General features: G+C 63.1%; 208 protein-coding genes and 3 pseudogenes (1 of these 211 only partly in view). 121 read left to right on the top strand and 90 right to left on the bottom strand.

What is annotated here, in order from left to right; all coding sequences use genetic code 11:
- On the top strand, window positions 1-2008 hold the final stretch of the coding sequence (locus NUH87_RS12900; RefSeq protein ID WP_338526239.1) for a dermonecrotic toxin domain-containing protein. Its footprint begins 2873 nt before the window's first position; only the last 2008 of its 4881 coding nucleotides appear in the window; its start codon lies off the left edge, out of view; it ends in the stop codon at window positions 2006-2008.
- On the opposite strand, the gene NUH87_RS12895 is transcribed toward NUH87_RS12900, so the two are convergent.
- The 3 genes from NUH87_RS12895 to NUH87_RS12885 all read right to left on the bottom strand — a co-directional run bounded on the left by NUH87_RS12895 (window position 2005) and on the right by NUH87_RS12885 (window position 5439).
- Complete coding sequence (locus NUH87_RS12895) at window positions 2005-2787, bottom strand: SDR family NAD(P)-dependent oxidoreductase (protein ID WP_338526238.1); 783 nt, start codon at window positions 2785-2787, stop codon at window positions 2005-2007. The two genes, NUH87_RS12900 and NUH87_RS12895, sit on opposite strands and share 4 nt — an antisense overlap.
- Window positions 2788-2841: 54 nt before the next feature.
- Window positions 2842-4272 (bottom strand): deoxyribodipyrimidine photo-lyase, encoded by a 1431-nt coding sequence (phrB, locus tag NUH87_RS12890; RefSeq protein ID WP_338526237.1) that lies wholly within the window; start codon window positions 4270-4272, stop codon window positions 2842-2844.
- 180 nt (window positions 4273-4452) lie between these two features.
- Window positions 4453-5439: an NAD(P)/FAD-dependent oxidoreductase gene (locus tag NUH87_RS12885; RefSeq protein WP_040064233.1), complete on the bottom strand. Its 987-nt coding sequence runs from the start codon at window positions 5437-5439 to the stop codon at window positions 4453-4455.
- Between the two features lie 196 nt (window positions 5440-5635).
- Between NUH87_RS12885 and NUH87_RS12880 the strand changes: the two genes are divergently transcribed.
- A complete protein-coding gene (locus NUH87_RS12880; protein ID WP_338526236.1) occupies window positions 5636-6538 on the top strand; it encodes a TIGR01777 family oxidoreductase in 903 nt (300 codons plus the stop codon).
- A gap of 13 nt (window positions 6539-6551) precedes the next feature.
- Window positions 6552-7577 carry a ferrochelatase gene (gene hemH, locus NUH87_RS12875; protein WP_338526235.1) on the top strand — a complete coding sequence of 342 codons (1026 nt, stop codon included), beginning with the start codon at window positions 6552-6554 and terminating at the stop codon, window positions 7575-7577.
- Window positions 7578-7627: 50 nt separating this feature from the next.
- On the opposite strand, the gene NUH87_RS12870 is transcribed toward hemH, so the two are convergent.
- Window positions 7628-8902: a uracil-xanthine permease family protein gene (locus NUH87_RS12870; RefSeq protein WP_338526234.1), complete on the bottom strand. Its 1275-nt coding sequence runs from the start codon at window positions 8900-8902 to the stop codon at window positions 7628-7630.
- A 1-nt stretch (window position 8903) separates the two neighbouring features.
- Window positions 8904-9542 (bottom strand): uracil phosphoribosyltransferase, encoded by a 639-nt coding sequence (upp, locus tag NUH87_RS12865; RefSeq protein ID WP_338526233.1) that lies wholly within the window; start codon window positions 9540-9542, stop codon window positions 8904-8906.
- Between the two features lie 174 nt (window positions 9543-9716).
- Here upp and NUH87_RS12860 point away from each other — a divergent pair, with 174 nt between their 5' ends.
- The 3 genes from NUH87_RS12860 to NUH87_RS12850 all read left to right on the top strand — a co-directional run bounded on the left by NUH87_RS12860 (window position 9717) and on the right by NUH87_RS12850 (window position 11772).
- On the top strand, window positions 9717-10274 hold the full coding sequence (locus tag NUH87_RS12860) for a hypoxanthine-guanine phosphoribosyltransferase (RefSeq protein ID WP_040064242.1): 558 nt from the start codon (window positions 9717-9719) through the stop codon (window positions 10272-10274).
- A 3-nt stretch (window positions 10275-10277) separates the two neighbouring features.
- A complete protein-coding gene (locus NUH87_RS12855; RefSeq protein WP_338526232.1) occupies window positions 10278-10751 on the top strand; it encodes a WbuC family cupin fold metalloprotein in 474 nt (157 codons plus the stop codon).
- 79 nt (window positions 10752-10830) lie between these two features.
- A complete protein-coding gene (locus tag NUH87_RS12850) occupies window positions 10831-11772 on the top strand; it encodes an AEC family transporter (protein ID WP_040064244.1) in 942 nt (313 codons plus the stop codon).
- 17 nt (window positions 11773-11789) lie between these two features.
- Here the strand turns inward: NUH87_RS12850 and NUH87_RS12845 are convergent, their stop codons facing one another.
- The 6 genes from NUH87_RS12845 to gatC all read right to left on the bottom strand — a co-directional run bounded on the left by NUH87_RS12845 (window position 11790) and on the right by gatC (window position 17103).
- Window positions 11790-12170 (bottom strand): carboxymuconolactone decarboxylase family protein, encoded by a 381-nt coding sequence (locus tag NUH87_RS12845; RefSeq protein WP_338526231.1) that lies wholly within the window; start codon window positions 12168-12170, stop codon window positions 11790-11792.
- 168 nt (window positions 12171-12338) lie between these two features.
- Window positions 12339-13391, bottom strand: coding sequence for a calcium/sodium antiporter (locus NUH87_RS12840; RefSeq protein ID WP_338526809.1), 1053 nt, complete (start codon window positions 13389-13391; stop codon window positions 12339-12341).
- 48 nt (window positions 13392-13439) lie between these two features.
- Window positions 13440-13811 carry a septal ring lytic transglycosylase RlpA family protein gene (locus NUH87_RS12835; RefSeq protein WP_338526230.1) on the bottom strand — a complete coding sequence of 124 codons (372 nt, stop codon included), beginning with the start codon at window positions 13809-13811 and terminating at the stop codon, window positions 13440-13442.
- A gap of 80 nt (window positions 13812-13891) precedes the next feature.
- Window positions 13892-15337, bottom strand: coding sequence for an Asp-tRNA(Asn)/Glu-tRNA(Gln) amidotransferase subunit GatB (gatB, locus tag NUH87_RS12830; protein WP_338526229.1), 1446 nt, complete (start codon window positions 15335-15337; stop codon window positions 13892-13894).
- A gap of 10 nt (window positions 15338-15347) precedes the next feature.
- A complete protein-coding gene (gene gatA / locus NUH87_RS12825) occupies window positions 15348-16799 on the bottom strand; it encodes an Asp-tRNA(Asn)/Glu-tRNA(Gln) amidotransferase subunit GatA (protein WP_338526228.1) in 1452 nt (483 codons plus the stop codon).
- A gap of 16 nt (window positions 16800-16815) precedes the next feature.
- Window positions 16816-17103 carry an Asp-tRNA(Asn)/Glu-tRNA(Gln) amidotransferase subunit GatC gene (gatC, locus tag NUH87_RS12820; protein WP_040064249.1) on the bottom strand — a complete coding sequence of 96 codons (288 nt, stop codon included), beginning with the start codon at window positions 17101-17103 and terminating at the stop codon, window positions 16816-16818.
- A gap of 256 nt (window positions 17104-17359) precedes the next feature.
- Here gatC and mreB point away from each other — a divergent pair, with 256 nt between their 5' ends.
- The 8 genes from mreB to tldD all read left to right on the top strand — a co-directional run bounded on the left by mreB (window position 17360) and on the right by tldD (window position 28627).
- A complete protein-coding gene (mreB, locus tag NUH87_RS12815; protein ID WP_002555108.1) occupies window positions 17360-18397 on the top strand; it encodes a rod shape-determining protein MreB in 1038 nt (345 codons plus the stop codon).
- Window positions 18398-18539: 142 nt separating this feature from the next.
- Window positions 18540-19637, top strand: a complete 1098-nt coding sequence (mreC, locus tag NUH87_RS12810) for a rod shape-determining protein MreC (protein ID WP_338526807.1) — start codon at window positions 18540-18542, stop codon at window positions 19635-19637.
- A complete protein-coding gene (mreD, locus tag NUH87_RS12805) occupies window positions 19637-20128 on the top strand; it encodes a rod shape-determining protein MreD (protein WP_040064251.1) in 492 nt (163 codons plus the stop codon). Before mreC ends, mreD begins: the two co-directional genes overlap by 1 nt.
- 84 nt (window positions 20129-20212) lie before the next feature.
- Window positions 20213-20818 carry a nucleoside triphosphate pyrophosphatase gene (locus NUH87_RS12800; protein WP_338526227.1) on the top strand — a complete coding sequence of 202 codons (606 nt, stop codon included), beginning with the start codon at window positions 20213-20215 and terminating at the stop codon, window positions 20816-20818.
- A gap of 59 nt (window positions 20819-20877) precedes the next feature.
- Window positions 20878-22335, top strand: a complete 1458-nt coding sequence (gene rng, locus NUH87_RS12795) for a ribonuclease G (RefSeq protein WP_040064253.1) — start codon at window positions 20878-20880, stop codon at window positions 22333-22335.
- A gap of 78 nt (window positions 22336-22413) precedes the next feature.
- Window positions 22414-26226, top strand: coding sequence for a YhdP family protein (locus NUH87_RS12790; RefSeq protein ID WP_338526226.1), 3813 nt, complete (start codon window positions 22414-22416; stop codon window positions 26224-26226).
- A 93-nt stretch (window positions 26227-26319) separates the two neighbouring features.
- Window positions 26320-27165: a carbon-nitrogen hydrolase family protein gene (locus NUH87_RS12785; RefSeq protein WP_338526225.1), complete on the top strand. Its 846-nt coding sequence runs from the start codon at window positions 26320-26322 to the stop codon at window positions 27163-27165.
- 19 nt (window positions 27166-27184) lie between these two features.
- Window positions 27185-28627 carry a metalloprotease TldD gene (gene tldD / locus NUH87_RS12780; RefSeq protein ID WP_338526224.1) on the top strand — a complete coding sequence of 481 codons (1443 nt, stop codon included), beginning with the start codon at window positions 27185-27187 and terminating at the stop codon, window positions 28625-28627.
- Between the two features lie 51 nt (window positions 28628-28678).
- Here the strand turns inward: tldD and yjgA are convergent, their stop codons facing one another.
- The gene (gene yjgA / locus NUH87_RS12775) at window positions 28679-29200 is read right to left on the bottom strand and encodes a ribosome biogenesis factor YjgA (RefSeq protein WP_040064257.1); all 522 of its coding nucleotides are present in this window, start codon (window positions 29198-29200) and stop codon (window positions 28679-28681) included.
- 121 nt (window positions 29201-29321) lie between these two features.
- Between yjgA and pmbA the strand changes: the two genes are divergently transcribed.
- Window positions 29322-30668, top strand: coding sequence for a metalloprotease PmbA (gene pmbA / locus NUH87_RS12770; protein WP_338526223.1), 1347 nt, complete (start codon window positions 29322-29324; stop codon window positions 30666-30668).
- 105 nt (window positions 30669-30773) lie between these two features.
- On the opposite strand, the gene NUH87_RS12765 is transcribed toward pmbA, so the two are convergent.
- From NUH87_RS12765 to NUH87_RS12720, 10 genes are all read right to left on the bottom strand, one after another.
- The gene (locus NUH87_RS12765; protein WP_040064260.1) at window positions 30774-31046 is read right to left on the bottom strand and encodes an HPr family phosphocarrier protein; all 273 of its coding nucleotides are present in this window, start codon (window positions 31044-31046) and stop codon (window positions 30774-30776) included.
- 16 nt (window positions 31047-31062) lie between these two features.
- On the bottom strand, window positions 31063-31920 hold the full coding sequence (gene rapZ / locus NUH87_RS12760) for an RNase adapter RapZ (protein ID WP_040064261.1): 858 nt from the start codon (window positions 31918-31920) through the stop codon (window positions 31063-31065).
- A gap of 2 nt (window positions 31921-31922) precedes the next feature.
- Window positions 31923-32387, bottom strand: coding sequence for a PTS IIA-like nitrogen regulatory protein PtsN (gene ptsN, locus NUH87_RS12755; protein WP_040064263.1), 465 nt, complete (start codon window positions 32385-32387; stop codon window positions 31923-31925).
- A 9-nt stretch (window positions 32388-32396) separates the two neighbouring features.
- Complete coding sequence (hpf, locus tag NUH87_RS12750) at window positions 32397-32702, bottom strand: ribosome hibernation-promoting factor, HPF/YfiA family (RefSeq protein WP_017126531.1); 306 nt, start codon at window positions 32700-32702, stop codon at window positions 32397-32399.
- Window positions 32703-32781: 79 nt separating this feature from the next.
- On the bottom strand, window positions 32782-34278 hold the full coding sequence (locus NUH87_RS12745; protein ID WP_338526222.1) for an RNA polymerase factor sigma-54: 1497 nt from the start codon (window positions 34276-34278) through the stop codon (window positions 32782-32784).
- A gap of 187 nt (window positions 34279-34465) precedes the next feature.
- A complete protein-coding gene (gene lptB / locus NUH87_RS12740) occupies window positions 34466-35191 on the bottom strand; it encodes an LPS export ABC transporter ATP-binding protein (protein ID WP_338526221.1) in 726 nt (241 codons plus the stop codon).
- Window positions 35191-35736: a lipopolysaccharide transport periplasmic protein LptA gene (lptA, locus tag NUH87_RS12735; RefSeq protein ID WP_338526220.1), complete on the bottom strand. Its 546-nt coding sequence runs from the start codon at window positions 35734-35736 to the stop codon at window positions 35191-35193. Before lptA ends, lptB begins: the two co-directional genes overlap by 1 nt.
- Window positions 35723-36295, bottom strand: coding sequence for an LPS export ABC transporter periplasmic protein LptC (gene lptC / locus NUH87_RS12730; RefSeq protein WP_338526219.1), 573 nt, complete (start codon window positions 36293-36295; stop codon window positions 35723-35725). Before lptC ends, lptA begins: the two co-directional genes overlap by 14 nt.
- Window positions 36296-36303: 8 nt before the next feature.
- Window positions 36304-36828 carry an HAD family hydrolase gene (locus NUH87_RS12725; RefSeq protein WP_338526218.1) on the bottom strand — a complete coding sequence of 175 codons (525 nt, stop codon included), beginning with the start codon at window positions 36826-36828 and terminating at the stop codon, window positions 36304-36306.
- Window positions 36829-37803: a KpsF/GutQ family sugar-phosphate isomerase gene (locus NUH87_RS12720; RefSeq protein ID WP_338526217.1), complete on the bottom strand. Its 975-nt coding sequence runs from the start codon at window positions 37801-37803 to the stop codon at window positions 36829-36831.
- Between the two features lie 289 nt (window positions 37804-38092).
- Between NUH87_RS12720 and NUH87_RS12715 the strand changes: the two genes are divergently transcribed.
- From NUH87_RS12715 to hisC, 10 genes are all read left to right on the top strand, one after another.
- On the top strand, window positions 38093-38902 hold the full coding sequence (locus NUH87_RS12715) for an ATP-binding cassette domain-containing protein (RefSeq protein WP_338526216.1): 810 nt from the start codon (window positions 38093-38095) through the stop codon (window positions 38900-38902).
- A complete protein-coding gene (mlaE, locus tag NUH87_RS12710) occupies window positions 38902-39699 on the top strand; it encodes a lipid asymmetry maintenance ABC transporter permease subunit MlaE (protein WP_040064276.1) in 798 nt (265 codons plus the stop codon). The genes NUH87_RS12715 and mlaE overlap by 1 nt, the downstream gene beginning before the upstream one ends.
- Window positions 39699-40166: an outer membrane lipid asymmetry maintenance protein MlaD gene (mlaD, locus tag NUH87_RS12705; RefSeq protein ID WP_040064277.1), complete on the top strand. Its 468-nt coding sequence runs from the start codon at window positions 39699-39701 to the stop codon at window positions 40164-40166. Before mlaE ends, mlaD begins: the two co-directional genes overlap by 1 nt.
- Window positions 40167-40177: 11 nt before the next feature.
- Window positions 40178-40837, top strand: coding sequence for an ABC transporter substrate-binding protein (locus NUH87_RS12700; RefSeq protein WP_338526215.1), 660 nt, complete (start codon window positions 40178-40180; stop codon window positions 40835-40837).
- Window positions 40830-41135, top strand: coding sequence for an STAS domain-containing protein (locus NUH87_RS12695; RefSeq protein WP_338526214.1), 306 nt, complete (start codon window positions 40830-40832; stop codon window positions 41133-41135). The genes NUH87_RS12700 and NUH87_RS12695 overlap by 8 nt, the downstream gene beginning before the upstream one ends.
- 132 nt (window positions 41136-41267) lie before the next feature.
- The gene (locus NUH87_RS12690) at window positions 41268-41519 is read left to right on the top strand and encodes a BolA family protein (protein WP_040064281.1); all 252 of its coding nucleotides are present in this window, start codon (window positions 41268-41270) and stop codon (window positions 41517-41519) included.
- 24 nt (window positions 41520-41543) lie between these two features.
- Entirely contained in the window at window positions 41544-42809 is a 1266-nt protein-coding gene (gene murA / locus NUH87_RS12685; RefSeq protein WP_040064282.1) for a UDP-N-acetylglucosamine 1-carboxyvinyltransferase, read from the top strand.
- Window positions 42810-42981: 172 nt separating this feature from the next.
- Entirely contained in the window at window positions 42982-43617 is a 636-nt protein-coding gene (gene hisG / locus NUH87_RS12680; protein WP_040064284.1) for an ATP phosphoribosyltransferase, read from the top strand.
- 141 nt (window positions 43618-43758) lie between these two features.
- On the top strand, window positions 43759-45093 hold the full coding sequence (gene hisD, locus NUH87_RS12675; protein ID WP_040064285.1) for a histidinol dehydrogenase: 1335 nt from the start codon (window positions 43759-43761) through the stop codon (window positions 45091-45093).
- On the top strand, window positions 45090-46142 hold the full coding sequence (gene hisC, locus NUH87_RS12670) for a histidinol-phosphate transaminase (RefSeq protein WP_338526213.1): 1053 nt from the start codon (window positions 45090-45092) through the stop codon (window positions 46140-46142). Before hisD ends, hisC begins: the two co-directional genes overlap by 4 nt.
- 63 nt (window positions 46143-46205) lie before the next feature.
- Here the strand turns inward: hisC and algW are convergent, their stop codons facing one another.
- Entirely contained in the window at window positions 46206-47363 is a 1158-nt protein-coding gene (algW, locus tag NUH87_RS12665) for a Do family serine endopeptidase AlgW (RefSeq protein WP_338526212.1), read from the bottom strand.
- A 102-nt stretch (window positions 47364-47465) separates the two neighbouring features.
- Here algW and NUH87_RS12660 point away from each other — a divergent pair, with 102 nt between their 5' ends.
- The 3 genes from NUH87_RS12660 (at window position 47466) to cysN (ending at window position 51200) form a co-directional block, all read left to right on the top strand.
- A complete protein-coding gene (locus NUH87_RS12660) occupies window positions 47466-48224 on the top strand; it encodes a Nif3-like dinuclear metal center hexameric protein (RefSeq protein WP_338526211.1) in 759 nt (252 codons plus the stop codon).
- 146 nt (window positions 48225-48370) lie between these two features.
- Window positions 48371-49288 carry a sulfate adenylyltransferase subunit CysD gene (gene cysD, locus NUH87_RS12655; protein ID WP_338526210.1) on the top strand — a complete coding sequence of 306 codons (918 nt, stop codon included), beginning with the start codon at window positions 48371-48373 and terminating at the stop codon, window positions 49286-49288.
- A 13-nt stretch (window positions 49289-49301) separates the two neighbouring features.
- Window positions 49302-51200, top strand: a complete 1899-nt coding sequence (gene cysN / locus NUH87_RS12650; RefSeq protein WP_338526209.1) for a sulfate adenylyltransferase subunit CysN — start codon at window positions 49302-49304, stop codon at window positions 51198-51200.
- Window positions 51201-51270: 70 nt separating this feature from the next.
- On the opposite strand, the gene NUH87_RS12645 is transcribed toward cysN, so the two are convergent.
- The 3 genes from NUH87_RS12645 to NUH87_RS12635 are packed head-to-tail and all read right to left on the bottom strand — an operon-like array spanning window position 51271 to window position 54627.
- Window positions 51271-52176, bottom strand: coding sequence for an acyltransferase (locus tag NUH87_RS12645; protein WP_338526208.1), 906 nt, complete (start codon window positions 52174-52176; stop codon window positions 51271-51273).
- On the bottom strand, window positions 52177-54276 hold the full coding sequence (pta, locus tag NUH87_RS12640) for a phosphate acetyltransferase (protein WP_338526207.1): 2100 nt from the start codon (window positions 54274-54276) through the stop codon (window positions 52177-52179).
- Window positions 54277-54333: 57 nt separating this feature from the next.
- Window positions 54334-54627, bottom strand: coding sequence for a DUF3565 domain-containing protein (locus NUH87_RS12635; RefSeq protein WP_338526206.1), 294 nt, complete (start codon window positions 54625-54627; stop codon window positions 54334-54336).
- A gap of 14 nt (window positions 54628-54641) precedes the next feature.
- Between NUH87_RS12635 and NUH87_RS12630 the strand changes: the two genes are divergently transcribed.
- The 3 genes from NUH87_RS12630 (at window position 54642) to NUH87_RS12620 (ending at window position 57124) form a co-directional block, all read left to right on the top strand.
- Complete coding sequence (locus tag NUH87_RS12630) at window positions 54642-55127, top strand: peptidylprolyl isomerase (RefSeq protein ID WP_338526205.1); 486 nt, start codon at window positions 54642-54644, stop codon at window positions 55125-55127.
- Between the two features lie 137 nt (window positions 55128-55264).
- Window positions 55265-55747 (top strand): glutathione peroxidase, encoded by a 483-nt coding sequence (locus NUH87_RS12625; RefSeq protein ID WP_040064305.1) that lies wholly within the window; start codon window positions 55265-55267, stop codon window positions 55745-55747.
- 273 nt (window positions 55748-56020) lie between these two features.
- Window positions 56021-57124, top strand: coding sequence for an NADH:flavin oxidoreductase (locus NUH87_RS12620; RefSeq protein ID WP_338526204.1), 1104 nt, complete (start codon window positions 56021-56023; stop codon window positions 57122-57124).
- Between the two features lie 54 nt (window positions 57125-57178).
- Here the strand turns inward: NUH87_RS12620 and NUH87_RS12615 are convergent, their stop codons facing one another.
- Both NUH87_RS12615 and cysZ read right to left on the bottom strand, forming a co-directional pair.
- Window positions 57179-58441 (bottom strand): glycosyltransferase family 1 protein, encoded by a 1263-nt coding sequence (locus tag NUH87_RS12615; protein ID WP_338526203.1) that lies wholly within the window; start codon window positions 58439-58441, stop codon window positions 57179-57181.
- Window positions 58442-58537: 96 nt separating this feature from the next.
- Window positions 58538-59293 (bottom strand): sulfate transporter CysZ, encoded by a 756-nt coding sequence (gene cysZ / locus NUH87_RS12610; protein ID WP_338526202.1) that lies wholly within the window; start codon window positions 59291-59293, stop codon window positions 58538-58540.
- A 301-nt stretch (window positions 59294-59594) separates the two neighbouring features.
- Between cysZ and trxB the strand changes: the two genes are divergently transcribed.
- A complete protein-coding gene (trxB, locus tag NUH87_RS12605; RefSeq protein ID WP_040064312.1) occupies window positions 59595-60551 on the top strand; it encodes a thioredoxin-disulfide reductase in 957 nt (318 codons plus the stop codon).
- A gap of 122 nt (window positions 60552-60673) precedes the next feature.
- Window positions 60674-62005, top strand: coding sequence for an IS4 family transposase (locus NUH87_RS12600; protein ID WP_338526201.1), 1332 nt, complete (start codon window positions 60674-60676; stop codon window positions 62003-62005).
- Between the two features lie 49 nt (window positions 62006-62054).
- Here NUH87_RS12600 and NUH87_RS12595 read toward each other — a convergent pair whose 3' ends face one another.
- The 6 genes from NUH87_RS12595 to NUH87_RS12570 form a co-directional block, all read right to left on the bottom strand.
- On the bottom strand, window positions 62055-62393 hold the full coding sequence (locus NUH87_RS12595; protein WP_040064313.1) for a HopJ type III effector protein: 339 nt from the start codon (window positions 62391-62393) through the stop codon (window positions 62055-62057).
- A complete protein-coding gene (locus NUH87_RS12590) occupies window positions 62386-62682 on the bottom strand; it encodes a DUF1244 domain-containing protein (protein WP_338526200.1) in 297 nt (98 codons plus the stop codon). The genes NUH87_RS12595 and NUH87_RS12590 overlap by 8 nt, the downstream gene beginning before the upstream one ends.
- Window positions 62683-62764: 82 nt before the next feature.
- Window positions 62765-63136 carry a dihydroneopterin triphosphate 2'-epimerase gene (gene folX / locus NUH87_RS12585; RefSeq protein WP_040064315.1) on the bottom strand — a complete coding sequence of 124 codons (372 nt, stop codon included), beginning with the start codon at window positions 63134-63136 and terminating at the stop codon, window positions 62765-62767.
- A 2-nt stretch (window positions 63137-63138) separates the two neighbouring features.
- Window positions 63139-63699 carry a GTP cyclohydrolase I FolE gene (folE, locus tag NUH87_RS12580; RefSeq protein WP_338526199.1) on the bottom strand — a complete coding sequence of 187 codons (561 nt, stop codon included), beginning with the start codon at window positions 63697-63699 and terminating at the stop codon, window positions 63139-63141.
- A gap of 24 nt (window positions 63700-63723) precedes the next feature.
- Window positions 63724-64434, bottom strand: coding sequence for a dihydromonapterin reductase (gene folM, locus NUH87_RS12575; RefSeq protein WP_338526198.1), 711 nt, complete (start codon window positions 64432-64434; stop codon window positions 63724-63726).
- Window positions 64435-64551: 117 nt separating this feature from the next.
- Window positions 64552-65121: an antibiotic biosynthesis monooxygenase gene (locus tag NUH87_RS12570; RefSeq protein WP_338526197.1), complete on the bottom strand. Its 570-nt coding sequence runs from the start codon at window positions 65119-65121 to the stop codon at window positions 64552-64554.
- A gap of 210 nt (window positions 65122-65331) precedes the next feature.
- Here NUH87_RS12570 and NUH87_RS12565 point away from each other — a divergent pair, with 210 nt between their 5' ends.
- A complete protein-coding gene (locus NUH87_RS12565; protein ID WP_338526196.1) occupies window positions 65332-66303 on the top strand; it encodes a MerR family transcriptional regulator in 972 nt (323 codons plus the stop codon).
- A 27-nt stretch (window positions 66304-66330) separates the two neighbouring features.
- On the opposite strand, the gene NUH87_RS12560 is transcribed toward NUH87_RS12565, so the two are convergent.
- The gene (locus NUH87_RS12560; RefSeq protein WP_338526195.1) at window positions 66331-66807 is read right to left on the bottom strand and encodes a PAS domain-containing protein; all 477 of its coding nucleotides are present in this window, start codon (window positions 66805-66807) and stop codon (window positions 66331-66333) included.
- A 158-nt stretch (window positions 66808-66965) separates the two neighbouring features.
- Between NUH87_RS12560 and NUH87_RS12555 the strand changes: the two genes are divergently transcribed.
- The gene (locus NUH87_RS12555) at window positions 66966-67418 is read left to right on the top strand and encodes a flavodoxin (protein WP_338526194.1); all 453 of its coding nucleotides are present in this window, start codon (window positions 66966-66968) and stop codon (window positions 67416-67418) included.
- On the opposite strand, the gene NUH87_RS12550 is transcribed toward NUH87_RS12555, so the two are convergent.
- Window positions 67402-68298: a LysR family transcriptional regulator gene (locus NUH87_RS12550; protein ID WP_040064330.1), complete on the bottom strand. Its 897-nt coding sequence runs from the start codon at window positions 68296-68298 to the stop codon at window positions 67402-67404. The genes NUH87_RS12555 and NUH87_RS12550 overlap by 17 nt on opposite strands.
- A 97-nt stretch (window positions 68299-68395) precedes the next feature.
- Here NUH87_RS12550 and NUH87_RS12545 point away from each other — a divergent pair, with 97 nt between their 5' ends.
- The 4 genes from NUH87_RS12545 (at window position 68396) to NUH87_RS12530 (ending at window position 71473) form a co-directional block, all read left to right on the top strand.
- The gene (locus NUH87_RS12545; RefSeq protein ID WP_338526193.1) at window positions 68396-68782 is read left to right on the top strand and encodes a CidA/LrgA family protein; all 387 of its coding nucleotides are present in this window, start codon (window positions 68396-68398) and stop codon (window positions 68780-68782) included.
- Window positions 68772-69458, top strand: coding sequence for an LrgB family protein (locus NUH87_RS12540; protein WP_338526192.1), 687 nt, complete (start codon window positions 68772-68774; stop codon window positions 69456-69458). Before NUH87_RS12545 ends, NUH87_RS12540 begins: the two co-directional genes overlap by 11 nt.
- Window positions 69459-69603: 145 nt before the next feature.
- Window positions 69604-70386, top strand: coding sequence for a class II aldolase/adducin family protein (locus tag NUH87_RS12535; protein WP_338526191.1), 783 nt, complete (start codon window positions 69604-69606; stop codon window positions 70384-70386).
- A 175-nt stretch (window positions 70387-70561) separates the two neighbouring features.
- Complete coding sequence (locus NUH87_RS12530) at window positions 70562-71473, top strand: SDR family oxidoreductase (protein ID WP_338526190.1); 912 nt, start codon at window positions 70562-70564, stop codon at window positions 71471-71473.
- Window positions 71474-71561: 88 nt separating this feature from the next.
- On the opposite strand, the gene NUH87_RS12525 is transcribed toward NUH87_RS12530, so the two are convergent.
- Complete coding sequence (locus NUH87_RS12525) at window positions 71562-72329, bottom strand: N-acetylmuramoyl-L-alanine amidase (RefSeq protein ID WP_338526189.1); 768 nt, start codon at window positions 72327-72329, stop codon at window positions 71562-71564.
- 522 nt (window positions 72330-72851) lie between these two features.
- Between NUH87_RS12525 and NUH87_RS12520 the strand changes: the two genes are divergently transcribed.
- The 3 genes from NUH87_RS12520 to NUH87_RS12510 all read left to right on the top strand — a co-directional run bounded on the left by NUH87_RS12520 (window position 72852) and on the right by NUH87_RS12510 (window position 78831).
- Entirely contained in the window at window positions 72852-74621 is a 1770-nt protein-coding gene (locus tag NUH87_RS12520; protein WP_040064341.1) for a DUF1302 domain-containing protein, read from the top strand.
- A gap of 24 nt (window positions 74622-74645) precedes the next feature.
- Window positions 74646-76013, top strand: coding sequence for a DUF1329 domain-containing protein (locus NUH87_RS12515; RefSeq protein WP_338526188.1), 1368 nt, complete (start codon window positions 74646-74648; stop codon window positions 76011-76013).
- Window positions 76014-76287: 274 nt separating this feature from the next.
- The gene (locus NUH87_RS12510) at window positions 76288-78831 is read left to right on the top strand and encodes a LuxR C-terminal-related transcriptional regulator (protein ID WP_338526187.1); all 2544 of its coding nucleotides are present in this window, start codon (window positions 76288-76290) and stop codon (window positions 78829-78831) included.
- 24 nt (window positions 78832-78855) lie between these two features.
- On the opposite strand, the gene NUH87_RS12505 is transcribed toward NUH87_RS12510, so the two are convergent.
- Window positions 78856-79653, bottom strand: coding sequence for an IclR family transcriptional regulator (locus tag NUH87_RS12505; protein ID WP_338526186.1), 798 nt, complete (start codon window positions 79651-79653; stop codon window positions 78856-78858).
- Window positions 79654-79840: 187 nt separating this feature from the next.
- Between NUH87_RS12505 and hmgA the strand changes: the two genes are divergently transcribed.
- The 3 genes from hmgA to maiA are packed head-to-tail and all read left to right on the top strand — an operon-like array spanning window position 79841 to window position 83097.
- Window positions 79841-81139 (top strand): homogentisate 1,2-dioxygenase, encoded by a 1299-nt coding sequence (gene hmgA, locus NUH87_RS12500; protein ID WP_338526185.1) that lies wholly within the window; start codon window positions 79841-79843, stop codon window positions 81137-81139.
- Between the two features lie 2 nt (window positions 81140-81141).
- Window positions 81142-82446, top strand: coding sequence for a fumarylacetoacetase (gene fahA / locus NUH87_RS12495; protein WP_338526184.1), 1305 nt, complete (start codon window positions 81142-81144; stop codon window positions 82444-82446).
- A 12-nt stretch (window positions 82447-82458) separates the two neighbouring features.
- Window positions 82459-83097 carry a maleylacetoacetate isomerase gene (gene maiA / locus NUH87_RS12490; protein WP_338526183.1) on the top strand — a complete coding sequence of 213 codons (639 nt, stop codon included), beginning with the start codon at window positions 82459-82461 and terminating at the stop codon, window positions 83095-83097.
- 37 nt (window positions 83098-83134) lie between these two features.
- Here maiA and NUH87_RS12485 read toward each other — a convergent pair whose 3' ends face one another.
- Window positions 83135-83938: a SirB1 family protein gene (locus tag NUH87_RS12485; protein WP_338526182.1), complete on the bottom strand. Its 804-nt coding sequence runs from the start codon at window positions 83936-83938 to the stop codon at window positions 83135-83137.
- Window positions 83939-84116: 178 nt separating this feature from the next.
- Between NUH87_RS12485 and NUH87_RS12480 the strand changes: the two genes are divergently transcribed.
- From NUH87_RS12480 to bcsC, 10 genes are all read left to right on the top strand, one after another.
- The gene (locus NUH87_RS12480; protein ID WP_338526181.1) at window positions 84117-85136 is read left to right on the top strand and encodes a Leu/Phe/Val dehydrogenase; all 1020 of its coding nucleotides are present in this window, start codon (window positions 84117-84119) and stop codon (window positions 85134-85136) included.
- Between the two features lie 261 nt (window positions 85137-85397).
- On the top strand, window positions 85398-86939 hold the full coding sequence (gene bcsE / locus NUH87_RS12475; RefSeq protein ID WP_338526180.1) for a cellulose biosynthesis protein BcsE: 1542 nt from the start codon (window positions 85398-85400) through the stop codon (window positions 86937-86939).
- Window positions 86936-87127, top strand: a complete 192-nt coding sequence (gene bcsF, locus NUH87_RS12470) for a cellulose biosynthesis protein BcsF (RefSeq protein ID WP_338526179.1) — start codon at window positions 86936-86938, stop codon at window positions 87125-87127. The genes bcsE and bcsF overlap by 4 nt, the downstream gene beginning before the upstream one ends.
- The gene (gene bcsG / locus NUH87_RS12465) at window positions 87114-88742 is read left to right on the top strand and encodes a cellulose biosynthesis protein BcsG (protein WP_338526178.1); all 1629 of its coding nucleotides are present in this window, start codon (window positions 87114-87116) and stop codon (window positions 88740-88742) included. Before bcsF ends, bcsG begins: the two co-directional genes overlap by 14 nt.
- On the top strand, window positions 88712-88951 hold the full coding sequence (bcsR, locus tag NUH87_RS12460) for a cellulose biosynthesis protein BcsR (RefSeq protein ID WP_040064354.1): 240 nt from the start codon (window positions 88712-88714) through the stop codon (window positions 88949-88951). Before bcsG ends, bcsR begins: the two co-directional genes overlap by 31 nt.
- Window positions 88948-89670, top strand: coding sequence for a cellulose biosynthesis protein BcsQ (bcsQ, locus tag NUH87_RS12455; protein WP_338526177.1), 723 nt, complete (start codon window positions 88948-88950; stop codon window positions 89668-89670). Before bcsR ends, bcsQ begins: the two co-directional genes overlap by 4 nt.
- On the top strand, window positions 89667-92261 hold the full coding sequence (gene bcsA, locus NUH87_RS12450; protein WP_338526176.1) for a UDP-forming cellulose synthase catalytic subunit: 2595 nt from the start codon (window positions 89667-89669) through the stop codon (window positions 92259-92261). The genes bcsQ and bcsA overlap by 4 nt, the downstream gene beginning before the upstream one ends.
- Window positions 92258-94567 (top strand): cellulose biosynthesis cyclic di-GMP-binding regulatory protein BcsB, encoded by a 2310-nt coding sequence (gene bcsB / locus NUH87_RS12445; protein ID WP_338526175.1) that lies wholly within the window; start codon window positions 92258-92260, stop codon window positions 94565-94567. Before bcsA ends, bcsB begins: the two co-directional genes overlap by 4 nt.
- A 4-nt stretch (window positions 94568-94571) precedes the next feature.
- Window positions 94572-95687, top strand: a complete 1116-nt coding sequence (gene bcsZ / locus NUH87_RS12440; protein WP_338526174.1) for a cellulose synthase complex periplasmic endoglucanase BcsZ — start codon at window positions 94572-94574, stop codon at window positions 95685-95687.
- Entirely contained in the window at window positions 95675-99151 is a 3477-nt protein-coding gene (gene bcsC / locus NUH87_RS12435) for a cellulose synthase complex outer membrane protein BcsC (RefSeq protein WP_338526173.1), read from the top strand. The genes bcsZ and bcsC overlap by 13 nt, the downstream gene beginning before the upstream one ends.
- 57 nt (window positions 99152-99208) lie before the next feature.
- Here the strand turns inward: bcsC and NUH87_RS12430 are convergent, their stop codons facing one another.
- The gene (locus NUH87_RS12430) at window positions 99209-99472 is read right to left on the bottom strand and encodes a YebG family protein (RefSeq protein WP_338526172.1); all 264 of its coding nucleotides are present in this window, start codon (window positions 99470-99472) and stop codon (window positions 99209-99211) included.
- A gap of 354 nt (window positions 99473-99826) precedes the next feature.
- Between NUH87_RS12430 and NUH87_RS12425 the strand changes: the two genes are divergently transcribed.
- Window positions 99827-100327 (top strand): phosphate-starvation-inducible protein PsiE, encoded by a 501-nt coding sequence (locus NUH87_RS12425; protein ID WP_040064361.1) that lies wholly within the window; start codon window positions 99827-99829, stop codon window positions 100325-100327.
- A gap of 115 nt (window positions 100328-100442) precedes the next feature.
- Here NUH87_RS12425 and NUH87_RS12420 read toward each other — a convergent pair whose 3' ends face one another.
- Window positions 100443-100784 (bottom strand): hypothetical protein, encoded by a 342-nt coding sequence (locus tag NUH87_RS12420; protein ID WP_338526171.1) that lies wholly within the window; start codon window positions 100782-100784, stop codon window positions 100443-100445.
- 301 nt (window positions 100785-101085) lie between these two features.
- Here NUH87_RS12420 and NUH87_RS12415 point away from each other — a divergent pair, with 301 nt between their 5' ends.
- Window positions 101086-102588, top strand: a complete 1503-nt coding sequence (locus tag NUH87_RS12415; protein WP_338526170.1) for a DUF1800 domain-containing protein — start codon at window positions 101086-101088, stop codon at window positions 102586-102588.
- Between the two features lie 27 nt (window positions 102589-102615).
- Complete coding sequence (locus NUH87_RS12410; RefSeq protein WP_338526169.1) at window positions 102616-103815, top strand: DUF1501 domain-containing protein; 1200 nt, start codon at window positions 102616-102618, stop codon at window positions 103813-103815.
- A gap of 7 nt (window positions 103816-103822) precedes the next feature.
- On the opposite strand, the gene NUH87_RS12405 is transcribed toward NUH87_RS12410, so the two are convergent.
- Both NUH87_RS12405 and NUH87_RS12400 read right to left on the bottom strand, forming a co-directional pair.
- Window positions 103823-104188 carry a DUF3509 domain-containing protein gene (locus NUH87_RS12405; protein ID WP_338526168.1) on the bottom strand — a complete coding sequence of 122 codons (366 nt, stop codon included), beginning with the start codon at window positions 104186-104188 and terminating at the stop codon, window positions 103823-103825.
- Window positions 104189-104372: 184 nt separating this feature from the next.
- Window positions 104373-105761 (bottom strand): PLP-dependent aminotransferase family protein, encoded by a 1389-nt coding sequence (locus NUH87_RS12400; protein ID WP_338526167.1) that lies wholly within the window; start codon window positions 105759-105761, stop codon window positions 104373-104375.
- A 157-nt stretch (window positions 105762-105918) separates the two neighbouring features.
- Here NUH87_RS12400 and NUH87_RS12395 point away from each other — a divergent pair, with 157 nt between their 5' ends.
- The 7 genes from NUH87_RS12395 (at window position 105919) to dacB (ending at window position 114902) form a co-directional block, all read left to right on the top strand.
- Window positions 105919-107118: a benzoate/H(+) symporter BenE family transporter gene (locus NUH87_RS12395; protein ID WP_338526166.1), complete on the top strand. Its 1200-nt coding sequence runs from the start codon at window positions 105919-105921 to the stop codon at window positions 107116-107118.
- Between the two features lie 300 nt (window positions 107119-107418).
- A complete protein-coding gene (locus NUH87_RS12390; RefSeq protein ID WP_338526165.1) occupies window positions 107419-107832 on the top strand; it encodes an HPF/RaiA family ribosome-associated protein in 414 nt (137 codons plus the stop codon).
- A 240-nt stretch (window positions 107833-108072) separates the two neighbouring features.
- Window positions 108073-108600 (top strand): RNA polymerase sigma factor, encoded by a 528-nt coding sequence (locus tag NUH87_RS12385; RefSeq protein ID WP_338526805.1) that lies wholly within the window; start codon window positions 108073-108075, stop codon window positions 108598-108600.
- The gene (locus NUH87_RS12380; protein WP_338526164.1) at window positions 108597-109586 is read left to right on the top strand and encodes a FecR family protein; all 990 of its coding nucleotides are present in this window, start codon (window positions 108597-108599) and stop codon (window positions 109584-109586) included. Before NUH87_RS12385 ends, NUH87_RS12380 begins: the two co-directional genes overlap by 4 nt.
- Window positions 109587-109701: 115 nt before the next feature.
- The gene (locus NUH87_RS12375) at window positions 109702-112152 is read left to right on the top strand and encodes a TonB-dependent receptor (protein WP_338526163.1); all 2451 of its coding nucleotides are present in this window, start codon (window positions 109702-109704) and stop codon (window positions 112150-112152) included.
- Entirely contained in the window at window positions 112152-113204 is a 1053-nt protein-coding gene (locus NUH87_RS12370; protein WP_338526162.1) for a hypothetical protein, read from the top strand. Before NUH87_RS12375 ends, NUH87_RS12370 begins: the two co-directional genes overlap by 1 nt.
- A gap of 177 nt (window positions 113205-113381) precedes the next feature.
- On the top strand, window positions 113382-114902 hold the full coding sequence (gene dacB, locus NUH87_RS12365; protein WP_338526161.1) for a D-alanyl-D-alanine carboxypeptidase/D-alanyl-D-alanine endopeptidase: 1521 nt from the start codon (window positions 113382-113384) through the stop codon (window positions 114900-114902).
- Window positions 114903-114908: 6 nt separating this feature from the next.
- Here the strand turns inward: dacB and NUH87_RS12360 are convergent, their stop codons facing one another.
- On the bottom strand, window positions 114909-115784 hold the full coding sequence (locus NUH87_RS12360) for a helix-turn-helix transcriptional regulator (protein ID WP_338526160.1): 876 nt from the start codon (window positions 115782-115784) through the stop codon (window positions 114909-114911).
- A 139-nt stretch (window positions 115785-115923) separates the two neighbouring features.
- Between NUH87_RS12360 and NUH87_RS12355 the strand changes: the two genes are divergently transcribed.
- Window positions 115924-116832, top strand: coding sequence for a DMT family transporter (locus tag NUH87_RS12355; RefSeq protein ID WP_338526159.1), 909 nt, complete (start codon window positions 115924-115926; stop codon window positions 116830-116832).
- An 89-nt stretch (window positions 116833-116921) separates the two neighbouring features.
- Window positions 116922-123257, top strand: coding sequence for a hypothetical protein (locus NUH87_RS12350; RefSeq protein WP_338526158.1), 6336 nt, complete (start codon window positions 116922-116924; stop codon window positions 123255-123257).
- A gap of 17 nt (window positions 123258-123274) precedes the next feature.
- Here the strand turns inward: NUH87_RS12350 and NUH87_RS12345 are convergent, their stop codons facing one another.
- Window positions 123275-124249, bottom strand: a complete 975-nt coding sequence (locus NUH87_RS12345) for a D-glycerate dehydrogenase (RefSeq protein WP_338526157.1) — start codon at window positions 124247-124249, stop codon at window positions 123275-123277.
- 177 nt (window positions 124250-124426) lie between these two features.
- Window positions 124427-125383, bottom strand: coding sequence for a LysR family transcriptional regulator (locus NUH87_RS12340; RefSeq protein ID WP_040064382.1), 957 nt, complete (start codon window positions 125381-125383; stop codon window positions 124427-124429).
- Window positions 125384-125562: 179 nt separating this feature from the next.
- Here NUH87_RS12340 and NUH87_RS12335 point away from each other — a divergent pair, with 179 nt between their 5' ends.
- Genes NUH87_RS12335 through NUH87_RS12320 form a run of 4 tightly spaced genes read left to right on the top strand, consistent with a single transcriptional unit; the run spans window position 125563 to window position 130332 of the window.
- Entirely contained in the window at window positions 125563-127074 is a 1512-nt protein-coding gene (locus NUH87_RS12335) for an efflux transporter outer membrane subunit (protein WP_338526156.1), read from the top strand.
- A 10-nt stretch (window positions 127075-127084) separates the two neighbouring features.
- Window positions 127085-129271 (top strand): FUSC family protein, encoded by a 2187-nt coding sequence (locus NUH87_RS12330; RefSeq protein WP_338526155.1) that lies wholly within the window; start codon window positions 127085-127087, stop codon window positions 129269-129271.
- Window positions 129261-129461, top strand: a complete 201-nt coding sequence (locus NUH87_RS12325) for a DUF1656 domain-containing protein (RefSeq protein WP_040064387.1) — start codon at window positions 129261-129263, stop codon at window positions 129459-129461. The genes NUH87_RS12330 and NUH87_RS12325 overlap by 11 nt, the downstream gene beginning before the upstream one ends.
- Before the next feature lie 10 nt (window positions 129462-129471).
- Window positions 129472-130332, top strand: a complete 861-nt coding sequence (locus tag NUH87_RS12320) for an HlyD family secretion protein (RefSeq protein ID WP_040064389.1) — start codon at window positions 129472-129474, stop codon at window positions 130330-130332.
- A gap of 152 nt (window positions 130333-130484) precedes the next feature.
- On the opposite strand, the gene NUH87_RS12315 is transcribed toward NUH87_RS12320, so the two are convergent.
- The 6 genes from NUH87_RS12315 to NUH87_RS12290 all read right to left on the bottom strand — a co-directional run bounded on the left by NUH87_RS12315 (window position 130485) and on the right by NUH87_RS12290 (window position 135051).
- Window positions 130485-130958 carry a hypothetical protein gene (locus NUH87_RS12315; protein WP_338526154.1) on the bottom strand — a complete coding sequence of 158 codons (474 nt, stop codon included), beginning with the start codon at window positions 130956-130958 and terminating at the stop codon, window positions 130485-130487.
- A gap of 351 nt (window positions 130959-131309) precedes the next feature.
- Window positions 131310-131645, bottom strand: a complete 336-nt coding sequence (locus NUH87_RS12310) for a hypothetical protein (RefSeq protein ID WP_338526153.1) — start codon at window positions 131643-131645, stop codon at window positions 131310-131312.
- A 565-nt stretch (window positions 131646-132210) separates the two neighbouring features.
- The gene (locus tag NUH87_RS12305) at window positions 132211-132903 is read right to left on the bottom strand and encodes an RES family NAD+ phosphorylase (protein ID WP_338526152.1); all 693 of its coding nucleotides are present in this window, start codon (window positions 132901-132903) and stop codon (window positions 132211-132213) included.
- Window positions 132897-133301 carry an antitoxin Xre-like helix-turn-helix domain-containing protein gene (locus NUH87_RS12300; protein WP_338526151.1) on the bottom strand — a complete coding sequence of 135 codons (405 nt, stop codon included), beginning with the start codon at window positions 133299-133301 and terminating at the stop codon, window positions 132897-132899. Before NUH87_RS12300 ends, NUH87_RS12305 begins: the two co-directional genes overlap by 7 nt.
- 134 nt (window positions 133302-133435) lie before the next feature.
- Complete coding sequence (locus tag NUH87_RS12295) at window positions 133436-133834, bottom strand: DUF4440 domain-containing protein (RefSeq protein ID WP_338526150.1); 399 nt, start codon at window positions 133832-133834, stop codon at window positions 133436-133438.
- Entirely contained in the window at window positions 133831-135051 is a 1221-nt protein-coding gene (locus NUH87_RS12290; protein WP_338526149.1) for an MFS transporter, read from the bottom strand. Before NUH87_RS12290 ends, NUH87_RS12295 begins: the two co-directional genes overlap by 4 nt.
- A 109-nt stretch (window positions 135052-135160) precedes the next feature.
- Here NUH87_RS12290 and NUH87_RS12285 point away from each other — a divergent pair, with 109 nt between their 5' ends.
- On the top strand, window positions 135161-136051 hold the full coding sequence (locus NUH87_RS12285; protein WP_338526148.1) for a LysR family transcriptional regulator: 891 nt from the start codon (window positions 135161-135163) through the stop codon (window positions 136049-136051).
- 14 nt (window positions 136052-136065) lie between these two features.
- Here the strand turns inward: NUH87_RS12285 and NUH87_RS12280 are convergent, their stop codons facing one another.
- The 5 genes and pseudogenes from NUH87_RS12280 to yaaA all read right to left on the bottom strand — a co-directional run bounded on the left by NUH87_RS12280 (window position 136066) and on the right by yaaA (window position 139481).
- Entirely contained in the window at window positions 136066-136890 is an 825-nt protein-coding gene (locus tag NUH87_RS12280) for an SDR family oxidoreductase (protein WP_338526147.1), read from the bottom strand.
- A gap of 9 nt (window positions 136891-136899) precedes the next feature.
- Complete coding sequence (locus NUH87_RS12275) at window positions 136900-137301, bottom strand: thioredoxin domain-containing protein (RefSeq protein ID WP_338526146.1); 402 nt, start codon at window positions 137299-137301, stop codon at window positions 136900-136902.
- Between the two features lie 436 nt (window positions 137302-137737).
- A complete protein-coding gene (locus NUH87_RS12270; protein WP_338526145.1) occupies window positions 137738-138058 on the bottom strand; it encodes a DUF6124 family protein in 321 nt (106 codons plus the stop codon).
- A 558-nt stretch (window positions 138059-138616) separates the two neighbouring features.
- Window positions 138617-138703: pseudogene (locus NUH87_RS12265) on the bottom strand (alginate biosynthesis protein AlgA); the annotation flags it as partial.
- Window positions 138702-139481 (bottom strand): peroxide stress protein YaaA, encoded by a 780-nt coding sequence (gene yaaA / locus NUH87_RS12260; protein ID WP_338526144.1) that lies wholly within the window; start codon window positions 139479-139481, stop codon window positions 138702-138704. The gene yaaA and the pseudogene NUH87_RS12265, both read right to left, overlap by 2 nt.
- A gap of 151 nt (window positions 139482-139632) precedes the next feature.
- Between yaaA and NUH87_RS12255 the strand changes: the two genes are divergently transcribed.
- The 6 genes from NUH87_RS12255 (at window position 139633) to NUH87_RS12230 (ending at window position 144760) form a co-directional block, all read left to right on the top strand.
- Window positions 139633-140757: a polysaccharide deacetylase family protein gene (locus NUH87_RS12255; protein WP_338526143.1), complete on the top strand. Its 1125-nt coding sequence runs from the start codon at window positions 139633-139635 to the stop codon at window positions 140755-140757.
- Between the two features lie 340 nt (window positions 140758-141097).
- Window positions 141098-142492, top strand: coding sequence for a PhoH family protein (locus NUH87_RS12250; RefSeq protein WP_040064450.1), 1395 nt, complete (start codon window positions 141098-141100; stop codon window positions 142490-142492).
- Between the two features lie 134 nt (window positions 142493-142626).
- Window positions 142627-143100 (top strand): cyclic pyranopterin monophosphate synthase MoaC, encoded by a 474-nt coding sequence (gene moaC / locus NUH87_RS12245; protein WP_040064451.1) that lies wholly within the window; start codon window positions 142627-142629, stop codon window positions 143098-143100.
- Window positions 143097-143339, top strand: a complete 243-nt coding sequence (locus NUH87_RS12240; RefSeq protein WP_338526142.1) for a MoaD/ThiS family protein — start codon at window positions 143097-143099, stop codon at window positions 143337-143339. Before moaC ends, NUH87_RS12240 begins: the two co-directional genes overlap by 4 nt.
- A 1-nt stretch (window position 143340) precedes the next feature.
- Entirely contained in the window at window positions 143341-143793 is a 453-nt protein-coding gene (moaE, locus tag NUH87_RS12235) for a molybdopterin synthase catalytic subunit MoaE (protein WP_338526141.1), read from the top strand.
- A gap of 190 nt (window positions 143794-143983) precedes the next feature.
- The gene (locus tag NUH87_RS12230) at window positions 143984-144760 is read left to right on the top strand and encodes an ABC transporter substrate-binding protein (protein WP_338526140.1); all 777 of its coding nucleotides are present in this window, start codon (window positions 143984-143986) and stop codon (window positions 144758-144760) included.
- Between the two features lie 43 nt (window positions 144761-144803).
- Here the strand turns inward: NUH87_RS12230 and NUH87_RS12225 are convergent, their stop codons facing one another.
- The 5 genes from NUH87_RS12225 to NUH87_RS12205 all read right to left on the bottom strand — a co-directional run bounded on the left by NUH87_RS12225 (window position 144804) and on the right by NUH87_RS12205 (window position 150034).
- On the bottom strand, window positions 144804-145433 hold the full coding sequence (locus NUH87_RS12225) for a transcriptional regulator (RefSeq protein ID WP_338526139.1): 630 nt from the start codon (window positions 145431-145433) through the stop codon (window positions 144804-144806).
- Between the two features lie 166 nt (window positions 145434-145599).
- The gene (locus NUH87_RS12220) at window positions 145600-146727 is read right to left on the bottom strand and encodes an FAD-binding oxidoreductase (protein WP_338526138.1); all 1128 of its coding nucleotides are present in this window, start codon (window positions 146725-146727) and stop codon (window positions 145600-145602) included.
- Entirely contained in the window at window positions 146728-147678 is a 951-nt protein-coding gene (locus NUH87_RS12215) for an ornithine cyclodeaminase family protein (protein WP_338526137.1), read from the bottom strand.
- A gap of 147 nt (window positions 147679-147825) precedes the next feature.
- A complete protein-coding gene (rhlB, locus tag NUH87_RS12210; RefSeq protein WP_338526136.1) occupies window positions 147826-149301 on the bottom strand; it encodes an ATP-dependent RNA helicase RhlB in 1476 nt (491 codons plus the stop codon).
- A gap of 76 nt (window positions 149302-149377) precedes the next feature.
- Window positions 149378-150034 carry an alpha/beta hydrolase gene (locus NUH87_RS12205; RefSeq protein WP_338526135.1) on the bottom strand — a complete coding sequence of 219 codons (657 nt, stop codon included), beginning with the start codon at window positions 150032-150034 and terminating at the stop codon, window positions 149378-149380.
- A 480-nt stretch (window positions 150035-150514) separates the two neighbouring features.
- Between NUH87_RS12205 and NUH87_RS12200 the strand changes: the two genes are divergently transcribed.
- The 4 genes from NUH87_RS12200 to NUH87_RS12185 all read left to right on the top strand — a co-directional run bounded on the left by NUH87_RS12200 (window position 150515) and on the right by NUH87_RS12185 (window position 154677).
- Window positions 150515-151546 carry an amino acid ABC transporter substrate-binding protein gene (locus NUH87_RS12200; RefSeq protein ID WP_338526134.1) on the top strand — a complete coding sequence of 344 codons (1032 nt, stop codon included), beginning with the start codon at window positions 150515-150517 and terminating at the stop codon, window positions 151544-151546.
- Between the two features lie 66 nt (window positions 151547-151612).
- Window positions 151613-152794 (top strand): amino acid ABC transporter permease, encoded by a 1182-nt coding sequence (locus tag NUH87_RS12195; protein WP_338526133.1) that lies wholly within the window; start codon window positions 151613-151615, stop codon window positions 152792-152794.
- A gap of 10 nt (window positions 152795-152804) precedes the next feature.
- On the top strand, window positions 152805-153902 hold the full coding sequence (locus NUH87_RS12190) for an amino acid ABC transporter permease (protein ID WP_338526132.1): 1098 nt from the start codon (window positions 152805-152807) through the stop codon (window positions 153900-153902).
- Between the two features lie 10 nt (window positions 153903-153912).
- Window positions 153913-154677 (top strand): amino acid ABC transporter ATP-binding protein, encoded by a 765-nt coding sequence (locus tag NUH87_RS12185; RefSeq protein WP_338526131.1) that lies wholly within the window; start codon window positions 153913-153915, stop codon window positions 154675-154677.
- A 70-nt stretch (window positions 154678-154747) separates the two neighbouring features.
- Here the strand turns inward: NUH87_RS12185 and NUH87_RS12180 are convergent, their stop codons facing one another.
- Both NUH87_RS12180 and NUH87_RS12175 read right to left on the bottom strand, forming a co-directional pair.
- Window positions 154748-155221 carry a type II toxin-antitoxin system MqsA family antitoxin gene (locus tag NUH87_RS12180; RefSeq protein ID WP_338526130.1) on the bottom strand — a complete coding sequence of 158 codons (474 nt, stop codon included), beginning with the start codon at window positions 155219-155221 and terminating at the stop codon, window positions 154748-154750.
- Complete coding sequence (locus NUH87_RS12175) at window positions 155221-155529, bottom strand: type II toxin-antitoxin system MqsR family toxin (protein WP_338526129.1); 309 nt, start codon at window positions 155527-155529, stop codon at window positions 155221-155223. Before NUH87_RS12175 ends, NUH87_RS12180 begins: the two co-directional genes overlap by 1 nt.
- 167 nt (window positions 155530-155696) lie before the next feature.
- Between NUH87_RS12175 and NUH87_RS12170 the strand changes: the two genes are divergently transcribed.
- From NUH87_RS12170 to NUH87_RS12150, 5 genes are all read left to right on the top strand, one after another.
- Window positions 155697-156356, top strand: coding sequence for a FadR/GntR family transcriptional regulator (locus NUH87_RS12170; protein WP_338526128.1), 660 nt, complete (start codon window positions 155697-155699; stop codon window positions 156354-156356).
- Window positions 156346-157653, top strand: a complete 1308-nt coding sequence (locus tag NUH87_RS12165; RefSeq protein WP_338526127.1) for a CynX/NimT family MFS transporter — start codon at window positions 156346-156348, stop codon at window positions 157651-157653. Before NUH87_RS12170 ends, NUH87_RS12165 begins: the two co-directional genes overlap by 11 nt.
- Before the next feature lie 102 nt (window positions 157654-157755).
- Window positions 157756-158226 (top strand): nuclear transport factor 2 family protein, encoded by a 471-nt coding sequence (locus NUH87_RS12160; RefSeq protein WP_040064471.1) that lies wholly within the window; start codon window positions 157756-157758, stop codon window positions 158224-158226.
- A 46-nt stretch (window positions 158227-158272) separates the two neighbouring features.
- Entirely contained in the window at window positions 158273-158593 is a 321-nt protein-coding gene (locus tag NUH87_RS12155) for a GIY-YIG nuclease family protein (protein WP_338526126.1), read from the top strand.
- 125 nt (window positions 158594-158718) lie between these two features.
- Window positions 158719-159660 carry a glutathione S-transferase family protein gene (locus NUH87_RS12150; RefSeq protein WP_338526125.1) on the top strand — a complete coding sequence of 314 codons (942 nt, stop codon included), beginning with the start codon at window positions 158719-158721 and terminating at the stop codon, window positions 159658-159660.
- On the opposite strand, the gene NUH87_RS12145 is transcribed toward NUH87_RS12150, so the two are convergent.
- Together NUH87_RS12145 and yejK are read right to left on the bottom strand one after the other, a co-directional pair.
- Window positions 159635-159988: a glutaredoxin family protein gene (locus NUH87_RS12145; protein WP_338526124.1), complete on the bottom strand. Its 354-nt coding sequence runs from the start codon at window positions 159986-159988 to the stop codon at window positions 159635-159637. The two genes, NUH87_RS12150 and NUH87_RS12145, sit on opposite strands and share 26 nt — an antisense overlap.
- Window positions 159989-159991: 3 nt before the next feature.
- Complete coding sequence (gene yejK / locus NUH87_RS12140) at window positions 159992-160999, bottom strand: nucleoid-associated protein YejK (RefSeq protein ID WP_040064475.1); 1008 nt, start codon at window positions 160997-160999, stop codon at window positions 159992-159994.
- A 389-nt stretch (window positions 161000-161388) separates the two neighbouring features.
- On the opposite strand from yejK, the gene NUH87_RS12135 reads away from it, so the two are divergent.
- Window positions 161389-161670, top strand: coding sequence for an HU family DNA-binding protein (locus tag NUH87_RS12135; protein ID WP_040064476.1), 282 nt, complete (start codon window positions 161389-161391; stop codon window positions 161668-161670).
- An 86-nt stretch (window positions 161671-161756) separates the two neighbouring features.
- Here NUH87_RS12135 and rlmF read toward each other — a convergent pair whose 3' ends face one another.
- The 5 genes from rlmF to NUH87_RS12110 form a co-directional block, all read right to left on the bottom strand.
- A complete protein-coding gene (gene rlmF, locus NUH87_RS12130; RefSeq protein WP_338526123.1) occupies window positions 161757-162785 on the bottom strand; it encodes a 23S rRNA (adenine(1618)-N(6))-methyltransferase RlmF in 1029 nt (342 codons plus the stop codon).
- 142 nt (window positions 162786-162927) lie between these two features.
- Window positions 162928-165774 carry a valine--tRNA ligase gene (locus tag NUH87_RS12125; protein ID WP_338526121.1) on the bottom strand — a complete coding sequence of 949 codons (2847 nt, stop codon included), beginning with the start codon at window positions 165772-165774 and terminating at the stop codon, window positions 162928-162930.
- 152 nt (window positions 165775-165926) lie between these two features.
- Window positions 165927-166352 carry a DNA polymerase III subunit chi gene (locus tag NUH87_RS12120; protein WP_338526120.1) on the bottom strand — a complete coding sequence of 142 codons (426 nt, stop codon included), beginning with the start codon at window positions 166350-166352 and terminating at the stop codon, window positions 165927-165929.
- A gap of 8 nt (window positions 166353-166360) precedes the next feature.
- Window positions 166361-166789, bottom strand: a complete 429-nt coding sequence (locus tag NUH87_RS12115; protein WP_338526119.1) for a DNA polymerase III subunit chi — start codon at window positions 166787-166789, stop codon at window positions 166361-166363.
- A 57-nt stretch (window positions 166790-166846) separates the two neighbouring features.
- Window positions 166847-168337 (bottom strand): leucyl aminopeptidase, encoded by a 1491-nt coding sequence (locus tag NUH87_RS12110; protein ID WP_338526118.1) that lies wholly within the window; start codon window positions 168335-168337, stop codon window positions 166847-166849.
- Between the two features lie 301 nt (window positions 168338-168638).
- On the opposite strand from NUH87_RS12110, the gene lptF reads away from it, so the two are divergent.
- The 9 genes from lptF (at window position 168639) to pdxJ (ending at window position 177333) form a co-directional block, all read left to right on the top strand.
- The gene (lptF, locus tag NUH87_RS12105) at window positions 168639-169757 is read left to right on the top strand and encodes an LPS export ABC transporter permease LptF (protein WP_338526117.1); all 1119 of its coding nucleotides are present in this window, start codon (window positions 168639-168641) and stop codon (window positions 169755-169757) included.
- Complete coding sequence (gene lptG, locus NUH87_RS12100) at window positions 169750-170811, top strand: LPS export ABC transporter permease LptG (RefSeq protein ID WP_338526116.1); 1062 nt, start codon at window positions 169750-169752, stop codon at window positions 170809-170811. Before lptF ends, lptG begins: the two co-directional genes overlap by 8 nt.
- Before the next feature lie 170 nt (window positions 170812-170981).
- Complete coding sequence (gene lepA / locus NUH87_RS12095) at window positions 170982-172781, top strand: translation elongation factor 4 (protein ID WP_338526115.1); 1800 nt, start codon at window positions 170982-170984, stop codon at window positions 172779-172781.
- A gap of 5 nt (window positions 172782-172786) precedes the next feature.
- Window positions 172787-173641 carry a signal peptidase I gene (gene lepB, locus NUH87_RS12090; RefSeq protein WP_338526114.1) on the top strand — a complete coding sequence of 285 codons (855 nt, stop codon included), beginning with the start codon at window positions 172787-172789 and terminating at the stop codon, window positions 173639-173641.
- Window positions 173642-173702: 61 nt separating this feature from the next.
- A complete protein-coding gene (locus NUH87_RS12085; RefSeq protein WP_040064487.1) occupies window positions 173703-174080 on the top strand; it encodes a DUF4845 domain-containing protein in 378 nt (125 codons plus the stop codon).
- Window positions 174077-174766 carry a ribonuclease III gene (gene rnc, locus NUH87_RS12080; protein WP_040064488.1) on the top strand — a complete coding sequence of 230 codons (690 nt, stop codon included), beginning with the start codon at window positions 174077-174079 and terminating at the stop codon, window positions 174764-174766. The genes NUH87_RS12085 and rnc overlap by 4 nt, the downstream gene beginning before the upstream one ends.
- The gene (gene era / locus NUH87_RS12075) at window positions 174759-175661 is read left to right on the top strand and encodes a GTPase Era (RefSeq protein ID WP_040064489.1); all 903 of its coding nucleotides are present in this window, start codon (window positions 174759-174761) and stop codon (window positions 175659-175661) included. The genes rnc and era overlap by 8 nt, the downstream gene beginning before the upstream one ends.
- Before the next feature lie 124 nt (window positions 175662-175785).
- Window positions 175786-176475, top strand: coding sequence for a DNA repair protein RecO (gene recO, locus NUH87_RS12070; RefSeq protein WP_338526113.1), 690 nt, complete (start codon window positions 175786-175788; stop codon window positions 176473-176475).
- A gap of 111 nt (window positions 176476-176586) precedes the next feature.
- On the top strand, window positions 176587-177333 hold the full coding sequence (gene pdxJ, locus NUH87_RS12065) for a pyridoxine 5'-phosphate synthase (protein ID WP_338526112.1): 747 nt from the start codon (window positions 176587-176589) through the stop codon (window positions 177331-177333).
- Window positions 177334-177514: 181 nt separating this feature from the next.
- On the opposite strand, the gene mltF is transcribed toward pdxJ, so the two are convergent.
- Complete coding sequence (gene mltF, locus NUH87_RS12060) at window positions 177515-178975, bottom strand: membrane-bound lytic murein transglycosylase MltF (RefSeq protein WP_338526111.1); 1461 nt, start codon at window positions 178973-178975, stop codon at window positions 177515-177517.
- Window positions 178976-179263: 288 nt separating this feature from the next.
- Between mltF and purL the strand changes: the two genes are divergently transcribed.
- Both purL and NUH87_RS12050 read left to right on the top strand, forming a co-directional pair.
- The gene (gene purL / locus NUH87_RS12055; protein ID WP_338526110.1) at window positions 179264-183160 is read left to right on the top strand and encodes a phosphoribosylformylglycinamidine synthase; all 3897 of its coding nucleotides are present in this window, start codon (window positions 179264-179266) and stop codon (window positions 183158-183160) included.
- Between the two features lie 6 nt (window positions 183161-183166).
- Complete coding sequence (locus tag NUH87_RS12050; protein WP_338526109.1) at window positions 183167-183478, top strand: YqfO family protein; 312 nt, start codon at window positions 183167-183169, stop codon at window positions 183476-183478.
- Between the two features lie 195 nt (window positions 183479-183673).
- Here the strand turns inward: NUH87_RS12050 and nagE are convergent, their stop codons facing one another.
- From nagE to NUH87_RS12015, 7 genes are all read right to left on the bottom strand, one after another.
- Entirely contained in the window at window positions 183674-185389 is a 1716-nt protein-coding gene (nagE, locus tag NUH87_RS12045) for an N-acetylglucosamine-specific PTS transporter subunit IIBC (RefSeq protein ID WP_338526108.1), read from the bottom strand.
- A gap of 39 nt (window positions 185390-185428) precedes the next feature.
- Window positions 185429-187945 (bottom strand): phosphoenolpyruvate--protein phosphotransferase, encoded by a 2517-nt coding sequence (gene ptsP / locus NUH87_RS12040; protein WP_338526107.1) that lies wholly within the window; start codon window positions 187943-187945, stop codon window positions 185429-185431.
- 13 nt (window positions 187946-187958) lie between these two features.
- Window positions 187959-188981, bottom strand: a complete 1023-nt coding sequence (locus NUH87_RS12035; RefSeq protein ID WP_338526106.1) for an SIS domain-containing protein — start codon at window positions 188979-188981, stop codon at window positions 187959-187961.
- Window positions 188962-190068 (bottom strand): N-acetylglucosamine-6-phosphate deacetylase, encoded by a 1107-nt coding sequence (gene nagA, locus NUH87_RS12030; protein ID WP_338526105.1) that lies wholly within the window; start codon window positions 190066-190068, stop codon window positions 188962-188964. The genes NUH87_RS12035 and nagA overlap by 20 nt, the downstream gene beginning before the upstream one ends.
- 19 nt (window positions 190069-190087) lie before the next feature.
- On the bottom strand, window positions 190088-190819 hold the full coding sequence (locus NUH87_RS12025) for a GntR family transcriptional regulator (RefSeq protein ID WP_040064501.1): 732 nt from the start codon (window positions 190817-190819) through the stop codon (window positions 190088-190090).
- Between the two features lie 178 nt (window positions 190820-190997).
- Complete coding sequence (locus NUH87_RS12020; RefSeq protein WP_040064502.1) at window positions 190998-191501, bottom strand: L,D-transpeptidase family protein; 504 nt, start codon at window positions 191499-191501, stop codon at window positions 190998-191000.
- Between the two features lie 27 nt (window positions 191502-191528).
- A complete protein-coding gene (locus NUH87_RS12015; protein WP_040064503.1) occupies window positions 191529-192089 on the bottom strand; it encodes an NUDIX hydrolase in 561 nt (186 codons plus the stop codon).
- A gap of 148 nt (window positions 192090-192237) precedes the next feature.
- On the opposite strand from NUH87_RS12015, the gene NUH87_RS12010 reads away from it, so the two are divergent.
- From NUH87_RS12010 to purT, 5 genes are all read left to right on the top strand, one after another.
- Window positions 192238-192837 (top strand): CoA pyrophosphatase, encoded by a 600-nt coding sequence (locus tag NUH87_RS12010; protein WP_040064504.1) that lies wholly within the window; start codon window positions 192238-192240, stop codon window positions 192835-192837.
- Window positions 192838-192876: 39 nt separating this feature from the next.
- Window positions 192877-193401, top strand: coding sequence for a gamma carbonic anhydrase family protein (locus tag NUH87_RS12005; RefSeq protein ID WP_040064505.1), 525 nt, complete (start codon window positions 192877-192879; stop codon window positions 193399-193401).
- Complete coding sequence (locus tag NUH87_RS12000) at window positions 193398-193607, top strand: DUF1289 domain-containing protein (protein ID WP_338526104.1); 210 nt, start codon at window positions 193398-193400, stop codon at window positions 193605-193607. The genes NUH87_RS12005 and NUH87_RS12000 overlap by 4 nt, the downstream gene beginning before the upstream one ends.
- A gap of 121 nt (window positions 193608-193728) precedes the next feature.
- Window positions 193729-194196, top strand: a complete 468-nt coding sequence (locus tag NUH87_RS11995) for a preQ0 transporter (protein WP_338526103.1) — start codon at window positions 193729-193731, stop codon at window positions 194194-194196.
- 116 nt (window positions 194197-194312) lie between these two features.
- Window positions 194313-195494, top strand: a complete 1182-nt coding sequence (purT, locus tag NUH87_RS11990; RefSeq protein WP_338526102.1) for a formate-dependent phosphoribosylglycinamide formyltransferase — start codon at window positions 194313-194315, stop codon at window positions 195492-195494.
- 48 nt (window positions 195495-195542) lie between these two features.
- Here the strand turns inward: purT and NUH87_RS11985 are convergent, their stop codons facing one another.
- The 3 genes from NUH87_RS11985 to NUH87_RS11975 all read right to left on the bottom strand — a co-directional run bounded on the left by NUH87_RS11985 (window position 195543) and on the right by NUH87_RS11975 (window position 199151).
- A complete protein-coding gene (locus tag NUH87_RS11985) occupies window positions 195543-196862 on the bottom strand; it encodes an MFS transporter (RefSeq protein ID WP_338526101.1) in 1320 nt (439 codons plus the stop codon).
- Window positions 196863-197087: 225 nt separating this feature from the next.
- Window positions 197088-198323, bottom strand: coding sequence for an HlyC/CorC family transporter (locus tag NUH87_RS11980; RefSeq protein ID WP_338526100.1), 1236 nt, complete (start codon window positions 198321-198323; stop codon window positions 197088-197090).
- Between the two features lie 15 nt (window positions 198324-198338).
- On the bottom strand, window positions 198339-199151 hold the full coding sequence (locus NUH87_RS11975; protein ID WP_422393916.1) for a cytochrome C assembly family protein: 813 nt from the start codon (window positions 199149-199151) through the stop codon (window positions 198339-198341).
- Between the two features lie 197 nt (window positions 199152-199348).
- On the opposite strand from NUH87_RS11975, the gene ffh reads away from it, so the two are divergent.
- The 11 genes and pseudogenes from ffh to NUH87_RS11920 all read left to right on the top strand — a co-directional run bounded on the left by ffh (window position 199349) and on the right by NUH87_RS11920 (window position 212769).
- Complete coding sequence (gene ffh, locus NUH87_RS11970) at window positions 199349-200725, top strand: signal recognition particle protein (RefSeq protein WP_338526097.1); 1377 nt, start codon at window positions 199349-199351, stop codon at window positions 200723-200725.
- A gap of 252 nt (window positions 200726-200977) precedes the next feature.
- Window positions 200978-201229 (top strand): 30S ribosomal protein S16, encoded by a 252-nt coding sequence (gene rpsP, locus NUH87_RS11965; RefSeq protein ID WP_040064515.1) that lies wholly within the window; start codon window positions 200978-200980, stop codon window positions 201227-201229.
- Window positions 201230-201234: 5 nt separating this feature from the next.
- Window positions 201235-201771 (top strand): ribosome maturation factor RimM, encoded by a 537-nt coding sequence (gene rimM, locus NUH87_RS11960; protein ID WP_040064516.1) that lies wholly within the window; start codon window positions 201235-201237, stop codon window positions 201769-201771.
- Window positions 201772-201774: 3 nt separating this feature from the next.
- On the top strand, window positions 201775-202527 hold the full coding sequence (gene trmD, locus NUH87_RS11955; RefSeq protein ID WP_040064517.1) for a tRNA (guanosine(37)-N1)-methyltransferase TrmD: 753 nt from the start codon (window positions 201775-201777) through the stop codon (window positions 202525-202527).
- A 45-nt stretch (window positions 202528-202572) separates the two neighbouring features.
- Window positions 202573-202923, top strand: a complete 351-nt coding sequence (gene rplS / locus NUH87_RS11950; protein WP_017904968.1) for a 50S ribosomal protein L19 — start codon at window positions 202573-202575, stop codon at window positions 202921-202923.
- 122 nt (window positions 202924-203045) lie between these two features.
- Window positions 203046-203942: a site-specific tyrosine recombinase XerD gene (gene xerD, locus NUH87_RS11945; RefSeq protein WP_338526096.1), complete on the top strand. Its 897-nt coding sequence runs from the start codon at window positions 203046-203048 to the stop codon at window positions 203940-203942.
- A 132-nt stretch (window positions 203943-204074) separates the two neighbouring features.
- Window positions 204075-204806: a thioredoxin fold domain-containing protein gene (locus NUH87_RS11940; RefSeq protein WP_338526094.1), complete on the top strand. Its 732-nt coding sequence runs from the start codon at window positions 204075-204077 to the stop codon at window positions 204804-204806.
- A 138-nt stretch (window positions 204807-204944) separates the two neighbouring features.
- Window positions 204945-206249 (top strand): homoserine dehydrogenase, encoded by a 1305-nt coding sequence (locus NUH87_RS11935; protein WP_338526093.1) that lies wholly within the window; start codon window positions 204945-204947, stop codon window positions 206247-206249.
- Between the two features lie 30 nt (window positions 206250-206279).
- On the top strand, window positions 206280-207689 hold the full coding sequence (gene thrC / locus NUH87_RS11930; protein ID WP_338526092.1) for a threonine synthase: 1410 nt from the start codon (window positions 206280-206282) through the stop codon (window positions 207687-207689).
- A gap of 202 nt (window positions 207690-207891) precedes the next feature.
- Window positions 207892-211415, top strand: a pseudogene (locus tag NUH87_RS11925) (ATP-binding protein).
- Between the two features lie 88 nt (window positions 211416-211503).
- Entirely contained in the window at window positions 211504-212769 is a 1266-nt protein-coding gene (locus NUH87_RS11920; RefSeq protein ID WP_338526090.1) for an EAL domain-containing response regulator, read from the top strand.
- A 10-nt stretch (window positions 212770-212779) separates the two neighbouring features.
- Here the strand turns inward: NUH87_RS11920 and NUH87_RS11915 are convergent, their stop codons facing one another.
- Window positions 212780-213460: a response regulator transcription factor gene (locus tag NUH87_RS11915; RefSeq protein ID WP_338526088.1), complete on the bottom strand. Its 681-nt coding sequence runs from the start codon at window positions 213458-213460 to the stop codon at window positions 212780-212782.
- Between the two features lie 169 nt (window positions 213461-213629).
- Between NUH87_RS11915 and NUH87_RS11910 the strand changes: the two genes are divergently transcribed.
- Window positions 213630-213920, top strand: a complete 291-nt coding sequence (locus NUH87_RS11910) for a DUF3509 domain-containing protein (RefSeq protein WP_338526086.1) — start codon at window positions 213630-213632, stop codon at window positions 213918-213920.
- 161 nt (window positions 213921-214081) lie between these two features.
- Here the strand turns inward: NUH87_RS11910 and NUH87_RS11905 are convergent.
- Both NUH87_RS11905 and NUH87_RS11900 read right to left on the bottom strand, forming a co-directional pair.
- Window positions 214082-214980, bottom strand: a pseudogene (locus NUH87_RS11905) (TIGR02285 family protein).
- Window positions 214981-215031: 51 nt separating this feature from the next.
- Window positions 215032-216231 (bottom strand): CaiB/BaiF CoA-transferase family protein, encoded by a 1200-nt coding sequence (locus tag NUH87_RS11900; RefSeq protein WP_338526085.1) that lies wholly within the window; start codon window positions 216229-216231, stop codon window positions 215032-215034.
- A gap of 139 nt (window positions 216232-216370) precedes the next feature.
- Between NUH87_RS11900 and NUH87_RS11895 the strand changes: the two genes are divergently transcribed.
- From NUH87_RS11895 to NUH87_RS11875, 5 genes are all read left to right on the top strand, one after another.
- On the top strand, window positions 216371-216913 hold the full coding sequence (locus tag NUH87_RS11895) for a YaeQ family protein (protein WP_040064534.1): 543 nt from the start codon (window positions 216371-216373) through the stop codon (window positions 216911-216913).
- Between the two features lie 8 nt (window positions 216914-216921).
- Entirely contained in the window at window positions 216922-218631 is a 1710-nt protein-coding gene (recJ, locus tag NUH87_RS11890; RefSeq protein WP_338526084.1) for a single-stranded-DNA-specific exonuclease RecJ, read from the top strand.
- 228 nt (window positions 218632-218859) lie between these two features.
- Window positions 218860-219966, top strand: a complete 1107-nt coding sequence (locus NUH87_RS11885; protein WP_338526083.1) for an NADH:flavin oxidoreductase/NADH oxidase — start codon at window positions 218860-218862, stop codon at window positions 219964-219966.
- 193 nt (window positions 219967-220159) lie between these two features.
- Entirely contained in the window at window positions 220160-220672 is a 513-nt protein-coding gene (locus tag NUH87_RS11880; RefSeq protein ID WP_338526082.1) for an ATP-binding protein, read from the top strand.
- Between the two features lie 164 nt (window positions 220673-220836).
- Window positions 220837-221019: a hypothetical protein gene (locus tag NUH87_RS11875; protein ID WP_338527074.1), complete on the top strand. Its 183-nt coding sequence runs from the start codon at window positions 220837-220839 to the stop codon at window positions 221017-221019.
- Window positions 221020-221089: 70 nt separating this feature from the next.
- Here NUH87_RS11875 and NUH87_RS11870 read toward each other — a convergent pair whose 3' ends face one another.
- From NUH87_RS11870 to ydcS, 5 genes are all read right to left on the bottom strand, one after another.
- Entirely contained in the window at window positions 221090-222514 is a 1425-nt protein-coding gene (locus tag NUH87_RS11870) for a gamma-aminobutyraldehyde dehydrogenase (protein ID WP_338526081.1), read from the bottom strand.
- 25 nt (window positions 222515-222539) lie between these two features.
- Window positions 222540-223367 carry an ABC transporter permease gene (locus NUH87_RS11865; protein ID WP_338526080.1) on the bottom strand — a complete coding sequence of 276 codons (828 nt, stop codon included), beginning with the start codon at window positions 223365-223367 and terminating at the stop codon, window positions 222540-222542.
- Window positions 223357-224304: an ABC transporter permease gene (locus NUH87_RS11860; protein ID WP_338526079.1), complete on the bottom strand. Its 948-nt coding sequence runs from the start codon at window positions 224302-224304 to the stop codon at window positions 223357-223359. Before NUH87_RS11860 ends, NUH87_RS11865 begins: the two co-directional genes overlap by 11 nt.
- Window position 224305: 1 nt before the next feature.
- The gene (locus NUH87_RS11855) at window positions 224306-225331 is read right to left on the bottom strand and encodes an ABC transporter ATP-binding protein (protein ID WP_338526078.1); all 1026 of its coding nucleotides are present in this window, start codon (window positions 225329-225331) and stop codon (window positions 224306-224308) included.
- 76 nt (window positions 225332-225407) lie between these two features.
- Entirely contained in the window at window positions 225408-226559 is a 1152-nt protein-coding gene (gene ydcS / locus NUH87_RS11850) for a putative ABC transporter substrate-binding protein YdcS (protein ID WP_040064555.1), read from the bottom strand.
- Window positions 226560-226568 lie beyond the last annotated feature (9 nt).

Genomic DNA, 226568 nt, shown 5'->3' with positions numbered 1-226568 from the left:
GCGCGGCGGATCGGGGCGCCCGGGAGCGAGCATCGGGAAAAGAAGAGCCGCCTTGCTTGAGGAGAAACGCCGGGAGCAGGAACAGAGGGAGCTGGTCGGTTCGCGCTTCATGGACGAGTGGAATGAGGGCGTCGAGGAGCAGGTGACGCGGGCAGAAGCGCTGCTTCCCGAGTCGCAAGCCTTGAGGACGATGGAAGGCAATCCCGAGCGCTATACCGACCCGCAGTGGTTTGCCCGAATGGACCGGCTCGGCGACCGGGTAAAAGTCTTTGTCGACGGCTACGAGCAACAGATCAACAAGCTGCGGATGAACGAGACGGTATTCCTGCGGGGATACAAGGGGACACTCTTTGCCTGCCTGCATCGGTTCGTCGTGGGGATGCAGTTGGCCCTGGACTCGATCAAGATCGTCGAAACGCGTTGCCAGCGGATCATGGAGCGTTTGCCCTATCAGGACGCTTCGGGCCGGGTCCTGCCGGAAAGGCAACAGGCAGAGCAACGAGAAAACCGCGCCGCGGACCTGTATATCGACTGGGCGGAGCGAGAGAAACAGGCGTTTACCGAGCTGGGCCGTTATCGCAACCGGGATTTGACGGAATACCAGGGCATCCGCGATGTCAGGGGCAAGGGGAGCAATGTGGCTGGATTGAAAGCCATCAGGGCGTGCCGGCTCGCCCTGTACTGCTTCAGGGAGCTGGATCCGCAGCAGCTCGAGGCCGATATCTGGACGAAGTTCGACGATCTGCGCAGTGCCCTGGCCTCCCAGTCCATTCTCGATGAGCGATCCGCTTCGCCCCTGTCCGCGGAGGCGGACATGGGGGTGCTCAACACCTGTGTAAGTCAATATAACGAAGCACTGGCCATGCTCGAGTACAAGACCGGCTTGTTGCCGCAAGGTGCCAGGCTGGTCTGGGGCGATCTGTTTGTCCGGCGCCTGGTCGAGTTGCAGCAGGAGGCCGAGCGCAGCCTGGTCGAGCGCATCGAGGCGCAGGCCCCAGAGCAAGACGAGCCTGACCTACCGTCGGGACAACCCGGCAAGACCCGGAAAGTCATCCGTACCCGCCGCAAGAAAAACTATCTCGGTTATGTCCGGGACACGCCCCAGGATGGCCATGAGGTCATCGAGTTGATGGATCCCCAGACCGGTCAACCGATCGACTCCTTTGTCGAGGAAGAGGACGGCTACTGGCAGCCGTTGCCCAAGCCGGCGACCGCCCCCTTGCCCAAGCCGCTGCCGCAGCCGGGTCTCAAGCGCCTGGTGCAGATGGCCGAGAGCCAGATCCGTCAGGCCGCCCGGGAGGTCGAGATGGCCAAGGGGCAGATCCCTGTCGCCAAGGACCCGGTCTATCTGCAGGATGTGCTCGAAGTCCGGGCGCGGGCGCTGGAGGCGCTGGCCGGGCAAATCGACCGTGCGCTGGCCGAGTCGGACAGTTCCGTGGCGCAAAGCGAAGTCTCCGCCGGCAAGGTTCAGGCCTCTGAACTACGTCTCCAGGCCGGGACAGTCAGGCATGAGGGATTGCTGGCGCGCATTGCCGTGACCAAGTCGAGTGCGCCGGACACCGAACGGCTGCTGTTTCTCAAGGAGCACAACGAGGTCGAGATCTTTCGCAACGGGCCGCGCACAAGACTCGGGAAGGATGATTTCCTCCAGGAGTATGTGGTGCGGGACAAGGCGGCCGGCAAGAATCTCTGGGTGGCACATTTCCATTATCCCGAGAAAACCACCCCGGAGGAGTTGTTCGTGATGCGCGGCGCCCTGGGCAAGGACGGCAAGCCACAGGCCCATGGCGCCCATCTGAAGCGCTGGGACGAGCGTTTTCTCGGGGTCAAGGCGCAGGCCCGGGCCGAGCAGGAGCGTTTTGAACGCATCCGCCAAGGTCAGCCCGGGCGGGCCTTGGAGGTGTTCCGGATCTGGCGCAGCGAGATCAGCCTGAGCATGGCGCGCCAGCTGTTTTTCAATGCCCCGGAACGGGAAGGCGTGGTACGTGAGCAACTGCGCCGGCTTTAGGGTTTGCCCTTGTCGTGGCCGGCGGTGTGGGCCATGGGTTTGCCGGTGGCCGGTTGCGGCCGTTTGGGCCGGCGCGAGAGTGGCCAGAGCCCGGCCATGAACAGCGCTGGAAAGACAATTTCCAGGGGCCGCTGCCTGAGCTGTTCACAGATATGGTCGGCGGCTTTCTCGGCCGACCAGCGCAGCGGCATGGGGAAATCGTTTTGCCGGGCCTGCGGGGGGTCGACGAAACCGGGGCTGACCAGGGTGACGGCGATGCCTTCGTCGGCCAGGTCGATGCGCAGGGATTCGAACAGATCGCGCATCCCGGCCTTTGACGCGCCATGGGCTTCGGCCCGGGGCAACGGCAGGAAGGTGACCGAGCTGGCGATGCCCACCAGATGCGGCTGCAGGCCGGATCGCAGCAGCGGCAAGGCCACTTCGATGCAGTAGCTGCTGGCCAGCAGGTTGGTGCGCACCACCCGCTCGATGATCGAGGCATCGAACGCCTGGGCATCGACATATTCACAGGTGCCGGCGTTGAGAATCACGGTGTCCAGGGAGCCCCAGGCCTGGGTGATGCGCTCGCCGATTTCCCGTACCTGCCGGCTGTCGGTCAGGTCGCCGGGCGCCAGCAGGAGCTGGTCGGGATAACGTTTTTCCAGGGGTTGCAGCGGTTCGACACTGCGGGCGCTGACGGCCAGTTGCACACCGCTCTTGAGCAGGACTTCGGCAAGGGCTGCACCGATGCCGCTGCTGGCGCCCGTGAGCCAGACACGTCGTGGAGGTGTAATGCTCATCCCATGCTCCTTTTCAACCCGGCCATCCCTTGGCCAGTGTCAGATGACGATAGCTCATGTATCAGCAGCGATACCAAGGTTCCTGAAGGCGGCGAGGGCGCGTTCGCGACTGTGGCCCAGGTCGACCATGGGCTGTGGATAACTTTCGACACCGAACAGGCCGCCGAGTGCCGAGGGGTTATGCACGGCCTTTGGGTCCAGGCCGGCCAGTTCGGGTAGCCAGCGTTTGATGAACAGCCCTTCGCGGTCGAATTTTTCCGACTGGCTCAGCGGGTTGAAAATCCGGAAGTAGGGTGCCGCGTCGGTGCCGGTGGACGCGCTCCACTGCCAGCCGCCGTTGTTGGCCGCCAGGTCGCCGTCGATCAGGTGGCGCATGAAGAAACGCTCGCCTTCACGCCAGTCGATCAGCAGGTTCTTGGTCAGGAACATCGCCACCACCATCCGCAGGCGGTTGTGCATCCAGCCGGTTTCCAGCAACTGGCGCATGGCGGCGTCGATGATCGGCAGGCCCGTGCGCGCCTCCTGCCAGGCCGCCAGTTCTTCCGGTGCCTGGCGCCAGGCCAGGGCTTCGGTCTCCGGGCGGAAGGCACGCCGCTTCGAGACCTGTGGATAACCCACCAGGATGTGCTTGTAGAACTCGCGCCAGAGCAGTTCGTTGATCCAGGTGACGGCGCCGGCATTGCCGCTTTCGAATTCGCCCCGGTTGCCTTGCAGGGCTGCATGCAGGCACTGGCGGGGCGAGATCACGCCGGCGGCGAGGTAGGCGGACAGTTGGCTGGTGGCGGATTTGGCCGGGAAGTCGCGTTCGCGCTGGTAGTTGTCGATCTGCTGCTCGGCGAAGCGCGTCAGGCGCCGCCGGGCCTCGTCCTCACCGGCGGGCCAGAGGTCGCGCAAAGCCTGGCTGGGGCGCGCGAAGCCTGCGACGGCGTCGGGTACCGGATCGGCTTCGACGGGCAGTGCCGACTGGGCCTTGGGGACGCTGACCTGGCGCGGCAAGGCGCTGTGCAGGCGGCTGTAGCAGACTTTGCGGAACTGGCTGAAGACCTGGAAGTAGGTGCCGGTGCGGGTCAGCACGCTGCCGGGCTTGAAGAACAGTTGATCCAGGTGGCTGTGAAAGCTGACACCGTCGGCTTCAAGGGTGTGCGCAACCGCCTGGTCACGGCGGCTTTCGTTGACGCCGTATTCTTCGTTGACGTGCACGGCATCGACCTTGAGCGACTGGCACAGCGTGCGCAGTACCTCGGGCACCTGGTCCCAGGTCCGCGCATGGCGAATCAGCAGCGGGATATTCAGCACGGCCAGCGCCTTGCCCAGTTCCCGCAGGTTGCGCAGCCAGAAATCGACCTTGCACGGCGCATCATCGTGAAGCTGCCATTGCCCGGGTGTCACCAGGTAAACGGCGACCGTCGGCCCCTGCCCGGCAGCCGCGGCCAGGGCGGTGTTGTCATGCAGGCGCAAATCGGTGCGCAGCCAGAGCAGCTGCATGGCCATTCCTTGAGTCGAGAAATACCTGTACAAACAAGTATGTTTGTACAACTGAGGCTCATCATAGATTGCATTTTGTACAAGTAAAATCATTTGTACAGGTCTGGGCGGGCTGCAGTGATCACCAGCCCACGCGTCAGGTCTCGCCGTCTTCCAGCGGGAGCCCGCTAACGCTGTGCTTCAGCCCAGGTGTTCCATCAGTCGCCGGGACGCTTCCTGGCCGCTGAGCCAGGCGCCTTCGACACGTCCGGACAGGCACCAGTCGCCACACACGTACAGGCCCAGGTCGGCATCGGCCAGCGCCCCCCATTCCCGTGAGCCGGCCGGGCGGGCGTAGAGCCAGCGGTGCGCAAGGGTGAAGACCGGTGCCGGCATGCTGTCGTGCAGCAACTCGGCGAAGGCACCGTGCAACTGCTCGATCACGGCCTCCTTGGGCAGGTCCAGGTACTGCTTGCTCCAGGCGCTGGTGGCGTGCAGGACCCAGGTGTCGAGCTGGCTGTCGCGCGCCGGTTTGCTGCGGTTGCGGGCCAGCCAGTCGAGCGGGCTGTCCTGCACGAAGCAACCTTCCATCGGTGTTTCCAGCGCGGTGTCGAAGGCCAGGGCGATGGCCCAGGTCGGCTCCATCTGCACGCCGGCGGCGGCGCCGGCGAGTTTCGGCGCGGCGGCCAGCAGCGCGGTGGCCTGGGGCGCCGGCGTGGCGATGATCACCTGGCTGAACGGGCCATGGGTGAAGCCTTCGGCATCCTGCAGGTGCCAATGCTGTTCGCCGCGGAACACCTCGGTGATCCGGCAACTGAAATGCGCCTGGAGCCGGCCCAGCAGGCCGCGGGTAATGGAGCTCATGCGCGGCGTGCCGACCCAGCGGGTCTGCTCGTCCGGCGACAGGCTCAATTGGCCGTTCTGGAAGTTGTAGAGCTGCGGGTTCCATTCGGCGACCCAGCCCTCACCCTGCCAGCGCTGGACTTCCTTGACGAAGCGGCGGTCGCGGGCGGTGAAGTACTGTGCGCCCAGGTCCAGCGCACCGGCGTCGGTGCGCTTGCTGGACATGCGCCCGCCACTGCCGTGACTCTTGTCGAAGAGCTCGATGGGATACCCGGCATCGTACAATGTCCGGGCGGCCGAGAGTCCGGCGATGCCGGCACCGATTATTGCGATAGGTACAGTCATGGGTGGGCCTCGTTACCTGTCAGCACAGACTACGCCGTCAGCAAAACCTGTACAGTCTTGTTTTTTGGTATAGGTTGCGACCTGCTTGTCGATTCACACTGTCCTATTGTTAAAGCAAATATCTGTCGAGAGAAAAGAGCCCTGTTTATAAAAATAGACTAACGCTCTCGACAAAACGTTACGCGAGGACGAACTCATGCACATATTGCTGACCGGCGGTACTGGTTTGATCGGGCGTCAACTGTGCGAGTACTGGTTGGCGCAGGGGCATCGGCTGACGGTATGGAGCCGTCGCCCCCAGCAGGTGGCGCGTTTGTGCGGTGCGCAGGTGCGCGGTGTGCGTCATCTCGAGGACCTGGCCGGCGAGCACCTGGACGCGGTGATCAACCTGGCCGGTGCGCCGATTGCCGACCGGCTCTGGACCCACAAGCGCAAGGCGCTGCTCTGGAGCAGCCGGATCCAACTGACCGAAACCCTGCTGGCCTGGCTGGAAGGGCGCGATCAGCGTCCCGCGGTGTTGATTTCCGGTTCGGCGATCGGCTGGTACGGCGATGGTGGCGAGCGTGAGCTGACCGAGAGTTCGCCGCCGGTGAGCGAGGATTTCGCCAGCCAGTTGTGTATTGCCTGGGAAGAAACCGCGCAGCGCGCCGAGGCCCTGGGTATTCGCGTGGTGCGGATCCGCACCGGCTTGGTGCTGGCGGCCGAGGGCGGCTTTTTGTCGCGCCTGTTGCTGCCGTTCAAACTGGCGCTGGGCGGCCCGATCGGCAACGGTCGGCAGTGGATGCCGTGGATTCATGTGCGTGATCAAATCGCCCTGATTGATTTTCTTCTGCATCGCAGTGACGCCAGCGGTCCTTATAATGCCTGCGCGCCCAAGCCGGTTCGCAACAAAGCCTTCGCCAGGGCGCTGGGCAAGGTCCTGCATCGCCCGGCGCTGATCCCGCTGCCGGCGTTTGTCCTGCGTCTGGGGCTGGGCGAACTGTCGCTGTTGCTGCTCGGCGGACAGCGGGCGACACCGGCCCGGCTGTTGGCGGCGGGATTTGTTTTTCAGTTTAACGATCTGCCCGCGGCCCTCGACGACCTGTCGGGTCGCCTCTGAAATAGGACGTTGCATGACCGATCACGCCTTGCTTCTGGTCAACCTGGGTTCTCCAGCCTCCACTTCGGTAGCGGATGTGCGCAGCTACCTCGATCAATTCCTGATGGATCCCTATGTCATCGACCTGCCGTGGCCGGTCCGGCGCTTGCTGGTGTCGCTGATCCTGATCAAGCGCCCCGAGCAATCGGCGCATGCCTATGCTTCGATCTGGTGGGAGGAGGGCTCGCCGCTGGTGGTGCTCAGCCGGCGTTTGCAGCAGCAGATGACGTTGCAGTGGACCCAGGGGCCGGTGGAGTTGGCGATGCGCTATGGCGAGCCGTCGATCGAGATGGCGCTGAGCCGTCTGGCCGCACAAGGTATCCGCAAGGTGACCTTGGCGCCGTTGTATCCGCAGTTTGCCGACAGCACCGTGACCACCGTGATCGAAGAAGCCCGGCGGGTGGTGCGCGCGCGCAAGCTCGACGTGCAGTTTTCCATCCTGCAACCGTTCTACGACCAACCGGAATACCTCGACGCCCTGGTGGCCAGTGCCAGGCCGCACCTGGCGCAGGGATTCGATCACTTGCTGCTGAGTTTCCATGGCTTGCCGGAGCGGCACCTGACCAAACTCGATCCCACCGGCAGCCATTGCTTCAAGGATGCCGATTGCTGCAGGAACGCCTCGCCGGCGGTGCTCGCCACCTGTTACCGGGCTCAGTGCCTGCGTACGGCGGCGGCGTTTGCCGAGCGCATGGGCTTGCTGGAGGGGCAGTGGTCGGTGTCGTTCCAGTCGCGGCTGGGCCGGGCGAAGTGGATCGAGCCCTATACCGAGGCACGCCTGGATGAGTTGGCCAAGGCCGGAGTGAAGAGGGTCCTGGTGATGTGCCCGGCGTTCGTGGCCGATTGCATCGAGACGCTGGAAGAGATCGGTGATCGCGGGCGCGAGCAGTTTGTCGCGGCGGGGGGAGAGGCGTTGGTGCTGGTGCCGTGCCTGAACGATGAACCGCAGTGGGCGGCGGCGTTGAATACCCTGTGCGAGCGGGCTCCGCTGGCGTTATAGGCCTGACGCCCGCCACAGGGTCATCGTCTTCCCTGTGGCGGGCGTGAGCCTTACAACAACGGCTCGTCCGCCTTCTTGTTCTTCCAGCTGTCATTGCCCGGCAACAGCAGGTTCAACGCAATCGCCACAACGGCGCACAGTGCAATGCCCTTGAGGCCGAAGTCGTTCGACCCGGTGCCGGTTCCCACCAGCATGCCGCCGATGCCGAACACCAGGGTCACCGACACGATCACCAGGTTGCGTGCTTCGCTCAGGTCGATCTTGTGGCGGATCAGGGTGTTCATCCCCACCGCCGCGATCGAACCGAACAGCAGGCACAGGATCCCGCCCATCACCGGCACCGGAATGCTCTGCAGCAGCGCACCGAACTTGCCGATAAACGCCAGGCTGATGGCGAAGACCGCCGCCCAGGTCATGATCTTCGGGTTGTAGTTCTTGGTCAGCATCACCGCGCCGGTTACTTCGGCATAGGTGGTGTTGGGCGGGCCACCGAACAGGCCGGCCGCCGTGGTGGCGAGACCGTCACCCAGCAAGGTGCGATGCAGGCCCGGTTTCTTCAGGTAGTCGCGCCCGGTCACGCTGCCCACCGCGATCACCCCGCCGATGTGTTCGATGGCCGGGGCCAGCGCCACCGGGACGATGAACAGGATCGCCTGCCAGTTGAACTCCGGTGCCGTGAAGTGTGGCAGGGCCAGCCATGGCGCCGCGGCGATCTTCGCGGTGTCGACCACGCCGAAATAGAACGACAGGGCAAAGCCCACCAGTACCCCGGAGATGATCGGCACCAGGCGGAAAATCCCCTTGCCGAACACCGCCACGACCAGGGTGGTCAGCAGCGCCGGCATGGAGATCAGCATGGCGGTCCGGTAATGGATCAGCTCGGTGCCGTCGCCGGCCTTGCCCATCGCCATGTTCGCGGCAATCGGCGCCATGGCCAGGCCGATGGAGATGATCACCGGCCCGATCACCACCGGCGGCAGCAGCCGATCGATGAAACCGGTGCCCTTGATCTTCACCGCCAGGCCCAGGAAGGTGTAGACGAAACCGGCCGCCATCACGCCGCCCATGGTCGCCGCCAGGCCGAACTGGCCCTTGGCGAGGATGATCGGGGTGATGAAGGCAAAGCTCGAGGCCAGGAACACTGGCACCTGGCGCCCGGTGACCAGTTGGAACAAGAGAGTCCCCAGGCCCGCGGTGAACAGCGCGACGTTCGGGTCGAGACCGGTGATCAGCGGCATCAACACCAGGGCGCCAAAGGCCACGAAAAGCATCTGCGCACCGGAGAGCACCGTGCGCCACAGCGGGTCGTTGAACTCATCCTGCATGTCAGGCGTCCTTCTGCTTGGTGCCGAAGATCTTGTCGCCGGCATCGCCCAGGCCCGGGATGATGTAGCCGTGTTCGTTGAGTTTCTCGTCGATGGACGCGGTGTAGATGGTCACGTCCGGGTGCGCCTGCTCGACTGCGGCAATCCCTTCGGGGGCCGCTACCAGGACCATGGCGCGAATGTCCTTGCAGCCGGCTTTCTTCAACAGGTCGATGGTGGCGACCATCGAGCCGCCGGTGGCGAGCATCGGGTCGATGATCATCGCCAGGCGTTCGTCGATTTCCGGTACCAGCTTTTCCAGGTAGGTGTGGGCTTCGAGGGTTTCCTCGTTGCGGGCCACGCCCACGGCGCTGACCTTGGCGCCCGGGATCAGGCTGAGCACGCCTTCGAGCATGCCGATACCGGCGCGCAGGATCGGCACCACGGTAATCTTCTTGCCGGCGATCTTCTCGACCTGGACGGTGCCGCACCAACCCTGGATATCGTAGGTTTCCAGGGGCAGGTCCTTGGTCGCCTCGTAGGTCAGCAACGCTCCGACTTCCTGAGCGAGCTCGCGGAAGTTCTTCGTGCTAATGTCAGCGCGGCGCATCAGGCCGAGCTTGTGGCGGATCAGCGGGTGGCGGATCTCACGGATGGGCATGGGAATAGGCTCCGGCGGCGGGCAAAAAACGGCTTAGATTAATCTATCCGCCGTTGTTGTCCTATAGATCAGCGGTACGTTAGTCCAGAAACCCTTGATCTGGTCGCGCGGGGTGCGTACCTTTGCCCGCTTTTCTTGCCCCCCTTACACCAGCAGCCCTATTTGGAGAGCGCCATGTCCGCTGATCTCGAGCATATCCGTCAAGTGATGCGCGAAGCCGACTGCCTGTACACCAACGACGAAGTCGAAGCGGCCATCGCCCGTGTCGGCGCGCAGATCAACGCCGAACTGGCCGGGAGCAATCCGGTGGTGTTCTGCGTGATGAACGGCGGCCTGATCTTCTCCGGCAAACTGCTGCCTCACCTGGACTTCCCGCTGGAAGCCTCGTACCTGCACGCCACCCGCTACCGTAACGAAACCAGCGGCGGCGAGCTGTTCTGGAAGGCCAAGCCGGAAGTCTCGTTCATCGACCGCGATGTGCTGATCATCGACGACATCCTCGACGAAGGGCACACCCTGGGGGCGATCATCGATTTCTGCAAACACGCCGGTGCGCGCCGCGTGCACACCGCCGTGCTGATCGACAAGGACCACGACCGCAAGGCCCGTCCGGACCTGAAGGCGGATTACGTCGGCCTGCCGTGCATCGACCGCTACATCTTCGGCTACGGCATGGATTACAAGGGCTACTGGCGTAACGCCGCCGGTATCTACGCCGTCAAGGGGATGTAAAGGATGAGCACGCCTGGTTTTCTCGATTCAAGCTTGTTTGCCGAACTGGCCGCGAAGGCCGCGGCGAGTCCCCGTGGCCGGGTTCATCACAACTTTCACCAGATGGACGAACCGTGCCATCGCATGGCCGTTGGACTGCAACCCGCCACCTATATCGCCCCGCACCGGCACCTGAGTGCCGACAAGGCGGAAACCTTGCTGGTGGTCAAGGGCCGCCTGGGCCTGCTGGTATTCGACGAGGCGGGTCAGGTCCTGGCCAAGCGCGTGTTGCAGGCGGGCGGCGACTGCCCGGGTGTCGACCTGCCGGCGGGGGTGTTCCATGGCCTGGTGGTCCTCGAGGCCGACAGCGTGATGTTCGAATGCAAGGCCGGCCCTTATCGTCCGGTGGGCGATGGCGAGTTGGCCAACTGGGCACCGCGCGAAGGCGAAGCCGGGGTCGCCGAGTACCAGGCCTGGATGCGCGCGCAGTTCGATTGAGCCGGTGCCTGTCGACGGGCAGACGTGCGACTTTGCCGTATCATTAGCCGCCTGACGACAGGCAACGGGTTCCCAGGGCATGCTGGCCATCTTTCTCGGTATATTGACCATCACCGCGCCCGTCTTCGCCATGTTGTTCCTGGGCGTGGCGCTCAAGCGCGTGGGCTGGATCAACGACAACTTCATCCACACGGCTTCGGCACTGGTGTTCAACGTCACCATGCCGGCGTTGCTGTTCCTCGGCATCCTCCACGCCGACCTGCATTCGGCGTTGCAGCCCAAGGTGCTGGGGTATTTTGCCGTTGCCACGCTGGTGGCGTTCGCCGGCGCCTGGGGCTGGGCGATCTGGCGTTGCCCCAGGGAAGACCGTGGGATCTACACCCAGGGCGCTTTTCGCGGCAATAACGGCGTCATCGGCCTGGCCCTGGCGGCCAGCATGTACGGCGCCTACGGGATCTCCCTCGGGGCGATTCTCGCGGCGCTGGTGATCCTGTTCTACAACACCCTGTCGACCATTGTCCTGGCGGTCTACAGCCCGGTGATCAAGTCCGATCCCTGGAGCATCTGCAAGAGTGTGTTGAGGAACCCGCTGATCATCAGTGTGATCGCGGCGGCGCCCTTTGCCTATTTCAAGATCGGCTTGCCCGGCTGGCTGGAGACGTCCGGTAACTATCTGGCGCAGATGACCCTGCCGCTGGCGTTGATCTGCATCGGCGGCACCCTGTCGTTGGCGGCCCTGCGCAAGAGCGGCGACCTGGCCCTGAGTGCGAGCCTGGTGAAAATGGTCGGCATGCCCGCGCTGTCGACGCTGGGGGCCTGGCTTTGTGGTTTCCGCGGGGCGGAGTTGGGGATTCTGTTTCTCTACTTCGGCAGCCCGACCGCCGCGGCCAGTTTCGTCATGGCCCGGACCGCCAATGGCAATCATGAACTGGCAGCGGCGATTATCGTGATCACCACCCTGATGGCAGCGATCACGACGAACATCGGCATCTTTGTGTTGCAGTGGGGCGGTTGGATCTGACGTTACCTTGTGGTGAGTCAGTCGGCCTTCTGGTAGGTGTCGATCACTTCCTGGGCGGCACGGAATGCATCAATGGCCGCCGGCACCCCGGCATACACCGCGCAATGCAGCAGCGCCTCGCGAATCTCCTCCACCGTGCAGCCGTTGTTCAAGGCGCCGCGCACATGGCCCTTGAGCTCTTGCGGGCACTTGAGCGCGGTGAGCGCCGCCAGGGTAATCAGGCTGCGGGTCTTCAGCGGTAGCCCCTCACGGTTCCAGACACTGCCCCAGGCATGTTCGTTGACGAAATCCTGCAACGGCTGGCTGAATTCGGTGGCATTGCCCAGGGCGCGGTCGACGAACGCATCGCCCATGACCTGACGACGCATCTCGACACCAGGTTTCTTCTGATCGGTCATTGCAGCGGCTCCTAGGCTCTATTACGAAACTCGCCGAGCGGCGAGCAGGCAAGGCAAAAACAGGCGAGGAACGGCCGGGGTCGCGCCCGACTTTAGCCCGCTAAATGAGCATTCCGAGCCTGTTTTTAACGCAGCATGATCGACGCGCAGGCAGTTTTCGTAAAGAGCCTATGAGTGTTGGCGACGCCAGGCTCTTAGCGTACTGAACAGCAGGAACGCACAAAGCGCCGGCAGGATGAAAAACAGCATCAGGCGTTCCAGTTTGTCCGCCATCGGCATGCCGGTGGTGAACCACACCACGTGCAGGCCGTAGGCCAGGTACAGGCCAAGGAACAACAGGCCCTCGGCACGGGTGATGCGGTAGCCGGAATAGAACACCGGCCAGCACAGCAGCGCAACGCCGAGCATCACCGGCAGGTCGAAGGTCAGGGCATTGGGCGACACGGACAGTGGCGCGGGGGCGATCAGCGCGGTGAGACCGAGCACGCCCAGCAGGTTGAACAGGTTGCCGCCGATCACATTGCCCACGGCAATGCCCCGTTGGCCGCGCACGGCGGCGATCAGCGAGGTGGCCAGTTGCGGCAACGAAGTGCCGACCGCCACCACGGTCAGGCCGATGATCCGTTCGGACAGGCCCAGCTCGATGGCCACCGCCACGGCAGCGTCCAGCAGCAGGTGCCCGGCCACCACCAGCAGAGCCAGGCCCAGGCCCATCCAGGCCAGGCTGCTCAGCCAGGGCGCGGGTTTGTGCGTGGCGGCGGGTGGCGCCGCCGAGGCCTGGCCGGGATGCCGGGACTGGCGCAGCAGCAGGCCGAGATACAGCGCGAAGGTGATCAGCATGGCCAGGCCGTCGAGGCGCCCCAGCTCTTCATTGAACGCCAGGCCGAAGACCAGCAGGCTGGCGAAGATCATCAGGGGGATGTCCAGGCGGATCAGCTGGCGCGAGACCCGCAACGGGATGATCAGCGCCGAGAGGCCGAGGGTGACCAGGGTATTGAAGATATTGCCGCCGATCACGCTGCCCACCGCGATATCGGCATTCTCGGCCACGGCCGCCTGCAGGCTGACCGCCAGTTGCGGTGCGCTGCTGCCGAAGGCGACGACGGTCAGGCCGACCAGCAGGGGCCTGACCCCCAGGCTCGCCGCCAGGCGCACGGCCGCGCGCACCAGCAGTTCGGCGCCGACGATCAGCAGCAACAGGCCGCCGCTCAGTTGAATCAGGCTCAGCCAGGGAAGGGTGGTCAATCCGAAAATGACGGGCTCCAGCGGTCAGTCGTCGAGGCTTTGGATGCGTACGCGGGCGGTACCGTTTTGCAGCATACCCAATTGGGCGGCCGCTTCGCGTGACAGATCGATCAGGCGCCCACGGATGTGCGGGCCGCGATCGTTGACGCGCACTATGACGGATTTGTCGTTGGCCAGGTTGGTGACTTTCACCCGTGTACCGAAGGGCAGTTGGCGATGGGCCGCGGTCAGGCCGTGCGGGTTGAAGGGTTCGCCACTGGCGGTGCGTTTGCCCCGATGCTTGGCACCGTAATACGAGGCCAGGCCGGTTTCGTCATAACCGCGCGGGTTGATGTCGTGGCTGGCACAGCCGGCCAACAGGCTGAAGAGGGCAAGGGCGGCGAGCAGGTGCTTCATCGGATGTCCTCGATAAGGTTGTGGAGAGAGCCACAAGGGTTGTGCCAACCTCGATGTTGGACAACCCTTTTGGTTCGCTATCAGCCTTCGAGTTTGCTTTTCAGCAATTCGTTCACTTGCTGCGGGTTGGCCTTGCCCTTGGAGGCTTTCATCGCCTGGCCGACAAAGAAGCCGAACATCTTGCCGCGCTTGGCTTCATCCGCTGCCCGGTACTGCTCCACCTGCTCGGCGTTGGCCGCGAGCATTTCGTCCAGGACCTTCTCGATGGCGCCGCTGTCGGTGACCTGCTTCAGCCCACGGGCCTCGATCACTTCGTCGGCGCTGCCTTCGCCATTGGCCATGGCTTCGAAGACCATCTTGGCAATCTTGCCGGAGATGGTGTTGTCCTTGATCCGCAGCAGCATGCCGCCCAGTTGCTCGGCGCTGACCGGGGCCTGGTCGATGTCCACGCCCAGCTTGTTGAGCAGGCTGCCCAGCTCGACCATGACCCAGTTGGCCGCCAGCTTGGCGTCGCCGCCGATGCTCACGACTTTTTCGAAGTAGTCCGCCTGCTCGCGGCTGGAGGCCAGTACGCTGGCATCGTAGACCGACAGGCCGAACTGTTCCTGGAAGCGCTCGCGCTTCTGCGGTGGCAGCTCCGGCAGTTGCGCGCGGACTTCATTGAGGAACGCATCCTCGATGACCACCGGCAACAGGTCCGGGTCGGGGAAATAACGGTAGTCGTTGGCTTCCTCCTTGCTGCGCATGGCCTTGGTTTCATCCGTGTTCGGATTGTACAGGCGGGTTTGCTGGATGACTTTGTCGCCGTCCTCGATCAGTTCGATCTGGCGCTGCACTTCGCTGTTGATCGCCTTCTCGATGAAGCGGAACGAGTTGACGTTCTTGATCTCGCAGCGGGTGCCGAACTCGACCTGGCCCTTGGGCCGGACCGAGACGTTGCAGTCGCAACGCAGCGAGCCTTCGGCCATGTTGCCGTCGCAGATACCCAGGTAGCGCACCAGCGCGTGGATGGCCTTGACGTAGGCCACGGCTTCCTTGGCACTGCGCATGTCCGGCTCGGAGACGATTTCCAGCAGCGGCGTGCCGGCTCGGTTCAGGTCGATACCGGTGGCACCGTCGATTTCTTCGTGCAGGCTTTTACCCGCGTCTTCTTCCAGGTGCGCACGGGTAATCCCGACGCGCTTGACCGTGCCGTCTTCCAGGGTGATGTCCAGGTGGCCCTTGCCGACGATCGGCAGTTCCATCTGGCTGATCTGGTAGCCCTTGGGCAGGTCCGGGTAGAAGTAGTTCTTGCGGGCGAATACGTTGTGCTGGCCGATTTCGGCGTCGATGGCCAGGCCGAACTTCACCGCCATGCGCACCGCTTCCTGGTTCAGCACCGGCAACACGCCGGGCATGCCCAGGTCAATCAGGCTGGCCTGGGTGTTCGGCTCGGAACCGAAGGTAGTGGCGCTGCCGGAGAAAATCTTCGATTGGGTGGCGAGCTGGGTATGAATCTCCAGCCCGATCACGACTTCCCATTGCATGTGTTTCTCCTCAGAAGCCTTCAGGTGTGCGGGTGTGCCAGTCAGTGTTGAGCTGATACTGGTGCGCAACGTTGAGCAGACGGCCTTCCTGGAAATACGGGGCCAGCAGTTGGACGCCCACCGGCAGGCCGTCGACGAAGCCGGCCGGCATGGACAGGCCCGGCAGGCCCGCGAGGTTGGCGGTGATGGTGTAGACATCTTCCAGGTACGCGGCGACCGGGTCGCTGCTCTTCGCGCCGATCTTCCACGCCGGGTTCGGGGTGGTCGGGCCGAGGATCAGGTCGACGTCGTTGAAGGCCGCCATGAAGTCGTTCTTGATCAGCCGACGAATCTTCTGCGCCTGCAGGTAGTAGGCGTCGTAGTAGCCGGCCGACAGCGCGTAGGCACCGACCAGGATGCGCCGCTGGACTTCCGCGCCGAAGCCTTCGCCACGGGAACGCTTGTACAGGTCGGTGAGGTCTTTCGGGTTTTCGCAGCGATAGCCGAAACGCACGCCGTCGAAGCGCGACAGGTTCGACGAGGCTTCCGCCGGGGCGATCACGTAGTACGCGGGAATCGCGTGCTGCATGTTCGGCAGGCTGATTTCCTTGACGATCGCGCCCAGTTTCTCAAGCTCCTTGATGCTCGCCTGGATCAGTTCGGCGATGCGCGGGTCGAGGCCGGCGCCGAAGTATTCCTTGGGCACGCCGATGCGCAGGCCCTGGATCGACGCGCCGAGGCCGGCGGCGTAGTCCGGTACCGGTTCATCGATGCTGGTGGAGTCCTGCGGGTCGAAGCCAGCCATGCCTTGCAGCAGCAGGGCGCAGTCTTCGGCGGTGCGCGCCAGCGGGCCACCCTGGTCGAGGCTGGAGGCGTAGGCGATCATGCCCCAGCGCGAGACACGACCGTAGGTCGGTTTCAGCCCGGTGAGGTTGGTCAGCGCCGCCGGCTGGCGGATCGAGCCGCCGGTGTCGGTGCCGGTGGCGGCCGGCAGCAGGCGCGCGGCAACGGCTGCCGCCGAACCGCCGGACGAGCCGCCCGGAACATGTTCCAGGTTCCACGGGTTGCGCGCGACGCCGTAGTAGCTCGATTCGTTGCCCGAGCCCATGGCGAACTCGTCCATGTTGGTCTTGCCCAGGGTCACGGTGCCGGCCGCGGCCAGCTTGGCGACCACGGTGGCGTCGTAGGGCGCCTTGAAGTTGTCGAGCATCTTCGAGCCGCAGCTGGTGCGGATGCCCTGGGTGCAGAACAGGTCCTTGTGGGCGATCGGCGCGCCGAGCAGGGCACCGCTCTCGCCATTGGCACGGCGGGCGTCGGCGGCCTTGGCCTGGCTCAGGGCCAGGTCCTCGGTCAGGCTGATGAAACTGTTGAGCTGCGGGTCGAGCTGGGCGATGCGCGCCAGCAGGGTCCGGGTCAGCTCTTCGGAGGAGAATTTCTTGTCGGCGAGGCCACGGGCGATCTCGGCCAGGGTCATCTGATGCATTGCAGGCTCTTTCCCTTTAGTCGATGACTTTCGGAACCAGGTACAGGCCGTTTTCGACCGCTGGCGCGATGGACTGATAAGCCTCGCGGTGATTTCGCTCGGTCACGGCGTCGGCGCGCAGGCGCTGATTCGCTTCCAGAGGGTGGGCAAGGGGTTCGATACCGCTGGTATCGACAGCCTGCATCAGGTCGACCAGGCCCAGAATGCTGTTCAGGGCTTCGGTGGTGCGTGGAAGATCGGCTTCGACCAGGCCCAGGCGGGCCAGGTGAGCGATTTTTTCCACGTCGGAGCGTTCAAGCGCCATGGGAATCTCCAGTGGAAAACCGGGCGGAAGGGGTCCGTTCGGTTAGGCAATACACAATAAAGAGTGTCAATAAGTGCGGGCGCGACTTACGATTGTCGGAACACTACCGCATTTCTACGGTCACATGGCCGCGATTGTATGGGATGGTGCTCGGAAAAACGCCTAATTTAACATATTGGCGCCTTGCCCAAAATCCCCGTCGTTGTTAGAGTTTGCCGCACTTTTTTACCCACGCGTTGCCCAGGGTCCCTTTCCAATGTTCAAGAAACTGCGTGGCATGTTTTCCAGCGATCTTTCCATCGACCTGGGTACAGCCAACACCCTTATCTACGTGCGCGAGCGCGGTATCGTCCTGAACGAGCCCTCGGTCGTTGCGATTCGCACCCATGGCAACCAGAAGAGTGTCGTGGCCGTCGGCACCGAGGCCAAGCGCATGCTCGGTCGTACGCCGGGCAACATTGCTGCCATTCGTCCGATGAAGGACGGCGTGATCGCCGACTTCAGCGTCTGCGAAAAGATGCTGCAGTACTTCATCAACAAGGTGCATGAAAACAGCTTCCTGCAGCCCAGCCCTCGCGTGCTGATCTGCGTGCCGTGCAAATCGACCCAGGTCGAGCGCCGCGCCATCCGTGAATCGGCCCTTGGTGCCGGTGCCCGTGAAGTGTTCCTGATCGAAGAGCCGATGGCTGCCGCCATCGGTGCCGGCCTGCCGGTGGAAGAAGCCCGCGGTTCGATGGTCGTCGATATCGGTGGCGGTACCACTGAAATCGCGCTGATCTCCCTGAACGGCGTTGTCTATGCCGAGTCCGTACGTGTGGGCGGCGACCGTTTCGACGAAGCGATCATCACCTATGTACGTCGCAACTACGGCAGCCTGATCGGTGAATCCACCGCCGAGCGCATCAAGCAGGAAATCGGTACGGCCTACCCGGGCGGTGAAGTGCGTGAAGTCGACGTGCGCGGCCGTAACCTGGCCGAAGGTGTGCCACGTGCCTTCACCCTGAACTCCAACGAAGTGCTGGAAGCCCTGCAGGAATCCCTGGCGACTATCGTCCAGGCGGTGAAGAGCGCCCTGGAGCAGTCGCCGCCGGAACTGGCGTCGGACATCGCCGAGCGTGGCCTGGTGCTGACTGGTGGTGGCGCGCTGCTGCGTGACCTCGACAAGCTGCTGGCCCAGGAAACCGGCCTGCCGGTGATCGTTGCCGAAGATCCGCTGACGTGCGTAGCTCGTGGCGGCGGTCGTGCCCTGGAAATGATGGATAAGCACACCATGGATCTGCTTTCCAGCGAGTAAGTTCGCTGAGAGGCTCTATGCTGTTGCGCTCACAGGCAGCACTTTTCAGTGCTGCCTGTTGTGTTTATCTTCTGTCAATCTTCATCCAGGCCGGTGTGATGCCGTATGAATAAAATGACTCATTGCCTGGGAGGAGCGGCTTATTAAACCGCTTTTTGCCAAAGGCCCCTCATTGGGCGTGCGCTTGTTGGTGCTGGTCGTGCTATCGGTCGCGCTGATGGTGGTCGATGCCCGTTTCACGCTGCTCAAGCCGGTGCGCAGCCAGATGTCGCTGGTGCTGATGCAGTCGTACTGGATCACCGATCTGCCGCAGCGCTTGTGGCAAGGCGTGGCCAGTCAGTTCGGCAGTCGTACCGAACTGGTCGCCGAGAACGAAAAGCTCCAGACCGAAAACCTGCTGTTGCAAGGGCGCCTGCAAAAACTCGCGGCCTTGACCGAGCAGAACGTGCGCCTGCGCGAGTTGCTCAACTCCTCGGCGCTGGTCAACGAGAAGGTCGAGGTGGCCGAGCTGATCGGCATGGACCCCAATCCCTTCACCCATCGCATCATCATCAACAAGGGCGAGCGTGACGGCGTGGTCCTCGGGCAACCGGTGCTCGATGCCCGTGGCCTGATGGGCCAGGTGGTCGAGTTGATGCCCTACACCTCGCGTGTATTGCTGCTCACCGACACCACCCACAGCATTCCGGTACAGGTCAACCGCAACGGCCTGCGGGCCATTGCCAGCGGCACCGGCAATCCCGAGCGCCTCGAACTGCGCCACGTCGCCGACACCGCCGATATCAAGGAAGGCGACCTGCTGGTCAGTTCCGGCCTGGGCCAGCGTTTTCCGGCGGGTTACCCGGTGGCAACGGTCAAGGAAGTGATTCACGATTCCGGCCAGCCGTTTGCCATCGTCCGTGCCGTGCCGACGGCGGCGTTGAACCGCAGCCGTTACCTGTTGCTGGTGTTCAGCGACAGCCGCACCCCGGAAGAGCGGGCCAATGAAGCGGCCCAGGCCCAGGAAGCGGATCGCCAGGGCGGTGACGGCGCGCCCGTGGTGCCGGCCACGGTGCCCAAGCCCGCTGCCGCGCCGGCGACGCCCGCCAAACCGGCTGCCGCGCCGGCTACACCCGCGAAACCGGCTGCCGCACCGGCAACCCCGGCCAAGCCGGCGCATGCCGCCAAGCCAACGACTGCCAAACCACCCGCCAGCAAGCCGCCGGCGGCGACACGGGCAGCCCCCCGGACGGAGGAATAATGGCTGGTACCACCTTATCCCGAAATGGCTGGATCGTCTGGCTGACCTTCGCCATCGGCCTGCTGCTCAGCGTCTCGCCGCTGCCGCAGTTCATGGAGATCCTGCGTCCGCTCTGGCTGGCGCTGTTGCTGGCGTTCTGGGCGCTGTACCTGCCGCACCAGATCGGCATGGTCACCGCGTTCCTGCTGGGCCTGGCCGAAGACGTGCTCTACGGCACCCTGCTGGGCCAGAACGCGCTGATCCTGACCCTCATCACCTTCCTCGTACTGTCGCTGCAACAACGCCTGCGGATGTTCCCGATGTGGCAACAGAGCCTGGTGATCCTGGTGATCTTCGGCCTGGCGCAGTTGGTGCAACTCTGGCTCAGTGCCTTGACCGGCAACCGCCAACCGACCCTGGCACTGGTGCTGCCGGCCCTGGTCAGTGCCTTGCTCTGGCCCTGGGTCAGCTTTGGTCTGCGCGGATTGCGCCGACGCTTCAAAATCAACTGACAGGATCTCGCGTGCCATTTCCGGGTGAGCTGCCGATCCTGCTGACACAGCTCCTATAAAGAGTCCTGACATGGAGATGTCTCGATGACCTCGCTCTACCTGGCTTCCGGCTCACCGCGTCGGCGTGAACTGCTGACCCAGATCGGCGTGCCGTTCAGCGTCATCAGTGCCGATATCGACGAAACCCCGCTACCCGATGAAAGCCCGCTGGCTTATGTCGAGCGCCTGGCGCGGGCCAAGGCCGCGGCCGGACGCGCTCGCCTGGGCGTCACGCAAGCCGCGGCCGGTACCTGTGTGCTGGGTGCCGACACCGCCGTGGTGCTGGACGGTCGGATTCTCGGCAAGCCGCTGGATGAAGCGGATGCGCAGGCGATGTTGCTGGCCTTGTCCGCTCGCGAACACGAAGTGCTGACCGCCATTGCCGTGCTCAATGGTGAGCGTTGCGAGTCGCGGGTGGTGCGCAGCCTGGTGAAATTTCGCTCGATAAGCGCAGAGGAAACTCATGCCTATTGGTCCAGCGGCGAGCCGCAGGACAAGGCGGGCGCCTATGCTATTCAAGGCCTGGCGGCGGTTTTCGTGGCCGGGCTGAATGGCAGTTACTCCGCCGTCGTCGGCCTGCCCGTGTGCGAAACCGCAGAACTGCTCGGCCATTTCGGCATACCCTGTTGGCAAAACCTTGTCGTGCGCTGATTGCCGCACGCCCGTGATACGGCAATTTTATTGTGAATACGCCTGAACGAGACCCAGCCATGAGTGAAGAGATCCTGATCAACATCACGCCAATGGAATCGCGCGTGGCGGTGGTAGAGAACGGTGTGTTGCAAGAGGTTCATGTCGAACGTACGCAGAAGCGTGGCATCGTCGGCAATATCTACAAGGGCAAGGTGGTGCGGGTACTGCCGGGGATGCAGGCGGCGTTCGTCGACATCGGCCTGGACCGGGCGGCCTTTATCCATGCCTCGGAAATCTCCATGCGCGAAGGTCCGGCGGTGGAGAGCATCAGCGCGCTGGTTCACGAAGGGCAGAGCCTGGTGGTGCAAGTCACCAAGGACCCCATCGGCACCAAGGGCGCGCGCCTGACCACGCAACTGTCGATCCCGTCGCGTTACCTGGTGTACATGCCGCGCACCGCCCATGTCGGCATTTCCCTGAAGATCGAGGACGAAGCCGAGCGCGAGCGCCTCAAGCAGGTGGTCAGCGATTGCGTTGCCCGCGAAGGCATCACCGAAGCCGGCGGTTTTATCCTGCGCACGGCGGCCGAAGGTGCCGGGGCGGACGAGATCATGATGGACATCCGCTACCTGCGGCGCCTCTGGGACCAGATCGGCGCGCAGATCAAGACCATCGGCGCGCCCAGCGTGATCTACGAAGACCTTGGCCTGGCCCTGCGCACCCTGCGTGATCTGGTCAGCCCGAAGATCGAGAAGATTCGCATCGACTCGCGGGAAACCTTCCAGAAGACCACGCAGTTCGTCGCCGAACTGATGCCGGAAATCGCCGACCGCCTGGAGCACTACCCCGGCGAGCGGCCGATCTTCGACCTGTATGGTGTCGAGGACGAGATCCAGAAGGCCCTGGAGCGCAAGGTCCCGCTCAAGTCCGGCGGCTACCTGGTGGTGGACCCGGCGGAAGCCATGAGCACCATCGACGTCAACACCGGGGCATTCGTCGGTCATCGCAACCTCGAAGAAACCATCTTCAAGACCAACCTCGAAGCGGCTACCGCCATTGCCCGGCAACTGCGCCTGCGCAACCTCGGCGGGATCATCATCATCGACTTCATCGACATGGAAGACGAGGAGCACCAGCGCCAGGTCCTGCGGACCCTGGAAAAGCAGCTGGAACGCGATCACGCCAAGACCAACATCATCGGCATCACCGAGCTGGGCCTGGTGCAGATGACCCGCAAGCGCACCCGCGAGAGCCTCGAGCAGGTGCTGTGCGAACCCTGCAACTGCTGCCAGGGGCGCGGCAAGCTGAAGACCCCGGAAACGGTTTGCTACGAGATTTTTCGTGAAATCCTGCGTGAAGCCCGTGCCTACCAGGCCGAAGGTTATAGAGTGTTGGCCAACCAGAAAGTCGTCGACCGTCTGCTGGATGAAGAGTCCGGCAACGTCGCCGAGCTGGAAGGCTTTATCGGCCGCACCATTCGTTTCCAGGTCGAAACCATGTATTCCCAGGAACAATATGACGTGGTGCTGCTCTGATTTCCCGTATTGAAGAAAACCTGCCTGCCGAGTCCTGCGTTGGCCTTTTCATTGAAGCTTGCCTGAGGGGACACTGACATGGAGCGTCTGACACGCTTTGTTGCCGGCCTGGCCCGTTGGGGCTTGGGGCTGGGAGCGTTGTTGCTGGTACTGGTGGCGTTGTATGCCAGCCTCGGTCGGCAACTGGTGCCGCTGGTGGCCGAGTATCGTGCCGAAATCGAAGACAAGGCCCAGGTCGCCGTGGGCCTGCCGTTGTCCATCGGCAGCCTGGAGGGGCGCTGGCACGGCCTGACCCCGGTGCTGCTGGCCCATGACGTGAAGGTCGGCGAGGGGGCTTCGGCGCTGTTGCTGGACAAGGTCCAGGTGATTCCCGATCTCTGGGCCAGCCTGCGGGCGCGGGAAGTCCGTATTGCCCATCTTGAGCTGGGCGGCCTGCAACTGAGCCTGAAAGAAGACCGGGACGGCCACTGGGCGCTCCAGGGTTTTCCGGTGCAGGACGACCAGCCGCTGGACCCCGGGCAGTTGCTGACGCGCCTGCAAATGATCAGGCAGCTTTCGCTGCTCGACAGCCAGGTGACCTTGCAGCCTTTCGGCGAATCGCCGCTGACCCTGACTTACGTCGGTCTCAACCTGGAGAGCGGTGTTTCCCGCCAGCGCCTCGACCTGCGTCTGACGTTGCCCGATGGCCAGCCCCTGGCCCTGAACCTGAAAACCCGCGTGCAGGCCAGTGACTGGCGCAACGGCATGGTGCAAGCCTACCTGAGCCTGCCGCAAAGCGACTGGGCGCGCTGGCTGCCGGCGCGCCTGAGCGGACAATGGAAGCTCACCGAGCTCAAGGCCGGTGGCGAGTTCTGGTTGAACTGGGCCGATGGGACGCTGCAGAGTGCCGTGGCCCGGCTCAATGCACCGCGATTCCAGGGGGCTTATGCCGGACGCAAGGCGGCCAGCATCGACAACCTGGCCCTCAACGCCTTCGTCCGACGCACCGGGCAGGGTTACGACGTGCAGCTCGACTCCCTGGCCATGAGCCTGGGCAAGACGCGCTGGGAAAGCCGCCTGCAATTGCAGCAGCTCGCCGCCACCGACAAGGAGCAGGAGCGCTGGCACCTGCAGGCCGATCGCCTGGACCTGACGCCGATCACCCCCCTGCTCGACGCCCTGGCGCCCTTGCCCGAGGGGTTGGCCACGGCCATCGATCACCTGAAGGTCACCGGTGCGCTGCGCAATGTGCTGCTGGATTACCGCCCCCAGGAAAGCGGCGACCAGAAGCTGAGTTTCGCGGCGAACCTGGAGCGGGTCGGCTTCGATGCCTACCATGGCGCCCCGGCGGCGCGTAACGTCAGCGGCAGCATCAGCGGCGACCTCGGCCAGGGCGAACTGCGCCTGGACAGCAAGGATTTCTCCCTGCACCTGTACCCGATCTTCAACAATCCCTGGCAGTACCTGCAGGCCAATGCCCGCCTGACCTGGCGCCTGGACCAGGAAGGTTTCACGCTGATCGCGCCCTACATCAAGGTGCTGGGGGAGGAGGGCAAGATCGCCGCCGACTTCCTTATTCGCCTGCACTTCGCCCAGGGCACGGAAGACTACATGGACCTGCGGGTCGGCCTGGTGGATGGCGAGGGGCGCTACACGTCCAAGTACCTGCCGGCGGTGTTGAGCCCGGCGCTGGACGAATGGCTGCGCAGTTCGATCCTGCATGGCGCGGTGGAGCAGGGTTTCTTCCAGTACCAGGGCTCGCTGAACCATGATGCATCGGCCGCGGCGCGCAGTATCAGCCTGTTCTTCAAGGTTCATGACGCGGAGTTGGCGTTCCAGCCGGGCTGGCCCCATGTCAGCAAGGTCAAGGGCGATGTCTTCATCGAGGACAGCGGGGTGCGGATCAAGGCCAGCGAAGGCCAGTTGCTCGACACCCAGGTCCGCGACATCGCGGTCAATATTCCCCACGTGCCCAGCGGGCAACACAGCCATATGTTCCTCGATGGCAACTTTGTCGGGGCGCTGGGCGATGGCCTGAAGATTCTCCAGGAAGCCCCGATCGGCACCGCCTCGACCTTTGCCGGTTGGCAGGCCAATGGCGACCTGTCGGGCAAGGTGAGCCTGGATGTGCCACTGGTCAAGGCCGATGAGCCGAAGATCCTGGTGGAGTTCAAGACCGACAAGGCCAACTTCAAGCTGCCTGATCCGGCCCTGGAGCTGAGCCAGCTCAAGGGTAATTTCCGTTTCGACAGCGCCAAGGGCCTGAGCGCCGACAACATCAGCGCCCAGGCGTTCGAGCGGCCCGTCACCGCGCAGATTTTCGCCGATGGCAAACCGGGCAGCCTCAATACCCGGGTTGTGGCCAAGGGGCAGGTGGCGATCAAGCGGCTCAGCGATTGGCTGGGTGTCAGTCAGCCGTTACCGATCTCGGGTGACCTGCCTTACCAGTTGCAACTGACCCTGAACGGCGCCGACAGCCAGTTGATGATCAACTCCAATCTCAAGGGGGTTGCCGTCGACCTGCCGGCACCGTTCGGCCTGCCGGCGAGCCAAGGCCGCGACAGCATGTTCCGCATGACGCTGCAAGGCGCCGAGCGGCGTTACTGGCTCGACTACGGCACCCTGGCCAACTTCACCTTTGCCGCACCGAACGGCCGGTTTGGCGACGGGCGTGGCGAACTGTTCCTCGGCGAAGGCGAGGCCCAGTTGCCGGAGACCCAGGGCCTGCGGGTCCGCGGCGTCTTGTCGGAGCTGGACCTGGAGCCCTGGAAGGCCGTTGCCGACCGTTATGCCGGTCAGGATCCGGGCGGTAGCGCCAGGCAATTGCTCAGCAGTGCGGATTTCAAGGTCGACAAGCTCAGCGCTTTCGGTACCCAGTTCGACCAGGTGAATCTGCAGATGGCTCGCAGCGCCAATGCCTGGGGCTTGCAGATCGACAGTCAGCAGGCCAAGGGCAGCGTAACGTTGCCGGATGCCAAGGGCGTTCCGATTGGCGTCAAGCTGGCCTATGTGCGTCTGCCGGCGCCGGACCCGAAAGTGGTGGCCGATGAGAACGCCCCGGACCCGCTGGCTTCGGTCGATCCCCGGCAGATTCCGGCGGTGGACTTGAGTATCGAGAAACTGTTCCAGGGCAACGACCTGATGGGAGGCTGGTCGCTCAAGGCGCGTCCGACGCCCAAGGGCATCAAGCTCAATGACCTCAGTCTCGGCCTCAAGGGCATGCTGCTGCAAGGTTCCGGCGGTTGGGAAGGCGTGCCCGGCACCAGCGTCAGCTGGTTCAACGGGCGCCTGGAAGGCAAGAACCTGGCGGATGTGCTCAAGGCCTGGAGCTTCGCCCCGACGGTCACCAGTGACGATTTCCACATCGACGTCGACGGCCGCTGGCCCGGCTCACCGGCCTGGGTCGGGCCCAAGCGCTTCTCGGGCAGTATCGATGCGACCTTCAACAAGGGCCAGTTCGTCGAGGCCGATGGCGGTGCCCAGGCACTGCGGGTGTTCGGCCTGTTGAACTTCAACTCCATCGGTCGTCGCCTGCGCCTGGACTTTTCCGACCTGCTGGGCAAAGGCCTGAGCTATGACCGGGTCAAGGGGCTGCTGGTGGCCAGCGAGGGGGTGTATGTGACACGCAACCCGATCACCTTGACGGGGCCTTCGAGCAACCTTGAACTCAACGGCACCCTCGATATGGTCGCCGACCGGGTCGATGCCAAGCTGCTGGTGACCTTGCCAGTGACCAACAACCTGCCGATTGCCGCGTTGATCGTCGGCGCACCGGCCGTCGGCGGTGCACTGTTCCTGATCGACAAGTTGATCGGCGACCGAGTGGCTCGTTTCGCCAGTGTTAAGTACACCGTCACCGGTCCCTGGAAGGAACCGAAGATCACCTTCGACAAGCCGTTTGACAAGAAGTAAGGGCCCGGCGAAAAGCTGTTGCGCCGACACTATTTGTACTGGGCGTGCAGCTGCATGGAGTAGCATGGCGCCATACCCTTGAAGGAGTGCGCCATGACCTTTTCCGTCATTCAGATGGTCAGCCAGAGCGATGTGCTGGCCAACCTGGCCCAGGCCCGCGCGCTGCTGGAGCGTGCGGCCGAGGGCGGAGCGCGGCTGGCCGTGCTGCCGGAAAACTTCGCCGCCATGGGCCGTCGCGACGTCGCCGAGATCGGTCGGGCCGAAGCCCTGGGCATCGGTCCGATCCTGCCCTGGTTGAAACAGGCCGCCCGCGACCTCAAGTTATGGATAGTGGCGGGTACCTTGCCGTTGCCGCCTGTCGACCAGCCGAATGCCAAGGCCAATGCCTGCTCGCTGTTGATCGACGAGCAGGGCGAGGCGGTGGCGCGTTACGACAAGCTGCACCTGTTCGATGTGGACGTGGCGGACAATCGCGGGCGTTATCGCGAATCCGATGACTATGCTCATGGTAGCCAGGTGGTGGTGGCCGATACGCCGGTCGGCCGCCTGGGCCTGAGCGTGTGCTACGACCTGCGCTTTCCCGAGCTCTACAGCGAGTTGCGCAAGGCCGGTGCCGAATTGATTACCGCGCCCTCGGCCTTTACCGCCGTGACGGGGGCGGCGCATTGGGAGGTGCTGATTCGCGCCCGGGCCATCGAGACCCAGTGTTACCTGCTGGCGGCGGCCCAGGGCGGCGTGCACCCGGGGCCACGGGAAACCTTTGGTCATGCGGCGATTGTCGACCCTTGGGGGCGCATCGTCGCCGAACAGGATCAAGGCGAAGCGGTGTTGTTGGCCGAACGCGACAGTCATGAACAGGCGTCCATCCGGGCGCGGATGCCGGTGGCGAGCCATCGGCGCTTTTTCTCGCAGGGCGCACAGCGGCCTGCATCGGAATGACGAAATAAGGCGCAAAATCATGAGCGAGTTGTTGTCCTCAGTCAGCGAACATCTGTTGGCGCCGGGTGGCGTAACCATTGAAAGCCTGCAAACGGTGCTGGGCGATCTGGCCGGGCCGGGCATCGACGCCGCCGACTTGTATTTCCAGGGGCAGATTTCCGAGTCCTGGGCCCTGGAAGACGGCATCGTCAAGGAAGGCAGTTTCAACCTTGACCAGGGCGTCGGCGTGCGGGCGCAGTCCGGTGAAAAAACCGGTTTTGCCTACAGCAACGCGATCACCCTCGAAGCCCTGGGCTCGGCGGCGCGTGCCGCGCGCTCGATTTCCCGGGCCGGCCAACATGGCAAGGTCCAGGTGTTCAGCAGCCAGGACGTGACGCGCTTGTATGCGCCGGACAACCCGCTGGACGTGATGAGCCGTGCCGAGAAGGTCGAGTTGCTCAAGCGTGTCGATGTCGCCACGCGGGCCCTGGATCCGCGTATCCAGCAGGTCTCGGTGAGCATGGCCGGGGTCTGGGAGCGGATTCTCGTTGCCTCCACCGATGGCGGCCTGGCGGCGGATGTCCGGCCGCTGGTGCGTTTCAATGTCAGTGTGATCGTCGAGCAGAACGGGCGTCGCGAACGTGGCGGTCATGGCGGCGGCGGGCGCACCGACTATCGTTATTTCCTCAGCGAAGACCGGGCCATGGGCTATGCCCGCGAGGCCCTGCGCCAGGCGCTGGTCAACCTCGAGGCGATTCCCGCGCCGGCCGGCACCCTGCCGGTGGTGCTCGGCTCCGGTTGGTCCGGGGTGCTGCTGCACGAGGCGGTGGGCCACGGCCTGGAAGGCGACTTCAACCGCAAGGGCAGTTCGGCCTACAGCGGGCGGATGGGCGAAATGGTTGCGTCCAAGCTCTGCACCATCGTCGATGACGGCACCCTGGCGGGTCGTCGCGGCTCCCTGAGCGTCGACGACGAAGGCACGCCGACCGAGTGCACCACGCTGATCGAAAACGGTGTGCTCAAGGGTTATATGCAGGACAAGCTCAACGCCCGGTTGATGGGCGTGGCCCGCACCGGCAACGGCCGTCGCGAGTCCTACGCACACCTGCCGATGCCGCGCATGACCAACACCTACATGCTCGGCGGTGAAAGCGATCCGGCGGAAATCATCGCCTCGGTGAAGCGCGGTATCTATTGCGCCAACCTCGGCGGCGGCCAGGTGGATATCACCAGCGGCAAGTTCGTGTTCTCCACCAGCGAGGCCTACCTGATCGAGGATGGCAAGATCACTGCGCCGGTCAAGGGCGCGACCCTGATCGGCAACGGACCGGAAGCCATGAGCCGGGTGTCGATGGTCGGCAACGACCTGGCGCTGGACAGCGGCGTGGGTACCTGCGGCAAGGATGGGCAGTCGGTGCCGGTGGGCGTCGGCCAGCCAACCTTGAAGATCGATGCCATCACCGTGGGTGGCACGGGGGCGTAGGAAGAGTCGGAGCTTCGGGTGAGCGCCGGATGGGCTCACCCGTGGCGAAGATCAGCGCAGGCCGCGTTGAGTTTCGTCCAGCTCACGGATGTACTTGAAGATTTTACGGCTGGAGGCCGGCGCCTTGTTCTGCGCAAGCTCGTGTTGAGCCTGGCGGATCAGGGAGCGCAGTTGCTGACGATCGGCGTCCGGGTATTCGACGACGAATTTTTCCAGTACATCGTCGGCGCCTGCGATCAGGCGATCGCGCCAGCGTTCGAGATTATGGAAACGTTCGTTGTATTGTCGGGTGGAGGCGTCGAGTTGATCCAGCAACACCAGGATGGCGTCAGTGTCCTGATCGCGCATCAGCTTGCCGATGAACTGGATATGCCGTTTACGCGCGATATGCGCGGTGTGCTTCGGCGCATCGGCCAAGGCGCGGCGCAAGCCGTCGGTCAGTGGCAGTTTTGCCAGCAGGTCGGGCTTGAGGGTGGTAAGGCGCTCGCCGAGATCAACCAGAGCATGCAGCTCGCGTTTGACCTGGGATTTGCTTTTCTCCCCATCGAGGGAGTCGTCGTAAGAATCAACCATGGTGGCAGTCCGCAAAGAAACGCCGCCATGATAACCAGTCGGGGGCCGCTTGTCCGGCCCGGTCGCTCGAAGACCTCGAGCGAAGGCTGCTTTTAAGTATAGAAAGCGAGTGGAGAAAGCCATGAGTTCAGCACAAAGCGTCGGCCCGCAGGCGTTGCCGGTCCTGCAGGAGCAGGTCGAGCAGATTCTCGCCGAAGCCAAACGCCAGGGTGCCAGTGCCTGTGAGGTGGCGGTATCCCTGGAGCAGGGGCTGTCGACTTCGGTGCGCCAGCGGGAAGTGGAAACCGTCGAGTTCAACCGTGACCAGGGCTTTGGCATCACCTTGTACGTGGGCCAGCGCAAGGGTTCGGCCAGCACCTCGGCCAGCGGCCCCGAAGCGATTCGCGAAACCGTGGCGGCGGCCCTGGCCATCGCCAAGCACACCTCTGAAGACGAGCACTCGGGCCTGGCCGACGCCGCCCTGATGGCCAAGGAGCTCAAGGACTTCGATCTGTTCCATGCCTGGGACATCAGCCCCGAGCAGGCCATCGAGCGCGCGCTGACCTGCGAGGCGGCGGCCTTCGATGCCGACAGCCGGATCAGCAATGCCGACGGCACCACCCTGAGCACTTCCCAGGGTTGCCGGGTGTATGGCAACAGCCACGGTTTTATCGGCGGTTCGGCATCGACCCGGCATAGCCTCAGCTGCGTGATGATCGCCGAAGGCGACGGCCAGATGCAGCGCGATTACTGGTATGACGTCAATCGCCAGGGTGAATTGCTCGCGGATGCCGTCAGCATTGGCCGCAAGGCGGCGCAGCGGGCGGCCAGCCGCCTGGGCGCGCGTCCGGTACCGACCTGCGAAGTGCCGGTGCTGTTCTCGGCGGAGTTGGCCGGTGGCTTGTTCGGCAGTTTCCTCTCGGCGATCTCCGGCGGCAACCTGTACCGCAAGTCTTCGTTCCTCGAGGGGGCGATGGGCCAGCGCCTGTTTCCGGAGTGGCTGACCCTCGACGAGCGTCCACACCTGATGCGCGGCATGGCCAGCTCGGCCTTTGACGGCGACGGCCTGGCGACCTATGCCAAGCCGTTCGTGGAAAATGGCACCCTGGTCTCCTATGTGCTGGGTACCTATTCGGGGCGCAAGCTGGGCCTGCCAAGCACGGCGAACGCCGGTGGCGTGCACAATCTGTTCGTGACCCATGGGGTCGAGGACCAGGACGCGCTGATCCGGCGCATGGGGCGCGGGCTGCTGGTGACCGAGTTGATGGGCCAGGGCCTGAACATGGTCACCGGGGATTATTCGCGGGGCGCGGCGGGTTTCTGGGTCGAGAATGGCGAAATCCAGTTCCCGGTCCAGGAAGTGACCATTGCCGGCAACATGCGTGACATGTTCAAGCAGATCGTCGCCGTAGGCAGCGATCTTGAGCTGCGCAGCCATATCCGCACGGGCTCGGTGCTGATCGAGCGGATGACTGTGGCCGGTAGCTGATTGCATGGGTTGAAAAAAGGCGCGCCATCCGCTGGATGGCGCGCCTTTTTTGTGGCGTGTGCTTTACACGCGCTGAAAGGTGTAGGGGCGGCGGGGAGGGCGGGGTTACTCGCCCTCGTCGAAATAGTTGTTGATCAGCTTGACCAGTGCGGCCATCGCGTCATCTTCCTGCTCGCCCTCGGTCTTCAGGTGAATCCGGGTGCCCTTGCCGGCCGCCAGCATCATCATGGCCATGATGCTCTTGCCGTCGACCATGCTTTCAGGTGTGCGCCCGGCGCGGATCTGGCAGGGGAACTGGCCGGCAACGCCGACGAACTTCGCTGAAGCGCGGGCGTGCAGACCCAGTTTGTTGATGATTTCAATTTCCAGAGCGGGCATCGCGGTGGGGGTCCTTTCAGCTAAGGTCGCGGTGGCGGACCTGGACGTTCTTCAGGGATTGTTGCAGGGCCTTGCCCAAGCGTTCGGTGAGGTAGACGGAGCGGTGATGTCCCCCCGTGCAGCCGATGGCAATAGTGACATAAGCGCGGCTGCTGGCGGCAAAACGCGGTAACCATTTGAGCAAATAACTGGAAATATCCTGGTACATTTCCTCGACATCCGGTTGTGCGGCCAGGTACTCGGCCACCGCCTGGTCGAGCCCGGACTGTTCGCGCAACTCCGGTTTCCAGTAGGGGTTGGGCAGGCAGCGTACGTCAAACACCAGGTCGGCATCCACCGGCATCCCGCGCTTGAAACCGAATGACTCCACCAGGAAGGCCGTGCCCGGTTCCGGCTGGTTCAGCAGGCGCAGCTTGATGGTGTCACGCAACTGATAGAGGTTCAGGTGGGTGGTATTGACCTTGAGGTCGGCCAGGTCCGAGATCGGCCCCAGCAGGTTGCTTTCGTCGCGGATGGCCTCGGCCAGGGAGCGATCGGCACTGCTCAGCGGGTGGCGCCGACGGGTTTCGGAGAAGCGCTTGAGCAGGGTTTCTTCGTCGGCGTCCAGGTACAGGACATCGCACTGGATATGCCGGCTGCGCACTTCAGCCAGCAGTTCCGGGAACCGCGACAGGTGGCTGGGCAGGTTGCGTGCGTCGATGGATACGGCGACCAGCGGTTGTGCCAGCTCGGTATGGATCAGCGCTCGCTCGGCCAGTTCCGGCAACAGGCCGGCCGGCAGGTTGTCGATGCAGTAATAGCCGCTGTCCTCGAGAACATCGAGGGCGGTGCTTTTACCTGAGCCGGAGCGGCCGCTGACGATGATCAAGCGCATGGTTAATGACCGTTCTGCTCGTCCAGGACCACCTGATACAGGGCCTGGTTGGAGGCTGCAGCGCGGAGTTTGTCGCGGACGTCCTTGCGGTCCAGCATGCTGGCAATCTGCCGTAGCAGCTCCAGGTGGGCATCGGTGGCCGCTTCCGGGACCAGCAGGACGAACAGCAGGTCAACCGGCGCGCCGTCGATGGCGTCGAAATCGATGGGGGCGTCCAGGTGCATCAGGGCGCTGATGGGCGTCAGGCAACCCTTGAGGCGGCAGTGTGGAATGGCAATGCCATTGCCGAAACCGGTCGAGCCGAGTTTTTCCCGCGCAACCAGGCTATCGAAGACATCCTGCATGGCCAGGTAAGGGACTTCGCGGCTGATCAGGTTGGCAATTTGCTCGAGGGCTTTCTTTTTACTGCCGCCCGGCACGTTCACCAGGGAACGGCCGGGGGTCAGGATGCTTTCAAGTCGGATCATGGATGGGTATCAGCGACCTGTACCCTGGAGCAGGTGCAGGTTCTTTTCCTTATGCTTTTTCAGTTGTCGGTCCAGCTTGTCGGTGAGCAGGTCGATCGCGGCATACATGTCGTCATGCTCGGCGTTGGCGACGACTTCACCGCCGTGGATATGCAAGGTGGCTTCAATTTTCTGCTTCAGTTTTTCGACGGCCATGGTCACCTGTACGTTGGTGATCTTGTCGAAATGACGCTCCAATCGGTCGAGTTTCTCGCCGATGTAAGCACGCAGGGGTTCGGTCACTTCCAGTTGATGTCCACTGATATTGACTTGCATACAGCTTCTCCTTCGTTGCCAGTGCATAAAGCGGCAGGCGATTACCTGCCACTGGAACGCTGTAACGGGGCCCTGCCGCCTACATCAGTCGCTTCCGCTCGCTGGAGGGAGCGATCCCCAGAGACTCACGGTATTTGGCGACGGTACGACGGGCCACCTGAATGCCTTGTGCCTCCAGTAAACCAGCGATCTTGCTGTCACTCAACGGCTTTTTCTGATTTTCCGCTGCAACCAGTTTCTTGATGATCGCGCGGATCGCCGTGGACGAGCATTCACCGCCCTCGGAGGTGCTGACGTGGCTGGAGAAAAAGTATTTCAGTTCATAGATACCGCGGGGGGTATGCATGAATTTCTGCGTGGTGACCCGGGAAATCGTCGACTCGTGCATGCCGACCGCTTCGGCGATGTCATGCAGGACCAGCGGCTTCATCGCCTCGTCACCGTATTCCAGGAAGCCGCGCTGGTGCTCGACGATCTGGGTGGCGACTTTCATCAGGGTCTCGTTGCGGCTCTGCAGGCTCTTGATGAACCAGCGGGCTTCCTGCAACTGGTTGCGCATGAAGGTGTTGTCGGCGCTGGTGTCGGCGCGCCGGACGAAGCCGGCGTACTGCGGGTTGACCCGCAGGCGCGGCACCGACTCCTGGTTCAGTTCCACCAGCCAGCGCTCGTTGTCCTTGCGCACGATCACGTCGGGTACGACGTACTCGGCTTCGGTGGACTCGATCTGCGAGCCCGGGCGCGGGTTGAGGCTCTGGACCAGCTCGATGACCTGGCGCAGCTCGTCTTCCTTGAGCTTCATGCGGCGCATCAACTGGCTGTAGTCGCGGCTGCCGAGCAGGTCGATGTAGTCGATGACCAGGCGCTGTGCCTCGGCCAGCCAGGGCGTCCTGGCCGGCAACTGGCGCAGCTGCAGCAACAGGCATTCGCCCAGGTTGCGTGCGCCGATGCCGGCCGGTTCGAATTGCTGGATGCGATGCAGCACCGCTTCGATCTCGTCCAGCTCGATGTCCAGCTCCGGGTCGAAGGCGTCGAGGATTTCCTCGAGGGTTTCGTCCAGGTAGCCCTGATTGTTGATGCAATCGATCAGGGTCACGGCGATCAGCCGATCGGTGTCGGACATCGGCGCCAGGTTCAACTGCCAGAGCAGGTGGCTCTGCAGGCTCTCGCCGGCGGAGGTGCGGGTGGTGAAGTCCCACTCGTCGTCATCGTTGCCGGGCAGGCTGCTGGCGCTGGTCTGGTAGACATCTTCCCAGGCGGTGTCGACGGGCAGCTCGTTGGGAATGCGCTCGTTCCAGTCGCCTTCATCGAGGCTGTCCACCGTCGGCGCGGTTTCCTGCTGGTAGGACGGTTCCTGGATCTCGGTATTGGGGGTGTGCTCGGCTTTGTCGGCCAGCGGGTCGGTATTGTCGAAGTCGTCGCCTTCTTCCTGGCGTTCGAGCATCGGGTTGGACTCCAGGGCCTCCTGGATTTCCTGCTGAAGGTCCAGGGTCGACAATTGGAGCAGGCGGATGGCCTGTTGCAGCTGCGGTGTCATCGTCAGCTGCTGGCCCATTCTCAGGACTAGCGATGGTTTCATGGCAGGGGCTTAACACCTTATTCGCCGGCGCGCATGCGCCATCCACTCTACAGGGCGCCGGGGCGCCAAACATAAGCAAATTATATGCCTGAAACCCGAGGGTTTGCCTAGAGCGCTGTAACAATAAAAATCCTGTGGTTTTTATTGAACGGGACGCGCTCCGGCGCTGGATCTGTTCCCTCGATGTCTACAGTCGGAACTCGTGGCCCAGGTAGACTTCCTTGACCAGTTCGTTGGCCAGGATGGTGGCCGAGTCGCCCTCGGCGATCAGCTGTCCATCGTTGACGATGTAGGCGGTTTCGCAGATATCCAGGGTCTCGCGGACGTTGTGGTCGGTGATCAGTACGCCGATGCCCTTGGCCTTGAGGTGGTGGATGATCTGTTTGATATCGCCTACGGAAATCGGGTCGACCCCGGCGAAAGGCTCATCGAGCAGGATGAATTTCGGCGCGGTGGCCAGGGCGCGGGCGATTTCCACGCGACGCCGCTCGCCACCGGACAGGCTCATGCCGAGGTTGTCGCGAATGTGGCTGATGTGGAACTCCTGCAGCAGGCTTTCCAGCTCCTTGCGGCGGCCGTTCTTGTCGAGGTCCTTGCGGGTCTCGAGGATCGCCATGATGTTGTCCGCCACCGACAGCTTGCGGAAAATCGACGCTTCCTGGGGCAGGTAGCCGATCCCGGCGCGGGCGCGGCCGTGCATGGGCTGGTGGCTGACGTCCTGGTCGTCGATCAGCACGCGGCCCTGGTCGGCCTGGACCAGGCCGACGATCATGTAGAAGCAGGTGGTCTTGCCGGCACCGTTGGGACCGAGCAAGCCGACGATCTGCCCGCTGTCGATCGACAGGCTGACATCACGCACCACCTGGCGACTTTTGTAGGCCTTGGCCAGATGCTGGGCTTTCAGGGTTGCCATTACTGCGCCTTCTGCTGGTCGGTTTTCTGCTTCGGCTGGATGACCATGTCGATGCGTGGGCGCGGGGCGGTGATAGCGTTGCCGGTGGCGCGCCCGGCCTGGGCGACCTGCTTCACCGTGTCGTAGACGATTTTCTCGCCTTCGGTGGTGTTGCCGTCGTTGATCACCTTGGCCTTGTCGATCAGGATGATGCGATTCTGCTGGGCGTGGTACTGGATGGTCATGCCATAGCCTTGCACCGGCTTCGGATCGCCGACTTTCTGCAACTGCTCGAAGTAGGCCAGGTTGCCCACGGAGGTCACCACGTCGATGGCGCCGTCCTTGGTGCGGGTCAGCGTCACGGTGTTGCCCTTGACGATCATCGAGCCCTGGGTGATGACCACGTCGCCCTTGTAGGTGGCGATGCCTTGCTTGTCGTCCAGTTGAGCGTCGTCGGCCTGGATGCGGATGGGCTGCTGGCTGTCGGTCGGCAGTGCCCAGGCGCTCACGCTTCCCAGTGCCGCACCGAGGCCAAGCAAAATAGGGAGGGTTTTAACGAGACTCATACTGTCCTCTTACATTGGACAGCAGGTGTATCCGGCTGTCGTTCAAATACGCTTTCATTCCATTGCCAGTGGTCACGCCGTCGGCGCCGTCGATTCTAACGGCTTGTTCGGTCTGCGCATATTGCTGCTGTGGGAATACTGTCATTCGACTGCTGGTAATGATGACTTCCCGCTGTAGTTCGTCGGTGCGTGCGACCCGGACCGAGTCGATCAGTTCGATCTGGGTGCCGTCCGGATTGACCTCGGCGTGCTCGCTCTGGACATGCCAGGGATAGACCGTGCCACGGTAGATGTGCATGTCGGGCTTGGTCACCAGGGTCACGTCCGAAGCCTTGAGGTGTTCGACCTTGTCACCGGTCAGGTCGTACTGCACCCGGCCGTCGGGCATGTATTGGATGCTGTGGGCATTGATAGCGTAGTAGTCGATCTGGGTTTCATCGACCTTGGCCACCGGGCGCTCGAGGAAGCGCTCCGGGCTGATGTTCCAGTAGCCGGCGGCCGCGAAAATGGCGGCAATGACTCCGAACAGCAGAATGTTGCGAATTTTCTTGCTCAGCATAAATGGCTCTACAGGTAGGCGGCGTGAGCCGCTTCAAGGCTGCCCTGGGCTTGCAGGATCAGTTCGCAGAATTCGCGGGCGGCGCCTTCGCCGCCCCGGGCACGGGTGATGCCGTGGGCGTGTTCGCGTACGAAGCCGGCGGCGTTGGCCACGGCCATGCCCAGCCCGACGCGGCGGATCACCGGCAGGTCCGGCAGGTCGTCGCCCAGGTAGGCCACCTGTTCATAGCTTAGATTGAGTTGGGCGAGCAGGGCATCAAGGACTACAAGCTTGTCTTCGCGACCCTGGTAGACATGGGGGATGCCCAGGTTCTGCGCGCGGCGTTCGACCAGTGCGGTCTTGCGACCGCTGATGATCGCGGTTTGCACGCCGGCGGCCATCAGCATCTTGATGCCCTGGCCGTCGAGGGTGCTGAAGGACTTGAATTCGCTGCCGTCCTCGAGAAAGTACAGGCGGCCGTCGGTCAGTACGCCATCGACGTCAAAGACCGCCAGCTTGATGGCCTTGCCGCGTTGCAACAGGTCGTCGTTCATTTACATCACTCCCGCGCGCAGCAGATCGTGCATGTTCAGGGCGCCCACCGGGCGGTCCTCGCTGTCGACCACCACCAGCGCGTTGATCTTGTGGTCTTCCATGATTTTCAGGGCTTCGGCGGCGAGCATCTCGGCCCGGGCGGTCTTGCCGTGGGGGGTCATGACGTCTTCGATCAGGGCGCTGTGAATGTCGATGGTGCGGTCCAGGGTCCGACGCAGGTCGCCGTCGGTGAAGATCCCGGCCAGACGGCCGTCGGCTTCGACGATCACGGTCATGCCGAGGCCTTTGCGGGTCATTTCCATCAGCGCGTTTTTCAGCAGGGTGCCGCGCAGTACCTGCGGCAGCTCTATGCCTGCGTGCATGACATTTTCCACTTTCAGCAGCAGGCGCCGCCCCAGGGCACCGCCCGGGTGGGAAAAGGCGAAGTCCTCGGCGGTGAAGCCACGGGCTTCGAGCAGGGCCACCGCCAGGGCGTCGCCCATCACCAGGGCCGCCGTGGTGGAGGAGGTCGGGGCCAGGTTCAGTGGGCAGGCTTCATGCTCGACATGCACGTTCAGGTTGACTTCGGCGGCCTTGGCCAGCGGCGAGTCGGGGTTGCCGGTCAGGCTGATCATCTGGATGCCCAGGCGCTTGATCAGGGGCAGCAGGGTGACGATCTCCGCGGTCGAGCCGGAGTTGGACAGCGCCAGGATGATGTCGTCCCGGGTGATCATGCCCATGTCGCCGTGGCTGGCCTCGGCGGGGTGCACGAAAAAGGCCGTGGTGCCGGTGCTGGCCAGGGTGGCGGCGATCTTGTTGCCGATGTGCCCGGACTTGCCCATGCCGACCACCACCACACGGCCCTTGCTGGCCAGAATCATTTCGCAAGCGCGTACGAAATCTGCGTCGATATGGGTCAGCAAGCCTTCCACGGCTTCGAGTTCGAGGCGGATGGTGCGTTGTGCCGATTGAATCAGATCGCTGGATTGGCTCATGTCGGAAATCGTATAGCCTGATGAAAAGGCGCGATTATAGCGGTAATGACTTCTTCACTCCCACTAGATCATTGCGTTTTGCACGGGGAGTGTAGGCGTTTGCCTTCGGTTTTTGTCTCGCAGGCGGTCAAGTCCGGCGTATTTATCCTGAACGAGGGGGGATCGGCCTTGGGCGGTACGTATCAGCGGTGATATAGTTCGCGGCTAGTTCGGCCTGCTCCGGCAGTATGCGCTTCTTTTCAAGGGAGGCCAGGTGTCCGAGTCAAAGGCCGTATCGCAAGGAGTTTAGATGAGCGCCGATAACGCCTACGCGGTCGAGCTGAAGGGTGTGACCTTCAAGCGCGGTGCGCGCAGCATCTTCAACAATGTCGACATTCGTATCCCGCGAGGCAAGGTCACCGGCATCATGGGGCCTTCCGGGTGTGGCAAGACCACCCTGTTGCGGCTGATGGGGGCACAGCTGCGCCCCAGCGCCGGCGAAGTCTGGGTCAATGGTCAGAATCTCCCCACGCTGTCGCGCGGCGACCTGTTCGACGCCCGCAAGCACATGGGCGTGCTGTTCCAGAGCGGCGCGCTGTTTACCGACCTGGACGTTTTCGAGAACGTCGCCTTTCCGCTGCGGGTTCATACCCAGTTGCCGGATGAAATGATCCGCGACATCGTCCTGCTCAAATTGCAGGCCGTCGGCCTGCGCGGGGCGGTCGACCTGATGCCCGACGAACTGTCCGGCGGCATGAAGCGTCGCGTGGCACTGGCCCGGGCGATCGCCCTGGACCCGCAGATCCTCATGTACGACGAACCGTTCGTCGGCCAGGACCCGATCGCCATGGGCGTGCTCGTGCGCCTGATCCGCCTGCTCAATGACGCCCTGGGCATCACCAGCATCGTGGTCTCCCACGATCTGGCCGAAACCGCCAGTATCGCCGACTACCTGTATGTGGTCGGTGACGGCCAGGTACTGGGGCAAGGCACCCCCGAGGAACTGATGAGCGCCGATAACCCGCGTATCCGCCAGTTCATGAAGGGCGATCCCGACGGTCCCGTGCCGTTTCACTTTCCGGCGCCGGACTACCGCACCGATCTGTTGGGGAAGCGCTGATGCGCAAGAAATCACTTATCGAGAGAGTGCGCCTGTTCGGTCGTTCGGGCCTGGACGTGCTCGCCGTGTTCGGTCGTTCGGCGCTGTTCCTGTTCCATGTGCTGTTCGGTCGCGGTGGGATCGGCGGCAGCTTCGGGCTGCTGGTCAAGCAACTGCATTCCGTGGGCGTGATGAGCCTGGTGATCATCGTCGTTTCCGGGATCTTCATCGGCATGGTCCTGGCCTTGCAGGGCTTCAATATCCTCTCCAGCTACGGTTCCGAGCAGGCGGTGGGGCAGATGGTCGCCCTGACCCTGTTGCGTGAACTGGGGCCGGTGGTCACCGCGCTGCTGTTCGCCGGACGTGCCGGTTCGGCGCTGACCGCCGAAATCGGCAACATGAAGTCCACCGAGCAGCTCTCCAGCCTGGAGATGATCGGCGTCGATCCGCTCAAGTACATCATCGCGCCGCGGTTGTGGGCCGGCTTCATTTCCCTGCCGGTGCTGGCGATGATCTTCAGCGTGGTCGGGATCTGGGGCGGTTCGTGGGTGGCGGTGGACTGGCTGGGCGTCTATGAAGGCTCCTACTGGGCCAACATGCAGAACAGCGTGACCTTCGGCAGCGACGTGCTGAACGGCATCATCAAAAGTATCGTGTTCGCCTTCGTGGTGACCTGGATTGCCGTGTTTCAAGGCTACGACTGCGAGCCCACTTCCGAGGGGATCAGCCGGGCCACGACCAAGACCGTGGTCTATGCCTCCCTGGCAGTGCTGGGCCTTGACTTTATTCTGACCGCTTTGATGTTTGGAGATTTCTGATGCAAAACCGCACCCTGGAAATCGGTGTCGGCCTTTTTCTGCTGGCTGGCATCCTGGCTTTGCTGCTGCTTGCGCTGCGGGTCAGCGGACTGTCCCCGACGACAAGCACTGAAACGTATAAATTATATGCGTACTTCGACAATATCGCCGGTTTGACTGTCAGAGCCAAGGTCACCATGGCCGGTGTCACCATCGGCAAGGTGACGGCGATCGATCTGGACCGCGACAGTTTCACCGGTCGGGTGACCATGCAAGTTGAAAAACGCGTGAATAACCTGCCGACTGATTCCACCGCATCTATTCTCACGGCGGGCTTGCTCGGTGAGAAATACATCGGCCTCAGCGTGGGCGGGGAAGACACCCTGCTCAAGGATGGTGGGACCATCCACGACACCCAGTCATCGCTGGTGCTGGAAGATCTGATCGGTAAATTCCTGCTCAATACCGTGAATAAAGACGCCAAATGAGGAGTTTTTCCATGATCTCGATGTTGCGACGTAGCCTGCTGGTGTTGCTGGCGACCTTGCCCTTGATGGGTAGCGCCCTGGCGGCGACCTCGGCCCATGACCTGGTCAAGAACACCACTGACCGGATTCTGGCCGACCTGTCGGCCAACAAGGTCCAGTACAAGCAGAACCCCCAGGCGTTCTATAACTCGCTCGACACCATCATCGGTCCGGTGGTGGATGCCGAAGGTATTTCCAAAAGCATCATGACGGTCAAGTACTCGCGCAAGGCCACGCCCGAGCAGATGAAGACCTTCGAGGAAAACTTCAAGAAGGGCCTGTTCCAGTTCTATGGCAACGCCTTGCTGGAGTACAACAACCAGGGCATCACCGTCGATACGCCCAAGGATGAGTCGGGCGACCGCACCAGTGTCGGCATGACCGTCAAGGGTAACAACGGCGCCATCTATCCGGTCTCCTACACCCTGGAGAAAATCAACGGCGAGTGGAAGCTGCGCAACGTGATCGTCAACGGCATCAATATCGGCAAGCTGTTCCGCGATCAGTTCGCCGATGCGATGCAGCGCAACAACAACAACCTGGACCAGACCATCAACAACTGGGCCAGCGAAGTGGAAAAGGCCAAGGTCGAGTCCGACAAGAACCCGCAAAAGGGCGCTCAGAGTGAGTGAGGCCAGCGTTCGCCCCGGTGAGGCCGGTGAACTGCTGCTGGCCGGTGTGATCGACTACAGCACCGGCTCGGCCCTGCGCAAGGACGGGCAGGCGTTGATCAAGGCCAGCGCGGCGCCGGCCGTGGTGGTCGACTGCGCCGCCGTGGAGAAATCCAGCAGTGTCGGCCTGGCCTTGCTGCTGGCGTTCATGCGTGACGCCGAAGAGGCCGGCAAATCCCTGAGCATTCGCGCCATGCCGCAAGACATGCGCGAAATCGCCGAGGTTTCCGAGTTGACGGAGCTGTTCGCCGTCCATTGATGTTGTTATTGGCAAGAGCGCCATGAATCAGGAAGCCCCCCGTCAGTCTCCCTGCAATGCGGGGTTCGCAGGCGCGGGGCTTTTTTGTATGATGGCCGACCCGCGCGCGTTGGGCGCCGATTGAGGTTGAGCATGCAGGCCTACGAAGTAAAGAGCTTCCTTGAAGAAAAGCTGTCGGACACTCTTTCACAGGTGCAGGTTGAAGTTGAGGGCGAAGGCTGCAACTTCCAGCTGAACGTGATTAGCGACGAACTGGTGGCCTTGAGCCCGGTGAAGCGTCAGCAGAGCATCTATGCCCATTTGAACCCGTGGATCGCCGATGGCAGCATCCATGCGGTCACCATGAAATTTTTCAGCCGCGCGGCCTGGGCCGAGCGCACCTGAGCCTGAATTGGCGTCGAGACCCTTATGGACAAACTGATTATTACTGGCGGCGTTCGTCTTGATGGCGAAATCCGTATTTCCGGGGCGAAGAACTCCGCCCTGCCGATCCTGGCCGCCACCTTGCTGTGCGATGACCCGGTGACCGTGGCCAACCTGCCGCACCTGCACGACATCACCACCATGATCGAGCTGTTCGGGCGCATGGGCATTGAGCCGGTGATCGACGAGAAGCTCAGCGTGGAAATCGATCCGCGCACCATCAAGACCCTGGTCGCGCCTTACGAGCTGGTGAAGACCATGCGCGCCTCGATCCTGGTGCTGGGCCCGATGGTCGCCCGTTTCGGTGAAGCCGAAGTGGCCCTGCCTGGCGGTTGCGCCATCGGTTCGCGTCCGGTCGACCTGCACATCCGCGGCCTGGAAGCCATGGGCGCGCTGATCGACGTCGAAGGCGGCTACATCAAGGCCAAGGCGCCGGAAGGCGGCCTGCGCGGGGCGCACTTCTTCTTCGATACCGTCTCCGTGACCGGTACCGAGAACATCATGATGGCCGCTGCCCTGGCCCGTGGCCGCAGCGTGCTGCAGAACGCCGCGCGCGAGCCGGAAGTCGTCGACCTGGCGAATTTCCTCAACGCCATGGGCGCGAAAGTCAGTGGTGCCGGTTCCGACACCATCACCATCGACGGCGTCGAGCGCCTGCATTCGACGACCTACAAGGTGATGCCGGACCGTATCGAGACCGGCACCTACCTGGTGGCCGCGGCCGCTACCGGTGGTCGGGTCAAGGTCAAGGACACCGATCCGACCATTCTTGAAGCCGTGCTGGAGAAGCTGAAAGAGTCCGGTGCCGAAATCACCACCGGTGAAGACTGGATCGAGCTGAACATGCATGGCAAGCGTCCGAAGGCCGTCAACGTGCGCACCGCGCCGTATCCGGCGTTCCCGACCGACATGCAGGCCCAGTTCATTTCGCTCAACGCCATCGGCGAGGGCACCGGCGCGGTGATCGAAACCATTTTCGAAAACCGTTTCATGCACGTCTACGAACTGCATCGCATGGGCGCCAAGATCCAGGTCGAGGGCAACACCGCCATCGTCACCGGTATCGAACGCCTGAAAGGCGCGCCGGTCATGGCCACCGACCTGCGGGCTTCGGCCAGCTTGGTGATTTCGGCCCTGACCGCCGAAGGCGACACGCTGATCGACCGCATCTACCACATCGACCGTGGTTATGAGTGCATCGAAGAGAAGTTGCAGATGCTCGGTGCCAAGATCCGCCGCGTTCCGGGCTAGTGTTGTCCCCCTGTAGGAGCGGGTTTGCTCGCGATTGAGCGTTCAGGCATCGCGGTGTATCTGTTTTACCGTGTTATGGTTGACATCTATCGCGAGCAATCGAGCGTCGACCGGCTGCTCCTACAGGTGGCGTGCGCTTTTTTGATACAGGTTGAAGGACTTAGGTTTTCCCATGCTGACCATTGCACTGTCCAAGGGCCGCATTCTCGACGACACCCTGCCACTGCTCGCTGAAGCGGGCATCGTGCCGACCGAGAATCCGGACAAGAGCCGCAAGCTGATCATCCCCACGACCCAGGACGACGTCCGTCTGTTGATCGTGCGGGCTACTGACGTGCCGACTTATGTCGAGCATGGCGCGGCCGACCTCGGTGTGGCCGGTAAAGATGTGTTGATGGAATACGGCGGCCAGGGCCTGTACGAGCCCCTGGACCTGCAGATCGCCCAGTGCAAGCTGATGACCGCCGGCGCCGTCGGTGCCGTCGAGCCCAAGGGCCGCCTGCGGGTGGCGACCAAGTTCGTCAACGTTGCCAAGCGCTACTACGCCGAGCAAGGTCGTCAGGTCGATATCATCAAGCTCTACGGCTCCATGGAGCTGGCACCGCTGATCGGCCTGGCCGACAAGATCATCGACGTCGTCGACACCGGCAATACCCTGCGGGCCAACGGCCTGGAGCCGCAGGAGCTGATTGCAACCATCAGCTCGCGCCTGGTGGTGAACAAGGCGTCGATGAAGATGCAGCACGCCCGTATCCAGTCCCTGATCGACACGCTGCGCAAGGCAGTGGAGTCGCGACACCGCAACTGATTCAATTGCGCGGCCTTGAGCCGCGCCCATCTATCCGTGTCATAGCCAGAATTCTCAGGTGCCCACGCGGATGGCTTGGTAGTCTTGCGGCGCCTGAGATCTGCTGTTCCCAAGCATTCGCCAATTATTGAGGCCCACGCTATGACCACGTCTACCGCCATTCGCCGACTCAACGCCGCCGATCCTGATTTCGCTCATCATCTGGATCATCTGCTGAGCTGGGAAAGTGTGTCCGACGACTCGGTCAACCAGCGGGTGCTGGACATCATCAAGGCCGTGCGCGAGCGCGGCGATGCGGCGCTGGTGGAGTTCACCCAGCGTTTCGACGGTCTGCAAGTCGCCTCCATGGCCGACCTGATCCTGCCCCGCGAGCGCCTGGAACTGGCCCTGACGCGGATCACCGCGGCGCAGCGCCAGGCCCTGGAAAAAGCCGCCGAGCGCGTGCGCAGCTACCACGAGAGGCAGAAGCAGGACTCCTGGAGCTACACCGAGGCCGACGGCACGGTGCTGGGCCAGAAGGTCACGCCGCTGGACCGTGCCGGCTTGTACGTGCCGGGCGGCAAGGCGTCCTATCCGTCTTCGGTGCTGATGAACGCGATTCCGGCCAAGGTGGCGGGTGTCGCCGAGGTGGTGATGGTGGTGCCGACCCCTCGGGGTGAAGTCAACGAACTGGTGCTGGCGGCGGCGTGCATCGCCGGGGTCGACCGGGTGTTCACCATCGGTGGCGCCCAGGCGGTTGCGGCACTGGCCTACGGCACCGAGAGCGTGCCCAAGGTCGACAAGGTGGTGGGTCCCGGCAATATCTATGTGGCGACGGCCAAGCGCCATGTGTTCGGCCAGGTCGGGATCGACATGATCGCCGGACCGTCGGAGATCCTCGTGGTCTGCGACGGCCAGACCGATCCGGACTGGATCGCCATGGACCTGTTCTCCCAGGCCGAGCACGATGAGGATGCCCAGGCCATCCTGGTCAGTCCGGATGCCGCGTTCCTCGACCAGGTGGCCGCGAGCATCGCCAAGCTGCTGCCGACCCTGGAGCGCGCCGCCATCATCGAGACCTCGATCAACGGCCGCGGCGCGTTGATCCAGGTTCGCGATATGCAGCAGGCCATCGAAGTGGCCAACCGCATCGCGCCGGAGCATCTGGAACTGTCGGTCGCCGATCCGCAGGCCTGGTTGCCGCAGATCCGCCACGCCGGCGCGATCTTCATGGGCCGTCACACCTCCGAGGCCCTGGGCGACTACTGCGCCGGTCCCAACCACGTGCTGCCGACTTCCGGCACCGCACGCTTCTCGTCGCCGCTGGGGGTGTATGACTTCCAGAAGCGTTCGTCGATCATTTTCTGCTCGGAGCAGGGCGCGTCCGAACTGGGCAAGACCGCTTCGGTGCTGGCCCGTGGCGAGTCGCTGAGCGCTCACGCCCGCAGTGCGGAATACCGGATCGTCGCTGATAAGGAACAGGGGAAACAAGCATGAGCAAGTTCTGGAGCAAGTTCGTCAAGGACCTGGTGCCCTATGTACCGGGTGAACAGCCGAAGCTGACCAAACTGGTCAAGCTCAACACCAACGAGAACCCCTACGGTCCTTCGCCCAAGGCCCTGGCTGCGATGCGGGCCGAAGTGAACGACAACCTGCGTCTGTACCCTGATCCCAACGGCGATCTGCTCAAGCACGCGGTGGCCGAGTACTACGGGATCCAGACCAACCAGGTGTTTCTCGGCAACGGTTCCGACGAAGTCCTGGCGCACATTTTTTATGGCCTGTTCCAGCAGGACCGGCCGTTGCTGTTCCCGGATATCAGCTACAGCTTCTACCCGGTGTACTGCGGCCTGTACGGAATCAGCTTCGAGGCCTTGGCGCTGGACGAGCAGTTCCAGATCCGCGTGGCGGATTATGCCCGGCCCAACGGCGGGATCATTTTCCCCAACCCGAATGCGCCGACTGGTTGCCTGCTGGCGCTGGACGCGGTGGAGCAGATCCTCAAGGCCAGCCCGGATTCGGTGGTGGTGGTCGACGAGGCGTATATCGACTTCGGCGGCGAAACCGCCATCGGCCTGGTGGACCGCTACCCGAACCTGCTGGTGACCCAGACCCTGTCCAAGTCCCGTTCCCTGGCGGGGCTGCGGGTCGGCCTGGCGGTCGGGCATCCGGACCTGATCGAGGCCCTGGAGCGGATCAAGAACAGCTTCAACTCCTACCCGCTGGACCGCATGGCGATTGCCGGCGCGGCGGCGGCGTTCGAGGACCGGGCGTACTTCGAAGAGACCTGCCGCAAGGTCATCGACAGTCGCGAGTGGCTGGTGGCGCAGTTGCAGGGCAAGGGCTTCGAGGTGCTGCCGTCGGCGGCCAACTTCATCTTCGCCCGTCACCCGCAACACGATGCGGCGGCGCTGGCGGCCAAGGTGCGGGAGCAAGGGGTGATCGTGCGGCACTTCAAGCAGGAGCGCATTGCGCAGTTCCTGCGGATCACCATCGGCGCGCCTGAGCAGAACCAGGCCCTGATCGACGCCTTGGGCGATCTCTGACGCCTTGACCCGGCCGGGATCTGTAACCTTGTAGGAGCGAGCTTGCTCGCTCCTACAAGGTTGTTATTCCTCTTCCTGCGGCGGTGTCTGCTGCGGTGGACGCAGGCCGATTTCCGCCATCAGCTTGAGTTCCTTGCCGTTGCGCAGCACCTGGATGGCCACGTTGTCGGTTGGCTTGATCCGCGCCACCTGGTTCATCGAGCGACGACCGTCCGTGGCCGGCACGCCGTCGATGCTGAGAATCACATCCCCCAACTGCAGGCCGGCCTTCTGTGCCGGGCCGTCACGGAACACGCCGGCGACCACGATGCCGGGACGCCCGCTCAGACCGAACGACTCCGCCAGCTCCTGGGTCAAGGGCTGCACTTCGATCCCCAGCCAGCCGCGAATCACCTGGCCGTGTTCGATGATCGCCTTCATCACCTCCACCGCCAGGTTGATCGGAATCGCGAAGCCGATGCCCTGGGAACCGCCGGACTTGGAGAAGATCGCGGTATTGATGCCGGTCAGGTTGCCGTTGGCATCCACCAGGGCGCCGCCGGAGTTGCCGGGGTTGATCGCCGCGTCGGTCTGGATGAAGTCTTCATAGTTGTTCAGGCCCAGCTGGTTGCGGCCGGTGGCGCTGATGATGCCCATGGTGGTGGTCTGGCCGACCCCGAATGGGTTGCCGATGGCCAGGGCGATGTCGCCGATGCGGATCTGGTCCGAGCGGCCGATAGTGATCGACGGCAGGTTCGGCAGATCGATCTTGAGCACCGCCAGGTCGGTTTCCGGATCGCTGCCGACCACCTTGGCCAGGGTTTCGCGACCGTCCTTGAGGGCCACCACGATCTGGTCGGCACCGGCGGTCACGTGGTTGTTGGTCAGCAGGTAGCCGGTGGGGCTCATGATCACCGCCGAGCCCAGGCTGGACTCCATGCGCTTCTGCTTGGGCAGGTTGTCGCCGAAGAAACGCCGGAACTGCGGGTCCTCGAACAGCGGGTGGGTGCTCTTGTTGACCACCTTGGTGGTGTACAGGTTGGCCACCGCAGGGGCGGCCAGGTCCACGGCATCGGCATAGGAAGCCGGGCCCTGCTGGTTGAGGGTGGTCTGCGGCGCCTGTTGCAGGTTCACATCGAGGGTGGGCAGGCCGACCCATTGCGGGTAGCGCTGGATGATCAGCAAAGCCACCAGCACGCCGGCCAACAGCGGCCAGCCAAAGAAACGCAGAGCCTTGAGCATTGAGCAAAGTCCTGGAAGGTTGCAGGCCATGTCGGACGGCCCATAATGTGGCGCATTATACGAGGCCACGGGCGCCTCTGAATGGGATATTCAGGAGTTTTTATGGCGGTTTCATTGAATACGCTGGTCGAGGAAGCGGATCGCTTCCTGAACAGCGCGCGGATTGCCGATTATTGCCCCAACGGCCTGCAGGTCGAAGGCCGGCCGCAGGTGATGCGCATCGTCAGCGGCGTGACCGCCAGCCAGGCGCTGCTGGACGCGGCCGTCGAGGCCCAGGCCGACCTGATCCTGGTGCACCACGGTTACTTCTGGAAGGGCGAGGACCCTTGTGTCACCGGCATGAAGCAGCGCCGGCTGAAGACGTTGCTCAAGCACGACATCAGCCTGCTGGCCTACCACCTACCACTGGACCTGCACCCCGAGGTCGGCAACAACGTGCAGTTGGCGCGACAGTTGGATATCACCGTGGAAGGCCCGCTGGACCCGGAAAACCCGAAGGTCGTCGGGCTGGTGGGCTCGCTGAACGAGCCGCTGACCGCCCGCGACTTTGCCCGCAAGGTCCAGGAAGTCTTGGGGCGCGAGCCGTTGCTGATCGAGGGCGACAGCATGGTCCGCCGGGTCGGCTGGTGTACCGGTGGCGGCCAGGGCTATATTGACCAGGCGGTGCTGGCCGGTGTCGACCTGTACCTGAGTGGCGAGGCATCCGAACAGACTTTCCACAGTGCGCGGGAGAACGGCATCAGTTTCATCGCCGCTGGTCATCACGCCACCGAGCGTTATGGCGTGCAGGCGTTGGGCGACTACCTGGCGCGGCGTTTTGCGCTGGAGCACCTGTTCATCGATTGCCCGAATCCGATCTGAGCCCGTGGGAGCGGTCAAACGCCCCGGTATATTCTTATACCGTTTCGATCTAGTCGGCCCCCTCAATAGAATAGGGTGCTGTGCTAGCATGCCTCGCTCGAACACGGCCCGCTGGCCGTCCATAAGAACGCTTTTCGTGAGTAGCCATGGTCGACAAACTGACGCATCTGAAACAGCTGGAGGCGGAAAGCATCCACATCATCCGCGAGGTGGCCGCCGAGTTCGATAACCCGGTGATGCTGTACTCCATCGGTAAAGACTCCGCCGTGATGCTGCATCTGGCGCGCAAGGCGTTTTTCCCGGGCAAGCTGCCGTTTCCGGTGATGCATGTCGACACACGCTGGAAATTCAAGGAAATGTACAGCTTTCGCGACAAGATGGTTGCCGAGCTGGGCCTGGACCTGATCACCCACGTGAACCCGGACGGCGTGGCGCAGGACATCAACCCCTTCACCCACGGCAGCGCCAAGCACACCGACATCATGAAGACCGAGGGCCTCAAGCAGGCCCTGGACAAGTACGGCTTCGATGCGGCGTTCGGCGGCGCCCGGCGTGACGAGGAGAAGTCCCGGGCCAAGGAGCGTGTCTACTCCTTCCGCGACAGCAAGCACCGCTGGGACCCGAAGAACCAGCGTCCGGAGTTGTGGAACGTCTACAACGGCAAGGTCAACAAGGGCGAGTCGATCCGCGTCTTCCCGCTGTCGAACTGGACCGAGCTGGACATCTGGCAATACATCTACCTCGAAGGCATCCCGATCGTGCCGCTGTATTTCGCCGCCGAACGCGAAGTCATCGAGAAGAACGGCACCCTGATCATGATCGACGACGAGCGGATCCTCGAGCACCTGTCCGACGAGGACAAGGCGCGCATCGTCAAGAAGAAGGTGCGTTTCCGTACCCTTGGCTGCTACCCGTTGACGGGCGCGGTGGAGTCCGAGGCCGAAACCCTCACGGACATCATTCAGGAAATGCTCCTGACGCGGACTTCCGAGCGCCAGGGTCGGGTCATCGACCACGATGCTGCGGGTTCCATGGAAGACAAGAAACGTCAGGGCTATTTCTAAACAGGGTCTAAGCATGTCGCATCAATCTGATTTGATCAGCGAGGACATCCTCGCCTACCTGGGCCAGCACGAGCGCAAGGAACTGCTGCGTTTCCTGACCTGCGGTAACGTCGACGACGGCAAGAGCACCCTGATCGGGCGCCTGCTGCACGACTCCAAGATGATCTACGAAGACCATCTGGAAGCCATCACCCGCGATTCGAAGAAAGTCGGCACCACCGGTGACGACATCGACCTGGCGTTGCTGGTCGACGGCCTGCAGGCCGAGCGTGAGCAGGGCATCACCATCGATGTCGCCTACCGCTATTTCTCCACCGCCAAGCGCAAGTTCATCATCGCCGACACCCCCGGCCATGAGCAGTACACCCGCAACATGGCCACCGGTGCCTCCACCTGTGACCTGGCGATCATCCTGGTGGACGCCCGCTACGGCGTGCAGACCCAGACCCGTCGCCACAGCTTCATCGCCTCCCTGCTGGGGATCAAGCACATAGTCGTGGCCATCAACAAGATGGACCTCAAGGACTTCGACCAGGGTGTGTTCGAGTCGATCAAGGCCGACTACCTGAAGTTCGCCGAAGGCTTGAAGATGAAGCCGACCAGCATGCACTTCGTGCCGATGTCGGCCTTGAAGGGCGACAACGTGGTGAACAAGAGCGAGCGTTCGCCCTGGTACACCGGCCAGTCGCTGATGGAAATCCTCGAAACCGTGGAAGTGGCGGGCGATCGCAACTTCACCGACCTGCGTTTCCCGGTGCAATACGTCAACCGGCCGAACCTGAACTTCCGTGGCTTTGCCGGCACCCTGGCCAGCGGCATCGTGAAGAAGGGCGATGACGTGGTCGTGCTGCCGTCGGGCAAGAGCAGCCGGGTGAAGTCCATCGTCACCTTCGAAGGCGAGCTGGAGCACGCCGGTCCCGGCCAGGCCGTGACCCTGACCATGGAAGACGAGATCGACATCTCCCGTGGCGACCTGTTGGTGCATGCCGACAATGTGCCGCCGGTGACCGACAGCTTCGAGGCCATGCTGGTCTGGATGGGCGAGGAGCCGATGCTGCCGGGCAAGAAATACGACATCAAGCGCGCCACCAGCTACGTGCCGGGTTCGATTGCCAGCATCGTCAACAAGGTCGATGTGAACACCCTCGAAGAAGGCCAGGCCAGCGCCTTGCAGCTGAACGAAATCGGCAAGGTCAAGATCGCCCTGGATGCACCGATTGCCCTGGACGGTTACGAGAACAACCGCACCACCGGCGCGTTCATTGTCATCGACCGCCTGACCAACGGCACCGTGGGCGCCGGCATGATCGTCGCCCAGCCGTTGGCCCATGGCAGCACCACGCACCATGGCAAGCTGGCCCATGTTGCCACCGAGGAGCGGGCCCAGCGTTTCGGCCAGCAACCGGCGACGGTGCTGTTCACCGGCCTGTCGGGCGCGGGCAAGAGCACCCTGGCCTACGCCGTGGAGCGCAAGTTGTTCGACCAGGGCCGTGCGGTGTTCGTGCTGGACGGCCAGAACCTGCGTCATGACCTGAACAAGGGCTTGCCGCAGGATCGTGCCGGACGTACCGAGAACTGGCGCCGTGCCGCCCATGTGGCGCGCCAGTTCAACGAAGCCGGCCTGCTGACCCTGGCGGCGTTCGTGGCACCGGATGCCGAAGGCCGTGAACAGGCCAAGGCGCTGATCGGTGACGAGCGTCTGCTCACCGTCTATGTCCAGGCTTCGCCGCAGGCTTGCCAGGCCCGTGATCCCCAGGGCCTGTACGCCGCCGGTGGCGATAACATTCCGGGTGAGTCCTTCCCGTACGACGTGCCGCTCAATGCCGACCTGGTGGTGGACACGCAGTCGTTGTCGCTGGAAGACAGCGTGAAGAAAGTCCTGGAGCTGTTGCGCCAGCGCGGCGCGATCTAAGGATCAGCCGCATTGAAAAAGCCCGCGACCGAGTGATCGGTCGCGGGCTTTTTCATGCCCTGAAGACGCCTCAAGGGCCGGTGGGGTACTCGCGATGCATCTGCGTCAGCAGCGCGTCCTTGTCGTGCCACAACTGGTTGATCCAGCCCTGGAACTCCAGGCGGTACTCGCCATCCTGGTCGTAGTTCCTGCCGATGAACTGCGGTGGAATCTTCAGCTCTTCGAAATGCACCACCACCTCCCGCATGTTGCCGCACAGCAGGTCCCAATACCCCGGCTTCCCGCCCGGATAGTGAATGGTCACGTTGACGATGGACTCCAACTGCTCGCCCATGGCATCCAGCACGAACGCGATACCGCCGGCCTTGGGTTTGAGCAGATAACGGAAGGGTGACTGCTGCTGCGCGTGCTTGCCCTGGGTGAAGCGCGTGCCCTCGGCGAAATTGAAGATACCCACAGGGTTGTCGCGAAACTTCGCGCAGGTCTTGCGCGTGGTTTCCAGGTCCTTGCCTTTCTTTTCCGGGTGCTTCTCCAGGTAGGCCTTGGAGTAACGCTTCATGAAGGGGAAGCCCAGGGTCCACCAGGCCAGGCCGATCACCGGCACCCAGATCAGCTCCTGCTTGAGAAAGAACTTCAGCGGCTGGATCTTCCGGTTGAGCACGTACTGCAAAACCATGATGTCGACCCAGCTCTGATGGTTGCTGGTGACCAGGTAGGAATGCTGGTAGTCCAGGCCCTCCAGTCCGCTGAGGTGCCAACGGGTGCGGCGGACCAGTTGCATCCAGGCCTTGTTGTTGCTGACCCAGGCCTCGTGGGTATGGTTCATCAGCCAGTGGGTGAAGCGCCGGGTCAGGGCAAAGGGCAGGGCCTTGAGCAGGGCCACGCCGAACAGGAACGAGCACAGCAACAGGGTATTCAACGCCAACAGCAGCGAGGCGATCACGCCTCGCAACGGGGCCGGGAGAAAGTCCAGCATTCAGATATCCACAGGTCGGTTGGCGGCTTGGATCGCGGTGAGGGCGATGGTGTAGACGATGTCGTCCACCTGGGCGCCGCGCGGCAGGTCGTTGACCGGCTTGCGCAGGCCCTGCAGCATCGGCCCCAGGCTGACGCAGTCGGCGCTGCGTTGCACCGCCTTGTGGGTGGTGTTGCCGGTGTTCAGGTCGGGGAATACGAACACCGTGGCGCGTCCCGCCACCTGGCTGTTGGGCGCCAGTTGCCGGGCCACGTTTTCGTTGGCCGCGGCGTCGTATTGCAACGGGCCGTCGATCAGCAGATTACGCTGCGACTCGTGGGCCAGCAGGGTGGCTTCGCGGACTTTCTCCACTTCCTCGCCGCTGGCCGATTCGCCGCTGGAGTAGCTGATCATCGCGACCCGTGGCGCGATCCCGAACGCCTGGGCCGAGTCGGCGCTTTGCAGGGCGATTTCCGCCAGTTCCGCCGCTGAAGGGTGGGGGTTCATCACGCAGTCGCCATAGACCAACACCTGGTCCGGGAACAGCATGAAGAACACCGACGACACCAGGGTGCAACCTGGCGCGGTCTTGATCAGTTGCAGGGCCGGGCGGATGGTGTTGGCGGTGGAGTGGATGACCCCGGAGACCAGTCCGTCCACTTCGTCCAGCGCCAGCATCATGGTGCCGATCACCACGGTGTCTTCCAGTTGCTGTTCGGCCATGGGGGTGTTCAGGCTCTTGCTCTTGCGCAGGGCTACCATGGGCTCGGCGTAGCGCCCGCGAATCAGGTCCGGATCAAGAATCTCCAGCCCCGGCGGCAGTTCGATACCCTGGGCCCTGGCCACCGCTTCGACTTCCGCCGGCTTGGCCAGCAGTACGCAGCGGGCGATGCCCCGGGCCTGGCAGATGGCGGCGGCCTGCACGGTGAGCGGCTCGCTGCCTTCGGGCAGGACGATCCGCTTGTTGGCTTCCTGGGCGCGTTGGATCAACTGGTAGCGGAACACCGCCGGCGTCAGGCGCATCTCCCGTGGGGTGCCGCAGCGCTGGTGCAACCAGTGGGCGTCCAGGTGCCCGGCGACGAAATCGGTGATGATCTCCGCTCGCTCGCGGTCATCGATGGGGATTTCCTTGTTCAGGCCGTTGAGCTGGTTGGCGGTGTCGTAGGAGCCGGTGCTCACCGACAGCACCGGCAGGCCCGCCGTCATCGCACCGCGACACAGCTCCATGATGCGCGGATCGGGCAGGGTGCCGCTGGTCAGCAACAGGCCGGCCAGGGGCACGCCGTTCATCGCGGCAATGCTCACGGCGAGAATGATGTCGTCGCGGTCGCCCGGGGTCACCACCAGCACGCCGGGCTTGAGCAGGTCGATGGTGTTACGCACCGTACGGGCGCAGAGGATGATCTTGTTCATGCGCCGTTGCTCGTAGTCACCGGCGTTGAGCACCTCTGCGCCGAGCAGTTCGGCGACGTCGCGGGTGCGTGGGGCATTGAGGTCCGGCTGGAACGGAATGCAGCCCAGCAGGCGGAAGTCGCCACTGCGCAGCAGCGGTGAATGTTCCTTCAGGCGGGCGGAGAAGTCGGCCATGCTCTCGTCGGTACGGACCTTGTTGAGGATCACCCCGAGCACTTTCGGGTCCTTGGGACCGCCGAACAGCTGCGCCTGCAATTCCACCCGGCCGGAGAGTTCGCTCAGTGCCTCGTTTTCCGCCGCCGAGACGAGGATTACCTCGGCGTCCAGGCTCTTGGCCAGGTGCTGGTTGACCCGGGCCGCATAGCTGGCGCTGCGGGTCGGCACCATGCCTTCGACCACCAGCACGTCCTTGCCGACGGCGGCCTGCTGGTACAGGGTGACGATTTCTTCCAGCAGCTCATCGAGCTGGCCGTCGCCGAGCATCCGTTCGACATGGGCCAGGCCCAGGGGTTGTGGCGGTTTCAGGCCATGGGTGCGGGCCACCAGTTCAGTGGAGCGCTCCGGACCCAGGTCGCCCGGATGGGGCTGGGCAATGGGTTTGAAAAAGCCGACCTTCAGACCGGCGCGTTCCAGTGTGCGGACCAGCCCGAGGCTGATCGAGGTCAGACCCACACCAAAATCGGTGGGCGCGATAAAAAAAGTTTGCATGCGTATTCTCTTGAGGAAGCGCAAGTGCGATCGCCTATGCCTGGCGATCTGCGAAGTTCAGTCGCCAAGGTTATCGTTAACCGAGCCTTGAGCGCACCAACCACATTCAAAGGGTTGAGCGATTTTTTCTGCGCGCAGCGATGGATCGAGCACCCAGGCGCGCGACTGCCAGGGCGGTTGATGGCGCAGGTGCTGGGTATGGCCGCAGGACAGCTCGACCACCCAGTGCCCGTCCTCGTCCTGATGAAAGCCGACGATGGTCGCAGGCGTGGCCTGGGGCCGTCTGTCCGGGTTCAGTTCGCTTTCGGACGAATCCTTGTTTAGACTTGTCCGTTCTTTATTCCTATGCAAAAGGTCTCGCTCTTATGACGATCGCTGCCAACAAGGCTGTCTCCATCGACTATACCCTCACCAACGACGCTGGTGAGGTCATCGACAGCTCTTCCGGCGGCGCTCCGCTGGTTTACCTGCACGGTGCCGGCAACATTATCCCAGGTCTGGAAAAGGCCCTGGAAGGCAAGAACGTCGGCGACGAGCTGAACGTGAGCGTCGAGCCTGAAGACGCCTACGGCGAATACTCCGCCGAACTGGTCAGCACCCTGAGCCGCAGCATGTTCGAAGGTGTCGACGAGCTGGAAGTGGGCATGCAGTTCCACGCTTCCGCCCCGGACGGCCAGATGCAGATCGTCACCATCCGCGATCTGGACGGCGACGATGTCACCGTTGACGGCAATCACCCGTTGGCCGGCCAGCGCCTGAACTTCAAGGTCAAGGTCATCGAAATCCGTGACGCCAGCCAGGAAGAAATCGCCCATGGCCACGTCCATGGCGAAGGTGGCCATCACCACTGATTTCTGCTGCTAAGCTCTGGTAGTTGGAAGGCGCCCACGGGCGCCTTTTTTAGTCCGCCGCGGTTTTTAACTGGAAACCGGTCGGGGTGTCGGGCAACAATATTCGCGTATGAGTCCGGGAAAAACGGGAGTTCGTCATGAGTGCTTTCCACGATCTGACACTAAAAGCGCTGGATGGTCAGGAACTGCCGCTGGCGCCGTTCAAGGGGCACGTGGTGCTGGTGGTCAACGTGGCCTCGAAATGTGGCCTGACGCCGCAATATGCCGCTCTTGAGAACCTCTACCAGCATTACAAGGACCAGGGCTTCAGCGTGCTGGGCCTGCCGTGCAACCAGTTTGCCGGGCAGGAGCCGGGCACCGAGGAGGAGATCCAGGCGTTCTGCAGCCTGAACTATGGCGTGAGCTTTCCGTTGAGCAGCAAGCTGGAGGTCAACGGTCATGACCGGCACCAGCTGTACCGGCTGCTGGCGGGCGAGGGCGCGGAGTTTCCTGGCGATATCACCTGGAATTTCGAGAAGTTCCTGATGGGCAAGGACGGCCGCGTACTGGCACGTTTCTCGCCGCGTACCGCGCCGGATGATCCGGCGGTGATCCAGGCGATCGAAAAAGCCCTGGCTTGATGCAACGGCGCAGATGGGCAGGCCCTACGCTTTCCTGTGGGAGCGGAGCTTGCCCGCGAATGAAGGCACCGCGGTTTTTCAGTTACGCCGTGTCATCGTTCTTCGCGGCGATGCGGCGCCCCGACAAGCTCCGCTCCCACAAAGTCCGCCCCCGCAATCACCTCTCCCTTGACACTTCTAAAGCTTAATCACTCAGATCAATAGTGCTGGGCGGCATGTCCCTGGCGGAATATTATCCTGATCATAAATTCCCCTTGCGCCGTGGAGTACCCCATGCCCGTTAAAGCCCTGTTCCGACCTTTCCATCTTGGCGCGCTGGAGTTGCCGACCCGTGTGGTCATGGCACCGATGACCCGTTCGTTTTCCCCGGGCGGCGTACCCAATTCGAAAGTCATCGAGTACTACCGCAAGCGTGCGGCGGCCGGTGTCGGCCTGATCGTCACCGAAGGCACCACCGTCGGTCACCCGGCAGCCAACGGTTATCCGAACGTGCCGCACTTCTATGGCGAGGCGGCCCTGGCCGGCTGGAAAAAAGTCGTCGATGCGGTGCACGCCGAAGGTGGCAAGATCGTTCCGCAGCTCTGGCACGTGGGTAACGTGCGTCGCCTGGGCACCGAACCGGACGCGAGCGTGCCGGGTTATGGCCCGGGCGAGAAGCTCAAGGACGGCCAGGTGGTGGTTCACGGCATGAGCCGGCAGGACATCGACGAGGTGATCGGGGCCTTCGCCCAGGCGGCTCGTGATGCCCAGAGCATCGGCATGGACGGTGTCGAGATCCATGGTGCCCACGGTTACCTGATCGACCAGTTCTTCTGGGAAGGCACCAACCCGCGTACCGATGAGTACGGCGGCAGCCTGGCCAACCGTTCGCGTTTTGCCATCGAACTGATCCAGACCGTGCGGGCGGCGGTGGGACCGGATTTCCCGATCATCTTCCGTTTTTCCCAATGGAAGCAGCAGGACTACAGTGCCCGCCTGGTGCAGACGCCGGAGGCCCTGGGTGAGTTCCTCAAGCCGTTGTCCGATGCGGGCGTGGATATTTTCCATTGCTCCACGCGGCGTTTCTGGGAGCCGGAGTTCGAAGGTTCCGAGCTGAACCTGGCGGGCTGGACCCGCAAGCTGACTGGCAAGCCGACCATCACCGTCGGCAGCGTCGGCCTGGACGGCGAGTTCCTGCAGTTCATGGTCAACACCGACAAGGTGGCCCAGCCGGCGAGCCTGGAAAAACTGCTGGAGCGCCTGAACAACGACGAGTTCGACCTGGTCGCCGTGGGCCGTGCCCTGCTGGTGGACCCGGATTGGGCGGTGAAGGTGCGTGACGGCCGCGAGCAGGACATCCTGCCGTTCAGCCGTGAGGCGTTGACGAGCCTGGTCTGACCCGCCACGCCGACGAGGGTGAAGGTTCGATCGACATCGCCGGCAAGCCGGTTCCTACAGGGAGCCGGGCTTGACGGTGTTGTGTGGTGAAACCCCGTACTGTGGGAGCCGGCTTGCTGGCGATGGCGGCGTTGAGTCTTGCTGCGCTGTCGCTGGCAAGCTCGCCTCCACAGGCGCCGCGTCACAGGCCCCGCGCAACTGCTTCTCGAACTGCTCGACTATCGCCCCCCAGCCTTGCCGACTGGCATGCTGGCGGGCGTTGAGACGAACATTGCGCAAGGTCTCGCGGCCTTCCAGCAACCAGCCGGCGGCATCGCAGAACGCCTCCTCGTCGCCGGGCATGGCCAGCACGCCGTTGTAGCCATGGCGGATGTGCTGGGCGGCAGCGGCCTCATCGTAAGCCACGACCCCCAACCCCGACGCCAGTGCCTCGAGCACCACATTGCCGAACGTTTCGGTGAGGCTCGGGAACAGGAACAGATCCGCCGACGCATAGTGGCAGGCCAGGGCCTCGCCGCGCTGCGTGCCGCAGAAAATCGCCCCCGGCAGTTCCTTTTCCAGCATGTCGCGTTGCGGGCCGTCGCCGACCACGATCAGCTTCATCACCCGCTGTGGATAAGTCGCCTGCAGGTGCTCGAAGGTGCGCTTGAGCAGGCCGAGGTTCTTCTCGGTCGCCAGTCGTCCGACATACAGCAGCGCAATATCGTTGTCCGCCAGGCCCCAGGTGGTGCGCAGGGCGCTCAGGCGCTTGGCGGGATGGAACAACTGGCTGTCGACGCCCCGGGAGAGCAGTTCCAGGCGCTCGAAATGCCGCCGTTCCAGCTCCATGCGCTGGCTGACACTGGGGACCAGGGTCAGCTTGGAGCGGTTGTGGAACCAGCGCAGGTAGTGGGTCAGTAGCCGCGTCAGCAAGCCCATGCCGTATTGATGGGAGTACTGCTGGAAGTTGGTGTGGAAACCGCTGACCACTGAAATCCCCAGGCGCCTGGCCGCCCGCAGGGCCGACAGGCCCAGCGGGCCTTCGGTGGCGATGTACAGCACGTCCGGACGCTGGTGTTTCCAGCGCCGCAGCAACTTGTGCATCGACGACTGCCCCCATTGCAGTCCGGGATAACCGGGCAGCGGCCAGCCACGACAGAGCAGCAGTTCGGTATCGCTGGGGCGGGCCTGGTCGCAGCTCTGGCGCGGGCGTACCAGCTCGATCTGGTGCCCGCGGGCGCGCAGACCGTCGCACAGGCGGCCAAGGGTATTGGCCACGCCGTTGATTTCCGGTGGGAAGGTTTCGGTGATCAGGGTGATATGCAGAGCTGTCGTCATGCTTGCAGTGTCGACCCGGGCGGTTGCGACACTGTGGCGATTTGATGATGGATTTATGACGAGGCGGCTGGGCGCCTCCCGTCGTGTGCGCCGGCCTCAGCGCCGTTCGCCGGCCAGGGCCTCGTCACCCCGCTCACGGACCCAGAACAAGGTCGCCCCGGCCACGGCGGCAGGCATCATCACGATGTTGACCAGCGGCACCAGTAGCACCAGGTAGACCACCCCGCCAAAGCTCATGCACTGCCAGCGTTTCTGCCGCAGCCAGGCGAGCATGCCTTGCCAGCTCAGCTTGTGGTTGTCCGCCGGGTAGTCGATGTACTGGATCGCCATCATCCACACCCCGAACAGCAGCCACAGCGGTGCGGCGACGATATTCACCACCGGGATGAACGACAGCACCAACAGCGCGATGGCCCGCGGCAGGAAGTAGCCCAGCTTGCGCATTTCCCGGGCCAGGGTGCGGGGAATCATCGCCAGCAGTTCCGCCCAACTGAAGGTCGGGAAGTTATCGGTGCCACGCACCACCACTTCGACCTTCTCCGCGAGAAAACCGTTGAAGGGCGCTGCGATCACGTTGGCGATCATCGTGAAAGTAAAGAACACCATCAACACCACCAGCACCACGAACAGCGGCCAGAGGATGTAGTTGAGGAAACCCAGCCAGCTGGGCAGGGTCGGCATCAGGGTGTCGACCCAGACGCTGAACTGGTGGCCGGCCAGGTAGATCAAGCCGACGAACAGCACCAGGTTGATCGCCAGCGGCAGCAGGACGAACAGGCGCAGGCCCGGGCTCAGGACCAGCTTCAGGCCCTCGCGCAGGTATTGCGGGCCGGACAGGACGGGTGCGGGCATAAGGTGCTCCGAAGAGAGGGAAAACGCGCCGACCTTACCGACTTTGTACGGGCGGTGAAAGGGGCGACATTTGCTGTAACAAAGGCGTCCGGAAGAACACCGTTCAGGATAGAGACCTGCTATGAGCTGGATTGTTATTGCGTATTTCCTTAATCTTCGCCTCCTCGATACGCTGCACCCCATTATTTTCAGGACTGTGTGCTACGAGCCTTCCCCAAGTGCTTTCGCAGTCCTTTTTTATTCCAGCCGGTACGCCGGCGCTCCGCTCCGGTAGCTGACGGGCGGTCGATAGGAGTGAGTCATGTCTGAAGTACGCCATTCGCGGGTGATTATTCTCGGTTCCGGCCCTGCCGGTTACAGCGCCGCGGTCTACGCGGCTCGCGCCAACCTCAAGCCGCTGCTGATCACCGGCATGCAGGCCGGCGGCCAGTTGACCACCACCACCGAAGTCGACAACTGGCCGGGCGACGTGCACGGCCTGACCGGCCCGGCGCTGATGGAGCGCATGCGTGAACACGCCGAGCGTTTCGAAACCGAAATCGTTTTCGACCACATCAACGCGGTGGACCTGGCGAAGAAGCCCTACACCCTGGTGGGCGACAGCGGCACCTACACCTGTGACGCACTGATCATCGCCACCGGCGCCAGCGCCCGTTACCTGGGCCTGCCGTCGGAAGAGACGTTCATGGGCAAGGGCGTTTCCGCTTGCGCCACCTGCGACGGTTTCTTCTATCGCAACAAGGAAGTGGCCGTGGTCGGTGGCGGTAACACCGCCGTGGAAGAGGCGCTGTACCTGGCCAACATCGCCAGCAAGGTGACCCTGGTGCACCGTCGCGAGACCTTCCGCGCCGAGAAGATCCTGATCGACAAGCTGCATGCCCGTGTGGCCGAGGGCAAGATTGTCCTCAAGCTGAACGCGACCCTGGACGAAGTGCTGGGCGACAACATGGGCGTGACCGGTGCCCGCCTGAAGAACAACGACGGCAGCTTCGACGAGCTGAAAGTCGACGGCGTGTTCATCGCCATCGGCCACACCCCGAACACTTCGCTGTTCGAAGGCCAGCTGACGTTGAAGGACGGTTACCTGGTGGTGCAGGGCGGTCGTGAAGGCAATGCCACGGCGACCAACGTCGAAGGTGTGTTTGCCGCGGGTGACGTGGCGGATCACGTCTATCGCCAGGCGATCACCTCGGCCGGCGCCGGCTGCATGGCGGCCCTGGATGCCGAGCGCTACCTCGACGACTTGCAGAACGCCTAACGCTGAGTGCTCTTGAATAAAAAACCGGCTGCGAGGCTAATGCCGATCAGTTAAGCCTCGTCGCTTGACCTTTGGCCGCAAGAAATCAAAATCCGATGCCTGAATAGGCATCGGATTTTTTTATGCGTCTGGCTCGGGCACTGGAACTAACCCACAACTTCGTCTCGACTCCCAATTCCATTGAGGGATTGGACTCGTTGCTTGATCCCTCTCTGGTCGAGCAAGCGTTGGAACAGGCCGGCGTAGCCACCCTTCGCAAGCGGCGTCTGCCCTTGGAAATGATGCTCTGGTGCGTCATCTCCATGGCGTTCTTCCGGCGCATGTCGGCGTGGGATGTGGTCAGTCGCATGAACATCATGCTGCCCGGGCAACGCCCACTGGTCGCACCCAGCGCCGTAGTCCAGGCCCGTCAACGATTGGGTAGCGAGGCCGTACGACAAGTCTTCGATCTGACGCAGAAAAGCTGGCATGAAGCGGCCGGCCATCCGACCTGGGCCGGATTGCGTTTACTGGGGGTCGACGGTGTCGTCTGGCGAACGCCCGATACACCCGAAAACCGTGCGCGTTACGACTCCGCCAGCAACCAGCATGGCGATACCGGTTTTCCTCAGGTGCGCATGGTTTGCCAAATGGAGTTGACCAGCCATTTGCTGATCGGCAGTGCTTTTGATGGCTATCGCAGTAACGAAATGAAACTGGCAGAGCAACTGATCGACACCACGCCAGATCACTCGCTGACGCTGTTTGATCGCGGTTTCTACTCCTTGGGGTTGCTGCACCAATGGCAGCAGGTCGGCACTGAGCGGCATTGGCTGATGCCGCTGCGTAAAGGTGCGCAGTACGAAGTGATTCAGCGCTTGGGGCGTCAGGATGCGGTGGTCTCGCTCAGCACTTCGCCGCAGGCCCGCAAGCAGTGGCCAGGCTTGCCAGAGCGCCTAACCGCAAGGCTCCTAAGCAAGACCGTAAAGGGCAAGGTCTGTCAGATTTTGACGTCGATGGTCGATCCGCTGCGTTTCCCATCCGATGAAATCGTCGACCTATACAGCCATCGCTGGGAAATCGAATTAGGATTCAGGGAAATGAAACAGACACTGCTCAACAGCAGCTACACGTTGCGTAGCAAGACGCCCGAGATGATCGAGCAAGAGTTGCGGGGCGTGTTGCTGGGCTACAACCTGTTGCGTTATCAGATGGTGGAAATGAGCCGCCATTGTCCGGGCATCCATCCGTGCGAGCTAAGCTTCACCGCGTGTACTTGGGCGATCCTGGGTTTTATCAATGGCGTTTCTGCGGATCGCTCAGGGAACATCCCCAAATACCTCGCCGAATTGCATGCCTCGGCCCCGCACTATGTACTGCCGCATCGCCGGGAAGAGCGGGTTTATCCGCGAGCTATCAGGCTGAAATCCCCGAAGTATCCGATCAAAAATAAAAATGCCAGTCAGCTTAACTGACTGGCATTAGGCTGCGAGGCCGGTTTTTTATTGTCCCGCTATCGGGCTGTCAGCGGCGCTTGAGCGGCGCCTCGACGAACTTCACCCCGGCCAGTCCATGGGCCATCAGCGCGCGGATATTGCCGTGATCGCTGCCTTCGGGGGTGGCCAGTACCGAACGGTAATGCTCGCCGAAGGCCAGCAACGCTTCCTGGTCGCTCAGGCCTTCCAGCAGTGCCAGGCCGAGGGTCTTGCACGAGCCTTCGTTCTGCCCGGCGGCGTTTTCCACGCCGCCGTTGTTGAACGCCTGTGGCTGATAGTCGTAACCGGCGGCAATGAACGCCAGGGTGTCGGCGAAAACATGTTCGCCGCTGTTGAGGCGGGTGCGCAGGGTGTTCAGATCACTCATGGGGTTTTCCTTTGGCGAACGCCGCCTGTTGTTCGGCGCTGGCTTCTTGCTGGTATTGGGCTTTCCACTCGGCATAAGGCATGCCGTAGATCACTTCACGGGCCTCGTCGAGGCTGACTTCGATCCGGCGTTCGTCGGCTTCGGCCTTGTACCACTTGGACAGGCAGTTGCGGCAGAACCCGGCGAGGTTCATCAGGTCGATGTTCTGCACGTCCTTGCGGCTGTCCAGGTGGGCGACCAGCCGGCGAAAGGCGGCGGCTTCGAGTTCCAGGCGTTCTTGCTCGGTCATACAGGGGGGGCTCTGGGACGAAAGAGAAAGCTAGTTTCGAGCTTCGAGCGGCCGGCTGCAAGCAGCAGCCGGTGACGGCTCTTTAGCGGCTCGCCGCCAGGGTAATCGACACCGATTCGGCAAACCGCAGCGCGTGGGGCTTGTCGACTTCGACCTCGGCATACAGCACCGCTTCGTTGCTCATCACCAGGTCCAGCAGTTCCTGGGTCAGGCGTTCGAGCAGGGCGAAACGGTTGCCCTCCACATGCTGGATGATCGCCTTGGTGATGGTGCGGTAGTTCAGGGCGTGATCGATGTCGTTGTCGCGCACCGCTTCCTGGGCCGCATACAGGATGGTCAGGTTGATCAGCACGTCCTGCTTGTTGAGGATCTCGTCCTCGTTGATGCCGATATAGGTACGCAGGCACAGGTCCTTGACCCGGATGCGCGCCATGCCTGGTTGAAGTTGTGGCATTGCTACTTGCTCCGTCCAATCAGTTGCAGGAACTCCATGCGGGTGCGGCTCGAGTCGCGCAGGGCACCGAGCATCACCGAGGTGTTCATGGTCGAATTCTGTTTTTCCACGCCGCGCATCATCATGCACATGTGCTGGGCTTCGATCACCACCGCGACGCCGGCGGCCTGGGTCACCTGCTCGATCGCGTCGGCGATTTCCCGGGTGAGATTCTCCTGGATCTGCAGGCGGCGGGCGAACATGTCGACGATCCGGGCGATCTTCGACAGCCCCAGCACCTTGCCGGTCGGCACGTAGGCGACATGGACCTTGCCGATGAAGGGCAGCAGGTGATGTTCGCACAACGAGTACAGCTCGATGTCCTTGACGATGATCATCTCGTCGTTGTCGGAGGCGAACAGGGCACCGTTGACCACCTCCTCAAGCGTCTGGGCATAGCCGCGACACAGGTATTGCATGGCCTTGGCGGCCCGCTTCGGGGTGTCCTGCAGGCCTTCGCGGTCAGGGTTTTCGCCCAGCCCCAGGAGGATCTCGCGGTAATGCTCGGGCAGTGTGGCACTCATGGGAAGGATTCCTCGCGGGGCGGCTTATTTAAGGTGCCGGCCGCCGTTGACGGTCAAGGTTGTGCCAGTGACATAAGGGTTGTCCAGCAGATAGCGCAGGCTCTGATAGATCACCCCGGCACCGGGCTCGATACCCAGGGCCGATTTGGCCAGGGTCCTGGCGCGGTACGCCGCGTCGTCGTCGGGGTTAAACATCAGCAGGGCGGGGGCGATACCGTTGACCTTGATCCGCGGCGCGTAGCGGGCCGCGAAGGACAGGGTCAGACTGTCCAGGCCGGCCTTGCTGGCGCAGTAGGCGATGTGCTGGGCGCTGCCCTTGCGGGTGACATCGTCGCTGATATGCACGATGTCGGCCACGGGCGAGCGTTCCAGCAACTCGGCGCAGTGCAGGTTGATCAGATAGGGCGCCAGCATGTGCAGGCTGAACATCTGGGTAAAGGCTGCGGTTTCGTTGCCGGGTGTTTCGGTCAGCCAGGCCGAGGCATTATGGACGATCGCCCGCAGGCAATCGGTGTGCTGCTTGAGCGCCTCGATAAAAGCCAGGATCCCGGCTTCGCTGGAGAAATCGGCGAACAGCGCGGTGGCGCCGAGGTCGCGCAGGGCCTGGACGCCGGGGCGCTCACTGCGATAGCTGACGATCACCGGGTAACCGTCGGCCAGCAGTCGCTCTGCGCAGTGCAGGCCGACACGCTGGCCGGCGCCGGTAATCAGGATCGGGGCACAAGACGGTGGCATCGAAGGCTCGTGGTAAGCGGTGGAGAGGCGTCGGTTGACGTTGAAGTCAAAACTATACCAGCCACACCGCTTGTACAACTGCCAAGCCGGATACTGCCGCTGCAGGAAGAGGTGCCGTCAATGCCGGGCGGTGGCGGTGTCCCCGGGCAGCGCCTTGGCCTTCGTACTGTGCAACCAGCCCGCCAGCAGGTGGGTCGACAGCGGAATGAAGCAGTAGACCATCAGCGGTGTCAGGATCAGGGTGCTGAGCAGCACCCGGGGCACCAGGCCCAACTCGGCCAGCAACGGCCCCAGGGCGAAGTTGAACAGCAGCGACACCGGAAAGAATGCCAGCCAGATCGCCACCGCCTGTTTCCAGCGCGGCGGACGCTGGCCCACGGCGCCGAACCAGCCATCGATGCCACTGACCCGCTGTTCCTGCGGCCCGGCGAACAGGTCGCTGCCACGCGCCAGCCAGGCCTTGCGCGAGGCGGAGTGTTCCCAGGCGTTGAGGGTCGCGGCATCGCTGAAGCGGAAAATCATCTGGAATTCGTTGTCACCGGGCGGTGGGGCGAGCACGCCGGAACCCAGGTAACCGGGAAAGTCGGTGGCGAGCAATTCGCCTTCGTGCAACCAGGCGAGCAGGTCCTGGTAGCGGCCATCGGCAACGCGCCGGGCAACCAGCATGGTGACGGGTGAGGTAGACATCATGTATCTCCGTAAGACAAGCATGCCGCCCGGGTAGGGCCGATGCGCAACGCAGCGCCGGGGTGATGGGCTGCGCGGGTGAACAGGCAAGAATTATTCCCTATTCCGGGAAATGCACCAAGAATGTGACGGGTATTGCGTAGGGTTTGCAGAGGGTTGGATCCAGTGGTCTAGAATATCTGCCAAATCCTATTCCGAAATATGTGACAGATGCCCGTCATGACCGAACTTGAACCTGCCTCGCCGCTGTTGCGGGCGTTGAAACAGGAAGAGTTGTTTCCCATTCGTGAAGTCTCGCGCCTGACCGGAGTCAATCCGGTCACCCTGCGGGCGTGGGAGCGACGCTACGGTCTGATTCAACCAACTCGCACCGAAAGTGGGCATCGGCTCTATGCCATGAGCGATATCGAGACAGTCCGCACCATCATGGGCTGGATCGAGCGCGGCGTGGCCGTGAGCAAGGTCGGCAAGATCCTGGCGAAAACCGCCGCCCAGGCCGTGCCCATCCACACACCTTCCGGCATTGCGGTGCAATCGATTGCGCAGACGGAATGGGACGACTGGCAGACGCAATTGCACGCAGCGGTCAGCGCTTTCGACGAATCGGCCCTCGAAGGCCTCTATGGACAGGTGTTTTCCAGCTACCCGCTGAACGTGGTGTTCCAGAATATCCTCCTGCCGCTGTGGCAGCGCCTGCAGGTCCAACCGGGTGAGTTCGGCCAGGTCAGCGAGTGGCTGTTTCTCGATGGGTTCCTGCGTGCGCGGGTATTGCAGCGTCTGCGCTCGGTGTGTGGATTCCCCTGCAAGCGTATCGTGGTCGCCGCTGTGCCGGATCAATGTCGTGAACTCGAATTGCTGGTGGCGGGCCTGTTGCTGGGTGACGGCGACCGCTGCATCAGCGTCCTGGCGGTCGGCCAGCCCTTCGATGAATTGACCCTGGTGTGTGAAAAGCTCCGGCCCGAGGCGCTGGTGCTGTATTCCAACCGCTCGCCGATGACGGATCTGCCGCGCCGCCTCAAGCGTCTGGCCCTGTCCGTGGACTGCGCGGTGATGTTGGCCGGGGATGTCTCGGAGCTGCTGCAAGAGCGCCTGGAAGGTTCGAACATCGGTTGCCTGGGCAGTGATGGCCAGTTGATGCGTCGGCGCTTGCGGCAGTTGCTGGCGGGCCGGCTCGACACCTGATCGGCGCTCAGGCGTCTTCCTCTGCCGTCACGCCCTGGGTTGTACCGGGTTACCGCCGGTGGCCTTGAGCGCCTCCAGCTCGGCCTGGACCTTGGCCAACTGGGCTTCCAGTTGCGCCACCCGCTGTTGCGCCTTGACCTGAAGGGTCACGTCTTTTTGCACGCCGACGAAGTAGGTCAGTTGGTCACCTTCGTTGAACACCGGCGACAGCGACAGTTCGTTCCAGAAATGGCTGCCGTCCTTGCGGTAGTTGCGCAGGATCTGGCGGCACGGCTTGCGGGTGCGCAGGGCTTCGCGGATCAGTTCCAGCGCCGGCTGGTCGCGGTCGCCCGACTGCAGGAAACGACAGTCCTGGTAGAGAATCTCTTCGTTGGTATAACCGGTCAGGCGTTCGAACGCCGGGTTGGCATAGATCAGGATATGGTCTTCACCTTCCTGTTCGGCCACCACGATACCGTCGTTCGACGCGTCGATCACCAGTTGCAACAGTTTGGGATTTATCATTTCTCAAGACATCCGCAGTCCATTGAGCTGTGCGTCGGAGTTTAAGACATCGTCTTGAGTAATCCATTCCATTTGATTCAGGTGATTGGCGGGTTTTGTGAGAAAGTCTCTCATCTGCTGGTATCCTGTTCTTTTTATAAAGCATCAGGATCAGATTGATGAAAGTCGCCATCCTTTCCGGCTCGGTCTACGGCACCGCCGAAGAAGTTGCCCGCCATGCTGAAAAAATCCTCCGTGAGGCCGGTTTCGAGGCCTGGCACAACCCGCGGGCGACCCTGGCCGATGTCCAGGCCTTTGCCCCGGACGCCTTCCTGGCGGTGACCGCCACCACCGGCATGGGTGAACTGCCGGACAATATCCAACCGCTGTATCACGCCATCCGCGACCAGCTGCCGGTGGCGTGGCGCGGTTTGCCGGGTGGGGTGATCGGCCTGGGCGACTCCAGCTACGGCGACACCTTCTGCGGTGGCGGCGAACAGATGCGCGAACTGTTTGCCGAGCTGGGGGTGCGGGAAGTCAAGGACATGCTGCGTCTGGACGCCAGCGAAAGCGTCACCCCGGAAACCGATGCCGAGCCGTGGCTGGCCGAGTTCATCAGCGCGTTGCGCTGACGTTGGCGCGCTCGCGCAACAGCGCCAGCCAGGCCTGGGCGGCCTTGGACAGGTAGGCGCCGCGGCGCCAGATGAAGGCGATGTCCCAGCGCAGGTCGGTGGGCGAACTCAAGGTCAGGCGGACCACGCCGGGACGTACCAGCGAGCGTGCCACCACGCTGGGCAGCAGCGCCACGCCTTGCCCGGCGGCCACCAGCGCGGCGAGAAAGTCCGCCTGGCCGCTGCGCCCGCTTTCCCTCGGAGTGAACCCGGCCTGCCGGCAGGCCTCCATCAGCCGGTGATTGAGCACGAAACTGCGCTGGTACAGCAGAAACGGCGTATCGGCCAATTGCTCCAGGCGGATGGAGCCTTCCTCGGCCAGGGGATGGTCGGTCGCCAGCAACACATCCAGCGGTTCGTCGCAAAAGGGCTGGTAGTCGAACGCCGGATCGCTCGGCTTGAGGCTGCCGCCCAGTTCCAGTTCGCCGCTCAGCACCGCCGGCTCGATATTCAGGCTGCCGCCTTCGAGCAGGTGAATGCTGATATTGGGGTAGCGCCGCCGGTACTCGGCGAAGAGGCTGGCGAACAGCGTCTCGCCGCCCAGTTGCGGCAAGCCCAGGCGCAGTTCGCCCCGGGCCAGGTGGCTCAGGTCGTCCAGTTCGCTGAGCAGCCCGTCGCGCAGGCGCAGCATTTCTTCGGCCCGTTGCAGCACCACGGCGCCTGCCGCGGTCAGCAGGACCCGGGAGCCCTGGCGGTCGAGCAAGGGCGTGGCGAGGTCGTGCTCGAGCTGGGCGACCTGCTTGCTCACCGCCGACTGGCTGATGTGCAGGGTTTTCGCCGCCTGGGTGAAGCCGCCCTGGCGGACCACTTCGATGAAGCTGCGCAGTTGCTTGAATTCCATGGCCTGATTCCAAAACGGAATGGCTGCCAGTCTAACAATTCGCTTTTGGGATGGTAGGGGTCACTTTAAAATCGGGTCCCAGAGAGGACTGAACCCGATGAACCGTCTGTTGCTGAAAAAATCCTGCCGCTTGCTGGCCGAACTGGCGGTATTGCTGGGGCTCTATCAAGTGGGCGCGCTGTTCGCCACCTGGAGCCACTGGCCGATTCCCGGCGGTGTGATCGGCCTGGCGTTGCTGCTACTGGCCTTCGCCACCGGCTGGATCAAGCCCGCCACCCTGCAACTGGGAGCCGGGCTGCTGATGGCCGAAATGTTGCTGTTCTTCATCCCGGCGTTGATGAGCCTGCTGGACTACGGCGCCATGGTGCGCCAGGACGGCTGGCGGATCCTGCTGGTGATCGGGGTCAGTACCCTGGCGGTGATGCTGGCGACCGCCTTTACCGTCGAGTTCGTCTGTCGCTGGAGTGCTCGCCGTGAAGCTTGAGTGGATGTCCCTGTTCTGGCTGGGGCTGACCCTGGCAGCCTATGTGTTCAGCCGTTGGGTGTATGGCCGCACGGGTCGCTACCTGCTGTCACCGCTGATCCTGGTGCCGTTCGTGTTGCTGGCGGTGGCGATCCCCTTGCACACGGCGTACGCCGAATACTCGCGCGATACCCACTGGCTGATGCTGATCCTGGGGCCGGTCACCGTGGCCTTCGCGGTGCCGATCTGGCAGCAGCGACGGATGCTGATGCGCCATGGCCCGGCCTTGCTGCTGGGGATGGTCGCGGGCAGCGCGGCGTCCATCGGCAGTTCCTACGGGTTGGCCAGGGCGCTGTCGCTGGACACCAGCCTGACCCTGTCGCTGGTGCCGCGCTCGATCACCACGCCCTTTGCCATGCCTCTGGCCCAGGACCTGGGGGGCGTGCCCGAGCTGACCGCGGTGTTCGTGATGGTCACCGGCGTTTTCGGCGCCTTGCTCGGCGGGCTGCTGCTCAAGTGGTTGCCGCTGCGCAGCAGCCTGGCGCGCGGTGCCCTGTTCGGCGTGGGGGCCCATGGTGCCGGTGTCAGCCGCGCCCGTGAAGTGGGCGGCGAGGAGGGCTCGGTGGCGGGCCTGGTGATGGTGCTGACCGGCCTGCTGAACCTGTTTGCCGCACCTTTGCTGGCGTCGCTGATCTGATCCGCGCCGGCAGGTTTTCATCCTCGGCAGCGCGCTGACCCGCTGGGTCATCAAGCTGGCTGGCAAGGCGACTCCGTTGCAGCGATGGGCTGATCTAGACTGGTCGGCACTCGAATAAAAACCGGAAATCGCCGAGGTCAGTGCCGTGAACGCAGCCCCTGTTACCGTCGCACCCGATGTGAAGAACCAAGTCAGCGCCGCCGAATGGCAGACCCGCGTCGACCTGGCGGCCTGTTATCGCCTGGTGGCGATGCATGGCTGGGACGACCTGATCTTCACCCACATCTCGGCCAAGGTGCCAGGCACCGAGGACTTCCTGATCAACCCCTACGGGCTGATGTTCCACGAGATCACCGCGTCGAGCCTGGTCAAGGTCGACCAGGCCGGCAACAAGTTGATGGACAGCCCCTACGAGATCAACCCGGCCGGCTACACCATCCACAGCGCCATTCATGAGGTGCGTCACGACGTGACCTGCGTGCTGCACACCCACACCGCCGCGGGTGTTGCGGTCTCGGCGCAGCAGCAGGGGGTGCTGCCCATCAGCCAGCAGTCGCTGTTCGTACTGTCGAGCCTGGCTTATCACGCCTACGAAGGGGTGGCCCTCAACCATGAGGAGAAAGCGCGGCTGCAGGCCGACCTCGGCGAAAACAACTTTCTCATGCTGCATAACCACGGTCTGCTCACCTGTGGTTCGAGCATTGCCGACACCTTCCTGATGATGTTCACCTTCCAGCGCGCCTGCGAGATCCAGGTGCTGGCACAAAATGGCGCGGCGTCACTGATCACCATCGAGCCGCAGATTCTTGCCGGGGCCAAGGCCATGATCGCCGGGGTGACCCGCAGTGCCCAGGGCATGGGCGGTGCGCTGGCCTGGCCGGCGCTGTTGCGCAAGCTGGACCAGCAAGACGCCGGGTTCCGGCTCTGAGGCCAGTGTCCGGATGGCCCTGGGGGGCTGGTGTCAACCTGGGCCGTCGCGACCCGGGCCGGACTATCCCGCTGCCTTATCGCGCACCATTCAGCCCTGGCTGACTTTATTGTGACCCAAGGCCGGGTGTCCGACACTCGGCTTCTATTTCCATCGGTCCTGGCTGGAGTCCTGTATGAGTGAGTCTGTGCGCTTCGAAGATAAAGTGGTGATCGTCACCGGAGCCGGCGGCGGCCTGGGGCGTGCCCATGCACTGCTGTTCGCCCGCCATGGCGCGAAAGTGCTGGTCAACGACCTCGGCGGCTCGGCCCACGGTGAAGGCGCCAATGCCTCGGCGGCGGACAAGGTGGTGGCGGAGATTCGCGAAGCCGGCGGCACGGCCGTGGCCAACCATGACTCGGTCACCGATGGCGACAAGATCGTGCAGAACGCCCTGGATGCCTTCGGTCGTATCGATGTGGTGGTGAACAACGCCGGCATCCTGCGGGACAAGACCTTCCTGAAGATGGAGGATGCCGACTGGGACCTGGTTTACCGGGTGCATGTCGAAGGTGCCTACAAAGTCACCCATGCGGCCTGGCCACACCTGCGTGATCAGAACTACGGCCGGGTCATCTTCACCGCGTCGACGTCCGGCATCTACGGCAATTTCGGCCAGTCCAACTACGGCATGGCCAAGCTCGGCTTGTATGGCCTGACCCGGACCCTGGCCATCGAGGGCCGCAAGAACAATATCCTGGTCAACGCCATCGCCCCGACCGGCGGCACGCGCATGACCGAAGGCCTGATCCCGCCGCAGGTGTTCGAGTTGCTCAAGCCGGAACTGATCAGCCCTCTGGTGGTGTTCCTCGGCAGTGAGCAGTGCGATGAAACCGCCGGCCTGTTCGAAGTCGGTGGCGGCTGGATCGGCAAGACCCGCTGGGAGCGCAGCCTGGGCGCCGGGTTCGATCCGCACAACGGTTTTTCCGTGGAGGACGTGGCGGCCAGTTGGAAGCAGATCTGCAATTTCGAGGGCGCGGTGCACCCGAAGGACACGCCCGAATCCTTGAAGGAAATGATGGCGAATCTGCAGAAATATATGGCCTGAGTCGTCTCCTGATACAGGATCGGGACTCTTTGAGCCGGCTTGCCGGCGATGGCGCAGCGGGATTCATCGCCATCGTCGGTTCCCACCGTCAGGGGAAGTACTTTGCCACCAGCGCTGCCAGATTGGCCGCCGTCTCGGCATCGAGTACCCCATCATGATTCGCCGGTCGGAAATGCAACTGGAACGCCCTGACCAGTTGCCTGAATCCCGCTGGCGTGTCAGCTCTCGTCACCTCGTAACCGTACTTCTTGAAAAGCGCCAATGTCGTTGCTTGAGGGGGTAGACCCTCGCGCAGGTATTGCTGCCGGTACTGGTCGCGGGTCGCCTCGTCGAACCAGGCGCCGATGCCCGCCCGATACAGATCGTGCCAGGGAAAGGCCGCCCCTGGATCGCTCTTGCGGTTCCAGGCGATATCCGAATGCCCGACCACCTGGGTCGGGTCGATACCGGGATGGCGGGCAAGGATGTTCAGCGCCAACTGCTTGAGCACTTCGATCTGCCGGGGTTCATAAGGCGGAAAATGAAACTGTCCCGCGCTTTCGGACGCCAGGTTGACGATCTCGATGCCGATCGAGGTGTCGTTGAGCTGCGTTCTGCCGCCCCAGGCACTGGCGCCCGCGTGCCAGGCGCGTTTTTGTTCGTCCACCAGATTGAAGATTTCCTGCTGGTTGAAGCCGGCCTGGACATAGCTCGGGTCGGTGACATCGGGCACCAGGTAATGGCTGCTGACGTTGGGGCCGCTCAGGGTCGCCATTGAACTGGCGAAATCGGCGGCGGTGTAATGCATCACCAGAAACCGAACCCTGTCGTTGAAACTCCGCGTGCTGCGGTAGGCGTTGTAGTTGATGGCTTTCATAAGCGATTCCTTTCCCTATGACACGACGTTGTTGAGTGAGACAGGGTGAATCGTGCTGCCAATCGATGAAAAGGTGGTGGGGTCTCCTGTGCCTGTAGGAGTTGTCTCGATGTTTTGTTTTTAAACTTCGGGGGAATAAAAAAGGCCACTGCAAACGCAGTGGCCAAGGGAAGACGTTCGATCAAGGAGTAAATCAACGTCAGTCAACAGAAGATGATGATCAGCATAAGTACTTCGGACCCGCCGAAAAAGCCCGGTTTGCGACATTCACCGTTACCGTCGTGGTAACAGTTGTTTTTTCCGGTCGCGATGTTCGGATCGCCTCGACCACCCTCCATCCACGTGCGCTATGACGCGCTATCCATGGGTTCGATGGGCCGCTGCAAGCCGCGCCGGAGGCGCCCATTCATCCTTTCGAGGTACAGCACGAATACCTCCTTGGTGCGCTTATCGCTCCCGTTGGCGATGAGTAGGGTGAAGCCTTCTGTCACACACCGGGGAAGACGCATGACAAAAACAACAATGCGCGCCATCTTCACACCGCAGGCTCTGGCCATCGCGGTTGCCATCGGCGCCAGTGCGCAGGCGCAGGCGGTTTCGTTCAACATCGGGGATATCGAAGGCAAGTTCGACTCCTCCCTGTCCCTTGGCGCGAGCTGGGGCATGCGCGATGCCGACAAGCGCCTGGTGGGCGTGACCAACGGCGGCACCGGCCAGGCCTCCACCGGTGATGACGGACGCCTGAACTTCAAGAAGGGCGATGCCTACTCGAAGATCTTCAAGGGCATTCACGACCTGGAGTTGAAGTACGGCGATACCGGCGTCTTCGTCCGGGGCAAGTACTGGTACGACTTTGCGACGGCCGACGGCGGTCAGGACTTCAAGGACATCAGCGATCACCATCGTGATGAAGGGGCGCGTTCTTCCGGCGCCGAACTGCTCGACGCCTTCATCTACCACCATTACTCCATCGCCGACCTGCCGGGCACCGTGCGCTTGGGCAAGCAGGTGGTCAGTTGGGGGGAAAGTACCTTCATCGGCAACTCGATCAACAGCATCAACCCCATCGACGTATCGGCCTTCCGCCGGCCCGGTGCCGAGATCAAGGAAGGCCTGATTCCGGTCAACATGTTCTTCGCCTCCCAGAGCCTGACCGACCAGCTGACGGTCGAAGGCTTCTACCAGTTGAACTGGGAAAACACGGTGGTGGACAACTGCGGGACCTTCTTCGGCAACGACGTGGTCGCCCATGGTTGCAACAACAACTACACCGTGGGCAGCCCGGCGATTGCGCCCTTGCAACCGCTGGCCGCGGCGTTCGGCCAGGGTTTCCAGATCACTCCGGAAGGTATCGTGGTGCAGCGCGGCGATGACCGCGACGCCCGTGACGGCGGCCAATGGGGCATGGCCTTGCGCTGGCTGGGCAGCGAGACCGAGTACGGCCTGTATTTCATCAACTACCACAGTCGTACCCCGACAGTCGGTACCAAGACCGCCGATGCCAGCACCCTCGCCGCGCTGGGCCGTATCCTGCCGTTGGCGCCGGCAGCTTTCCGCAGTGGCCTGGCGCAAAGCGTCATGCTGGGGCGCGGCCAGTACTACCTCGAGTACCCGGAAGACATCCGTCTCTACGGCGCCAGCTTCTCCACCACCCTGCCCACCGGCACCGCCTGGAGCGGCGAGATCAGCTATCGTCCCAACGCCCCGGTGCAGCTCAACACCACTGACCTGACCCTGGCGCTGGTCAATCCGATTGCCGGCGGCGCGGCCTCACCGATCCAGACCAGCCTCGGTTCCGACAATACCGGCTATCGCCGCAAGGAAATCACCCAGATCCAAAGCACCCTCACGCAGTTCTTCGACCAGGTTCTGGGGGCCGAGCGCCTGACGCTGGTGGGCGAGGCGGGGATGACCTACGTCGGGGGCCTGGAGACCAAGGACAAGCTGCGTTACGGGCGTGACTCGGTATACGGCGCCTACGGCTTCCAGGGCGATACCGGCGGTTTCGTCACCGCGACTTCCTGGGGCTACCGTGCCCGGGCGATCCTCGACTACAGCAACGTGTTCGCCGGGATCAACCTCAAGCCCAACCTGTCCTGGTCCCATGACGTCAAGGGCTATGGCCCCAACGGCCTGTTCAACCAGGGCGCCAAGGCGATCAGCATCGGTGTGGATGCCGACTACCGCAACACCTACACCGCGAGCCTCAGCTACACCGACTTTTTCGGTGGCCACTACAACACACTGACTGACCGTGACTTCCTGGCGCTCAGCGTCGGCGCGAACTTCTGACCCAGGCTTGAGAAGGACAACTTTATGCGCAAGATGATTCTGCAATGCGGCGCCCTGGCCCTGAGCCTGTTGGCAGCCAACGTAATGGCGGCGGTTTCCGCGGAGGAAGCGGCCAAGCTCGGCACCACCCTGACCGCCATCGGCGCGGAAAAGGCCGGCAATGCCGACGGCTCGATCCCGGCCTACACCGGCGGTATCCCGAAGAACGCCGGCGCGGTGGACAGCAAGGGCTTCCTGGCTGACCCGTTCGCCAATGAAAAACCGCTGTTCATCATCACCGCGGCCAATGCCGACCAGTACAAGGCCAAGCTCTCCGAGGGCCAACTGGCGATGTTCAAGCGCTACCCGCAGACCTACAAGATCCCGGTCTACCCGACGCATCGCAGCGTCGCCCTGCCGCCTGCGGTCCTGGAGTCGGCCAAGCGCAGCGCCCTCAACGTCACGGCCATCAACGACGGCAACGGCCTGGCGAACTTCACTGGCACCCGCTACTACGCCTTCCCGATTCCGAAGAACGGCGTGGAAGTGCTGTGGAACCACATCACCCGCTACCATGGTGGCAACCTGCGCCGCACCATTACCCAGGCTACGCCACAGACCGACGGTTCCTTCACGCCGATCACCTTCGAGGAAGAAGCCGCCGTGCCGTCGGAAATTCCCGACCTGGCGCCGGACAAGGGCGCCAACGTGCTGACCTTCTTCAAGCAGGAAGTCACCGCGCCGGCGCGCCTGGCAGGCAACGTGCTGCTGGTGCACGAGACCCTCGACCAGGTGAAGGAACCGCGCCTGGCCTGGGTCTACAACGCCGGCCAGCGCCGTGTGCGCCGTGCTCCGCAAGTCGCCTATGACGGTCCGGGTACCGCCGCCGATGGCCTGCGCACTTCGGACAACTTCGACATGTTCTCCGGTGCTCCGGACCGTTACGACTGGAAACTGATCGGCAAGAAGGAGATGTACATCCCCTACAACAGCTACAAGCTGGACTCGCCGACCCTCAAGTACACCGACGTGATCAAGGCCGGCCATCTCAACCAGGACCTGACCCGCTACGAGTTGCACCGGGTCTGGGAAATCGAGGGGACGGTCAAGCCGAGCGAGCGGCATATCTATGCCAAGCGCCACATGTACATCGACGAGGACAGCTGGCAGGTCGCGCTGGTGGATCACTACGACGGTCGCGGTCAACTGTGGCGGGTTGCCGAAGGTCATGCGCAGTTCTACTACGACCACCAGGTGCCGGCGTATACCGTTGAAGCGCTGTACGACCTGATTGCCGGGCGCTACATCGCCCTGGGCATGAAGAACGAAGAGAAGCACAGCTTCCAGTTCGGCTTCGTCGGCAAGGCGGCGGATTACACGCCGGCGGCGCTGCGGGCGAGCGGGGTGCGCTAAACCCTCTCTGTTGGATGTAGGGATGTAGGAGCGAGCTTGCTCGCGATGGTCGTCAACGATAACGCGGGGCGTCTGATACCCCGCGGTGTCTGGGCTACCATCGCGAGCAATCGAGCGTCGACCGGCTGCTCCTACACACCGTCGCTGTATTCGGCCAAAACCTGCCCCTTGGGGCCTCTTTGTTATGACGCTCGATAAGTTTCCTGAATATTCGTTCATTCCCAGGCTTGAACAGGATTAGGGTGACCGGATAAAACCAAGAAAGGCCGCCGCAATGACCGCCATGACCCCGCGTCTGGACCGTCCCGGGTTCCTGCCTCGTTTGTCCTCCCGCCATTTGCCGCGTCCGCGCCTCAGCACCCCCTTGATCGAGTCCCAGGCGCGGGTCCGCCTGCTCTGCGCGCCCGCCGGCAGCGGCAAGAGCGCCTTGCTCGCCGAATGCCTGCTGCAAGCGCCGCCCAGCTGTGGCGTGTGCTGGCTGCCGCTGTCCGGGGCGAGCCTCACGACCGACGCCTTCTGCAGCGCCCTGGCCCAGGCACTGGGGCTGGACGAGCCCCACGACGAGTCGAGCCTGTTGGCCCGGCTGGCGCGCTGGACCACACCCACCTGGGTTTTCCTCGACGACTATTGCCGTTTGCCCAACCCGGCGCTGGATCAGTTGCTCGATCGGCTGCTGGCGACCAGCAGCCCGGTCCTGAACTGGTGGCTGGGCGTGCGACGGCGGCCCCACTGCAACTGGCCACGGTTGTTGCTCGAAGGTGAACTCTACGAAGTCGACAGCCCGAGCCTGTTGTTCGAACGCAGAGAAATCGAACAGTTGGTGAATCACCCGTCGATTACCCCGCAGTGCATCGACCGGATGAACCAGTACACCGCCGGCTGGTGCGCCGGTGTACGGGTGGCCATGCTGGAGGCCCCGGCCTGGATCGCCAGCGCCCCCGACGCCGGGGCGCGACGTTCGGCGACCCTGCTCGACTACCTGCAACACGAACTGTTCGATGCCCTGGCGCCCGAGCTGGCCGAAGCCTGGCGCGTACTGGTGCATCTGCCCCGCTTCAATGCCGACCTCTGCGAGCATCTATTCGGTGCGGGGGAGGGCGCCCAGTGGATGCGAACCCTGCAGGAACTGGGATGCTTTATCGAGCCCTGGGACGACTCCTCGGAATGGCTGCGGGTGTTCGCGCCGCTGACCCTGTTGCTGCGTGATGAGCCCTGGCCGGCCGGGCGCTCCTGGCATCGCCGGGCCTGCCAGTGGTTCAGTGCCCGGGGTGACTGGCAGGCCGCGGTGGAGCAGGCCCTGGCCGCCGAGGAGTTCGAAGTGGCGGCCAGCCTGTTGCACAACTTCACCTTCGATTATCTGTTCCAGGATCAGAACGTGGCGCTGCTGTTGCGCCTGCACGAGCAGCAGCCGGACGAATTGATGTTCGGCACGCCGCATCTGGTGGGCCTGATCACCACCGCGTTGTTGTTCGCCGGGCGCTTCGACGAGGCGGCCCACAGCATCGAGCAGATGGCCCGTTTCACCCCGCAGCCGTCAGCGGCGGCACAACGGCAACTGGTGGCGCGCTGGCAGGCCCAGCAAGGTTGGTTGCTGCATTTGCAGGGGCAGGCGCAACCTGCGCGTGGGCATTTCCTCGAAGCCTTGCGGGATCTGCCGCCGGCCGCCTGGCCGGCGCGGTTGTTCTGTCTGTCCGGGCTGACCCAGCAGGCGCTGCTCGAGGGTGAGCTGGAGCAGGCCCACGCCTGGAGTCGCGAGGCGCTGTGCCTGGCGCGGGCACAAGGTTCGCTGCTGTTCGAGGCGCTGCTGGAGCTGGACCATGCACAGTTGCTGGAGCAACGGGGCGCCCTGCACCGCAGCGAGAGCCTGCTGGACAACATGCATGCCTTGTTATCCGCCAAGCGCTATCTGGCGGGACCGTTGCTGGGGCGTATCGCCTTGCGTCGGGGACGGATCGCCCTGCGTCAGGGCCGCGATCAACAAGCCGCCGAACATTTCCAGGCGGGCCTGGATGAGTGTCTGCGCAGCCAGGACAAACGGGCCTTGTACGGGTTTCTCGGACTGGCCCTGCTGGATGCCAACCACGGCGACTACGCCCAGGCGTTTGTCCGCTTGCGCGATGCCGAACGGTTGATGCAGCAACGGCATATTCCGGATGTGGTGTATCGCGCGGTGCTGCTGATGGTCAGCTGCCATTTCTGGTTGCAACAGGGGCGGCCGGAGCTGGCGGAGGAGGCGCTGACCCGGGTGCTGCGTCACTACCGTGGCGCGAACGGGGTACAGGCGCCGCCGGCGACGCTGGAGCTGATTCCGCGACTTGAATACCTGTTGGTGCTGGCGCAGGTCTATCTGCACAAGGCCCAGGCCCCGCTGGAAGCGCTGGCGCCCTTGCTCGAGCAGGCCCAGCGTCGGGGCATGCAGGGGATGGAAACGGAGTTGCGTCTGGCGCTGGCGGAAGTGGCCTTCCTGCTGGGGCGTAGTGCGCTGGCCAAGAGTCATCTGGAGGAGGGGCTGGCGCTGGTCAGCCGCTGCAACCTGCAACAGGCCTTGCGTGAGTTGCGTTTGCGCCAACCGGAGATGCTGGCGAGCCTGGGCTTTGAAGAAGCGCTGATCGCCACGGGAGACAATCCCTTGAGCCAGCGTGAACTGGAAGTGCTCAAGCTGATTGCCCTGGGCAGTTCCAATCTGCAGATCGCCGACCAGCTGTTTATCTCGCTGCACACGGTGAAAACCCATGCGCGGCGGATCCACAGCAAACTGGGGGTGGAGCGGCGGACCCAGGCGGTGGCCAAGGCCAAGGCGCTGGGGCTGATGGGGTAGTGCCTCTGGCCAAGGACGGCTTTTTCAGCCCTGCGGCTGATAACCCATCCGCCAGCTCACCGCCTGGCTCGCCGCTAGCAACCGCTTGGCCGCCGGGCCGTCTTCATCGGCGTGGAACAGCGACGTCGGTCCCACCACCGTGAGCACCGCCACCACCTGTCCCAGGGCATTGAACACCGGCGCCGACAAGGCATCGACCCCGGGCATCAGCAAGCCATGGACGAAATGCAGCCCGCGTCGGCGGATCCGTTCGCAGGTCGCGGTGTAGGCCGCGGCATCGGCCAGCGGGTGAGGGTGGCCGGCCTTGAGTTCCGCTTCACGCAGCTCGACCGTTTCCCGATCCGGCAGGAAGGCATTGAACACCAGCCCCGTGGACGAACTGAGCAACGGCAGCACCGACCCCAACTGCGTCACCACCGTCACCGCGCGCACGGCCGGTTCGATATGCACCACGGTCGCCCCGTGGTTGCCCCACACCGCGAGGAAACAGCTTTCATTCAGGTCGTCGCGCAGCTCCGCCAACGGCATCGCCGCCACATGCAGCACGTCCATGCTGTTCAGCGCCGCCAGACCGACCCGTAGCGCTTCGCGCCCCAGGCCATAGTGGTTGGTCGCCGCGTTCTGCTCGGCAAAGCCACTGGCGATCAAGGCCTGGAGATAACGGTGGACCTTGCTCGCCGGCATCTGCACATGCTCGGCCAGGCGCGACAGCGAGGTGCTGGGCGACAGCTCGGCCAACGCCTTGAGGATGTCGGTACCCACCTCCGCCGAGCGGACTTTCTGTTTACCGTTACTGTCGCTGGTAGGACGCGGCTTTTCCATGGAGGCAATGTAATCCCGGGACGAATGGGCGTCTTTATAGCTTGACGGGCATCGTCAATCAAATTACGTTCTGCATAATCAAGTTACGTTATGCATAATTACGTCCCAATAAAAACAAACCGGACCGTGTTGCACGCCCCCTCGAATCAGGCCGGCAGCCCCAGGTCCACTCCCTCCAGGAGGCTCCATGAATCCCGATTCCACGGTGCTGGCCTATCAGTCCGGCTTCGGCAACGAATTCAGCAGCGAGGCCTTGCCCGGCGCGCTGCCGGTCGGCCAGAACTCCCCGCAGAAAGCGCCCTACGGTCTCTATGCCGAACTGTTCTCCGGCACGGCCTTCACCATGACCCGCAGCGAAGCACGGCGCACCTGGATGTACCGCATCCAGCCGTCGGCCCGGCATCCGGCTTTCGCCAAACTGGAGCGGCAACTGGCCGGTGGGTCGCTTGGTCCGATCACACCTAACCGCCTGCGCTGGAACCCGCTGGAGATTCCGAGCGAGCCGACGGACTTCATCGACGGCCTGGTGAGCATGGCGGCCAACTCGGCGCCGGAGAAACCGGCCGGCATCAGCATCTACGGCTACCGCGCCAACCGTTCCATGGAGCGGGTGTTCTTCAATGCCGACGGCGAGTGGTTGCTGGTCCCGGAACAGGGGCGGCTGCGACTGGTTACCGAGCTGGGCGTGCTGGAGATCGAGCCGCTGGAAATCGCGGTCTTGCCCCGTGGCCTGAAATTCCGCGTCGAACTGCTCGACCCGCAAGCCCGTGGCTACCTCGCCGAAAACCATGGTGCGCCGCTGCGCCTGCCGGACCTGGGCCCCATCGGCAGCAACGGCCTGGCCAATCCGCGGGATTTCCTGGCCCCGGTCGCCCATTACGAAGACCTGCGGCAACCGACGACCCTGGTACAGAAGTTCCTCGGCGAACTCTGGGGTTGCGAGCTCGATCATTCGCCGCTCAACGTGGTCGCCTGGCACGGCAACAATGTGCCGTACAAATACGACCTGCGTCGCTTCAACACGATCGGCACGGTCAGCTTCGATCACCCGGACCCGTCGATCTTCACCGTGCTGACCTCGCCCACCAGCGTGCCCGGCATGGCCAACCTCGACTTCGTGATTTTCCCGCCGCGCTGGATGGTGGCCGAGAACACCTTCCGCCCGCCGTGGTTCCACCGCAACCTGATGAACGAGTTCATGGGCCTGATCCAGGGTGCCTACGACGCCAAGGCCGAAGGTTTCCTGCCCGGTGGCGCGTCGCTGCACAGCTGCATGAGCGCCCATGGCCCGGATGGTGAAACCTGCACCCGGGCGATTGCCGCCGAACTTGCACCGAGCAAGATCGACAACACCATGGCCTTCATGTTCGAGACCAGCCAGGTGCTGCGCCCGAGCCTCTTCGCCCTCGACTGCCCACAGTTGCAGAACGACTACGATACTTGCTGGGCCACCTTGCCCGTCACCTTCAACCCGAATCGGAGATAACCATGAGTCAGCCAGCCACCCTTTGCAGTTGGGTTGCGTCCGCCAACGGCCATGCCGATTTCCCGTTGCAGAACCTGCCGCTGGGGGTGTTCAGCCACCCAGGTTCGGCGCCGCGTAGTGGCGTGGCGATCGGCGAGCAGATCTTCGACCTGGAAGCGGCCCTGGAACTCGGGTTGTTCGAGGGCCAGGCCAAGGTCGCTGTCGAAGCGACCCGTGGCGGTCAGTTGAATGCCTTCTTCGAACTCGGCTCCGCGGCCCGCGTGGCCTTGCGCGCGCGCCTGCTGGAACTGCTCGGCGAAGGCAGCAGCCTGCGCGGCAAGATCGAAGCCCAGGGCGCGAAGCTGCTGCCCCTGGCGGCCGATTGCCAATTGCACCTGCCGGCCAGGATCGGTGACTACACGGATTTCTATGTCGGCATCGAGCATGCGCAGAACGTCGGCAAGCTGTTCCGCCCCGACAATCCGCTGCTGCCCAACTACAAGTACGTGCCCATCGGCTATCACGGCCGGGCCTCGACCGTTCGCCCGTCCGGCAGCGAAGTGCGTCGGCCCAAGGGCCAGACCTTGCCTGCCGGGCAGAGTGAGCCGAGCTTCGGTCCCTGCGCGCGACTGGACTACGAACTGGAATTGGGTATCTGGATCGGCCGTGGCAATGCCATGGGCGAGTCGATCGCCATCGGTGACGCCGCCGAGCACATCGCCGGTTTCTGCCTGCTCAACGACTGGTCGGCGCGGGATATCCAGGCCTGGGAATACCAGCCGCTGGGGCCGTTCCTGTCCAAGAGCTTCATTACCAGCGTCTCGCCCTGGGTGGTGACGGCCGAAGCGCTGGAGCCGTTCCGCCAGGCACAACCGGCGCGTCCGGAAGGCGATCCGCAACCGCTGCCGTACCTGTTCGACACACGCGACCAGCAGGGCGGAGCCTTCGATATCGAACTGGAAGTGCTGTTGCTGACCGAGGCCATGCGCGAGCAGAACCTGCCGGCCCAGCGCCTGACCCTGAGCAACACCCGGCACATGTACTGGACCGTGGCGCAACTGGTTGCACACCACAGCGTCAACGGCTGCCAGTTGCAGGCCGGCGACCTGTTCGGTTCGGGCACCTTGTCCGGGCCCGAAGCGGGGCAGTTCGGCAGCCTGCTGGAGATCACCGAAGGCGGCAAGAAACCGGTGGAACTGGCCTCCGGCGAGGTGCGTAAGTTCCTCGAGGATGGTGACGAAATCATCCTGCGGGCGCGTTGCCGCCGTGAAGGCTTTGCTTCCATCGGCTTCGGCGAATGCCGGGGCAAGATTGTTCCGGCACGTTGAGAGGAGTGGGTCATGGAGCTTTACACGTATTACCGTTCGACCTCGTCCTACCGCGTGCGGATCGCCCTGGCCCTCAAGGGCCTGGATTACCACGCGCTGCCGATCAACCTCATCGCCCCGGGCGGCGGTGAGCAGCGGCAGCCGGCGTACCTGGCAGTCAACCCGCAAGGACGGGTGCCGGCCTTGCGCACCGACGCGGGAGATGTGCTGACGCAGTCGCCGGCGATCATCGAGTTTCTCGAGGAACGTTATCCACAGGTGCCGCTACTGGCTTCGGACCTGCTGACCCGCGCCCGCGAGCGGGCGGTGGCGGCGGTGATCGGTTGCGATATTCATCCGTTGCACAACTCCGGCACCACCAACCTGCTGCGCCAGTGGGGGCATGACGATGCCCAGGTGCTGGAGTGGATCGGCCACTGGGTCAGCCAGGGGCTGGCAGCGGTGGAGCAGTTGATTGGCGATACCGGCTATTGCTTTGGCAAGGCGCCGGGGCTGGCGGATGTGTACCTGATTCCGCAGCTGTATGCGGCACAGCGGTTCAAGGTGTCGCTGGAGGCTTACCCGCGTATTCGCCGGGTGGCGGCGCTGGCGGAACAGCACCCTGCGTTTATCCAGGCGCATCCGGCCAATCAGCCGGATACTCCGGCCTGAAGAGAACGAGTGTGCTTATCCAAGGGGGCCATGCTGCCTAATGCACCACCGCATTCGGCGGCAATTGCCCCAGCCGTTCGGTCAGGCGCAGCCGCTGGATCGGGTCATCGCAGAGCAGTAGCGCCCGTTCCAGGTCATAGCGCTCGGCCCGCGGACAATCGAGCTGCTGGTAGAGACTGGCGCGGGCCAGGTAGTCGCTGGCATTGGCCTGGCCCAGCTCCAGGACCCGCTCGGCATCCACCAGGGCAGCGAGGAAGTCGTCGTTGGTCTGGTGCAATTGCCGCAGGTTGCGCGACAGGCGCTGGAGCATCTGCACCGGTGTGGCGGTGTGCATGTGCTCGGCTTTCAGCAGCGCCGTCGGGCCGTACTGGCGGGTCAGCAGCTCGCGGCAGTCGTTGGGATAAAGACGTCGGCCGCCGCAGGGGTCGAGCAGATGATCGGCCCCCGGCACCCGCAGCAGGAAATGCCCGGGAAAGTTCACCCCCACCAGCGGAATCTCCAGTTGCCTGGCCAGTTCCAGGGCGATCAACGCCAGTACCAGCGGCTGCCCGCGCCGGCGCTGCAAGACTTTGTCGAGCAGTGCCGCGTGAGGGCGCAACGGGGTGAACTCGTCCTGCTGGAAACCCAGATCGTTCATTCGCCGCAACAGCGGCTGAGCCAACTCGCTGACCGGCAGCATAGGCAGGCCGGAGCTGACCCGTTGTTGCAGGTCGCGGAAATCACGCAGCACGGACTCGGGTCGAACCTGCGGGTCATGTTCGGCCGCCATCCACAAGGCCGCTTCGAACACTGCGGGCGGGGTGCGTTCCAGGCAGGCGAAAAAGGCTTGGCGGGGGTTCATCAAAATCTCCGGCAGAGTCTCTGTTTTAGCCCCGCGACGGGCTTTCGTCCAGTCTCTTGCACCGCTCGAGGGTTATATCAAAAAGCCTGCAAACGCCAGGAGCTTATTCCTGCTTGCTTCTGCAAGCTTTCCCACGAAGCCTATAATCGCTATCAGGTAGTAGTCAGGGGGCCTTTCGATGTTCGCTCTCATGCAAAGCACTCGTCTTGAGTCGCTGCACCTCAGCGTCGATCCGGTCTCCGGGTTGAAGGCGGTGATTGCCATTCATAACCGTCGTCTCGGGCCGGCACTGGGAGGCTGTCGCTATCTGGCCTATCCCGACGATGAGAGCGCCATGGTCGATGCCATTCGCCTGGCCCAGGGCATGAGCTACAAGGCCGCGCTCGCGGGGTTGGCGGTGGGCGGCGGCAAGGCGGTGATCATTCGTCCGCCCCATGTGGAAAGCCGCGCCGCCTTGTTCGAAGCCTTCGGCCGTTGCATCGAGCAACTCAATGGACGCTACATCACGGCCATCGACAGCGGTACCTCCACCGCCGATATGGACTGCATTGCCCAATACACCCAGCATGTCACCAGTACCACGAGCGCCGGCGATCCGTCGCCTCACGCGGCCATGGGCGTGTTCGCCGGGATTCGTACCACCGCCATGGCCCGCCTGGGTAGCGACAACCTGGAGGGGTTGCGGGTGGCAGTGCAGGGCCTGGGCAATGTCGGTTATGCCCTGGCCGAGCAGTTGCACGCGGCGGGGGCGGAGTTGCTGGTCAGCGATACCGACCCGGGCAAGGTGCAACTGGCCATGGAACAACTGGGCGCGCATCCGGTCGCCTGTGAAGCCCTGCTCAGTACCCCGTGTGACATTCTCGCCCCTTGCAGCGTGGGCAATGTGCTCACCAGCCAGAGCGTGGCGCAGCTGCGTTGTGCCGCGGTGGCCGGTTCGGCCAGCACCCAGCTGACACATATCAGCGTCGCCGACCAGTTGGAAAAGCGCGGCATTCTTTATGCGCCCGACTACGTGATCAGCTCTGGCGGGTTGATCTATGTCGCCCTCAAGCATCAGGGCGAGTCACTGCCGACCATCACCGCCCATTTGTCCCGTATCGGAGCCCGCCTGACCGAGGTCTTCGGTCATGCCCAGGCGGAAAAGCGTTCGCCGGCGCGGGTGGCCGACGAATTGGCGGAGCGTCTGCTTTACCGGTAACGCTTTTATAGGGCTTGGAACATTCCCCCCAGATGGCATAAACCAGTTGGATCCACTTGGCGTCAATAAAATGGCTAAATATTAAGCCTTACCGTTTTTTCGTAATATTTGATCTAAATTATTAACGGATTGTTGACGCTATCACTTTGGTATCATCATAATGCCCGCCATTACTAAGGTGTAAAAGAATCCGGGAAGGGTGATCGACGTCTAAGGTAGGACGTGCCGATCGCGCTGTATCTGGTCCTAAGGGAATAGAACTTGAGTCAGGTCACCCTAGCCATTCGTCATCTGCATGACGAGCAGATCTTGTTGGACAACGGCGGCCTTTATTGGGTAGCTGTGGACCAGGCGAGCGACTCTGCCGCGCTGGCCGCCCAGTGCCTGGCTGCGATGCCGGCTAATGCCCGAGCGACCTTGGTGTGCTGCGAGCATTCAAGTCAGGACCTGGCCGGCAAACTGGCGGCGGACACCGGTCCCGGTCAGCTGAAGCTGTTCGACATCAAGAAGGCCGACATCGGCCTGACCCTCAAATCGCTGGTCGGCGAGTTGACCCGTACTGCTCCGGCAGCCGACAGCACCCTGGTCCTGATGCTGCCCGACAGCGCCTGGCAGAGCGACGTCGCGCCGCAGCTGCAGCATTGCTGCCTGTCCCTGAGGCAATGGCTGCGCGCCCGCCAATGCAGCCTGTTGGTGATCAGTCATGGCCAGGCGTCTCAACTGCATGACCGCTTGTTGCGGCTCAACGATACGCTCTCCGGGCTCGCTCAGCTCTATCGCCGTGACGGTGGTATTCGCTACCAATTGCACTACTGGCGTAGCGAACTGGGCGTGTGCAGCGGGCAGGAGTTCGAACTCGAGTTGGGGGAGGACGGTTTTGCGCTATCGGTCAGTGAGCAGGCCAATGAGCAACTGAGCCACACCGATGACCAGCGTATCTACCTGACCCAGCGCCCCGTGCTTGAAGGCTCGCCGCCGTTGTCGGATCAGTGGAGGCTGTTCGAGAGCCGCGAGGACCTGCTCCAGCAAGCCAGCCGCGCGCGGGCTGCCAGCATCATCGTGGCCATCGACAGCAACCTGGAGGTCGAAGCGTTAGCCCGGCAGATTCACGCCCTGCGCGAGCGCTGCGGCATCGCGCTGAAGATCATTGTTCGCGAGATGGAGCCCTGCCTGCGTTATCGGGACGAGCGCTTGCTGGTGTCCTGCGGGGCCAACATCACCGTGCCTTATGGGACGACGCTGGCACACTTCTTCAGCATCATCGACAGCGTCCAGGGCCAGACCTGGCGCCGGAGTCGCATCACCGACTTCCAATTGATCTTCGAACGCCTGCGCCCGCCCGCCGAGCGCGGTCTGTTGGCGCCCCGGGAATTCATCCGCACGTTGGAGCGCGTCTACAGCGGCGCCTCTGGCGAAGTCAGCCACCAACTGCTCAAACTGATGCCGCGCGGTGGCCTGGCCATTGAGCAGTACTTGAATCAAATCGGCTTGCGTCGTTTCGGTGACGTCGCCTGCGTGGTCAACGGTGCCTTCTATCTGTTCCTGTTCGCCTGTCGCGCGGACGGGCTGGAACCCGCATTGGGGAATATCTGCCGGCTGGCCTGGCGCGATCTCTTCAGCGAGTTCCAGGCGTTCCCCGGCCTTGACTCGTTGCCGCGCGAGGACTTCCTCATGGAAGCCTCGCTGCCTCCAACCTTCATTCTGGCAGAAGAGCGCACCGCCGGTAGTTCCGCCGGAGCCGCCGGGCGTGGCGCCTATTCGCCTCAACGCACCACACTGCCCATTACGGATCTCTGTTCATGAGTTATTCCGAACTGATCCAGGTGATTGGCCTCAGCTGCCTGCTGACCCTGGCGCTGATCATGGTACTGACCCGGCTGGGTCGCCGTTTTCTGGCCATCGTGCAGGGGCTCCTGCCTCCGCGTTACCTCAAATCCCGTGGCGTGCGTCGTCGCGCCCCTGCCCAAAGCGAGCCCCATGAGCCGGTATGAAGTCATTAACCCGGTGTCGGTGCGTGTCTGGCCGGGCCTGGGTCACTGGAACCTGTATTTCCTCCTCAAATTCGTCCTGCTGTGGGCGGGTTACCTGAACCTGCAGATAGTGCCCAATCTGGTGTTCGCGGCGGCGTTGTTGCTGCCGTTGCCCAATCGTTATCTGCGCATCCTGCGCACCGTCATAGCGATCCCCGTGGGCGTTGCGCTGTTTTATCAGGACACCTGGCTGCCGCCCTTCAGCCGTCTGTTGGACCAGCCGGGTGTGCTGAATTTCAGCGGCGCCTACCTGGTCGAGCTGGTGGGGCGTTTCATCGACTGGAACCTGTGTGCGCTGTTGGCTGTGTTGGCGGTGGTCTATGCCTTCGTCCGTCACTGGCTGCGCCTGACCACCCTGAGTGTGCTGGGTCTGGCCTGGCTGGCCAGTGCCAATGTGCTGTCCCTGCACGCCAGCAGCGAGCCGGTCGCGGCGTCGGCCGGTGGCGCCCCCGTGGCGGCGGCGAGCACGGCCGCCCCGGACAGCGCGACACTGGAAGCCTATCTGCAGAAGTTCTATAGCACCGAGGCCGGGCGCAAGGTGGAGTTCAAGCCTGCGACTTCGGCCGTGCAGCCTTTCGATCTGTTGCTGATCAATATCTGCTCCATGGCCTGGGACGATCTGGACGCCGTGGGCCTGCGCGATAACACGCTGTTCCAGCAGATGGACGTGGTTTTCGACAACTTCAACTCGGCCACCTCCTATAGCGGCCCGGCGGCCATCCGCCTGTTGCGCGCCAGTTGCGGGCAGGTTCCGCACAGCCAGCTCTACGGCACGCCCCCGGAGCAATGCTTATTGATGGGCGATCTGAGCAAGCTGGGTTTTGCCAACGAAGTGATGCTCAACCACACGGGGCAGTTCGAAGGCTTCCTTGACGAAGTCCGTGCTCAAGGTTCGTTGCCGGCCCCCGCCGTCAGTACCCGCAAATTGCCGCGTGAACTGGTGGGCTTCGACGGTTCGCCGATCTTGCGTGATGCTCAGGTACTGGACACCTGGTGGAAGCACCGCGAAGACGAAAAGAGCGATCGCGTGGCGCTGTTCTACAACACCACCACGTTGCATGACGGCAACCGTACGCTGACCGCCGATGGCGGCACCAAGAGCAGTGATTACAAACCGCGTGCCCAGGGGCTGATCGACGACCTCAACGGCTTCATCAAACAACTGGAGCTCAGCGGCCGTCGGGTGGTGGTGGTGATTGTGCCGGAACATGGCGCGGCACTGCATGGCGACCGCATGCAGATATCCGGTATGCGCGAGATACCGAGCCAGTCCATCACCCACGTGCCGGTCGGCATCAAGCTGGTGGGCATGGGGCGCAACCCCGCTGCCGCGCCACTGCACATCACCGAGCCGAGCAGTTTCCTGGCCCTGTCGGAAATCATCAGTCGCCTGTACGGCGCCCAATCCCAGGGGGAGGGCCAGGGTCCGGACTGGTCGGCCCTGCTGAGCAACCTGCCGCAGACGGCGGCAGTCTCCGAAAACGCTGGCACCGTGGTCGTTGACTACGGCGGAAAACCTTACATCCGACTCAAGGAGAAAGCAGGATGGCTGCCCTACCCACAGCGCTTCAAGTGAAGGCCAAGGTGCAGTCGCGTGCAGATCGTGCCGATGACATCGCACGCCTGAAGCAGGAGCTTGAGCTGCCCGAACTGGACTACGTGGACATTTCCGCGCAGATCGAATTGCAAAAGGCGCTGCATCGCTGGCCGCTGCTGGTGGAGATGCAGAGCCAGCAACCGGCGGCCCTGCCGGCGGTGCATGAGCGACCTGGAGCGCTGTCTTGACCAGCCTCAGTCTGCGCGGCCTGCGCGGCGGTGTTGGCACCAGCTCGCTGTTGGCGGCCACGGGGCATGCATTGCATAGCCTTGGCGAGCGCGTGCTGCTGGTCGACATGTGCCCGGAGAACCTGCTTCGCCTGCACTTCGGTGTCAGCGTCAGCGAACCTGACGGCTGGGCGCGCGCCATGATCGACGGTGCGGGCTGGAATACCCAGGCCTGGACCGTGGAGCCGGGATTGGGCGTGTTGCCTTATGGCCGCCTGAAACGGGAAGAGCAGGATCAGATCGAGCAACACCTGCTCAAGGATCCGGAGTTGTGGCGCCGCCGCCAGGCCAGCCTTGCCGAACACTTTGACTGGATCCTGTTCGACGTGCCCTTGCGCTTGCCCGGTCATGCTCATGTCGGCCCCTGTGCCTTGCGCCTGCGGATTGTCGAGGCGGATGCCGCCTGCCATGTGCTGTTGCAGCAGGAAGAAGCCCTCGGCGGGCATCTGCTGATCAACCGCTTCGACCCGGTCAGCCAATTGCAGCGCGACCTGCTGCTGATCTGGCGCAAACAATATGGGGCCCGCCTGCTGCCACTGAGCGTGCATCAGGATGAAGCCATGCGCGAAGCCTTGGCGTTCAAGAAGCCGGTGGGTGCTTATGCCCAAGCCAGCCTGGCAGCCCAGGATGTGTTGAGCCTGGCCACCTGGTGCCTGACCCGACGCCTGGAGCCGGTATGATCGCCCGCGTTTTCCCTTATGCCCACCTGCGTCGGCGCTACGATTGTGCGCCGCCAGTTGCGCTGTTGCTGGCGACAATGAACGCCCTGGCGTGGCTGCTGTTGCGCCTGGAGTCGCCGAACTGGCGCGCGGTACTCGATCAGCCCAGGCGCTGGTATCCGCAACTGAGCGACAAGGCCCCGAGCCTGGGCGACCCGTTGCGCTATGCGGTGCAAAGCCTCTGGCTGGTGCTGGTTCGCCCGGCCAGGTCGCCGGGTTGGACATTGACCACCCCGGCCTGGCTCAAGGCCGTCGGGGCGCTGTACCTGCGGCTGTGGGCTCGGGTCGGCAAGACGCTGGAAGAATTACCCGTGCGCGCCGAGGCCAGCCAGCAGATTCGCCAGAGCAGTCATTGGTGGAAAGGCCTGGACCGTCGCAACCAACGCCTGGTCAACGCGGCCATCGGTGTCGTCGCCTTCATCTTCACGATGTTGTGCATCACCGAACCCTTCGGTTACTTCGCCCAGTCGGTGTTCGTCCTGCTGCTATGGGCCCTGGCCATGCTGGTGCGGCGGATTCCGGGACGCTTTCCGACGTTGTTGATGGTGGTGTTGTCGACCATCGTCTCGTGCCGTTACCTCTGGTGGCGCTACACCTCGACCTTGAACTGGAACCAACCGCTGGACCTGGCTTGCGGGATGATCCTGCTGGTGGCCGAAACCTATTCCTGGGTGGTGTTGATCCTCGGGTACATCCAGACTTGCTGGCCCCTGGGCCGCAAGCCGGCGCTGCTGCCGAGCGACACAGGTCTTTGGCCCAGCGTCGACTTGTTGATCCCGACCTACAACGAAGACCTGTCAATCGTGCGGGGTACCGTGTATGCCGCCATGGGCATCGACTGGCCGAGCGACAAGCTGAACATCTACATTCTCGACGACGGCAGACGCGAGAGTTTCCGCCAGTTCGCGGCCGAGGTCGGCGTGGGCTACATCGCTCGCAGCGACAATCGTCACGCCAAGGCCGGTAACCTCAACCATGCGCTGAAGCAGATGAACAGCGAACTGGTCGCCATTTTCGACTGTGACCACATACCCGTGCGTTCCTTTCTGCAAATGACCACCGGCGGCTTTCTGGAGGATCCGAAGCTGGCGCTGGTGCAGACGCCGCACCATTTCCTGTCGCCGGACCCCTTTGAGCGCAACCTGAATGTGTTCCGCGAGCGCCCCAACGAAGGCGAGCTGTTCTATGGGGTGATCCAGGACGGCAACGACATGTGGAACTCGGCGTTTTTCTGCGGTTCATGCGCGGTGCTGCGGCGCACTGCGCTGAACGAGATCGGCGGCTTTGCCGTCGAGACGGTCACCGAGGACGCCCATACGGCGCTACGCCTGCACCGCAACGGTTGGCGCTCGGCCTATGTCAAGGTGCCGCAAGCGGCCGGCCTGGCCACCGAAAGCCTGTCAGCGCACATCGGCCAGCGCATTCGCTGGGCCCGCGGCATGGCGCAGATCTTTCGCACCGACAATCCCTTGCTCGGCAAAGGCCTGACCTTCTTCCAGCGCATCTGCTACGCCAACGCGATGATCCATTTCCTGGCCGGCCTGCCGCGCCTGGTGTTTCTGCTGGCGCCGTTGGCCTTTCTGTTTCTGCATGCCTACATCATCTACGCCCCGGCGCTGATGATCCTGCTGTACGTGCTGCCGCACATGATCCACGCCAGCCTCACCAACTCGCGGATGCAGGGCGACTATCGGCGGACGTTCTGGGGTGAGGTGTACGAGACCGTGCTGGCGTGGTACATCGCGCGTCCCACCACCGTGGCACTGTTCAACCCGAGGAAGGGCAAGTTCAACGTCACCGCCAAGGGTGGCCTGATGGCGCACAACCAGTTTGACTGGAAAATCGCCCAGCCGTACCTGCTCCTGGCGTCGCTGAACATGGCAGGCCTGGGTTTTGCCATCTGGCGCCTGATCTGTGGGCCCCGCGATGAAATCGTGACCGTCGTAGTGAGCATTCTCTGGGTGGTCTACAACCTGCTGATCATCGGCGGTGCCGTAGCGGTCGCCGCTGAAGCGCGCCAGGTTCGCCAGACCCATCGTGTACACGCCAAGCTACCGGCCGCTGTGCGTCTTGAAAGTGGTCACGCTTACTCAGGCTTGTTGCAGGACTATTCCGACGGTGGTGCAGGCATCCACCTCGACACCTCGCTGTCGTTGCCGGTGGGCGGGAGAATCTCGCTGATGATGCAGCGCGGCACCCGTGAGTTCCTGTTCCCGGGCTACGTCAGTCGCAGCCACAAGGACTTCATCGGCATCAGCTTCAGTGGCTTCACTGCGCAACAGAAAGTCGACTTCGTGCAGTGCACGTTTGCCCGCGCCGATGCCTGGCTCAACTGGAGCGAGAATGTAACCCCCGATCGCCCACTGCAGAGCTTTTTCGACATCGTCAAGCTGGGTGGCACCGGTTACTACCGCCTCTATGAATACCTGCCTGCCTGGATCCGTGAAATCGCCGGGCCGCCTTTGCGGATGTCGCGCTGGCTGGCCAGTTTCCTGCCGCGCATGCCGGCGGCTGACCCCAACCCCAATTCCCGATCAGTGAGCGCACCATGAGCCGCTACTTCAGCAAATCCCTTGTTGCCAGTCTGGCGCTCCTGGCCGTCGGTTGCGCCCAGGCCGTCACTGCACCTGCGCCTGTCGCACCTGCTGCGACTGTTGTGCCTGTTGCACCTGTAGCGGTCAGCAACGTACCGACCTGGAGCAGCGCGTACAGCTTCGAACAGCTGGGCCGTCCCGCCGACAGCCTGTTGCTGGGTATCCACAACAGCGACCAGATCGAATTCAGTTTGCGCCGCGATCGCATCGCCAGTGACGCGAAACTGCAGCTGGAATACACGCCGTCGCCTTCGCTGCTGCCGCAGATCTCGCATCTGCGTGTGTACCTCAACGATGTGCTGATGAGCGTTGTGCCGATCGCCAAGGAGCAATTGGGTAAGCGAGTCAACCAATCGGTGGCCCTGGACCCGAGTCTGATTTCGGACTTCAACCGTGTGCGCCTGGAGTTCGTCGGCCACTACACCGACATCTGCGAAGACCCGGCCAACAACACGCTTTGGTTGAACGTGGGGCGTGGCAGCCAGATCCAATTGCAGGAGCAGGCACTCACGCTCAAGAACGACCTGGCCTATTTCCCGATGCCTTTCTTCGACATTCGGGGCCAGGACAAGCCGGTCCTCAATCTGGTCTTCGCCGATGCGCCGACCCTGGGCGAGCAGCGTGCAGCCGGTATCCTGGCGTCCTATTTCGGCAGCCAGGCCGCCTGGCGGGGGGCGCAGTTCCCCGTTCTGTTCGACCAGCTGCCGCCCGCCGATGAGCATCATCGCGCCAAGTCGGCCATTGTCTTCGCCACCAACGATCATCGCCCGTCCTTCCTGGCCGACACCCACAAGTTCCCGGCCGTGGATGCGCCCGTTGTACAGATGATCGACAACCCGCAGGATCCCTACAGCAAGGTGTTGCTGGTGTTGGGGCGCAACGACGATGACCTGGCGGTGGCTGCCCGCGCCCTGGCCTTGGGCGCAGGCGCGTTTCGTGGCGCGAACGTGATCGTCAACAAGGTCGAGCAGCTCAAGCCGCGGGTGCCTTATGACGCGCCGAACTGGATGCGCACGGACCGTTCGGTACGCTTCGCCGAGTTGATCAAGTACCCCGAGCAGCTTCGGGCCAACGGTCTGCAGCCACGGCCCGTCACGCTGGACGTGAATCTGCCGCCTGATCTGTTCGTCTGGCGCAACCAGGGGATTCCGTTGCAAACCAAGTTCCGTTATACCCCACCGACGGTCAACGATGAGTCGCGCCTGACCATCAGCCTGAACGACCAGTTCATCACCAGCCTGCCGTTGCAAAGCAAGACCGACAGCCGTCTGGAGGAGCTGCGCCTGGCGGTGTTGTCCAACGAGTCGGCCAACCTCAGCGACAAGTTGCTGGTACCCGCGCTGAAGATTGGTGACCGCAATACCCTGCGTTTTGACTTCAACTTCGCCAGTACCTTTGGCAGTGCCCAGCGCGACCGTTGCCAGACCTCGCTGCCGGTGAACAACCAGGCCGTGATCGATGAAGAGTCGACCATTGACCTGTCCGGCTACTATCACTACATCGCCATGCCCGACCTGCGAGCCTTTGCCCGCAGCGGTTTTCCATACAGCCGCATGGCCGACCTGTCGGAAACCCTGGTGATGGTCCCGGCCCACAGTCGCCCTGTGCAGCTGAGTACGATGTTCGAGACCCTTGCCGCCATCTCCGCACGCTCAGGCCTGCCGGCGTTCGGCCTGCGGCTGTCGGACAACTGGGACGACGCCAGGGCAGATGCAGATCTGCTGGTATTCGGCGCCATGGCACCGGGTGTGGGCGATGGTGCCGATGCCAATCTGGTGCTGGACAAGACACGTGCCTGGCTACTCAAATCGTCCAATGAGCAGAACGGCCAGTCGGCCCGCGCCGGCCAGTTCAGCGACGAGCGCGACCTTGGTGCCCACCGCGTTGACGTCAGCGCCCAGGCACCGATCGCCGCCATTGTCGGCTTGCAGTCGCCTTATCACCAACAGCGCAGCATTGTGGCCTTGCTGGCGACCGACGAGGCCGATTACCAACTGCTGCGCGACACCCTGGGCGACTCTGGAAAAATAGACGCCGTCAGCGGTTCCGTGGCGCTGATCCGCAGCAGTGGCGTCGGCAGCAGTTGGGTGGGCCAGCAGTACTTCGTCGGCCACCTGCCGTGGTGGCTGTTGCTTTGGTTCCAATTGTCCGAGCACCCGGTCCTGCTGGCGGCCATCGCCACCATCAGTGTGCTGCTGACGGCGTTCCTGCTGTGGCGTGCACTGCGTTGGGCGGCTCGCCGTCGCCTGGCGGCTCAGGAGTAGTCGGGTGACAGCTTTCCTTGCGCGGGTTTTGGCCGCGACCTTGCTAGTGCCTGGCTTTGCCGGTGCCGCGCAGTGCCCTTGGCCAGCCTGGCAGCATTATCGCCAGGCCATGCTCAGCTCGGACGGTCGGGTCATTGACCACTCTTCGGAGCAGTTGATCTCCACGTCTGAAGGACAGGGCTACGGGCTGTTTTTCGCCCTGTTGGGTAATGACCGCGAAAGCTTCGCCAAGGTGCTGCGCTGGACCCAGGACAACCTGGCCGGCGGAGACCTGAACCGGCAGCTTCCGGCCTGGCTGTGGGGGCGCGACACAGCCGGCCGCTGGCAGGTGCTGGATGGCAACAACGCCGCCGACGCCGATTTGTGGATCGCCTATAGCCTGCTGGAAGCCGGGCGTCTGTGGCATCAACCGAGTTACCTGGCATTGGGCCGTAACCTGCTCTGGCGCAGTGCTGCGCAAAGCCTGCGCAAGCTCCCGGGCCTGGGCCTGATGCTGTTGCCCGGTGACGCAGGATTCGACAATGCCGAGGGTTGGCGTCTGAATGCCAGCTATCTGCCGCTACCCTTGCTGGCACGCTTCGCCCAGGAAGCGCCGATCTGGGCGGAGCTGGCCAGTAACACCGAGCGTCTGCTGCTCGAAAGTTCGTCCAAGGGCCTGGCATCCGACTGGCAACTGTGGAAAGCCGGGCAGGGTTGGGCCGTGGACAGTCAGAAGGGCAGTGTCGGTAGCTATGACGCCATTCGCGTCTACCTCTGGCTGGGCATGCTGGACAAGGAGTCGCCGCGGCGGGCCGAGTTGATCGAGCACTTCAAACCCATACTGGACCTGACTACGCGGCTGGGCCATGTGCCGGAAAAAGTCGATAGCACAACCGGCCTCGACAATGGCGCCGGCCCGGTCGGCTTCAGTGCCGCCTTGCTGCCCTTGCTGGCCGCCAGCCGGGACAATGTGGATACCCTCAAGGCCCAGCGCCAACGCCTGCAACAACAGCCGCCCTTGGCGGATGCCTATTACAACCAGTCGCTGATGCTGTTCGGGCAGGGCTGGGACCAGCAACGTTATCGCTTCGATAAAGACGGACGCCTCGTGCCAAACTGGACTGCCGCATGCACAAATTGACCGGTTTCGGGCTGCTGCTGAGCGGCGTTTATGGGGTCGCACTGGGCCAGCCGCTCAGCCCTCCCGAGCAGCAGCAATGGCTGCTGGAGCAAGTCCGCATTGGCGAGGCTCTGTACCGCGAAGACCTGGTGCATGATTCGCTGGCGCGTCTCGAACTGATCGCCCCGGACAATCCGCAGGTGAAAGTCTTTGAAGTCCGCCAGGCATTGCTGCAAAAGAACCTGCCGGAGGCCGAACGCCTGGTCGCCCAACTGCGCCAGCAGGCGCCAGGCACCGCGGCCCTGCGCCAGGCCGAGAGCTTGCTGAAAATGCACGGCGCCGAGGGGCAGAGGGGCCTGCAGGAGGCGCGTCTGCTGGCTGTCGCCGGCCGTTCCGAAGACGCGATCAAGGCCTATCAGCAGTTGTTCGGCGATGACATGCCGGATTTTTCCACGACCCTGGAATACCTGAACGTGCGTAGCGGCATCAAGGCCCAGCGTCCGCTGGTGATCGAGCAGTTGCGCGAGTTGGACCGGCAGTATCCCGGTAATGCCTCGCTGCGCCAGAGCTTGGCCAGCCTACTGTTTGCCGAAAAGCGTGATCCCGAGGCGTTGGCTGTCCTGCATCAATTGGCTGGCGATCCGAACGCCAGCAACAACGCTGCCGACCGCGAATACAACTATTGGCTCAAGCAGCCGGTAGGGCGCGAAACCGCGCAGGGCTGGCAGGCTTTTCTGAAGTTTTACCCCTACACCAGCTTGTACGCTGACGCGACCAAACAGTTGCAGGCGCAGCAGCAATATCTGGCGGATCCGGCCTGGCAGGCCGGAGTCAAAGGCAAGGCATTGCTCGAAGCCGGCGACAACGTCGGCGCTGAAGCCAATTTGCGTCGGGCGATCAAGGGTTATCCGCAAGACGCCAGCCTGCTCGGTTCGCTGGGTATTTCGCTGATGCGCCAGAACAAGCACGAAGCGGCCTACAACACGTTCGTCCAGGCCTCGGCCATTGAGCAGGACACCGACTGGATGACCAAGTGGCAGGACCTCAAGGCGGCCAACTACCAGTGGATGCTGCTGCAAAAGGGTGATGAAGCCCTTGAGCGAAAGGATTATTCCGTCGCGAAAAAATGGTACCGGCTGGCCGGCAAAGCCAAGCCGAACGATCCTGCGCCGCTGATCGGCCTTTCCTATGCGGCCCGGGGCGAACTTGATGACATCAGCGCGGAAGCTCTGCTGATGCAGGCGCGCAAGCTTGATCCGAGTAACGCAAGCGTGGTGCGTGCGCTGGTCCGTCTGTACCAGTCGCAATCACCGGAAAAGGCCGAGCACTACCTCGACAGCCTGACGCCCAGGGAGCAGCAGGAGTTCCAAAGCGTGCGTCGCGGGCTGGCGCTGGATCGCCTCAATGCGCAGGCCGATGACGCCACCCGGCGCAGCGATTGGGCGCAGGTGGCGGCAGTCTTGAGCAAGGCTCGAGTGCTGGACCCGGACAATCCCTGGCTGGTGTACCGCTTGGCCAATGCCCAACGCGAACTGGGCCGCAATGCCGACGCCGAGCAAAGCTTCCGCTTGCTGTTGCAACGTCAGGGCCAGAACACCGAGGCGCGCTATGCCCACGGCCTGTTTCTGGCCAATGCCGAGCGTGACGGCGATGCCATGGGTAGTCTGCAACAGATCCCCCGTGCGGCCTGGAGCGACAACATGAACGAGCTGTGGGCGCGCCTGCAGCGTCGTCAATTGCTCGCGAAGGCCCGGACACTACGCGACAGTGGCCATGAAGCCCAGGCCGAAGCGCTGCTGATGCGCGCGCCTACTACTGACGACTACCTGACCCTGGCCGACTGGGCCCAGCAGCGTGGCGACCTGGTCCAGGCCGAAAGCCGCTACCGCAAGGTGCTGAGCAGCGCGCCGAAAAATCCCGAGGCCCAACTGGGGCTGAGCGAAGTGCTGATCGCCCGTGGTCAGCCGGACGCCGCCAAGGCCAGTCTCATGGCGGTGACCGCGCCAGTACCGGTCGATGCGTCGTTCCAGCGGCGCTTGGCCAATGCCTGGGCGTCGCTGGGCGACAAGACGCGTGCGAACGCGCTGTTCGCGCAGTTGCTCAAGACCCCGCAAAGTGATCCGCTGGTCTATCGGGATGCGGCGCGCCTGCTGTCCCGGGAAGAGCCGGGGCGGGCTCTGGATGACTATGCGCGCAGCATGGGTGCGGCAAGGATGATCGAACCGCAGCAGGCCGAACCGCGCGACAACCGTGCCATGACCTTGGCCAGCCGGGCCAAGGACAGCGATGACTGGATGAAGCGCAGCATCCGCCGCGATGTCGACGAGCTGTACCAACAGCAGAACCCGACGGTGAACCTGTACCATGACTTCGCCTGGCGCACCGACAACAGCTCATCGGGGGTCTCGGACCTGACCACCCAGACCACCATCCTGCGTATCGACGCGCCGCTGGCGCAAGGACAGGGTTTCGTTCAGGCCGAAGACATCAATCTGGATGTCAGCAATTTTTCCAGCACCGATCGGTTCGGCTTGTGCGCGGTGGTGCAGGGGGGCTGTGCCACCGCTTCGCAGAGCGTGAACGGCACCCTGCTGGGCATGGGCTGGCACGATGATCGCTGGGCCTTCGACCTTGGCCATACGCCACAAGCGTTTACGGTGTCCAACTGGGTGGGCGGAGTGACCTACAGCGGGGACTGGAGCAGCCTGGGTTACCGCCTCACGGCGTCGCGGCGCCCCCTGACCAACTCACTGGTGTCGTATGCCGGTGCGGTCGATCCGGTCACTGGAACCAAGTGGGGCGGCGTGACGGCCAACGGTTTCACCCTGGGCCTGAGCCATGACGAAGGCGGCAAGGATGGTGTGTGGGCAAGCCTGAGCAGCCATTGGTTGGTGGGGCAGAACGTTGAGACCAACCAGCGGCGCACCGCCATGGGCGGCTATTACTATCGCCTGGTGGACCGCGCCGACGAGCGTCTGCGCACGGGTCTGACCCTGATGTACATGGGCTACGACAAGGACTTGAGCGAAGTCACCCTCGGCCAGGGCGGTTACTACAGCCCGCAGCAGTACTACTCGGCCAGCGTGCCGGTGAACTATGCCTGGCGCAACGCGAACTGGTCGGTCTTCCTCGAAAGCGCGGTGGGCTGGTCGTTTGCGAAAATCGACGGCTCTGATCTCTACCCCAAGGCCAACAGCGAAGCGGAACTGCAAAATCTGCTGGCGCAGTCGAATCAGACCCTGGTGAGCGGCCCCACCCTGACCAAGAGTGGCAGTAGCAGCAATGGCATCAACTTCCGTGTCCAGGGCCTGGTGGAGCGCCGCCTGTCCGACAACCTGGTGTTCGGTACGGGTATCACTTGGCAACACAGCGAAGGCTACGCGCCGAGCCGTGCCTTGCTGTACTTGCGCTACACCTTTGACCCTTGGCAAGGCAACCTGCCGCTACCGGTGGAGCCCATCTCGCCTTATGCGGATATGCGCTAGGCGCTGTACGAAAACTGCCTGCGCGACGATCCGGCTGCGAAAGCCAGCCGGTTTCGACTATTCCTGCGACTCAGGCTTGTCCAGGTCGGCCAAGGCGGCTGCATTGTTCTTGAAAGCTGCCGCAAAGATTCCCCTGTTTTTCGCCATGAAAATACTGGCTTCCTCTGCCAGCGCCTCGTCCAGCCCCGGAACGTTTTTCACCAGGACCTGGGTCAGCACCTCTGCCAGTTCCAGCATCTGATCATGGGCATCAGCGAGTTTGCGGTCCAAAAACGTAGTCTCCAAATCGCGCGTGCTGCGGTAAAGAATCTCTACAGCCATACGAGGCCTCTCAATGAGTGATATTAGGGGGTCTCACTGAGCGCCACCCCGTGTCACGGTAAGTTTTTGTCAAAACGGCGATTGCCTTCACGATAGTTGTGTTTTGCAATTACTGTATTTTTATACAGCTAAAAGCATAAGCGAATCCCCAAGGTTTGGGTAGTGGCTTTTTAATGTAGACCTATTTCGTGGTTTGTCGGCCAGACCGGGATGCCGGCTCCCGCCCCAGCGCAACGTGCCCCGAAACCCATTGCCCTCATCTCATCCCTGTCCCTGGCCTTTTTTCTGCATGCAGGGACAATAGTCATCTTCCACCCGCATCATCCGATCAAGCCGAACCAAGGAACCTCTACCGTGAAAATCAATTGGGCCGAGAACCTGCGACGAAACGTGCACCAGGTGGCCGAGTCCCTGGGCAACCTGTTCGTCGAGTCGTTCCATTACCTGGCGCTGTTCGCCATCGGCGGGGTCACCGCCTGGGCGGCGGTGATGGAGTTCCTGACGATGATCGAAGGCGGGCAGCTCAAGATCGACGATATCCTGCTGCTGTTCATCTACCTCGAACTGGGGGCGATGGTGGGGATCTACTTCAAGACCAACCACATGCCGGTGCGCTTCCTGATCTACGTGGCGATCACCGCGCTGACCCGGTTGCTGATTTCCAACGTGTCGCACCACAATCCACCGGACATGGGCGTGGTTTACCTTTCCGGTGCGATCCTGCTGCTGGCGTTTGCGATCCTGGTGGTGCGCTATGCCTCGTCGCAGTTCCCGTCGGTGAAGATCGAGCATCCACAACGCAAGATCGGCGAGGGCTCCGGCGAGCATCCGGAAGTGGAGAAGGGCGAGCTGTAGGAGCTAGGAGGTAGGAGCGAGCTTGCTCGCGATGGTAGCCGGGACACCGTGGGGCATCAGGTTTCCCGCGTTATCGTTGACGCCCATCGCGAGCAAGCTCGCTCCTACATCATCATCAGTTCATCCAGGCGCCGGCGCGCAGATGCCAGCCATCGTTATGCCGTTCCCAGTGCGGGTGCACATAGCGATAGCCCGGGCGCACCGGCTCCCAATGCCCGTGCATCGCCACATAACGCCGCCCGTCCCAATGCCAGTAACCCCGTGCCCAGACGAAACCGGGGCGATAGGCCGGCTCCACCTCGATCACTTCCTGCGGCGGCGGTTGCGGCGCCACCACTTCCACGTATTGCGGTGCCGGCCGTTCGACCACCACCTGGCGCTCGTGGACCACGCGCTCCTGTACGCAACCGGAAGCCGCCACGACTACCGCTGCAAGTGCTGCGTAACGTAAAAACATGTTGCCTCCTTGGATAGGTTCGCCCAGGGCATACGCCTGGCGAACGGATCAGTGCCGTGTTTTCTCACCGGCTACGCTTGTTGTAACAGCATGTATCTGTCCGGATCCTGAACCCGATACAGTCTTTTTAGCCGCAAGAGCCACTTGTCACAGAGCTTAGGCAGGATAGAACTGAATGCATCATTGTCAGCATTGGTACAGCCAGTTCGACAGACACTGGGGACGAAAGGACCGATGCCGCTCTCACCTTTGGAAGCCTCTTGATATGCCAGTACCGGGTGCTGTTCTACGTTGTCTGGGGATGTCGGTTTGTCTGGCCGCGGGACTTCCCGCCGTCGCTGTCGCGGCGCCTGCCGCGCCGTTGAGTCCGGCCGATTCGGCCTGGCTGCGGCGCGACGGTTTCGACCTGGACGCGGCGAACGTCGCGCGCTTTCGCGCCATGGGTCGCAGTGGCCTGCTGGAGGCGCAACTGACCGATCGCATTCGTGACACCTTGCCGCCGGGTATCGATGCCCAGTTGCGGGCGTACCCGATCCTCGCACAACCGCTGCAGGCTACCTTGCTCGCATTCAAGCAGCGCCAGGAGCAGCTTCAGTCGATGCCGGACGGCGATGCCAAGGTCGAGGCGAAAAAGTCCCAGCAGCAACAACTCAATGACGCCGCCGACCAGGCTCGGCAAATCACCCTGTTGCGGGCGGTCTACGGCAGCAACCAGCTCAAGGAGCAGATGGTCGGGTTCTGGCTCAATCACTTCAGCGTGTTCGCCGGCAAGGGCGCGGTACGCCTGATGGCGGCGGACTACGAAGAGCGGGTGATCCGTCCGCATGCCCTGGGCAAGTTCAAGGATCTGGTTCTGGCCACCCTCAAGAGCCCGGCGATGCTGGAGTTTCTCGACAATGCCCAGAACGCCCGGGGCAAGGTCAACGAAAACTACGCCCGCGAGCTGATGGAGCTGCACACCCTGGGGGTCGGCTCCGGCTACACCCAGCAGGATGTCCAGCAACTGGCGCTGATCCTCACCGGCGCGGGGGTGATGCCGCTGGACGGCCGGGTGCAGAAGTTCGGGCCGCGGGTGGCGCCGCTGGTGGTGCGCGACGGGATGTTCCAGTTCAACCCCAATCGCCATGACTTCTCCGACAAGGTGCTGTTGGGCGAGCCGATCCAGGGCAGCGGTTTCGATGAGATCACCCGGGCGGTCAACCTGATCACCCGGCAGAAGGCCTGTGCACAGTTCATCTCGCGCAAACTCGCGCAATACTTTGTCGCCGACCAACCGCCGCAGTCCCTGGTGGACCGCATGAGCGTGACCTTCCAGCGCAGCGATGGCGACATCGCCCAGGTGCTGCGCACGCTCTTCGAGTCGCCGGAGTTGCTGCAAAGCGCAGGGAAGAAATTCAAGGACCCGACCCAGTTCGTGGTCTCGGCGGTGCGCCTGGCCTACGACGGCAAGCCCATCGCCAATCCCCGGCCGATGCTCAATTGGCTCAATCAGTTGGGTGAACCGGTGTTCGGTCGCCAGACCCCGGATGGCTGGCCGCTGGACGCCGCCGGTTGGGCCAGTTCGGGGCAGATGTCCAAGCGTTTCGAAATCGCCCGGGCCATCGGTTCGGGCTACAACCGGCTGTTCACTCCGGAAGGCACTGACAAGGCACAAGGCGGTTTTCCCATGATCACCACGCCGCTCTACTACGAAGCCATCGGCCCGCATCTGTCGGCGGCCACCACGGCCGCGCTGAATCAGGCCACGTCGCCCCAGGAGTGGAACACTTTTCTGTTGTCTTCACCCGACTTCAATAACCGCTAACGTCGTGCTCCTCAGGATGGTGCTGTGATGAATCGTCGAGACTTTCTGGTCGCTTCAGCGGTCGCCGCCGCGACCCTGCCGACCTTGTCGTTCTCCGGGAAGCTGTTTGCTGCCCCAGCCTCGGCGCCGCGCTTTCTCATGGTGTTCCTGCGTGGCGGCTACGATTGCAACAACCTGCTGGTGCCCTATGCCAGCGATTTCTACTACGAGTCGCGGCCGAACCTGGCGATCGCCCGGCCCGATCCGCACAACCCCAACAGTGCCATCGCCCTCGACGGTCATTGGGGCCTCAACCCGGTGCTGCGCGATTCGCTCTACCCGTTCTGGCAACGCAAGCAGATCGCGTTCGTGCCCTTTGCCGGCACCGACGACTTGTCGCGCAGCCATTTCGAAACCCAGGACAATATCGAGGCGGGCCTGGCGGGCGACCAGCACGGTCACTATGGTTCGGGCTTTCTCGCCCGCCTGGCCGGCGTCTTGCCCGGCAGTACGCCGATTGCCTTTACCGACGCCTTGCCCCTGAGTTTCCAGGGCGGTCGGGATATTCCCAACCTGTCCTTGCGCGGGGTCTCCAAGCCGGTCTTCGACGAGCGCCAGTCGTCGATCCTCGCCTCGATGTACAAGGGCACCACGCTGGCCGCGCCGGTGTCCGACGGGCTGCAACTGCGCCAGCAAGTGTCGAAGGATCTGCAGGACGAAATGACCAAGGCCGGGCGCGGCGCGCAGACCGCGCAGAACTTCGCCGCCGAGACCCGGCGCATCGCCACCCTGATGCGCGATCAGTATCGGCTCGGCTTCGTCGATGTCGGCGGCTGGGACACCCACGTCAACCAGGGCAGCACCCAGGGCCCATTGGCCAACAACCTGGCGAACCTGGGGCAGGGGCTGGCGGCGTTTGCCGATGCCATGGGCGATCAGTGGAAAGACACCACCGTGGTGGTGGTCTCGGAATTTGGCCGCACCTTTCGCGAGAACGGCGATCGCGGCACCGATCATGGACATGGCACGGTGTACTGGGTGCTGGGCGGCAGCGTGCACGGCGGGCGTATCGCCGGCGAGCAGGTGGCGGTGGCCCCGGGCAGCCTGTTGCAGAACCGCGATTACCCGGTGCTGAACAATTACCGTGATCTGCTGGGCGGCGTGCTGGGGCGCACCTGGGGTTTGTCGGCTGCGCAACTTCAGAGCGTTTTCCCCGGCGCGCGCCCCAACGGGTTGCAGCTGGTTTAGTGACGGCTTAACGAACCGGCAAGGTCAGCACCCGGCCGGTCATCGTGGCCGGGCGCCCCATACGGTGGCCGGCGCCGCTCCACATCGGTGCGGGGAGGGTCGCCAGCTTGAGACTGTCGCTGTCGGTCATGGCCGTGAGCATCTCCATCGCGCAATGCCCCTGCTCGATGGCGATGCCGAATTGCACGCTCTGGATCAGGCGTTTCAGGCGCCGCGGATCATTGCGCTGCTCGGCGCTGATCATCCGCTTGGCCACCACCCCGTCGGCGTTGGACAGGGTCAGCATGATGTCGCCGTCCAGTCCCTGGAGGCTGAGGTTGACCCGGTATTCGGGCTGGAAAGCGTCGTTGATCAACTGAAAGGGGTTATCCATGTGTGTCACCACTCTGATCGAAACCTGCATTCATTGACTGCTCACTGGCTGGATTGGTTCGTCAGTTCCGGACCGGCGGCAGGTCGGTGCCCTGACTTCGTGTCGGGGCACAACTAACGGCCTTGATGCTGCATTGATGCTGTGTTGAAAAAAAGTGCAAGGCTTGTGCCGAGTAAACGACCGTTCAGTAGAAGCGGCGCGGATCGGCGTCGATCAGGCTGGCCAGCTTGGTCAGGGCGAAGCGCAGTTCGTCCCGGCTGGTGGGTGACATCAGGACGATCCGCACGCTGCGGTTAGGCCCCAGGCGTTCGGCCTGGAACTGCGTGCCGCTGAGCACCAGCACACCGTTGGCCCGTGCCAGCAGGGTGAATTCATCGCCGCTCCAGGGCTCGGGCAAGGTCAGCCACAGGTGGTAGCTGTGGGGCTGGGTAGCGATCTGCAAGCCGCGAAACACTTCGGCGGCGATGGCCTGGCGGGCGGCTGCCTCGTTGCGCTGGATCGCCACCAGCTGCGTGTCCAGCCCTTCGCCGAGCATCATGCTCGCCAGTTGCGCGGTCAGCGGCGACGGCATCCAGATACTGCTGCGGACCATGGAGGTCAGGCGCGACAGCAGTTTCGGCGGGCTGTACAGGTAGCCGATGCGCAGGGCCGGCATCACCGACTTCGACAGGCTGGTGAGGTACACCGAGCGGTGCGGGGCATAGCTGGACAGTGGTTTGATCGAGGGATCGGTGGCGAGGAAACCGTAGATATCGTCGTCGATGATGATGAAATCGAACTCTTCGGCAATCGCCGCGATCTGTGCCCGGCGCGCCGCTGACATGATCGCCGTGGTCGGGTTCTGGCAGGTGGCGACGCAGATCAGCAACGCCGGTCTTTCCCGCAGGCAGCGCTCGCGCAGGGCCTCGGGAATGATCCCTTCCTCGTCCATTTCCACACCGCCGAGCCGCCGTTCCAGGCCATGGGCCAGGGAGATGATGCCCGGGTAGCAGAGCGCTTCGCAGAGCACCAGGTCGCCGCTGTTGCTCAAGGCGCTCAGGGCGACCATCAGGCCATGCTGCGCGCCGGCGGTGATCACCACCTGCTGCCATTGCGCGTCCGGTAGCGACTGACGCAGCCACTGGGCGCCGGCTTCACGGTGGGCGGGATGGCCGCCGTCGGGGGCGTAGTCCAGGGCGCGGGCGAAGTCCGCGTCGTTGGCCATGTTCACCAGGGCATCGCGCAACTCGTGTTCCAGGGGCTCGCCGTGGGGCTTGATGATCGACAGGTCGAGCAGGTCGGTCGGCCCCGCGGCCAGCAGCGTCGACGTCGGCTGGCGTGTCGCTGGCGGCACGCCCTGTTCCAGCACATAAGTGCCGCGTCCGACTTCACCCTGCACCAGCTTGCGCCGCTGGGCCTCGCTGTAGGCCCGGCTGATGGTGCCCGGCGTGACCTCCAGCGCCTGGGCCAGTTCACGCAGGGTGGGCAGGCGGCTGCCGACCTTCAGCGCACCGCTGGCGATATCCCGTGCCAGCGCATCGGCGATGGAGAGATACACCGGTTGGTTGAAGTCGCTGAGCCGAGGAACCCACATGCGTGATAGCTACCGATCCTGAAGAGAGTGGACGGCAGCTTATCACAGGGTATGCCAACCTAAATTGATTCTATTGAATCGAATCAATTTTTGCGGTTATATGCACTTAAATCGATTCAATCGAATCAATACCTCCCACGCTCAGGTACCGATGCTCATGAGTCACCTCAGAAAGGATTTTTCGTTATCGGCGCTGATCGCCGGCTTCATCGCGGTGGTCATCTCCTATGCCGGCCCGCTGATCATCGTGTTCCAGGCGGCGTCCCAGGCCCATCTGTCCAGCGAGCAGGTGTCGTCGTGGATCTGGGCGATTTCCATCGGTAGCGGCGTCACCGGCCTGCTGTTGAGCTGGCGCCTGCGGATTCCGGTGATTACCGCCTGGTCGACGCCCGGCGCGGCGCTGCTGGTCTCGATGTTGCCGACGGTGTCGTTCGCCGAGGCGATCGGCGCCTATGTGGTCGCGTCGCTGATCATCGTGGTCATCGGTTTGTCGGGGGCCTTCGACAAGTTGATGAGCCGCCTGCCCAAGGCGATTGCCGCGGCGATGCTGGCGGGGATCCTGTTTCGCTTCGGCGCCGAGCTGTTCACTTCGATCCGCCTGCAACCGGCGCTGGTGTTGTCGATGATCGGCGTCTATCTGGTGTGCAAGCGTTTCTCGCCGCGCTACGCGATCCTTTCGGTGTTGATCGTCGGCTGTGCCTTCGCCGGGGTGATGGGTGAATTGAACCAGGCGGCGATCACCGTGGCGGTGGCGCAGCCGATCTTCACCGCGCCCGAGTGGAGCTGGCACGCGATCATCAATATCGGCCTGCCGCTGGCCCTGGTGACCCTGACCGGCCAGTACGTGCCCGGCATGGCCGTGTTACGCACGGCCGGTTATACCCAGCCGGCGCGGTCGATGATTTCGCTGACGGCTGCCAGCGCGGTGCTGCTGGCGCCGTTCGGGGCTCATGGTCTCAACCTGGCGGCGATCACGGCGGCGATCTGCACCGGTCGCGAGGCCCACGAAAACCGCGACAAGCGCTATGTCGCCGGCATCGCCTGCGGGGTTTTCTACATCCTGATGGGGACTTTCGGCGCGACCCTGGCCTCGGTGTTCGGTGCCTTGCCCAAGGAACTGATCGCGTCCCTGGCCGGGTTGGCGCTGTTCGGCGCGATCAGTGCCGGCCTCACGGGTGCCATGGCCGAGGAGAAGCAACGGGAAGCGGCACTGATCACCTTTCTGGTGACGGCTTCGGGCATGAGCTTCCTGGGGCTGGCGGCGGCGTTTTGGGGATTGATCTTCGGCCTGGTGGCGCATTTCGTGCTGAGCTACACCCGCGAGCGCAAGGTGCCGGTGGGACTGCGTGACGCTTGATGCGTGCATGAGGGCCGGGCAGGGACGTCCGGCGCTTCAAGGCGTTTTCTGGCAAGCCCGCCATGGAGTTTTTCAGGAGATTTGTTGCAAGAAATGACAGTGAGGCGACTCAACCCAATTCCCGACATTAACAGCGCTTTACGGGCTTGTCCGCCTATTTCGTCGGATAATTATTTATCTTTTCAAAGGGCTTGAATTGTTTTTCCAACTGCCCAACTCTGTCATCAAGAGGTCATCTTCAGCACGCTTCCCGGCGTTGCCGCGAGCCTCTTGCAAGCTAGCTGAAATAAGGGAAGAACTATGCAAATCCAAGTCAATAGTGATAACCATATTCAAAGCAGCAACCGACTGAAGGAGTGGGTTCGGTCGAGCGTCGAGAGCGCGCTCGAACGTTATGAAGAACACCTGACACGGGTCGAGGTTCACCTGGCGGACGAGAACGGCGACAAGCCCGGTCCCCACGACTTGCGCTGCCAGATGGAAGCGCGGCCAAAAGGCCATCAACCGATTTCGGTCACCCATAAAGCCGATACCCTGGAACAGGCGATCGATGGCGCGGCCACCAAACTGGAACATGCACTGGAGCATCTGTTCGGCAAACTGCAAGCCAAACGCGCGATCGCCATCAAGGGCGAGCGCCGCGACCTGGGAGACGCACTGCTGGAAGAGGAGTTCGAAGAGAAAGAACGTGTGCGACTGGCCGCTAACGGCTGATTGCCAGCGCTGACCACGACGGGCCTGCATTGCAGGCCCGTTTTCGTTTGGGGCGCCGTTCAAACCGGGCTCAGTTCAGCGGATCTCTTTGCGTATGAGAATTTTTATCATTAATATTGGCGTCTTTTCACGCTGACTGGCCGCTGATCGACGGCGGGCTGTTGCTGGGAGTGCCGCGATGAACCTGGCCATGCGCCCCCCGAGAATCCCGAGGTCGAGGGCAGCGACCGTGCGCACTTCCTGCAAGTGTTCCTGTCCCAACGCTCGCAAATGGAGGCGCTGGTCAGCCGCCGGGTCGGTTGTCGGGCGACGGCGGCGGACCTGGTCCAGGACCTGTTCCTGCGCTTCTGGCGACGGCCGCTGGTGCAGGTGGAGGAACTGAGCACCTACCTGCTGCGCTGCGCCGGCAACATTGCCATCGACCATTTGCGCAGCGAAGGGGCCCGCGTGCGGGTCAATGAAGGCTGGCTGCCCGAGCAGCAGGATAACCAGAGCTTCGAACCCGAGGTTGCCCTGGAGGCCGGTAACGACCTGCGCCACGTCGAGGCGGCGCTGCGCAGCCTGCCGGAACGCACCCGCCAGATTTTCCTGCTCAACCGTATCCATGGCCGCAAGTACGTCGAGATCGCCAAGGCCATGGGACTTTCGCAAAGCGCCGTGGAAAAACACATGATGCGGGCCCTCGAAGCCTGCAAGGCCAGCCTTCGGGAGCCTTCGGGCAGCGATGGAGCGTCTTCACCCACACGTCTGCCAAGGAAAGCATCGTGACCCATTCTCCCCGTGTTGCCGTGACGCCCGCCCAGGAACAGGCCGCGCTGGCCTGGCTCTGCCGGTTGCACGATCAGCCGAGCCGTGGCGACCAGGCGCGGTTCAGTCTCTGGCTGCAAGCCGACCCGGCCCATGTCGAGGCCTACGCCCGGGCCCAGGTGCTCTGGGCATTGAGCGAAGGGCCGGCGAGCAGCCTGGCCCGGGAGGAGGAGGCGGCCTTGCAAGGTCTGCTCGAAGCCATGGACCGGCCCAAGCCCGCGACGCGCTGGCGCTGGTCGGCGGGCCTGGCGATGGCAGCCTGTCTGCTGCTGACGGTGTCCATCGGCCTGGGCTTCGAACCTCGGCGTTGGCTCGACGACCTCGGTGCGGACCATGTTTCGCTGCCGGGGCAGGTGCGTACGGTGACCCTGGCCGACCAATCCGCAGTTACCCTGGACACCGACAGTGCGATCTCGGTGGATTTCAGCGCTGGCGAACGGCATGTGCGGTTGCGGCGCGGTTCGGCGTTTTTCCAGGTCACCCATACCGGCGCGCCCTTTGTGGTGGACGCCGAAGACGGCGAGGCGCGGGTGCTCGGCACGCAGTTCGAAGTGCGCCTGCAACCGGGCGGCGCGCGGGTGACGGTGTTGTCCGGGCGGGTCGGGGTGCGGGCGAGCCCGGGCGCACCGCAACAGATTCTCGGCGCCAACCAGCAGGTGGCTTATGCCGAGGGTTCGGCGCCGCCGCCGCAGCCGGTGGACAGCGAGCAGCTGTTGGCCTGGCGCCAGGGTTGGTTGAACTATTCGAAAGTCACCCTGGCCGAGGTGGTGCAGGACCTCGGCCGGTATTACCCGGGGCGGATCCTGGTGCTCAACGACAGCCTGGCGGCGCGGCGGATCAGCGGCAGTTTTCCGAACAAGGACCCACGTGCGGTACTCGATTCGCTGCAAGGGGTGCTGGGGTTTGAACAGCACAGCCTGTTGGGACGGGTCATCGTGCTGCGCTGACCCCGCAGAAAATATTTTCAAAAAGCATGTGAGGTAAACCTGGAGCCCATCCGTGTAGTCGTTGAAAGTGCGATTCATTCGCATTAAAGGTTCTCTACACACGGGTCACGCATACATGAAGTCCAGGGCAAAATCGGCGGCAGGCAATTCGGTCAAGCGGTGGTTCGGCGCATCGGCGCTGGCGGTTTCGGGGTTGGCCTTGCTGCCCCTGGGCGTGGCCCTGGCGGCCGAGTCCGTGGCGCAGCACAGCGCCCGGTTCACCTTCGCCATCGCCGCCAAGCCGCTGCCCCAGGCCCTGAACGACTTCAGCCGGGTCACCGGCCTGAGCGTGGTCTACACCGACGAAGCCGCCTATGGTCATCAGGCACCGGCGGTCAACGGGCAGATGAGCGCCGAGCAGGCCATGCAACGGCTGCTGGGCAATTCCGGGTTCACCTTCCGTCGTACCGACGATCACACCCTGGCCCTCGAACCCTTGCCGACCCAAGGTGCGCTGAGTCTTGGCGCCACCACCATCAACGCCGACCAGCAGGCCGCCGCCACCAGCTACCAGCCACCGCAGGTCACCTCGGTGGCCCGTTCCAGCGCGACGCTGCAGGAAATCCCGCAGACCATCAACGTGGTCTCGGCCCAGGTCCTGCGTGACCAGACGCCGCGCAACCTGGACGACGCCCTGAACAACATCAGCGGCATCACCCAGGCCAACACCCTCGGCAGCACCCAGGACGCGGTGATGATTCGCGGCTTCGGCGACAACCGCAACGGTTCGATCATGCAGGATGGCATGCCAGTGGTGCAGGGCCGGGCGCTGAACGCCACCACCGAGCGGGTCGAGGTGCTCAAGGGCCCGGCCTCCTTGCTGTACGGCATCCAGGACCCGGGCGGGGTGGTCAACCTGGTCAGCAAGAAACCCCAACTGGAGCAGTACAACGCCGTGACCCTGCGCGGCTCGACCTACGGCTCCGGCAAGAATGGCAGCGGCGGCAGTCTCGACAGCACCGGCGCCCTCGGCGATTCCGGGTTGGCCTACCGCATGGTGCTCGACCGCGAAGACGAAGATTACTGGCGCGACTTCGGTGCCCACCGTGAAACCCTGATCGCCCCGTCCCTGGCCTGGTTCGGCGACAGCACCCAACTGCTGCTGTCCTACGAGCACCGCGAGTTCCTGACCCCGTTCGACCGTGGCACGGCCATCGATCCCCGGACCAACCACCCGCTGGCCATTCCCAAGGATCGCCGGCTCGACGAGCCGTTCAACAACATGGAAGGGCGTTCGGACCTGGTCCATTTCGAGGCCGACCATGACCTGAACGACAACTGGAAGGCCCACTTCGGCTACAGCTGGAACCGCGAAACCTACGATGCCAGCCAGGTCCGGGTGGTCTCGGTCAATCCGGCCAAGGGCACGCTGGTGCGCAGCATGGACGGCACCAAGGGCGCGCTGACCACCGACCGCTTCACCACCGCCAGCCTTGACGGCAAGGTCGATGTGGCCGGCATGCAGCATGACCTGGTGTTCGGTGTCGACGACGAATATCGCAAGATCTACCGCGCCGACCTGATCCGCCAGAGTCCGCTCACCACCTTCAGCTACCTGAACCCGGTCTACGACCGTGAAGTGCCGGGCTCCACCGTCAGCGCCAAGGACAGCGACCAGACCGACCTGCTGCGCAGCGACTCGGTGTTCGTCCAGGACTCGATCCACCTCAACGACCAGTGGATCCTCGTCGCCGGCGGGCGTTACCAGATGTACGACCAGTACGCGGGCAAGGGCCGGCCATTCCAGGTCAACACCAACAGCAATGGCGAGAAGTTCGTGCCGCGCGCCGGCCTGGTGTACCGCTACACCGACGAGCTGTCGTTCTATGGCAGCTACACCGAATCCTTCAAGCCCAACTCCACCATCGCCCCGTTGGCGGTGACCAGCACGACCCGCCTGGTATTGGACGGCTCGATCGAGCCGGAACAGTCCAAGGCCTGGGAAATCGGGACCAAGCTGGATATTCCAGGGCGCATCACCGCCACGGCGGCGCTGTTCGATATCCACAAGCGCAACGTGCTGGTGGCCGTCGCCGATGGCCTGACCACCCAGTACAGCGTGGCTGGCCAGGTGCGCTCGCGCGGTTTGGAAGTGGATGCCAGCGGCCAACTGAGCGACCGCTGGAGCCTGATCGGCAGCTACGCCTACACCGACGCCCAGGTCACCCAGGACGCCAATTACCAGGGCAACCGCCTGCAAAACGTGGCGAAGAACGCCGGCTCCCTGTCGGCGGTCTACGACTTCGGTTCGATCATGGGCGGCGGCGACAAGCTGCGGGCCGGCGCCGGGGCGCGTTATGTCGGCGAGCGCGCCGGGGATGCGGCCAACACCTTCCAACTGCCGGGCTACACCGTGGCCGATGCCTTTGCCACCTACGACACCCGGGTGGAAGGGCAGAAGGTCAAGTTCCAGCTCAACGTGAAGAACCTGTTCAACAAGGTCTACTACAGCTCGGCGGTCAGCCAGCTGTTCGTGTCCATGGGCGATGCCCGCCAGGTATCGGTGTCCAGCACCCTGGAGTTCTGATGAAAAGATTCAGTGCAGTCCTGTTCGCCCTGGGTCTGAGTGCTACCGCCCTGGCGGCGGCACCCGGGGACGGGCGCCTTTACCATCGCGAGCATCAGGTCACGTTTCCCGGCTCCGGCGACAGCTGGGGCTTCGCCGCCCTGGACCCGACCCGGCCCTACCTGTTTCTCGCGCGTCGGGAAAACGGCCTGAGCGTATTCGACGTGGCCAAACAGAGCCTGGTGAAAACCCTCGACCACTCGGTGGGCGCCAATGCCGTGGTGTTCGTGCCCGAACGCAATCGGGTGTTCGTGCTCAACACCGACGGCAGCCTCGGTGTCGTCGAGCTGTCGAGCCTCAAGCTGCTCAAGCGCATCGCGGTGGCCCAGAGCAACCTCAACAGCGCGGTGTATGAGCCGCGCACGGGGCAGGTGATTGTCGTCAGTGGACGGCGGGCGGATCGTTCGACGTTGTTTGTCTTCGACCCGCAACAGGAAAAGATCACCGCCGCCCATGAACTGGAGGTGAAGAAGATCGACCCGTTGCTGGTCAAGGGCGACGGCAGTTTCTTCCTGCCGATGCGCGACGAGGGCAAGGTGGCGCGGTTCTCGGCCAGTACCTTCGAAGTGCTCGACAGCTGGCGCTTCGACGGTTGCCCCAAGCCCAGCGCCCTGGCCCGGGATGAGCAGGGGCAGCGGTTGTTCGTCGCCTGCCGGGGCGAGCAGCCACGGCTGATCGTCGCCGACCTGGAGAGCGGCGCGGTCAAGGCCAGCCTGCCGATCACCCGGGATGTCAATGCCCTGGCCTGGGATGCGGCGCGGCGCCGGCTGGTCATCCCCAGCGGGGTGGACGCCAACCTGACGCTGGTCACGCAGACGGACGTCGATCATTACTCGGTGCTGGGCAGCATCAGCACCTTGCCGATGGCCTACAACATGGCGTTCGATCCGGCGAGCGGCAAGGTCTACCTGCCGGCCATGGACTTCACCCAACCGGCCACCGCCAAGGGCGAACCCAAGGCCGATCCGCTGTTTCATGCCGACAGTTTTTCCGTCACCACGCTGACGCCTTGAGCCACAGACCCTGTCCCTGGAAAACGGATCGCCGCGCATGGATTCCAGGGACAGTGTTACCGCATAATTCCCCCTGTTGACTCGCTAAGTACCTTGTTCTTACGTGACTCCTGAGTGATGAGCCGCTGCCGTTGGCAGCGGCTATTGTGTGTTTATTGGTTGAGTTCGAGGCGGAAGATGAATTCGGTACAGGGTTTCATGGGCAAGGGCGTGGCACTGGCGTTGTGCGTGTTGCTGGCGGCCTGCTCGAGCAAGGCGCCGCGGCCTCCCGAGCCGGCCAAGGTGGTGGTCCTGCAAGCGGCGCAGTTGCCACTGCCGCTGCCGCGCTCGGCCTTTTGCGCAGGGCTCGACAGCGTACTGAGCAGCCCGGCACTGGACGGCGCGATGACTTCGCTGGTGGTGCGCGAGGCGAACACCGGCAAGCTGGTGTGTGAATTCAATCCGCAAAGCCGACTGATTCCGGCCTCCAGCCTCAAGCTGGTGACCACTGCGGCGGCGATGGAGATCCTCGGCGCCGACTATCGTTTTTCCACCACCCTGCTGAGCTCCGGTGTGCAACAAGGCGGGGTGCTGACAGGCGATCTCTACCTGCGCGGCACGGGGGATCCGAGCCTGCGCCTGGAAGACTACCAGGCCCTGGCGGCCGGGCTGGCCCGCAAGGGCATCACGCGGATCCGCGGACGGCTGATCTTCGATGACACGGCCTTCGACCACGAGCGGCTGGGGGCCGATTGGTCCAGCAGCGATGAACAGAAGTTTTATTCGGCACAGATTTCCGCGCTGAGCGTGTCGCCGAACGCGGACCTCGATGTCGGCTCGATCCTGGTGAACGTGCGCTCCGCCGGTCCCCGCCAGCAGGTGCGGGTCAGCTTCACGCCGGCCAACCACTACATGAACGTAGTCAACCGTGCCAAGACCGGTCGCGGCGGCCCGCTGGTGGTCAGCCGGGGCCATGGCGGCAACCTGTTGCGCATCGACGGCGCGCTGCCCAAGGGCGCGGAGCGCATTGCCCAGGTCAGTGTCTGGGAGCCGACCGGACTGGTGGCCGACCTGTTCAGGACCGCCCTGACCCAGCAGGGCATCGCGGTTGAAGGCGGCAGCCTGCTGGGCGTCGCCACGCCGGCCTCGGCCCAGCCGCTGGTGGAGCACCAGTCCCCAGTGCTCGCGGAGCTGATGCCACCGCTGCTCAAGCTGTCGAACAACAACATGGCGGAAATCCTGCTCAAGTCCATGGGCCGCAAGACCACCGGGGCGGGCACGGCGGCGGCGGGTGTGGCGGCGGTGAACGGATTCCTGCAGGGGCATGGGGTGTCGCCGGTCGAGTTGCAGCAGTTCGATGGTTCCGGCTTGTCGCGGCGTAACCAGGTGTCGGCCCGGACCCTCAGCGACATGCTGCTGGCGGTGCGCACGCGGCCCTGGTTCCAGTCCTGGTATGAGGCGCTGCCGGTCGCCGGCAATCCCGAGCGGATGATCGGCGGCACCTTGCGCAAGCGCCTGCGCGGGACGATGGCGGCCAACAACCTGCATGCCAAGACCGGCAGCATGGGCGGTGTGTCGGCGCTGGCCGGGTATGTCACCAGCCTCAGCGGGCGGCCGCTGGTGTTCGCCATGGTGACCAACAACTACCTGGTGTCGGGCCGGCAGGTCAAAGCGGTGGAGGATCGGGTCGTAACTGCCCTGGCCAACAAGACCGACTGAGGTCGCCTAGTGCTCGAAGGCCTGCCGGTACTCGCCGGGTGTTCCACCCAACACCTGGCGAAAGCGATTGGTGAAATGGCTGGCACTGGCAAAGCCGCAGGCCAGGGCAATCTCGCCGAGCGGTTGCACGCTGCTGCGCAGCAGCACCCGTGCCCGCTCCAGGCGCCGCGCCAGCACATACTGATGGGGCGGCAGGCCGAAGCTCTGGCGGAACATCCGCGCAAAGTGATATTCGGACAGCGCACATAACCCGGCCAACTCGCCCAGGCTCAACGGCTGGTCCAACCGACCGTCGATGTACTCCACCAACAGGCGCCGCTGGCGCGCCGCCAGCCCCCCCTTCAAGCGCAAGCCCTGGCGCAACCCCACCTGATTGAGCAACGCATGGCCGAGCAGTTCGTGGGCCAGGCTGCTGCTGAGCAGGCGTTCCCCCGGCTCGTCCCAGTTCAGGCCGATCAGTTGGCGAAAGCGCCGGGCCTGCTGCGGGTCGTCAAGAAAGGTGTGCTCCTGCAATTGCAGTTCACGGGGTTCACGGTCCAGCAGCGTCACGCAGCCGAGGGCGAACTGTTCCGGGCTGAAGTACAGGTGCGCCAGGCGGATACTGCCGTTGATCACCCAGCCGGACTGGTGTTCGGCGGGGAGGATGCAGAGCTTGTCCGGACCGCCCTTGGTGTCGGGGCGATCACGGCGAAAGGTCCCGGTGCCGCCGGCGATATAGCAGGACAGGGTGTGATGGCTGGGCGCCTCGTAGTCCTGGGCGTCGTGATGGTTGCTCCACAGGGCCGCCGCCAGGCCGTCGCCGAGATCGGCGCTATGTTCCAGGCGCGAATTGGGCGAGCGGTTCAGGGCCTGAAAGACTTGCAGGGTATCCAGTGCGGGCATGGTCTGTTCTCCAACGCCTTGCATCCTACTCCGTCGACACCGCCCTGGCAGCCCGGACACCGACAAAAGCGCAAGTTTTTGCAAGCACGGAATCGAGCGGCCACCGACACTGAAGCCTGTCTTCGGGAGTCCGCGCCTCATGAACCTGTTTCTGTACCTGCTTACCGTGTTGATCTGGGGCACCACCTGGATCGCCCTGAAACTGCAACTGGGCGTGGTGGCGATCCCGGTGTCCATCGTCTATCGCTTCGGCCTGGCGGCGCTGGTGTTGTTCGTCATGCTGCTGCTCAGCCGCCGCCTGCAACCGATGGGCCGGCGCGGCCACCTGATCTGCCTGGCCCAGGGGCTGTGCCTGTTCTGCCTGAACTTCATGTGTTTCCTCACCGCCAGCCAGTGGGTGCCCAGCGGCCTGGTGGCGGTGGTGTTTTCCACCGCGACCTTGTGGAATGCCCTCAACGCCCGGGTGTTCTTCAAGCAGAAGATTGCCCGCAATGTGTTGATGGGCGGCGCCCTCGGTTTGCTCGGGCTGGGCCTATTGTTCTGGCCGGAACTCTCCGGGCACACCGCCGGCCCGCACACCGTGCTGGGCCTGGGATTGGCGCTGCTCGGCACGATGTGCTTCTCGGCCGGCAACCTGCTCTCCAGCCTGCAACAGAAGGCCGGGCTCAAGCCGTTGACCACCAACGCCTGGGGCATGCTCTACGGGGCGACGATGCTGGCGACCTACTGCCTGTTCCAGGGCATCCCGTTCGAGATGGAATGGAACCCCCGCTACATCGGCTCCTTGCTGTACCTGGTGATTCCGGGCTCGGTGATCGGCTTCACCGCCTACCTGACCCTGGTCGGGCGCATGGGGCCGGAGCGTGCCGCCTATTGCACGGTGCTGTTTCCGCTGGTGGCACTGAATGTCTCGGCCTATGCCGAAGGCTATCACTGGAGCGCGCCGGCCCTGCTTGGCCTGGTGTCGGTGATGCTGGGCAACGTGCTGGTGTTCCGCAAGCCCGGGACACCATTGCGGCCGACGTCCGCCAGGGTGGCATCGCCTTGAGTGACATGGCAGCTGGCGTATTTAGTTAAAACCGTTGCCCGGGGCGGGAGGGCTAGGCTGGGCTTTTTCCAGCCATGAAAAGAGCAACCATGGACGACTCCCACCCCCTTCCCGACCCCGGCGTCGAGCTTGAAACCCAATCGCTCATCGAGGAGCAGCAACGCTTCGTGCACTCACGGGAGAGTTGGCGACTCGAGGATATCGGCAATCATCTGTTGTCCGTTTCCGCAGCGGCGATGGCGCCGCTGAACGAGGTCGAGCGGCTGACCTATGCCAGCGCGTTTCGCTACCTCAGCGAAATGACCCGGGCCGTCGAAACCGAGAATCGGCAGATCGGCAGCGCCTTCGAGCAGGACGGGCTCAAGCGCCTTCGTGAAGCCTTGCGCAAAAGCACCGGGCGCGACCTGGACCCCGGCAAGACCTACATTCATACCCTGCACATGGAGTTCAAGGACAGCGGTTGGCAAGCCGGTCGACGCAACAAGCGGGCCTACGACCCCGACGCACCGCTGGCCCATGTCTACAGTCTGTCGCTCTGGCAGGCGGCCTGCCTCAACTTCGGCTTCGGCGACCTGTTCAGCTCCGACCGGGTGCGTGCCAGTTGGATCGATGAACAGCCCGGCCCCGGCTATCAACGGGGATTCCCGCCCGATGAAATCATCCAGGTCAGCATGATGCCGATCCACGACTTCGTGAGTATCGCCCGCGATCTGGATCTGGGCCGCGATCTCAAGGCACGTGTGGACCAGGCGCTGGGTGACGGCGGCGTTCTGGGCCAGCGCCTGGAGCAGATGGCCCAGGCCGAGATCATGTTCAATCCCTACGAGGCTTATCGCAATGGCGCGTCCACCGGGGTCACCAACGCGCCCTTCATTGTCCTGCGTCATGCCTTATGGAGCGCGCCGCACACCGTGACGGTGAAGGCCGTCTCGATCCGGCTCCCGGACAATGAAGTCGTCGTCATCCTGAAAAAGGTCAACCTCTCCTATCAACTGGGCAAGGCGCTTTTCGGCGAGAGCGACGTGATCTCCAGTTTTCTCGAGCTGCCGTTGTTCACCTTCGCACTCGAGCGCTTCGAGGGGGTGTTCAGCTACTACCCGAACCGCCTGGGCGGGGCGTTGCGTTATCACCGCGACGAGTCAACGTTCGAGGCCGAGTTCAAGCAGCAGCTCAAGGACGACAATGCGCAAAAGCGCCTCAATTGGTTCCTGGCGCCATTGAGTATCAAGCAGCAGGCCGTGGTGCGCGATATCGTCACCGAGCATCCCCGACCGCAAGGGCTGAACGCAGTGACCGGTGGGCTTTACGATGCCTTCCATTGGGCTTTTCCGGCGCCGGTGCTCGAAGCACTCCAGTGGAATTACCAGGCGCTGACGAGCACGCCCGCGCAGGCATTGAGCGACTACTACCTGCAACGTGACCGGCAGAACCTCAACGAACTGGCGGTCGAACGCTCGGTGCAGGATTGGCGCGCGTTCATCGAGGGTGCCAGTGCGGTCCTGGATGAAGTGCTGGGCCTGTTGCTGTTGCCGGTTCCGGGAGGGTTGCGCGGCATGGGCCGGGTCGTGCAGATCGCCTTGTTCGGGACCCTGGGCTACAACTTCGTCCAGGGACTGACGGAAGCGGCGAAAGGGCATCCGGAACAACTGGCCCAGTCGGTCGTCGATATCGGCAACCTGTTGATCAGCGCGGGCCTTCATCGCCACGCGGTGAAATGGTCGATACGCCGTCACCGGGAACTGCAGCGTTGCCTAGGCGCCGTGCACCGGATCCAGGTGGCGGGCGACCATACCCTCTGGGCCTCCCGGCTGGACCGTTATGTCAGCGTGAAAATCGGTCTGCTGCATGGCGAATCGGTCCGGGCATCAGGGGTGATCGAACGGGGCGGAAAGTTATACGGCGAGCTGCTGGTCGATGGCGAACGGCAGGCGTTCGAGCTGGCCTACGACCCGGTCTCCAGGCAACACACCCTGGTGCATCCGGACCCCAACGTATACCGCCCGGCGGTGAACTTCGACCCGGACCTGCAGCGTTGGCAACTGGCGCTGGACAAGGTCGAGCCGCCGACCATGAGTCAACTGGGCGAGCGCCTGTTGCCCGGTGGGCCTTTGACGAATCGCGAGCTCACCCGCTTGAGCCGGATCAGCGGGAGCACCTCACAGACCCTCCAGCAGGTCTGGACGGGCGAGCCGGTGCCGGCCGCGCTGGTCGACAGCGTCAAGCGGCATAACACCGACCGCGCCCTGCAGGCCTTGAGCGCACCGCTGGTGTCGCGGCTACCGTTGCCCGAGGAAGGCGACCGGGCGCTGTTCGCGGCGCTGACGCAATTACCGGACTGGCCGGACGAACTGGCCCTGAGTATCCATGACCAGGAGGGCGCGCTGCTGGAGGCCTACGGGAAAAAAGACACCTTGGCCGAACACGGCCGGCGTATTTCGATACGCCGTCTGGCGGATGGCGGGTATGTGGATGACCGTGCGCCCACGGCGATCGCCGATCACGACCTGGGGCCGGTGGGCTTGATTCTCGGGCTATTACCGAGCGATTCGGCGTTGAGCCGTCCCATGGCGCCCAGCCAGGCGTTTTCGAGCCGGGTGGTGATCCTCAGGCGGCGGGTGGTGGATCGGGTGATCCGTGAGAGAACCCCACTGTTCGAAGCCCTGAGCCGCTATCCGGCGCGGCTGAAGTCCGAGCGCCCGGAGTTGCAGCCCGGTGTGCGCAAGTTTCTCCCGGTGGCGAGCACACCGCGCCCGGCGCTGTTCGAAAAGACCCTGACCCTGCATCCGGACCTGTCCCCCGCGCGCGTTGCCGAATGGTGGCGCAGCCAGCCATTGTCGAGCGCCGAACGTGCCGGGTTCCTGACCTCGGGCCTGTTGCCCAAGGGCGCCCGTCATGCGCTCGCGCAAGCGGCCAGGGGCCTGCGCCTGGAACAGGCGCTCGATGGCATCTATCACCGTCGGGCCTGGAACGTATCGACGGATGCCTGGGCGCGTGAAGGCATGGCGGCGCTGCTGTGGCAGAAACTGGGGATGACCCTGGAGATTGCCGAGGTCACGCCGGGGCAAGCCGTGGCGCCGCTGGCCGCGGACCCGGCGGGCAAGCGGGTCGTGCTGCGCCACCACGGGCAGGGACGCTATGCGGTCTTCGATACGCTCAGCCAATCTGAACGCCCGGTCCTGGCGGGCGATGACAGCTTCTACAAGGCGTTCAACAGCGCGTTGAATCGTAGCGATCAGATCCGATTGGGGATCAACGATGTGACGGTGGACAATGTCGGGTTATTGCGTCGCGACGCCGGGGACGCCTTGACCGACCGGCGCACCGATGACGGTGATATACGGCCCTGGAACGATTCGGCGGACGCCTACCGGCAACCCTTCAACCTGCCTGCCGAATTGGAGCCCGATGCGCTGGGCCTGTATCGCTGGCAGGACAAGGCCTGGTTGCCCCTGGATGACGCGCTGTTCGAGGTCGACCAGCATCCCGTCTTCGACGAATGGGGCATCGAGCATCCGCGCTTGCCCGGGGCTTACCGGCTTGAGCTGGAGCACAACGGCGCCGGTGCCTGGTGGCATGAGCAGGAGCAGCCGCTGGAATGGGAAGGGTTGAAGCTGTTTCGGCGTCTGGGCCATCGGGCGGCATTGCAAACCGATGAGCTGGCGCGGCAACTGATGGCGATCTGTGATGTCAGCGAGAACCAGTTGCGCCAGGTTCATGTGACCCGTTCGCGGGCGCCGGGCCTGCTGATGGATACGCTGCACCGGGTGGACAGTCATCTGCGGGTCGGCGACAGCCTTGATCGGCTGGGCACCACCGGCAAGCTTGACCCGGTGCTGAGCCGGGCGCTCGAACAGTTGAGCGACCAGGAACGCCTCGAACTCTTCGCTGAGGGCGAACGGGATGAGGCGAGCCGTGTACAGGCGCTGAGCAAAGCAGCCCGGGAGGATGCCCAGGCACTCAAGGCCCTGCTGGGCAATGCGCTTGACCGCGCCCGGGAGCCCGACGGCGATCCGTCGACCGCGCTGATTCGCCGGCTTTTTCCCGGCCTGCCGGAGCGGGTGGCGCGGGAGATCGTCGAGCAGGCCGATGACCAGCAGATCCGCCAGATGGAAAGCGGCAAGCTGCCCCTGGCGCTGGGGCAGGAGGCCCGCTGGTGGCTTCAGGAGGTTCGGCTCGGGCGGGCGCTGGAAGGTTTTCAGGTCGACAGCCTGATCAACGGGGACAACGACCGGCTGGCCTTGCATCTGCTCGAATATCTGCCGGGATGGCCGGCGGACCTGCGCATCGAGATACGCCAGACCTCGGCTACGGGGGTGTTACTCGACAGTCTGGGCAGGGCTGACGCGTCTCGGCGGGCAGTGATCGTCAAGTCCGCCGAGGGCTATGCGCCTGCCACCGGACAGGGCAGTGGCCTGCGCCCGGTGAGTCGCCAGCTGATTCCCTCGATAGTGGCCGCGTTACCGGAGCCCGCGCGCAGGGCGCTGGTGCCCGACGGGTTGGCCAGCCAATTGCGGCGAGACCTGGCCGGTGTGGCAGTCGGCGACCGTGGACGGGCGAAACGCTTGTTGGGCATGCGCCCCGAGATCCCCGGCTTCGTACCGCCCCAGCGTCTTGCCGATGGCCGGATCGGCTATGAACTGAGCGGCGGTGAAGGGCGGCACAGTCGACAATTGAAGCGTTTCAGAGGCCTGTATTCGGGTTATTCCTATGCCGAAGCGTCTCGGCAACTGGCGCTTCTTGGCGAGGACTTCGCCAGTCGTGATGGGGTGATCCGTCAACGCGTCCGGGAGCTGGAGGTTCTGAGGGGCGATCTAAGACGGTGGCGCCAGACGAGGTATAACGCGGAATCACGGGCGCATCTGTATCAGTTCGCCAAGCGCATCAAGCAGTGTTGGCGCCGGGAAACCTTGCGAGCCCCTGCGCAGGTCAATGGAGAAAACGGTTACCTGCTGAACCTGGACCGCCTGCAGGTCAGTCGCTTTCCGTTGTTTCCCAGGGTTGCCGACTTTTCCCATGTCACGCGCTTGTCGATGCGCAGTATGAAGGTCGAGGCGCCGGTGTTTCTCGACCAGTTCCTGCGTCAGTTCGTGTCGTTGCAGGAACTGGATATGTCCCACAACCGCCTGTCCGACCTGCCTGTATTGGAGGGGCCGGTGCGTGAGCTGCGTCGGTTGAAGCTGGCGGATAACCGCATTGTCTTTCCCGTGGGCGGTCATCAGCGCCTGGCCGGCATGAGCGAACTGGTTCATCTGGACCTGAGTGACAATCCGCTGGGGCATCCACCGGCTCTCGCCGAGCTGCATTTGCTGAGAAGACTGGATCTCAGGAATACCCGGATAGAAACCTTGCCTGGCGGGATCGAGCAGCTGCACTCACTGACCTTTGCCGACTTGAGCGGTAACCGCATCCGGAACATTTCGTGGCGAGTCTTCAGAGGGTTCGCGGGCACTAGGGCCGAGCAGGTTGAACCGGTAGCGGTTGCGCTGAGCAACAACCCGCTTTCAGGCGATACGCGGCGACGTCTTCAGTATTTCAAACTGAGTCATCCCAATGCCCGTTTCGGCTTTGATGTGCCTGAACTGAAGGGGCTCGATCTGTGGTTATGGGGACATTCCGCCAGCCGCGACGGGGCGCTTGCGGATGCCTGGCGGCGCTTGTCCGCCGCTTCGGGGGAGGAGTTCCTGGGTTTTTTCAGCGAGCTGGCCAAGCTTCCCGAACTGTATCTGGAGAGCAAGGATACGATTCGCGAAGACCTGATCGGGCATCTGGAGTACGTCCTCTCCTTGGCGGCACGGGATCCGGAGTTGCGCAACCGGCTATTCGATATCGTCCATTACGGTCGGCTGGGGGACTCGTCCGCCTTCGAGATTTTCCGGCAACTGGAGCTGGAGGCGTTTTATGCATTCGCGCGCGGCCAGACCGAGGTGAGTGAGACGGAACTGAGGATCTTCGTTCTGGCCAGGGGAGAGTCGCGCTTTTTCACCTTGCTCAATGAGGTGAACAGACAGAACGTCGAGGATCCGCAGGGACGCTTTCGGGCGTACGCCTTGCAACTCGGCGATCTTCACCTGCCTCCGCTGTTTCTTGACGACATGGCGCCGACGGTCACTGAGCTGGGGGCGGTCGAGTCCATGCGCCAACGCGTCCTGCACGTCGAAGCGGAGCAAGGGCTGGATAACATATTGATGGGCAACCGCCATTGGCAGACGTTCATGAAGAACCGCCATATCAGCGAGCACGACCAGCTGTTTGGCGAGTTCTTCGACTATGAACCTTTGGAAGGCGAGACGACGCAGGACTACAAGAGCCGTGGCGAAGCGTTGCAGGGAGAGTACCTGAGGCGGCGTGACAGTTGGTTGCGTACGCTCACGCGCCAGGCATTGCCGAGGCTCTTTCAGGTCAACATCGAGGCCAGGCAGGATTAGCCTGGCCCCGTGGTCGCTCAGCCTTTCCAGACCTGGGGATTGACCAGGTCGCGTGGGCGCTCGCCGAGCAAGGCGCTGCGCAAGTTGGCCAGCGCCCGGTTGGCCATGGCTTCGCGGGTTTCGTGGGTGGCCGAGCCGATATGCGGCAGGGTCACGGCGTTCTTCAGTTGGAACAGCGGCGACTCGGCCAGAGGTTCCTTCTCGTAGACGTCGAGCCCGGCACCGCGAATCGTGCCATCTTGCAGGGCCTGGATCAGCGCCGGCTCGTCGACCACCGGGCCGCGGGAGATGTTCACCAGGATCGCGTCCGGCTTCATCAGGCCCAGCTCGCGCCGGCTGATCAGGTGGCGGGTCTTGTCGCTCAAGGGCACCACCAGCACTACGAAGTCGGCTTCGGCGAGCAGGGCGTCAAGGCTGCGGAACTGCGCGCCGAGTTGCTGTTCGAGTTCCGGCTTGCGGCTGTTGCCGCTGTAGAGAATCGGCATATTGAAACCGAGGTGGCCACGACGGGCCACGGCCGCGCCGATATTGCCCATGCCGACGATGCCCAGGGTCTTGCCATGGACATCGCCGCCGAACAGGGCCGGGCTGACGGTGGCCTGCCACTCTCCGGCCTTGGTCCAGGCGTCCAGCTCGGCGACCCGGCGGGCGCTGCTCATCAGCAGGGCGAAGCCCAGGTCGGCGGTGCTTTCGGTGAGCACGTCCGGGGTGTTGGTGAGCATGATCCCGCGTTCGTTGAAATAGGCCAGGTCGTAATTGTCGTAGCCAACCGAGACGCTGGAGACCACTTCGAGCTGGCCGGCGTTTTCCAGCTGGGCGCGCCCGAGCTTGCGGCCGACGCCGATCAGTCCGTGGGCATGGGGCAGGGCTTCGTTGAATTGGGCGTTGAGATCACCGCGCTTGGGATCCGGGACGATCACCTCGAAATCCTCGCGCAGGTGCTCGACCATGGCAGGGGTGACGCGGCTGAAGGCAAGTACGGTTTTTTTCATCGCAGGGCTCATCGAACGGCGGGAATACCAAGCACGCTATCATTTTTCGCCGGATTTGTGCGCTGACTTTGTAGGAGCGAGCTTGCTCGCGATGGTGGTCCTGGCACCGCGGGGCATCAGGTATCCCACGTCATCGTTGACGTCCATCGCGAGCAAGCTCGCTCCTACAAATATATGTCAGTTGGCGATACGCACGCTTTTCAATTCATACGCCGCCAACTCGGCCTGATGCGCCGCCAGAATTTCCGGCAAGGTACCGCGCAGGTACTCGACCCAGGTCTTGATCTTCGCATCCAGGTACTGGCGCGACGGGTAGATCGCGTACACGTTCAGCTCCTGCGAACGGTAGCTGGGCATCATTCGCACCAGGCTGCCGTTGCGCAGGCCCTCGATGGCCGCATACACCGGCAACACCCCGACCCCCATGCCGCTGATGATCGCCGCCTTCATCGCATCGGCGGAATTGACCAGGAACGGCGAGGTGGCGATGTTCACCACTTCCTGCCCGTCCGGGCCGTCGAAGGCCCAGCGGTCCAGCGCGATCACCGGGCTTACCAGGCGCAGGCAGGCATGGTTGAGCAGGTCGCTGGGCCGCTGCGCAGTGCCGTTGGCTTTGACGTAGGCCGGCGAGGCACAGACGATGCTGTAGGTGATCCCCAGGCGCTGCGAGACAAAGCCCGAGTCCGGCAACTCGCTGGCGAGCACGATGGACACGTCGTACCCCTCGTCGAGCAGATCCGGCACCCGGTTGGCCAGGGTCAGGTCGAAGGTCACGTCGGGGTGGGTCTTGCGGTAGCGGGCAATGGCATCGATGACGAAATGCTGGCCGACCCCGGTCATGGAATGCACTTTCAACTGCCCGGCTGGGCGCGCATGGGCGTCGCTGGCCTCGGCTTCGGCTTCCTCGACATAGGCCAGGATCTGCTCGCAGCGCAGCAGGTAGCGCTTGCCGGCCTCGGTCAGGGCGATGCGCCGGGTGGTGCGGTTGAGCAGGCGGGTTTGCAGGTGGGCCTCAAGAGCCGAGACCGCGCGCGAGACGTTGGCCGTCGTGGTATCCAGTTGCACGGCGGCGGCGGTGAAGCTACCGGCTTCGGCCACGCAACTGAAGGCGCGCATGTTTTGCAAAGTGTCCATGGAAGGCTCTCTGGAGTGACGGCAAATTGTGACACGAAGTAACAGGGTGAGGGGCATTCGACCATGGGATTATCGCGTTAACGGTAACAAAGATTCACAGAAACGCCCTCTTATCGCCCTGCGGGCTGCCTCCTAGAATAGCCGCCACCGGTTTCTCCCCACCTCAGGAATTCGCAGCAGTGCCGCGTCGCATCAGCAGAGAGCTGAAGACTCTCAGTGTTTGGGCTTTATCCTTGACCCTCAGCGGCTGCATCGGAACCGGAGGTATTGCCCCACAGGGCCAGACCCTCGCCGCCAACACCCTGCTCACCGACGAAGCGATCCGCAGCGCCGAGCGCGATGCGCACTGGCCGGCCGCCCAGTGGTGGCAGGCCTATGGCGACCGCCAGCTCGACCAGTGGATCGACCGCGCCGTGCAGGGCAGCCCGAGCCTGGCCATGGCCGCCGCCCGCGTGCGTCAGGCCCGGGCCCTGGCGGGGCTGGCCGAGTCGGCGGAGTCCGTGCAGATCAAGGGCGACGCTGCGCTCAAACGCCACAACTGGGGCAAGGACCAATTCTACGGCCCCGGCGAACTGGCCGGCACCACCACCTGGGACAACAACGCCGCGCTGGGCCTGAGCTATTCCCTCGACCTCTGGGGCCGCGAAAGCAATGCCAGCGAACGGGCCGTGGACCTCGCCCACATGAGCGTCGCCGAAGCGCGCCAGGCCCGGCTCGAATTGCAGAACAGCATCGTGCGCGCCTATATCCAGCTGTCCTTGCACTACGCCCAGCGCGATATCGTCGAAGCCACCCTCAAGCAGCAGATGCAGATTCTCGACTTGGCGCAAAAACGCCTGAACGGTGGCCTCGGCACCCAGTTCGAAGTCAGCCAGGCCGAAACGCCGCTGCCGGAAACCCATCGCCAGATCGACTCGCTGGACGAGGAGATCGCCCTGAGCCGCAACCAACTGGCGGCCCTGGCCGGCGTCGGACCGGGCGAGGGCGCGCACTTGCAACGGCCGTCGCTGTCCTTGCACACGGCCTTGAAACTGCCCTCGGCGCTGCCCGCGCAACTGCTCGGCCAGCGTCCGGACGTGGTCGCCAGCCGCTGGCAAGTGGCGGCCCAGGCCCGCGGCATCGATGTCGCCCACGCCGGCTTCTATCCCAACGTCGACCTGGTCGGCAACCTCGGCTACATGGCCACCGGCGGCGGCCTGCTGGGGTTTCTCGCCGGCAAGAAATTCAACTACGGCGTTGGCCCGGCGGTTTCCCTGCCGATCTTCGACGGCGGTCGCCTGCGTGCCGAACTGGGCGAAGCGGCGGCGGGCTACGACATCGCCGTGGCGAAATACAACCAGACCCTGGTCAATGCCCTCAAGGGCATTTCCGACCAGTTGATCCGCCGCGAGTCCCTGGACAAGCAGCAGGTGTTTGCCGCCGAGTCCGTGGCCTCGGCGCAGAAAACCTACGATATCGCGATGATCGCCTACCAGCGCGGCCTGACCGACTACCTCAACGTGCTCAACGCCCAGACCCTGCTGTTCCACCAGCAGCAGGTCGAACAGCAGGTCCAGGCCGCGCGGCTGAGTGCCCATGCCGAACTGGTCACCGAACTGGGCGGCGGCCTGGGCGCGGGCAACGACGTACCGGCCGAGAGCCGCACCGTCGCGAACAAACCTCCAGCCGTGCTGGCCGCCTTCGATCACTGAGAACCGCGTCATGACCCCCTTGCCCGCCCCGGTGCGCTGGCTGTACTCCCTGGAATGGCGTCGCGGCTTCTTCGACTGGGCCCGTAGCGACGGCGTGACCTGGATCTATATCTTCAAGGTCCTGGCTGCCGCCTTCCTCACCCTGTGGTTGGCCATGCGCCTGGAATTGCCGCAGCCGCGCACCGCGATGATCACCGTGTTCATCGTCATGCAGCCGCAGAGCGGCCACGTGTTCGCCAAGAGCTTCTACCGTTTCCTCGGTACCTTGGCCGGTTCCGCGGTGATGGTCGCGCTAATCGCCCTGTTCGCCCAGTACACCGAACTGTTCCTTGGCGCGCTGGCGATCTGGGTCGGCGTCTGCTCGGCGGGCGCGCAACGCAACCGCAACTTTCGCGCCTACGGTTTCGTACTCGCCGGCTACACCGCCGCCATGGTCGGCCTGCCGGCCCTGGCCCATCCGGAAGGCGCGTTCATGGCGGCGGTGTGGCGGGTGCTGGAAATCTCCCTGGGGATCGTCTGCTCGACCTTTGTCAGTGCCGCGATTCTCCCGCAGAGTGCCAGTGCGGCGATGCGCAACGCGCTCTACCAGCGCTTCGGGGTGTTTGCCGGCTTTGTCGGCAGCGGCTTGCGCGGCCCGCATGCCAGCGCGGCGTTCGAAACCGCCAACCTCGGTTTCATCGCCCAGGCAGTGGGCCTTGAGGGTTTACGCAGCGTCACCGTGTTCGAAGACCCGCACATGCGTCGGCGCAATGGACGCCTGAACCGGCTGAACAGCGAGTTCATGGCCCTGACCACCCGCTTCAACGCCCTGCACCAACTGCTCGAACGCCTGCGCGCGCAGAGCCCCGTGCCTGGCCGAGTGGCGGTGATCACGGCAATCGAGCCGGGTGTCCTGGCCCTGGCCGAACTGCTCGACGGTTTTGCCGGACGGGCGCTGACCGATGCCGATGCCGGGCGCCTGGCCGCCCAGTTGGCGGACTACAAGCAGCGTTTGCCCGAGCGGGTCCGCGACTTGCGCGCGCGCTTCCAGGAGAGCGATCCGGATGAGGCCGATCAACTGGATTTTCATACCGCCTTCGAACTGCTCTACCGTTTTGTCGAAGAACTGCACAGCTATGCCTTGACCCACGCGTCCCTGGCCGATCATCACCACGAGCGTGAACAGTGGGACGAGCCCTTCGTACCGAAAACCAACTGGCTCGCCGCCTCGGCGTCGGGTATCCGTGCCGCGTTCATCCTGATCGTGCTCGGCGGCTACTGGGTGGCGACCGCCTGGCCGAGCGGGGTGACCATGACCCTGGTCTCCGCCGCCACCGTGGGCCTCGCCGCCGCCACGCCGAATCCCAAGCGCATGGCCTTCCAGATGGCCTGTGGCACCCTGCTCGGCGGCGTGATCGGCTTTGTCGAGATGTTCTTCGTGTTTCCCTGGATCGACGGTTTTCCGCTGCTGGCCCTGATGCTCGCCCCGGTGATCGTGTTCGGCGCCTTTCTCGCCTCGCGTCCACGTTATGTCGGGGTTGGCCTGGGCCTGCTGATCTTCTTCAGCATCGGTTCGGTGCCGGACAACCTGACGGTCTACAACCCCTATACCTTTATCAACGACTACATCGGCATGCTCATCGGCATGCTGGTGTGCGCGGCGGCGGGGGCGATCATCCTGCCACCCAACAGCCGCTGGCTGTGGCGGCGACTGGAACAGGACCTGCGTGAGCAGGTGGTGTTCGCCATCAGCGGCAAGCTCAAGGGCCTGGGGTCGACCTTCGAAAGCGGCACCCGCGACCTGCTGCACCAGGCCTACGGCCTGGCCGCCGGGCAGCCGAAAGTGCAGAGCCAACTGCTGCGCTGGATGTTCGTGGTGCTGGAAGTCGGCCACGCCATCATCGAGTTGCGCAAGGAACAGGCGATTCTGCCGGTGCACCCGGCCTATGCCGAGTCGCAGCCGTGGCGCCAGTCGATCCGGGTCATGGGGCGGGCGCTGGTGCGCCTGTTCATCCAGCCCAACGCGAGCAACCTGGAGCGCGCCCTGGTAGCGGTGGACCATGCCATCAGCCGGGTCCAGTCCACCGACGAACCCTTTGCCCGGCACTTCGACACTTCGGCCCTGCGCCGGGTGCAGAGCTACCTGCACTTTATCCGCACCTCGTTGCTGGACCCGCAATCCCCGCTGGCCGACCTGAGACTCTCCCATGCCCCGTGAAATCGCTTTCCACGGCGTCTATATGCCGACCATGACCCTGATGTTCCTGATCGCGGCGGGGTTGGGTTGGGCGCTGGACCGCTTTATCGCCAGCCATGACCTGTACCGCTTCTTCTGGCACCCGGCGCTGCTGCGCCTGAGCCTGTTCTGTTGCTTGTTCGGCGCCTTGGCGCTCACTGTCTACCGTTGAGAACGACCTGATGAAAAAGCTTTTCAGCCTGATCGCCACCTTGCTGGTCCTGGCCCTGGCGATCTGGATCGGCCGGGTGTTGTGGGTCCAGTACATGGAAACCCCCTGGACCCGCGATGGCCGGGTACGCGCCGATATCATCAACGTCGCGGCGGACGTTACCGGTGAAGTGGTGGACGTGCCGGTGCGCGACAACCAGGTGGTGAAGAAGGGCGACCTGCTGATGCAGATCGACCCGGAGCACTACCGCATCGCGGTCAAGCAGGCGCAGTCGCTGGTGGACTCGCGCAAGGCCACCTGGGAGATGCGCAAGCTCAATGCCCATCGCCGCGCCGACCTGGACAGTATGGTGATCTCCAAGGAAAGCCGAGACGACGCCAGCAACACCGCCGACGCCGCCCTGGCCGATTACCAGCAGGCCCAGGCGCAACTGGAGGCGGCGCAACTGAACCTGGCGCGGACCCAGGTGCGGGCGGCAGTGGACGGGTACGTCACCAACCTCAATGTGCATCGCGGCGACTATGCGCGCATCGGCGAGGCGAAGATGGCGGTGGTCGATATGAACTCGTTCTGGGTGTACGGCTTCTTTGAAGAGACCAAGCTGCCGCATTTGAAGGTGGGTGATCCGGCGGAGATGCAACTGATGAGCGGCCAGGTGCTCAAGGGGCACGTGGAGAGTATCTCGCGGGGCATCTATGACCGTGACAACCCGGAGAGCCGTGAGCTGATTGCCGATGTGAACCCGACCTTCAACTGGGTGCGCCTGGCCCAGCGGGTGCCGGTGCGGGTTCATATCGACGAGGTGCCGGACGGGGTTCTGTTGGCGGCGGGGATTACGTGTACGGTGATCGTCAAGCCAGCGGGGGCGTGAGGGTGATGATCAAACGGCTCGTACACCTTGCACCTCCTGCTGAAGGTGCAAGGTGTTTATCGAATGACAGCTCAGAGCTTAATGCGGTGTCATGAACACGCTATAACGGATTCAGGCGACTGCCAGTGTTCTCTGGTGACTTGATTGCAGCGTCAAAATGCCGTTTCAAAGACGATATTGAAGTATGAGCTTGTGAAGTCTGTAAATTGTTTTTGTAATACAAGTCTCGTAATCGTTGAGCCCGCAAACAATGCGTCTTCACCCTTGTGCAAATAGGTGGGGCAGTCAGGCTCGGAGGAACGGAATATAAAAATTCTCTGGGTCGCTTCTTTAGCCGTATTTGCGCTGGCTGCATCGGCTGGAGAAGGTATGTTTGAGAGGGTTTCACTGAGCGTTGCTCTGACTAAGTAGACCTTGTATTGTGGGTCTCCGTAATAATAGAAGTATTTTCCTGCGACGCGATATACGGTGCTGCCAAATGTAATCTGCTCACCCGCTATGGCGAGAGCACCAGCAATTTCATAGTTTGCTTCAAGTCCCGGGGGAATAGGGATGGGTTCATTGTTTAGAGTGAAAAAGCGAAGGGTAATAGGATCGTCGTTTGTGGTGTTGGATAGGCTGGCCATGTTGGTTTTCCTTTTGAAATATTCGAATTGAATTAGGGGGGGCTGAAAATCACGAGATACACTAGACCCTCCCGACGCGCCGATAGAGTTTGTCGAGTATTCAAAGTGAAGGGTGTGTTTTACTCCGTGAGTTCATTGGGGAAACGGGGGATACTAAACAGGTTATCCTGTAATTTCCTGCAGTGAATCCATCATAGAAAACGTATTCTAGGCTGAGGGGGCCGATAGGGTAAAAACGGAAGGATCCGGTATCTCCTAACTCTAGAAAACGGGGGTATTTGGGATCGGTGGAAGTGAATTGCAGAAGAAGATAGGGGCTGTCTGCAGTGAAACCATGATTCTCAGGTATGTTTAGGTCGGGGGATTCGGGGTGATAGGGGGCAGTGTGATGGAGTTGTTTTTTATACGGTTGAGCGTTTCCAATTGATGTGCGTATTTTTCGCTTTTGCTAGTTTGTTTTACTAAGTAAACGTGGTACTGCCCTTTTCCATCGAGAAATTTATAGGATCTGCGAACAATCAGATATCCTATATCGCCGATTGCGATTTGCTCGCCCGGTAAGCATGTAAGGCCAACAATTTGGTATTGTAATTTAGCATCGCTGGGTTCGATGGGGGTTCCATCCTCGGCGTCAAAAAAATTAACGAAGTCAAGAAGACCGTTAACAGTGTCAAAAAGGTTGTTCATTTCAGTTCCTCCTTTCGAGGTCGTTGAGCCGCTGGCTCAGGGTTGACCTGAAAAACCACGAAATTCCCTTTCCAGGTGCCTAAAGCCTGATCCCCCGCCAGATCTGGTTGCTACTGTCAGAAATGACAGTTCCGACAAACGGCCACGGCCTATGAGCACGCCGACAACCAGAGCGGTTCCAACCGACAGGCCGTGATGGGGGTTGTGCACTTGATCGAGTTGGCCCAACGATGGATGGATTCGGTGTTGGATGAGCAGACTGGTGCCGTCACGAACTGACAACTGATTCCCAACGCTGAAATACAAACCTTGTAGGAGCCAGCTTGCTGGCGATGAGGCCCCTGAGACTTGCATCGCTTGATCGGCCGTCATCGCCAGCAAGCCAGGCTCCTACAGGATTTTGGGCATGGCGATATTTTGCGGTGCGACACCCATCTAATGTGGGAGCTGGCTTGCCGGCGATGGTGTCCGCAAGATCGATGCAAGGCTCAAGGGCCTCATCGCTGCGATGCGGCGTCCCGACAAGCCAGCTCCCACGGGTTTTGCGGCGCTACTACCTGAAGGTTCAGGCGCCGGTGATTTGGTTGACGCTGGTGATTGTGCCGTTCCAGATCATTTCGTAATGAGCGGTTTGAATGATCGATGAGACCGGGCGTGGGGTCATCAGCGCCCAGCAGCGATTGCCGGGATGGCGCACGGAACCGTAGCGCAGCCCGGGGCACTTTTCCCCTTTGATCGCCCTGCCCAACGCGTGGGAGTGGGTGTAATCGTCCGGAGCGTAAATCGGGTCTGTCAGGGGGATGAACGCGGCATCTTTCATCGTCGCGTCAGTGAAGTGGCAGCACAGACCACGGAAAACAAAGCGTTCGTAGTTGAGACCCTGCACTTTCGACCAGTAGCTGTTCTGGTGATGTCGCACCTCGGCCAGCGCAGTTTCCAGCGTCTCGGCCAGATACAGCACGCCAAAGCTGCCATCGCTGAACCGCGATCCCGCCGGATTCACATGAGTGAAGGGCGCCGTCGCGTAGGCACATCCGGGAATACCAAAGGGGATCTCGTCACGCGGGATCAGCTCCAGTCGACCCAGCTCGTTCTGCAGTCGCGGATTGGTGAGGGCCTGAATCTGGTAGAGCACCTCGAATTCGTCGGCGTCCGCCACGTCATCGAACAACGCAATCGGCGGGAACTTGGAATTGACCAAGCGGTAGGCCTGCAAGCGCTCACCGGACAACACGGGCAAATCGCCTGTTGTCACCATTGCGCACCCCGTAGCGCGTCAATCCGCCGAAACGTCTCGTACAGCGAGATCATGTCGCCCTGGGCCATGATTTCCAGTGGGGCACGCCCGTTGAAGAATTCGTTATCGTTCGTCATCGCCGGAAAACCATAGACGTTCTCGGGATTGTCGAAGACCACCCGCAAGGCCGCGTGGATGTTCAGGACGAAACTGATCCGTTGCATCTGGTCGGCATCCAGGCTGACGGACCAACCGGGATCACGCTGTTTGGCACGGGTGTAGGTGCTGCGGGAAATACGCAAGATACGACAGGCCTGATCACTCGAGGCCTGCCATTTTTCGAGTACCCCCACGGCGGCTCTCAGACCCGTCACGCCATGCGCTTTGGTCAGTCCTTGGGCTGCTGAGGTGACTGTCATGATCATGTCCTTGAAGGTAATCTGTAGATTCAAAAATATTAAAAATGAATCTGTAGATTTAAATCCTACTCTTCCGAGATCGACAGTGCCACAGGCGGCCTTGCGACTGCCCCAAAAAAACATGTGCTGATTTTTCAGACCTGAGTGAAGGTCTCGTGCAAATACCGCCACAGCACCCGTCCATCCGGCTGTTTTTCAAACACCGCCGTCGATAGCCGATCCGTGTGCGTGCCCGTGTCATCGGTCTGCCATTCGCGATAATGAACGATGGCACCGGCCTCATACTGCGCAATCACTTCAATCTCGCCGAGGGTGATCACACAACCCGGGCGGCGTCCTCTCGTGCCGGCGAAAAACTCGTCCACCCCCGACTTGTCCAATTGCCCGCCACTGGGCGTGACCATGGAAAAGGCCTTCGAGAAGCGCGCCAGTAGCAGCTCCAGCGCGTTGTCCGCTGCGGTCCCGGCAAACCACTGCTCGATGGCTTTGAGGGTGTCGATCACTTCGTTGAGGTACAGCGCTTTATCCGTCATGCGGGTTCTCCTTGTTTGGGGGTTAACAGTGCCAGCACCGCTGGCGTATCGAGGCGGAACACGACCAACAGCGGCACTAGCGTGAGTGCCGCCGCAATCAGGAAACACTCGCGAAACCCGGTCGGGTTGCTGCCGAACAGATCGAGCAGCCCCATCAGCAACGCCGCACCGAAGCAGAAGCTTAGTTGCCGATTGATATTCCACACCGCGCTGGCCTGGCCCATGCGCGGCGGGTCAATGTCGAGAAACGCGCAGTTGTAGGCGCTGCTGCTGCACAGGCTGCCGCCCAGGCCCATCAGCCCATAGGCGATGATCGGCAGCGGTCCGTGGGGATCGACGATCAGCGCCAGCAAGAGGATGCCCGACGCCTGCGCCAACATGCCCGCCAGCAGCAAGGGCTTGGGGCCGATACGGTTGAAATAGCGCTTGCCGAACACAATCGCCACACCTGAAGCGAGTGCCCAGGGCAGCATCAAGGCGCCGGTCTGCGCCGCGCTCGCCCCCAGGCCGCGCAGGTAGAGAATGGCCACCAACTGGGTGCCGATAAACACCCCGGGTACGCACAGATAGACCAGCATCGCCAAGCGCAGCAGCGGTATGCGCGCCACCTGGGCGGCGCTCCACAGGCCACGATGGCTGAACGCAGGTCGTTGCGCCGGCAACAGGTCCGGCTTGAACCACAACCCGGTCAACAGCAGCGGCAGCAACGCCAGCGGTACATTGGCGTAGAAGATCCAACGCCACGAAGCATGATCGACAATCAGCCCGCCCAGCGCCGGCGACAACGCCGGAATCAGCAGGGCCACCAGCATCATCCGCGAGGTCAGCCCGGCGCGTTCGCTCACCGGGTAATTGCGGTAGGCCATGGCCTGTCCGACCGGGATCAGCAAGCCGCCGCCCAAACCTTGTACCAGCCGCCAGCCGATCAGCGTCTCGATGGAGCCCGCTTGGGCCACGCCGACAGAGGCCAGCGCAAACAGCGCCAGGGAAGCCGCGATCAGCCGGCGCTCGCCGACCACCGCCGCCAACCACACACTCAGCGGAATGATCGCCGTCAGCCCGAGCATATAGGCATTCCCGACCCAGGCCAGTTGCGTCACCGTGGCCTGCAGTTCATGGCCGATTTCCGGGTAGGCGACATTGGCGACAAACATGTTCACCAGGTCCAGGGAAAAAACCAGCAGGTAGACCAGGGCGACTTTCGCGCGGTAACTCATTGCAGCCTCCATCGATTGAGACGACAGGTTAGGTCGCCGGCAATGCTTGGGAAACCGCGCTTTGGCTGCTAGCTTGTCAAAATTATTTTGACAATGGATGCGAAGCCCTATGGTCAGCCTGGATCGTTTCGAGACCTTCAAGACCGTGGTCGAGGTCGGTTCCCTGACCGCCGCCGCCGAGCGGCTGGGACAGACCCGGGCCGTGGTCAGCTTCACCCTCAAGCGCCTGGAAGCCGAGCTGGGCGTCACCCTGTTGACGCGCAACACCCGCCGCCTGGCCCTGACCGAGGCCGGCGAACGTTTTTATGGCCGCTGCCTGGGCATGCTCGAACAGGCCCGGTTGGCGATCGAAGAGGCGCGCTCGGAACATACGCAACTGCGCGGCACGCTGCGGATCACCACGACGGTGGAGTATGCGTTGGCGAAGGTGGTGCCGGCGCTGGAGTTGTTTCGTCAGATCCACCCGGAGTTGAAGGTGCATCTGTCGACCTCCTCGACCCACGCCGACCTGATCTCGGAACGCTTCGATGTGGCGATCCGCCTCGGCCAGGTGTCCGACTCCAATCACCGGGCGACGCAGCTCGCCACCTTCAAGATCTTTGCCGTGGCCTCACCGGGTTTTGTCGCCGGACTGCCCGGCGGCGAGCCGCGCACGTTCGCGGCGTTGCAGCAGGTGCAGAGCCTGGTGCACCGGCGCCTGGGCGATCTCGGCCTGACCCACGTGGAGAGCGGTGAACAGTTTTTCTTCCGGCCTGCAGCCGAGCAGTCACGCATCGTCGCCGACAACTCCTCGGTGCTCCGCGGTTTTGCCCTGGCGGGGCAGGGCGTGGCGATTCTGCCGGACTGGCTGGTGCGCGAAGACCTGGAAACCGGGCGCCTGTGCCGCTTGCTGAACGACTACCGCTTTGTCGAACAGGGGATCTACGCGCTGTACCCGGACACCCGGCACCTGCCGTTGAAGGTCCGGGTGTTTATCGACTTCATGAAAGCGCATGCCTGACGGGGCGCTGGTCCTTACAGGCGAGCGCTCAAACCGAAGCGCTTCATCAGGACCTTTTCCAGCAGGCCCTTGGGCAGCCAGCCTGCCATCAATGGCAATAGCCGAGAGCCATTGCCCAGGCGTAACAGACGCGGAGGCCGGGCCTGCCGGGTCGCCTTGAGCAAGTCGCTGGCAAAGCGGGCGGCGGAGGTCGGATGGTTCTGCGAGGCATTGGCCCGTGCCCGAATCCCTTCGCGCAGCGGCCACCAGGGCGATTGTTCGCCAATCAGCTGTTCGGCTTCATGCCCGGCGTTTTTCGCAAAGCGGGTGTCGATCGCGCCGGGCTGCACTTCCATCACCCGGATGCCCAACGGCGCCAACTCCATGCGCAGGGCATCGCTCAAGGCATGCACCGCCGCCTTGGAGGCGCAATAGGCCCCGGCGAACGGCGTCACCAGCACCCCGGACACACTGCCGATATTCACCACCAGGCCCTGGCTGCGACGCAACAGCGGCAGCATCGCCCGGGTCACCCCGACGAGGGCGAACACATTGGTTTCGAATTGCCGGCGCATGGCCTCGACTCCGCCGTCCAGCAGCGGACCCATGGCGCCGTAGCCGGCGTTGTTGATCAGCACATCGAGACCGCCGCAGTGCATGTTGAGGCGTTCGCCCAGAGCCTGGAGGGCCTCGCCATCATTGACGTCCAGTTGCACGGCGGTGAATCCGGCCGTGGCCAGCGCCGCCACATCCTCGGTCCTGCGCGCCGAGGCCCAGACCTCGTAACCCGCTTGTTTGAACACATCCGCCAACGCGCGGCCGATGCCGCTGGAACATCCGGTGATCAGGGCAACGGGCATGGCACATCCTTAAGGCGTCTGAGAGTCGAAGACCTCCGAGAATACCCCGTTCGAGACAAAAAGGAGTGTATCGAGGCCCTGTTTCAACTCCTCCTTTTGTGTGCCGTACATGTGGGTCTGGGGACCATGGGCATCGAGGAAAAACAACGCGGGGACGTGTTCGATCCTGATCTCCGGCTGGAACAGTTTGAAGATCGGATAGCTGATCTGATAGAAGGCCACCCGATCCCGGTAAGGTCCCGCGGCCAGGGCGCCGAGCAGCGGCTTGAGCTTCTCGCAGGGTGGGCAGTCGCGTTTGTAGACCAGCACCACGGTAGGCCGTGGGCGGATCAAGGGCACCTCCAGGCTGCCCAATTCTGCCCTGAACGCTTGTCGAGTCTTTATTTCGATGACTGTATTCGTCCCTTTCATGCTCGATATCCTGCCGCCCGGTTTCAGTGTCCGGGTATTCAACGGCAAATGTGATCCAATGTAACCTGTCAGAAATAACGGGTGTCAAAGTGATATCACTGTCCTGGTTGAACGACTGGAGCCGTATCTTTGCCAGAAATTCAAGGGGTTGCGGACGGGACGCGAGGCACGAGGCGGCAAGGGAGAGGTCGTTTTTTGCTGGGTCTTGGTCGGAAATAGTTAGTTACATGTTCAGGCTGTTGCCCATGGGCAGTCGGGATATGCCTCATTTGGTTTTTGCTTATTTCGTTAATCACTAAAAACTGTCATTTCTGACAGTCGCTAGGCTTCCCGCATTGCGTGCGCATTAATCCATTCGGTATCGGCTGGGTGTTGTCGCTGGATTGTGTGGCCCGCTCCCGTTTGACTGTGGGGAGCGGGTAACGCTCTCACGCCATCAGGCGGTTACTGTTTGTTGTTCGTCGATGAGTTCATCCATCTCCCGTTGGGCCATATCGATCAGATGCACGGCACCCAAGGCGAGTTTGCGCTGCGAGCCCTGGAGATTGTCCGCCGATTCGTAGGCGGTCGCCGAGGCGCTTTGGAGAATTTCGTAGATATGGAGCAGGGTTTCTTCTGTGCTGCGTGATTGCCGTTTCCGGGGCGGGGTACGAGTCGAGGGTAATTCGTAGTGAGCGAAGGCGCGCTCGGCGGCGGGCCGGAATGCTGGGGAGGAGAGGTCTTCCGCGCCAGGCGGATTGGGGGTGATCTTGAACATGGTGTATCCCTTTTGATGAGTGGGACCGTCACCGTTCGCTTGCACGCGAATGAGGGTGGCGGCCGTACGCAGGTGTGCAAGACCGGGGCAAAAGGTAAACCCGGCAGATCCCGAAGAATCTCCCGCGCACGGCCGCCATAACACAATATTTCAGACGTAAAAAACGCCTGAAATATTTGGCGTCGCGCGCCTTTTGTCAGTCCGGACTTGCACGTCCGTATCACCGAATTGGCGGTGACACCGTGCAGACTAGTCGTCGGTACTGACAGGCGCAACGGGTCGGGATTTTCTAGGAAATTTCATTCAAGTGAAAGGGAATAGTCTTCGTTGGTGCCCTGATGAAGCAGATCCGTATGTGCTTTCGACAGGTTCCAGCGGTGGGCACAATGCTAGTCAATTAAGGATATTTGAAGTCGAGCGCGGTCTTGTGGCGAGCGGGCTAAAACCTCCTTAACTGAGCGGCATCGGGTGGTGAAGTGCTTCCAGGGAACCCCGCCCCACCCGCTGCGGATAGGGGGGACGCAGCAAGCGGAGCGGAGGTGAGTGAAACACTGTAGTTCACTGCGCGATGGTTTTCACCGAAACCTGCATTTCAATCGGGCTCGAGCGCCCATGGATATCGTCGAAGCGCTCGATATCGTCTTCACTCCGGCGCGTGATCGCGCAAAAACACCAGGTTGTCCGGCTTGGAGAATTCGGTGCTGAATCGGTAGCCTTGTTCGTCGAATGTCTTCAATTGCTCAGGGTTCTGGATGCGTTCCCGAATCACGAAACGCGCCATCATCCCCCGGGCTTTTTTCGCGTAGAAACTGATGATCTTGTACTGGCCGTTCTTCTGGTCGCGGAATTCGGTATTGATGACCCGTGCGTTCAAGGCCGAGCGTTTGACCGCCGAAAAGTACTCGTTCGACGCCAGGTTCAACAGCACCTCATCGCCTTGTTCGGCCAGGGCTTCATTCAGCCATTCGCTGATGCGCGTGCCCCAGAAGGCATACAGGTCCTTGCCCCGGGCATTGGCGAACTTGGTGCCCATTTCCAGGCGATAGGGCTGCATCAGGTCCAGCGGGCGCAACAGGCCGTAGAGCCCGGAGAGCATGCGCAGGTGAGTCTGGGCGAAGTCGAAGTCGGCGTCGTTGAAGTCTTCGGCGTGGAGGCCGGTGTAGACGTCGCCCTTGAATGCCAGCAGCGCCTGTTTGGCGTTGTCCGGGGTAAAGGCCGGGGTCCAGCTGCCGAAACGCGCGGCATTGAGACCGCCGATCTTGTCGGAGACGTGCATCAGCTCGCTGATCTGCGCCGGGCTGAGGGTGCGCAGTTGCTCGATCAGCTCCTGGGAGTGGTCCAGGTATTGCGGCTGGGTGAAGCGCCGGGTCACCGGTGGTGTTTCGAAATCGAGGGTCTTGGCGGGGGAAATCACCATCAGCATGCAGTCGTCTCCTTTGATCGTCGGGGGATTCTAGGGGCTTGGGCGGTTTGACTCCACCTATGATGGCGATAGGGCCGGAACAGACACCGCAAAGGCCCGGGCCCTCAGATCGGCTATAGTGCGCGGCGGGTTCTGAAATGGAGTCACCCTTTTGCGTATCGTTCTTTTCTTCTCGGCCCTGCTGGCCTGCCTCGCGGCCGTCGCTGCGCCAAACGACCCCGCGACCCTGGATCGCAGCACCTGGCCCGAACAACTGAGCAGCCCGACCTTGTTCGATGTCGCCTCGCGCGCGCAGATCCTGATGTTCGCCCATCTGCTGCTGGTCAGCGAGGTGCTCGACGAGCCCGCGCTGAAGAAGCGCCTGGGGCTCAAGCAGATCAACATGGCCGCCATCGACGCGGTGCGCCAGCGCATGTGGCAGCGCCTGCTGACCAGCTACAACGCCGCCCAGCAGAGCTGCGAACAGGATGCCTCCTTCTGTTTCTACGTCGAGGACATGGACAGCCTGCAAAAAGCCGCCGGCAAGTTCCGGGTCGCCGATGACTCCTTCTATGTGCGCTGGGCCGAACCCGCCCGGGCATTCAACGAACGTTACCTGGACGAGCAACTGCGCCTGGCCGCGCTGTTGCCGCAGACCAGCAGCGAAATCCAGCTGATGGGCGACCACGAGCGCAATGGCGAAGCTTTCAACGATCGTCTGTTCCTGCTGACCTTCGACGGCGGGCCGACGATGGCCCAGGGCAATACCGACGAGTTGGCCGACTACCTGCGCAAACAGAAGATCAGCGGCCTGTTCTTTGTCCTGGGCAACGCCTTGCAGGCCCGCCTGGATAGGACCTCGATGCCGGCGGTGCGGGAGCTTTACCGCCAGCAATGCGTGGGCGTGGAAGGCTGGCAGTACCGCTCCCACAGTCAATGGCAGGACTGGGAGGACTCGATCCTGCGCAGTGTCGCGCTGGTGCAGAACGCCGTCCCGGACAACTATGTCGCGCTCTTTCGGCCGCCTTACGGACAGCGTCGGGCCGACAGCGCGGCGTTTTTCAAGGCCCAGCACTTGCAGGTCGCGCTGTGGGATATCGACTCAGGGGACGTCACCGGCAAACTCAGTGCCGAACAGTCGGCCCAGCGGGTGATGACCCTGATGCTGCTCTGGCGTCGTGGGGTCATCGTGTTCCATGACACCCAGGACAAGGCGCGCACGGCGTTGCCCTGGCTGCTCAAGCAGACCGCCGAAAGCGGCATTGGCTGGCAGGAGTGCAAGGAAGCGTTTCGTTAGAAGGGGAGAGTGAAGTGCCCGGATTTGCTGGGCCAGGGAAAAATCAGGCGGTGATTTCAGTACAGGCAGACTTCCGACTTTAACGGTGCGCAGGCCACTCGCCAAGGGCTATTCGTCACTTTGAAAAATAAACTTCAAAAAACCGTCAAAGTGCTTTTTCCTGTCATGTCTTTTGCGGTATTACGGAGTCAGACCGCCGAAACCTGCAACACAGGTGGCGTCTTACAAGACCCTACTTGTGCACAGAACGCCTGCCCCTTCACAGGCGAAATCGGCGGTCACTTCGAGGCGCATCACCGTCAAGGTATTGCGTCGAATGGCCCCACAAAGGTGACCGAGTATGGATGATCGCGGACGCAATCCTTCTTCCAACGAGCCTATCCTCTACGTGCTCGATACCAACGTACTGATCCATGATCCGAACGCGTTACTGAACTTCGAAGAACACCATGTCGCCATCCCGATGACCGTGCTGGAGGAGCTCGACAAGCTCAAAAGCGGGCATCACAACGTCGCCGCCGAATGCCGGCAGGCGATCCGCCTCATCGACCAGACCCTGGGGGACGCCAGTCCCGAGGACGTCGAGCTGGGCGTCCCGATCCAGCGTGGCAAAAGCGGCCCCAAGGGCTTGCTGTCGATCCTGATGAGCAAGCGCAGCGAACCGAACCTGGTGCTGCCCGAACACCTGAACGACAACATCATCATCAACCAGTTGATCGATCTGCATGCGCGGGACAAGGACCTGCGCCTGGTCCTGGTGACCAAGGACATCAACATGCGCCTCAAGGCGCGCGCCTGCGGGATCGCGGCCGAGGACTACAGCACCGACCAACTGGTCGACGATGTGTCCTTGCTGCCCAACGGCTATCACGACGTCAAAGGCTCGTTCTGGGATCGCGTCAGCAAGGTCGAGACCCGTCAGGACCATGGCCGCACCTGGCATCAGGTACAACTGACCGACAACCTGCCGGCGGTGCACGTCAACGAATTCATCATCGACGAGCAGGGCTTCGTCGGCTGGGTCAAGGAGATCCGCGCCAATGTGCTGCTGATTCTCGATCTGCATCAGGAACCCCTGTTGCACCAGGAAGCCTGGGGCCTGAAACCGCGTGACATCTACCAGAGCCTGGCGCTGTTCGCCTTGCTCGATCCGGACATCCACCTGGTCAACCTGACGGGGGCCGCCGGTTCCGGGAAAACCATCCTGGCCCTGGCCGCCGCCATCGAACAGACCATGGTCAGCAAGCGCTACCGGCGGATCATCGCGACCCGCAGCGTGCAGGGCCTGGACCAGGAGATCGGCTTTCTGCCCGGCACCGAGGCGGAGAAGATGGAACCTTGGCTGGGGGCCATCACCGACAACCTCGAAGCCTTGCACATGGATGACGAAAGCACCCATGGCAGCGTCGACTACATCCTCAGCAAGGTGCCGTTGCAGTTCAAATCCCTGAACTACATCCGCGGTCGCAGCTTCCAGCAGAGCCTGATCCTGATCGATGAATGCCAGAACCTCACGCCGCACCAGATGAAGACCATCATCACCCGTGCCGGCGCCGGTTCCAAAGTGGTGTGCCTGGGCAACCTGGCACAGATCGACACCCCTTACCTGTCCGCGACCAGCTCCGGGCTGACCTACCTGACCGAACGCTTCAAGGACTTCCCGAACGGCGTGCACATCACCCTGCAGGGCGTGCCGCGTTCGATCCTGGCCGAATACGCCGAATCCCACCTGTAACTTCATCCACAACCAAGGGCGGCCAGGCGGCCGCCCTTTTTTATTGCCTGGGGATACCCTCCACCGGTTTTTCGGCGCGTGCGCAAAGCTGACCCACGGGTTTACAATCGAGGCTCCCGATCAGGAGTATCGCCGTGCTGACTCATCTCGATTCCCAAGGTCGCGCCAATATGGTCGACGTCACCGACAAGGCCGTGACCTTCCGCGAGGCGGTGGCCGAGGCCCGCGTGCGCCTGTTGCCCGAGACCTTGCGGATGATCGTCAGCGGCGGCCATCCCAAGGGCGATGTGTTCGCCGTGGCGCGGATCGCCGGCATCCAGGCGGCGAAGAAAACCTCCGAGCTGATTCCCCTGTGTCATCCCCTGATGCTCACCAGCGTCAAGGTCGAGCTGAGCGCCGAAGGCGAGGACGCGGTTCGGATCGTCGCGCGCTGCAAGCTGTCCGGGCAGACCGGCGTGGAGATGGAGGCGCTGACGGCCGCCAGTGTCGCGGCGCTGACCATCTATGACATGTGCAAGGCAGTGGATCGCGGCATGACCATCGAAAACGTGCGCCTGCTGGAAAAGCTCGGCGGCAAGAGCGGGCATTACCTGGCGGATGAAGCATGAAGATCGTCGTGAAGTTCTTTGCCCGCTACCGCGAGGCGCTCGGGGTGGATGAGCTGGTGGTGGAGGGGGATTTCGCCAGTGTCGATGATGTCCGTCGGTTTCTGCTCTTGCGCGAGGGCACGCAGGTCCTCGGCGAACAGAACCTGATGTGCGCGCGCAACGAGGACCTTTGCGCGCTCGACGAGCCGCTGGCCGAGGGCGACGAAGTGGCGTTCTTCCCCACGGTGACCGGAGGCTGAGATGGCGATTCGCGTGCAGGTGCAAGCGTTCGATCCGGGTGTCGAGGTCAATGCCTTGCACGCCGCCAACCTGGGGATCGGCGCGGTGGTGAGCTTTGTCGGCTACGTGCGCGATTTCAACGACGGGCGTGAAGTGGCGGGGATGTTCCTCGAGCATTATCCGGGAATGACCGAAAAGGCCCTGGGCAAGATCGTCGCGCAAGCCCATGAGCGCTGGCCGTTGCTCGGGCTGGAAGTGCTGCACCGGGTCGGCGCCCTGGAGCCGGGTGAGCCTATCGTGTTTGTCGGGGTAACCAGCGCCCATCGCCAGGCCGCGTTCGATGCCTGCAATTTCGTCATGGACTACCTGAAAACCCGCGCACCGTTCTGGAAAAAGGAAAACACCGCCGAAGGCCCGCGCTGGGTCGAGGGTCGCGCCAGCGATCAGGCGGCAGCAGAGCGCTGGAAGGGGTAAGCCCTGCGCCGTCCATTCGGACACTTTCAAAAACTCATCGGTGCATGGCTTTCTGACAGAGGGCACGCATTTGCTCGTTGACGAAATGTACTTAAAAGTCCAGCATGGACTCATAAGTACAAAGCATTGAAATCGCCTTCCTTCTACTGTCTTGCCACAACACCTCAAATAAAAGAGCGGGAGTTCCAGCATGAAGAAGTTCACCCTGATCGGCGGTCTGGCATTGGGCCTGTTGGCCAGCAGCAGTTCGTTTGCCGCCGAACCGACCTTGCGCATCGGCATTGAGGCGGCTTACCCGCCATTCGCCTCGAAGACCTCCGAAGGCACCATCGTCGGCTTCGACTACGACATCGGTAACGCCTTGTGCGCGCAGATGAAGGTCAAGTGCGAGTGGATCGAGGGCGAGTTCGACGGTCTGATCCCGGCCTTGAAGGTCAAGAAAATCGACGCGGCGCTGTCGTCCATGACCATCACCGACGAGCGCAAGAAGTCGGTGGATTTCACCCACAAGTACTATTTCACTTCATCGCGCCTGGCGATGAAGAAGGGCGCGGTGGTGGATGATCATTACGCCAGCCTCAAGGGCAAGACCGTCGGCGTGCAGCGCTCCACCACCACCGACCGTTACGCCACGGAAGTCTTCGAGCCGCTGGGTATCAAGGTGATGCGCTACAGCAATAACGAAGAGATCTATATGGACCTGGCGTCCGGGCGGCTGGACGCGATCTTTGCCGACACCATCCCCCTGGACGATTTCCTGTCGATGCCGCGCGGCGCCGGCTACGCCTTTGTCGGGCCGGAGCTGAAGGATCCGAAGTACGTGGGCGAGGGCGCCGGGATCGCGGTGCGCAAGGGTAACGGCGAGTTGGTGAGCAAGCTGAACAAGGCCATCGACGGGCTTCGCGCCAGCGGCGAATACCAGAAGATCGAGGGCAAGTACTTCAAGACGGATATCTACGGCGACTGATTGCGAAACACCGGACCTGCTTTCGCAGGTTCGGTGTTGGCCCTCAAACCTCCGCCTTCAACTCCTTCAGGTGCTTGTACACCGTCGCCCGCCCCATGTTCAGCACGTTGGCCACGTAGTTGGCCGCGCTCTTGCCCTTGAACGCCCCCTCGGCATGCAACGCCAGCACCAGTTCGCGCTTGTGGTCGCGGGTCAGCAGGTTCAGCCCCAGCTGCCGCTGGCGTAGCCAGTTGTGCAGGAAGGTGTTGATCCGCTCCTGCCAGTCATCGCGAAACAGCGCATCGGGCTGCGGGATCAGTTTGTTCGGCGAGAGGAACAGGTCCAGCGCCGCCTTGGCGCTTTCGAACAGGGAAATATTCAGGTTGATGCACAGCATCGCCAGCGGCGTGCCCTGGGCGTCGTGCAGTACCGTGCTGATGCTGCGAATCTTCTGGCCGTCCCAGTTGAGTTTCTCGTAAGGACCGATGTTGCGCTCGTTGATCCCTTCTTCGAGCATGTCCTCCAGCGCCGCGTCATCGCCGATCTCACGCTTGGAGATATTGTTGGCGATGTAGTCGATCCGTTGCGTGCGCAGGTCGTGCAGTACCACTTCCGCATGGGGAAAGAACAGCGTGGCGATGGCATCGGCAATCGCCCGGAAGTTGTCCAGGGCAGGGGCCTGTTTGGGGGTCATGGTGATTCTCCAGGCAACTTCGGCGCCCTGGGGAGGGGCGCCAAAGGAAAACAGCTGGTGCGTCGATCAGGTCGCCTGGCAAGAGGCTGGCCTGATCGCCGCGCGGCGGATGGGTAACACTCCAGGTACGAGCGTACAAGAAGTGTGCCGCAATCGACGTTTGCCGTCATCCGAGACGGGCAGGGGAGAGCATCGCGGCGTCGAGGCCGAAGTGTTCGAGGTGCTCGGGCAAGGCCTGGCCGCGCACCAGCGCCGCGCTGGCCTGGCCCATGGCCGGTGAGGTCTGGATGCCGTAGCCGCCCTGGGCGGCGACCCAGAACAGGCCGGGCACCTGAGGATCGAAACCCGCGACCAGGTTGCCGTCGCTGACGAAACTGCGCAGGCCGGCCCAGGTGCGGGTCGGGCGGCGGATGGTCAGGGTGGTGGCTTCTTCGATCTGGTAGATGCCCAGGGCGATGTCCAGTTCTTCGGGTTGGACGTCGTGGGGCTCGACCGGGTCGGCGTTGGCCGGGGAGCCGAGGAACATACCGGCATCCGGCTTCATGTAGAAGGATTCGTCGAGGCTCACCAGCATCGGCCAGTCGTGGATATCCAGGCCTTCGGGCGGCGCGAAGATAAAGGCGGCCCGGCGCTTGGGTTGCAGGCCCAGGGGACGGGCGCCGGCCAGTTCGCCGATCTGGTCGGCCCAGGCACCGGCGGCGTTGATCACCACCTTGGCGCTGAAGGTCTGCCCGGCGGTGCGGACTTGCCACAGGCCTTCGGCGTCGCGCTCGAGGCCGAGGACTTCGCAGTCGGTGTGGACCTCGCCCTGCTGGCGGCGGATACCGCGCAGGTAGCCCTGGTGCAGGGCATCGGTGTCGATGTCGCTGGCGCTGGGGTCGTAGATCGCCCCGTGGACCTTGTCCCGGCGCAGGATCGGCAGGCGCGCGCAGGCCTGGTCGGCGCTGAGCAGCTGCGTCTCGGGCACGCTGGCTTTCGCACTGAGGTATTGCTGTTGCAGTTCATCCGGGTCGCCGGTGAAGTCCACGGTCATTTCGCCCCGGGGGGTGAGCAGCGGGTGTTCGGCGAAGCCGGGCGGCGGCGCGTCGAAAAAGGCCCGGCTGGCGAGGGTCAGGGCGCGGACCTGGGCGGTGCCGTAGGCGGCGGTATAGAGGGCGGCGGAACGTCCGGTGGAGTGGTAGGCCGGGTGCGATTCACGTTCGAGCACTATCACCCGGCCGTGCCCGGCCAGCCAGAAACCGGTGGAGGCGCCGGCAATGCCGCCGCCGATGATGATGAAGTCTGCCTGGTTCATTTAGTTGATCCCGTGGTGCAGGTGATAGACCGCATTGGCCAGGGCGATGTCTTCCAGGCCCAGGCCGATGGAACGGAAGAAGACATGGCGCTCGTACGTCGGCCGTGGTGTCTGCTCGCTCAGCAGTTCGGCCAGGTCGCCGCGGATCTGCCCGACGTCCCAACCGTGCTGGCCGGCGGCGATCAACATCTCTCCAGCCGATCCCGGCGTGGTCTGGCGATAGTCGCAGTAGACCTGCATGTCGCTCAAGGCCTGCGGCGGCACTTCATGGGCGCGCGCGGCGTTGGTGCTGATGGACGTGATCAGCGCCGGCTTGCGCAACCGGCTCGGGTCGATGACCGGCGTCGCCGAGGAGGTGCAGAGCAGGATGACGTCGGCGTCCTCGAGGGCCTGGTCGAGCTGCTCGGCGATGCGCAGGCGCGGCTCGATGTCGTTCAGGCGGGCGCGCTTGTCGGCATTCATGTTGGGCGAATAGAGGCTGATGCCCTGCCAATCGCGCAGGTCCTTGGCGTAGTGCAGGTGCGCCTGGGCGACCGGGCCGCTGCCGATGATGGCCAGGCGCCTGGCGTCCAGTGGGGCCAGGGCGTCCACGGCCACGGCGGTGGTGGCCGCGGTGCGCGCGGTGGTCAGTTCGCCGGCATCGCACAGCAGTAACGGCTGTCCGGTGCGCATGGACATCAGCAGGGTCCAGGCGGTCACCAGCGGGCCTTGCTCACGGACGATGTAGGGCGAGGTCTTGACGCCATAGACCTGGTCATCGGCCAGCACGCCCAGGTAGTTGATGAAGTCGCCGGCGCCCTGCGGGAACTCCACCAGTTGCTGGGCCGGTTGCACCGCCTGCCCGGTCGCCAGGTCGCGGAACAGCTTGCGCAGGATCTGCGGCACGTCGATCTGCTGCAGGAGTCGATGCGCCTGGTGGCTGTCGATCACGTAGGGGGTGAGGCCGGACATGAGGTGCTCCCGAAGGTTGTTGTTAAACTTATTTGTCCATTATGGACTTTTAGTTTATTTCGGCAATCACCGGGCGAAAAAAAACGCCGCCTGGTATCGGGCGACGTTTTTGGCTGCAGCTTTGATTGCGGGTTGAGCGATCAGGCCTCAGGGACGCTGGCGCACCACCGGCCGCAACAACTCGGTGGGCGGCATTTCGCAGCTGATCTTGTGCCCCAGCATGGCTTCGATCGCCGGCAACTGGTAGGAGTCGTCTTCGCCGGCGAAGCTGATGGACACGCCGTCGGCACCCGCCCGTCCGGTCCGGCCGATGCGGTGGACGTAGTCGTCCGGCACTTCCGGCAGGGTGAAGTTGATCACGTGGCTGATGCCGTCGATATGGATCCCGCGACCGGCCACATCGGTGGCCACCAGCACGCGGATCTTGCCTTCGCGGAAACCTTCCAGGGTCTTGATGCGCTTGTGCTGCGGCACGTCGCCGGACAATTGCGCGGCGTTGACGCCGTCGCGCACCAGGCGCTCCTCGATCCGCCGCACTTCATCCTTGCGGTTGGCGAACACGATGACCCGCTCCCAGCCATTGTCGGTGACCAGGTTGTAGAGCAGCTTGTACTTGTCGGCACCGGCCACGGCGTAGACGTGCTGCTCGACGTTGGCGTTGGCCACGTTCTGGGCTTCGATCTCGACGATGGCCGGGTCCGTGGTCCATTGCTTGGCCAGGTTCATCACGTCGTCGGTGAAGGTGGCCGAGAACAGCAGGGTCTGGCGCTCGGTCTTGGGCGGCGTCTGGCGGATGATCTGCCGGACCTGCGGGATGAAGCCCATGTCGAGCATGCGGTCGGCTTCGTCCAGCACCATCACCTCGACCATGTCCAGGTGCACTTCACCGCGCTGGTTGAAGTCCAGCAGGCGGCCGGGGGTGGCCACCAGGATGTCGCAGTGACGGGCTTCGAGCAGCTTGAGCTGCTTGTCGAAGTCCATGCCGCCGACGAACTGCATGACGTTGAGGCCGGTGTACTTGGTCAGGTCAGCGGCGTCCTTGGCGATCTGCACCACCAGCTCGCGGGTCGGCGCGATGATCAGCGCCCGTGGCTCGCCCATGTAGCGCTCTTTCGGCGGCGGGGTCTGCAACAGCTGGGTGATGATCGAAATCAGGAAGGCGGCGGTCTTGCCGGTGCCGGTCTGGGCGCGACCGATGGCGTCCTTGCCGGCCAGGGTAAAGCCCAGGACCTGCGCCTGGATCGGCGTGCAGTAGGGAAAACCGAGGTCGTGGATGGCGTGCATCAGTTCCGGCGCGAGCTTGAAGTCATGGAAGCGGGTTTTGCCTTCCTGCGGCTCGACGACGAAGTCCTCGATCTTCCACGGCTTGACGGGCGGCTTCGGCGCTCGTTCACGGCGCGGTTGGGCGACTTTCGGCTGTTCGGCGCGTGGCGCTTCAGCCGCGGCTGCCGGCTGCGCGGGTTGGGCGGCCGGGGCTTTCGGTTTGACGGCAGGCTCGGCGCGCTCCGCGGGGTGGCCGTGACTGCGGCTGTCGGCGCTTGGGACGGGGGCGCTGGAGCCTGGCGCGAGCTGCTCAGCCTCGCTTTTACCGAATATTTTTTTGAGTGCTTTGAGCACGGTCATCTCATTAATTTGGTTAAGGAATGTACGCCGGCCAGTGTAATGCAAGAATCGGGCGCGGCGTAGTGCGTTACCGCGATCAGCGCAAACGAGCGGCCAGCCAGGTACCGATGTCCTGGATTTCTTCGGGTAACACTTCGTGGCCCATTGGGTATTCCTGCCATGTCACGGTGACATCAAGGCGCTTGAGGTGCTCATAGGCGGTCCGTCCCATGGCGTTCTGGACCACTTCGTCATAGTGGCCGTGCAGGCAGAGCACCGGAATCCGCTGTTGGCTGGCCGAAATTTGCAGTGTGTCGCTGAAGGTTGGGGCGTAGGTCGACAGCGCCAGCACGCCGCCCAGGGCGCCTTGCCACTTCAGGAAGGCGGTGTGCAGCACCACGGCGCCGCCCTGGGAAAAGCCGGCGAGGAAGATCCGCGAGGGGTCGATACCCGCGGCCCGCTGGGCTTCCACCAATTCGATGACGGTCGCTGCCGATTCCTCAAGCTCTTCTAGACTGATGGAACGCGCCGGGCTCATGGCCTTGATGTCGTACCAACTGGGCATGGCGTAACCGCCATTGATGGTCACGGCACGGGTGGGCGCCTGGGGCAGGACGAAGCGCGTGCTCGTCAGGCTTTCCTGCAGCGCCTCGGCCACTGGCAGGAAGTCGTAGCGGTCGGCACCCAGCCCGTGAAGCCAGATAACACAGGCGTCGGCGGTCTTGGCGGGGTGGATGATCAGTGGCTCGGTCATGTGTGCTCCATTAGTGTGCGTGCGCTCCGCAAGTGTGCGCGGTTACGGTGCGTAACGAGTGAATTCGTTAATAAAGTGTCGCAAATTTGACTGTTTTTCTATTGACCTGTGGCTGAATCGCTTTAGCCACCACTATGGTACGGGCTTTGCTATGGGAGAACCGAGTGAATGCATTCACCCCTGGCGGTAACACTATCAGTCTACCGCTGGCCGTGGGATAGCACATGAATCCGTTCAGGCGGGTTCTGCTTCACGTTCGCCGAGGGCCGGCAGGGCTTTAGCGAATCTGGAAAGGGCTGAGGCCCGTTCGGCCAATTTGGTGGGCGGTGAGTTTTTCAGACGGGAGATTTTCTCCTACTAAACTCATAGCTCAAGTCTTTAGCCGCTTGACCCAAAAAAAAGCCAGCACGGGTTAACAGCGCCTCATAAGGGTGCGGCTAGACTCTAGCTCCGACACAACAAGAGCAATTGGAGGTTTGAATGAAGATGTTGAAATCCACCCTGGCAGTCGTGACTGCAGCGGTCGTACTGGGCGTCAGCGGTTTCGCGCAAGCAGGCGCTACCCTGGATGCCGTACAGAAGAAGGGTTTTGTTCAGTGTGGCGTGAGTGACGGCTTGCCGGGCTTCTCGGTGCCTGATGCTTCCGGCAAGATCGTCGGTATCGACGCTGACGTCTGCCGTGCCGTGGCCGCTGCCGTATTCGGCGACGCGACCAAGGTCAAGTTCAGCCAGTTGAACGCCAAGGAGCGCTTCACCGCGCTGCAATCGGGCGAAATCGACATCCTTTCGCGTAACACCACCATGACCAGCTCCCGTGACGCCGGCATGGGCCTGTTCTTCCCGGGCTTCATCACCTACTACGATGGCGTCGGCTTCCTGGCCAACACCAAGCTGGGCGTGAAGAGTGCCAAGGAACTGGATGGCGCGACCATCTGCATCCAGGCCGGTACCACCACCGAGCTGAACGTCTCCGACTACTTCCGCGCCAACGGCCTGAAGTACACCCCGATCACCTTCGACACCTCCGACGAAAGCGCCAAGTCGCTGGAATCCGGTCGTTGCGACGTGTTGACCTCGGACAAGTCCCAGTTGTTCGCCCAGCGCAGCAAGCTGGCGTCGCCGAAAGACTACGTGGTACTGCCTGAAACCATTTCCAAGGAGCCCCTGGGCCCAGTCGTGCGTAACGGCGACGACGAGTGGAACAAGATCGTCCGTTGGGTCGGCTACGCGCTGCTCAACACCGAAGAAGCTGGTATCACTTCGAAAAACGTCCTGGAAGAAGCCAAGTCCACCAAGAACCCGGACGTTGCTCGTCTGCTGGGTAGCGACGGCGAATACGGCAAGGACCTGAAACTGCCGAAGGACTGGGTCGTCAAGATCGTTGCCCAGGTCGGTAACTACGGCGAGATCTTCGAGAGAAACCTCGGCAAGAGCACTCCGCTGGAAATCGACCGCGGTATGAACGCTCTGTGGAACAAAGGCGGCATTCAATACGCACCTCCTGTGCGCTGATTGACCTATCGCCCGGCAGGCCAACTGCCGGGCGATGTTCCTGTTCCGTTTTTCCTGGGGCACTCCATGCAAAATCAAATCGGCGCACCCAAGCAGAGACTCAGTCTCAGCGACCCTAAAGTGCGTGCGTGGCTATTTCAGATCATCACGATTGTCGCGGTGGTCTCGTTGGGCTGGTACCTGTTTCACAACACCCAGACCAACCTGCAACACCGGGGCATTACCTCGGGTTTCGGCTTTCTTGAGCGCAGTGCCGGTTTCGGTATCGCCCAGCACCTGATCGACTACACCGAATCGGACAGCTATTCGCGCGTATTCGTCATCGGTCTGCTCAATACCCTGCTGGTCACCTTCATCGGCGTCATCCTGGCGACCCTGCTCGGTTTCATCATCGGCGTGTCGCGACTGTCGTCGAACTGGGTGCTTAACAAGCTGGCCACCGTCTACATCGAGGTGTTCCGTAACATCCCGCCGTTGTTGCAGATCCTGTTCTGGTACTTCGCGGTGTTCCTGACCATGCCGGGACCGCGCAACAGCCATAACTTCGGCGACACCTTCTTCGTCAGCAGCCGTGGCCTGAACATGCCGGCAGCCATTGCCTCGGCGGGTTTCTGGCCGTTCGTGATCAGCGTTGTGCTGGCCATCGTGGCGATCGTGCTGATGTCCCGCTGGGCCACCAAGCGCTTCGAAGAAACCGGCGTACCGTTCCACAAGTTCTGGGTTGGCCTGGCGCTGTTCCTGGTGATCCCGGCGTTGTGCGCCCTGATCTTCGGCGCGCCTGTGCACTGGGAAGTTCCCACGCTGCAAGGGTTCAACTTCGTTGGCGGTTGGGTATTGATCCCTGAATTGCTGGCATTGACCCTGGCCCTGACGATCTACACTGCGGCGTTCATCGCCGAGATCGTGCGCTCGGGCATCAAGTCGGTCAGCCACGGCCAGACCGAAGCGGCGCGCTCCCTGGGCCTGCGCAACGGTCCGACCCTGCGCAAGGTGATCATCCCGCAAGCCCTGCGCGTGATCATTCCGCCGCTGACCAGCCAATACCTGAACCTGGCGAAGAACTCGTCCCTGGCCGCCGGTATCGGTTACCCGGAAATGGTCTCGTTGTTTGCCGGTACGGTGCTGAACCAGACCGGGCAGGCCATCGAAGTCATTGCCATCACCATGAGCGTGTACCTGGCGATCAGTATCAGCATTTCCCTGCTGATGAACTGGTACAACAAGCGCATTGCGCTGATCGAGCGGTGAGGAAACGCCCATGAGTTCTCATACTTTCAAACCCGACATGCCACCGCCGAGCAACAGCATCGGCGCGGTGGCGTGGATGCGGGCCAACATGTTCTCCAGCTGGCTCAACACGCTGCTGACCTTGTTCGCCTTCTACCTGATCTACCTGATCATCCCGCCGCTGCTGCACTGGGCCTTCCTGGACGCCAACTGGGTCGGCACCACCCGCGCCGACTGCACCAAGAGCGGCGCCTGCTGGGTGTTCATCCAGCAGCGTTTCGGCCAGTTCATGTATGGCTACTACCCGCCCGAGCTGCGCTGGCGCGTGGACCTGACCGTGTGGCTGGCGGTACTCGGCGTGGCACCGTTGTTCATTCCGCGCGTCCCGCGCAAGGCGATCTACGGCCTGGGTTTCCTGGTGCTGTACCCGATCATTGCCTTCACCCTGTTGCGCGGCGGTTACCTGGGCCTGGACAACGTCGCCACCACCGAATGGGGAGGCCTGATGCTGACCCTGGTCATCGCCACCGTCGGTATCGCCGGGGCCTTGCCGTTGGGGATCATGCTGGCGTTGGGGCGGCGTTCGAACATGCCGGCGGTGAAGGTGGTCTGCGTGACCTTCATCGAGTTCTGGCGTGGCGTGCCGTTGATCACCGTGCTGTTCATGTCCTCGGTGATGCTGCCGTTGTTCCTGCCCGAAGGCATGAACTTCGACAAGTTGCTGCGGGCGCTGATCGGGGTGATCCTGTTCCAGTCGGCCTATGTCGCCGAAGTGGTCCGCGGCGGCCTGCAAGCCATTCCCAAGGGGCAGTACGAAGCCTCTGCCGCCATGGGCCTGGGTTACTGGCGCTCGATGGGCCTGGTGATTCTGCCGCAAGCCTTGAAGCTGGTGATCCCGGGGATCGTGAACACCCTGATTGCGCTGTTCAAGGACACGAGCCTGGTGATCATCATCGGCCTGTTCGACCTGCTCAACAGCGTCAAGCAAGCCGGCGCCGACCCGAAATGGCTGGGCATGGCCACCGAAGGCTACGTGTTCGCCGCCACGGTGTTCTGGATTTTCTGTTTTAGTATGTCCCGCTATTCCATGCATTTGGAACGCAAGCTGGACACAGGCCACAAGCGTTAGGAGTTTTTTCATGAGTGAAGCTATCAAACAGCCTGTGGGTCCTGAAGGCATTATTCAAATGCAGGGCGTGAACAAGTGGTACGGCCAGTTCCACGTGTTGAAAGACATCAACCTGAACGTCAAGCAGGGCGAGCGTATCGTCCTCTGCGGCCCGTCGGGTTCGGGCAAGTCCACCACCATCCGCTGCCTTAACCGTCTGGAAGAGCACCAGCAGGGCCGTATCGTGGTCGATGGCGTGGAGCTGACCAACGACCTCAAGCAGATCGAAGCGATCCGTCGTGAAGTCGGCATGGTGTTCCAGCACTTCAACCTGTTCCCGCACCTGACCATCCTGCAGAACTGCACCCTGGCGCCGATGTGGGTACGCAATATGCCCAGGCGCGAGGCGGAAGAAATTGCCATGCACTACCTCAAGCGCGTGCGTATTCCGGAGCAGGCCCACAAGTTCCCGGGCCAGTTGTCCGGTGGTCAGCAGCAGCGTGTGGCGATTGCCCGTGCCTTGTGCATGAAGCCGAAAATCATGCTGTTCGACGAACCGACCTCGGCGCTCGACCCGGAAATGGTGAAAGAGGTTCTGGACACCATGATCGGCCTGGCCGAAGACGGCATGACCATGCTCTGCGTGACCCACGAAATGGGCTTCGCCCGCACCGTGGCCAACCGCGTGATCTTCATGGACAAGGGCGAAATCGTCGAACAGGCCGCGCCGAACGACTTCTTCGACAAACCGCAGAACGAGCGGACCAAGCTGTTCCTGAGCCAGATCCTGCATTGATCGGCAGGCGTTGAATGAAAAACCCGGACTTGGTCCGGGTTTTTTTTGAGCTTTGCCTGCGTCGTCTCGATCAGGTGAGCGGGTGTTTCTCTTCTCTGGTGCTGGGTGGATGCCAGAGTCCCTTGCCTTCGCTGATGCTCTTGATGTCTTCGACCAATTCAGGGTGTCGATCCAGGAGATGCATCAGTACGAACAAGGGTTTTGGTGGATCGATTTCCGCCCTTTCATAACGTGAGAACGCATTGTGTCCACCACCCGAAAGCAGCTCCACGGCCGTGCGTTGAGTGAAATGAAGTTTGCGGCGGATTCGCTTCATCTCATTGGCGACCTCTCGCCTCGACTGATAAACCAGCTCGTCGCTGGCGTCTGAATAGCGCTGGGCGCTTTCATGATCAAGCTCGATCTCCGAGCAGGTCTCGCACTGCCAGCCCGAGAGTCCAGGGACCGATTTTTTCAACGCTTTGAAGTCGACTTCGAAGTCCCGACCTTCAAACCAGTGCATGGCGTTATGTGTGCCACAGCTGACGCAGTCCTGTCGTTTCATCACTCACTCTCCTTGAAGGAGATAACCGGAGGCCCGCCGGCAGGGCGGTAGCTCACTTTTATATAAATCAATCTACCTGGGAGCGGATAGTGGTAAACGTCCTGCCAGATTCTGTGATCAGCGTAGGTGGTCATTGATTTATAAAGCATCCTTCTTTCCAACGATTTAATGATTTGCAGCATATCGACGAGGGTGAACCCCATTTTCCTGCCGCCATCCCTGGCACTTAACGTGAATGCTGTGGCGCCAAGTCTTGTCACGTCCGTCTTGATCGCCGCCAGATCGTAATGAGGTGTTTTCTTTTCCATAAGACACCTTTGATGTAGTAGAACGCAAAATTACCCTAAAAGGGTAATTTTTAGATAGGCGGCGACTTCTCCATTTCTTGTAGGAATCGTTGGTTCTTGAACACACAGTCAGGTTTGGAGTAACCTTTTTTAAATTCATCCTATGATTGGATGTTAGAGTGATTTCCATGTCTCAAAGTACTCCCCTCATCAAGCGCTCCCTGGTCGACCAGGCCCTGGAGCAATTGCGCGAACGCATCAGCCGTGGCACCTGGGCCGTGGGCGCGCGGCTGCCCACCGAGCCGGAGCTGGCCGCGGAGCTGGGCATCAGCCGCAATACCATGCGTGAAGCCCTGCGCGTGCTGGCGTTTTCCGGGCTGATCGAGATCCGCCAGGGCGACGGCAGCTACCTGCGGGCGACCATCGATCCGTTGGCGACCATGCAGGCGCTGTCGCGCTGTTCCCTCGACCAGGCCCGCGAGACGCGGCACAGCTTCGAGGTCGAGGCCGTCGGCCTGGCGGCCCTGCGGCGTACCGAGGAGGACCTCAAGGGCTTGCGCGAGGCCCTCGATATCAGCGGCGACCACTATCACGGCGACCTCGACAGCTACATCCGCTGCGACCTGGTGTTTCACCAGCGCCTGATCGATGCGGCGCACAACCCTATGCTCAGCGAGCTGTACCGCTACTTTTCCAGCGTGATCGCCAGTGCCCTGCGCCAGACCCTGGATATATCCCCTCGTCGCCAATCGGTGTTCGACCTGCATGTCGCCCTGTTCGAAGCCGTGGAGCAACAGGACCCTGAACGCGCCAAGGCGCTGTGCCGGACCTTGATCAATGAACCTTGAAACCGAACGTCCCATGTCCCGTTCTGCTGCAGAAACCCGCACTTCCCCTCGGTCTGCCGAACTCGACCGACTGTTGATCGACGCCGAGGCCGATGACGATCAGGTCCAGCACAGCCAGCCGGTGCTACACCGTCCCTGGCTGTTGCTGCTGGGCCTGGTGCTGGTGGCGCTGAACCTGCGACCGGCGTTGTCGAGCATGGCGCCATTGCTCGGCGAGGTGTCCCGCAGCCTGGGCCTGTCCGCGGCCAAGGCCGGCCTGTTGACCACTTTGCCGGTGCTCTGCCTCGGCCTGGCAGCGCCCCTGGCACCATTGCTGGCCCGGCGTTTCGGCAGCGAGCGGGTGGTGCTGGGGATTCTGCTGACCCTGGCGGGCGGGATCATTCTGCGCAGTTCGCTGGGCGAGTTCGGCCTGTTTGCCGGCAGCGTGCTGGCCGGCGCGAGCATCGGGGTGATCGGCGTGCTGTTGCCCGGCATCGTCAAGCGTGACTTCTCGCGGCAGGCCGGAACCATGACCGGCGTCTACACCATGGCCCTGTGCCTGGGCGCGGCCCTGGCGGCGGGAGCCACGGTGCCGCTGAGCCAGCACTTTGGCGAGAGCTGGTCGCTCGGCCTGGGCTTCTGGGTGTTGCCCGCGCTGGTGGCGGGGATTTTCTGGTTGCCGCAGGTGGGGCAGAAGCACGGTGCCCACCACGTGGCCTACCGGGTGCGCGGTTTGCTGCGCGATCCGCTGGCCTGGCAGGTCACCCTGTACATGGGCCTGCAATCGTCCCTGGCCTATATCGTCTTCGGCTGGTTGCCCTCGGTGCTGATCGGGCGCGGCCTGAGCGCCACCCAGGCGGGGATCGTGCTGTCCGGCTCGATCCTGGTGCAACTGGCCAGCTCACTGGCGGCACCCTGGCTGGCGACTCGGGGCAAGGATCAACGGCTGGCGATTGTCGTGGTGATGGCGCTGACCCTGGGCGGCCTGTTCGGTTGCCTGTATGCACCGCTGGAAGGACTCTGGGGCTGGGCGATCCTGCTCGGCCTGGGGCAGGGTGGTACGTTCAGCCTGGCGCTGACCCTGATCGTGTTGCGCTCGCGCGATGCTCATGTGGCGGCGAATCTGTCGAGCATGGCCCAGGGGGTCGGCTACACCCTGGCCTCCATGGGGCCGCTCGCGGTCGGGCTGGTGCATGACTTCACCGGAGGCTGGGGGGCGCTGGGCTGGATCTTCGGCGTGATCGGCCTCGGTGCCATCGTCGCCGGGCTCGGTGCCGGTCGGGCGCGTTATGTGCAGGTCACCAGCGAAAAACTCTGAATCGTCCCGCACTTCCGGTATTCGGATCGCGAATGCCGATAGTCAGCCGCGCATTTGCAGACTATCGTGCAGGCGATCCCTTTACCTGCATGGTGCCTGTTCATGAGTGATGCCAACAACGCGTTGATTACTGAGTTCTATAAAGCGTTCCAGCGGCTGGATGCCGAGGCCATGAGTGCTTGCTACACCGAGGATGTGCTGTTCAGTGATCCGGCGTTCGGCGAACTGCGGGGCCGTGATGCCGGCGATATGTGGCGCATGCTGACCACCCGGGCCAAGGACTTCTCCCTGACTTTCGACAATGTCCGGGCCGACGAACGCAGCGGTGGTGCCCATTGGGTCGCGACCTACCTGTTCAGCCAGACCGGCAATACCGTGGTCAACGATATCCAGGCGCGCTTCGTGTTTCGCGACGGCAAGATCTGCGAGCACCATGACCAGTTCGACCTGTGGCGCTGGGCGCGTCAGGCGCTGGGAACCAAGGGGCTGCTGCTGGGCTGGACGCCGCTGGTCAAAAACGCCGTTCGTGCCCAGGCCCTGAAAGGCCTGAAGGCATTCCAGGCGAGCCGCTAGGTTCTGCTAAGATCGCCGCCCCGTTACCGATCAAGCCCTTAGTCACGTGAATATCAGCGAAACGCTCAGTGCCGAGACGCCACCTGCGGTCAAACCCTGGTTTGTCTATCTGGTGCGTGCCGCCAACGGCTCGCTGTATTGCGGGATCAGCGATGACCCGCAACGGCGTTTTGCCTCGCACCAGAGCGGCAAGGGTGCGCGCTTCTTCCATTCCAGCCCGGCGGTAGCGCTGGTGTATGTGGAGGCGTGCCGCGACAAGGGCGACGCCCTGCGCCAGGAACGCCTGATCAAGAAATTGCGCAAGAGTGCCAAGGAAACCCTGGCGGCGGGGTTCAGCCTGGAAGCCTTTACGGCGGCGCAGGGATGACCCGGGACGCCTTTCGACGCTCTTGCAATTGATGCCATTGATAAAGCGACATCAGGCCACTTGGGTAGGCCGCACGCGATTTGCAGGCTAAGCTGGAGGCTCCTATCTGCCCGGCGGACCCCTGCATGTCTGAGTTGATTCTGCATCATTACCCGACGTCTCCCTTTGCCGAAAAGGCCCGCTTGCTGCTGGGCTTCAAGGGGCTGTCCTGGCGCTCGGTGAACATCTCGCCGGTGATGCCCAAGCCCGACCTGACCGCGCTGACCGGTGGCTATCGGAAAACCCCGGTGCTGCAGGTCGGCGCCGATATCTACTGTGACACGGCCTTGATCGCCCGGCGCCTGGAGCAGGAAAAGGCGATGCCGAGCCTGTTCCCCGAAGGCCGGGAAATGGTCGCGGCGACCTTTGCCGCCTGGGCCGACTCGGTGGTGTTCGCCCACGCGGTCAGCCTGGTGTTCCAGCCTGAGTCGGTGGCGGTGCGCTTTTCCCGATTGTCCCCTGAGCAGATCAAGGGCTTCATGATTGACCGCGCCGGTCTGTTCAGCGGCGGTTCGGCCGCGCGCGTCCCGCTGGAGGTGGCCAAGCACCAGTGGCCGGTGTTCATGGCGCGGCTGGAGCAGCAACTGCAGCGCGAGGAGGGGGACTTCCTGTTTGGCGAGCCGTCCATTGCCGATATCGCCATGGCGCATCCGCTGTGGTTCCTCAAGGCGACGCCGGTGACCGCGCCGTTGGTGGATGCCTATCCGGCAGTGGCTGCCTGGTTCGCCCGGGTCATGGCGTTCGGGCATGGCGCGGCGAGTGAGATGAGCGCCGAACAGGCCTTGCAGGTGGCGCGCGAGTCGACGCCGGCAGCGCTTCCCGGCGAGCGCTTCGACGACCCGAACGGCTTTGTGGCCGGCCAGCCGGTGATCGTCGCCGCGACCGATTATGGGGTCGATCCGGTGGCGGGCGAGCTGGTGTTTGCCGGTAGCGAAGAGCTGATCGTGCGTCGTGAGGATGAGCGCGCAGGCGTGGTGCATGTGCACTTCCCACGGCTCGGGTTCAGGATCGAAGCGCGGCCAGAATAGCCTCTGGCTCATACCCGCGAATCAAGGTGCCGTTCACGTCCAGGATCGGGATCCCGCCGCCGCCCAGGGCCTGATAGGCCTTGCGCGCCACGGCGTCTTTCTCGATATCGAATTCCCGGTAGGGAATGCCTTTCTGGTCGAGAAAGCGCCGGGTCTGCTTGCAGTAGCCGCACCAGTCGGTGGCATAGAGCACCACCCGGGCCTTGGCCCGGGTCTGCTCGGAGACGACCTGGCCCGGATTGAACACCCGCTCGATCTTGCCCCAGTTCTGATAGACCACCACCACCAGCAGGATCAGCAGGACCTTCTTCAACATGCCTGTGAGCATGGCTCAGTCCTTGCGCCGCTTGAGCTGATCGGTCAACTGGGTCGGCAGGCCCTTGATGATCAGGGTGCCGGCTTCTTCGTCATACTCGATCTTCGAACCCAGCAGGTGCGCCTCGAAGCTGATGGATAGGCCTTCGGCGCGGCCGGTGAAGCGACGGAACTGGTTCAGGGTGCGCTTATCGGCCGGGATCTCTGGCGACAGGCCGTAGTCCTTGTTGCGGATATGTTCGTAGAAGGCCCGTGGACGATCCTCGTCAATCAGCCCGGAGAGCTCTTCCAGGCCCATGGGCTCGCCCATTTTCGCCTGGCTGCTGGCGTAGTCCACCAGGGTCTTGGTCTTTTCCCGGGCATCGTCCTCGGGCAGGTCTTCGCTTTCCACGAAGTCGCTGAAGGCCTTGAGCAGGGTGCGGGTCTCGCCCGGACCGTCGACGCCTTCCTGGCAGCCGATGAAATCTCGGAAATACTCCGAAACCTTTTTGCCGTTCTTGCCTTTGATAAAGGAAATGTACTGTTTGGACTGCTTGTTGTTCTGCCACTCGGAGACGTTGATCCGGGCTGCCAGGTGCAACTGGCCCAGGTCCAGGTGGCGCGACGGGGTCACGTCCAGCTCGGCGTTCACCGCCACGCCTTCGCTGTGGTGCAGCAGGGCGATCGCCAGGTAGTCGGTCATGCCTTGCTGGTAGTGGGCGAACAGCACATGGCCGCCCACCGAGAGGTTGGACTCCTCCATCAGCTTTTGCAGATGCTCGACGGCAATCCGGCTGAATGCGGTGAAGTCCTTGCCGCCGTCCAGGTACTCCTTCAGCCAGCCGCTGAACGGGTGCGCGCCGGACTCGGCATGGAAGAAGCCCCAGGCTTTGCCCTGCTTGGCGTTGTAGTTCTCGTTGAGGTCGGCGAGCATGTGCTCGATGGCCTGGGACTCGGCCAGTTCGGAGTCACGGGCATGCAGGACCGCAGGGGTGCCGTCGGGCTTTTTGTCGATCAGGTGGACGATGCAATGACGGATCGGCATAGGTTTCTCGGCTGGTTTGTCAGGGGGAGGGCGGGCTCCCCGGAAAAGCGCCCAGTGTACCGCACCCGTGGGCTGAATCCGCCTTTGCACGGTCGTTCTGGAGGCATGAGCGGTTTCAGAGAGCTTTTTTTTCGAAAACGAGCGCAAAAGCTGACCAAATGGCTAGGTAGAGGCGGATATTTCCCCGTCTCTGTGCTAGTTTTGCCCGGTCTTGCGCTCGGTAACGGCGCAAAGCGTGCATTCAGCAGGTGTCACGCCGAACCAAACCCCTTTTCTGCTATCTACATCCGCGATCCGTCGTGGTTTGTCAGCGGGGGGCATAAGGCAGGCACGATGGCTGACACTGCACTCTGCAATCCAAATGAATTTGATAGGGAAGGAACATCTCAATGGCTATTACCAAAGACCAACTGATCGCCGATATCGCCGAAGCTATCGACGCGCCGAAAACCACCGCGCGTGCCGCTCTGGACCAACTGGCCCAGATCGTTGCTGATCAATTGGAAAACGGCGGCGAAATCACTCTGCCAGGCGTTGGCAAGCTGAAAGTGACCGAGCGTCCAGCCCGTACCGGCCGTAACCCGTCGACTGGCGCTGCCATCGAAATCCCTGCCAAGAAAGTGATCAAGCTGGTTGTGGCCAAGGTCCTGACCGACGCTGTGAACAAGTAAGATGCAGTGAAACCGTGCCTCGGAGCGATCCGGGCACGGTTTTTTTCGCCTGTGCAAAGGTGATGGGCCCGACCCGGGCACGTGACTCAGCCGTTAAGCCGGCTCCAGCGCTCCTGGCGCCATGCTTGGCGTTGGGCCAGGTCCTGGAACGTCCAGGCGACAAAGCGGCTTTGTTTCTGGCCCTGAGACATCTCCACCACCTTGCTCTCCAGGGCGCCGGCCTTCTTCAGCGCCGCTTCGATGGCCGGCAGGTTCGAGGCCTTCGATACCAGTGTGCTGAACCACAGCACCTGGTTCGACAACTGCGGGCTTTCGCTGATCAGTTGGGTCACGAACCGCGCTTCGCCCCCTTCACACCACAATTCCGCCGCCTGGCCGCCGAAGTTCAGCACGGGCAGTTTGCGCTTGGGATCGGCCTTGCCCAGGGCGCGCCATTTGCGTCGGCTGCCGCTTTGGGCTTCGTCCAGGGAGGCGTGAAACGGCGGGTTGCACATGGTCAGGTCGAAATGCTCGGTGCTTTCCAGCAGGCCGCTGAGGATGTGTTTCGGATTGCCTTGCAGGCGCAGGCTGATGGCCTTGTTCAGGCCGTTGGACTGGACGATGGCCTTGGCGGCGGCCAGCGCCGTGGCGTTGATGTCCGAGCCGAGAAACTGCCAGCGGTAGTCGCTGTGGCCGATCAGCGGGTAGATGCAGTTGGCGCCGACGCCGATATCCAGCACGCGCACGGCGGCGCCGCGGGGGATCACGCCTTCGTTGCCGTCGGCCAGCAGGTCGGCGAGGAAATGCACATAGTCGGCCCGGCCTGGCACCGGCGGGCAGAGGAAGTCCGTCGGAATGTCCCAGTGGGCGATGCCGTAGAAGGTCTTGAGCAGGGCGCGGTTGAACACCCGCACGGCAGCCGGGTCGGCGAAGTCGATGCTTTCCTTGCCGTAGGGATTGAGGATCACGAAGCGGCCCAGTTCGGGGCAGTTCTTGATCAACTGGGGGAAGTCGTAGCGGCCCTGATGACGATTGCGCGGGTGCAGGCTGGCTTTTTCGCGGGGCTCGACGGCCTTGGCCGGGGTCGCGGGCTTGGGCTTCTTGCGCGGGGCTTTGGGTTTGCTCGGGGCATTCATGGGCAGGGTCGATTCGGGCAGGGCTTGGAATGGCGGGCATTGTCCCATATTCACCGGCGGCGTGCGGCAAGCTCGCCCCTACAGGTTTTCTGGAGGCATGAAAAAGGACCCCGTAGGGTCCTTGTTCAGTCAAGCGTCAGGCTTACAGACTGGCGATTCGCGCATGCTGCTCGGCCAGCTTGCCCAGGGCCTGTTCGGCCTCGGCCAGCTTGGCGCGTTCCTTCTCGATGACTTCGGCCGGGGCCTTGTCGACGAACGCGGCATTCGATAGCTTGCCGCCGACCCGCTGCACTTCGCCCTGCAGGCGCTGGATTTCCTTGTCCAGGCGCGCCAGTTCGGCACCCTTGTCGATCAGGCCGGCCATCGGCACCAGCACTTCCATCTCGCCAACCAAAGCGGTAGCGGACAGCGGCGCTTCGTCGCCAGCAACCAGTACGGTGATGGACTCGAGCTTGGCGAGCTTCTTCAGCAGTTGCTCGTTCTCGCTCAGGCGCCGCTGGTCCTGGGCATTGACGTTCTTCAGGAACAACGCCAGTGGCTTGCCCGGGCCGATGTTCATCTCTGCGCGGATGTTGCGCACGCCCAGCATCAGGCCCTTGAGCCATTCGATGTCGTCTTCGGCGGCCTGGTCGATACGCGCTTCGTTCGCCACCGGCCACGGTTGCAGCATGATGGTCTTGCCCTCTGCCCCGACCAGCGGCGCCAGGCGCTGCCAGATTTCCTCGGTGATGAACGGCATGAACGGATGCGCCAGGCGCAGGGCCACTTCCAGCACGCGCACCAGGGTGCGGCGGGTGCCGCGCTGGCGTTCGACCGGCGCGTTCTCATCCCACAGCACCGGCTTGGACAGTTCCAGGTACCAGTCGCAATACTGGTTCCAGATGAACTCGTACAAGGCCTGGGCGGCCAGGTCGAAACGGAACTGGTCGAGCTGGCGGGTCACTTCGGCTTCGGTGCGCTGCAACTGCGAGATGATCCAGCGATCGGCCAGGGACAGCTCGAAGGCTTCGCCGTTCTGGCCGCAGTCTTCGCCCTTGTCCAGCACGTAGCGCGCGGCGTTCCAGATCTTGTTGCAGAAGTTGCGGTAGCCTTCGACGCGGCCCATGTCGAACTTGATGTCGCGACCGGTGGAGGCCAGCGAGCAGAAGGTGAAGCGCAGGGCGTCGGTGCCGTAGCTGGCGATCCCTTCGGCGAACTCGGCGCGGGTCTGTTTCTCGATAGCTTTTTGCAACTTGGGTTGCATCAGGCCGGTGGTGCGTTTCTCCACCAGGGCTTCGAGTTCGATGCCGTCGATGATATCCAGTGGGTCGAGGACGTTGCCCTTGGACTTGGACATCTTCTGGCCCTGACCGTCACGCACCAGGCCGTGGACGTAGACGGTCTTGAACGGTACTTGCGCCGTGCCGTCCTCGTTCTTCACCAGGTGCATGGTCAGCATGATCATCCGGGCGACCCAGAAGAAAATGATGTCGAAACCGGTCACCAGCACGTCGGTGGGGTGGAAGGTCTTGAGGAAGTCGGTCTGCTCCGGCCAGCCCAGGGTGGAGAAGGTCCACAGGCCCGAACTGAACCAGGTGTCGAGGACGTCGTTGTCCTGTTGCAGCGCAACGTCCGGACCCAGGTTGTGCTTGGCGCGCACTTCGGCTTCGTCGCGACCGACATAGACCTTGCCCGACTCGTCGTACCAGGCCGGAATCCGGTGGCCCCACCACAGCTGGCGGCTGATGCACCAGTCCTGGATATCGCGCATCCAGGAGAAGTACATGTTCTCGTACTGCTTGGGCACGAAGGCGATGCGGCCGTCTTCCACGGCGGCAATGGCCGGTTCGGCCAGCGGCTTGGTGGAGACATACCACTGGTCGGTCAGCCACGGCTCGATGATGGTGCCGGAGCGGTCGCCTTTCGGCACTTTCAGGGCATGATCGTCGACGCTGACCAGCAGGCCGGCCGCTTCGAACGCGGCAACGATTTCCTTGCGGGCCTGGAAACGGTTGAGGCCGACGTATTCAGCGGGCAGTGTGCCGTCGATCGCTTCGTTGACGCTGCCGTCGAGGTTGAATACCTGGGCCGCCGCCAGCACTTCGGCGTTCTTGTCGAAGATGTTCAGCAGCGGCAGGTTGTGGCGCTTGCCGACTTCGTAGTCGTTGAAATCGTGGGCCGGGGTGATCTTCACGCAGCCGGTGCCGAATTCAGGGTCGCAGTAGTCGTCGGCGATGATCGGGATGCGGCGGCCGACCAGTGGCAGCTCGACGAATTTGCCGATCAGGGCTTTGTAGCGCTCGTCGTTCGGGTTAACGGCCACGGCGGCGTCGCCGAGCATGGTTTCCGGACGGGTGGTGGCGACGATCAGGTGGTCCAGGCCTTCGGCGGTCTTGGCACCGTCAGCCAGCGGGTAGCGCAGGTTCCACAGGAAGCCTTTCTCGTCGTGGTTTTCCACTTCGAGGTCGGAAATCGCCGTGTGCAGCTTGGTGTCCCAGTTGACCAGGCGCTTGCCGCGATAGATCAGGCCGTCCTCGTGCAGGCGCACGAAGGCTTCCTTCACCGCTTCCGACAGACCGTCGTCCATGGTGAAGCGCTCGCGGCTCCAGTCCACGGACGAGCCCAGGCGACGGATCTGCCGGCTGATATTGCCGCCGGACTGATCCTTCCATTCCCAGACCTTTTCGAGGAATTTCTCGCGGCCCAGGTCGTGGCGGCTCTGACCCTGGGCTTCGAGTTGGCGCTCCACCAGCATCTGGGTGGCGATCCCGGCGTGGTCGGTGCCCGGCTGCCACAGGGTGTTGCGACCCTGCATGCGGCGGAAACGGATCAGGGCGTCCATGATCGCGTTGTTGAAACCGTGGCCCATGTGCAGGCTGCCGGTGACGTTCGGCGGCGGGATCATGATGGTGTAGGAGTCGCCGGCGCCTTGCGGGGCGAAATAATTCTCGGACTCCCAGGTCTGGTACCAGGAAGTTTCAATGGCGTGCGGCTGGTAGGTCTTATCCATGCGCGGCGGGACCCTTAGGCATTAATTCAGGAAAGCCGGCAAGTATAACGGGGATATGGCGCGGGGCGTAGAGCGAGGTGAGCGCTCGTAGCACAAATATGCCCGCCGGCGCCAGCGGGTAGGCCCTGCTTCTACAAGGAGGGCAGGTTATTTCAGGAGGGGTACTGGCTCAGCAGGCGTTCCAGGCGGGCGTCCAGGCGACGCTTGATCTCGGTCTCGATATGCGGGGCGAAGTCATCGATCACGTCCTGCATGATCAATTGCGCGGCGGCACGCAGTTCGCTGTCCAGGTGCAGCAAGGCGTCCTGGCCCTTGTTCCTGGGCGGCTCCGCAGCGACGGGGCTCACGGGGGCGGGTGTTGGTACGGGTGCCGGTTCAGGCTCGGCAACAGCCTCGGGCTGCACCTTGACCTTGGCCTTGTTGCCCACCATGTCGAACAACAGGGGGATCTGCCCTTCGCTGGCGACGGTTTCGGTCAGCAGCGGCGGTTGCAGGGTGTCGTCGCCCAGCAGCTTGCGGATCGATTCGAGCTCGTCCAGCAGGGGCGCGGCTTTTTGTGGTTGTTTTGGAGTGTCCATCGGGGTGCTCAAAGTCGCTGTAGACGGTGATCTTGCAGAGGATAGCCCTGTTCGCGGTAGAAGCGGAAACTGTCCCGCGCCGCTTGGCGAATCACCGGGTCTTCCACCACCACTTCCGCCACGCGGGCAAAGCGCGAGGCAAAGGGCGGCACCTTCATGTCGAGGTTCACCAGCAGGTCCTGGTGAGTGCCCGGATCTTCGCCCAGCCCCAGCACCACGCAGCCTGCAGGCTCGCTTTCCGCCGGGCCGTGGGGCACGAAGCTTTCGCCCTTGAACCGCCACAGGCGGGCGTCCAGCTCGTCGCGCTGGGCGCTGTCGCTGCAATGCAGGTAGACCTTGTGCCCCAGGCGCCAGGCTTTTTCGGTCAGCTTGCAGGCAAAGTCCAGGCGTGCCGAAGGATCCGCGCTGGGAAGGATATAGAAGTCGACTTGGGTCATAGGGAATTCCGGGTTCCGGGCGGCGTCATTGGCGCACGCCGCCCGGCAGGCTCAGGGTCAGGCCTTGGCGCGGTCCAGCAGGTACTGGGTCAGCAGGGGGACCGGACGGCCGGTGGCGCCCTTGTCCTTGCCGCCACTGGTCCAGGCGGTGCCGGCGATGTCCAGGTGTGCCCAGTTGAACTGCTTGGCGAAGCGCGACAGGAAGCACGCCGCGGTGATGGTGCCGCCTTTCGGCCCGCCGATGTTGGCCATGTCGGCGAACGGGCTGTCCAGCTGTTCCTGGTATTCGTCGAACAGCGGCAGTTGCCAGGCACGGTCGTCGGCTTGCCGGCCGGCGCTCAGCAGTTGCTCGATCAGTTCGTCGTTGTTGCCCAGCAGGCCCGAAGTATGGGCGCCGAGGGCCACCACGCAGGCGCCGGTCAGGGTGGCGATGTCGATCACCGCCTGGGGCTTGAAGCGTTCGGTGTAGGTCAGGGCATCGCACAGCACCAGGCGGCCTTCGGCGTCGGTGTTGAGGATTTCCACGGTCTGGCCGCTGAGGGTGGTGACGATGTCGCCCGGACGGCTCGCGCTGCCGCTCGGCATGTTCTCGGCACAGGCCAGGACGCACACCAGGTTGATCGGCAGTTGCAGGGCGAGCACGGCGTGCAGGGTGCCGAACACGCTGGCGGCACCGCCCATGTCGTACTTCATCTCGTCCATGCCCGGGCCTGGCTTGAGGCTGATGCCGCCGGTGTCGAAGGTGATGCCCTTGCCGACCAGGGCGAACGGCTTCTCAGATTTCTTGCCGCCGTTGTACTGCATGACGATCAGGCGTGGCGGCTGGTCGCTGCCCTGGCCCACGGCGTAGAACGAGCCCATGCCCAGTTCCTTGATCTTCTTCTCGTCAAGGATCTCGACCTTCAGGCCCTTGTTCGCCTTGCCGAGGTTCTTCGCCTGTTCGGCGAGGTAGCTCGGGTGGCAGATGTTCGGTGGCAGGTTGCCCAGGTCGCGGGTGAAGGCCATGCCGCCGGCGATGGCGCGGGCGTGGCCGACGGCGCGTTCGACTTCGGCTTGCGCGGCCTTGATGGTCACCAGGGTGATTTTCTTCAGGGCGCGGGGTTCGGACTTCTGGCTCTTGAACTGCTCGAAGCTGTATTCACCGTCCAGCAGGCTTTCGGCCAGCAGGCGGGTCTTGCCGTAGCTGTCGCGGCCCTTGACCACCAGGTCGTCGAGGGCGAGCACGGCATCGCTGCCGCCCAGGCCCTTGAGGGTCGCGAGGATCGCGGCAACGGCCTTTCGGAACGGGCGGTCGCCGAGTTCGGCGTCCTTGCCTACGCCCACCAGCAGCACGCGCTCGGCCTTGAGGTTGGGCAGGCTGTGCAGCAGCAGGGTCTGGCCGACCTTGCCGGCCAGGTCGCCGCGCTTGAGGAGGGCGCTGATGGCGCCACCGCTGAGTTCATCGACTTTGCTGGCGGTCGCGCCGAGTGTGCGGCTTTCGCCGACGGCGAGTACCAGGGTGGCGGTTTTCAACGTTTCTGGGCTGACGCTTTTTACAACCAGTTCCATGTCCGGGTCTCTGAATATGGGTCAAAGGGCGCAGAGACGGCTCTGCGCCGGAGCAGGGCGACGCAATGGCGTGGCCTTCGGCAAAGGCGGCAGTTTGAACCTCGCCGCTGGCTGGGGGCAAGTCCCAATACCGATCCGTCATGTCTCTGTAGGAGGGGCTCCAGGCAAGTGCGCAGTGACAGCCGGGAGCAATCACAGGATAATGCGCCTCTTTTTGAACGGCTCGCCGCCGCGGGCCTTCTGGCAGTGCCTATGCTTGCTTGTTCGGCCACCTTAGCCTGACAACCCTGGAGTGTCTGGTTTGATTGTTTTTCGTTATCTGTCCCGCGAAGTCCTGGTCACCTTGAGCGCCGTCAGCGCCGTGCTGCTGGTCATCACCATGAGCGGGCGCTTCGTCAAGTTCCTGGCCCAGGCCGCCTCGGGTCAACTGGACCCGGGCTCGCTGTTCCTGATCATGGGCTTTCGCCTGCCCGGTTTCCTGCAACTGATCCTGCCGCTGGGTCTGTTCCTCGGGATTCTGCTGGCCTATGGCCGGCTCTATCTCGAAAGCGAAATGACTGTGCTGTCCGCTACCGGCATGAGCCAGCAACGCCTGCTGGGCATGACCCTGGTGCCGGCCCTGCTGGTGGCGCTGCTCGTCGCCTGGATCAGCCTGAGCCTGGCGCCCAAGGGGGCGTTGCAATTCCAGCTGCTGCTCAACCAGCAGGACGCGATGACCGAGTTCGACACCTTGGTGCCGGGCCGCTTCCAGGAGCTGAACGATGGCTCACGGGTCACCTACACCGAGCAGTTGTCCGATGACCGGGCGAACCTGGGCGGTGTGTTCATCTCGGAAAAACGTTTCGGCGTGAACAAGAAAGACCGTGGCATTTCCGTGCTGGTGGCCGAGAAGGGGCGCCAGGAAGTGCAAAAGGACGGTAATCGCTTCCTGATCCTCGAAAACGGCTATCGCTATGATGGCAGCCCGGGGATGGCCGATTATCGGGCGATCAAGTACGACACCTATGGCGTCATGCTGCCCAAGCCCGAGATCAGCGAAGAGGTCACCGACCGTGATGCAATGACCACCTCCAGCCTGTTCGGCAACCCGGAGCTGAAGGCGGTCGCCGAGTTGCAATGGCGTCTCTCGCTGCCCCTGCTGGTGTTTATCGTGACCCTGATGGCCGTGCCGCTGTCGCGGGTCAACCCGCGCCAGGGCCGTTTCCTCAAGCTGCTGCCGGCGATCCTCCTTTATATGGCCTACCTGACCATGCTGATTTCGGCCCGCGGCTCGCTGGAGAAGGGCAATCTGTCACCGGCATTGGGCATGTGGTGGGTGCACGGCCTGTTCCTGGCCATCGGCCTGGGGCTGCTGTATTGGGAACCCCTGCGTTTGAAACTGGCGAGTCGTCGCACTGTGAAGGAGATGGCTCGTGGTTAAGCTCGATCGCTACATCGGTAGCAGTGTGTTCATGGCGATCCTCGCGGTACTGGGGATCATTCTCGGGCTGGCCTCGCTGTTTGCCTTCATCGATGAGATGGGCAGCCTCTCCGATACCTACACTTGGCGCGATGTGCTGAGCTTTGTCGTGCTCACGGCGCCGCGCCGGGTCTACGACATGTTGCCGATGGCCGGCCTGATCGGTTGCCTGATCGGCCTGGGCAGCCTGGCCAGCAGCAGCGAACTGACCATCATGCGCGCGGCGGGGGTGTCCATCGGGCGTATCGTCTGGGCGGTGATGAAGCCGATGCTGTTGCTGATGCTGATCGGTGTGCTGGTCGGCGAGTACGTCGCCCCGGCGACCGAGAGCAAGGCCCAGGCGGCCAAGGCCCTGGCCCAGGGTTCGGGGGATGCCCAGAGTTCCCGCAACGGCCTGTGGCATCGCCAGGGTGACGAGTTCATTCATATCAACGCCGTGCAGCCCAACGGCGTGCTGTACGGGGTGACCCGCTATCACTTCGATGGCGAGCGCCACATGCTGTCGTCGAGCTTTGCCAAGCGAGCGAACTTCGACAAGGACAAGTGGCAGCTGACGGACGTCACCACCACCTATTTCCGCGGCGACCACACCGAAGTGATCAATGTGCCGGAAGAGGGCTGGGACGTGGCCTTGAGCCCGAACCTGCTGAGTACCGTGGTGATGGTGCCCGAGGCGCTGTCGATCAGCGGCCTGTGGAGTTACATCCACTACCTGGCGGACCAGGGGCTGGCGAACGGCCGCTACTGGCTGGCGTTCTGGGTCAAGGTCTTGCAGCCGCTGGTGACCGCGGCGCTGGTCCTGATGGCGATTTCCTTCATTTTCGGTCCGCTGCGTTCGGTGACCCTGGGGCAGCGGGTGTTCACCGGCGTGCTGGTGGGCTTCACCTTCCGTATCGCCCAGGACCTGCTGGGGCCGTCGAGCCTGGTGTTCGGCTTTCCGCCGCTGCTGGCGGTGGTGGTGCCGGCGGCGATCTGCGCGGTGGCCGGTGTCTGGCTGTTGCGCCGGGCCGGATGACGCGGCGATCGAGCGGCAAATGATCCAGGAAAAAGCCTCTGTCCAGTGACAGAGGCTTTTTTGTCTCTGCCGTCCGGCCTGTTCACGTGACGCCTTGGCCGCGCATCAGGTACAATTCCCGGCTATTTTTCGGCGGGCAGTCTGCCTGCAACCTTTTTGAGTGTTGACCCGTGAGTGATTTGAGTCATATCCGCAATTTCTCCATCATCGCCCACATTGACCATGGCAAGTCGACTCTGGCCGATCGCTTCATCCAGATCTGCGGCGGCCTGGCCGAGCGCGAGATGGAAGCGCAGGTGCTGGATTCCATGGACCTCGAGCGCGAGCGCGGGATCACCATCAAGGCCCACAGCGTTACCCTGTACTACAAGGCCCGCGACGGCATCACCTATCAGCTGAACTTCATCGACACCCCCGGCCACGTCGACTTCACCTACGAAGTCAGCCGTTCCCTGGCGGCCTGTGAGGGTGCATTGCTGGTGGTGGACGCCGGCCAGGGCGTCGAAGCCCAGTCCGTCGCCAACTGCTACACCGCCATCGAGCAGGGCCTGGAAGTCATGCCGGTGCTGAACAAGATCGACCTGCCCCAGGCCGAACCGGAGCGGGTGAAGGAAGAGATCGAGAAGATCATCGGTATCGACGCCACCGACGCCGTCACCTGCAGCGCCAAGACCGGCCTGGGTGTTGACGAAGTGCTCGAGCGCCTGGTGACCACCATTCCCGCGCCGACCGGCAATATCGAAGATCCGCTGCAGGCGTTGATCATCGACTCCTGGTTCGACAACTACCTGGGCGTCGTATCCCTGGTGCGCGTGCGCCACGGTCGCGTGAAGAAGGGCGACAAGATCCTGGTCAAGTCCACCGGCAAGATCCACCTGGTGGACAGCGTCGGCGTGTTCAACCCGAAACACACCGCCACCGCCGACCTCAAGGCCGGTGAAGTGGGCTTCATCATCGCCGGTATCAAGGACATCCACGGTGCGCCGGTGGGTGACACCCTGACCCTGAGCTCGACCCCCGATGTCGACGTGCTGCCGGGCTTCAAGCGTATCCAGCCGCAGGTCTACGCCGGCCTGTTCCCGGTCAGTTCGGACGATTTCGAGGACTTCCGCGAAGCCCTGCAAAAGCTGACGCTGAACGACTCCTCGCTGCAATACACCCCGGAAAGCTCCGACGCCCTGGGCTTCGGCTTCCGTTGCGGGTTCCTCGGCATGCTGCACATGGAGATCATCCAGGAGCGCCTGGAGCGCGAGTACGACCTGGACCTGATCACCACCGCGCCGACGGTAATCTTCGAGCTGCTGCTCAAGAACGGCGAAACCGTTTACGTCGACAACCCGTCCAAGCTGCCGGACCTGTCCGCCATCGAAGACATGCGCGAACCGATCGTGCGGGCCAATATTCTTGTACCGCAGGAGCACCTGGGCAACGTCATTACCCTGTGCATCGAGAAGCGCGGGATCCAGCACGACATGCTGTTCCTCGGCACCCAGGTGCAAGTGACCTACGATTTGCCGATGAACGAAGTGGTCCTGGACTTCTTTGACCGTCTCAAATCCACCAGTCGCGGCTATGCTTCGCTGGACTATCATTTTGATCGTTACCAGTCGGCCAACCTGGTCAAGCTGGATGTACTGATCAACGGTGAGAAGGTCGACGCCCTGGCGTTGATCGTGCATCGTGACAATGCGCATTACAAAGGTCGTGCGTTGACCGAGAAGATGAAGGAACTGATTCCTCGTCAGATGTTCGACGTTGCCATCCAGGCCGCCATTGGCGGGCAGATCGTGGCGCGGACAACCGTCAAGGCGCTCAGAAAGAACGTACTGGCCAAATGCTACGGCGGCGACGTCAGCCGTAAGCGCAAGCTGTTGGAAAAGCAGAAGGCCGGTAAGAAACGCATGAAGCAAGTGGGTAGCGTGGAGATTCCACAAGAAGCCTTCCTTGCAGTGCTCAGGTTGGATAGTTAGGTCCTATGTCACTAAATTTCCCGCTGTTGCTGGTCATCGCCGTCGCCGTGTGCGGTGTGTTGGCGTTGCTCGATCTGGTCTTTCTGGCGCCTCGTCGGCGTGCCGCCATCGCTGCCTATCAGGGCAGCGTGACGCAGCCCGATGGGGAGGTGGTCGAAAAGCTGAACAAGGAGCCTTTGCTGGTTGAATACGGCAAATCCTTCTTCCCGGTGCTGTTCATCGTGCTGGTGCTGCGTTCGTTCCTGGTGGAACCGTTCCAGATCCCTTCCGGCTCGATGAAACCGACCCTGGATGTCGGCGACTTCATCCTGGTGAACAAGTTTTCCTACGGGATTCGCTTGCCGGTGATCGACAAGAAAGTCATCCCGGTCGGTGATCCGCAGCGCGGCGATGTGATGGTGTTCCGCTACCCGAGCGACCCCAATGTCAACTACATCAAGCGTGTAGTGGGCTTGCCGGGCGACGTGGTGCGCTATACCAGTGACAAGCGGCTGTTCGTCAATGGCCAGTCGGTGGCCGAACAGTTGATGGGCGCGGAGCCTGGCATGTTGGGCAGCGCCGAGCTCTACAAGGAGCAACTGGGCGCCGTCGAACACTATATCCGCAAGGAAATGGGCCGCTATCGCGCGCCGCCTGATCACGAGTGGAAGGTCCCGGCCGGCCATTACTTCATGATGGGCGACAACCGCGACAACTCCAACGACAGCCGCTACTGGGACGACCCCACTATTCCCAAGGAGCTGCTGGGCATGGTTCCCGACGAGAACATCGTCGGCAAGGCCTTCGCGGTCTGGATGAGCTGGCCCGAGCCGAAACTCAGCCGTTTCCCGAATTTTTCCCGGGTCGGTCTGATCAAGTAACCAAACCCGGCGCTGTGAACACAGCGCCGAGTGCTTTTTCAGGTGCCGCAGGACCATGAAGATGACATCTGCTCACTCGCAAAAAGGCCTGTCGTTTTTCGGCTGGTTGCTGACCCTGGCGGTGGTTGCCTTTGCTGCCAGCGCCGCGTTGAAGGTGGTCCCGCATTACCTCGACTATATGTCGATGAAGAGAATCATCATGTCGGTGGAAACCGACAAGGCGGCGGATATCACCACCGTCACCGACTTTTATACCCATGTTGCCCGCGGCATGCAGGTCAACAGCATTCAGGATGTGGATTTGAACAAGGCGTTAAGCGTGACGTTGGAGAACAACCGGTTCCTTGCCCACTTGAAATATGAACAGCGTGATCCGCTGATCCAGAACATCGATCTGGTGGTCAAGTTCGACCACGAATTCAGCGTGGGTAAACCGTGAGCGTGTCTTTAAGCCGTCTCGAGCGTCAGCTCGGCTATACCTTCAAGGACCCGGAGCTGATGCTCCTGGCCCTGACCCACCGCAGTTTTGCCGGGCGCAACAACGAGCGCCTGGAATTCCTCGGTGATGCCATTCTCAACTTCGTCGCCGGCGAAGCGCTGTTCGAGCGCTTCCCCCAGGCCCGCGAAGGCCAGTTGTCGCGTTTGCGTGCACGCCTGGTGAAAGGTGAAACACTGGCGGTCCTGGCCCGTGGTTTCGAGTTGGGCGAATACCTGCGCCTGGGCTCCGGCGAGTTGAAAAGCGGTGGTTTTCGCCGTGAGTCGATTCTCGCCGATGCCCTGGAAGCCCTGATTGGCGCCATTTACCTGGATGCCGGTATGGAAACCGCGCGGGACCGGGTGTTGGCCTGGCTGACCTCGGAGTTCGACAGCCTGACGCTGGTGGACACCAACAAGGACCCCAAGACCCGGTTGCAGGAGTTTCTGCAGTCCCGGGCCTGCGAACTGCCGCGTTACGAAGTGGTGGATATCCAGGGTGAGCCGCACTGCCGGACGTTCTTCGTCGAGTGCGAGATCACCCTCTTGAATGAAAAAAGCCGAGGCCAGGGCGTGAGCCGTCGTATTGCCGAACAGGTAGCGGCGGCATCGGCACTGATCGCCCTGGGCGTGGAGAATGGCAATGACTGATTCAACGGCAACCCGCTGCGGCTACGTCGCCATCGTCGGCCGGCCGAACGTGGGCAAGTCCACGCTGCTGAACCATATCCTCGGGCAGAAACTGGCGATCACCTCGCGCAAGCCCCAGACCACTCGCCACAACATGCTCGGAATCAAGACCGAGGGCGCCGTGCAGGCGATCTACGTGGATACCCCCGGCATGCACAAGGGCGGCGAGAAGGCCCTGAACCGCTACATGAACAAGACCGCCTCGGCGGCGTTGAAAGACGTCGACGTGGTGATCTTCGTGGTCGACCGTACCCGCTGGACCGAAGAGGACCAGATGGTCCTGGAACGCATCCAGTACGTCGAGGGCCCGGTCATCGTGGCGCTGAACAAGACCGACCGGATCGACGACAAGGCCGAGCTGATGCCGCACCTGACCTGGTTGCAGGAGCAGTTGCCCAAGGCGCAGATCGTGCCGATCTCGGCGCAGCAGGGGCACAACCTTGACGTCCTGGAAGGCCTGATTGGTGGGCACCTGCCGGAAAACGAGCACTTTTTCCCGGAAGACCAGATCACCGACCGCAGCAGCCGTTTCCTCGCGGCGGAACTGGTGCGCGAGAAAATCATGCGCCAGCTGGGGGCCGAGCTGCCTTACCAGATCACCGTGGAAATCGAAGAGTTCAAGCAGCAGGGCAAGACCCTGCATATTCATGCGTTGATCCTCGTCGAACGTGACGGCCAGAAGAAGATCATCATTGGCGACAAGGGCGAGCGCATCAAGCGTATCGGCAGCGAGGCGCGCAAGGACATGGAGCTGCTGTTCGATTCGAAGATCATGCTCAACCTCTGGGTCAAGGTGAAGGGTGGCTGGTCCGATGACGAGCGTGCCCTGCGTTCGTTGGGTTACGGCGACCTGTAACAAACGGGGCCCCTTTTGTAGGAGCGAGCTTGCTCGCGATGAACGTCAGGGCACTGCGATTCTTAAGGTGCCCCGCGTTATCGTTAACGTCCATCGCGAGCAAGCTCGCTCCTACAGGGTCTTCATGTCCACCCAGCCCCCTCCCAGCCAACCCGCCTACGTCCTCCACTCCCGTGCCTACCGTGAAAGCAGTGCCCTGGTGGACTTCATCACGCCGCAAGGCCGGCTGCGCGCCGTGCTGCGCAGTGCGCGGGGCAAGGCCGGGACCCTGGCGCGGCCCTTCGTTCCCCTCGAGGTGGAGTTTCGCGGTCGCGGCGAGCTGAAGAATGTCGGCCGGATGGAAAGCGCCGGGGTCTCCACCTGGCTCAACGGCGAGGCGCTGTTCAGTGGCCTCTACCTCAACGAGTTGCTGATCCGCCTGCTTCCCGCCGAAGACCCGCACCCCGCGCTCTTCGATCACTACGCCGCGACCTTGCTGGCCCTGGCCGAGGGCCGGCCGCTCGAACCGCTGTTGCGCGCCTTCGAATGGCGGCTGCTGGACGACCTCGGCTACGGCTTTTCCCTGGACCAGGACATTCACGGCGAGCCCGTGGCGGCGGACGGGTTGTACCGCCTGCAGGTCGATGCCGGCCTGGAGCGGGTCTACCTGTTGCAACCGGGGCTGTTCCAGGGCACCGAGCTGCTGGCCATGGCGCAGGCCGACTGGACGGCGACGGGCGCGCTGTCGGCGGCCAAGCGCCTGATGCGCCAGGCCCTGGCGGTGCACCTGGGCGGCAAGCCGCTGGTCAGTCGCGAGTTGTTTCGCAAGCCCTGAGCGGCGGGGCATGGCCCCTGGCATCCGCATTCGCCTCACAGAACGGGCCGTAAAGGCCGCGGCCGACGTGTATGCTGTGCGTCGAATCTTCCACTCTTCAGGAGTCTTTCCGTGAGCACCAGCACTCGTATCCTTCTCGGCGTGAACATCGACCACGTTGCTACCCTGCGTCAGGCCCGGGGCACCCGTTACCCCGATCCGGTCAAGGCTGCGCTGGATGCCGAAGAGGCGGGCGCCGACGGCATCACCGTGCACCTGCGCGAAGACCGCCGGCATATCCAGGAGCGCGACGTGCTGCTGCTCAAGGATGTGTTGCAGACGCGGATGAACTTCGAGATGGGCGTGACCGAAGAGATGATGGCCTTTGCCGAGCGCATTCGTCCGGCGCATATCTGCCTGGTGCCGGAAACCCGTCAGGAACTGACCACTGAAGGCGGCCTGGATGTGGCGGGGCAGGAGGCACGGATCAAGGCGGCGGTGGAGCGCCTGAGCAGGATCGGCAGCGAAGTGTCGTTGTTCATCGATGCCGACGAGCGCCAGATCGCTGCGTCCAAGCGGGTCGGGGCGCCGGCCATCGAGTTGCACACCGGGCGTTATGCCGATGCGCAAACGCCGGCGGAAGTCGCCGAAGAGCTGCAGCGCATCGCCGATGGCGTGGCGTTCGGCGTGGCCCAGGGGCTGATCGTCAATGCCGGGCATGGCCTGCATTACCACAACGTCGAGGCGGTGGCGGCGATCCCGGGGATCAACGAGCTGAACATCGGTCATGCGCTGGTGGCGCATGCGCTGTTCGTCGGATTCAAGGGCGCGGTGGCGGAGATGAAGGCGCTGATCCTGGCGGCTGCGGCGAAGGTCTGAGACTCGACCTTATCCAACCTGACTGAACGCAAAACCTGTAGGAGCCGGCTTGCTGGCGATAGCGATCTCACATCCGACATCGTTGTCGCCTGATAAACCGCCATCGCCAGCAAGCCGGCTCCTACAAGGACCGCGGTGGTCGTAGTCAGGCCGTATCAACAGGGATCCTGTTCGGCTCTGGTCAGAGCTGCGGCGGCTGCTCGGTCGGCTTGGTCTTGTCCACGCCCGGCACATGCAGGTTGCTGTCTGCCACCTGGCTGCCTTCCAGCTGCGGCTGGGTCACCCAGGTCAGGATGTCGTAGTAACGGCGGATGTTGGCGACGAAATGCACCGGTTCGCCGCCCCGGGCGTAACCGTAGCGGGTCTTTCTGTACCACTGCTTCTGCGCCAGGCGCGGCAGCATTTTCTTCACGTCCAGCCACTTGTTCGGATTCAGGCCTTCCTTCTCGGCCAGCTTGCGCGCGTCGTCCAGGTGGCCGCTGCCGACGTTGTACGCCGCCAGCGCAAACCAGGTGCGGTCCGGCTCTTCGATCTGATCGTCCAACTGATCCTTCATGTACACCAGGTACTTCGCCCCACCGCTGATGCTCTGCCGGGCATCCAGTCGGTTGGACACGCCCATCGCCTGGGCCGTGCTCTGGGTCAGCATCATCAGGCCGCGCACGCCGGTCTTGGAGGTGACGGCCGGTTGCCACATCGACTCCTGATAACCGATGGCCGCCAGCAACCGCCAGTCGATTTTCTCGTCCTTGGCCGAGGCGCGGAAGTGTTTCTCGTACTTGGGCAGTCGTTGCTGCAAATGCTGGGCGAAGGTATAGGCGCCGACATAGCCGAGGACATCGACATGCCCGTAATAGCGGTCCTTCAGACGTTGCAGGGTGCCGTTCTGCTGCACCTTGTCGAGGTAGGCGTTGATCTCGTTGAGCAGGCTGTTGTCGTCGCCCGGGGCCACCGCCCAGCGCTGGTTGCGCGCATCGCCGAGGTCGAAGGCGACCCTCACGTTGGGGAAGTAGACCTGGTTCATCGCCACTTCGTTGGAGTCCACCAGGGTCAGGTCGATCTGGCCCTCGTCGACCATGCGCAGCAGGTCGACCACCTCGACCGCATCGGATTCTTCATATTCGATCGCGGGATTCTGCTTTTTCAGCTCGGCCAGTTGTTCGGCATGGGTGCTGCCCTTGAGCACCGTGATGCGCTTGCCCACCAGGTCCGCCGGGGTGGTGGGGCGGGACTGGCCGTTGCGATAGATGATCTGCGGGGTGACTTCAAGGTATGGATGGGAAAAGCGTGCCTGCGGCTTGCGCTCGTCGCTGCTGACCAGGCCGGCGGCGGCCAGCACCGGGCCGTTGGGCTTGCCCAGCTGATTGAACAGATCGTCGAGATTGTCGGCGGTCTCGATCTCCAGCTTGACCCCCAGGTCGTCGGCGAAGCGCTTGACCAGCTCGTACTCGAAGCCGGTTTCGCCGTTGCGGTCCTGGAAATAGGTGGCCGGACTGTTGCGGGTGATCACGCGCAGCACGCCGTCCTCCTTTACACGCTCGAGTGTGCTGGGTTTATCAACACAGGCACTGAGCATCAGGAGGATTCCGGTTGCGATGAGCCACCTGGCACAGCGCGGGCGGAAAGCAGTTGGGAAGAACATCTGCGCAGTATACGCAAAGGACCCCGGCCGCCATATCTCGACAGAATCGCGTCGGTCTGCTAGCGATGCCTGCGAACGGCTGGAGGCTGTAGGAATAGGCTTTTGAGCGTGTATGAACTTTATAAAATAGTGCTGATGAATGGTGGTAATAATCTGTAGGAATAGACTGTTAAGCCTTGAGAGGCATTTGCTGTTAGGTGAGCATGCCGTTTCGGGTGCCGTCGCGGGCGGTTATAGGCTAGAATGCACGGCCTCAAAGCACACCCCCTTCCCGAGGCTGTCCCGAAGATGTTGATCCTGCGCGGTGCTCCTGCCCTTTCCGCCTTTCGCCACAGCAAACTGCTCGAGCAACTGAGCCAAAAGGTTCCGGCTGTCAGTGGCTTGTATGCCGAGTTCGCCCATTTCGCCGAAGTGACTGGCGTGCTGACTGGCGACGAACAGCAAGTGCTGGCCCGCCTGCTGAAATACGGCCCGAGCGTGCCGGTCCAGGAGCCGACCGGTCGTCTGTTCCTGGTGTTGCCGCGTTTCGGCACCATTTCGCCCTGGTCGAGCAAGGCCAGCGACATCGCGCGCAACTGTGGCCTGGGCAAGGTCCAGCGCCTGGAGCGTGGTATCGCCTTCTACGTCGCCGGCCAGTTCAGCGAGGCCGAAGCCGAACTGATCGCCGCCAGCCTGCATGACCGCATGACCCAGATCGTGCTGGGCCAGCTGGAACAGGCCGCCGGTCTGTTCAGCCACGCCGAGCCCAAGCCGCTGACGGCCATCGACCTGCTGGGCGGTGGTCGCGCCGCGCTGGAGAAAGCCAACGTCGAGCTGGGCCTGGCCCTGGCCGAAGACGAGATCGACTACCTGGTGAACGCCTTCACCGGCCTCAAGCGCAACCCGCACGACATCGAACTGATGATGTTCGCCCAGGCGAACTCCGAGCACTGCCGTCACAAGATCTTCAACGCCAGTTGGGACATCGACGGCCAGAGCCAGGAAAAAAGCCTGTTCGGCATGATCAAGAACACCTACCAGATGCACAGCGAAGGCGTTCTGTCGGCCTACAAGGACAACGCCTCGGTGATCGTCGGCAATGTCGCCGGGCGCTTCTTCCCGAATCCTGAAACCCGCCAGTACGGCGCGGTGCAGGAGCCGGTGCACATCCTGATGAAGGTCGAGACCCACAACCACCCGACCGCCATCGCGCCGTTCCCGGGGGCCTCCACCGGTTCCGGCGGCGAGATCCGCGACGAAGGTGCTACCGGTCGCGGCGCCAAGCCGAAAGCCGGTCTCACCGGTTTCACCGTGTCCAACCTGCAGATCCCCGGTTTCGAGCAGCCTTGGGAGGTGCCTTATGGCAAGCCCGAGCGCATCGTCACCGCGCTGGACATCATGATCGAAGGCCCGCTGGGCGGCGCCGCGTTCAACAACGAATTCGGTCGTCCGGCCCTGACCGGCTATTTCCGTACCTTCGAACAATCCATCACCACCCCGCGTGGCGACGAAGTGCGTGGCTACCACAAGCCGATCATGCTGGCCGGCGGCATGGGTAACATCCGTGCCGAACACGTGCAGAAGGGCGAGATCACCGTCGGTTCCAAGCTGATCGTGCTCGGCGGCCCGGCGATGCTGATCGGCCTGGGCGGCGGCGCGGCGTCCTCGATGGCCACCGGCACCAGCTCGGCGGACCTGGATTTCGCTTCGGTACAGCGCGAAAACCCGGAAATGGAGCGTCGTTGCCAGGAAGTCATCGACCGTTGCTGGCAACTGGGCGACAAGAACCCCATCAGCTTCATCCACGACGTGGGTGCGGGCGGCCTGTCCAACGCCTTCCCGGAGTTGGTCAACGACGGTAACCGCGGCGGCCGTTTCGAACTGCGCAACGTTCCCAACGACGAGCCGGGCATGGCCCCGCACGAAATCTGGTCCAACGAATCCCAGGAGCGTTATGTCCTGGCGGTCGGCGCGGCGGACTTCGAACGCTTCAAGGCGATCTGCGAGCGCGAGCGTTGCCCGTTCGCCGTGGTTGGCGAAGCCACCGCCGAGCCGCAGCTGACGGTCACCGACAGCCACTTCGGCAACAGCCCGGTGGACATGCCGCTGGAAGTGCTGCTGGGCAAGGCCCCGCGCATGCACCGTTCGGCGGTGCGTGAAGCTGAACTGGGCGACGATTTCGACCCGAGCAGCCTGGCGCTGGCCGAGTGCGTCGAGCGCGTGCTGCATCACCCGGCCGTGGCGAGCAAGAGCTTCCTGATCACCATCGGCGACCGCACCATCACCGGCCTGGTCTCCCGCGACCAGATGGTCGGCCCGTGGCAGGTGCCGGTGGCTGACGTGGCCGTGACCGCCACCAGCTTCGACGTCTACACCGGTGAAGCCATGGCCATGGGCGAGCGTACACCGCTGGCCCTGCTGGACGCTCCGGCTTCCGGTCGCATGGCGATCGGTGAGGTCCTGACCAACATCGCCGCTTCGCGGATCGGCAAGCTGTCCGACATCAAACTGTCGGCCAACTGGATGTCCGCTGCCGGTCATCCGGGCGAAGATGCCCGCCTGTACGACACCGTCAAGGCGGTCGGCATGGAACTGTGCCCTGAGCTGGGCCTGACCATCCCGGTGGGCAAGGACTCCATGTCCATGGCCACCCGCTGGAAAGACGAAGGCACCGACAAGAGCGTGACCTCGCCGCTGTCGCTGATCGTCACCGGCTTCGCCCCGGTCACCGATATCCGCCAGACCCTGACCCCGCAACTGCGCATGGACAAGGGCACCACCGACCTGATCCTGATCGACCTCGGTCGCGGCCAGAACCGCATGGGCGCCTCGATCCTCGCCCAGGTCTACGGCAAGCTCGGCAAGCAGGCCCCGGACGTCGACGACGCCGAAGACCTGAAGGCCTTCTTCGCGGTGATCCAGGGCCTCAACGCCGACGGTCACCTGCTGGCCTACCACGACCGCTCCGACGGCGGTCTGCTGACCACCGTGCTGGAAATGGCTTTTGCCGGTCACTGCGGCCTGAACCTGAACCTTGACGGCGTGGCGGAAACCTCCGCCGACCTCGCGGCCATCCTGTTCAACGAAGAACTGGGTGCGGTGATCCAGGTTCGCCAGGACTCCACCCCGGACGTGCTGGCGCAGTTCAGCGCCGCGGGCCTCGGCGACTGCGTGTCGGTGATCGGCCAGCCGCTGAACAACGGCGAAGTCAGCATCACCTTCGACGGCGACACGGTCTTCACCGGCGAGCGTCGTCTGTTGCAGCGCCAGTGGGCGGAAACCAGCTACCGCATCCAGCGTCTGCGTGACAACGCCGAGTGCGCCGACCAGGAGTTCGATGTCCTGCTGGACGAGAGCAACCCGGGCCTGAGCTACAAGACCAGCTTCGATGTGAACCAGGACATCGCCGCGCCGTACATCAAGAAAGGCATTCGTCCACAGGTCGCGGTGCTGCGTGAGCAGGGCGTCAACGGCCAGGTGGAAATGGCCGCGGCGTTCGACCGTGCCGGCTTCAATGCCATCGACGTGCACATGAGCGATATCCTCGCCGGTCGCGTCGACCTGAACGACTTCAAGGGCCTGGTCGCCTGCGGCGGCTTCTCCTACGGTGACGTGTTGGGCGCCGGCGAAGGCTGGGCCAAGTCGGCGCTGTTCAACGCCCGTGCCCGCGACGCCTTCCAGGGCTTCTTCGAGCGCACCGACAGCTTCACCCTGGGCGTGTGCAACGGTTGCCAGATGATGTCCAACCTGCACGAGCTGATTCCGGGCAGCGAATTCTGGCCGCACTTCGTGCGCAACCGCTCCGAGCAGTTCGAAGCGCGGGTGGCGATGGTGCAGATCCAGGAGTCGAATTCGATCTTCCTGCAGGGCATGGCCGGTTCGCGCATGCCGATCGCCATCGCCCACGGCGAAGGCCATGCCGAGTTCGAAAGCGAGGAAGCCCTGCTGCAAGCCGACCTGTCGGGTTGCGTGGCCATGCGTTTCGTCGACAACCACGGCAAGGTCACCCAGACCTACCCGGCCAACCCGAACGGCTCGCCGCGCGGGATCACCGGGCTGACCAGCCGCGACGGTCGCGTCACCATCATGATGCCGCACCCTGAGCGGGTCTTCCGTGCCGTGCAGAACTCCTGGCGCTCGGAAGACTGGAACGAAGACGCGCCATGGATGCGCATGTTCCGCAACGCCCGCGTCTGGGTTAACTAAGCGGCCATGTACAAGCTCAGCTTTTTCGTGCCGCCGAGCCATGTGGAGCAGGTCAAGAGTGCCGTATTCGCCGCCGGAGGCGGGCGGATCGGTGCTTACGACCAGTGCGCGTGGCAGGTGCTCGGCCAGGGTCAGTTTCGCCCGTTGGATGGCAGCCAGCCGTTTCTCGGGCAGACCGGTGTGGTCGAGCGGGTGGACGAGTGGAAGGTTGAGCTGGTGGTGGCGGACGCCTTGATCGAGGCAGTGGTGATGGCTCTGAAACAGAGCCATCCCTACGAAACGCCGGCCTATGAAGTCTGGCGTTTAGCGGATTTCTGATTTATTCCCCGCATGACTCCGTTGCTCGGAGTTAATTGCTACCTGTTATTTTTGACGGTAGCCAAGCCCCTCGCGATGCCCTTGAATGATTTCTCCCATCACATGACTTGATAAGGAGAATTTGTCATGACTTCAGCAAAGCAATCCCAAGCAGTCTGAGGTAACGGATCAGATCCGCTACCTCAAGTGGCAGGGCTAGAGTGGTACTGCACAGGCCTCCCTGCGATTCAATAGCGCCCTCAGCGCTTCACTCATGCCGCTGGCCCGATCTCCCACCAACACATGCCAGGCTCCGCCTTCCACCTGACTGACACCTTGGCAGCCCAGGGTTTTCAGATCCGCTTCCGATAGCCGCCGGCCGTCCTCGAGCTGCACCCGCAGTCGCGTCTGGGCGACGCATTCGAGTGCCAGCACATTGTCTTTCCCGCCCAGTGCGTCCAGCCATTGCTGGAGCTGTTGCGTGTTGATCGCCGTCGCTTCGACAGGCACCGGCTCGCCCACCGTCCTGTCGATCGAGCCGGTCACTGGCAACGCCGAGCGAATCTCATCGGCAATGCTGTCCGCCAGCGGCCCGACCACCACTTGCAGGCTGCCGCCGTGGCCTGGCCGCACCACGGCCATTGCCCCAAGGCTTTTCAGCTCGGCGTCCACAGCCTTGTCCCGGTCCCGCAGTTCCACCCGCAGGCGCGTGGTGCAGGCACCGACCGTCACCAGGTTGGCGGCGCCGCCCAGGGCCTGGATATAAGCGGCTGCCCGCTGGTTTTCGCTGAGTATCCGGGTGGCGGCAGCGCTGGCGAGGCTCTCGCGCCCCGGGGTCTTCAGGTCGAAACGGCGGATGCAGAAATCAAAGACGAAGTAGTAGATCAGCGCATAGGCCAACCCCACCGGAATCACTCGCCAGCCGTTGGTGGACTTGCCCCAGCCCAGGGCCATGTCGATGGCGCCCCCGGAGAAGGTAAAGCCCAGGTGGATGTTCAAGGCGTTGGTCACCGCCATCGACAACCCTGTCAGCAAGGCGTGCAGCACATATAACATCGGCGCGAGGAACATGAAGGCGAATTCCACCGGCTCGGTCACCCCGGTCAGGAACGAGGTCAGGGCCATCGACAGCAGCAGCCCACCCATCAGCTTGCGCCGTTCCGGCAGGGCATTGCGGTACATCGCCAGGCACGCCGCTGGCAGGCCGAAGACCATCACCGGGAACATGCCGGTCATGAACTGCCCGCCCTTCGGATCGCCGGCGAAGTAGCGCGCCAGGTCACCGGTCACCGCCAACCCGGTCTCGGGCGAGGTGTAGCTGCCGAACACGAACCACATCATGTTGTTGAGGATGTGGTGCAAGCCGGTGACGATCAGCAGCCGGTTGAGGACGCCGAAGACGAAGGCGCCGAAGCTGCCACTCTCGACCATCAGCAGGCCGAGGCTGTTGATGCCGTTCTGGATCGGCGGCCAGATAAAGCCGAACAGCACCCCCAGGCCCACCGCCGAGAAGCCGGTGACAATCGGCACGAAGCGTCGTCCGCCGAAGAACGCCAGGTACTCTGGCAGCTTGATGTCCTTGAAGCGGTTGTACAGCGCACCGCCCAGCAGGCCGCTGATGATCCCGGCGAGCATGCCCATGTTGATGCTTGCATCGAGCACCTTGAGGGTGGCGATCAGCACCAGGTAACCGATGGCCCCGGCCAGGCCGGCGGTGCCGTTGTTGTCCCGGGCGAAACCGACGGCAATGCCGATGGCGAAGATCAACGCCAGGTTGGCGAAGATGGTGTTGCCGGCATCGTGGACGATGGCGATGTTCAGCAGGTCGGTGTCGCCCAGGCGCAGCAGCAGGCCGGCAATCGGCAGGATGGCGATGGGGAGCATCAACGCCCGCCCCAGGCGTTGCAGACCTTCGATGAAGAACTGGTACATGGCGTGTCTCCTTCTTGTTGTTTTCCAGCCTTGGGTGAATCAGCCCAGGGGCCAGTGTTGGCGACAGGCTTCACGGACTTTCGCGGCACTGCCCAGTTGCAGCAGCGACGGGACGATCCGTCGACATTCGGCGGCATCCAGGCTGCGTACCCGCGCCTTGATTTCACCAATTTGCGGCGTGCTCACCGACAGCTCGGTCACCCCCAGCCCTATCAGCACCGGGGTCGCCAGCGGATCGGAGGCCAGCGCGCCGCAGACCCCGACCCAACGCCGATGCACGGCGGCACCGGCGCAGGTCTGGGCCATCAGCCGCAGCAGGGCCGGGTGCAGGGCATCGACCCGGGCGGCGAGGCCGGCGTGGTCGCGGTCCATGGCCAGGGTGTACTGCGACAGGTCGTTGGTGCCGATGGACAGGAAGTCCGCGTGCTCGGCCAGTTGTTCGGCCAGCAGGGCCGCCGCAGGCACTTCGATCATCACCCCCAGTTCCGGGCGCCGCTGGAGCCCCAGTTCGCCGGCCAACTCATCCAGGCGCCGCCGCACCTGCAGCAGCTCGTCGACTTCGCTGACCATCGGCAGCAGGATCCGGCAGCGTTGCAACGGGTCGAGCTGCAACAGGGCTCGCAGTTGCTGGTCGAGCAGTTCCGGCCGCGCCTGGCCCAGGCGAATGCCGCGCAGGCCCAGCACCGGGTTGGCTTCCACCGGCAGCGGCAGGTAATCGAGTTGCTTGTCGCCACCGACATCGATGGTGCGAATGATCACCGGCCGGTCGCCCATGGCGTCCAGCACAGCCTGATAGGCGCTGCGTTGTTCTTCTTCATCCGGCGCGCTGCGACGCTCGACGAAGAGGAATTCGGTGCGCAACAAGCCCACGCCGTCGGCACCGTGCAGGTGCGCCTCGCGGGCATCAGCGGCGGACGCGACATTGGCCGCCACCTCGATGTGCAGGCCATCGCGGGTGTTGGCCGGCAACCGGGCCTGGGCGTCCTGGTGCTGGCGCCGCAGTTGTTGTTGCCAGTGGGTCAGGGCGACGCCTTCGCGCCGGGCTTCATCGGGGCTCAATTCGAGGCAGCCATGATCGGCGTCGAGGACCACCACCTGGCCGGGGGCGATCTCCAGCAGTCCGGCACCCAGCGCCACCAGGCAGGGCAGGCCCTTGCTCCGGGCGAGGATCGCCACGTGGGAGGTCGCACCGCCCGCGGCCATGCACAGCCCGGCGACCTGTTGCTGGCTGAGCTGCAGCAGGTCCGAGGGAGTCAGCTCGTGTGCGGCGACGATGGCGCCGGGGGGCAGGTCGTGCTGCGCGGCCTCGCCCAGCAGGGCCCGCAGTACCTGTTGCCGGAGGTCGCGCAGGTCGTTGGCGCGTTCGGCCAGCAGCGGATTGTCGAGATTGAGCAGGACCTGGCATTGCGCCTCGATCGAGCGGTCCCAGGCATGGGTGGCCGCTTGACCCGCGTTGATGGCCTGGCTGGCGGCATCCAGTAGCACAGGGTCTTCGAGCAGGGCGAGGTGGGCGTTGAAGATCGCTTCCTCTTCGCTGTCTTTGCGCTGGCGGGCGCGCAACAGCATGGCGTGGATGTCCGAACGGACCTTTTCCAGGGCGCCGTCCAGCGCTTGCAACTGTTCATCGGCGACGTGATGGCCGGTGTCGGGCGCCAGCGTGATGCCGCTCAGGCGTGCCAGCGGACCACAGACCAGGCCGGGGGCGGCGCACACCCCCTGGAGGACGCCGTCTTCGCTTGGTCGGGGCGGGATCGCCTTGGCGGGTGGTGGGGCCGCGTGGCCGGTATCGTTCAGCGGTGTGCGCAGCACGTCGAGCAGGGCCTGCAACGCCGCTTCGCGGTCCGGGCCACGGCAACTGATCTGCACTTCCTGCTGTTCGCCGACGCTGAGCCCCATGATGCCGATCAGGCTGTCGAGGGGCGCGGATCGATCGTCCAGATGCAGGCGGGCGGTGCAACTGAAGCCCTGCGCGGTCTGGCGCAGCAAGGCCGCCGGGCGCGCATGCAGGCCGCCGTGATGGGCGACCCGGGCGCTGCCGCGGACTTCGTCGGTGTCGGTCGCCGGGGCGACCGTGTGCTGTTCCTCGGGCAAGCGCGGCACGATATGCAGCAAGGGTTCGCCGACCTTGACCTGGGTCCGGGCCACGGGCTGCAGGTGGTAATGCTCGCCATTGGTCAGGACCACCAGGCTCACCAGGCTCTTGCAGTGGCGGGCCACCCGGTCCAGGTCGACCCGCAGCAAGGCCTGGCCGTCATGCACCCGGGCGCCTTCCTCGATCAGCAGCGCAAAGCCCTCGCCTTGCAGCTCGACGGTGTCCAGGCCCAGGTGCAGCAGCAGTTCGGCGCCGTTGTCGGTGCGCAGGGTCAGGGCGTGCCGGGTGCGGGCGATATGAATGATTTCGCCGGCGCAGGGTGCATGCAGGCAATCGTTGAGCGGGTCGATGGCCAGCCCCGGACCCATCGTGCCGCTGGCGAATACGGCATCGTCGACGTCGGCAAGCGGGAACACGGGACCGCTCAGCGGTGCGCTGAGGGTGATGTTGTTCTTGTTGTGCATGGCGCTGTACTCGTCAGTGGGTACGGGTGACTTTGCTCAGATGGCGCGGTTGGTCGGGGTCCATGCCGCGGGCCACGGCCAGCTGGGCGGCCATCACGTAGAAACTCTGGATGGCCAGGATCGGGTCGAGGGCCGGGTGTTCGGCGCAGCACAGGTCCAGGTCGCGTTCGGCCACGTCCGGCGGCGCCGCCAGCAGCACCCGGGCACCGCGCTGGCGCATCTCGGCGGCGAGCTTGAGTAGCCCGGCCTGCTCGGCGCCGCGCGGGGCGAAGACCAGCAACGGATAGCCGGCGTCGATCAGGGCCATGGGGCCGTGGCGGACTTCCGCGCTGCTGAAGGCTTCGGCCTGGATCGCCGAGGTTTCCTTGAATTTCAGCGCCGCTTCCTGGGCGATGGCGAAACCGGCGCCACGGCCGATCACCATCAGCCGCTCGCAGTCGCGCAGGGTCTCGATGGCCTTGCTCCAGTCCCTGGTCGCGGCTTGTCGCAGGCCTTCGGGCAGGGCTTGTCCGGCGGCCAGCAAAGCCGGGTCCTGGTGCCAGTGGCCGAGCAGCCGGGCACTGGCACTGAGGGTGGCGATAAAGCTCTTGGTCGCGGCGACGCTCTGTTCCGGCCCGGCCAGCAGTGGGATCGCATATTCGCAGGCGGCCTCCAGCGGCGAGTCCGCGGCGTTGACCATGGCCACCGTCAAGGCACCGCGCTCGCGCAGCAGGCGCAGGCTGTCCACCAGGTCGGGGCTCTGGCCGGACTGGGAAAAGGCCAGCACCGCCTGGCCGCTGACCTGTAGCGGCGAGTGTTGCAGGGTCACCACCGACATCGGCAGCGAGGCCACCGGAACCCCGGTCTGCTGCATGGCGATATAGGCGAAGTAGCTGGCGGCGTGGTCGGAGCTGCCGCGGGCGACGGTCATCACCACGTGTGGTGGTTGCTCGCGCAGCCGTGCGCCCAGGGCCATCAGTCTCTCATCGAGCTGCTGCAACTGGCGGCTGACCGCCTCGTGGGCCGACAGCGCCTCTTCAAGCATTCTGGAAGTCAACGGCTTCTCCTTCGACCATGATCGAGGTCAGTGTCAGTGAGCGGTCCAGGCGCACGCAGTCGGCCCAACTGCCGGGTTGCAGGCGTCCGCGCTCGGGCAGGCCGAGGTAGTCGGCGGGGAATTGCGACAGGCGTTGCGAGGCTTCGGCCAGCGGCTGGCCGATCTTCACCAGATTGCGCAGGGCCTGGTCCATGGTCAGGGTGCTGCCGGCCAGGGTGCCGTCGGGCAGTCGTACGCCGCCCAGGCATTTGGTTACGGTGTGGCTGCCCAGCTTGTACTCGCCATCCGGCATGCCGGCGGCGGCCGTGGAGTCGGTGACGCAATAGAGGCAGGGAATCGAGCGCAGGGCCACGCGCATGGCGCCGGGGTGCACGTGCAACAGGTCCGGGATCAGTTCGGCGTAGCGGGCGTGGGCGAGGGCGGCGCCGACGATGCCGGGCTCGCGGTGATGCAATGGGCTCATGGCATTGTACAGGTGGGTGAAGCTGGTGACCCCGGCCTCGAGGGCGGCGACCCCCTCTTCGTAGCTGCCCAGGGTATGGCCGATCTGCATGCGGATGCCACGGGCGCTGAGGTCGCGGATCAACGCCGCGTGGCCGGCGATTTCCGGGGCGATGGTGATCACCCGGATCGGTGCCAGGCGCAGGTAGTCCTCGACTTCGGCACTGATCGCGGTGTGGGCGAAGTTCGGTTGCGCCCCCAGCTTGCCGGGGTTGATGAACGGGCCTTCCAGGTGCACGCCGAGGACACGGGCGGTGCCCGGTCGGCGCTGTTCGCAATAGACCCCGAGTTGGCCGAGGATGGCGCTGATTTCCTCGGGCGGCGCGGTCATGGTGGTGGCCAGCAGCGAGGTGGTGCCGAAGCGCAGGTGGGTGCGGGCGATGGTCTCGAAGGCGTCGCCGCCCTGCATGATGTCCTGGCCGCCGCCGCCGTGGACGTGCAGGTCGATGAAGCCGGGCAGCAGGTACGGCAGGTCGTTTTCGGATGGATCGCAGGGCGTGCCTTCGATCTGCGTGACCTTGCCGTGCTGGTGCAGCAGGCGACCGCGAATCCAGCCTTGCGGGGTGAGGATGTTGTCTTCGGACATGGCAGGCTCTCTGAACAGGCTAACGCCGCAGTTCGGCGACGAAGTCGTAGTAATCGTTACGGCAGTAGGTGTCGGTCAGCTCGATGGGGGTGTTGTCCTCGAGGTAGCCGACACGGGTCATCAGCAGCATCGCGGTGCCGGGCTCGATGCCCACCAGCGCGGCGAATTCGGTCGAGGCGTTGATCGCGCGAATGTGCTGCAGGGCCCGCACCACCGGGCGGCCGATACTGTCGAGGTAGGCGTAGAGCGAATCGCCGACGGCCTCGGGGTCGGGCAGCAGGGCGGCGGGCAGGGTGCTCATCTCGATGGCCATGACGGTGTCGTCGGCGGTGCGCAGGCGCTTGAGCCGGGCGACCTGGTCACGGGGCGACAAGGCCAGGCGGATCAGTTCCTCATGGCTTGGCAGGGCGATCTCGCGCTCCAGCCAGCGGGAACCAGGCACGAAGCCCTTGGCCCGCAACCGTTCGCTGAAACTCGACAGGCGTGACAGCGGTTGCTCCAGGCGCGGGGTGATAAAGGTCCCGGAGCCTTGGCTGCGACGGATCAGGCCCTGTTCCAGCAGGACTTCCAGGGCCTTGCGCGCGGTCACCCGGGAAATGCTCAACAGCTCGCTCAGGTTGCGCTCCGAGGGCAGTGCCTGTTCGGCTTTCCACTGGCCGGCATGGATGGCCGCTTCCAGGTTGCGCGCCAGTTGCAGGTACAGCGGTGTCGGCTGGGACTCATCGGGTCGCAGGGCGAGGATGTCGTTCATGTGGGATTTTTCCTGTGCGTTTGTTAGAGGTTTTGCACTCGGACAGTGGTGATGAAGTTAGTACCACTTTAATACCATGTCAATACCAGTGGTTTTGTGCGAGTGCAATGAAAACGCCCGTCATGGGGAGCATGACGGGCGTCGGATGAGTCAGTGGTATCAGAATGGCGTGGTCGGCTCAGGGGCGGATTTCCACCATGGTGCCGTCCTTGACCAGTTCCCAGACCTCGCGCATGTCGACATTGCGCATGGCCACGCAACCGTCGGTCCAGTCCAGGGTGTGGAACAACTGTTCCGGGTAGTCCTCGGAGTCCGGCGTGCCGTGGATCATGATCATGCTGCCGGGATCCACCCCTTCGCGGCGGGCACGGGCCGAGTCGCTGATATTGGGGTAGGACAGGTGCAGCGACAGGTTGTACTTGTCGCTGGGCTTGCGCCAGTCCACCCAATAGAAACCCTCGGGCGTGCGCCGGTCGCCGGCCATGAGTTTCTGCCCCGTGGGATGTTTACCCAGGGAGATGCGGTAGGTCTTCAGCGGCTTGCCGTCATTGATCAGTTGCAGTTGATGGGCGGACTTGAGGATCAGGATCTTCTCGACGGTTCTACCACCCAGTGGGTCGGCGACAGAGGCCTGGGACAGAGTGGCGAACGACAGGCAGAACACTACGAGCAACCAGCGCATTGAAACGGTATCCCTGAAGGTGAGGGGTTATTGATGATTGGGTTGGGTGCGGGAGGCCATGGGCGGCACGGCTTCACTGCGAACCGGGTATTGTTCGGTCGGGCGGTCGGCGAAGAAACACTCCAGGGTCCGTCCGACTGTCCTGAAAGCCAGCTCGGACCAGGGGATCTCGTGCTCTTCGAACAGCCGTACTTCCAGGCTTTCCGCGCCGGCGGCAAATTCCAGGTCCACCAGTTCGGCACGGTAGAACACGTGTACCTGGTTGATGTGCGGCACGTCGATCAGCGTATAGATGCTCAGGTTACGCACCCGCGCGCAAGCTTCTTCCAGGGTTTCCCGGCGGGCGGCCTGCTCCACGGTCTCGCCATTCTCCATGAAGCCCGCGGGCAGGGTCCAGTAGCCACGGCGCGGCTCGATGGCGCGGCGGCAGAGCAGGACCTGGCTGCCCCAGACCGGCAGGCAGCCGGCGACGATATTGGGGTTCTGGTAATGAATGGTGTCGCAGTGGTCGCAGACGTAACGCAGGCGCGTGTCGCCCTCGGGTATGCGTTGACTCACCGGTTTGCCGCACTGGCTGCAGAACTTCATGCTGGATTCTCTTGGCAATGCGCCTATCTTCGCGTGGGCGGCGGGTTGTCGGCAAGTTGTGCTTTCGCGACATGCCACTGTCCGGGGGGTTGGGCGCTGCGCTGCTTTTGGTGCATGATGCCAGGTAAGCCGCAAATCGAGATCAGCCATGCTGGACGAGTTACTTCGACGTGTAAGCAGCCATACGCCCCGCCCCCTGGAAACGGACCGTCGTTTTCCCGAGGCGGCGGTACTGGTGCCGATCACCCGCAGTGACGAACCGGAGCTGGTGCTGACCCTGCGCGCCAGCGGCCTGTCGACCCACGGCGGCGAGGTGGCCTTTCCCGGTGGGCGCCGCGACCCGGATGATCCGGACCTGATCTTCACCGCCCTGCGCGAAGCCGAAGAGGAAATCGGCCTGGCGCCGGGATTGGTGGAAGTCATCGGACCGCTCAGTCCGGTGATCTCGCTGTACGGGCTCAAGGTCACGCCTTATGTCGGGGTGGTGCCGGACTTTGTCGACTATCGGGCCAATGACGCCGAGATCGCCGCGGTGTTCAACGTGCCGCTGGCGTTTTTCCGCCAGGACCCGCGCGAGCATACCCATCGTATCGATTATCAGGGCCGCAGCTGGTACGTGCCCAGCTACCGCTTTGGCGAATACAAGATCTGGGGGCTGACGGCGATCATGATCGTCGAGCTGGTCAACCTGTTGTATGACGCCCGGATCAGCCTGCACAATCCCCCGGAACGCTTCATCAACATCTAGAGCCGCCGGTCAGGTGGTCGCAAGCCTTGAGGACACCCTATGAAATACCGTTTGGGCGACGCCCGGGTCGAGACGCATCCGCAGAGTTGGGTAGCCCCCAATGCGACCCTGGTCGGCAGGGTCCGGCTGGAGGAGGGCGCCAGTGTCTGGTTCAACGCGGTGTTGCGCGGTGACAACGAGCTGATCCTGATCGGCCGCAACAGCAATGTGCAGGATGGCACGGTGATGCATACCGACATGGGTTATCCGCTGACCATCGGCACCGGGGTGACCATCGGCCATAATGCGATGCTCCACGGTTGCACGGTGGACGACTACAGCCTGATCGGCATCAACGCGGTGATCCTCAACGGCGCGAAGATCGGCAAGCACTGCATCATCGGCGCCAATGCCTTGATCGGCGAGAACAAGGAAATTCCCGACGGCTCGCTGGTGATGGGCTCGCCGGGCAAGGTGGTCCGCGAGTTGACCGAGGCGCAGAAGAAAATGCTCGAAGCCAGTGCCGCCCACTATGTGCACAACGCCCAGCGTTATGCCCGCGACCTGGCGGTCGACGAAGCATGAATACGCCCGAACGTCCGCTGGCGTCGCCTTGCGTGAGCATCTGCGCGCTGGATGAGCAGGACATCTGCATCGGTTGCCAGCGCACGGTCGAGGAGATCACCCGCTGGAGCCGCATGGACAATGCCGAGCGTCGCGAGGTGCTCGGGCGTTGTCATGAGCGGGCCAAGTCCGCTGGGCTGCTGTTCATGTCGGGCGCAAGGACCTGACAATCAGCCGGGCATGAAAGCCGCTGCAGGCCCCGCTCGCCACAGGAGCGCGTCAGGCTTCAACGGCTCCGCTACTTTGGGGTAACCTGTACGGCTAAATAGACAAGGTAGTCTGCCACCCATGCTCTTTCTCATCGCCTACATCGCCAGCGTCGTGCTGATCAACTTCGCCTTCTCCGCCGCGCCGCACCTGGACATCATCTGGTCGGCCTGGGGCGGACTGGTGTTCATCCTGCGCGACATGGTGCAGACCCGTTTCGGCCACGGTGCGCTTGTCGCGATGGTCGCGGCGTTGCTGTTGTCCTACTTCACCTCCGAACCGGCCATCGCCCTGGCGAGCGCCACCGCCTTCGCCCTCTCCGAATGCATCGACTGGCTGGTTTTCAGCATCACCAGGCGCCCGTTGCACGACCGCCTGTGGATAAGTTCGGCGCTGAGCATCCCGTTGGACACTTTCATCTTCTTCGGCCTGATCGGCGCGCTGACCCCGGGGGTGATCCTCACCGCCCTGGGCTCGAAGTTCGCCGGTGTGACCTGTGTCTGGCTGGCCATGGCCTGGCGTTCGCGCAAGACGGTCCTTTCCACCTGAAGTCACGCCCGTTCGGTTCATATCTGCCTCGGTTCATGTAAAATGCCGGCCTTTCTTCCCGGCAGGTGCCTGATTGTCCAGGTGCCGTCGATGATCTGCTTCCTTGAGGACCTGAAATGACCCGTATCGGAACTCCACTGTCGCCGACCGCGACTCGCGTATTGCTCTGTGGCTGTGGTGAGCTGGGCAAGGAAGTGGTGATCGAGCTGCAACGCCTGGGCGTCGAAGTGATTGCCGTTGACCGCTACGCCGACGCGCCGGCCATGCAGGTGGCCCATCGCAGCCACGTGATCAACATGCTCGACGGCGCGGCCCTGCGGGCGGTGATCGAAGCCGAGAAGCCACACTTCATCGTGCCGGAAATCGAAGCCATCGCCACCGCCACCCTGGTGGAACTGGAAGCCGAAGGCTTCACCGTGGTGCCGACCGCCCGTGCCGCGCAACTGACCATGAACCGTGAAGGCATCCGTCGCCTGGCCGCCGAAGAGCTGAAGCTGCCGACCTCGCCGTACCACTTCGCCGACACCTTCGAGGCCTATAGCAAGGCGGTCGAGGACCTGGGCTTCCCGTGCGTGGTCAAGCCGGTGATGAGTTCTTCGGGCAAGGGCCAGAGCCTGCTGCGCAGCGCCGACGACGTGCAGAAAGCCTGGGACTACGCCCAGGAAGGCGGGCGTGCGGGCAAGGGCCGGGTGATCATCGAGGGCTTTATCGACTTCGACTACGAAATCACCTTGCTGACCGTTCGTCATGTCGGCGGCACCACCTTCTGCGCACCGGTCGGCCACCGTCAGGAGAAGGGCGACTACCAGGAGTCCTGGCAGCCCCAGGCGATGAGTCCGCTGGCCCTGGCCGAGTCGGAGCGGGTCGCCAAGGCGGTGACCGAGGCCCTGGGTGGGCGCGGCATGTTTGGTGTCGAGCTGTTCATCAAGGGCGACCAGGTGTGGTTCAGCGAAGTATCGCCGCGTCCCCATGACACCGGCATGGTGACCATGATCTCCCAGGACCTGTCGCAGTTCGCGCTGCATGCCCGGGCGATTCTCGGCTTGCCGATCCCGTTGATCCGTCAGTTCGGTCCGTCGGCGTCGGCGGTGATCCTGGTGGAAGGGCAGTCGACCCAGACCGCGTTCGCCAACCTCGGTGCGGCGTTGAGCGAGCCGGATACGGCCTTGCGCCTGTTCGGCAAGCCGGAAGTCAACGGCCAGCGCCGCATGGGCGTGGCCCTGGCGCGGGACGAGTCGATCGACGCCGCGCGGGCCAAGGCGACCCGTGCCGCCCAGGCAGTTGTCGTAGAGCTGTAAGCCTCTGCACCGATCGTTCCCACGCCCCGCGTGGGAACGATCGGTTGTCTATCCTGCGACCTTGTTCAGGTCATTGTGGCGCGTCTCTTTCAAGCAGAAGATCGCGATCAGGCTCAATGCCGCCGCCGCCGATACATACCCGCCGACCCAACTCAAACCGCCCATCGCCACCAGTTTCTGGGCAAAGAACGGTGCGGCCGAGGCGCCGACGATGCCGCCCAGGTTATAGGCCGCCGATGCGCCGGTATAGCGCACGTGGGTGGGAAACAGCTCCGGCAGCAGGGCACCCATCGGCGCGAAGGTAATGCCCATCAGGAACAGCTCAAGGCACAGGAACAGCGCGACGCCTGCGGTCGAGCCATGGCCCAGCAGCGGTTCCATGGTGAAGCCGGACAGCAGCGCCAGCACGCCACCGAGCAGCAATACCGGCTTGCGCCCGAAACGGTCGCTGGCCCAGGCCGCCAGTGGTGTGGCGGCCGCCATGAACAGCACGGCAAAACACAACAGCCCGAGGAAGGTCTCGCGACTGTAGCCGAGGTTGGCGACCCCGTAGCTCAGCGAAAACACCGCCGAGATATAGAACAGCGCGTAACACACCACCATCGCCAGCGAGCCGAGCAGCACCGGGGCCCAATAGCGGCTGAACAGCTCGACCAGGGGCATCTTCACCCGTTCCTGGCGGGCCACGGCATTGGCGAAGATCGGCGTTTCCTCCAGCTTGAGGCGCACATACAGGCCGACCATCACCAGCGCGGCGCTGAGCAGGAACGGAATGCGCCAGCCCCAGGAGCGGAACTGCTCGTCGCTCAAGGTCATGGCGAGGATCAGGAACAGGCCGTTCGCGGCCAGGAAGCCGATCGACGGACCCAGTTGCGGGAACATGCCGAACCAGGCGCGCTTGCCTTCGGGGGCGTTTTCGGTCGCCAGCAGCGCGGCCCCGCCCCATTCCCCGCCGAGTCCCAGCCCCTGGCCGAAGCGCAACAGGCACAGCAGGATCGGAGCCCAGGCGCCAATGCTCGTGTAGCCGGGCAGCACGCCGATCAGCGTGGTGCAGATCCCCATCATCAGCAACGAAGCGACCAGCGTCGATTTGCGCCCGACGCGATCACCGAAGTGGCCGAACAGGATCGAACCCAGCGGGCGGGCGAGGAAGGCGATGCCGAAGGTCAGGAAGGCCGAGAGCATCTGTGCGGTGCTGTCGGTCTGCGGGAAAAACACCGGTCCGATCACCAGCGCGGCGGCGGTGGCATAGACGTAGAAATCGTAGAACTCGATGGCCGTACCGATAAAACTGGCGGTCGCCACTCGTGAGGTCGAGTTCAGCGGCTTGTTCGGCGTGGCATCTGCAAAGGTGGTGCTGGAGGTCATTGCGGGCGTCCCTGAAAGTCTTGCGCGTGCGAATTATTAGTATGGAGCGCCCAGGGATAAGGGCTGGTTCCCACGCGACAGGTTGTGAGTGTCGGCGACGGGTCATGGCAAGGCGTTGTTGGCCGGAGGGGGCTGGGTGCGGGTAAGCAGGCGTTCCGGCGGGGCCGGATAAGCCCGCTCGATTATAGGAATGCGTCTATCGATCAAACAAGGGGGTGGGTCGTGTCAGCGTGCAACGGCAGCCGACGTGGTGTGCCAGACCAGCACCCGGCTGACCCGGTTGTCCTCGGTCTCGAGGATTTCCAGGCGGTAACGGCCGATCTTCAGGCACACGGCGCTTTCCGGGATGGTCTCCAGCGCCTCGGTCACCAGGCCATTGAGGGTTTTCGGGCCGTCGCTGGGCAGGTGCCAGCCCAGGCTCTTGTTCAGTTCGCGAATCGATGCGGCGCCCTCGATCACCAGTCGGCCATCGGGCTGGGGGTGGACATGCGGGTTATCGAGGCTGTGTTCGCTTTCGAATTCGCCGACGATCTCTTCAAGAATGTCTTCCAGGGTGACGATGCCCAGCACCTCACCGTATTCGTCCACCACCATGCCCAGGCGCCGTTGCTGCTTGTGGAAATTCAGCAGTTGCAGTTGCAGCGGCGTGCTTTCCGGGACGAAGTAGGGCTCACGGCAGGCGGCGAGCAGGTCGGCCTTGGTCAGGCTGGCATCGAACAGTTGATGAAGAATCTGGCGGGTATTGAGCACCGCCTCGACCTGGTTGATATCGCTGTGGAACACCGGCAGGCGGGTGCGTCGGTTCTTCAGCAACTGGGCGATGATTTCCTCGATGGAGTCGTCGAGGTTGACCCCCTCCACTTCGCTGCGCGGCACCAGGATGTCGTTGACCGTGATGTTGTGCAGCGCATGGATGCTGGACAGCGACGGGTTGCGCGCCGGGGGCTCCGGTTCGTCTTCCTGATCGAGGGGCGGTTGGTCCTCATCGCTCTGCTTGACCGCGCTGGCCTTGCTGATGAACGGGCGCAGCAGCAACTGGGCGATACCGCTCAGCAACCAGGCCACCGGGTAGATGATCTTCAGCGGAATCCCCAGCAAGGCATTGCCGGTGGCCAGGATCGATTCGGGATAGCGGGCGGCGAGCAGGCGCGGCAGGTAGTCGGCGAACACCAGCAGCAGGACCGTGGCGCCGAGGCAGGCCAGCCAGGGGCCGTGCTTGCCCCACAGGAGAATCGACAGCAGGGTGCCGATCACCACCACCACGATCCGGCACAGGGTGTTGCACAGGATCAGGCTGTCACGGGGGAATTTCAGCCTGGGCGTCGGTTTGTCGCCCGAGCGCGAGGCGGGGCGCAGGGCGGCGAGCAGCTGTTGCGCGACTTCAACGGCGGTGAACAGCGCCGACCAGAGAATCAGCAGGGCCAGTACAGCGAGCATCGGCCCGGCGGGCAAGTTGTCCATGGTTTCGAAGGCCCGTCAGATGTGCAGGATGTATTCGCGGACCAGCTTGCTGCCGAAATAGGCCAGCATCAGCAGGCAGAAACCGGCCAGGGTCCAGCGGATGGCCTTGTGCCCGCGCCAGCCGAGACGATTGCGCCCCCACAGCAGCACGCTGAACACCACCCAGGCCAGGCAGGCCAGCAGGGTCTTGTGCACCAGGTGCTGGGCGAACAGGTTCTCGACGAACAGCCAGCCGGAGATCAGCGACAGCGACAGCAGGCTCCAGCCGGCCCAGAGGAAGCCGAACAGCAGGCTTTCCATGGTCTGCAACGGCGGGAAGTTGCGGATCAGCCCGGAGGGGTGCTTGTGCTTGAGCTGGTGGTCCTGCAGCAACAGCAGCAGGGCCTGGAACACTGCGATGGTGAACATGCCGTAGGCCAGGATCGACAGCAGGATATGCGCGAGGATGCCCGGTTCCTCGTCGATGATCTGCACCGTGCCCGCGGGTGTGAACTGCGCCAGCACCACGGTCAGCAGGCCCAGCGGGAAGAGCAGGATCAGCAGGTTTTCCACGGGGATGCGCGAACAGGCCGCCAGGGTCAGGGCGATCACTGCGACGGCGATCAGGCTGGCGGCATTGAAAAAGTCCAGGCCCAGGCCGATGGGCGTCATCAGGTGGGTGAGCAGGCTGGTGGCGTGGGCGATCACGGCGATTACGCCGAGCCCTACCAGCAGGCGTTTGTTCGCCTTGGCGCCCTGGCGCAGGCGGGTGCCTTGATAGAGGGTCGCAGCGGCATAGAGGCAGGCGGCGACGAGGCTGGTCAGCAAACTGGGTGACAAGGGGAGCATAAATCCTGTTAGGCAAGCCCGAAAAGCGCTGAGTTTGGCATAGAACCCCCGGTCCACGAAAGACCGTGGCGCTAGTGCGCCGCATGCACTCTCCGCTATAATCCGCGACCTGCCCACGCCGCAGGCTCGCCAGGCGCTTTTTTTCCTTGTCCGGCAGCCATCACTTCGGTCTCCATGAGGGCCTCAAAGGATCGCGCATGTTTGAAAACCTGACCGACCGTCTCTCGCAGACGCTGCGCCATGTCACCGGCAAGGCCAAGCTGACCGAGGACAACATCAAAGACACCCTGCGTGAAGTGCGCATGGCGTTGCTCGAAGCCGACGTCGCCCTGCCGGTGGTGAAGGACTTCGTCAACGCGGTCAAGGAGCGCGCGGTCGGCACCGAAGTGTCGCGCAGCCTGACCCCGGGCCAGGCGTTCGTGAAGATCGTCCAGGCCGAGCTCGAAAGCCTGATGGGCGCCGCCAACGAAGACTTGAACCTCGCTGCCGTGCCGCCTGCGGTGGTGCTGATGGCCGGTCTGCAGGGCGCGGGTAAAACCACCACCGCCGGCAAGCTGGCGCGCTTCCTCAAGGAGCGCAAGAAGAAGAGTGTGATGGTGGTCTCGGCCGACGTTTACCGTCCGGCGGCCATCAAGCAGCTGGAAACCCTGGCGGGCGACATCGGCGTGACTTTCTTCCCGTCCGATCTCAGCCAGAAGCCGGTGGCCATCGCCGAAGCGGCTATTAAAGAAGCCAAGCTCAAGTTCATCGACGTGGTCATCGTCGACACCGCCGGTCGTCTGCACATCGACGACGAGATGATGGACGAGATCAAGCAGCTGCACGCGGCGGTCAGACCCGTGGAAACGCTGTTCGTGGTCGACGCCATGACCGGCCAGGACGCCGCCAACACCGCCAAGGCCTTTGGCGATGCGCTGCCGCTGACCGGCGTGATCCTGACCAAGGTCGACGGCGACGCCCGTGGCGGTGCTGCGCTGTCGGTGCGGTCCATCACCGGCAAGCCGATCAAGTTCATCGGTATGGGCGAGAAGAGCGAAGCGCTCGAGCCCTTCCATCCGGAGCGGATCGCCTCGCGCATCCTCGGCATGGGCGACGTGCTCAGCCTGATCGAGAAGGCCGAACAGACCCTCGACAAGGAAAAGGCCGACAAGCTGGCCAAGAAGCTGAAGAAAGGCAAGGGCTTCGACCTCGAAGACTTCCGCGACCAGCTGCAACAAATGAAGAATATGGGCGGCCTCGGCGGCCTGATGGACAAGCTGCCGAACATCGGCGGGGTCAACCTGGCGCAGATGGGCAATGCCCAGGGCGCGGCCGAGAAGCAGTTCAAGCAGATGGAAGCCATCATCAACTCCATGACCCCGGCCGAGCGCCGCGACCCCGAGTTGATCAGCGGTTCGCGCAAGCGCCGGATCGCCATGGGCTCCGGCACCCAGGTGCAGGACATCGGTCGCTTGATCAAGCAGCACAAGCAGATGCAGAAGATGATGAAGAAATTCTCTGCCAAAGGCGGCATGGCCAAGATGATGCGCGGCATGGGCGGTATGTTGCCCGGCGGCGGCATGCCGAAAATGTAAGGAATTCGCGTCGGCCTGATGGCCGGCGCTGCCCCCGCAGGGATGTGGGGGATCGCCAGTAAACCCGCACTCAGCGGGAGCTGACCTGCCGTCTTGACGACGGCTCCATGGCAAATCCTGATTGCACGGCGCCGGGCGCCGGAAAAAGTCATTTGCAAAAGTCCGTATATTCCTTAGAATATGCGGCCTTTCGGGCACCCATGCCCGCTGTGCATTTAGATTTGCAGCACCGACTACAGGAACGATGTTCACATGCTAACAATCCGTCTTGCCCTTGGCGGCTCCAAAAAGCGCCCGTTTTACCACCTGACCGTAACCGACAGCCGCAACGCTCGTGACGGTTCGCACAAAGAACAAGTGGGTTTCTTCAACCCGGTTGCTCGTGGTCAGGAAGTTCGTCTGTCCGTGAACCAAGAGCGCGTAGCCTACTGGCTGAGCGTGGGTGCACAACCTTCTGAGCGTGTTGCTCAGTTGCTGAAGGAAAACGCTAAGGCTGCGGCCTGAGCCATATGAACGCGACGCCGGCTTCTACCGATGATCTGATCGTTATCGGCAAGATCTATTCTGTTCATGGCGTTCGCGGCGAAGTGAAGGTTTACTCCTTTACGGATCCGATCAAAAACCTGTTGGACTACAAAACCTGGACGCTCAAGCGCGAAGGCAGCGTGAAACAGGTAGAGCTGGTCAGCGGACGCGGGAACGAAAAGTTCCTGGTCGCAAAGCTCAAGGGTCTCGATGATCGTGAAGAAGCGCGTCTTCTGGCCGGTTATGAGATCTGCGTGCCGCGCAACCTGTTCCCTGAACTGACCGACGGCGAGTACTACTGGTACCAGCTGGAAGGTCTCAAGGTCATCGACACCCTCGGACAACTGTTCGGGAAAATCGATCACCTGCTCGAGACCGGCTCGAACGATGTCATGGTGGTCAAGCCTTGTCCGGGCAGCCTGGATGATCGCGAACGCCTGTTGCCCTATACGGAGCAATGCGTGTTGGCCGTCGACCTTGCCGCTGGCGAGATGAAGGTGGATTGGGACGCGGACTTCTAAGCGATGGCTAGCCTGCGCGTAGAAGTGATCAGTTTGTTTCCCGAGATGTTTTCCGCCATCAGCGACTACGGCATCACCAGTCGTGCGGTGAAACAGGGGCTCTTGCAGTTGACCTGTTGGAACCCGCGGGACTACACGACGGATCGACATCACACTGTGGATGATCGCCCATTTGGCGGTGGTCCGGGCATGGTGATGAAGATCAAGCCCCTTGAGGACGCCCTGGTTCAGGCCAAGGCAGCAGCAGGGGAGGCGGCGAAGGTGATTTACCTGTCGCCCCAAGGCCGGCAACTGAATCAGTTGGCGGTACGCGACCTGGCGAACGAGGAAGCCTTGATCCTCATTGCAGGTCGTTATGAAGGCATTGACGAGCGCTTTATAGACGCTCATGTCGATGAAGAGTGGTCGATTGGGGACTATGTTCTCTCCGGTGGCGAGCTGCCGGCGATGGTCCTGATAGATGCGGTTACACGGCTGCTGCCCGGAGCTTTAGGGCATGCGGACTCCGCGGAGGAAGATTCCTTCACGGATGGCCTGCTGGATTGCCCGCACTACACCCGTCCGGAGGTGTATGCGGATCAGCGTGTTCCCGACGTGTTGCTCAGTGGCAACCACGCACACATCCGGCGTTGGCGTCTGAAGCAGTCCCTTGGCAGGACCTCGGAACGACGCGCCGATCTTCTGGAAAGCCGCTCGCTTTCTGGAGAAGAGAAGAAGCTGCTCGAGGAATACATCCGCGAGCGGGACGATAGTTAACAACGTATCGATGGTAGATCAGACGATTTACCTTAGGAGCACAGCATGACCAACAAAATCATTCTGCAACTCGAAGCCGAGCAGATGACCAAAGAGATCCCTGCCTTTGCCCCGGGCGACACCATTGTCGTTCAGGTGAAAGTGAAGGAAGGCGACCGTTCGCGTCTGCAAGCGTTCGAAGGCGTGGTAATTGCCAAGCGTAACCGCGGTGTGAACAGCGCGTTCACCGTACGTAAGATCTCCAACGGTGTTGGCGTAGAGCGTACTTTCCAGACCTACAGCCCGCAAATCGACAGCATGGCTGTCAAGCGTCGCGGTGACGTACGTAAAGCCAAGCTGTACTACCTGCGCGACCTGTCGGGTAAAGCAGCTCGCATCAAGGAAAAACTGGCTTAAGTCCAGCTTCCGATGCAGAAAAAAGCAGCCTACGGGCTGCTTTTTTGCATTCCGGGTTTTGAAAAAACCGTGGCGCGCTGTCACAGTGGGTCCGCTTATCGCCTGTCGCTTTTCGAGCCCTTATGCCCGCCATCGATCACCCGCTTATCGACCAGTTTCTCGACGCCCTGTGGTTGGAAAAAGGTTTGTCCGACAACACCCGGGACGCTTATCGCAGCGACCTGGCGCTGTTCAACGGCTGGTTGCAGGAAAAAGGCCTGGAATTGGCCGCCGCCGGTCGCGAGCTGATCCTCGATCACCTGGCCTGGCGCCTGGAGCAGGCCTACAAGCCGCGCTCCACCGCGCGCTTTCTCTCCGGCGTGCGGGGTTTCTATCGCTACCTGCTGCGGGAAAAGCTGATTGCCGTCGACCCGACCTTGCAGGTCGAGATGCCGCAGCTGGGCAGGCCGCTACCTAAATCCTTGTCCGAGGCGGATGTGGAAGCGCTGTTGGCCGCCCCGGACCTGAGCGAAGCCATCGGCCAGCGCGACCGCGCCATGCTCGAGGTGCTCTACGCCTGCGGGCTGCGGGTCACCGAGCTGATCAGCCTGACCCTGGAGCAGGTCAATCTGCGCCAGGGCGTGTTGCGGGTCATGGGCAAGGGCAGCAAGGAGCGCCTGGTGCCCATGGGGGAAGAGGCGATCGTCTGGGTCGAGCGTTATCTGCGCGATGCCCGCGTCGAACTGCTCGGCGGGCGTCCCAGCGATGTGCTGTTTCCCAGCCAGCGCGGCGAGCAGATGACCCGCCAGACCTTCTGGCACCGGATCAAGCACCAGGCCACGGTCGCGGGGATCGGCAAATCGCTGTCGCCGCACACCTTGCGCCATGCCTTCGCCACGCACCTGCTCAACCACGGCGCCGACCTGCGGGTGGTGCAGATGTTGCTGGGGCACAGCGACCTGTCCACCACGCAGATCTACACCCATGTAGCCCGGGCGCGGTTGCAGGATCTGCACGCCAAACATCACCCGCGCGGCTGAGCCATACGGGGTTCGGCCCCGCCGGGCTTATGTGTTAGGCTCTAGGGGTTCGCAAAGCGGGCGCTTGAAACCGATCCGTTTCCCCGTGGTCGTATCAGCCTCGGCCCCCTTTGCCCGTCTTCAGGAGTTCCCATGCGCTTGACCCAGATTTTCGCCGCCGCTGCCCTCGCTCTGGTCAGCACCCTGGCCCTGGCCGATGACACCGCCGAGCAGGCGATTCGCAAGAGCCTCGACAGCCTCCAACTGGAAACCCCGGTGGAGAGCATCACTGCCAGTCCCCTGGCCGGCCTGTATGAAGTCAAGCTCAAGGGCAGTCGCGTGCTCTATGCCAGCGCCGACGGCCAGTTCGTCATGCAGGGCTACCTGTTCCAGCTCAAGGACGGCAAGCCAGTCAACCTCACCGAGAAAACCGAACGCCTGGGCGTCGCCAAGCTGATCAACGGTATTCCGGTGGCCGAGACCGTGGTCTACCCGGCCATCGGCGAGACCAAGTCGCACATCACCGTGTTCACCGACACCACCTGTCCGTACTGCCACAAGCTGCATGCCGAAGTGCCGGCACTGAACAAGATGGGCATCGAAGTGCGCTACGTCGCGTTCCCGCGCCAGGGCCTCGGCTCGCCGGGTGACGAGCAGTTGCAGGCGGTCTGGTGCTCGACCGACAAGAAAGCGGCCATGGACAAGATGGTCGACGGCCAGGAAATCAAGGCTGCCAAGTGCGCCAACCCGGTGTCCAAGCAGTTCGCCCTGGGTCAATCGATCGGTGTCAACGGCACGCCGGCGATTATTTTGGCCGATGGTCAGGTAATTCCGGGCTACCAGCCGGCGGCACAAGTTGCCAAACTGGCACTGTCCGCCAAGTAATCCAGCCTCGTCACGCTCAACCTGTGACGAGCATGGCCCAGGGGACGGGTTCCCGGGTCATCAATAGCGAGCCGCTGGCGGTCCAGCGGCTGTTTTCCACGGCCGACCTCGTGTCGGCCGTTTCATGGGGAGTTCAGAGTGAAACCGGTCAAAGTAGGCATCTGTGGGTTAGGTACCGTCGGTGGCGGCACCTTCAACGTACTTCAGCGTAACGCCGAGGAGATTGCCCGCCGTGCCGGGCGTGGAATCGAAGTGGCTCAAATTGCCATGCGTACGCCAAAGCCTCAGTTCCAGACCACCGGTATTGCTATTACCCACGATGTCTTCGAAGTGGCGAGCAACCCTGAAATCGATATCGTCATCGAGCTGATGGGCGGCTACACCGTGGCCCGTGAGCTGGTGCTCAGCGCCATCGAGCACGGCAAGCACGTGGTCACCGCCAACAAGGCGCTGATCGCCGTGCACGGCAACGAAATCTTCGCCAAGGCCCGCGAGAAGGGCGTGATCGTGGCGTTCGAAGCCGCCGTGGCCGGCGGTATCCCGGTGATCAAGGCGATTCGCGAAGGTCTCTCGGCCAACCGCATCAACTGGGTCGCGGGCATCATCAACGGCACCGGCAACTTCATCCTCACCGAAATGCGCGAGAAGGGCCGTACCTTCGAAGACGTGCTGGCCGAGGCCCAGGCCCTGGGCTACGCCGAAGCCGACCCGACCTTCGACGTCGAAGGCATCGATGCCGCGCACAAGCTGACGATCCTGGCCTCCATCGCCTTCGGCATCCCACTGCAATTCGACAAGGCCTACACCGAAGGCATCACCAAGCTGACCACCGCCGACGTCAACTACGCCGAGGCCCTGGGCTATCGCATCAAGCACCTGGGCGTGGCACGCAGCACCGCCGCCGGTATCGAACTGCGGGTGCACCCGACGCTGATCCCGGCCGATCGCCTGATCGCCAACGTCAACGGCGTGATGAACGCGGTCATGGTCAACGGCGATGCCTCCGGCTCCACGCTGTTCTACGGTGCCGGTGCCGGCATGGAGCCGACCGCCTCGTCGGTGGTCGCCGACCTGGTGGACGTGGTTCGCGCCATGACCAGCGATCCGGAAAACCGCGTACCGCACCTGGCCTTCCAGCCGGACTCGCTGTCGGCCCACCCGATCCTGCCGATCGAGGCCTGCGAAAGTGCCTACTACCTGCGGATCCAGGCCAAGGACCATCCGGGCGTGCTGGCCCAGGTGGCGAGCATCCTGTCGGAACGTGGCATCAACATCGAATCGATCATGCAGAAGGAAGTCGAGGAACACGACGGCCTGGTGCCGATGATCCTGCTGACCCACCGCGTGCGCGAGCAACATATCAACGAGGCCATCGCGGCGCTGGAAGCCCTGCAAGGGGTGGTCGGTCCTGTCGTGCGGATCCGCGTCGAGCACTTGAACTAAGCCGGCGCTGCCGATCTGGAGGAATTCTTCATGCGTTACATCAGTACCCGCGGCCAGGCACCGGCCCTGAACTTCGAAGACGTGCTGCTGGCCGGCCTGGCCAGCGACGGCGGCCTGTACGTGCCGGAAAACCTGCCGCGCTTCACCCAGGAAGAAATCGCTTCCTGGGCCGGCCTGCCGTATCACGAGCTGGCGTTCCGGGTCATGCGCCCGTTCGTCACCGGCAGCATTCCGGACGCCGACTTCAAAAAGATCCTTGAGGAAACCTACGGCGCCTTCGCCCATAACGCCGTGGCGCCGTTGCGCCAGCTGAACGGCAACGAATGGGTGCTGGAGCTGTTCCACGGCCCGACCCTGGCGTTCAAGGACTTCGCCCTGCAACTGCTCGGTCGCCTGCTCGACTACGTGCTGGCAAAACGTGGCGAGCGCGTGGTGATCATCGGCGCCACCTCCGGTGACACCGGTTCGGCCGCCATCGAAGGTTGCAAGCACTGCGAGAACGTCGACATCTTCATCCTCCACCCGCACAACCGGGTGTCCGAGGTGCAGCGTCGGCAGATGACCACCCTGTTCGGCGACAACATCCACAACATCGCCATCGAAGGCAACTTCGACGACTGCCAGGAAATGGTCAAGAACAGCTTCGCCGACCAGAGCTTCCTCAAGGGCACGCGCCTGGTGGCGGTGAACTCGATCAACTGGGCGCGGATCATGGCCCAGATCGTCTACTACTTCCACGCGGCCCTGCAGTTGGGCGGTCCGGCCCGTTCGGTGGCCTTCTCGGTGCCGACCGGCAACTTCGGCGACATCTTCGCCGGCTACCTGGCACGCAACATGGGCCTGCCGATCAGCCAACTGATCGTCGCCACCAACCGCAACGACATCCTGCACCGCTTCATGAGCGGCAACCAGTACGTCAAGGAAACCCTGCACGCGACCTTGTCGCCGTCCATGGACATCATGGTGTCGTCGAACTTCGAACGCCTGCTGTTCGACCTGCACGGGCGCAACGGCGCGGCCATCGCCGGCCTGATGGACACCTTCAAGCAAGGTGGCGGTTTCAGTGTCGACCAGGACCGCTGGAGCGAAGCGCGCAAGCTGTTCGACTCCCTGGCCGTGGACGATGCGCAGACCTGCGAGACCATCGCCGAAGTCTTCGCCCAGAGCGGTGAAGTCCTCGATCCGCATACCGCCATCGGTGTGCGGGCGGCCCGCGAGTGCCGGCGCAGCCTGGACACCCCGATGGTGGTGCTGGGGACCGCGCATCCGGTCAAGTTCCCTGAGGCAGTGGAGAAGGCGGGCGTAGGAAAATCCCTTGAACTACCTGCACATCTTTCAGATTTGTTTGAGCGAGATGAGCGCTGCACTGTATTGGCCAACGACTTGAAAGCCGTGCAAGCCTTTGTCAGCCAGCATGGCAACCGCGGCAAGCCGCTCTGACAGACTAGAAAGGTCACACATTAAAGCCCGCCCCTTGGCGGGCTTTATCGTTTTCGCATGTCAAACTTGCCCTGTTTTTTGCCATTTCTTGAAATGGACCGAAGAGGGCAGGTAGTTCGTCATGGTGTTTTGGGGTCGTTCCATACAATCCGTTCTGGCCAGGCTGTTATGGTGGGTGCTGCTGTGCATGCCCGCCAGCTCGATGGCGGCCCAGGGCCTGCCGTTCAGCCTGCCGCCCTCGTTCGTCGAGGTCGAACGCCTGCCCCTGAGCCCGGAGGAGGAGCAATGGCTGGGGCCGGAGCGGACCTTGCGGGTGGGGATTTCGGTCGCCGACTATGAACCCGTGGATATCACCAATGACCGCAACCGCTACCAGGGCATCAGCGCCGACTACGTGGGGCTGATCCGCGATCGCCTGGGGGTGCAGGTCCAGGTGCTCGGGTTCGGCGAGCGCGACCAGGCCGTCGAGGCCCTGCGCAGCGGGCAGATCGATATTCTCACCAGTGCCAACGGCTATGAGCGCGGCGTGCCCGGGCTGAGCTTCTCCAGCGACTACATGCCGGACCGCTCGGTGATCGTCGGCCGCGCCGGCGGCCAGGGTTTTCACGATCTCAAGGGCAAGAAGGTGGTGCTGCTCGATGGCTACGCCGATGCCCAGGTGGTGCACGCCACCTACCCGCAGAGCGAGATCATCCTTGCCCCGACCCTCTACAGTGCCCTGGAAGCGCTGTCCCAGGGCGAGGTCGAGGCCTTTATCGGCAACGAGGTGATTGTCCGCGCCTACAAGAGCCTGCGGCCCTACATGGGCGTGCACATCAAGGACAAGAGCGACTTGCCGCCGATCGGTTTCGCCTTTGCCACGCGCCAGTCCGATCACGTGCTCAGTGCCCTGGTGGAGCGTGTGCTGGACAACACCGACAACGCCACGCGGCGGGAGATCCTGGCCCGCTGGACCACCGGCTTCGGCTCGGACATCGCCCAGCAGCGCATCAGCCTCACCGCCGCCGAGCTGGCGTGGATCGAGCGCAATCCGCGGGTCACCGTGGTGGCCCAGCCGTACCCGCCGCATATCTACAAGGATGGTCACAACCGCTGGGTCGGTCTCAACCCGGACCTGCTGTCACGCATCTCCCGCATGACCGGCCTGCAGTTCGATTTCCGCGAGACCGGCTCCACCGCCGAGAGCGTCGACCTGCTCCACGACGGCAAGGCGCTCATGAGCACGACACTGGCTGAGAGCATCGAGCGCAAGACCTTCCTGAATTTCACCTATGCCTTTGGCGGCAGCGCCTGGGTGTTCGTGGTGCGGGTGCACGATTCGCCCCTCGGCTCGCTCTCGCAACTGTCCGGGCGGGTGCTGGTGCTGCCGGAGAAACACGCCTTGGAGCCGATGATCCGCAGGGATTATCCGGACATCGACCTGCGCACGGTCAAGACCCCGAGGAGGCCAGGGCGATGGTCGAGCGCGGCGAGGCGACCGCGACGATCCAGAGCGATACCCGCGCCTACCTGTATCCGCCCGGGCGCTTGAAGGTCGGGCGCAGCGTCGAAGGGCTCTGGTCGGCCGACAGTTTCTCGGTGGTCAAGACCGAGCCTGAGCTGCTCAGTATCCTGAACAAGGCCCTGGAGGCATTCCCGGTGGCCGAACTGCGCGCGTTGCGGATCAAATGGCACGGCGCGATCGGCCTGGCGCCGATGCGCCCGGTCTGGGAGCGCGTACCGCGCTGGGTCTACGGCTTGACGGCGGTGATGATCCTGCTGGGCGGTGTTTCCCTGGCCTGGAACCGTCGCCTGAACATCCAGATTCGCCAACGCCGCCGGGCCGAACAGGAACTCAGCGATCAACTGGCTTTCCAGCGCGCCCTGCTGGACGGTATCCCCAATCCGATCTTCGTCCGTGACCTGGACGGCCGCTTGATGACCTGCAACCGCAGTTACGAGGAGTGCTTTGCCACCACCCTGGAACAAGTCCAGGGCCGACGGATCACCGAAGTGGACATTCTGCCCCAGGCCACCGCGGAGCAACTGCATGCCGAGTTCATCCGGTTGTTCGAGACCCAGCAGCCGCTGTTCCAGGACCGGCAACTCGACTTCGCCAGCGGCAGGATCGACATCTACCAGTGGATGGTGCCGTTCTATTCGGCGGAGGCGCAGTTGCAGGGGCTGTTGGGGGGCTGGATCGACATTACCGAACGCAAGCAGCTCGAAGCTCAACTGATGGAGGCGCGCCAGCAGGCGGAGCAGGCCAACCAGGCCAAGAGTGCGTTCCTGGCCACCATGAGCCATGAAATTCGCACCCCCATGGTGGCCATTATCGGCCTGCTCGAACTCGAGCGCGAGCAGGCCCGTGCCAAGGGTCAGGGCTTCTCCCGGGCGCTGCAGGTGGCGTATCAGTCGGCGCAGGAGCTGACGGGCTTGATCGGCGATAGCCTGGACCTGGCCAAGATCGAGGCCGGCGGCATGCACCTGGCCTTGCGCGCCGGCTCCCTGGTCGCGGTGCTGGAAAGCGTGCGGCAACTGTTCGAGGCCGTCGCGCGGGAAAAGGGCGTCGAACTGAGCCTGGAGGTTGACCCGGGGCTTGCGGGCTACCACTGGTTCGATCCGCTGCGTTTGCGCCAGGTGTTGAACAACCTGATCGGCAATGCGCTGAAATTCACCGCCGAGGGCTATGTGCGCATCCGTGTGCGCGGTGTGTCGTCCACGGCGGACCTGGAAACCTTGTGCATCCTGATCGAAGACAGCGGCAGGGGGATCGGGCTGGAGCAGCAGAAGACGCTCTTCGCGCCCTTTGTCCAGGCCCGGGGTCAAGCCGATGAAGAATATGGCGGAACCGGCCTGGGCTTGAGCATCTGCAAGCAACTGGTGGAGTTGATGGGCGGCACCATCGTCTTGCTCAGCCAACCGGGGGCCGGGACGCGGGTGCGTATCGAACTGACGCTCAGGCACGTGGAACCGGCTCCGGCCGTGCCTCCCGCGGTGGAGGCGGCGAGGCCTCGGCTGGCCTCCCTCAAGGTGCTGATTGTCGACGACCTGTCCGCCAACTGCCTGGTGCTCGACCAGCAGTTGCGCTTTCTCGGCCAGCAGGTCGTTGCCTGCCAGAGTGGCGAGGCGGCGCTGCAAGCCTTGCAGCAGGAACCGTTCGACCTGGTGATCAGCGATTGCAACATGCCCGGCATGAGCGGCTATGCCCTGGCCGAGGCGATACGTCGGTTCGAAGCCCGGGAGCAGCGTCCGCCGTGCCCGGTGGTCGGTTGCACGGCCAATGCCATGAGTGACGAACGCCAGCGTTGCCTGCAGGCGGGGATGACCGAACTGCTGGTCAAGCCGGTTTCCCTGGACGATCTGACACAGCTGCTGGTGAGCATCGTGCCCGAACGTTCCTTTGATATTCAGGCCCTGAACGCCATGACCTGTGCCAATGCCGAGGTCATGCGGCGCATGCTGCTGGAGCTGCGCAAGAACCTCGAACAGGAGCGCGGGGCGTTGGAGGTCGCGGTCGGCTCGGGCAACTGGGACGGCTTGGCGGTGGCGGTCCATCGGCTCAAGGGGATCGCCTGCCTGATCGATGCCGTCGCCCTGGCGCGGGCCTGCGCCGACCTGGACGCCTGTGTGCGGCTCAAGTCCGACGAGCGGATGGCTGCATACTGGCAGGCCCTCAAGCAGGCCATCGAGCGTGTGCTGGACGATATCGAGCCGCACCTGCAGGCGCAGGTTCCGGCACTTTAGGACTTGTCCTATGGGATGTCGGGGGTGGGGTTGATTAAAGTCGAGGGTCATTGCGGACCACGGCCGCCTCATTTTGCGGAGACCCTCGATGCGCGCACTCAAAGTCCTGATTCTTGAAGACAACGCCTTTCAGCTGATGGCCCTGCACCAGATGCTCAATGCCACCGGGGTCTTTGATGTGCTGACGGCGGAAAATGTCGAGGGTGCCCGGCAATCCCTGGCCAACCGTGGGCCGATCGACGTGGCCATCTGCGATCTGCACCTGGAGGAGGGCGATGGCCTTGAACTGATTCGTTCCCTGGCCGAAGGGCGGGAGGCGCAGGCCCTGATCATCCTCAGCAGTGCCGAGCCGGAGGTGCTCGAGGGCGCGGCTTATATGGCCCGCCAGCAGGGGCTGCACGTCCTGGGCTGTCTGCGCAAGCCGGCGTCGGCCGCGGCCCTGGCCGACTTGCTGGCGACCTACCAGCAGCGTTTCGCCCGTCAACGACCTGGCCTGCCTTTGGCACAGGTCTGTGAGCTGCTTTCGCTGCACGAACTCCAGGCCTGTGCCGGTGCTTCGGCCATCGAGAAATACGCTGTCGCGCACTTCCAGCCCAGGTTGACGCAGGACGGTCGAGTCGCCGGGGTCGAGGCGCTGGCGCGCTGGCAGCACCCGGTACAGGGTGTGTTGCTGCCCGCCAGTTTCATGCCGGTGCTCGAATACGCCGGGCTGGCGCAGGCGTTGACCTGGCGGGTGTTGGAGCAGGCCGTGAGCCTGTCGGCCGAGGTGCGTTTTGCCACCGATGAAGCCTTGCCGGTCACGGTGGGCATTCCGGGGAGCCTGCTGGAACAGGTGGACTTCGCCGGTCGACTGAAAACCTTGCTGGAGCGCTTCGGTTTGCCGGCCGAGTGCTTGACCCTCGATGTACTGGAAAGCGCCGAACTCAACAACGGCATTGCCCTGGCCGAAGGCTTGCTGAGATTGCGCATGCTCGGTTGCCAGCTGTCCATCGGCGATTTCGGCCTGGGCGCAACCAGCCTCCAGCGTCTGCTCGAGCTACCGTTCACCGAACTGAAGATCGCCTCACCCTTCGTGGTCGGGATGGCGGCGGATTCGCGCAAGGCGGCCATCGTCTCCGGCGCCTTGCGCATGGCGCAGGGCATGAACGTGCAGGTGGTGCTCGGCGGGGTTGAAAGTGAAAGCGACTATCAGGCGGTCATTGCCCTGGGGGACTCGCTGATTCAGGGAGACTTCGTGGCACCGCCCATGGATCGCACCGAGCTGTTGCCCTGGCTTGACGTGGCCGGGTTCGGCCCGGCTCGACCTTTGCGCGGGCCCTTGGGGTACGGGCCCACGCATGCCATGGGGCAGTAATCGCTCAGGTTCAGGCCAGGCCATGTTCCTGAAGGTAGAGAAACAACGCCGCGTCGTTGGACAGGCCGAGCTTGCGCATGGCGCTGACCTTCTGGGCACTCACCGTTTGCTTGCTCCGGCACAATTGAGTGGCGATTTCACCGACGGTACGCCCGGCCGCCAGCAGGCGTGTCACCTCCAGCTCCCGGGGTGAAAGCTGTTCCTGGTCGCCCAGGCGGTGTTCCCCGACCTCGCCGGCCAGCGCCAGGGTCTGCCGAACGGAGTTGGCCACGTAGGGCCGTCGGCGTTGTACCTGGGCGATGGCCGCCGGCAGCTCGGCGGCCAGGCTGGCCTTGCTCAGGAGCCCCATGACGCCGAGATCGAGGATCGACCGGAACAGCCCGGCGTTGTTGAGCATGGTGACCACCACGATCGGCAGGTGCGGGTGTTGCCGCGTCACGCTTTCCAGCATGCGCAGACCGTCGTTCTGCTGTTCGACCGGCATCATGAAGTCCGTGACCAGTACGTCGCAGGCACCCTTTTGCAGAAGCTCGAGCAGTTCCTGTGGGGTGCTGGCCTCGCCGACGACGCTCAGCCCGGGGTCCCGTTCGAGGACGGCGCGCAGGCCGATGAGAAAAATCGGATGATCGTCCGCAAGGACGATTCGCAAGGGCGGGTGGGGCGACGGATTTCGCTGTTTTCTCTCTGTCATCTTTCTGGTTCATGCTCGCAATGGAACGCTAGGCGCAGCCGCCTGATGCTCGGCGCCTACCGGTATCAGGTTAGCTGGCTTGACGAACTTTCTTCTCTGACTGGCGGTCATTGGCACAGCCCCTTTGTCTTTGGCCTGTCGGGTTCTGACTATATGAGTGGTGATCGAGATGGAAAGTATCAGTCTGTTGCTGAATGAAGCATTGAGTCCTTATCCCGTCATTCTGACGCCATCGGGGCATCAGGGTGAATGCCTGCTGACGGTGACGAACAGTGCGGGCTTGACCCTGCTGGCCCGTGAGGTCAGCCACGCGCAACTGAACGACAAGCGCTTGTTGACCGATGTGGTCGACGGGCTGCACCGCGATCTGCGCATTGCCGAAGGGCGCCTGGAGCCCTGTGTCATCGCGGCCCTGCGTCACGCCGCGCAGGACAAGATGTTCCGTTCGGCGGGGGTGTAGCGGTTTTCGGGAACCTTTTTTTCGAAAGCGTTGTCGGACTTATATCGGCAGGAGCAAGCATTGTGCTCCGGTGCTTGTAGCGTGTCGTACTGGTCTTTGTAGGCCTCGTTTAACCCCGAGTTGTCTCCCCACTTCTCGGGGTTTCTTTTGCCTGGCGTTTATCACTGATCCTCGGGGGCCAGGAAAAACTGCCTGGCGTCCTCCAGATAGGCATCCCGCTGCTGCGGATCGAGCCATTGCACATAGAAGTCGAGCAACTGGTGCTGGCGCACGGTGCGCAGGATCCGGTTGATGTGGGCGATGGCCGCGCGCCCTTGTTCCGTGTCGGAGCAGCCGACGCGGATGAACTGGTACTTGTCGACGCCCTTGATCGGATAGAACGCCAGGTCCTGGGGGCGATGCCTTGTTGTCGGGCCAGGTAGCGGGTTTCTGGCCAGTAGCCCAGCAGCGCGGTCAGGCGTCCCAGCCGCTGCATCTGCAACAGGCTGCCCAGGGCATCGTTGCCATAATGCGGTGCCAGGCGCGCAGCGGGCGTCTGTCGTAACAGATCGTCGACCAGCGGGCCGTAGCTGCGTTCGGCGACAATGCCCAGTTTGAGGCGATCGCTGGCCAGCAGGGCGGCGAGGTCGACCTGGCCATTGCGCACAAACGGCTCGATCAGTTGGCGGTCCGCCTGGCGCACCACCAGCCCGTTGCTGGCCTGGCCGAAGCTGGGAATGGAGAAGACCATCTTTTTCGTCCGCTCAGCTGTCCAGAGCAGCATCGGATCGCAGGTAAACGAAGGTTCGGCGAGCATCTGCATGGCCCGCGCCCGGTTGACCCGCAGGGCCGTGTGCTCGTACTCGGGCATGGCGGCCACCAACAGCGGCCGTAGCTGATCGACGACCCCCTGGCCTTTTTGCGGACCGTCGAAAATGGTCAGCGGCGGCAGGTCCCGCAGCAGCCAGATCAGCGTGTCCTTGGCCTGGGCAGCGCTCGGCAGGGCACAGGCCAGCGCGGCCAGCAAGGCGAGGGTCGGTCGTCGACAGCGACGGTGTTGCCAGAAAAAACGAGGACTCATGAGGTCCATACCTTTCGTGCAGTCAGGCCAGGGTCTTGCCACCATCGCACGCTAGATAGCGCCACTTTCACGCAAGCGGGCAATCTGTGCGGCGTCATAGCCAAGGTTCCCCAGCACCTCGTGGTTATGCTCGCCCAGTTCAGGCCCGACCCATTCGCTGGAACCGGGCGTCTCCGATAATTTCGGCACAATTCCCGGCATCTTGAAGGCCTTGCCGTCGGGCAGCTTGGCCTGGATGAACATTTCCCGGGCGAGAAACTGCGGGTCGCTGAACATGTCCTCGGCGCTGTAGATCCGGCTGGCGGGCACCTCGGCCTGGTTCAGGGTGGCGAGCACCGAGTCCAGTGGCAGGCTGTTTACCCAGCGATCGATCACGCCATAGAGTTCGTCGCGCCGGCTGTCGCGGCCATCATTGCTGGCCAGTGCCGGGTCGTTCGCCAGGTCGTCGCGGCCGATGGCCTGCATGAAGCGTTTGAATATCGCATCGCCATTGGCACCGATCTGCACATGCCTGCCGTCGGCGCTGGTGTGGATCGAGGAGGGGGTGATGCCCGGCATGATGTTGCCGGTCCGCTCGCGGATAAAGCCGAACACGTCGAACTCCGGCACCATGCTTTCCATCATGGCGAAGATCGCCTCATACAAGGCCACGTCCACCACCTGGCCGCTGCCGCCGTTGACTTCGCGATGACGCAGGGCCATGAGCGCGCCGATCACCCCCCAGAGCGCGGCAATCGAGTCGCCGATGGAAATGCCGGTGCGCACCGGCGGGCGATCCTCGAAACCGGTGATGTAACGCAAGCCGCCCATGGACTCGCCGACCGCGCCGAAGCCGGGTTGATCCTTCATCGGCCCGGTCTGGCCGAAGCCCGACAGGCGCACCATCACCAGCCTGGGGTTCAGGGCGTGCAGGGTCTCCCAACCCAGGCCGAGTTTTTCCAGCACGCCGGGGCGGAAATTCTCGATCAGGATGTCCGCTTCGCCGAGCAACTGCTTGAGGATGGCCAGGCCCTCGGGGTGTTTCAGGTTCAGGGTCAGCGATTGCTTGTTGCGGGCCTGGACAAACCACCACAGCGACGTGCCTTCGTACAGCTTGCGCCATTTGCGCAGCGGGTCGCCGCCGTCCGGCGATTCCACCTTGATCACCTGCGCGCCGAATTCGGCACAGATCCGTGAGGCGAAAGGACCGGCGATCAGGGTACCGAGCTCAATGACCTTCAGGCCGGAAAGGGGTTTGGCGGTGAGCGGCATGGCAGATCCTGTAGAACAAGACGGAGGTAATAGAGCCTTTTATCATGGCTGGACGCATCAGCATAACCGCGAGCAGTCGTTGCTTGTCCTGCGTATCGGTTAGACTGGCCGCCTTTCCTTGTCCTTAGAAGCCCTGTTCATGGCCCAGCCGTCCACCACCTACAAATTCAACCTGAACCTCACCGACCTGGATCGCGGGGTCTACGAGAGCGTCAACCAGACCATCGCCCGCCACCCGTCGGAGACCGAGGAGCGCATGACCGTGCGTTTGCTGGCCTACGCCTTCTGGTACAACGAACTGCTGGCTTTTGGTCGGGGCCTGTCGGAAGTGGATGAGCCGGCGCTGTGGGAAAAGAGTCTGGACGATCGCGTCCTGCACTGGATCGAAGTCGGTCAACCGGACGCCGACCGCCTGACCTGGTGTTCCCGTCGCACCGAGCGCACCAGCCTGCTGGCCTACGGCAGCCTGCGGGTCTGGCAGACCAAGGTGGTCGACGCGGTGAAGAACCTGAAGAACGTCAACATCGCCGCGGTGCCGCAAGAAGTGCTGGAAACCCTGGCCAAGGACATGCCGCGGGTGATCAAGTGGGACGTGATGATCAGCGAAGGCACGCTCTTCGTCACCGACGATCGTGGCCAGCATGAAGTCCAGCTGGAATGGCTGATGGGCGAGCGCGGTTAATTATTCCCATGCGTATCGAACCCCGCCCGCTGCCCGCCACACTGCCGTTTCTCGGTGACCTGCCGCCGTTGTTGACCCGTCTCTACGCCGCCCGCGGCGTGGTTTCCCAGGACGAGCTGGACAAGAGCCTGGCGCGGCTGATTCCCTTCCAGCAACTCAAGGGCATCGACGCGGCGGTGGACTTGCTGGTGACGGCGCTGGAGCAGCGCCAGCGGATCCTGATCGTCGGCGACTTCGATGCCGACGGTGCCACCGCCAGCACCGTCGGGGTGCTGGGCCTGCGTCTGCTGGGCGCGGCGCATGTCGACTACCTGGTGCCGAACCGCTTTGAATACGGCTATGGCCTGACCCCGGAAATCGTCGCCGTGGCCTTGCAGCGCGAGCCGCAGTTGCTGATCACCGTGGACAACGGCATTTCCAGTATCGACGGGGTGCTGGCGGCAAAGGCGGCGGGGCTCAAGGTGCTGGTCACCGACCACCACTTGCCCGGCAGCGAATTGCCGGCGGCCGATGCCATCGTCAATCCGAACCAGCCGGGCTGCGAGTTTCCGAGCAAGGCCCTGGCCGGCGTCGGGGTGATTTTCTACGTGTTGATGGCCTTGCGCGCGCGGCTGCGCAGCCTGGGCCATTACGCCAGCAGGCCGCAGCCGAACATCGGCGAACTGCTCGACCTGGTGGCACTGGGCAGCGTCGCCGACGTGGTGCCGCTGGATGCCAACAACCGCATCCTGGTGCACCAGGGCCTGGAACGGATTCGCGCGGGGCGAGCGCGGCCGGGGCTCAAGGCGATCCTCGAGGTGGCCAAGCGTGATCATTCGCGCCTGACCTCCACCGACCTGGGCTTTATCCTCGGCCCGCGGCTGAATGCGGCGGGGCGTCTGGACGACATGAGCCTGGGGATCGAGTGCCTGCTCTGCGAAGACCCGGCCCTGGCCCTGGAAATGGCGACCCAGCTCGATGACCTGAACAAGGACCGCAAGTCCATCGAACAGGGCATGCAGCGCGAAGCGCTGGCCCAGCTCAAGGACCTGCCGCTGGAGTCGATGCCGTTCGGCCTGTGCCTGTTCGAGCCGGACTGGCACCAGGGGGTGATCGGCATCCTCGCTTCGCGCATGAAAGACCGTTACCACCGTCCGACCATCGCCTTTGCCGATGCCGGTGACGGCATGCTCAAGGGCTCCGGTCGTTCGGTCGCGGGTTTCCATATTCGCGACGCCTTGAGCGTGGTGGCAGCGCAGCACCCGGACCTGATGGGCAAGTACGGCGGTCATGCCATGGCGGCGGGCCTGAGCCTGGCGCAGGAAAACCTCCCGCTGTTCGCCGAAGCCTTCGATGCCGAAGTGCGTCGCCAGCTGTCGGAAGACGACCTGACCGGACGCTTGCAGACCGATGGTTCGCTGGCCCTGGAGGAGTTCAACCTGGAACTGGCCCGGGCGCTGCGCAACGCCGGGCCCTGGGGCCAGCATTTCCCCGAGCCGCTGTTCCATGGCGTGTTCCAACTGGTGGAAAAACGCATCGTTGGCGAACGACACCTGAAGGTGGTGCTGAAAAGCGAGTGTGGGTCGTTGAAACTCGATGGCATTGCCTTCGGCATCGACCCGGAGCTGTGGAGCAATGCGCGGGTCGACTGGGTGGAATTGGCCTACAAGCTCGACCTCAACGAGTTTCGCGGCAAGGAAAGCGTGCAACTGATGATTGCCCATATCGAGCCGCGCTGAGACCTGTGGGCGTCGGTGCGCCGGCGCCCACAGGCGATTGTGCCGGTTTAAATCCGCTAGACCCTCCCACCTGCGCCGTTGTCGACTAGGCTGTAAGCACTGTCTGAATGGTCTTGTGACGTCGTCCTGTTTTTCACCCGCCGGGGGGCGGGTTATCCACCACTCTTGTCACTTGCCGACGTTCTAACAGAACCCTGGAGCCAGCCCACTTGATTTGAGAGGTGCCCCATGAGTCTGCTGCTTGAACCCTATACCCTTCGCCAATTGACCCTGCTCAACCGCATCGCGGTCTCGCCCATGTGCCAATACTCCAGCGTCGACGGCCTGGCCAATGACTGGCACCTCGTCCACCTGGGCAGCCGGGCGGTGGGCGGGGCAGGGCTGGTTTTCACCGAAGCCACCGCGGTCACCGCCGAGGGGCGGATCACCGCCCAGGACCTGGGCCTGTGGAACGACGAACAGATCGAACCGCTGCGCCGCATCACCCGCTTCATCACCGCCCAGGGCGCGGTGGCGGGGATCCAGCTGGCCCATGCCGGACGCAAGGCCAGCACCCATCGGCCCTGGCTGGGCAAGCATGGCAGCGTCAAGCCGGAGGAGGGCGGCTGGACACCGGTCGGCCCGTCGCCGATTGCCTTCGATCCGCAGCACACGTCGCCCGCACCACTGAGTGAAAGTCAGATCGCCGAGGTGATCGGCGCCTTTGTCGCCTCGGCCAAACGGGCGCTGGAGGCCGGTTTCAAAGTGGTCGAAGTGCATGCGGCCCACGGTTATCTGTTGCACCAGTTCCTGTCGCCACTGAGCAACCAGCGCCGCGACCAATACGGTGGCTCCTTCGAAAATCGCATCCGTCTGGTGTTGCAGGTGACCGAGGCGGTGCGTGCGGTCTGGCCCGAAGAGTTACCGCTGTTTGTCCGTGTTTCGGCCACCGACTGGGTGGAGGATGGCTGGAACCCTGATGAGACGGTGGAATTGGCTCGGCGTCTGAGAACCTTGGGCGTCGACCTGATCGATGTGTCCTCGGGTGGCACCGCCGCCAATGCGGAAATTCCTACTGGCCCCGGTTATCAGACCCGTTTCGCCGAGCGCGTGCGCAAGGAGTCCGACATCGCCACCGGTACTGTCGGCCTGATTACCGAGCCGGCCCAGGCCGAGCACATCCTGCGCACCGGTCAGGCGGATGTGATCCTGCTGGCCCGCGAGTTGTTGCGCGACCCTTACTGGCCGTTGCACGCGGATGATGACCTGGGTGGGCGCAAGGCCATCTGGCCGGCGCAATATCAGCGTGCGACCCATCGCGAGCAGCCGATTCACGAGTCGGATTTGCGTGAGTGAAGGGTTAATTCTTGCTGTAAGACATTTGAGCGAATAAGGTCGAACCCATGAGCCCACACTTGAACGCCTCGATTATTCCCACCCTCTATACGAGGGTGGGCTGACGCGTGTTCTGAAAACACCCGAAACCCGCCCACCGAGGCGGGTTTTTTCTGGCCGCTTCGTGGGTACTGGACATCAAAAGGAGATTGAAATGTCGCAACCTGAAACCTGTGGTACCGGCCATTGCGTCCCGACCCTGCACCTGGTCTGTGGAAAGATCGGCTCAGGCAAATCGACGCTGGCGCAACGCCTGGCGACGACACCCTCGACGGTGCTGATCAGCGAGGACGTCTGGCTCGCCCACCTGTATCCGGGCGAGATCACCGAGATAGCGGACTACGTGCGTTGTGCCGGTCGCCTGCGGGTGGCCTTGACCGAGCATGTCGTGGCGCTATTGAAAGCGGGGATCTCGGTGGTCCTCGATTTTCCGTCCAATACCGTGGCCAGCCGGCGTTGGGCCCGGTCGGTCTTCGAGAACGCAGGGGTGGCCCATCGGCTGCATTTCCTCGATGTGGGCGATGACCTGTGCAAGGCCCGCCTGAAGGTCCGCAACGAAGCAGGGGACCACCCGTTCAAGACCACTGAGGCCGAGTTCGAAGTGATTTCCCGTTATTTCGAAGCGCCGGCTGTAGAGGAAGGCTTTGAGGTGGTGCGTTATGAGTAAAAAAGCCCTCAAATGCTCATCACTGGCCCTTTTCGGGATGATTTGAATTTCCTGCTGGAAATTTCGAAATGTTCTTAGCCGGATTCAGACTGTTCCTACGCTTAGGGTAAGTTTGAAGCCATTCGCCCAGGCGGGGCAGGTTCATCCAATGAGGGAAGGTCATCATGGCAAAGGCGCGAAGCATTGTCGGTTTCATGCTGTTCCTCTGGGCCCTCAGGCCGCGCCGGGCGCGTGCACTCAGTGCCGAGGAGCGCAGGCTGGTGGAGCATTACCGGGCGTTGTCACAAGAGGATCGCTTGGCGATGCGCTATTTGCTCAGTGCGATGGGCAGTGTTTCGCGGTTTTGAGGGGGATACTGCGCTTATTCGTTTTGCCACGCCGGGCGGTTGGAGGACAACCGCCCAACGTATTTTTCCCTTAGTGCTTGAACATCACATGCCGCACAGTGGTGTAGTCCTCCAATCCGTACATGGACATGTCCTTGCCATACCCGGACAGTTTCTGACCGCCGTGGGGCATTTCGCTGACCAGCATGAAGTGGGTGTTGACCCAGGTGCAGCCGTACTGCAAGCGCGCCGAGAGGCGATGAGCACGACCGATGTCGGCGGTCCACACCGACGACGCCAGGCCGTAGTCCGAATCGTTGGCCCAACCCATCACCTGGGCCTCGTCGTCGAACTTCGTTACCGACACCACCGGCCCGAACACCTCGCGACGAACGATTTCGTCATCCTGCCGGGCATCGGCCAGGACCGTCGGTTCGAAGAAGAAGCCATTGCCGGGCACCGCCTTGCCGCCCGTCACCAGGCGGATATGCGGTTGTGCCACCGCTCGTTCGACGAAGCTGGCCACGCGATCACGATGCTGGGCGGTGATCAGCGGACCCAGTTCGGTTTCAGGATCGTCCTGTAGGCCGTACTGGATGGTGCTGACCGCCGCGCCGAGTTTCTCGACGAACTTCTCGTAGATCCCGGCCTGGGCGTAGACCCGGCAGGCGGCGGTGCAGTCCTGGCCGGCATTGTAGAAACCGAAGGTGCGGATGCCGTCCACGGCGGCGTCGATGTCGGCGTCGTCGAAGATGATCACCGGCGCCTTGCCGCCCAGTTCCATGTGCATGCGCTTCACGCTGTCGGCGGTGCTGGCAATGATGTGCGAGCCGGTGGCGATGGAGCCGGTCAGCGACACCATGCGCACTTTCGGATGGGTCACCAGTGGATTGCCCACGCTCGGACCGCGACCGAAGACCAGGTTGAGGACCCCGGCCGGGAAGATCTCCGCCGCCAGTTCGGCCAGGCGCAACGCGGTCAGCGGCGTCTGTTCCGATGGCTTGAGCACCACGGTATTGCCGGCGGCCAGGGCCGGGGCGATTTTCCAGGCGACCATCATCAGCGGGTAGTTCCACGGCGCGATGGAGGCGATCACGCCCACCGGGTCGCGGCGGATCATCGAGGTGTGCCCGGGCAGGTATTCGCCAGCCGCCGAACCGCTCATGCAGCGGCTGGCGCCGGCGAAGAAGCGGAACACATCGGCGATCGCCGGGATCTCGTCGTTCAGGGCGGCGCTCAGGGGTTTGCCGCAGTTGTCCGACTCCAGTTTCGCCAGCTCCGGACCATGGGCCTCGATGGCGTCGGCCAGTTTGAGCAGCAGCAGCGAACGGTCTTTCGGCGCGGTCTGCGACCATGACTCGAAGGCGGCATCGGCGGCGCGCACGGCGGCGTCGACCTGGGCTTCGCTGGCTTCGTGGATATCCACCAGCACCCGGCCCAGGGCCGGATTGAACACGGATTGGGCCGGGCCTTCGCCGTTGACCAGTTGGCCGTTGATCAGCAGTTTGGTTTGCATGGTTATGTCCTTATGGGGCGTCAGGTTATTTCCCGCCACTGCCGGCCACGCTTTCACCGCCGCGGGTCAGGTAGTAGGCGCCGAGAATCGGCAGCATCGTGACCATCATCACCAGCATGGCCACCACGTTGGTCACGGGCACGTCCCGTGGCCGGCTGAGCTGGTTGAGCAGCCAGATCGGCAGGGTACGTTCATGCCCGGCGGTAAAGGTGGTGACGATGATTTCGTCGAACGACAGGGCGAACGCCAGCATGCCGCCGGCCAGCAACGCCGAGCCGAGGTTCGGCAGGACGATGTAGCGGAAGGTCTGCCAACCGTCGGCACCCAGGTCCATCGAGGCTTCGATCAGGCTGTGGGACGTGCGCCGCAAACGGGCGATGACGTTGTTGTAGACGATCACCACGCAGAAGGTCGCGTGGCCGACGACGATGGTGAACATCCCCGGCTCGATCCCCAACGTCTTGAAGGTCGCGAGCAGGGCGATCCCGGTGATGATCCCCGGCAGGGCAATGGGGAGGATCAGCATCAGCGAGATCCCCTGTTTGCCGAAGAAGTCCCGGCGATACAGGGCGGCCGAGGCCAGGGTGCCGAGCAGCAGGGCGATCAGCGTGGCAACGGCGGCAACCTGCAAGGACAGCTTGATGGCTTCCAGCACGTCCGGCCGGGCGAAGGCCACGCTGAACCACTTCAGGGTGAAGCCCTGGGGCGGGAAGCTGAAGGCGGCGTCTTCGGTGTTGAAGGCATAGAGGAAGATGATCAGGATCGGGAAGTGCAGAAACACCAACCCGCCCCAGGCCGCCAGGCGCAGGCCCAGCGAGGCTTTTTCCCCGTGCTGTTCTGAGTTAGAGCGCATCGAAGGCCCCCAGGCGTTTGACGATGGACAGGTACACGGCGATCAGCACGATCGGCACCAGGGTGAAGGCCGCCGCCATCGGCATGTTGCCGATGGCGCCCTGCTGGGCGTAGACCATGCTGCCGACGAAGTAGCCGGGCGGGCCGACCAGTTGCGGCACGATGAAGTCGCCCAGGGTCAGCGAGAAGGTGAAGATCGAACCCGCCGCGATGCCGGGAATCGACAGCGGCAGGATCACTTGCAGGAAGGTCTGGCGCGGCGTGGCGCCAAGGTCGGCGGAGGCCTGCAGCAGCGACGGCGGCAGGCGTTCCAGCGAGGCCTGGATTGGCAGGATCATGAACGGCAACCAGATATAGACGAACACCATGAAGCGTCCCAGGTGCGAGGTCGACAGGGTGCTGCCGCCGATGCCGGGAACCTCGAGCACGAACTGCAACAACGGCTCCAGCCCCAGGTGCTGGACGAACCACTGGGCGACGCCGCCTTTGGCCAGCAGCAGGGTCCAGGCGTAGGCCTTGACGATGTAGCTGGCCCACATCGGCATCATCACCGCGATGTAGAAGAACGCCTTGGTCTTGCCCGTGGTGTAGCGCGCCATGTAGTAGGCAATGGGGAAGGCGACGATGCCGGCGGCGATGGACACCATCACCGCCATGCCCAGGGTGCGCAGGATGATGTCGAAGTTCGACGGCGCGAACAGGGCGGCGAAGTTCGCCAGGGTCAGGTCCGGGGTGACCGCCATGGTGAAGTCGTCGAAGGTGTAGAAGCCCTGCCAGAGCAAGGTCAGCAACGAGCCCAGGTAGATCGCGCCGAACCAGATCAGCGGCGGCACCAGCAGTAGCGCCAGGTAGAAGTTGGGGCGGCGGTACAAGAGGTTGGAGAAGCGCCGCATCGGCGCGTCGGTCGCGGCTTCTTGGGGGAGGGCCAGGGTGTTCATCTCACACCTCGCTCGCCAGCACGGTCATGGCTTGCCGCGCCCAGCGCGCGGTGATGCGCTGGCCGGCCTGGTGTCCGGTGCTGGTGTCCAGCCATTGCGTGTTGGGCTGGCTGATGTTCAGGGTCTGGCCGTTGTCCAGTTTCAGTTCGTAGCGAGTGGCGCTGCCCTGGTACTGGATATCGTGGAGCAGGCCGCTGATCTCGACCTCGTGGCTTTGCACCGGTCCGTCGGCGAAGCGCACGTGTTCCGGGCGGATCGACAGCGGCAGGTCGCTGCCGCAGAGCTGTTTCGCCAACTCGCCGCGAATCACGTTGGACGTGCCGACGAACTCGGCGACAAACGCGGTGGCCGGCTTCATGTAGAGGTTGCGCGGGCTGTCGACCTGTTCGATGCGGCCTTTGTTGAACACCGCCACGCGGTCGGACATGGACAGGGCTTCGGTCTGGTCGTGGGTGACGAAGATGAAGGTGATGCCCAGTTGCCGTTGCAGCTTTTTCAGCTCGCCTTGCATCTGTTCGCGCAACTTGAGGTCCAGCGCCCCGAGGGGTTCGTCGAGCAACAGCACCCGGGGGCGATTGACCAGGGCGCGGGCCAGGGCCACGCGCTGGCGTTGGCCGCCGGAGAGCTGCACCGGCTTGCGCTCGCCGTAGCCGGCCAGGGCGACCATGCCCAGGGCTTCTTCGGCGCGGTTCAGGCGTTCGTGCTTGCCGACGCCTTTGACTTTCAAACCGTAGGCGACGTTGTCGCGCACGTTCATGTGGGGGAACAGCGCGTAATCCTGGAACACGGTGTTCACGTCGCGCTGATAGGGCGGCAGGCCGGCGGCTTCTTCGCCATGGATGCGGATCGAGCCGGCGCTGGGTTGTTCGAAACCGGCGATCAGGCGCAGGCAGGTGGTCTTGCCCGAGCCGGAAGGGCCGAGCATGGAAAAGAACTCGCCGTCCTGGATATCGATGGAGACCCGGTCGACGGCTTTCACTTCGCCGAACTGACGGGAAACGTGGGTGAACTGGACTGCAAGCGTCATGAGGCGGTGCTCCGAGAAGGCATGTGTGGCGAGCGGGCTTGCCCGCTCGCCACAAGTTTCGTTATTGCCGGGGGGATTACCTGCCGCCCATGATCGCGATGTAGTCCTGGGTCCAGCGGCTGTACGGCACGAACTTGCCGCCCGCAGCCTGCGGGGTGGTCCAGAAGGCGATCTTGTCGAAGTGGTCGAAGCCGTTGGTCTTGCAGCCTTCGGCCCCCAGCAGCTCGCTTTCCTTGCACGCCGCCGGCACCGCCGGCAACGAACCGAACCAGGCCGCGACGTCGCCCTGGACCTTGGGCTGCAACGACCAGTCCATCCACTTGTAGGCGCAGTTGGGGTGCTTGGCATCGGCGTGCAGCATGGTGGTGTCGGCCCAGCCGGTGACGCCTTCCTTGGGAATGGTCGAGGCCACCGGCTGCTTGTCCGCCTGCAGGCCGTTGACCATGTAGCCCCAGGAGCTGGACGCGGCGACACCTTCGTTCTTGAAGTCGCTCATCTGGACAGTCGCGTCATGCCAGTAGCGGTGGATCAACGGCTGCTGCGCGCGCAGCAGGTCGAGCACGGCCTTGTACTGGGGTTCGGTCAGTTCGTAGGGGTTCTGGATGCCCAGTTCCGGTTTGGCCGACTTGAGGTACAGCGCCGCGTCGGCAATATAGATCGGGCCGTCATAGGCCTGCACACGGCCCTTGTTCGCCTTGCCATCCGGGAGGTTCTGCGGGTCGAACAGCACGCCCCAACTGGTCGGTGCCTGCTTGAACACGTTGGTGTTGTACATCAGCACGTTCGGGCCCCACTGATAAGGCGTGCCGTAGGTCTGCTTGTTGACCACGTACCAGGGGGCATCCTTGAGACGCGGGTCGAGGTTCTTCCAGTTCGGGATCAACGCCGGGTTGATCGGTTGCACACGCTTGCCAACGATCAGTCGCAGGGAGGCGTCGCCGGAGGCGGTGACCAGGTCATAACCGCCCTTGGCCATCAAACTGACCATTTCATCGGAGGTGGCCGCGGTCTTCACGCTGACCTTGCAGCCGGTTTCCTTCTCGAAGCCCGTCACCCAGTCGTAGGCCTTGTCGCTTTCGCCACGCTCGATGTAGCCGGGCCAGGCGACGATATCCAGTTGGCCTTCGCCCGCTCCGACGGCTTTCAGCGGTTCGGCGGCCTGGATCGAGACGCTGGCCAGCAGCGCGGTGGTCATTGCACTGAGCAGTGCGGTCTTGTGCACGAACATGGGGGTTCC

This window comes from Pseudomonas batumici, from assembly GCF_036585405.1.
Taxonomy (GTDB): Bacteria; Pseudomonadota; Gammaproteobacteria; order Pseudomonadales; family Pseudomonadaceae; genus Aquipseudomonas; species Aquipseudomonas batumici.
This window is presented reverse-complemented; position numbering and strand designations above follow the sequence as displayed.

What these genes read in the sequence shown, in the direction of transcription:
- NUH87_RS12895 (WP_338526238.1), bottom strand. Translation starts at nt 2,787, where the DNA reads ATGAGCATTACACCTCCACGACGTGTCTGGCTCACGGGCGCCAGCAGC.
- phrB (WP_338526237.1), bottom strand. Translation starts at nt 4,272, where the DNA reads ATGCAGCTGCTCTGGCTGCGCACCGATTTGCGCCTGCATGACAACACC.
- NUH87_RS12885 (WP_040064233.1), bottom strand. Translation starts at nt 5,439, where the DNA reads ATGACTGTACCTATCGCAATAATCGGTGCCGGCATCGCCGGACTCTCG.
- NUH87_RS12880 (WP_338526236.1), top strand. Translation starts at nt 5,636, where the DNA reads ATGCACATATTGCTGACCGGCGGTACTGGTTTGATCGGGCGTCAACTG.
- hemH (WP_338526235.1), top strand. Translation starts at nt 6,552, where the DNA reads ATGACCGATCACGCCTTGCTTCTGGTCAACCTGGGTTCTCCAGCCTCC.
- NUH87_RS12870 (WP_338526234.1), bottom strand. Translation starts at nt 8,902, where the DNA reads ATGCAGGATGAGTTCAACGACCCGCTGTGGCGCACGGTGCTCTCCGGT.
- upp (WP_338526233.1), bottom strand. Translation starts at nt 9,542, where the DNA reads ATGCCCATCCGTGAGATCCGCCACCCGCTGATCCGCCACAAGCTCGGC.
- NUH87_RS12860 (WP_040064242.1), top strand. Translation starts at nt 9,717, where the DNA reads ATGTCCGCTGATCTCGAGCATATCCGTCAAGTGATGCGCGAAGCCGAC.
- NUH87_RS12855 (WP_338526232.1), top strand. Translation starts at nt 10,278, where the DNA reads ATGAGCACGCCTGGTTTTCTCGATTCAAGCTTGTTTGCCGAACTGGCC.
- NUH87_RS12850 (WP_040064244.1), top strand. Translation starts at nt 10,831, where the DNA reads ATGCTGGCCATCTTTCTCGGTATATTGACCATCACCGCGCCCGTCTTC.
- NUH87_RS12845 (WP_338526231.1), bottom strand. Translation starts at nt 12,170, where the DNA reads ATGACCGATCAGAAGAAACCTGGTGTCGAGATGCGTCGTCAGGTCATG.
- NUH87_RS12835 (WP_338526230.1), bottom strand. Translation starts at nt 13,811, where the DNA reads ATGAAGCACCTGCTCGCCGCCCTTGCCCTCTTCAGCCTGTTGGCCGGC.
- gatB (WP_338526229.1), bottom strand. Translation starts at nt 15,337, where the DNA reads ATGCAATGGGAAGTCGTGATCGGGCTGGAGATTCATACCCAGCTCGCC.
- gatA (WP_338526228.1), bottom strand. Translation starts at nt 16,799, where the DNA reads ATGCATCAGATGACCCTGGCCGAGATCGCCCGTGGCCTCGCCGACAAG.
- gatC (WP_040064249.1), bottom strand. Translation starts at nt 17,103, where the DNA reads ATGGCGCTTGAACGCTCCGACGTGGAAAAAATCGCTCACCTGGCCCGC.
- mreB (WP_002555108.1), top strand. Translation starts at nt 17,360, where the DNA reads ATGTTCAAGAAACTGCGTGGCATGTTTTCCAGCGATCTTTCCATCGAC.
- mreD (WP_040064251.1), top strand. Translation starts at nt 19,637, where the DNA reads ATGGCTGGTACCACCTTATCCCGAAATGGCTGGATCGTCTGGCTGACC.
- NUH87_RS12800 (WP_338526227.1), top strand. Translation starts at nt 20,213, where the DNA reads ATGACCTCGCTCTACCTGGCTTCCGGCTCACCGCGTCGGCGTGAACTG.
- rng (WP_040064253.1), top strand. Translation starts at nt 20,878, where the DNA reads ATGAGTGAAGAGATCCTGATCAACATCACGCCAATGGAATCGCGCGTG.
- NUH87_RS12790 (WP_338526226.1), top strand. Translation starts at nt 22,414, where the DNA reads ATGGAGCGTCTGACACGCTTTGTTGCCGGCCTGGCCCGTTGGGGCTTG.
- NUH87_RS12785 (WP_338526225.1), top strand. Translation starts at nt 26,320, where the DNA reads ATGACCTTTTCCGTCATTCAGATGGTCAGCCAGAGCGATGTGCTGGCC.
- tldD (WP_338526224.1), top strand. Translation starts at nt 27,185, where the DNA reads ATGAGCGAGTTGTTGTCCTCAGTCAGCGAACATCTGTTGGCGCCGGGT.
- yjgA (WP_040064257.1), bottom strand. Translation starts at nt 29,200, where the DNA reads ATGGTTGATTCTTACGACGACTCCCTCGATGGGGAGAAAAGCAAATCC.
- pmbA (WP_338526223.1), top strand. Translation starts at nt 29,322, where the DNA reads ATGAGTTCAGCACAAAGCGTCGGCCCGCAGGCGTTGCCGGTCCTGCAG.
- NUH87_RS12765 (WP_040064260.1), bottom strand. Translation starts at nt 31,046, where the DNA reads ATGCCCGCTCTGGAAATTGAAATCATCAACAAACTGGGTCTGCACGCC.
- rapZ (WP_040064261.1), bottom strand. Translation starts at nt 31,920, where the DNA reads ATGCGCTTGATCATCGTCAGCGGCCGCTCCGGCTCAGGTAAAAGCACC.
- ptsN (WP_040064263.1), bottom strand. Translation starts at nt 32,387, where the DNA reads ATGATCCGACTTGAAAGCATCCTGACCCCCGGCCGTTCCCTGGTGAAC.
- hpf (WP_017126531.1), bottom strand. Translation starts at nt 32,702, where the DNA reads ATGCAAGTCAATATCAGTGGACATCAACTGGAAGTGACCGAACCCCTG.
- NUH87_RS12745 (WP_338526222.1), bottom strand. Translation starts at nt 34,278, where the DNA reads ATGAAACCATCGCTAGTCCTGAGAATGGGCCAGCAGCTGACGATGACA.
- lptB (WP_338526221.1), bottom strand. Translation starts at nt 35,191, where the DNA reads ATGGCAACCCTGAAAGCCCAGCATCTGGCCAAGGCCTACAAAAGTCGC.
- lptA (WP_338526220.1), bottom strand. Translation starts at nt 35,736, where the DNA reads ATGAGTCTCGTTAAAACCCTCCCTATTTTGCTTGGCCTCGGTGCGGCA.
- lptC (WP_338526219.1), bottom strand. Translation starts at nt 36,295, where the DNA reads ATGCTGAGCAAGAAAATTCGCAACATTCTGCTGTTCGGAGTCATTGCC.
- NUH87_RS12725 (WP_338526218.1), bottom strand. Translation starts at nt 36,828, where the DNA reads ATGAACGACGACCTGTTGCAACGCGGCAAGGCCATCAAGCTGGCGGTC.
- NUH87_RS12720 (WP_338526217.1), bottom strand. Translation starts at nt 37,803, where the DNA reads ATGAGCCAATCCAGCGATCTGATTCAATCGGCACAACGCACCATCCGC.
- NUH87_RS12715 (WP_338526216.1), top strand. Translation starts at nt 38,093, where the DNA reads ATGAGCGCCGATAACGCCTACGCGGTCGAGCTGAAGGGTGTGACCTTC.
- mlaE (WP_040064276.1), top strand. Translation starts at nt 38,902, where the DNA reads ATGCGCAAGAAATCACTTATCGAGAGAGTGCGCCTGTTCGGTCGTTCG.
- mlaD (WP_040064277.1), top strand. Translation starts at nt 39,699, where the DNA reads ATGCAAAACCGCACCCTGGAAATCGGTGTCGGCCTTTTTCTGCTGGCT.
- NUH87_RS12700 (WP_338526215.1), top strand. Translation starts at nt 40,178, where the DNA reads ATGATCTCGATGTTGCGACGTAGCCTGCTGGTGTTGCTGGCGACCTTG.
- NUH87_RS12690 (WP_040064281.1), top strand. Translation starts at nt 41,268, where the DNA reads ATGCAGGCCTACGAAGTAAAGAGCTTCCTTGAAGAAAAGCTGTCGGAC.
- murA (WP_040064282.1), top strand. Translation starts at nt 41,544, where the DNA reads ATGGACAAACTGATTATTACTGGCGGCGTTCGTCTTGATGGCGAAATC.
- hisG (WP_040064284.1), top strand. Translation starts at nt 42,982, where the DNA reads ATGCTGACCATTGCACTGTCCAAGGGCCGCATTCTCGACGACACCCTG.
- hisD (WP_040064285.1), top strand. Translation starts at nt 43,759, where the DNA reads ATGACCACGTCTACCGCCATTCGCCGACTCAACGCCGCCGATCCTGAT.
- hisC (WP_338526213.1), top strand. Translation starts at nt 45,090, where the DNA reads ATGAGCAAGTTCTGGAGCAAGTTCGTCAAGGACCTGGTGCCCTATGTA.
- algW (WP_338526212.1), bottom strand. Translation starts at nt 47,363, where the DNA reads ATGCTCAAGGCTCTGCGTTTCTTTGGCTGGCCGCTGTTGGCCGGCGTG.
- NUH87_RS12660 (WP_338526211.1), top strand. Translation starts at nt 47,466, where the DNA reads ATGGCGGTTTCATTGAATACGCTGGTCGAGGAAGCGGATCGCTTCCTG.
- cysD (WP_338526210.1), top strand. Translation starts at nt 48,371, where the DNA reads ATGGTCGACAAACTGACGCATCTGAAACAGCTGGAGGCGGAAAGCATC.
- cysN (WP_338526209.1), top strand. Translation starts at nt 49,302, where the DNA reads ATGTCGCATCAATCTGATTTGATCAGCGAGGACATCCTCGCCTACCTG.
- NUH87_RS12645 (WP_338526208.1), bottom strand. Translation starts at nt 52,176, where the DNA reads ATGCTGGACTTTCTCCCGGCCCCGTTGCGAGGCGTGATCGCCTCGCTG.
- pta (WP_338526207.1), bottom strand. Translation starts at nt 54,276, where the DNA reads ATGCAAACTTTTTTTATCGCGCCCACCGATTTTGGTGTGGGTCTGACC.
- NUH87_RS12630 (WP_338526205.1), top strand. Translation starts at nt 54,642, where the DNA reads ATGACGATCGCTGCCAACAAGGCTGTCTCCATCGACTATACCCTCACC.
- NUH87_RS12625 (WP_040064305.1), top strand. Translation starts at nt 55,265, where the DNA reads ATGAGTGCTTTCCACGATCTGACACTAAAAGCGCTGGATGGTCAGGAA.
- NUH87_RS12620 (WP_338526204.1), top strand. Translation starts at nt 56,021, where the DNA reads ATGCCCGTTAAAGCCCTGTTCCGACCTTTCCATCTTGGCGCGCTGGAG.
- NUH87_RS12615 (WP_338526203.1), bottom strand. Translation starts at nt 58,441, where the DNA reads ATGACGACAGCTCTGCATATCACCCTGATCACCGAAACCTTCCCACCG.
- cysZ (WP_338526202.1), bottom strand. Translation starts at nt 59,293, where the DNA reads ATGCCCGCACCCGTCCTGTCCGGCCCGCAATACCTGCGCGAGGGCCTG.
- trxB (WP_040064312.1), top strand. Translation starts at nt 59,595, where the DNA reads ATGTCTGAAGTACGCCATTCGCGGGTGATTATTCTCGGTTCCGGCCCT.
- NUH87_RS12600 (WP_338526201.1), top strand. Translation starts at nt 60,674, where the DNA reads ATGCGTCTGGCTCGGGCACTGGAACTAACCCACAACTTCGTCTCGACT.
- NUH87_RS12595 (WP_040064313.1), bottom strand. Translation starts at nt 62,393, where the DNA reads ATGAGTGATCTGAACACCCTGCGCACCCGCCTCAACAGCGGCGAACAT.
- NUH87_RS12590 (WP_338526200.1), bottom strand. Translation starts at nt 62,682, where the DNA reads ATGACCGAGCAAGAACGCCTGGAACTCGAAGCCGCCGCCTTTCGCCGG.
- folX (WP_040064315.1), bottom strand. Translation starts at nt 63,136, where the DNA reads ATGCCACAACTTCAACCAGGCATGGCGCGCATCCGGGTCAAGGACCTG.
- folE (WP_338526199.1), bottom strand. Translation starts at nt 63,699, where the DNA reads ATGAGTGCCACACTGCCCGAGCATTACCGCGAGATCCTCCTGGGGCTG.
- folM (WP_338526198.1), bottom strand. Translation starts at nt 64,434, where the DNA reads ATGCCACCGTCTTGTGCCCCGATCCTGATTACCGGCGCCGGCCAGCGT.
- NUH87_RS12570 (WP_338526197.1), bottom strand. Translation starts at nt 65,121, where the DNA reads ATGTCTACCTCACCCGTCACCATGCTGGTTGCCCGGCGCGTTGCCGAT.
- NUH87_RS12565 (WP_338526196.1), top strand. Translation starts at nt 65,332, where the DNA reads ATGCCCGTCATGACCGAACTTGAACCTGCCTCGCCGCTGTTGCGGGCG.
- NUH87_RS12560 (WP_338526195.1), bottom strand. Translation starts at nt 66,807, where the DNA reads ATGATAAATCCCAAACTGTTGCAACTGGTGATCGACGCGTCGAACGAC.
- NUH87_RS12555 (WP_338526194.1), top strand. Translation starts at nt 66,966, where the DNA reads ATGAAAGTCGCCATCCTTTCCGGCTCGGTCTACGGCACCGCCGAAGAA.
- NUH87_RS12550 (WP_040064330.1), bottom strand. Translation starts at nt 68,298, where the DNA reads ATGGAATTCAAGCAACTGCGCAGCTTCATCGAAGTGGTCCGCCAGGGC.
- NUH87_RS12545 (WP_338526193.1), top strand. Translation starts at nt 68,396, where the DNA reads ATGAACCGTCTGTTGCTGAAAAAATCCTGCCGCTTGCTGGCCGAACTG.
- NUH87_RS12530 (WP_338526190.1), top strand. Translation starts at nt 70,562, where the DNA reads ATGAGTGAGTCTGTGCGCTTCGAAGATAAAGTGGTGATCGTCACCGGA.
- NUH87_RS12525 (WP_338526189.1), bottom strand. Translation starts at nt 72,329, where the DNA reads ATGAAAGCCATCAACTACAACGCCTACCGCAGCACGCGGAGTTTCAAC.
- NUH87_RS12520 (WP_040064341.1), top strand. Translation starts at nt 72,852, where the DNA reads ATGCGCGCCATCTTCACACCGCAGGCTCTGGCCATCGCGGTTGCCATC.
- NUH87_RS12515 (WP_338526188.1), top strand. Translation starts at nt 74,646, where the DNA reads ATGCGCAAGATGATTCTGCAATGCGGCGCCCTGGCCCTGAGCCTGTTG.
- NUH87_RS12510 (WP_338526187.1), top strand. Translation starts at nt 76,288, where the DNA reads ATGACCGCCATGACCCCGCGTCTGGACCGTCCCGGGTTCCTGCCTCGT.
- NUH87_RS12505 (WP_338526186.1), bottom strand. Translation starts at nt 79,653, where the DNA reads ATGGAAAAGCCGCGTCCTACCAGCGACAGTAACGGTAAACAGAAAGTC.
- hmgA (WP_338526185.1), top strand. Translation starts at nt 79,841, where the DNA reads ATGAATCCCGATTCCACGGTGCTGGCCTATCAGTCCGGCTTCGGCAAC.
- fahA (WP_338526184.1), top strand. Translation starts at nt 81,142, where the DNA reads ATGAGTCAGCCAGCCACCCTTTGCAGTTGGGTTGCGTCCGCCAACGGC.
- maiA (WP_338526183.1), top strand. Translation starts at nt 82,459, where the DNA reads ATGGAGCTTTACACGTATTACCGTTCGACCTCGTCCTACCGCGTGCGG.
- NUH87_RS12485 (WP_338526182.1), bottom strand. Translation starts at nt 83,938, where the DNA reads ATGAACCCCCGCCAAGCCTTTTTCGCCTGCCTGGAACGCACCCCGCCC.
- NUH87_RS12480 (WP_338526181.1), top strand. Translation starts at nt 84,117, where the DNA reads ATGTTCGCTCTCATGCAAAGCACTCGTCTTGAGTCGCTGCACCTCAGC.
- bcsF (WP_338526179.1), top strand. Translation starts at nt 86,936, where the DNA reads ATGAGTTATTCCGAACTGATCCAGGTGATTGGCCTCAGCTGCCTGCTG.
- bcsG (WP_338526178.1), top strand. Translation starts at nt 87,114, where the DNA reads ATGAGCCGGTATGAAGTCATTAACCCGGTGTCGGTGCGTGTCTGGCCG.
- bcsR (WP_040064354.1), top strand. Translation starts at nt 88,712, where the DNA reads ATGGCTGCCCTACCCACAGCGCTTCAAGTGAAGGCCAAGGTGCAGTCG.
- bcsA (WP_338526176.1), top strand. Translation starts at nt 89,667, where the DNA reads ATGATCGCCCGCGTTTTCCCTTATGCCCACCTGCGTCGGCGCTACGAT.
- bcsB (WP_338526175.1), top strand. Translation starts at nt 92,258, where the DNA reads ATGAGCCGCTACTTCAGCAAATCCCTTGTTGCCAGTCTGGCGCTCCTG.
- bcsC (WP_338526173.1), top strand. Translation starts at nt 95,675, where the DNA reads ATGCACAAATTGACCGGTTTCGGGCTGCTGCTGAGCGGCGTTTATGGG.
- NUH87_RS12430 (WP_338526172.1), bottom strand. Translation starts at nt 99,472, where the DNA reads ATGGCTGTAGAGATTCTTTACCGCAGCACGCGCGATTTGGAGACTACG.
- NUH87_RS12420 (WP_338526171.1), bottom strand. Translation starts at nt 100,784, where the DNA reads ATGTTTTTACGTTACGCAGCACTTGCAGCGGTAGTCGTGGCGGCTTCC.
- NUH87_RS12415 (WP_338526170.1), top strand. Translation starts at nt 101,086, where the DNA reads ATGTCGGTTTGTCTGGCCGCGGGACTTCCCGCCGTCGCTGTCGCGGCG.
- NUH87_RS12410 (WP_338526169.1), top strand. Translation starts at nt 102,616, where the DNA reads ATGAATCGTCGAGACTTTCTGGTCGCTTCAGCGGTCGCCGCCGCGACC.
- NUH87_RS12405 (WP_338526168.1), bottom strand. Translation starts at nt 104,188, where the DNA reads ATGGATAACCCCTTTCAGTTGATCAACGACGCTTTCCAGCCCGAATAC.
- NUH87_RS12400 (WP_338526167.1), bottom strand. Translation starts at nt 105,761, where the DNA reads ATGTGGGTTCCTCGGCTCAGCGACTTCAACCAACCGGTGTATCTCTCC.
- NUH87_RS12395 (WP_338526166.1), top strand. Translation starts at nt 105,919, where the DNA reads ATGAGTCACCTCAGAAAGGATTTTTCGTTATCGGCGCTGATCGCCGGC.
- NUH87_RS12390 (WP_338526165.1), top strand. Translation starts at nt 107,419, where the DNA reads ATGCAAATCCAAGTCAATAGTGATAACCATATTCAAAGCAGCAACCGA.
- NUH87_RS12375 (WP_338526163.1), top strand. Translation starts at nt 109,702, where the DNA reads ATGAAGTCCAGGGCAAAATCGGCGGCAGGCAATTCGGTCAAGCGGTGG.
- NUH87_RS12370 (WP_338526162.1), top strand. Translation starts at nt 112,152, where the DNA reads ATGAAAAGATTCAGTGCAGTCCTGTTCGCCCTGGGTCTGAGTGCTACC.
- dacB (WP_338526161.1), top strand. Translation starts at nt 113,382, where the DNA reads ATGAATTCGGTACAGGGTTTCATGGGCAAGGGCGTGGCACTGGCGTTG.
- NUH87_RS12360 (WP_338526160.1), bottom strand. Translation starts at nt 115,784, where the DNA reads ATGCCCGCACTGGATACCCTGCAAGTCTTTCAGGCCCTGAACCGCTCG.
- NUH87_RS12355 (WP_338526159.1), top strand. Translation starts at nt 115,924, where the DNA reads ATGAACCTGTTTCTGTACCTGCTTACCGTGTTGATCTGGGGCACCACC.
- NUH87_RS12350 (WP_338526158.1), top strand. Translation starts at nt 116,922, where the DNA reads ATGGACGACTCCCACCCCCTTCCCGACCCCGGCGTCGAGCTTGAAACC.
- NUH87_RS12345 (WP_338526157.1), bottom strand. Translation starts at nt 124,249, where the DNA reads ATGAAAAAAACCGTACTTGCCTTCAGCCGCGTCACCCCTGCCATGGTC.
- NUH87_RS12340 (WP_040064382.1), bottom strand. Translation starts at nt 125,383, where the DNA reads ATGGACACTTTGCAAAACATGCGCGCCTTCAGTTGCGTGGCCGAAGCC.
- NUH87_RS12330 (WP_338526155.1), top strand. Translation starts at nt 127,085, where the DNA reads ATGACCCCCTTGCCCGCCCCGGTGCGCTGGCTGTACTCCCTGGAATGG.
- NUH87_RS12325 (WP_040064387.1), top strand. Translation starts at nt 129,261, where the DNA reads ATGCCCCGTGAAATCGCTTTCCACGGCGTCTATATGCCGACCATGACC.
- NUH87_RS12320 (WP_040064389.1), top strand. Translation starts at nt 129,472, where the DNA reads ATGAAAAAGCTTTTCAGCCTGATCGCCACCTTGCTGGTCCTGGCCCTG.
- NUH87_RS12315 (WP_338526154.1), bottom strand. Translation starts at nt 130,958, where the DNA reads ATGGCCAGCCTATCCAACACCACAAACGACGATCCTATTACCCTTCGC.
- NUH87_RS12310 (WP_338526153.1), bottom strand. Translation starts at nt 131,645, where the DNA reads ATGAACAACCTTTTTGACACTGTTAACGGTCTTCTTGACTTCGTTAAT.
- NUH87_RS12305 (WP_338526152.1), bottom strand. Translation starts at nt 132,903, where the DNA reads ATGGTGACAACAGGCGATTTGCCCGTGTTGTCCGGTGAGCGCTTGCAG.
- NUH87_RS12300 (WP_338526151.1), bottom strand. Translation starts at nt 133,301, where the DNA reads ATGACAGTCACCTCAGCAGCCCAAGGACTGACCAAAGCGCATGGCGTG.
- NUH87_RS12295 (WP_338526150.1), bottom strand. Translation starts at nt 133,834, where the DNA reads ATGACGGATAAAGCGCTGTACCTCAACGAAGTGATCGACACCCTCAAA.
- NUH87_RS12290 (WP_338526149.1), bottom strand. Translation starts at nt 135,051, where the DNA reads ATGAGTTACCGCGCGAAAGTCGCCCTGGTCTACCTGCTGGTTTTTTCC.
- NUH87_RS12285 (WP_338526148.1), top strand. Translation starts at nt 135,161, where the DNA reads ATGGTCAGCCTGGATCGTTTCGAGACCTTCAAGACCGTGGTCGAGGTC.
- NUH87_RS12280 (WP_338526147.1), bottom strand. Translation starts at nt 136,890, where the DNA reads ATGCCCGTTGCCCTGATCACCGGATGTTCCAGCGGCATCGGCCGCGCG.
- NUH87_RS12275 (WP_338526146.1), bottom strand. Translation starts at nt 137,301, where the DNA reads ATGAAAGGGACGAATACAGTCATCGAAATAAAGACTCGACAAGCGTTC.
- NUH87_RS12270 (WP_338526145.1), bottom strand. Translation starts at nt 138,058, where the DNA reads ATGTTCAAGATCACCCCCAATCCGCCTGGCGCGGAAGACCTCTCCTCC.
- yaaA (WP_338526144.1), bottom strand. Translation starts at nt 139,481, where the DNA reads ATGCTGATGGTGATTTCCCCCGCCAAGACCCTCGATTTCGAAACACCA.
- NUH87_RS12250 (WP_040064450.1), top strand. Translation starts at nt 141,098, where the DNA reads ATGGATGATCGCGGACGCAATCCTTCTTCCAACGAGCCTATCCTCTAC.
- NUH87_RS12240 (WP_338526142.1), top strand. Translation starts at nt 143,097, where the DNA reads ATGAAGATCGTCGTGAAGTTCTTTGCCCGCTACCGCGAGGCGCTCGGG.
- moaE (WP_338526141.1), top strand. Translation starts at nt 143,341, where the DNA reads ATGGCGATTCGCGTGCAGGTGCAAGCGTTCGATCCGGGTGTCGAGGTC.
- NUH87_RS12230 (WP_338526140.1), top strand. Translation starts at nt 143,984, where the DNA reads ATGAAGAAGTTCACCCTGATCGGCGGTCTGGCATTGGGCCTGTTGGCC.
- NUH87_RS12225 (WP_338526139.1), bottom strand. Translation starts at nt 145,433, where the DNA reads ATGACCCCCAAACAGGCCCCTGCCCTGGACAACTTCCGGGCGATTGCC.
- NUH87_RS12220 (WP_338526138.1), bottom strand. Translation starts at nt 146,727, where the DNA reads ATGAACCAGGCAGACTTCATCATCATCGGCGGCGGCATTGCCGGCGCC.
- NUH87_RS12215 (WP_338526137.1), bottom strand. Translation starts at nt 147,678, where the DNA reads ATGTCCGGCCTCACCCCCTACGTGATCGACAGCCACCAGGCGCATCGA.
- rhlB (WP_338526136.1), bottom strand. Translation starts at nt 149,301, where the DNA reads ATGACCGTGCTCAAAGCACTCAAAAAAATATTCGGTAAAAGCGAGGCT.
- NUH87_RS12205 (WP_338526135.1), bottom strand. Translation starts at nt 150,034, where the DNA reads ATGACCGAGCCACTGATCATCCACCCCGCCAAGACCGCCGACGCCTGT.
- NUH87_RS12200 (WP_338526134.1), top strand. Translation starts at nt 150,515, where the DNA reads ATGAAGATGTTGAAATCCACCCTGGCAGTCGTGACTGCAGCGGTCGTA.
- NUH87_RS12195 (WP_338526133.1), top strand. Translation starts at nt 151,613, where the DNA reads ATGCAAAATCAAATCGGCGCACCCAAGCAGAGACTCAGTCTCAGCGAC.
- NUH87_RS12190 (WP_338526132.1), top strand. Translation starts at nt 152,805, where the DNA reads ATGAGTTCTCATACTTTCAAACCCGACATGCCACCGCCGAGCAACAGC.
- NUH87_RS12185 (WP_338526131.1), top strand. Translation starts at nt 153,913, where the DNA reads ATGAGTGAAGCTATCAAACAGCCTGTGGGTCCTGAAGGCATTATTCAA.
- NUH87_RS12180 (WP_338526130.1), bottom strand. Translation starts at nt 155,221, where the DNA reads ATGAAACGACAGGACTGCGTCAGCTGTGGCACACATAACGCCATGCAC.
- NUH87_RS12175 (WP_338526129.1), bottom strand. Translation starts at nt 155,529, where the DNA reads ATGGAAAAGAAAACACCTCATTACGATCTGGCGGCGATCAAGACGGAC.
- NUH87_RS12170 (WP_338526128.1), top strand. Translation starts at nt 155,697, where the DNA reads ATGTCTCAAAGTACTCCCCTCATCAAGCGCTCCCTGGTCGACCAGGCC.
- NUH87_RS12165 (WP_338526127.1), top strand. Translation starts at nt 156,346, where the DNA reads ATGAACCTTGAAACCGAACGTCCCATGTCCCGTTCTGCTGCAGAAACC.
- NUH87_RS12160 (WP_040064471.1), top strand. Translation starts at nt 157,756, where the DNA reads ATGAGTGATGCCAACAACGCGTTGATTACTGAGTTCTATAAAGCGTTC.
- NUH87_RS12150 (WP_338526125.1), top strand. Translation starts at nt 158,719, where the DNA reads ATGTCTGAGTTGATTCTGCATCATTACCCGACGTCTCCCTTTGCCGAA.
- NUH87_RS12145 (WP_338526124.1), bottom strand. Translation starts at nt 159,988, where the DNA reads ATGCTCACAGGCATGTTGAAGAAGGTCCTGCTGATCCTGCTGGTGGTG.
- yejK (WP_040064475.1), bottom strand. Translation starts at nt 160,999, where the DNA reads ATGCCGATCCGTCATTGCATCGTCCACCTGATCGACAAAAAGCCCGAC.
- NUH87_RS12135 (WP_040064476.1), top strand. Translation starts at nt 161,389, where the DNA reads ATGGCTATTACCAAAGACCAACTGATCGCCGATATCGCCGAAGCTATC.
- rlmF (WP_338526123.1), bottom strand. Translation starts at nt 162,785, where the DNA reads ATGAATGCCCCGAGCAAACCCAAAGCCCCGCGCAAGAAGCCCAAGCCC.
- NUH87_RS12125 (WP_338526121.1), bottom strand. Translation starts at nt 165,774, where the DNA reads ATGGATAAGACCTACCAGCCGCACGCCATTGAAACTTCCTGGTACCAG.
- NUH87_RS12120 (WP_338526120.1), bottom strand. Translation starts at nt 166,352, where the DNA reads ATGGACACTCCAAAACAACCACAAAAAGCCGCGCCCCTGCTGGACGAG.
- NUH87_RS12115 (WP_338526119.1), bottom strand. Translation starts at nt 166,789, where the DNA reads ATGACCCAAGTCGACTTCTATATCCTTCCCAGCGCGGATCCTTCGGCA.
- NUH87_RS12110 (WP_338526118.1), bottom strand. Translation starts at nt 168,337, where the DNA reads ATGGAACTGGTTGTAAAAAGCGTCAGCCCAGAAACGTTGAAAACCGCC.
- lepB (WP_338526114.1), top strand. Translation starts at nt 172,787, where the DNA reads ATGTCACTAAATTTCCCGCTGTTGCTGGTCATCGCCGTCGCCGTGTGC.
- NUH87_RS12085 (WP_040064487.1), top strand. Translation starts at nt 173,703, where the DNA reads ATGACATCTGCTCACTCGCAAAAAGGCCTGTCGTTTTTCGGCTGGTTG.
- era (WP_040064489.1), top strand. Translation starts at nt 174,759, where the DNA reads ATGACTGATTCAACGGCAACCCGCTGCGGCTACGTCGCCATCGTCGGC.
- recO (WP_338526113.1), top strand. Translation starts at nt 175,786, where the DNA reads ATGTCCACCCAGCCCCCTCCCAGCCAACCCGCCTACGTCCTCCACTCC.
- mltF (WP_338526111.1), bottom strand. Translation starts at nt 178,975, where the DNA reads ATGTTCTTCCCAACTGCTTTCCGCCCGCGCTGTGCCAGGTGGCTCATC.
- purL (WP_338526110.1), top strand. Translation starts at nt 179,264, where the DNA reads ATGTTGATCCTGCGCGGTGCTCCTGCCCTTTCCGCCTTTCGCCACAGC.
- NUH87_RS12050 (WP_338526109.1), top strand. Translation starts at nt 183,167, where the DNA reads ATGTACAAGCTCAGCTTTTTCGTGCCGCCGAGCCATGTGGAGCAGGTC.
- nagE (WP_338526108.1), bottom strand. Translation starts at nt 185,389, where the DNA reads ATGTACCAGTTCTTCATCGAAGGTCTGCAACGCCTGGGGCGGGCGTTG.
- ptsP (WP_338526107.1), bottom strand. Translation starts at nt 187,945, where the DNA reads ATGCACAACAAGAACAACATCACCCTCAGCGCACCGCTGAGCGGTCCC.
- nagA (WP_338526105.1), bottom strand. Translation starts at nt 190,068, where the DNA reads ATGTCCGAAGACAACATCCTCACCCCGCAAGGCTGGATTCGCGGTCGC.
- NUH87_RS12025 (WP_040064501.1), bottom strand. Translation starts at nt 190,819, where the DNA reads ATGAACGACATCCTCGCCCTGCGACCCGATGAGTCCCAGCCGACACCG.
- NUH87_RS12020 (WP_040064502.1), bottom strand. Translation starts at nt 191,501, where the DNA reads ATGCGCTGGTTGCTCGTAGTGTTCTGCCTGTCGTTCGCCACTCTGTCC.
- NUH87_RS12015 (WP_040064503.1), bottom strand. Translation starts at nt 192,089, where the DNA reads ATGAAGTTCTGCAGCCAGTGCGGCAAACCGGTGAGTCAACGCATACCC.
- NUH87_RS12010 (WP_040064504.1), top strand. Translation starts at nt 192,238, where the DNA reads ATGCTGGACGAGTTACTTCGACGTGTAAGCAGCCATACGCCCCGCCCC.
- NUH87_RS12005 (WP_040064505.1), top strand. Translation starts at nt 192,877, where the DNA reads ATGAAATACCGTTTGGGCGACGCCCGGGTCGAGACGCATCCGCAGAGT.
- NUH87_RS12000 (WP_338526104.1), top strand. Translation starts at nt 193,398, where the DNA reads ATGAATACGCCCGAACGTCCGCTGGCGTCGCCTTGCGTGAGCATCTGC.
- NUH87_RS11995 (WP_338526103.1), top strand. Translation starts at nt 193,729, where the DNA reads ATGCTCTTTCTCATCGCCTACATCGCCAGCGTCGTGCTGATCAACTTC.
- purT (WP_338526102.1), top strand. Translation starts at nt 194,313, where the DNA reads ATGACCCGTATCGGAACTCCACTGTCGCCGACCGCGACTCGCGTATTG.
- NUH87_RS11985 (WP_338526101.1), bottom strand. Translation starts at nt 196,862, where the DNA reads ATGACCTCCAGCACCACCTTTGCAGATGCCACGCCGAACAAGCCGCTG.
- NUH87_RS11980 (WP_338526100.1), bottom strand. Translation starts at nt 198,323, where the DNA reads ATGGACAACTTGCCCGCCGGGCCGATGCTCGCTGTACTGGCCCTGCTG.
- NUH87_RS11975 (WP_422393916.1), bottom strand. Translation starts at nt 199,151, where the DNA reads ATGCTCCCCTTGTCACCCAGTTTGCTGACCAGCCTCGTCGCCGCCTGC.
- ffh (WP_338526097.1), top strand. Translation starts at nt 199,349, where the DNA reads ATGTTTGAAAACCTGACCGACCGTCTCTCGCAGACGCTGCGCCATGTC.
- rpsP (WP_040064515.1), top strand. Translation starts at nt 200,978, where the DNA reads ATGCTAACAATCCGTCTTGCCCTTGGCGGCTCCAAAAAGCGCCCGTTT.
- rimM (WP_040064516.1), top strand. Translation starts at nt 201,235, where the DNA reads ATGAACGCGACGCCGGCTTCTACCGATGATCTGATCGTTATCGGCAAG.
- trmD (WP_040064517.1), top strand. Translation starts at nt 201,775, where the DNA reads ATGGCTAGCCTGCGCGTAGAAGTGATCAGTTTGTTTCCCGAGATGTTT.
- rplS (WP_017904968.1), top strand. Translation starts at nt 202,573, where the DNA reads ATGACCAACAAAATCATTCTGCAACTCGAAGCCGAGCAGATGACCAAA.
- xerD (WP_338526096.1), top strand. Translation starts at nt 203,046, where the DNA reads ATGCCCGCCATCGATCACCCGCTTATCGACCAGTTTCTCGACGCCCTG.
- NUH87_RS11940 (WP_338526094.1), top strand. Translation starts at nt 204,075, where the DNA reads ATGCGCTTGACCCAGATTTTCGCCGCCGCTGCCCTCGCTCTGGTCAGC.
- thrC (WP_338526092.1), top strand. Translation starts at nt 206,280, where the DNA reads ATGCGTTACATCAGTACCCGCGGCCAGGCACCGGCCCTGAACTTCGAA.
- NUH87_RS11920 (WP_338526090.1), top strand. Translation starts at nt 211,504, where the DNA reads ATGCGCGCACTCAAAGTCCTGATTCTTGAAGACAACGCCTTTCAGCTG.
- NUH87_RS11915 (WP_338526088.1), bottom strand. Translation starts at nt 213,460, where the DNA reads ATGACAGAGAGAAAACAGCGAAATCCGTCGCCCCACCCGCCCTTGCGA.
- NUH87_RS11910 (WP_338526086.1), top strand. Translation starts at nt 213,630, where the DNA reads ATGGAAAGTATCAGTCTGTTGCTGAATGAAGCATTGAGTCCTTATCCC.
- NUH87_RS11900 (WP_338526085.1), bottom strand. Translation starts at nt 216,231, where the DNA reads ATGCCGCTCACCGCCAAACCCCTTTCCGGCCTGAAGGTCATTGAGCTC.
- NUH87_RS11895 (WP_040064534.1), top strand. Translation starts at nt 216,371, where the DNA reads ATGGCCCAGCCGTCCACCACCTACAAATTCAACCTGAACCTCACCGAC.
- recJ (WP_338526084.1), top strand. Translation starts at nt 216,922, where the DNA reads ATGCGTATCGAACCCCGCCCGCTGCCCGCCACACTGCCGTTTCTCGGT.
- NUH87_RS11885 (WP_338526083.1), top strand. Translation starts at nt 218,860, where the DNA reads ATGAGTCTGCTGCTTGAACCCTATACCCTTCGCCAATTGACCCTGCTC.
- NUH87_RS11880 (WP_338526082.1), top strand. Translation starts at nt 220,160, where the DNA reads ATGTCGCAACCTGAAACCTGTGGTACCGGCCATTGCGTCCCGACCCTG.
- NUH87_RS11875 (WP_338527074.1), top strand. Translation starts at nt 220,837, where the DNA reads ATGGCAAAGGCGCGAAGCATTGTCGGTTTCATGCTGTTCCTCTGGGCC.
- NUH87_RS11870 (WP_338526081.1), bottom strand. Translation starts at nt 222,514, where the DNA reads ATGCAAACCAAACTGCTGATCAACGGCCAACTGGTCAACGGCGAAGGC.
- NUH87_RS11865 (WP_338526080.1), bottom strand. Translation starts at nt 223,367, where the DNA reads ATGCGCTCTAACTCAGAACAGCACGGGGAAAAAGCCTCGCTGGGCCTG.
- NUH87_RS11860 (WP_338526079.1), bottom strand. Translation starts at nt 224,304, where the DNA reads ATGAACACCCTGGCCCTCCCCCAAGAAGCCGCGACCGACGCGCCGATG.
- NUH87_RS11855 (WP_338526078.1), bottom strand. Translation starts at nt 225,331, where the DNA reads ATGACGCTTGCAGTCCAGTTCACCCACGTTTCCCGTCAGTTCGGCGAA.
- ydcS (WP_040064555.1), bottom strand. Translation starts at nt 226,559, where the DNA reads ATGTTCGTGCACAAGACCGCACTGCTCAGTGCAATGACCACCGCGCTG.